Origin of the sequence: Labrys methylaminiphilus subsp. lupini (assembly GCF_051161885.1) — a bacterium.
GTDB lineage: Bacteria > Pseudomonadota > Alphaproteobacteria > Rhizobiales > Labraceae > Labrys.
Window position 1 is genome coordinate 3,950,166 of the sequence record NZ_JBMDIH010000001.1, and the last position, 227,442, is coordinate 4,177,607.

213 protein-coding genes, 1 tRNA gene and 1 pseudogene (2 of these 215 running past the window's edge) are annotated in these 227,442 nt (G+C 64.5%); 103 read left to right on the forward strand and 112 right to left on the reverse strand.

Annotation, left to right across the window (positions count from 1 at the left end; genetic code table 11):
• The 9 genes from ACN6KF_RS18665 to ACN6KF_RS18705 form a co-directional block, all read right to left on the reverse strand.
• A protein-coding gene (locus tag ACN6KF_RS18665) for a glycosyltransferase family 2 protein (protein ID WP_434958282.1) crosses the window boundary here: on the reverse strand, positions 1–708 show its 5' portion. Its footprint begins 624 nt before the window's first position; 708 of the gene's 1,332 nt are visible here — the first part of the coding sequence; the start codon lies at positions 706–708; its stop codon lies off the left edge, out of view.
• Between the two features lie 137 nt (positions 709–845).
• Positions 846–2,078 carry a glycosyltransferase family 2 protein gene (locus ACN6KF_RS18670; RefSeq protein WP_434958283.1) on the reverse strand — a complete coding sequence of 411 codons (1,233 nt, stop codon included), beginning with the start codon at positions 2,076–2,078 and terminating at the stop codon, positions 846–848.
• Positions 2,078–3,214 (reverse strand): glycosyltransferase, encoded by a 1,137-nt coding sequence (locus tag ACN6KF_RS18675; protein ID WP_434958284.1) that lies wholly within the window; start codon positions 3,212–3,214, stop codon positions 2,078–2,080. Before ACN6KF_RS18675 ends, ACN6KF_RS18670 begins: the two co-directional genes overlap by 1 nt.
• Complete coding sequence (locus ACN6KF_RS18680) at positions 3,211–4,008, reverse strand: SDR family NAD(P)-dependent oxidoreductase (protein WP_434958285.1); 798 nt, start codon at positions 4,006–4,008, stop codon at positions 3,211–3,213. Before ACN6KF_RS18680 ends, ACN6KF_RS18675 begins: the two co-directional genes overlap by 4 nt.
• A complete protein-coding gene (locus ACN6KF_RS18685; RefSeq protein WP_434958286.1) occupies positions 4,005–4,403 on the reverse strand; it encodes a MaoC family dehydratase in 399 nt (132 codons plus the stop codon). The genes ACN6KF_RS18680 and ACN6KF_RS18685 overlap by 4 nt, the downstream gene beginning before the upstream one ends.
• On the reverse strand, positions 4,400–4,819 hold the full coding sequence (locus ACN6KF_RS18690; protein WP_434958287.1) for a hypothetical protein: 420 nt from the start codon (positions 4,817–4,819) through the stop codon (positions 4,400–4,402). Before ACN6KF_RS18690 ends, ACN6KF_RS18685 begins: the two co-directional genes overlap by 4 nt.
• Positions 4,816–6,027, reverse strand: coding sequence for a beta-ketoacyl-[acyl-carrier-protein] synthase family protein (locus ACN6KF_RS18695; RefSeq protein ID WP_434958288.1), 1,212 nt, complete (start codon positions 6,025–6,027; stop codon positions 4,816–4,818). The genes ACN6KF_RS18690 and ACN6KF_RS18695 overlap by 4 nt, the downstream gene beginning before the upstream one ends.
• Position 6,028: 1 nt before the next feature.
• Complete coding sequence (locus tag ACN6KF_RS18700; RefSeq protein WP_434958289.1) at positions 6,029–6,313, reverse strand: acyl carrier protein; 285 nt, start codon at positions 6,311–6,313, stop codon at positions 6,029–6,031.
• A gap of 19 nt (positions 6,314–6,332) precedes the next feature.
• Positions 6,333–7,484, reverse strand: coding sequence for a hypothetical protein (locus ACN6KF_RS18705; protein ID WP_434958290.1), 1,152 nt, complete (start codon positions 7,482–7,484; stop codon positions 6,333–6,335).
• A 126-nt stretch (positions 7,485–7,610) separates the two neighbouring features.
• Between ACN6KF_RS18705 and ACN6KF_RS18710 the strand changes: the two genes are divergently transcribed.
• Together ACN6KF_RS18710 and ACN6KF_RS18715 are read left to right on the forward strand one after the other, a co-directional pair.
• Positions 7,611–8,423 (forward strand): ABC transporter permease, encoded by an 813-nt coding sequence (locus ACN6KF_RS18710; protein WP_434958291.1) that lies wholly within the window; start codon positions 7,611–7,613, stop codon positions 8,421–8,423.
• Complete coding sequence (locus tag ACN6KF_RS18715; protein WP_434958292.1) at positions 8,407–9,213, forward strand: ABC transporter ATP-binding protein; 807 nt, start codon at positions 8,407–8,409, stop codon at positions 9,211–9,213. The genes ACN6KF_RS18710 and ACN6KF_RS18715 overlap by 17 nt, the downstream gene beginning before the upstream one ends.
• Positions 9,214–9,224: 11 nt before the next feature.
• Here the strand turns inward: ACN6KF_RS18715 and ACN6KF_RS18720 are convergent, their stop codons facing one another.
• From ACN6KF_RS18720 to ACN6KF_RS18735, 4 genes are all read right to left on the reverse strand, one after another.
• Entirely contained in the window at positions 9,225–9,773 is a 549-nt protein-coding gene (locus tag ACN6KF_RS18720; protein ID WP_434958293.1) for a sterol desaturase family protein, read from the reverse strand.
• A gap of 239 nt (positions 9,774–10,012) precedes the next feature.
• Entirely contained in the window at positions 10,013–11,707 is a 1,695-nt protein-coding gene (locus ACN6KF_RS18725) for an ABC transporter ATP-binding protein/permease (protein ID WP_434958294.1), read from the reverse strand.
• Between the two features lie 14 nt (positions 11,708–11,721).
• Positions 11,722–12,453 (reverse strand): ChuX/HutX family heme-like substrate-binding protein, encoded by a 732-nt coding sequence (locus ACN6KF_RS18730; RefSeq protein WP_434958295.1) that lies wholly within the window; start codon positions 12,451–12,453, stop codon positions 11,722–11,724.
• Between the two features lie 9 nt (positions 12,454–12,462).
• Positions 12,463–14,754: a TonB-dependent hemoglobin/transferrin/lactoferrin family receptor gene (locus ACN6KF_RS18735; RefSeq protein WP_434958296.1), complete on the reverse strand. Its 2,292-nt coding sequence runs from the start codon at positions 14,752–14,754 to the stop codon at positions 12,463–12,465.
• Positions 14,755–15,146: 392 nt separating this feature from the next.
• Here ACN6KF_RS18735 and ACN6KF_RS18740 point away from each other — a divergent pair, with 392 nt between their 5' ends.
• Positions 15,147–16,217: a DUF2218 domain-containing protein gene (locus tag ACN6KF_RS18740; RefSeq protein WP_434958297.1), complete on the forward strand. Its 1,071-nt coding sequence runs from the start codon at positions 15,147–15,149 to the stop codon at positions 16,215–16,217.
• Positions 16,218–16,233: 16 nt separating this feature from the next.
• Here the strand turns inward: ACN6KF_RS18740 and ACN6KF_RS18745 are convergent, their stop codons facing one another.
• Positions 16,234–16,911 (reverse strand): GntR family transcriptional regulator, encoded by a 678-nt coding sequence (locus tag ACN6KF_RS18745; RefSeq protein ID WP_434958298.1) that lies wholly within the window; start codon positions 16,909–16,911, stop codon positions 16,234–16,236.
• 122 nt (positions 16,912–17,033) lie between these two features.
• Here ACN6KF_RS18745 and ACN6KF_RS18750 point away from each other — a divergent pair, with 122 nt between their 5' ends.
• From ACN6KF_RS18750 to ACN6KF_RS18760, 3 genes are all read left to right on the forward strand, one after another.
• Positions 17,034–18,398, forward strand: coding sequence for a glutamine synthetase family protein (locus tag ACN6KF_RS18750; RefSeq protein WP_434958299.1), 1,365 nt, complete (start codon positions 17,034–17,036; stop codon positions 18,396–18,398).
• A 158-nt stretch (positions 18,399–18,556) separates the two neighbouring features.
• The gene (locus ACN6KF_RS18755) at positions 18,557–19,651 is read left to right on the forward strand and encodes a polyamine ABC transporter substrate-binding protein (RefSeq protein WP_434958300.1); all 1,095 of its coding nucleotides are present in this window, start codon (positions 18,557–18,559) and stop codon (positions 19,649–19,651) included.
• 205 nt (positions 19,652–19,856) lie between these two features.
• On the forward strand, positions 19,857–20,780 hold the full coding sequence (locus ACN6KF_RS18760) for an SMP-30/gluconolactonase/LRE family protein (protein WP_434958301.1): 924 nt from the start codon (positions 19,857–19,859) through the stop codon (positions 20,778–20,780).
• A 178-nt stretch (positions 20,781–20,958) separates the two neighbouring features.
• Here ACN6KF_RS18760 and ACN6KF_RS18765 read toward each other — a convergent pair whose 3' ends face one another.
• Complete coding sequence (locus ACN6KF_RS18765) at positions 20,959–21,606, reverse strand: M15 family metallopeptidase (protein WP_434958302.1); 648 nt, start codon at positions 21,604–21,606, stop codon at positions 20,959–20,961.
• Between the two features lie 95 nt (positions 21,607–21,701).
• Positions 21,702–22,169 carry a hypothetical protein gene (locus ACN6KF_RS18770; protein ID WP_434958303.1) on the reverse strand — a complete coding sequence of 156 codons (468 nt, stop codon included), beginning with the start codon at positions 22,167–22,169 and terminating at the stop codon, positions 21,702–21,704.
• 73 nt (positions 22,170–22,242) lie between these two features.
• Here ACN6KF_RS18770 and ACN6KF_RS18775 point away from each other — a divergent pair, with 73 nt between their 5' ends.
• Genes ACN6KF_RS18775 through trpA form a run of 3 tightly spaced genes read left to right on the forward strand, consistent with a single transcriptional unit; the run spans position 22,243 to position 25,017 of the window.
• Positions 22,243–22,908, forward strand: coding sequence for a phosphoribosylanthranilate isomerase (locus ACN6KF_RS18775; RefSeq protein ID WP_434958304.1), 666 nt, complete (start codon positions 22,243–22,245; stop codon positions 22,906–22,908).
• Between the two features lie 15 nt (positions 22,909–22,923).
• Positions 22,924–24,141 (forward strand): tryptophan synthase subunit beta, encoded by a 1,218-nt coding sequence (trpB, locus tag ACN6KF_RS18780; protein WP_434958305.1) that lies wholly within the window; start codon positions 22,924–22,926, stop codon positions 24,139–24,141.
• 48 nt (positions 24,142–24,189) lie between these two features.
• The gene (gene trpA, locus ACN6KF_RS18785) at positions 24,190–25,017 is read left to right on the forward strand and encodes a tryptophan synthase subunit alpha (protein ID WP_434958306.1); all 828 of its coding nucleotides are present in this window, start codon (positions 24,190–24,192) and stop codon (positions 25,015–25,017) included.
• Between the two features lie 19 nt (positions 25,018–25,036).
• On the opposite strand, the gene ACN6KF_RS18790 is transcribed toward trpA, so the two are convergent.
• The gene (locus ACN6KF_RS18790) at positions 25,037–25,600 is read right to left on the reverse strand and encodes an NUDIX domain-containing protein (protein WP_434958307.1); all 564 of its coding nucleotides are present in this window, start codon (positions 25,598–25,600) and stop codon (positions 25,037–25,039) included.
• A 298-nt stretch (positions 25,601–25,898) separates the two neighbouring features.
• Here ACN6KF_RS18790 and ACN6KF_RS18795 point away from each other — a divergent pair.
• Positions 25,899–25,983: transfer RNA gene (locus ACN6KF_RS18795), tRNA-Leu, on the forward strand.
• Between the two features lie 144 nt (positions 25,984–26,127).
• On the opposite strand, the gene ACN6KF_RS18800 is transcribed toward ACN6KF_RS18795, so the two are convergent.
• Complete coding sequence (locus ACN6KF_RS18800; RefSeq protein ID WP_434958308.1) at positions 26,128–26,406, reverse strand: hypothetical protein; 279 nt, start codon at positions 26,404–26,406, stop codon at positions 26,128–26,130.
• A gap of 356 nt (positions 26,407–26,762) precedes the next feature.
• Between ACN6KF_RS18800 and ACN6KF_RS18805 the strand changes: the two genes are divergently transcribed.
• The 5 genes from ACN6KF_RS18805 (at position 26,763) to ACN6KF_RS18825 (ending at position 30,458) form a co-directional block, all read left to right on the forward strand.
• Entirely contained in the window at positions 26,763–27,005 is a 243-nt protein-coding gene (locus tag ACN6KF_RS18805) for a hypothetical protein (protein WP_434958309.1), read from the forward strand.
• Between the two features lie 95 nt (positions 27,006–27,100).
• The gene (locus ACN6KF_RS18810) at positions 27,101–27,436 is read left to right on the forward strand and encodes a hypothetical protein (protein WP_434958310.1); all 336 of its coding nucleotides are present in this window, start codon (positions 27,101–27,103) and stop codon (positions 27,434–27,436) included.
• A gap of 118 nt (positions 27,437–27,554) precedes the next feature.
• Positions 27,555–28,286 (forward strand): DUF2459 domain-containing protein, encoded by a 732-nt coding sequence (locus ACN6KF_RS18815; protein ID WP_434958311.1) that lies wholly within the window; start codon positions 27,555–27,557, stop codon positions 28,284–28,286.
• Between the two features lie 192 nt (positions 28,287–28,478).
• Positions 28,479–29,261, forward strand: coding sequence for a L,D-transpeptidase (locus ACN6KF_RS18820; protein WP_434958312.1), 783 nt, complete (start codon positions 28,479–28,481; stop codon positions 29,259–29,261).
• A gap of 276 nt (positions 29,262–29,537) precedes the next feature.
• Positions 29,538–30,458: a DUF937 domain-containing protein gene (locus ACN6KF_RS18825; RefSeq protein ID WP_434958313.1), complete on the forward strand. Its 921-nt coding sequence runs from the start codon at positions 29,538–29,540 to the stop codon at positions 30,456–30,458.
• A 163-nt stretch (positions 30,459–30,621) separates the two neighbouring features.
• Here the strand turns inward: ACN6KF_RS18825 and ACN6KF_RS18830 are convergent, their stop codons facing one another.
• Positions 30,622–30,879 (reverse strand): BQ00720 family protein, encoded by a 258-nt coding sequence (locus tag ACN6KF_RS18830; RefSeq protein WP_434958314.1) that lies wholly within the window; start codon positions 30,877–30,879, stop codon positions 30,622–30,624.
• A gap of 49 nt (positions 30,880–30,928) precedes the next feature.
• A complete protein-coding gene (locus tag ACN6KF_RS18835; RefSeq protein WP_149253477.1) occupies positions 30,929–31,357 on the reverse strand; it encodes an Hsp20 family protein in 429 nt (142 codons plus the stop codon).
• Between the two features lie 273 nt (positions 31,358–31,630).
• On the opposite strand from ACN6KF_RS18835, the gene ACN6KF_RS18840 reads away from it, so the two are divergent.
• Positions 31,631–32,974, forward strand: coding sequence for a cobyrinic acid a,c-diamide synthase CobB (locus tag ACN6KF_RS18840; RefSeq protein ID WP_434958315.1), 1,344 nt, complete (start codon positions 31,631–31,633; stop codon positions 32,972–32,974).
• Between the two features lie 24 nt (positions 32,975–32,998).
• Here the strand turns inward: ACN6KF_RS18840 and ACN6KF_RS18845 are convergent, their stop codons facing one another.
• Positions 32,999–33,550, reverse strand: a complete 552-nt coding sequence (locus ACN6KF_RS18845; protein ID WP_434958316.1) for a DUF924 family protein — start codon at positions 33,548–33,550, stop codon at positions 32,999–33,001.
• Between the two features lie 247 nt (positions 33,551–33,797).
• Here ACN6KF_RS18845 and hrcA point away from each other — a divergent pair, with 247 nt between their 5' ends.
• Positions 33,798–34,871: a heat-inducible transcriptional repressor HrcA gene (gene hrcA / locus ACN6KF_RS18850; protein WP_434959706.1), complete on the forward strand. Its 1,074-nt coding sequence runs from the start codon at positions 33,798–33,800 to the stop codon at positions 34,869–34,871.
• A 43-nt stretch (positions 34,872–34,914) separates the two neighbouring features.
• Here the strand turns inward: hrcA and ACN6KF_RS18855 are convergent, their stop codons facing one another.
• The 6 genes from ACN6KF_RS18855 to ACN6KF_RS18880 form a co-directional block, all read right to left on the reverse strand.
• Positions 34,915–35,907: a GlxA family transcriptional regulator gene (locus ACN6KF_RS18855; RefSeq protein WP_434958317.1), complete on the reverse strand. Its 993-nt coding sequence runs from the start codon at positions 35,905–35,907 to the stop codon at positions 34,915–34,917.
• A gap of 119 nt (positions 35,908–36,026) precedes the next feature.
• Positions 36,027–36,434 (reverse strand): VOC family protein, encoded by a 408-nt coding sequence (locus tag ACN6KF_RS18860; RefSeq protein ID WP_434958318.1) that lies wholly within the window; start codon positions 36,432–36,434, stop codon positions 36,027–36,029.
• Positions 36,435–36,468: 34 nt separating this feature from the next.
• Positions 36,469–36,996 carry a molybdopterin adenylyltransferase gene (gene mog / locus ACN6KF_RS18865; RefSeq protein ID WP_434958319.1) on the reverse strand — a complete coding sequence of 176 codons (528 nt, stop codon included), beginning with the start codon at positions 36,994–36,996 and terminating at the stop codon, positions 36,469–36,471.
• 5 nt (positions 36,997–37,001) lie between these two features.
• Positions 37,002–37,880 carry a transglutaminase family protein gene (locus tag ACN6KF_RS18870; protein ID WP_434958320.1) on the reverse strand — a complete coding sequence of 293 codons (879 nt, stop codon included), beginning with the start codon at positions 37,878–37,880 and terminating at the stop codon, positions 37,002–37,004.
• 85 nt (positions 37,881–37,965) lie between these two features.
• Positions 37,966–40,482, reverse strand: coding sequence for a circularly permuted type 2 ATP-grasp protein (locus ACN6KF_RS18875; protein WP_434958321.1), 2,517 nt, complete (start codon positions 40,480–40,482; stop codon positions 37,966–37,968).
• Positions 40,483–40,618: 136 nt separating this feature from the next.
• Positions 40,619–43,993, reverse strand: a complete 3,375-nt coding sequence (locus ACN6KF_RS18880) for a transglutaminase family protein (RefSeq protein ID WP_434958322.1) — start codon at positions 43,991–43,993, stop codon at positions 40,619–40,621.
• A gap of 219 nt (positions 43,994–44,212) precedes the next feature.
• On the opposite strand from ACN6KF_RS18880, the gene ACN6KF_RS18885 reads away from it, so the two are divergent.
• Positions 44,213–44,542 carry a hypothetical protein gene (locus ACN6KF_RS18885; RefSeq protein WP_434958323.1) on the forward strand — a complete coding sequence of 110 codons (330 nt, stop codon included), beginning with the start codon at positions 44,213–44,215 and terminating at the stop codon, positions 44,540–44,542.
• Between the two features lie 105 nt (positions 44,543–44,647).
• Here ACN6KF_RS18885 and ACN6KF_RS18890 read toward each other — a convergent pair whose 3' ends face one another.
• Positions 44,648–45,730, reverse strand: coding sequence for a cobalt-precorrin-5B (C(1))-methyltransferase (locus tag ACN6KF_RS18890; RefSeq protein WP_434958324.1), 1,083 nt, complete (start codon positions 45,728–45,730; stop codon positions 44,648–44,650).
• Between the two features lie 191 nt (positions 45,731–45,921).
• On the opposite strand from ACN6KF_RS18890, the gene ACN6KF_RS18895 reads away from it, so the two are divergent.
• On the forward strand, positions 45,922–46,542 hold the full coding sequence (locus tag ACN6KF_RS18895) for a 2,3-bisphosphoglycerate-dependent phosphoglycerate mutase (protein ID WP_434958325.1): 621 nt from the start codon (positions 45,922–45,924) through the stop codon (positions 46,540–46,542).
• Between the two features lie 256 nt (positions 46,543–46,798).
• Positions 46,799–47,929: an FMN-dependent L-lactate dehydrogenase LldD gene (gene lldD / locus ACN6KF_RS18900; protein WP_434958326.1), complete on the forward strand. Its 1,131-nt coding sequence runs from the start codon at positions 46,799–46,801 to the stop codon at positions 47,927–47,929.
• A 61-nt stretch (positions 47,930–47,990) separates the two neighbouring features.
• Here lldD and ACN6KF_RS18905 read toward each other — a convergent pair whose 3' ends face one another.
• Positions 47,991–48,893: a methylated-DNA--[protein]-cysteine S-methyltransferase gene (locus ACN6KF_RS18905; protein ID WP_434958327.1), complete on the reverse strand. Its 903-nt coding sequence runs from the start codon at positions 48,891–48,893 to the stop codon at positions 47,991–47,993.
• Positions 48,894–48,975: 82 nt separating this feature from the next.
• On the reverse strand, positions 48,976–49,467 hold the full coding sequence (locus tag ACN6KF_RS18910; protein ID WP_434958328.1) for a DUF2244 domain-containing protein: 492 nt from the start codon (positions 49,465–49,467) through the stop codon (positions 48,976–48,978).
• Positions 49,468–49,516: 49 nt separating this feature from the next.
• Between ACN6KF_RS18910 and nth the strand changes: the two genes are divergently transcribed.
• The 4 genes from nth (at position 49,517) to fmt (ending at position 53,428) form a co-directional block, all read left to right on the forward strand.
• Positions 49,517–50,299: an endonuclease III gene (nth, locus tag ACN6KF_RS18915; protein WP_434958329.1), complete on the forward strand. Its 783-nt coding sequence runs from the start codon at positions 49,517–49,519 to the stop codon at positions 50,297–50,299.
• Between the two features lie 221 nt (positions 50,300–50,520).
• Positions 50,521–51,738 (forward strand): MFS transporter, encoded by a 1,218-nt coding sequence (locus ACN6KF_RS18920; protein ID WP_434958330.1) that lies wholly within the window; start codon positions 50,521–50,523, stop codon positions 51,736–51,738.
• Between the two features lie 189 nt (positions 51,739–51,927).
• Positions 51,928–52,497, forward strand: a complete 570-nt coding sequence (def, locus tag ACN6KF_RS18925) for a peptide deformylase (RefSeq protein ID WP_434958331.1) — start codon at positions 51,928–51,930, stop codon at positions 52,495–52,497.
• Between the two features lie 19 nt (positions 52,498–52,516).
• Positions 52,517–53,428, forward strand: a complete 912-nt coding sequence (fmt, locus tag ACN6KF_RS18930; RefSeq protein WP_434959707.1) for a methionyl-tRNA formyltransferase — start codon at positions 52,517–52,519, stop codon at positions 53,426–53,428.
• On the opposite strand, the gene ACN6KF_RS18935 is transcribed toward fmt, so the two are convergent.
• The 3 genes from ACN6KF_RS18935 to ACN6KF_RS18945 form a co-directional block, all read right to left on the reverse strand.
• Entirely contained in the window at positions 53,388–54,104 is a 717-nt protein-coding gene (locus ACN6KF_RS18935; RefSeq protein ID WP_434958332.1) for an amino acid ABC transporter permease, read from the reverse strand. The two genes, fmt and ACN6KF_RS18935, sit on opposite strands and share 41 nt — an antisense overlap.
• Positions 54,101–54,841, reverse strand: a complete 741-nt coding sequence (locus tag ACN6KF_RS18940) for an amino acid ABC transporter permease (RefSeq protein WP_434958333.1) — start codon at positions 54,839–54,841, stop codon at positions 54,101–54,103. The genes ACN6KF_RS18935 and ACN6KF_RS18940 overlap by 4 nt, the downstream gene beginning before the upstream one ends.
• A gap of 83 nt (positions 54,842–54,924) precedes the next feature.
• Complete coding sequence (locus ACN6KF_RS18945) at positions 54,925–55,737, reverse strand: ABC transporter substrate-binding protein (RefSeq protein WP_434958334.1); 813 nt, start codon at positions 55,735–55,737, stop codon at positions 54,925–54,927.
• Positions 55,738–56,025: 288 nt separating this feature from the next.
• Between ACN6KF_RS18945 and truA the strand changes: the two genes are divergently transcribed.
• From truA to ACN6KF_RS18960, 3 genes are all read left to right on the forward strand, one after another.
• Complete coding sequence (truA, locus tag ACN6KF_RS18950) at positions 56,026–56,769, forward strand: tRNA pseudouridine(38-40) synthase TruA (RefSeq protein WP_434958335.1); 744 nt, start codon at positions 56,026–56,028, stop codon at positions 56,767–56,769.
• 101 nt (positions 56,770–56,870) lie between these two features.
• Positions 56,871–57,176, forward strand: coding sequence for an NIPSNAP family protein (locus ACN6KF_RS18955; RefSeq protein WP_434958336.1), 306 nt, complete (start codon positions 56,871–56,873; stop codon positions 57,174–57,176).
• Positions 57,177–57,265: 89 nt separating this feature from the next.
• The gene (locus ACN6KF_RS18960; RefSeq protein WP_434958337.1) at positions 57,266–57,856 is read left to right on the forward strand and encodes a sugar O-acetyltransferase; all 591 of its coding nucleotides are present in this window, start codon (positions 57,266–57,268) and stop codon (positions 57,854–57,856) included.
• Positions 57,857–57,915: 59 nt separating this feature from the next.
• Here the strand turns inward: ACN6KF_RS18960 and murJ are convergent, their stop codons facing one another.
• On the reverse strand, positions 57,916–59,487 hold the full coding sequence (gene murJ / locus ACN6KF_RS18965) for a murein biosynthesis integral membrane protein MurJ (protein ID WP_434958338.1): 1,572 nt from the start codon (positions 59,485–59,487) through the stop codon (positions 57,916–57,918).
• 101 nt (positions 59,488–59,588) lie between these two features.
• Here murJ and ACN6KF_RS18970 point away from each other — a divergent pair, with 101 nt between their 5' ends.
• Positions 59,589–60,605: an adenosine kinase gene (locus ACN6KF_RS18970; protein WP_434958339.1), complete on the forward strand. Its 1,017-nt coding sequence runs from the start codon at positions 59,589–59,591 to the stop codon at positions 60,603–60,605.
• Between the two features lie 51 nt (positions 60,606–60,656).
• Here the strand turns inward: ACN6KF_RS18970 and ACN6KF_RS18975 are convergent, their stop codons facing one another.
• From ACN6KF_RS18975 to ACN6KF_RS18995, 5 genes are all read right to left on the reverse strand, one after another.
• On the reverse strand, positions 60,657–60,941 hold the full coding sequence (locus ACN6KF_RS18975; protein WP_434958340.1) for a DUF6958 family protein: 285 nt from the start codon (positions 60,939–60,941) through the stop codon (positions 60,657–60,659).
• Between the two features lie 66 nt (positions 60,942–61,007).
• Positions 61,008–61,619, reverse strand: a complete 612-nt coding sequence (locus tag ACN6KF_RS18980; RefSeq protein WP_434958341.1) for a LysE family translocator — start codon at positions 61,617–61,619, stop codon at positions 61,008–61,010.
• An 83-nt stretch (positions 61,620–61,702) separates the two neighbouring features.
• On the reverse strand, positions 61,703–62,500 hold the full coding sequence (locus ACN6KF_RS18985) for an AraC family transcriptional regulator (protein WP_434958342.1): 798 nt from the start codon (positions 62,498–62,500) through the stop codon (positions 61,703–61,705).
• 24 nt (positions 62,501–62,524) lie between these two features.
• Positions 62,525–63,115, reverse strand: a complete 591-nt coding sequence (locus tag ACN6KF_RS18990) for a nucleoside 2-deoxyribosyltransferase (protein ID WP_434958343.1) — start codon at positions 63,113–63,115, stop codon at positions 62,525–62,527.
• Positions 63,116–63,138: 23 nt separating this feature from the next.
• Entirely contained in the window at positions 63,139–64,143 is a 1,005-nt protein-coding gene (locus ACN6KF_RS18995; RefSeq protein WP_434958344.1) for a 2-hydroxyacid dehydrogenase, read from the reverse strand.
• Positions 64,144–64,293: 150 nt separating this feature from the next.
• On the opposite strand from ACN6KF_RS18995, the gene ACN6KF_RS19000 reads away from it, so the two are divergent.
• From ACN6KF_RS19000 to ACN6KF_RS19010, 3 genes are all read left to right on the forward strand, one after another.
• On the forward strand, positions 64,294–65,031 hold the full coding sequence (locus ACN6KF_RS19000; RefSeq protein WP_434958345.1) for an SH3 domain-containing protein: 738 nt from the start codon (positions 64,294–64,296) through the stop codon (positions 65,029–65,031).
• A 10-nt stretch (positions 65,032–65,041) separates the two neighbouring features.
• Complete coding sequence (locus ACN6KF_RS19005) at positions 65,042–65,647, forward strand: hypothetical protein (protein ID WP_434958346.1); 606 nt, start codon at positions 65,042–65,044, stop codon at positions 65,645–65,647.
• Between the two features lie 150 nt (positions 65,648–65,797).
• A complete protein-coding gene (locus ACN6KF_RS19010; protein WP_434958347.1) occupies positions 65,798–66,319 on the forward strand; it encodes a YegJ family protein in 522 nt (173 codons plus the stop codon).
• A 104-nt stretch (positions 66,320–66,423) separates the two neighbouring features.
• Here the strand turns inward: ACN6KF_RS19010 and ACN6KF_RS19015 are convergent, their stop codons facing one another.
• Positions 66,424–67,344 carry an alpha/beta hydrolase family protein gene (locus tag ACN6KF_RS19015; RefSeq protein WP_434958348.1) on the reverse strand — a complete coding sequence of 307 codons (921 nt, stop codon included), beginning with the start codon at positions 67,342–67,344 and terminating at the stop codon, positions 66,424–66,426.
• Between the two features lie 78 nt (positions 67,345–67,422).
• On the opposite strand from ACN6KF_RS19015, the gene ACN6KF_RS19020 reads away from it, so the two are divergent.
• The 4 genes and pseudogenes from ACN6KF_RS19020 (at position 67,423) to ACN6KF_RS19035 (ending at position 69,306) form a co-directional block, all read left to right on the forward strand.
• Positions 67,423–68,028 (forward strand): TetR/AcrR family transcriptional regulator, encoded by a 606-nt coding sequence (locus ACN6KF_RS19020; RefSeq protein WP_434958349.1) that lies wholly within the window; start codon positions 67,423–67,425, stop codon positions 68,026–68,028.
• Positions 68,029–68,096: 68 nt separating this feature from the next.
• Positions 68,097–68,228: pseudogene (locus tag ACN6KF_RS19025) on the forward strand (nuclear transport factor 2 family protein); the annotation flags it as partial.
• A gap of 122 nt (positions 68,229–68,350) precedes the next feature.
• Positions 68,351–68,503: a nuclear transport factor 2 family protein gene (locus ACN6KF_RS19030; RefSeq protein WP_434958350.1), complete on the forward strand. Its 153-nt coding sequence runs from the start codon at positions 68,351–68,353 to the stop codon at positions 68,501–68,503.
• A gap of 158 nt (positions 68,504–68,661) precedes the next feature.
• Complete coding sequence (locus ACN6KF_RS19035; protein WP_434958351.1) at positions 68,662–69,306, forward strand: dihydrofolate reductase family protein; 645 nt, start codon at positions 68,662–68,664, stop codon at positions 69,304–69,306.
• A gap of 21 nt (positions 69,307–69,327) precedes the next feature.
• Here ACN6KF_RS19035 and rtcR read toward each other — a convergent pair whose 3' ends face one another.
• Positions 69,328–70,923: an RNA repair transcriptional activator RtcR gene (gene rtcR, locus ACN6KF_RS19040; RefSeq protein ID WP_434958352.1), complete on the reverse strand. Its 1,596-nt coding sequence runs from the start codon at positions 70,921–70,923 to the stop codon at positions 69,328–69,330.
• 225 nt (positions 70,924–71,148) lie between these two features.
• Here rtcR and ACN6KF_RS19045 point away from each other — a divergent pair, with 225 nt between their 5' ends.
• The gene (locus tag ACN6KF_RS19045; RefSeq protein WP_434958353.1) at positions 71,149–72,705 is read left to right on the forward strand and encodes a vWA domain-containing protein; all 1,557 of its coding nucleotides are present in this window, start codon (positions 71,149–71,151) and stop codon (positions 72,703–72,705) included.
• A 1,105-nt stretch (positions 72,706–73,810) separates the two neighbouring features.
• Here the strand turns inward: ACN6KF_RS19045 and ACN6KF_RS19050 are convergent.
• Complete coding sequence (locus tag ACN6KF_RS19050; protein ID WP_434958354.1) at positions 73,811–74,278, reverse strand: MarR family winged helix-turn-helix transcriptional regulator; 468 nt, start codon at positions 74,276–74,278, stop codon at positions 73,811–73,813.
• Between the two features lie 53 nt (positions 74,279–74,331).
• Between ACN6KF_RS19050 and ACN6KF_RS19055 the strand changes: the two genes are divergently transcribed.
• Positions 74,332–74,757 carry an anthrone oxygenase family protein gene (locus ACN6KF_RS19055; protein WP_434959708.1) on the forward strand — a complete coding sequence of 142 codons (426 nt, stop codon included), beginning with the start codon at positions 74,332–74,334 and terminating at the stop codon, positions 74,755–74,757.
• Here the strand turns inward: ACN6KF_RS19055 and ACN6KF_RS19060 are convergent.
• A complete protein-coding gene (locus tag ACN6KF_RS19060; RefSeq protein WP_434958355.1) occupies positions 74,736–75,647 on the reverse strand; it encodes a LysR substrate-binding domain-containing protein in 912 nt (303 codons plus the stop codon). The genes ACN6KF_RS19055 and ACN6KF_RS19060 overlap by 22 nt on opposite strands.
• 93 nt (positions 75,648–75,740) lie before the next feature.
• Between ACN6KF_RS19060 and ACN6KF_RS19065 the strand changes: the two genes are divergently transcribed.
• A complete protein-coding gene (locus ACN6KF_RS19065) occupies positions 75,741–75,998 on the forward strand; it encodes a hypothetical protein (RefSeq protein ID WP_434958356.1) in 258 nt (85 codons plus the stop codon).
• Positions 75,999–76,163: 165 nt separating this feature from the next.
• On the opposite strand, the gene ACN6KF_RS19070 is transcribed toward ACN6KF_RS19065, so the two are convergent.
• Positions 76,164–76,640 (reverse strand): VOC family protein, encoded by a 477-nt coding sequence (locus ACN6KF_RS19070; protein WP_434958357.1) that lies wholly within the window; start codon positions 76,638–76,640, stop codon positions 76,164–76,166.
• Positions 76,641–76,753: 113 nt separating this feature from the next.
• Positions 76,754–77,644, reverse strand: a complete 891-nt coding sequence (locus tag ACN6KF_RS19075; protein ID WP_434958358.1) for a LysR family transcriptional regulator — start codon at positions 77,642–77,644, stop codon at positions 76,754–76,756.
• Positions 77,645–77,864: 220 nt separating this feature from the next.
• Here ACN6KF_RS19075 and ACN6KF_RS19080 point away from each other — a divergent pair, with 220 nt between their 5' ends.
• On the forward strand, positions 77,865–79,397 hold the full coding sequence (locus ACN6KF_RS19080; RefSeq protein ID WP_434958359.1) for an MFS transporter: 1,533 nt from the start codon (positions 77,865–77,867) through the stop codon (positions 79,395–79,397).
• A 20-nt stretch (positions 79,398–79,417) separates the two neighbouring features.
• Here the strand turns inward: ACN6KF_RS19080 and ACN6KF_RS19085 are convergent, their stop codons facing one another.
• The 5 genes from ACN6KF_RS19085 to hutC all read right to left on the reverse strand — a co-directional run bounded on the left by ACN6KF_RS19085 (position 79,418) and on the right by hutC (position 85,921).
• Entirely contained in the window at positions 79,418–80,176 is a 759-nt protein-coding gene (locus tag ACN6KF_RS19085) for an esterase family protein (protein ID WP_434958360.1), read from the reverse strand.
• A gap of 4 nt (positions 80,177–80,180) precedes the next feature.
• Positions 80,181–81,350, reverse strand: coding sequence for an ATP-grasp domain-containing protein (locus ACN6KF_RS19090; RefSeq protein ID WP_434958361.1), 1,170 nt, complete (start codon positions 81,348–81,350; stop codon positions 80,181–80,183).
• Between the two features lie 356 nt (positions 81,351–81,706).
• Positions 81,707–82,885: a porin gene (locus tag ACN6KF_RS19095; protein ID WP_434958362.1), complete on the reverse strand. Its 1,179-nt coding sequence runs from the start codon at positions 82,883–82,885 to the stop codon at positions 81,707–81,709.
• Positions 82,886–83,363: 478 nt separating this feature from the next.
• A complete protein-coding gene (hutU, locus tag ACN6KF_RS19100; protein ID WP_434959709.1) occupies positions 83,364–85,037 on the reverse strand; it encodes a urocanate hydratase in 1,674 nt (557 codons plus the stop codon).
• 80 nt (positions 85,038–85,117) lie between these two features.
• Complete coding sequence (gene hutC, locus ACN6KF_RS19105; RefSeq protein WP_434958363.1) at positions 85,118–85,921, reverse strand: histidine utilization repressor; 804 nt, start codon at positions 85,919–85,921, stop codon at positions 85,118–85,120.
• A 112-nt stretch (positions 85,922–86,033) separates the two neighbouring features.
• Here hutC and ACN6KF_RS19110 point away from each other — a divergent pair, with 112 nt between their 5' ends.
• From ACN6KF_RS19110 to ACN6KF_RS19140, 7 genes are all read left to right on the forward strand, one after another.
• Entirely contained in the window at positions 86,034–87,440 is a 1,407-nt protein-coding gene (locus tag ACN6KF_RS19110; protein WP_434958364.1) for a formimidoylglutamate deiminase, read from the forward strand.
• A gap of 36 nt (positions 87,441–87,476) precedes the next feature.
• On the forward strand, positions 87,477–88,334 hold the full coding sequence (locus ACN6KF_RS19115; protein ID WP_434959710.1) for a transporter substrate-binding domain-containing protein: 858 nt from the start codon (positions 87,477–87,479) through the stop codon (positions 88,332–88,334).
• Positions 88,335–88,488: 154 nt separating this feature from the next.
• A complete protein-coding gene (locus ACN6KF_RS19120) occupies positions 88,489–89,343 on the forward strand; it encodes a transporter substrate-binding domain-containing protein (RefSeq protein ID WP_434958365.1) in 855 nt (284 codons plus the stop codon).
• A gap of 209 nt (positions 89,344–89,552) precedes the next feature.
• Positions 89,553–90,308 (forward strand): ABC transporter permease, encoded by a 756-nt coding sequence (locus ACN6KF_RS19125; RefSeq protein WP_434958366.1) that lies wholly within the window; start codon positions 89,553–89,555, stop codon positions 90,306–90,308.
• An 8-nt stretch (positions 90,309–90,316) separates the two neighbouring features.
• Entirely contained in the window at positions 90,317–91,039 is a 723-nt protein-coding gene (locus ACN6KF_RS19130) for an ABC transporter permease (RefSeq protein ID WP_434958367.1), read from the forward strand.
• An 11-nt stretch (positions 91,040–91,050) separates the two neighbouring features.
• Positions 91,051–91,830, forward strand: a complete 780-nt coding sequence (locus ACN6KF_RS19135; protein WP_434958368.1) for an ABC transporter ATP-binding protein — start codon at positions 91,051–91,053, stop codon at positions 91,828–91,830.
• 251 nt (positions 91,831–92,081) lie between these two features.
• The gene (locus tag ACN6KF_RS19140; protein WP_434958369.1) at positions 92,082–93,572 is read left to right on the forward strand and encodes an HAL/PAL/TAL family ammonia-lyase; all 1,491 of its coding nucleotides are present in this window, start codon (positions 92,082–92,084) and stop codon (positions 93,570–93,572) included.
• Between the two features lie 5 nt (positions 93,573–93,577).
• On the opposite strand, the gene ACN6KF_RS19145 is transcribed toward ACN6KF_RS19140, so the two are convergent.
• The 6 genes from ACN6KF_RS19145 to ACN6KF_RS19170 all read right to left on the reverse strand — a co-directional run bounded on the left by ACN6KF_RS19145 (position 93,578) and on the right by ACN6KF_RS19170 (position 100,144).
• Positions 93,578–94,861, reverse strand: coding sequence for an MGH1-like glycoside hydrolase domain-containing protein (locus ACN6KF_RS19145; protein WP_434958370.1), 1,284 nt, complete (start codon positions 94,859–94,861; stop codon positions 93,578–93,580).
• Between the two features lie 40 nt (positions 94,862–94,901).
• A complete protein-coding gene (locus ACN6KF_RS19150; RefSeq protein ID WP_434958371.1) occupies positions 94,902–95,939 on the reverse strand; it encodes an ABC transporter ATP-binding protein in 1,038 nt (345 codons plus the stop codon).
• A 9-nt stretch (positions 95,940–95,948) separates the two neighbouring features.
• Positions 95,949–96,788 carry a carbohydrate ABC transporter permease gene (locus ACN6KF_RS19155; protein ID WP_434958372.1) on the reverse strand — a complete coding sequence of 280 codons (840 nt, stop codon included), beginning with the start codon at positions 96,786–96,788 and terminating at the stop codon, positions 95,949–95,951.
• Positions 96,785–97,633 (reverse strand): carbohydrate ABC transporter permease, encoded by an 849-nt coding sequence (locus ACN6KF_RS19160; protein ID WP_434958373.1) that lies wholly within the window; start codon positions 97,631–97,633, stop codon positions 96,785–96,787. Before ACN6KF_RS19160 ends, ACN6KF_RS19155 begins: the two co-directional genes overlap by 4 nt.
• 117 nt (positions 97,634–97,750) lie before the next feature.
• Entirely contained in the window at positions 97,751–99,016 is a 1,266-nt protein-coding gene (locus ACN6KF_RS19165; RefSeq protein ID WP_434958374.1) for an ABC transporter substrate-binding protein, read from the reverse strand.
• Positions 99,017–99,100: 84 nt separating this feature from the next.
• Complete coding sequence (locus ACN6KF_RS19170) at positions 99,101–100,144, reverse strand: LacI family DNA-binding transcriptional regulator (protein WP_434958375.1); 1,044 nt, start codon at positions 100,142–100,144, stop codon at positions 99,101–99,103.
• Positions 100,145–100,388: 244 nt separating this feature from the next.
• Between ACN6KF_RS19170 and ACN6KF_RS19175 the strand changes: the two genes are divergently transcribed.
• A complete protein-coding gene (locus tag ACN6KF_RS19175) occupies positions 100,389–100,931 on the forward strand; it encodes a DUF2569 domain-containing protein (RefSeq protein ID WP_434958376.1) in 543 nt (180 codons plus the stop codon).
• A gap of 110 nt (positions 100,932–101,041) precedes the next feature.
• A complete protein-coding gene (locus ACN6KF_RS19180; RefSeq protein ID WP_434958377.1) occupies positions 101,042–101,965 on the forward strand; it encodes a hypothetical protein in 924 nt (307 codons plus the stop codon).
• A 136-nt stretch (positions 101,966–102,101) separates the two neighbouring features.
• Here ACN6KF_RS19180 and ACN6KF_RS19185 read toward each other — a convergent pair whose 3' ends face one another.
• From ACN6KF_RS19185 to ACN6KF_RS19210, 6 genes are all read right to left on the reverse strand, one after another.
• On the reverse strand, positions 102,102–104,381 hold the full coding sequence (locus ACN6KF_RS19185; protein ID WP_434958378.1) for a N,N-dimethylformamidase beta subunit family domain-containing protein: 2,280 nt from the start codon (positions 104,379–104,381) through the stop codon (positions 102,102–102,104).
• A 79-nt stretch (positions 104,382–104,460) separates the two neighbouring features.
• A complete protein-coding gene (locus ACN6KF_RS19190) occupies positions 104,461–104,781 on the reverse strand; it encodes a N,N-dimethylformamidase alpha subunit family protein (protein WP_434958379.1) in 321 nt (106 codons plus the stop codon).
• Positions 104,782–104,875: 94 nt separating this feature from the next.
• A complete protein-coding gene (locus tag ACN6KF_RS19195) occupies positions 104,876–105,553 on the reverse strand; it encodes an HAD family hydrolase (protein WP_434958380.1) in 678 nt (225 codons plus the stop codon).
• Positions 105,550–107,049 carry an FGGY-family carbohydrate kinase gene (locus tag ACN6KF_RS19200; protein WP_434959711.1) on the reverse strand — a complete coding sequence of 500 codons (1,500 nt, stop codon included), beginning with the start codon at positions 107,047–107,049 and terminating at the stop codon, positions 105,550–105,552. The genes ACN6KF_RS19195 and ACN6KF_RS19200 overlap by 4 nt, the downstream gene beginning before the upstream one ends.
• Before the next feature lie 194 nt (positions 107,050–107,243).
• On the reverse strand, positions 107,244–108,044 hold the full coding sequence (locus ACN6KF_RS19205) for a BtpA family protein (RefSeq protein WP_434958381.1): 801 nt from the start codon (positions 108,042–108,044) through the stop codon (positions 107,244–107,246).
• Between the two features lie 19 nt (positions 108,045–108,063).
• Complete coding sequence (locus tag ACN6KF_RS19210; protein WP_434958382.1) at positions 108,064–108,897, reverse strand: DeoR/GlpR family DNA-binding transcription regulator; 834 nt, start codon at positions 108,895–108,897, stop codon at positions 108,064–108,066.
• A 448-nt stretch (positions 108,898–109,345) separates the two neighbouring features.
• Here ACN6KF_RS19210 and ACN6KF_RS19215 point away from each other — a divergent pair, with 448 nt between their 5' ends.
• Positions 109,346–110,125: an SDR family NAD(P)-dependent oxidoreductase gene (locus ACN6KF_RS19215; protein ID WP_434958383.1), complete on the forward strand. Its 780-nt coding sequence runs from the start codon at positions 109,346–109,348 to the stop codon at positions 110,123–110,125.
• A gap of 5 nt (positions 110,126–110,130) precedes the next feature.
• Here the strand turns inward: ACN6KF_RS19215 and ACN6KF_RS19220 are convergent, their stop codons facing one another.
• Positions 110,131–111,402, reverse strand: a complete 1,272-nt coding sequence (locus tag ACN6KF_RS19220) for an ROK family protein (RefSeq protein WP_434958384.1) — start codon at positions 111,400–111,402, stop codon at positions 110,131–110,133.
• Positions 111,403–111,751: 349 nt separating this feature from the next.
• Here ACN6KF_RS19220 and ACN6KF_RS19225 point away from each other — a divergent pair, with 349 nt between their 5' ends.
• The 5 genes from ACN6KF_RS19225 (at position 111,752) to ACN6KF_RS19245 (ending at position 117,560) form a co-directional block, all read left to right on the forward strand.
• Complete coding sequence (locus ACN6KF_RS19225) at positions 111,752–113,188, forward strand: extracellular solute-binding protein (protein WP_434958385.1); 1,437 nt, start codon at positions 111,752–111,754, stop codon at positions 113,186–113,188.
• 186 nt (positions 113,189–113,374) lie between these two features.
• On the forward strand, positions 113,375–114,292 hold the full coding sequence (locus ACN6KF_RS19230) for a carbohydrate ABC transporter permease (protein ID WP_434958386.1): 918 nt from the start codon (positions 113,375–113,377) through the stop codon (positions 114,290–114,292).
• Positions 114,293–114,302: 10 nt separating this feature from the next.
• Positions 114,303–115,136 carry a carbohydrate ABC transporter permease gene (locus ACN6KF_RS19235; RefSeq protein WP_434958387.1) on the forward strand — a complete coding sequence of 278 codons (834 nt, stop codon included), beginning with the start codon at positions 114,303–114,305 and terminating at the stop codon, positions 115,134–115,136.
• Between the two features lie 7 nt (positions 115,137–115,143).
• Positions 115,144–116,184 carry a Gfo/Idh/MocA family protein gene (locus tag ACN6KF_RS19240; protein WP_434958388.1) on the forward strand — a complete coding sequence of 347 codons (1,041 nt, stop codon included), beginning with the start codon at positions 115,144–115,146 and terminating at the stop codon, positions 116,182–116,184.
• Positions 116,185–116,375: 191 nt separating this feature from the next.
• Entirely contained in the window at positions 116,376–117,560 is a 1,185-nt protein-coding gene (locus ACN6KF_RS19245; protein ID WP_434958389.1) for an ABC transporter ATP-binding protein, read from the forward strand.
• Between the two features lie 123 nt (positions 117,561–117,683).
• On the opposite strand, the gene ACN6KF_RS19250 is transcribed toward ACN6KF_RS19245, so the two are convergent.
• A complete protein-coding gene (locus tag ACN6KF_RS19250; RefSeq protein WP_434958390.1) occupies positions 117,684–118,586 on the reverse strand; it encodes a LysR family transcriptional regulator in 903 nt (300 codons plus the stop codon).
• Positions 118,587–118,750: 164 nt separating this feature from the next.
• Here ACN6KF_RS19250 and ACN6KF_RS19255 point away from each other — a divergent pair, with 164 nt between their 5' ends.
• From ACN6KF_RS19255 to ACN6KF_RS19265, 3 genes are all read left to right on the forward strand, one after another.
• On the forward strand, positions 118,751–119,950 hold the full coding sequence (locus ACN6KF_RS19255; RefSeq protein WP_434958391.1) for an MFS transporter: 1,200 nt from the start codon (positions 118,751–118,753) through the stop codon (positions 119,948–119,950).
• 97 nt (positions 119,951–120,047) lie between these two features.
• Positions 120,048–120,248 (forward strand): hypothetical protein, encoded by a 201-nt coding sequence (locus tag ACN6KF_RS19260; RefSeq protein WP_434958392.1) that lies wholly within the window; start codon positions 120,048–120,050, stop codon positions 120,246–120,248.
• Positions 120,245–120,586, forward strand: a complete 342-nt coding sequence (locus tag ACN6KF_RS19265) for a DUF2569 domain-containing protein (RefSeq protein ID WP_434958393.1) — start codon at positions 120,245–120,247, stop codon at positions 120,584–120,586. Before ACN6KF_RS19260 ends, ACN6KF_RS19265 begins: the two co-directional genes overlap by 4 nt.
• A gap of 2 nt (positions 120,587–120,588) precedes the next feature.
• Here the strand turns inward: ACN6KF_RS19265 and ACN6KF_RS19270 are convergent, their stop codons facing one another.
• Positions 120,589–121,629, reverse strand: coding sequence for a carbohydrate kinase family protein (locus ACN6KF_RS19270; protein WP_434958394.1), 1,041 nt, complete (start codon positions 121,627–121,629; stop codon positions 120,589–120,591).
• 494 nt (positions 121,630–122,123) lie between these two features.
• Between ACN6KF_RS19270 and ACN6KF_RS19275 the strand changes: the two genes are divergently transcribed.
• The 12 genes from ACN6KF_RS19275 to ACN6KF_RS19330 all read left to right on the forward strand — a co-directional run bounded on the left by ACN6KF_RS19275 (position 122,124) and on the right by ACN6KF_RS19330 (position 135,669).
• Positions 122,124–122,603 carry a hypothetical protein gene (locus ACN6KF_RS19275; protein ID WP_434958395.1) on the forward strand — a complete coding sequence of 160 codons (480 nt, stop codon included), beginning with the start codon at positions 122,124–122,126 and terminating at the stop codon, positions 122,601–122,603.
• 190 nt (positions 122,604–122,793) lie between these two features.
• Positions 122,794–123,267, forward strand: a complete 474-nt coding sequence (locus ACN6KF_RS19280; protein ID WP_434958396.1) for a formate dehydrogenase subunit gamma — start codon at positions 122,794–122,796, stop codon at positions 123,265–123,267.
• Positions 123,264–124,817, forward strand: coding sequence for a formate dehydrogenase beta subunit (locus ACN6KF_RS19285; protein ID WP_434958397.1), 1,554 nt, complete (start codon positions 123,264–123,266; stop codon positions 124,815–124,817). Before ACN6KF_RS19280 ends, ACN6KF_RS19285 begins: the two co-directional genes overlap by 4 nt.
• Positions 124,818–124,836: 19 nt before the next feature.
• Complete coding sequence (gene fdhF / locus ACN6KF_RS19290) at positions 124,837–127,668, forward strand: formate dehydrogenase subunit alpha (RefSeq protein ID WP_434958398.1); 2,832 nt, start codon at positions 124,837–124,839, stop codon at positions 127,666–127,668.
• A gap of 212 nt (positions 127,669–127,880) precedes the next feature.
• Positions 127,881–128,711 (forward strand): formate dehydrogenase accessory sulfurtransferase FdhD, encoded by an 831-nt coding sequence (gene fdhD / locus ACN6KF_RS19295; protein WP_434958399.1) that lies wholly within the window; start codon positions 127,881–127,883, stop codon positions 128,709–128,711.
• Entirely contained in the window at positions 128,701–128,955 is a 255-nt protein-coding gene (locus tag ACN6KF_RS19300) for a formate dehydrogenase subunit delta (protein ID WP_434958400.1), read from the forward strand. Before fdhD ends, ACN6KF_RS19300 begins: the two co-directional genes overlap by 11 nt.
• Positions 128,956–128,981: 26 nt before the next feature.
• The gene (locus ACN6KF_RS19305) at positions 128,982–129,347 is read left to right on the forward strand and encodes a cupin domain-containing protein (RefSeq protein ID WP_434958401.1); all 366 of its coding nucleotides are present in this window, start codon (positions 128,982–128,984) and stop codon (positions 129,345–129,347) included.
• A 321-nt stretch (positions 129,348–129,668) separates the two neighbouring features.
• A complete protein-coding gene (gene rpsA, locus ACN6KF_RS19310; RefSeq protein WP_434958402.1) occupies positions 129,669–131,366 on the forward strand; it encodes a 30S ribosomal protein S1 in 1,698 nt (565 codons plus the stop codon).
• A 443-nt stretch (positions 131,367–131,809) separates the two neighbouring features.
• Positions 131,810–132,775, forward strand: a complete 966-nt coding sequence (locus ACN6KF_RS19315; protein WP_434958403.1) for an ABC transporter substrate-binding protein — start codon at positions 131,810–131,812, stop codon at positions 132,773–132,775.
• Positions 132,776–132,871: 96 nt separating this feature from the next.
• Positions 132,872–133,852 carry an ABC transporter substrate-binding protein gene (locus ACN6KF_RS19320; RefSeq protein WP_434958404.1) on the forward strand — a complete coding sequence of 327 codons (981 nt, stop codon included), beginning with the start codon at positions 132,872–132,874 and terminating at the stop codon, positions 133,850–133,852.
• Positions 133,853–133,922: 70 nt separating this feature from the next.
• Entirely contained in the window at positions 133,923–134,864 is a 942-nt protein-coding gene (locus ACN6KF_RS19325) for an ABC transporter permease (protein ID WP_434958405.1), read from the forward strand.
• 10 nt (positions 134,865–134,874) lie between these two features.
• Positions 134,875–135,669: an ABC transporter ATP-binding protein gene (locus tag ACN6KF_RS19330; RefSeq protein ID WP_434958406.1), complete on the forward strand. Its 795-nt coding sequence runs from the start codon at positions 134,875–134,877 to the stop codon at positions 135,667–135,669.
• Positions 135,670–135,925: 256 nt separating this feature from the next.
• Here ACN6KF_RS19330 and ACN6KF_RS19335 read toward each other — a convergent pair whose 3' ends face one another.
• On the reverse strand, positions 135,926–136,501 hold the full coding sequence (locus ACN6KF_RS19335) for a GNAT family N-acetyltransferase (protein ID WP_434959712.1): 576 nt from the start codon (positions 136,499–136,501) through the stop codon (positions 135,926–135,928).
• Between the two features lie 146 nt (positions 136,502–136,647).
• Positions 136,648–137,625, reverse strand: a complete 978-nt coding sequence (locus ACN6KF_RS19340) for a quinone oxidoreductase family protein (protein WP_434958407.1) — start codon at positions 137,623–137,625, stop codon at positions 136,648–136,650.
• Between the two features lie 97 nt (positions 137,626–137,722).
• On the opposite strand from ACN6KF_RS19340, the gene ACN6KF_RS19345 reads away from it, so the two are divergent.
• On the forward strand, positions 137,723–138,112 hold the full coding sequence (locus ACN6KF_RS19345) for a winged helix-turn-helix transcriptional regulator (protein ID WP_434958408.1): 390 nt from the start codon (positions 137,723–137,725) through the stop codon (positions 138,110–138,112).
• Between the two features lie 23 nt (positions 138,113–138,135).
• Here the strand turns inward: ACN6KF_RS19345 and addA are convergent, their stop codons facing one another.
• From addA to ACN6KF_RS19410, 13 genes are all read right to left on the reverse strand, one after another.
• Positions 138,136–141,579, reverse strand: a complete 3,444-nt coding sequence (gene addA, locus ACN6KF_RS19350) for a double-strand break repair helicase AddA (RefSeq protein WP_434958409.1) — start codon at positions 141,577–141,579, stop codon at positions 138,136–138,138.
• A complete protein-coding gene (gene addB / locus ACN6KF_RS19355; RefSeq protein ID WP_434958410.1) occupies positions 141,576–144,686 on the reverse strand; it encodes a double-strand break repair protein AddB in 3,111 nt (1,036 codons plus the stop codon). Before addB ends, addA begins: the two co-directional genes overlap by 4 nt.
• A gap of 43 nt (positions 144,687–144,729) precedes the next feature.
• Positions 144,730–145,266, reverse strand: coding sequence for a GFA family protein (locus tag ACN6KF_RS19360; RefSeq protein WP_434958411.1), 537 nt, complete (start codon positions 145,264–145,266; stop codon positions 144,730–144,732).
• Positions 145,263–145,898 (reverse strand): TetR/AcrR family transcriptional regulator, encoded by a 636-nt coding sequence (locus tag ACN6KF_RS19365; protein WP_434958412.1) that lies wholly within the window; start codon positions 145,896–145,898, stop codon positions 145,263–145,265. The genes ACN6KF_RS19360 and ACN6KF_RS19365 overlap by 4 nt, the downstream gene beginning before the upstream one ends.
• Positions 145,899–146,069: 171 nt before the next feature.
• Entirely contained in the window at positions 146,070–146,858 is a 789-nt protein-coding gene (locus ACN6KF_RS19370) for an enoyl-CoA hydratase-related protein (protein ID WP_434958413.1), read from the reverse strand.
• 79 nt (positions 146,859–146,937) lie between these two features.
• Complete coding sequence (locus tag ACN6KF_RS19375) at positions 146,938–149,004, reverse strand: acetate--CoA ligase family protein (protein ID WP_434958414.1); 2,067 nt, start codon at positions 149,002–149,004, stop codon at positions 146,938–146,940.
• A 163-nt stretch (positions 149,005–149,167) separates the two neighbouring features.
• A complete protein-coding gene (locus tag ACN6KF_RS19380; protein ID WP_434958415.1) occupies positions 149,168–149,905 on the reverse strand; it encodes an SIS domain-containing protein in 738 nt (245 codons plus the stop codon).
• A 113-nt stretch (positions 149,906–150,018) separates the two neighbouring features.
• Positions 150,019–151,182, reverse strand: coding sequence for an acyl-CoA dehydrogenase family protein (locus ACN6KF_RS19385; RefSeq protein ID WP_434958416.1), 1,164 nt, complete (start codon positions 151,180–151,182; stop codon positions 150,019–150,021).
• Between the two features lie 126 nt (positions 151,183–151,308).
• Positions 151,309–152,901 carry a 5-guanidino-2-oxopentanoate decarboxylase gene (locus ACN6KF_RS19390; RefSeq protein ID WP_434958417.1) on the reverse strand — a complete coding sequence of 531 codons (1,593 nt, stop codon included), beginning with the start codon at positions 152,899–152,901 and terminating at the stop codon, positions 151,309–151,311.
• A 126-nt stretch (positions 152,902–153,027) separates the two neighbouring features.
• Positions 153,028–154,215 carry a pyridoxal phosphate-dependent aminotransferase gene (locus tag ACN6KF_RS19395; RefSeq protein WP_434958418.1) on the reverse strand — a complete coding sequence of 396 codons (1,188 nt, stop codon included), beginning with the start codon at positions 154,213–154,215 and terminating at the stop codon, positions 153,028–153,030.
• A gap of 200 nt (positions 154,216–154,415) precedes the next feature.
• Positions 154,416–155,306 (reverse strand): NAD(+)/NADH kinase, encoded by an 891-nt coding sequence (locus tag ACN6KF_RS19400; protein ID WP_434958419.1) that lies wholly within the window; start codon positions 155,304–155,306, stop codon positions 154,416–154,418.
• 72 nt (positions 155,307–155,378) lie between these two features.
• Positions 155,379–156,434 (reverse strand): SPFH domain-containing protein, encoded by a 1,056-nt coding sequence (locus tag ACN6KF_RS19405; RefSeq protein ID WP_434958420.1) that lies wholly within the window; start codon positions 156,432–156,434, stop codon positions 155,379–155,381.
• Positions 156,435–156,610: 176 nt separating this feature from the next.
• A complete protein-coding gene (locus tag ACN6KF_RS19410; protein ID WP_434958421.1) occupies positions 156,611–156,916 on the reverse strand; it encodes a hypothetical protein in 306 nt (101 codons plus the stop codon).
• A 243-nt stretch (positions 156,917–157,159) separates the two neighbouring features.
• On the opposite strand from ACN6KF_RS19410, the gene ACN6KF_RS19415 reads away from it, so the two are divergent.
• The 4 genes from ACN6KF_RS19415 to ACN6KF_RS19430 all read left to right on the forward strand — a co-directional run bounded on the left by ACN6KF_RS19415 (position 157,160) and on the right by ACN6KF_RS19430 (position 161,581).
• On the forward strand, positions 157,160–157,855 hold the full coding sequence (locus ACN6KF_RS19415) for an NUDIX hydrolase (protein ID WP_434958422.1): 696 nt from the start codon (positions 157,160–157,162) through the stop codon (positions 157,853–157,855).
• A 122-nt stretch (positions 157,856–157,977) separates the two neighbouring features.
• Positions 157,978–158,379 (forward strand): RidA family protein, encoded by a 402-nt coding sequence (locus ACN6KF_RS19420; protein WP_434958423.1) that lies wholly within the window; start codon positions 157,978–157,980, stop codon positions 158,377–158,379.
• Between the two features lie 276 nt (positions 158,380–158,655).
• On the forward strand, positions 158,656–160,014 hold the full coding sequence (locus ACN6KF_RS19425; RefSeq protein WP_434958424.1) for a hypothetical protein: 1,359 nt from the start codon (positions 158,656–158,658) through the stop codon (positions 160,012–160,014).
• 325 nt (positions 160,015–160,339) lie between these two features.
• Entirely contained in the window at positions 160,340–161,581 is a 1,242-nt protein-coding gene (locus tag ACN6KF_RS19430) for an MFS transporter (RefSeq protein WP_434958425.1), read from the forward strand.
• A gap of 119 nt (positions 161,582–161,700) precedes the next feature.
• Here the strand turns inward: ACN6KF_RS19430 and ACN6KF_RS19435 are convergent, their stop codons facing one another.
• Positions 161,701–162,711, reverse strand: a complete 1,011-nt coding sequence (locus tag ACN6KF_RS19435) for a GlxA family transcriptional regulator (RefSeq protein WP_434958426.1) — start codon at positions 162,709–162,711, stop codon at positions 161,701–161,703.
• Positions 162,712–162,839: 128 nt separating this feature from the next.
• Here ACN6KF_RS19435 and ACN6KF_RS19440 point away from each other — a divergent pair, with 128 nt between their 5' ends.
• Positions 162,840–163,661, forward strand: coding sequence for an alpha/beta fold hydrolase (locus tag ACN6KF_RS19440; protein ID WP_434958427.1), 822 nt, complete (start codon positions 162,840–162,842; stop codon positions 163,659–163,661).
• Between the two features lie 75 nt (positions 163,662–163,736).
• Here the strand turns inward: ACN6KF_RS19440 and ACN6KF_RS19445 are convergent, their stop codons facing one another.
• Positions 163,737–164,513, reverse strand: coding sequence for a HugZ family pyridoxamine 5'-phosphate oxidase (locus ACN6KF_RS19445; RefSeq protein ID WP_434958428.1), 777 nt, complete (start codon positions 164,511–164,513; stop codon positions 163,737–163,739).
• A 201-nt stretch (positions 164,514–164,714) separates the two neighbouring features.
• Between ACN6KF_RS19445 and ACN6KF_RS19450 the strand changes: the two genes are divergently transcribed.
• The 6 genes from ACN6KF_RS19450 (at position 164,715) to htpG (ending at position 171,631) form a co-directional block, all read left to right on the forward strand.
• Positions 164,715–165,413, forward strand: a complete 699-nt coding sequence (locus tag ACN6KF_RS19450) for a response regulator transcription factor (RefSeq protein ID WP_149253366.1) — start codon at positions 164,715–164,717, stop codon at positions 165,411–165,413.
• A gap of 130 nt (positions 165,414–165,543) precedes the next feature.
• The gene (locus ACN6KF_RS19455) at positions 165,544–167,286 is read left to right on the forward strand and encodes a stimulus-sensing domain-containing protein (protein WP_434958429.1); all 1,743 of its coding nucleotides are present in this window, start codon (positions 165,544–165,546) and stop codon (positions 167,284–167,286) included.
• Between the two features lie 10 nt (positions 167,287–167,296).
• Positions 167,297–167,764, forward strand: coding sequence for an HPr kinase/phosphorylase (locus ACN6KF_RS19460; protein WP_434958430.1), 468 nt, complete (start codon positions 167,297–167,299; stop codon positions 167,762–167,764).
• Between the two features lie 295 nt (positions 167,765–168,059).
• A complete protein-coding gene (locus tag ACN6KF_RS19465; protein WP_068296680.1) occupies positions 168,060–168,461 on the forward strand; it encodes a PTS sugar transporter subunit IIA in 402 nt (133 codons plus the stop codon).
• Between the two features lie 251 nt (positions 168,462–168,712).
• On the forward strand, positions 168,713–168,991 hold the full coding sequence (locus ACN6KF_RS19470; protein ID WP_434959713.1) for an HPr family phosphocarrier protein: 279 nt from the start codon (positions 168,713–168,715) through the stop codon (positions 168,989–168,991).
• Positions 168,992–169,714: 723 nt separating this feature from the next.
• Positions 169,715–171,631, forward strand: a complete 1,917-nt coding sequence (gene htpG, locus ACN6KF_RS19475) for a molecular chaperone HtpG (protein ID WP_434958431.1) — start codon at positions 169,715–169,717, stop codon at positions 171,629–171,631.
• Positions 171,632–171,722: 91 nt separating this feature from the next.
• On the opposite strand, the gene ACN6KF_RS19480 is transcribed toward htpG, so the two are convergent.
• The 10 genes from ACN6KF_RS19480 to ACN6KF_RS19525 all read right to left on the reverse strand — a co-directional run bounded on the left by ACN6KF_RS19480 (position 171,723) and on the right by ACN6KF_RS19525 (position 183,475).
• Positions 171,723–172,697, reverse strand: coding sequence for an ABC transporter permease (locus ACN6KF_RS19480; RefSeq protein ID WP_434958432.1), 975 nt, complete (start codon positions 172,695–172,697; stop codon positions 171,723–171,725).
• A gap of 25 nt (positions 172,698–172,722) precedes the next feature.
• Positions 172,723–174,618 carry a sugar ABC transporter ATP-binding protein gene (locus ACN6KF_RS19485; RefSeq protein WP_434958433.1) on the reverse strand — a complete coding sequence of 632 codons (1,896 nt, stop codon included), beginning with the start codon at positions 174,616–174,618 and terminating at the stop codon, positions 172,723–172,725.
• A 202-nt stretch (positions 174,619–174,820) separates the two neighbouring features.
• Positions 174,821–175,804, reverse strand: coding sequence for a substrate-binding domain-containing protein (locus tag ACN6KF_RS19490; protein WP_434958434.1), 984 nt, complete (start codon positions 175,802–175,804; stop codon positions 174,821–174,823).
• A 98-nt stretch (positions 175,805–175,902) separates the two neighbouring features.
• Positions 175,903–176,664, reverse strand: a complete 762-nt coding sequence (locus ACN6KF_RS19495; protein WP_434958435.1) for a FadR/GntR family transcriptional regulator — start codon at positions 176,662–176,664, stop codon at positions 175,903–175,905.
• Between the two features lie 225 nt (positions 176,665–176,889).
• Positions 176,890–177,657, reverse strand: coding sequence for an ABC transporter ATP-binding protein (locus ACN6KF_RS19500; protein WP_434958436.1), 768 nt, complete (start codon positions 177,655–177,657; stop codon positions 176,890–176,892).
• Between the two features lie 195 nt (positions 177,658–177,852).
• Positions 177,853–179,211, reverse strand: a complete 1,359-nt coding sequence (locus tag ACN6KF_RS19505; protein WP_434958437.1) for an ABC transporter substrate-binding protein — start codon at positions 179,209–179,211, stop codon at positions 177,853–177,855.
• 102 nt (positions 179,212–179,313) lie between these two features.
• Positions 179,314–180,381: a branched-chain amino acid ABC transporter permease gene (locus tag ACN6KF_RS19510; RefSeq protein WP_434958438.1), complete on the reverse strand. Its 1,068-nt coding sequence runs from the start codon at positions 180,379–180,381 to the stop codon at positions 179,314–179,316.
• 2 nt (positions 180,382–180,383) lie between these two features.
• On the reverse strand, positions 180,384–181,265 hold the full coding sequence (locus ACN6KF_RS19515) for a branched-chain amino acid ABC transporter permease (RefSeq protein ID WP_434958439.1): 882 nt from the start codon (positions 181,263–181,265) through the stop codon (positions 180,384–180,386).
• A gap of 9 nt (positions 181,266–181,274) precedes the next feature.
• Entirely contained in the window at positions 181,275–182,045 is a 771-nt protein-coding gene (locus tag ACN6KF_RS19520) for an ABC transporter ATP-binding protein (protein WP_434958440.1), read from the reverse strand.
• Positions 182,046–182,050: 5 nt separating this feature from the next.
• Positions 182,051–183,475, reverse strand: coding sequence for an LLM class flavin-dependent oxidoreductase (locus ACN6KF_RS19525; RefSeq protein ID WP_434958441.1), 1,425 nt, complete (start codon positions 183,473–183,475; stop codon positions 182,051–182,053).
• A 229-nt stretch (positions 183,476–183,704) separates the two neighbouring features.
• Here ACN6KF_RS19525 and ACN6KF_RS19530 point away from each other — a divergent pair, with 229 nt between their 5' ends.
• Together ACN6KF_RS19530 and ACN6KF_RS19535 are read left to right on the forward strand one after the other, a co-directional pair.
• Positions 183,705–184,943, forward strand: a complete 1,239-nt coding sequence (locus ACN6KF_RS19530; protein ID WP_434958442.1) for an acyl-CoA dehydrogenase family protein — start codon at positions 183,705–183,707, stop codon at positions 184,941–184,943.
• A 432-nt stretch (positions 184,944–185,375) separates the two neighbouring features.
• Positions 185,376–186,326: an AEC family transporter gene (locus tag ACN6KF_RS19535; RefSeq protein WP_434958443.1), complete on the forward strand. Its 951-nt coding sequence runs from the start codon at positions 185,376–185,378 to the stop codon at positions 186,324–186,326.
• A gap of 9 nt (positions 186,327–186,335) precedes the next feature.
• Here ACN6KF_RS19535 and ACN6KF_RS19540 read toward each other — a convergent pair whose 3' ends face one another.
• Positions 186,336–187,253: a LysR family transcriptional regulator gene (locus ACN6KF_RS19540; RefSeq protein WP_434958444.1), complete on the reverse strand. Its 918-nt coding sequence runs from the start codon at positions 187,251–187,253 to the stop codon at positions 186,336–186,338.
• A 220-nt stretch (positions 187,254–187,473) separates the two neighbouring features.
• On the opposite strand from ACN6KF_RS19540, the gene ACN6KF_RS19545 reads away from it, so the two are divergent.
• Positions 187,474–189,498 (forward strand): FUSC family protein, encoded by a 2,025-nt coding sequence (locus tag ACN6KF_RS19545; RefSeq protein ID WP_434958445.1) that lies wholly within the window; start codon positions 187,474–187,476, stop codon positions 189,496–189,498.
• A 90-nt stretch (positions 189,499–189,588) separates the two neighbouring features.
• Here ACN6KF_RS19545 and glnT read toward each other — a convergent pair whose 3' ends face one another.
• The 10 genes from glnT to ACN6KF_RS19595 all read right to left on the reverse strand — a co-directional run bounded on the left by glnT (position 189,589) and on the right by ACN6KF_RS19595 (position 197,746).
• A complete protein-coding gene (gene glnT / locus ACN6KF_RS19550; protein ID WP_434958446.1) occupies positions 189,589–190,896 on the reverse strand; it encodes a type III glutamate--ammonia ligase in 1,308 nt (435 codons plus the stop codon).
• Between the two features lie 221 nt (positions 190,897–191,117).
• Positions 191,118–192,443, reverse strand: a complete 1,326-nt coding sequence (locus ACN6KF_RS19555; RefSeq protein ID WP_434958447.1) for an FMN-binding glutamate synthase family protein — start codon at positions 192,441–192,443, stop codon at positions 191,118–191,120.
• A 90-nt stretch (positions 192,444–192,533) separates the two neighbouring features.
• Positions 192,534–193,262, reverse strand: a complete 729-nt coding sequence (locus ACN6KF_RS19560; RefSeq protein WP_149253346.1) for a GltB/FmdC/FwdC-like GXGXG domain-containing protein — start codon at positions 193,260–193,262, stop codon at positions 192,534–192,536.
• 3 nt (positions 193,263–193,265) lie between these two features.
• Entirely contained in the window at positions 193,266–194,162 is an 897-nt protein-coding gene (locus tag ACN6KF_RS19565; RefSeq protein WP_434958448.1) for a class II glutamine amidotransferase, read from the reverse strand.
• A gap of 147 nt (positions 194,163–194,309) precedes the next feature.
• The gene (locus ACN6KF_RS19570; protein ID WP_434959714.1) at positions 194,310–194,579 is read right to left on the reverse strand and encodes a hypothetical protein; all 270 of its coding nucleotides are present in this window, start codon (positions 194,577–194,579) and stop codon (positions 194,310–194,312) included.
• 128 nt (positions 194,580–194,707) lie between these two features.
• Positions 194,708–195,409 carry a hypothetical protein gene (locus ACN6KF_RS19575; protein WP_434958449.1) on the reverse strand — a complete coding sequence of 234 codons (702 nt, stop codon included), beginning with the start codon at positions 195,407–195,409 and terminating at the stop codon, positions 194,708–194,710.
• A 21-nt stretch (positions 195,410–195,430) separates the two neighbouring features.
• Positions 195,431–196,855 carry an APC family permease gene (locus ACN6KF_RS19580; protein ID WP_434958450.1) on the reverse strand — a complete coding sequence of 475 codons (1,425 nt, stop codon included), beginning with the start codon at positions 196,853–196,855 and terminating at the stop codon, positions 195,431–195,433.
• Entirely contained in the window at positions 196,852–197,034 is a 183-nt protein-coding gene (locus ACN6KF_RS19585) for a hypothetical protein (RefSeq protein ID WP_434958451.1), read from the reverse strand. Before ACN6KF_RS19585 ends, ACN6KF_RS19580 begins: the two co-directional genes overlap by 4 nt.
• A 10-nt stretch (positions 197,035–197,044) precedes the next feature.
• Positions 197,045–197,443: a hypothetical protein gene (locus ACN6KF_RS19590; protein ID WP_434958452.1), complete on the reverse strand. Its 399-nt coding sequence runs from the start codon at positions 197,441–197,443 to the stop codon at positions 197,045–197,047.
• Positions 197,444–197,452: 9 nt separating this feature from the next.
• On the reverse strand, positions 197,453–197,746 hold the full coding sequence (locus ACN6KF_RS19595; protein ID WP_434958453.1) for a hypothetical protein: 294 nt from the start codon (positions 197,744–197,746) through the stop codon (positions 197,453–197,455).
• A 716-nt stretch (positions 197,747–198,462) separates the two neighbouring features.
• Between ACN6KF_RS19595 and ACN6KF_RS19600 the strand changes: the two genes are divergently transcribed.
• A complete protein-coding gene (locus tag ACN6KF_RS19600; protein WP_434958454.1) occupies positions 198,463–199,266 on the forward strand; it encodes a helix-turn-helix domain-containing protein in 804 nt (267 codons plus the stop codon).
• Positions 199,267–199,275: 9 nt separating this feature from the next.
• Here the strand turns inward: ACN6KF_RS19600 and ACN6KF_RS19605 are convergent, their stop codons facing one another.
• Complete coding sequence (locus tag ACN6KF_RS19605) at positions 199,276–200,379, reverse strand: hypothetical protein (protein WP_434958455.1); 1,104 nt, start codon at positions 200,377–200,379, stop codon at positions 199,276–199,278.
• 313 nt (positions 200,380–200,692) lie between these two features.
• Here ACN6KF_RS19605 and ACN6KF_RS19610 point away from each other — a divergent pair, with 313 nt between their 5' ends.
• The 9 genes from ACN6KF_RS19610 (at position 200,693) to ACN6KF_RS19650 (ending at position 208,016) form a co-directional block, all read left to right on the forward strand.
• The gene (locus ACN6KF_RS19610; protein WP_434958456.1) at positions 200,693–201,898 is read left to right on the forward strand and encodes an ABC transporter substrate-binding protein; all 1,206 of its coding nucleotides are present in this window, start codon (positions 200,693–200,695) and stop codon (positions 201,896–201,898) included.
• Positions 201,899–202,002: 104 nt separating this feature from the next.
• Positions 202,003–203,844, forward strand: coding sequence for an ABC transporter permease (locus tag ACN6KF_RS19615; protein ID WP_434958457.1), 1,842 nt, complete (start codon positions 202,003–202,005; stop codon positions 203,842–203,844).
• Positions 203,841–204,629 (forward strand): ABC transporter ATP-binding protein, encoded by a 789-nt coding sequence (locus ACN6KF_RS19620; protein WP_434958458.1) that lies wholly within the window; start codon positions 203,841–203,843, stop codon positions 204,627–204,629. The genes ACN6KF_RS19615 and ACN6KF_RS19620 overlap by 4 nt, the downstream gene beginning before the upstream one ends.
• Entirely contained in the window at positions 204,626–205,330 is a 705-nt protein-coding gene (locus ACN6KF_RS19625; RefSeq protein ID WP_434958459.1) for an ABC transporter ATP-binding protein, read from the forward strand. The genes ACN6KF_RS19620 and ACN6KF_RS19625 overlap by 4 nt, the downstream gene beginning before the upstream one ends.
• Before the next feature lie 55 nt (positions 205,331–205,385).
• Entirely contained in the window at positions 205,386–205,646 is a 261-nt protein-coding gene (locus ACN6KF_RS19630; protein WP_434958460.1) for an antitoxin, read from the forward strand.
• The gene (locus tag ACN6KF_RS19635) at positions 205,643–206,074 is read left to right on the forward strand and encodes a type II toxin-antitoxin system VapC family toxin (protein WP_434958461.1); all 432 of its coding nucleotides are present in this window, start codon (positions 205,643–205,645) and stop codon (positions 206,072–206,074) included. Before ACN6KF_RS19630 ends, ACN6KF_RS19635 begins: the two co-directional genes overlap by 4 nt.
• A gap of 153 nt (positions 206,075–206,227) precedes the next feature.
• Entirely contained in the window at positions 206,228–206,521 is a 294-nt protein-coding gene (locus tag ACN6KF_RS19640) for a hypothetical protein (protein WP_434958462.1), read from the forward strand.
• Positions 206,522–206,556: 35 nt separating this feature from the next.
• Positions 206,557–207,231, forward strand: coding sequence for a sigma-70 family RNA polymerase sigma factor (locus ACN6KF_RS19645; RefSeq protein ID WP_434958463.1), 675 nt, complete (start codon positions 206,557–206,559; stop codon positions 207,229–207,231).
• Between the two features lie 2 nt (positions 207,232–207,233).
• The gene (locus ACN6KF_RS19650; RefSeq protein ID WP_434958464.1) at positions 207,234–208,016 is read left to right on the forward strand and encodes an anti-sigma factor family protein; all 783 of its coding nucleotides are present in this window, start codon (positions 207,234–207,236) and stop codon (positions 208,014–208,016) included.
• Between the two features lie 73 nt (positions 208,017–208,089).
• Here the strand turns inward: ACN6KF_RS19650 and ACN6KF_RS19655 are convergent, their stop codons facing one another.
• Positions 208,090–208,950 carry a DUF2189 domain-containing protein gene (locus tag ACN6KF_RS19655; RefSeq protein WP_434958465.1) on the reverse strand — a complete coding sequence of 287 codons (861 nt, stop codon included), beginning with the start codon at positions 208,948–208,950 and terminating at the stop codon, positions 208,090–208,092.
• Positions 208,951–209,184: 234 nt separating this feature from the next.
• Here ACN6KF_RS19655 and ACN6KF_RS19660 point away from each other — a divergent pair, with 234 nt between their 5' ends.
• Positions 209,185–209,727, forward strand: coding sequence for an NADPH-dependent FMN reductase (locus ACN6KF_RS19660; RefSeq protein WP_434958466.1), 543 nt, complete (start codon positions 209,185–209,187; stop codon positions 209,725–209,727).
• 11 nt (positions 209,728–209,738) lie between these two features.
• Here the strand turns inward: ACN6KF_RS19660 and olsA are convergent, their stop codons facing one another.
• The 3 genes from olsA to ACN6KF_RS19675 all read right to left on the reverse strand — a co-directional run bounded on the left by olsA (position 209,739) and on the right by ACN6KF_RS19675 (position 215,246).
• Positions 209,739–210,506, reverse strand: coding sequence for a lyso-ornithine lipid O-acyltransferase (gene olsA, locus ACN6KF_RS19665; RefSeq protein ID WP_434958467.1), 768 nt, complete (start codon positions 210,504–210,506; stop codon positions 209,739–209,741).
• Positions 210,507–210,783: 277 nt separating this feature from the next.
• On the reverse strand, positions 210,784–213,978 hold the full coding sequence (locus ACN6KF_RS19670; protein WP_434958468.1) for an efflux RND transporter permease subunit: 3,195 nt from the start codon (positions 213,976–213,978) through the stop codon (positions 210,784–210,786).
• A 17-nt stretch (positions 213,979–213,995) separates the two neighbouring features.
• Positions 213,996–215,246 (reverse strand): efflux RND transporter periplasmic adaptor subunit, encoded by a 1,251-nt coding sequence (locus ACN6KF_RS19675; RefSeq protein WP_434958469.1) that lies wholly within the window; start codon positions 215,244–215,246, stop codon positions 213,996–213,998.
• Between the two features lie 362 nt (positions 215,247–215,608).
• Here ACN6KF_RS19675 and ACN6KF_RS19680 point away from each other — a divergent pair, with 362 nt between their 5' ends.
• The 5 genes from ACN6KF_RS19680 to ACN6KF_RS19700 all read left to right on the forward strand — a co-directional run bounded on the left by ACN6KF_RS19680 (position 215,609) and on the right by ACN6KF_RS19700 (position 220,752).
• Positions 215,609–217,192 (forward strand): ABC transporter substrate-binding protein, encoded by a 1,584-nt coding sequence (locus ACN6KF_RS19680; RefSeq protein ID WP_434958470.1) that lies wholly within the window; start codon positions 215,609–215,611, stop codon positions 217,190–217,192.
• Positions 217,193–217,288: 96 nt separating this feature from the next.
• Positions 217,289–218,347: an ABC transporter permease gene (locus ACN6KF_RS19685; RefSeq protein WP_434958471.1), complete on the forward strand. Its 1,059-nt coding sequence runs from the start codon at positions 217,289–217,291 to the stop codon at positions 218,345–218,347.
• Positions 218,347–219,183, forward strand: coding sequence for an ABC transporter permease (locus ACN6KF_RS19690; RefSeq protein WP_434958472.1), 837 nt, complete (start codon positions 218,347–218,349; stop codon positions 219,181–219,183). Before ACN6KF_RS19685 ends, ACN6KF_RS19690 begins: the two co-directional genes overlap by 1 nt.
• Positions 219,176–220,054, forward strand: coding sequence for an ATP-binding cassette domain-containing protein (locus ACN6KF_RS19695; protein ID WP_434958473.1), 879 nt, complete (start codon positions 219,176–219,178; stop codon positions 220,052–220,054). The genes ACN6KF_RS19690 and ACN6KF_RS19695 overlap by 8 nt, the downstream gene beginning before the upstream one ends.
• On the forward strand, positions 220,051–220,752 hold the full coding sequence (locus ACN6KF_RS19700) for an ABC transporter ATP-binding protein (protein WP_434958474.1): 702 nt from the start codon (positions 220,051–220,053) through the stop codon (positions 220,750–220,752). Before ACN6KF_RS19695 ends, ACN6KF_RS19700 begins: the two co-directional genes overlap by 4 nt.
• Before the next feature lie 81 nt (positions 220,753–220,833).
• On the opposite strand, the gene ACN6KF_RS19705 is transcribed toward ACN6KF_RS19700, so the two are convergent.
• Positions 220,834–221,964 carry a lysozyme inhibitor LprI family protein gene (locus ACN6KF_RS19705; RefSeq protein ID WP_434958475.1) on the reverse strand — a complete coding sequence of 377 codons (1,131 nt, stop codon included), beginning with the start codon at positions 221,962–221,964 and terminating at the stop codon, positions 220,834–220,836.
• Positions 221,965–222,098: 134 nt separating this feature from the next.
• Entirely contained in the window at positions 222,099–222,509 is a 411-nt protein-coding gene (locus ACN6KF_RS19710) for an OsmC family protein (protein ID WP_434958476.1), read from the reverse strand.
• Between the two features lie 234 nt (positions 222,510–222,743).
• Here ACN6KF_RS19710 and ACN6KF_RS19715 point away from each other — a divergent pair, with 234 nt between their 5' ends.
• Positions 222,744–223,484: a superoxide dismutase gene (locus ACN6KF_RS19715; protein ID WP_434959715.1), complete on the forward strand. Its 741-nt coding sequence runs from the start codon at positions 222,744–222,746 to the stop codon at positions 223,482–223,484.
• Between the two features lie 87 nt (positions 223,485–223,571).
• Here the strand turns inward: ACN6KF_RS19715 and ahcY are convergent, their stop codons facing one another.
• On the reverse strand, positions 223,572–224,972 hold the full coding sequence (gene ahcY / locus ACN6KF_RS19720; protein WP_434958477.1) for an adenosylhomocysteinase: 1,401 nt from the start codon (positions 224,970–224,972) through the stop codon (positions 223,572–223,574).
• A 174-nt stretch (positions 224,973–225,146) separates the two neighbouring features.
• Complete coding sequence (locus ACN6KF_RS19725) at positions 225,147–225,629, reverse strand: YidB family protein (RefSeq protein WP_434958478.1); 483 nt, start codon at positions 225,627–225,629, stop codon at positions 225,147–225,149.
• Positions 225,630–225,860: 231 nt separating this feature from the next.
• Between ACN6KF_RS19725 and ACN6KF_RS19730 the strand changes: the two genes are divergently transcribed.
• Positions 225,861–226,109: a GlsB/YeaQ/YmgE family stress response membrane protein gene (locus tag ACN6KF_RS19730; protein ID WP_434958479.1), complete on the forward strand. Its 249-nt coding sequence runs from the start codon at positions 225,861–225,863 to the stop codon at positions 226,107–226,109.
• Positions 226,110–226,242: 133 nt separating this feature from the next.
• A protein-coding gene (locus ACN6KF_RS19735; protein WP_434955141.1) for an IS4 family transposase crosses the window boundary here: on the forward strand, positions 226,243–227,442 show its 5' portion. It continues 102 nt past the right edge of the window; the window shows 1,200 of its 1,302 coding nt (coding positions 1–1,200); its start codon is at positions 226,243–226,245; its stop codon lies off the right edge, out of view.

Below are 227,442 nucleotides of genomic sequence, written 5' to 3' on the forward strand. Positions count from 1 at the left end.
GCAGGTACCGTTGAACGGCAGGGGATGGCCGGCCCAGCAGCGCGTACCCTGCTCGACGGCGAGATGCGCGTCCAGCAGCACTGCCTGGGTGCGGGTCAGCGGGTTGGCGTCCCGGTTCATATAGTCGAAGCGGGCCTGGATGAAGGCAAGCTTTGGATCCGCCAACAGGCAGGTCATGGTCTTGCGCAGGAAATCGGGATCAGGCACGTAATCGACGTCGAGAATGGCGAAAAAGCCATGCGGCGTCAGCGTCATGGCATTGGCGAGCGCGCCGGCCTTGTATTCGGTGCGGTCCTTGCGATGAACAAGCACCACGTCGAACCCCAGTGCCCGGCGCCTCGCCACCTCTTCATTGGCGAAGACGGTGGAGCCATCGGTGGAATCGTCGAGGATCTGGATATGCAGGCGCTCGCGCGGCCAGTCGAGCGCGATGGCGGCGTCGAGCGCCCGGGCGACCATGGCGCCTTCATTATAAGTGGGGATCTGCACCACCACATCCGGCAGGTCGGCGTCGGCGGGCAGTCCATGCGCCAGCAGTCGGCGTTCAGCCTCGATGCCGGTCCGGCGCAGGCGCCAATGCTTGAAGACGAGATAGAAGGTCGCCAGGGTCGAGCCGAAGGTGACCGCCCAGCCGAGCAACGATATCACGGCCAAGATCACCGCCAGCCAGCCGGCGATCGCCCAGAAACTCTCCCACAAACCCGTCAAACTCCGTCTCTCGTCATTGCTCGCCTCCAAACCGTGGAGGGTGATTTGGGGGGCTGGTCTTCAGACCCGCCTGGAAACGCCTCGCTTGCCGGCAGGCAAGGCGGGTCCGAAGACCCACCGCCCGTCCCTGTCGCCTGTCACCGGTCACCGCGCTTGGGCGTGCGCACGAAATCATGCCGCCTCGTGAAGGGAGCGGCGATCACGCTTGCCGAATTGGCCATCGCCAGAAAGACGAGCAGGACCGGAATTGCGATCAGGGTTGCCCCGTAGCGGATGATACCACCTCGGCGCAAGCGTAGAAATGGCGGCAAGGTAATGAGAACAGCGCTGGTCACGGCATAAATCGCGACCGCCATCGCCAGAAGGGCATGTCCGCCGCCAAAACCGCGCAGCAGGCCGTCAAGTACAAAGGCGGCCGCCGCCAGCACGAAACAGGGCAGGCCAAGCTGCAGGCCGAGCAGCAGGCTGGTGCCAAGCTTGGCGGCAAGGTTCCAGTCCGAGCGCCAGACCAGCGGCAGTCCCTTGCGCGCGACCTGGATGAAGCCACTCGACCAACGCGCCTGCTGCACGCGCCAGCTGGCGAGGTCGGCAGGCGCCTCGCAGGTCAGCGGAGCCTCCAACATGAGCTGGCCGTGCCAGCCGGCGACATAGGTCCGCACGGTCAGGTCCAGGTCCTCGGCGAGCGTGTCGGCGGACCAGCCGCCGGCCGCATCGATGGCGGCGCGGCGCCAGATCGCGCCGGTGCCGTTGAACTGGAACATGTCACCGCCGGCCTGCCTTCCCGCCTGCTCGGCAAGGAAATGCGCATCGACTGAAAATTGCTGGCCCGAGGTCATCCAGTTCTGGTCGCGATTGCCAAATTCGAAGCGGAACTGCACGAAGGCGGCACGCGCATCGGCCGCCAGCACCGCTGCCGCCTGCCGCAGCCATTGGCGCGGCGCCCTGAAATCGGCATCGAGGATGGCAATCAAGGGTGCATCGCAGCGCCGCATGCCTTCGGCGAGAGCGCCGGCCTTGAAGCCGTCCCGGCTTACCCGCCTGACCTGCTGCACCACCGGGCCTCCCGGCGGCAGGCTGGCAATGGCGGCGGCGGCAAGGGCCGCCGTCTCATCGGTGGAATCATCGAGGAGCTGGATGGTCAGCCGGTCGGCCGGCCAGTCCAGCGCCAGGGCCGAGGCCAAGGCTCCCTCGACGGAGCCGGCCTCGTTGTAGAGCGGGATCTGCAGGAGGATATGCGGAGGCTCGCCGTCCGATCGCATCGGGGGCGGCCGGTAGCGGCGCGCGCGCCCGGCAAGGCGCAGATGCTGGCCGAGCAGGACGACAAGGAAAAGGCCGGCGGCCAGGCCGATGGCATCGATCACCAGGAGCATCAGCGCCGCCCCGCCAGCGCGATCGTGGCCGAGCCCCAGGCGAGGCGGCGTGCCAGCAGCGCGTTCAGCCAGAGCGCCGGCATGATCGCCTCCCTGAGGAGCACGGCGAACGGCATGGCCGGGGAGAGCGGCCAGCCCTTGCGCCAGGCGAGCGCACATTCGGCTGTGGGCCAGAGGAAGATAGACAGCACCAGCAAGGGTATGGCGGGCAGGCCGAGGAAAGCGGCGACGGCGAGCGCCGCGAGGCAGGCGGCAGGCAGGCCTGTCAAGGGCTCGGCTGCGAAGGCCAAGGGTTCTTCCAAGCGCCGGCAGATCGCCCAACGCAGATGCCTCTGCCAGATCTCGCCAGGCTGACGAGCGCCGAGGTCCTGATCGACAGTGGCGCTGGCGAAGACCGGACGCAGGCCCCGGCCCTTCAGAAGCTTTGCCAGAGCATGGTCGTCGGCCACCGCGTCGAGGATCGCCGAGAGGCCGCCGGCGGCCTGAAGATCGCCGCGCCGCAGCAGCATGGCCGCGCCGATGCCGGCCCCGCCCCCGAGCGCAGAGAGCGCCAGCAGGAGCCTCCCGCCATAGGTATTGACGAGGCTGGCCTCCAGCAGGGCCGCGAAATTGGCGGGCCTTCGCGCCACCGGCACGGCGCAGACCAGCCCGACGCCCGAAGCCAGACTTGCCGTCATCGCGGCAAGAGCGCCCGGCGGCAGAATGGTGGCGGCGTCCTTGATCAACAGGAGATCATGAACAGCCGCTTCGACCGATTCGACGAGATTGGCGATCTTCGGATTGGCATCGGGGATGGGCGTGGTGAAGAGGAGCGAGGCGCGTGCTCGTTTCATCCCCTCCCCCTCCATGGGAGGGTGGGACGCGGCATCTTCTGCCTGCCTGCAGCTCACCGAGAACAGGATTTCGAGGCCGGGATAATCCAGGTCGAGAAGCTTGCGGTTCGCCTCGCTCCTCGTTTCCTCGATGCGCCGGAGAGGCACCAGCACGGAGATGGGGCCGCGTTCGCCGGCGACGGCCCGGCGTGCCACGAGTGCCGGCTGGAGCAAGGCGAGCAGTGTAGAGCCGAGCAGCACGGAGACGAGGGCGACCCACCACAGGCCGGCCAGGGAGCCGACCAAGCCAGCAAGCACCGTCATGATCCCGCGCGCTCCCGCTCCCGCGTCAACGGCACATCGACGCCGGGGCGATCGAGCAACCAGTCGCCGAAACGGGCGGGCAACAAAGTGAGCAGACGCAATCCCGCATAGAGGATGAAGGGGAAAGCGATCACCGGCTTGCGGCGATCGAGGCCGCTGCGGATGATCCGGGCTGCCCGCGCGGCGGTGACCTTGAGCGGCTGCGGCGCGACCAGCTCGGCGTTGAGCGGCGTGGTGACGAAGCCCGGCGCGATCAGGCTGACCGTGATGCCTTCCCGTCGAAGTGCCGGTCGGATGCCCTCGGCATAGGCATGAACCGCGGCCTTGGCCATGGAATAGGCCGGCGAGGAGGGAAAGCCGCGCAGCCCGGCAAGCGAGCCGACCAAAGCGACATGGCCGCGGCGACGGCGGCGCATGGCCTCGAGGGCCGGCTCGATGGTGTTGACCGCCCCCATCAGATCGACGGCGAGAACGGCCCGCATCGCCTCGCCCGGGTCGAGCGGCCTTTGCGCGCTGGTGCCCGAGACGATGCCGGCGCAGGCGATGGCGAGATCGATCGGCGTTTCACCATCCCGGGCCGCGATCCAGGCGGCGAGTGCCTTGCGGTCGCGGACGTCGAGGCTGATGGCGACGACCGTGGCTCCGCGCGCCCGGCAGAGTTCAGTGATATCAGCCAGCCTCGCCTCGTCGCGGCCTACGAGAAGAAGGCAGCGATCAGGTGCGGCATATTCAAGTGCCAGGGCCCTGCCGATACCGCTGCTGGCGCCGGTGATCAGCACGGTCTGGCGGTTCATGGCCGACCCTCCATCGCGCACGATAGAGTCGCTTCCGCTAGGCAGGCGACCACGCCATCGCCTGTCTTGACGAAGAGACGCAGCACAGCCGGCTCTCCGTCTTCGCGACGCTTGACCGTCCGCCCGGAAATCTCGACTTCAGCACCGACCGGCACAGGTGCCATGAAGCGGGTCGACAGGCCGGTGATAACGGCCTCAGGCAGGAAACGCCGCACCGCTTCGTGCAGATAGGCGACCAGCAACATGCCATGTACGGGTGCGGCCTCAAGCCCGATGGTGCGGGCGATGGCCGCGCTGACATGCAGGGGATTGGTGTCGCCTGAGGCACGGGCGAACGCCTCGACCTCGCTTGGGCCGATCGGGCCTATGACGATAGGCGGGATCGAATTGCTCATTGCGCCTGCTCAGGTTGGAACAACCGATAGGTCGCGGCAAAATCGGCAATGACCTCGCCATCCGCTCCTTCGATATGCGCTTCGATCTGCACATCATCGGGCGCGGAGGCATCCGCCCGTCGCGTAATCACGAAACGGATCTCCTGGCCAATCAGCAAGGCGCGATAATAGCTGAAGCGCTGGGCTATCAGCACGGGAATGAGATGCTCTTCGCCGGCAAGATCGTCGAAGGCGGCCTTGGCGGCCGGATGCCACAACCAGATCGCCGGGAAGGTCGCGGGAACCTCGTCACCGTCGCCCGCCAATCCTTGGCTCATCGTGCCATCGATGGCGGTCGCCTTGCGGTAGCGCCGCACGGCCTCCGCCTCGACCCGGGCCGCAATGGGGCCGATGCGTAGAGGCGGCAGCGCGCTCATGCCTGCCCGACGATCAGCACCGCATTGATGCCGCCGAATGCGAAGGAGTTCGTCATGGCATGGCGCATCGTCACCGCCCTCTTCTGATCCGGAACGCAATCAAGATCACATCGAGGATCGGGCGTTGTCCAGTTGAGGGTCGGCGGCGCCACGCCTTCGCGCAGGGCCATCACTGTAATGGCGAGCTCGATGGCGCCGGCCGCACCGAGGGCGTGGCCATGCACCGGCTTGGTGGAGGAGACGGGCAGATGGGGTAGTCTTTCGCCGAAGATCGCGGCGAGCGCAGCCGCCTCGGTGGCGTCATTGGCGAGCGTGCCGGTGCCGTGGGCGTTGACATAGTCGATCGCCTCCGGCTCCAGCCCGGCATCCTGCAGGGCCTGGCGCATGGCGGAAGCCGCGCCGCCGGCGTCCGGGCGCACGATGTCGCCGGCATCGCTGGAGGTGCCATAGCCGCAGAGCTCGGCCAGCGGTGCCGCACCCCTGGCCCGGGCACTCTCCTCGCTCTCCAGCACGAAGATGGCGGCGCCCTCCCCGAGCACCATGCCGTTGCGGTCCTTGGAGAAGGGACGGCAGGCATTGGGCGAGAGCACGCGCAGGGCTTCCCAGCCCTTCATGCCGGAGGCGGTGATGCAGGCCTCGGCACCGCCGACAATGGCGCGGTCGACGATGCCGGCCCGGATGAAATGGGCGCCGAGGCCGATGGCCTGCGTACCGGAGGCGCAAGCGCTGGCGACGGCAAAGGATGGGCCGCGCGCGCCATGGCGCGCGCTCAATTGCGAAGCGGCGCCATTGGGCATCAGGCGCGGCACGCTCCAGGGATCGAGGCGCTGGCCAGTGACATAGGCATTGTGAATGCCGATCTCGATGGTTTCCCCGCCGCCAACGCCGGTGCCGACGATGGTGGCGGTGCGCTCGCCCTGCCGGTCGGCGCGGGCAAAGCCGGCCTGCGCCAAGGCTTCGTCACCGGCGACGATGGCGAGCTGTGTGAAGCGGTCGCAGAAGGCCAGCACGTCGGGCTCGATATGGACAGCCGGGTCGAAACCGCGCAACTGGCCGGCGATGCGGATATTGTGGCGCAGCTCCCGCGCCACTTCGAGCGGCCCGATGGCGCTCTGTCCCTCGCGCGCGGCCTGCCACAGCGCCGGAACCCCGAGTCCCGCCGCCGTCGCTGCTCCCATGCCGGTGATGTAGACGCGCTTTCTGCTCAAATCAGGACTTTTCACTGGCGATACGGGCCAGCACGCCGTCGATGAAGGATTTGAGATCCTTGGCTTCGGCGATCGAGCCATCCATCGGAATATAGACGTCGAATTTTTCTTCCACCGCCGTGAGGATCATCACGATATCGATGGATTTGAGGCCGAGCGTCTCGAAGGTTGCGTCGGGCGTGACCTTCTCGCGATCGACCATGCCCTCGGATATGATCAGGTTGACGACCTCGTCATAGACACGCTGCGGATTGGACAGGATGTTATCTTGGGTATCGGTCGACATCTTCTTCCTGGACACGTCCTTAGGCGTAATGGGACTGAATCGATGTCTCAAATACACCGAAACGGCGTGTTGACCGAGCCCCGAGCCATTCAACTACGCTCGTCATGGCATAGTTGTCGTCAAGAATCCAACCGCATTCCAAATCTTGCACACCGGTGATGGCAGCACGGCGCATCAATTCATCCACCAGGATCAGCGCGACGCTGGCACCGGAGACCGAGCCGACCAGCCGTGGCGCCACGCCGAACAGCACGGCGCGGCCGCCGGTGAAGCGCCGGGTCAGGCCGCGCCAGGCCAGTTTCAGCCAGCCGGCGGGGGACGGCGAGCCCCCGAGATCGCCCGCGATCTCGAAGACATTGGGCAGGAACAGGGCAAAGCCCAACAATTCCCCTTTCCGTTCGACGAAGACGCCATAATCGGCCTTCAGAAGGGGTCTGAAGGCCTTGATCATCGCCGTCATCTCCGCTTCGGAAACCGGCACGAAGCCCCAATTGGCAGCCCAGGAACCGTTGAACAGGCAGCGGCCGAGCTCGGCATCCTCGGCCAGCCTGTTCATGCGCATGGCGCGGATATCGAAACCCTTGCGGCGGCGCTCCATGCCGAGCTTTTCGAGCCTGTCGGGAAGATCGCTGCGACGGCGGTCGAAGGCGTAGGAATGCAGTGTCTTCACCAGCGTGAGGCCGGCCGCCTCCAGATGGGCGCGCAGATAGGGCGGATGCCAGGGCATCAGCACCATGGCCGGCGCGGCGAAGCCATCGATCAGCAGGCCGGACTCGGCGTTGATCGACAGCGTGAAGGGGCCGCGCATCACCTTTCTGCCCTTGCCGGCGAGATGGGCAGCTGCAGTCCGGACCAGTTCGACCACCACCTTTTCGTCGTCCACTGCGTCGAGGCAGCCGAAGAAGCCGATGCCCTCATGCTGCGGGCCTGTGGCGAGATGATCGATCTGGGCGGAGATGCGGCCGACAGCCCTGCCCTCCCCATCATAAGCAAGCCAATAGGCCGCCTCCCCATGGGTCCAGAAGGCGCTCTTGCCGGGATCCAGCAACTGGGCGCGGTCGTGGTCGAGCGGAGCGACATAGTCGCTGTAACAGGCATAGATCCGCCGCGGCAGAGCAAGGAACTGCCTGAGCTCGCGCTTGGAGGAGACGGGACGGACGGTGACCGGCATGCCGTCCTTCTGTCAAGTTCGAGCGGGAAAGGCAACGGGCGTGAGAAGAACACGCCAGCCTCAGCCACTGGCATCCGTCGGGCTGCCCCCTTGTTCCACCTCTGTGCTTTGGTTATGGCTCCAATCATGGAGACCCAGCCCTTGCTGCAGCCCTTTGCCGATATCTGGCGCCAACGCGAACTCTTTCGCGCCATCCTGACCCGCGAATTGCAGGTGCGCTTTCGCGGCTCGGTGTTCGGCTGGGCCTGGGCCGTGCTGGCGCCGCTGGTGATGCTGTCGATCTACACGCTGGTCTTCTCCGGCGCGCTCAAGGTCGGCGCCGCCCAGGAAGGCAGCGGGCGCTTCAGCTATGCCTTCTCGATCTTCGTCGGCCTGGTGGTGTTCAATTTCTTCGCCGAGATCGCCTATCGCTCCCCTCTCTTGCTGGCCGAGCACAAGCACATCATCCGCCGCTCGATCTTCCCGCCCCAGATCCTGGCCTGGATCGCGGTGGCGCGCGGCGGCGTCTATATGCTGATCGCCCTCGGCGTGCTGCTGATCGGGCAGATCCTGATCAACCAGTCGATCCACTGGTCGTGGCTGGCACTGCCGTTCATCCTGGTGCCTCTCTGCCTCTGCCTGCTCGGCATCGTCTGGATCCTCTCCACCATCGGCGCCCTGACCAGCGACCTCAACCATTTGATCATCTCGATCATTCCGGTCGCGATGTTCGCGACCCCGGTGTTCTATGAAGTCTCGAATGTGCCAGAGGGCTGGCGCTGGCTGCTCTATCTCAATCCCCTGACCGGTATCATCGAGATGATGCGCGCCGCCATCCTGCGCGGCACCTGGCCTGATGGCCTGCTCTATCTCGTCTGCCTCGCCGCCTCGTTCGCGGTGTTCTATGCCGGCCGGACCCTGTTCATGCGAAAGAAGACGATCCTTGTCGACATCATCTGAACAGAGGGCCAGCCAAGATCTCGCGCACGAACTCGCGATCGAATGCCGCGACCTCGGCAAGGCCTACCAATTCTATCGCCATCCGATCGACCAGGTGAAGCAGGTGCTTCTCGGCGGCAAGAAGCGCTATTACGATGAGTATTGGGCACTGAAGGAGATCGGCTTCACCATTCCCAAGGGCGCAGCGGTCGGCATCGTCGGTCGCAACGGCTCGGGCAAGTCGACCTTGCTTCAGATCCTCTGTGGCATCACCGCCCCCACCGTCGGCTCGCTCACCGTCAAGGGGCGCATCGCGCCTGTGCTCGCCCTCGGCGCCGCCTTCGACTACGAACTCACAGGCCGCGAAAACTGCTATTTGTCCGGCGCCATTCTCGGCCTCAAGCGGGCTGAGGTCACCGCAAGGCTTGCCGCCATTCAGGAGCTCTGCGGCCTCGGCGATTTCTTCGAACAGCCCGTGAAGCTCTATTCCAGCGGCATGGGCGCGCGCCTGGCCTTCGCCATCTGCGCCCATGCCGATGGGGACGTGCTGATCGTCGACGAAGCCCTCGCCGTGGGGGACGATGCCTTCCGCGAACGCTGCCGGACCTTGATCCGCGCCTTCCGCCAGCGCGGCACCATCCTGTTCGTCTCCCACGACCTCGACCAGGTGATGGATCTGTGCGAGCGCACGATCTGGATCGACCGTGGGCGCCTCAGGGCGGATGGCGATACGCCTGGGGTGATCACCGACTATTGCAAGGCGCTGGCCGAAGAGCCCGACGATCCCAACCGCTTCGCCTTCATGACGTGAAGGCCCCCGAATCAGGCTCGTCGCCGCTGTGGTTCGACATAGGTGGAGAAGATGTGGTCCCAGAACGAGGTGACCACGCCGTAATTGCCTTCCTCGCCGCGATAATGATGCACCATGTGCTGCAGGCGCAGGCGATAGAGCAGGCTGCCCGGCTTCGACGACCAGTGATGCGATGCATGATGCACCAGCATATAGGCGACGTAGCCGAGCAGGATGCCGCTGGTAAAGCCGCCAGCAAAGGCATGGTTGGCGAAATAGAGCGGCAAGTAGAACACCAGGAAGATCACGCCGACACTCAGGAAAGACGGCGCGCCGATCATGCCCTTGGGCTCCTGATGATGCGCATCGTGCATCCGGTCGAAGAACGGCACCGCATGATAGATCCAGCGGTGCACGGCATATTCGACGAAAGTCCAGCCGATGCAGCCCAGCACGAAAGCCATCGCCCAGATGCCCACGGCGGTGGCGTCATGCTGCAGAAGAGTCAAGAGAAGCAGGCCGAGGGCCGCAGCAGGACAGAGTACAAAATCGCCAAAATAGAGAATTTTGTTCAAACGCATGCGCTTCACCGTTCGATGCACTTTGGAAGCTGGAGCATATTTCTCCGCGATTGCGACAGTTTGAGGACAAAATGCTGCGTCCTAGCAGCGCGCTTCGCCCTCTCTCATCGCCGATCGCCAAGAGCAAAGCGCGTTTATGGTTGAACGATTTTTTGCTCCAACCTTCAGTTTCGACGCGTTTTGCAATTCTTGCCAATACCAGCAAATCGCAAAACGCTTTAAGCAAAAATCATGCCTATCTATGATACGACCTCCAATGTGTATGGCTCAAGCTCGATCCGCCGCAGTGGCCCCAGGCCAGCCGGCTCGCGATGCGCCACCACGACGAAGCTCGTATGCGGCAGGGCCGCCCGCAGCGCCGCGAACAATTGCGCCTCTGCGGCGCTGTCGAGGGCGCTGGTCGGCTCGTCCAGCACGGCCCAGTCCGGCCGTGCCAGGATCAGCCGTGCCAGAGCCAGGCGCTGCTGTTCACCGCCGGAAAGGCCGAGGGGCGGCTCGCCATCATCGAGACCCGGCAGTCGATGCTCGAGGCCGACCAGTTGGAGGGCCCCGGCATAGGCTTGCCGAGGCAGCATCCCGGGATCCTGCGGATAGGCCAGGACGGTCCGCAGATCCGCTAGAGGCAGATAGACCGCCTGCGGCAGGAAGGCGATCCTCCGTTCGGCCGGCAGGGTCACCCTTCCCTCGCCATGCGGCCACAGGCCGGCCATCGCCTTGATCAGGGTGCTCTTGCCGATGCCCGACGCCCCGGCCAGCCAGGCATTCTCGCCCCTCTCCAATCTCATATCCGCCAGGATGTTGAGGGCGCGCCCCTCGGGCGTGGCCAAGGCGAGGCCCTGGATGGACAGGTGATCGAGCCCGCTCGTCCTGGTCCGGACGCCTTCGCCGTCCGTGACCCGTCCCAAGGCATCGAGAAAGCCGTCGAGACGGCGGATGGCTGCCGCGAGTTCGGCCAGATTGCGATAGGAGAAGATGAACCAGGACAGGGTGGTGACCACGTTCTGGAAGGCGGAAGCCAGCTTCATCAGCCCGCCCAGCGCGACCTGCCCGGCAAGATAGGCGGGCAAGGCCAGGAAGATCGGGATGCGCAGCACCGTGCTGTGATAGGGCCTGGTGAAGCAGCCCAGGATGAGGTCGCGGTTCATCAGCGCCCGCCAATTGCGCATGATGGCGCCGAAGCGGGCGTCCAGCACGCGCCTTTCGGCGGCCTCGCCCGCCATCAGCGCCACGGCGTCGGAGGATTCGCGCAGGCGCGCGAGCGCGAAGCGGAAATCGGCCTCACGGCTCTGCTGTTGCGCATTGAGCGCCAGCAGAGGACGACCGAGCCAATGGGTGAGCCCGCTGGAGATCAGCACATAGACCGGAGCGGCCCACACCATGTAGCGCGGGATCTCCACCGCCACGCCGAACAGGGTGAAGGCGAGTGGAAAGGAGGACAGCGACCACAGCAGGGCCACATAGGACACCAGCCCCACGATGCTGGTGACGACCTCCAAGCCCTCCTCGGTGAACTTGTCGACGAAGAGGCGGCAATCCTCGGCGATGCGCTGATCGGGGTTATCGGGGGTGGCACCGGCCTGGCGCAGCCTTGCATGGGTCCTGCCGCCAAGCCAGCGGTCGAGCGCGGCCGCGGTCAGCGCGTGGCGCCAGCGGATCTGCACGCTCTTGCGCAGATAGACCGCCGCCAGATACATCGCCGCATTGACGGCGATCAGCAGGCCGAACACGCCGATCTGGTTGACGGCCGCGGCCGCGTCCCGCTTTTCGAGGGCGCCGTAGAACTGGGCATTCCAATCGATCAGCAGCAGGCTGACATAGACGCTGCCCAGATTGAGGCCGAGAACCACCGCGAGCAAAGCAAGGCTCGTGCGCCCACCCGGGCCGGCGACGCACAGGCGCAGCAGCCGCCAGATCTGGCTGAAAATCCGAGGCATGATCCGCCTTTCGCTCAATCGCGACGTGCAAGGACAGCGGCCGGACCGCGCACCGCCAGCCCGATCAATTCGCCTCGCACATTCTCGGCCAGGAGCTCTACTCCATCCGGCCCGGCCCTATCGGCCCGCATTCGCCAACGCCCGACCGCGCCGGCACGCAGATGCAGGTGGAAATCGGGCTGCATGACATTGATGAAGCCCATGGCCGGCTTGACCGCCTCGATATTGCCGGACCAGGCCTGCCTGAGGCCGTCACGGCGCAGTTCGATGGTCACGGGCACACCGGCACAGCGAGCCACCTCGAAGGGAAGCGAGCCTGGATCGTCCTCGGCCAAATCAGCCCGCTCCATCGCTTCGACGGGCTCTGCCGCCTCCGTTGCCATGCCGCGCAGTTCGGCGACGCCGGCGTCGAAAGGCTCCAGCCCGTCGAGGCCGACCAGGCTGAACAGCACGGCCCCATCCTTGCCTTGAAAGTCGAGGCGCGGCAGCACCTTGTCCTTCATGCGGCCGGAGCGGTCGAGAATGACGGCGCCGAGCGCCGCCGTATCGATATCGGCATCGTGGGCCGCTCCCGCCAGGCGCACGGCGAAACCGGAGCGTTCGACCCTGTCGACAGGACCGATGCGTTCATGGGTGGCCCCACCCTGGCTGGTGGTGAGCATCACCCGGCCGAGGCGTCCTGCCGCCTCCAGCACATCGGCGGCATGGTGCAGCAGGCGTTCGCGCTGCAATCGTTGCTGGCTCATGACGGATCCTTAAAAGGTGATGTTGGCGCCGAGCCTGAAGGTGCGGCCGGCGGCTGTCTGCAATTCGAGCGGATTGGAGAAGGCGACGTTCGAACTCGCCGTCCGGCTGTAGGTGGTCGGCATCGGCCAGCGGAAATAGCGCGTATCGGCGATGTTGAGGATGCCGGCCCGCAGCGTGATGTTCTCGGTCGGCTTCCAGCTTCCGAGGAGATCGAACACGGCATAGCCGCCGGGCTTGAAGATGTCGGGGGTGCTGGCACGGCTAACCTTGGAAGCGAAGGTGCCGATCATCTCGACTTCCAGCCCCTGTTCCGGCTTGGTCCAGCGCAGGCTGGCGACGGCCGTGAGGGGGCTGGCGCCGTTGAACGGGGTCCAAGGCGCATCGCGCGTCGTCTTCTGGTTGCCGTGCTGATAGGTGAGGCTGAGGCTCGAACTCCAGTTTTCGGCCCATTGCACCTCGGCGGAGCCTTCGATGCCGGTCAGCCGGACTTTGGCGCGATTGGCCCAGGTATAGTCGACCCCCTCGCCTGAACTGGCCGGGATCTCCACGAAATTCTGGATGAAGTTGGTGTAGTCGGCATGGAAGGCCGACAGGGAGAAATAACCCCAACCATAGCGCCCGCGCAGCCCCGCCTCGAAGGAGCGGACCCGCTCCGGCTTCAGGTTCGGCGCCGGCACGAGATTGCCGTCCGGCTGTCCTGACGAGGAGCCTGTATAGAGCTGCTCGGCATTGGGCATGCGGAAGCCCTCGGCATAGAGGCCGAATACCGAATAGGTCTCGTTGAGCTTGTAGATGATGCCGAGCTTCTTGGTCAGCGCCGATTCCTCGCGCTGCCTGAGCACATAGCCGGCTACCGGCTGATAGTCCGATTTGGGCTTGGGCGTGATCTGGTTCCAGGAATAGCGCAGCGCCGGCGTCACCGTGAGCTTGCCGTCGAACAGGCTGATCTCATCCTGCACGAAGGCATCGAGCCGCTTGGTGTTGGAATCGGCGAAGTTCCAAGTGTAGGGCACGACGGTGGAGCCGGAAACCGGTACGCCGCCTGGGGTGAACACGCGCGTGGTGCGATTGCGGACATAGTCGGTGTAGCCATATTCGCCGTCGAAGCCCCAGACCAGCTTGTGGTCGCTGCGCCCGAGCTTGAAGGACGAATCGATCTGCAGGCCGGCCTGCAGGAAGCGCTGTCCGAACTCGGTGACATTGTCCTGATATTGCTGATTGCCATTGGCGAGGGTGCGGTGTTCGCGGCTGGTGACCTCGCGGCGCTGCGGCGACCAGGTGATGTTCCAGCGTATCTGGTCGGCGAAGGCGTATTCAGGCTTCCACAGACCGTCCAGCGCGATGCGGTAGCGGGTGAGTTCCTGGCTCCCTGTCCAGGAATGGATGAAGGGCAGTTGCGGCGGATTGGGATTGGCGGGCGTGCGCACCGTGGTCGGCCCGCGATTATAGAGGGAGTCGACATCCCTGTTGCGATCGAAGATCTCGCCGGTGAGCTTCAGTTCCAGTGATTCGGTGGGCCGCCAGACGATCTTGGCGAGGAAGTTCTGCCCGAGTTCGTCCAGCGGGTTGAAACTGCCGCAATCGATGGCACCATATTCGACCCAGCGCGGGCAGCCATAGCGCCCGCCATCGGCCCGGGCGCGCGAGAGCTTGGCCTCGCTCGCTTTCTTGACCGAATAGCCCAGCAGGATCTCGAGATTGGGGGAGACGCGCCAAGCGCCGAGGGCAGTGTTCACCAGCGCCTTGTTGTAGCTGTCGAAATTGGTGCTCGCCTCAAATCCCCAATTGCGTCCTTCCTTGATGATGTCGGCTGGGTCTTTGGTGGTGAAGGCGACCAGGCCACCAACCGCATCGGTACCGTAGAGCGCCGAGGCCGGGCCGCGAATGATCTCGACCGACTTGATGAAGGGCAGATCGACAAAGTCGCGCGTGCCGTCGGTGTTGCCGTCGAGGATGCGCGAGCCGTCGACACGCATCTGGATGCGGTTGCCGCCGACGCCGCGAATGGTGAAGCCGCCATTGCCGCCGAAGGGATCCGTGCTCGAACTGTTGCGGCTCACGGTGATGCCCGGCTCGTAGCGCGTGAGGTCGTCGATGTCGCGCACCATATGCGACTTCAACTCCTTGTCCGAAATCACCGTCACCGAGGCCGGCACGTCGAGAAGCTGGCGCTTGGCGCGCTCAGCCACGACGGTAACCGGCTCCAGCATCACAGGCTCGTCATTGCCGGCCTGCTCCGATGTCACCGGCCCGGCCGGTTGGCCTGGCAGCGGCTTGCTCTCCTGTGCATGCGCGGCCATTGCGCAGCCTCCCAGAATGAGGCCCGCAGCCATAATGATCCTCGTCTCCATTCTTACCCCCCAAAGTAAACTCCGGAGGCGGATAAACACTATACATCCAACATGAATCAACACAAAATAATAATTTGTTTGATGATTATATCAACTCCAACATACGTATACAAAAAAGACTCTCGACAACGCATAATTTAACGAGAAGAACTAAAAACTGCGCAATCCGGTGCACCAACCGCCCCTCACCCACCCCTTGGGAGAAATTGGCATCCCGCCTCTCTCGCTAACCATTTTGCGCAGGTTTGAATTCATCTAAAATATTGATATTGAATCATTTTATGGAGACGGATAGAGGGATGGTGTTTTGCAACACGCTTTCCCTCCCGAGATCCCCCGCCATGAGCACGCTAAATTCCGAACTTCGCATCGACACGAGTTTTGGAAATGAATACTTGAATTCAATTTGCAATGACTTTGAAACAGACGAATTTCCAACCCGGCGCACCGGCGAGACCGCCCAAATCGAACTACCGCGCGGGCGAGGAACCGCCTATCTCGCCGCGCGTCCCAGCGAATTGACGATCAAGGCCGAGGCCGACACGGAGCAGGGCTTGTCGGCTCTGAAATTCATACTCAGCCTTCGCCTCGAAAAGGCGGCACAGGCCGAAAAGCCAGAATTGGTGTGGACCGGAGACGGGTGCGATATTACCGTTCTTCCTGGTCTTCGCGAGATGCGGGTCAGGCAGGTCACCCAGGTCACACCGCTGATCCGGCGCATCACCCTTGCGGGCGAGGATCTCCAGCGCTTCACGCGAGACGGCATCCATATCCGCCTGCTCATCCCGCCGGCGGGGCTCGACAAACCGGAATGGCCCCGCCCGGCCAGGAATGGACGCCGCATCTGGCCGCCGGAGGAACGCCGGCCGACACAGCGCCTCTATACGATTCGACGCATCGACGCGGCAGCGGGCGAGGTCGATGTCGATTTCGTGCTGCATGGCGATGCCGGTATCGCCTCGGGCTGGGCGGCCCGGGCAAAACCCGGCGACATCGTCGGCATGCTCGGGCCGGGCGGCGGCGAGATCGATGAGGCGGACTGGTACCTGATCGCCGGAGACGAGACGGCCATTCCCGCCATTGCCCGCATCTTCGAGGCCATGCCGGCCGATGCACGCGGCATCGCCCTGATCGAGGTGGCGGATGCCGACGAGATCCAGGCCCTCGTCCCGCCTGCTGGCGTCGAACTCAAATGGCTCCTGCGCGACGGCTGCCCGGCCGGCGAAAGTGGCCTCCTGGCCGAGGCCGTCATCGCGGTCCCGCTTCCCTCCGAGGGCCGTTTCCAGTGCTGGCTCGGCGCCGAAGCGGAGACGGCGCGGCGGCTGCGCCATCATTGGCGCGAGGTCCTGCAGCTTCCCAAACATGCCGTCAGCGCCGTTGCCTATTGGCATCGCGGCGAGCCTGGCCACTGAAGCGGGCGGGGCAGCCTCAGCCCAGCGCCATCTTGCCGATGATGCGCATGCCGTCGCCGATATCGGCCTCGATGGCATCGCGCAGCCCCTTGGCGTCGCCCCGCTCGATCGCGGTGATGGCGCGATGATGCTGGTCAACGAGGCCGCTCATGTCGAGATCCTCGTACACAAGCCGCATGAACGGGCCGAATTGCAGCCAGAGCGTCTCGATCAGGGGCAGAAGCACCGAAGAGGGCACTGCGGTATAGATGGCGAAATGGAAGGCGTGATTGGCCCGCATATAGCCTTCGGCATCGTCTTCGGCGAGGCAGCGCTCGACCTCGTCGTCATGCGTCCTGATGGCGGCGAGGCGTTCGGCATCGATGGCGGGCAGCGCCCTTTCGGCCGCCTCCCCCTCCAGCAGCATGCGCACGCGCACCAATTCCTCGAAGCGAGCGGGGGTCATCACGGGAACGCTGACCCGGCGCGTCGCGGTCAAGGTCAAGGCACCCTCGGTGACCAATCGCGTCACCGCGGCCCGGACGGGCATCGGACTGACGCCGAGCATCTCGGCCAGACCGCGCAGGGTCACGGCACGGCCAGGGACGAATTGGCCGCCAACCAGCCCGCTGCGGATCGCCGCATAGACCTTGTCATGCACCGGCGCCAACTTGCTGGCGGGCTCGCTGCTGCTCGACTTAGGCGAACTCGGCATGGGCGAAACGGACTCCATTTGACACGGCCAAGATTTGTGATCACAATTAGCGCAGATGAAGGATGCGTCAAGACGCAACGCATTCACAACCCCGGTGTACCATGGGATTTCAAACGCACGGCGTGAACAAACTCGCCGGCGATGCTGCAGATTTGCCTTCGGCTTCGAAAAATTTGCCCTCCGCCCCGCAAGTCGACGTCATCGAGGTGCTGCTTCCCGACACCAACGGTATTCTCCGCGGCAAATGGCTGCCCGGCTCGGCAATCGACAAGGTCCTCAAGGACGGGGTTGCCATGCCGCAATCGATGTTCGGCCTCGACGTCTGGGGGCGCGAGGTCGAAGAAACCGGCATTCATATCGAGACCGGCGACAAGGATGGCCTGTGCCGCCCCGTCCCCGGCACGCTCAAGCCGGTGCCCTGGTCTTCCCAACCCGCCATGCAGGCGCTGATCTCGATGTATCTGCCGGATGGCCGGCCCTGGATGCTCGATCCGCGCCATATCCTCAAGGCCCAGCTCGACAAGTTCACGGCCCTCGGCCTCAAGCCTGTGGTTGCCTTCGAGCTCGAGTTCTACCTGCTGCAGGGCGGCGGCGAACCGGGCGAGACGCCTAAGACCGTGTTCCACCGCGACACCGGGCCCGCCCGCCAGAACATGTATTCGATCTCCGATCTCGACACCTTCGCGCCGGTGATCCAAGAGATGCGCGAGGCCGCCAAGATCCAGGGGTTGCCGGCGGATTCGGTGATTTCCGAGGCCGCACCCGGCCAGTTCGAGATCAATCTCTACCATCGCGACGATGCCATGGCGGCGGCTGACGACGCCGTGCTGCTGCGCCGGATGATCCAGGGCGTGGCGCGCAAGCACGGCCTGCGCGCCAGCTTCATGCCCAAGCCCTATCTCGACACCGCCGGTTCGGGCATGCACATCCATGCCAGCCTCGTCGATGCCGAAGGCGCCAATGTCTTTGCCAAGCCGGACACGGGCGCGGAGACCCTGCGCCATGCCGTCGGCGGCATGCTGACCCATATGCCAGAGACGGCCCTGCTGTTCGTGTCGAGCTATAATGGCTTCCGCCGCCTGATGCCGGGCTCTTATGCGCCGGTCTCCCTGACGTGGGGCTATGACAACCGCTCGGTGGCGGTGCGCATTCCCAATGGCAGCCCGGCGGCCACCCGCATCGAGCACCGCATCGCAGGCGCCGACGCCAATCCCTATCTCGTGCTCGCGGCCATCCTGGCCGCGATGCATGAAGGCATGGAGAACAAGATGCCGGCGCCCGAGCCGATCATCGGCAATGCCTATGATCTCGGCGCTCCCAGGCTGTCGGGCTCGATGCAGGAAGCCGTGGCCCTGTTCCGGGGCTCGGACTTCGCCCGCCGGCATTTCGGCGAGCATTTCGCCGAAGTCTATGCGGTGATGAAGGAACTCGAATGCGCCGAGTTCGAGCGCCGGATCTCCAGCCTGGAATATGAGACCTATCTGTAGTCTCGCAACATCCGCTCCTGCCCGGTAACGGACTTGCTACATAAAACATCACGAAAAGCCCTTCGGAAGGCTTGAGCAGGTTCAGCAGGAGCTCTAGCTTCCAGAGAACAGCGTCGCGTCCGGGAATGCGCGTCGCTCACCCAGAGGAGGTGTTCCCGATGTCAGCCTTCAAGAAACTGGCTCTCGCCGCCACGGCCGTGGCCTTGCTCGCGGGCCAGGCCATGGCCGAGGACAAGGTCGTCAACGTCTATAACTGGTCGGATTACATTGGCCCGACCGTACTGGAAGATTTCACCAAGGAAACCGGAATCAAGGTGGTCTACGACACCATGGATTCCAACGAGGTGCTGGAAACCAAATTGTTCGCGGGCAATTCCGGCTATGACGTCGTCTTCCCCTCTGCGACCTTTGCTTCACGCCAAATCAAGGCGGGCGTGTTTCAGAAAATAGACAAGTCCAAATTGTCCAACTACAAGGAATTGTGGCCCAAGATCATGGAGAATCTTGCGGTTTACGATCCTGGCAATGAGTACCTTGTCGACTACACCTGGTTCACCACCGGCATCTCTTATAATGTCGACAAGGCCAAGGCCGTCTATGGCGACCAGCCCATGAACAGCTGGGACGTGGTGTTCAAGCCTGAGAATCTCGCCAAGTTCAAGGATTGCGGCGTCTATTTCCTCGACAGCCCCGAGGATGTCCTGACGGCCGCCCTGAAATATCTCGGCAAGGAACCGGGCTCGACCGACAAGAAGGACATCGACGCCGCTGGCAAGCTGCTCGAGGCTGTCCGGCCTTATGTGAAGAAGTACCACTCTTCCGAATATATCAACGCGCTCGCCAATGGCGACATCTGCCTGGCCATCGGCTGGGCCGGCGACACCTATCAGGCCAAGGCGCGTGCCGAGGAAGCCAAGAACGGCGTGAAGGTCGACTATGTCGTGCCCAAGGAAGGCACGCTGATGTCGATGGACACCATGGCCATTCCCAAGGACGCCAAGCATGTCGACGCGGCTCATGCCTTCATCAACTACATGATCCGTCCTGACGTCGCGGCCAAGAATGCCGACGCCACCAAGTTCGCCTCGGGCGTGCTGGCGGCCAAGCCGCTGGTCGACAAGGCGATCACCGACAATCCGCAGATCTATCTCAGCGACGACATGCTGGCCAAGACCTACACCGTGCAGCCCTATCAGGCCAAGGTGCAGACGCTGGTTACCCGCACCTGGACGCGGGTCAAGACGGGCCAGTGAACTGGATCTAGGAGCGCGGACTTCCAGTCCGCCTCTTGCCTCACCGTCAAGCGCGGCGATTCCAAGAGCGGACAAGATGTCCGCGTTCCGAAAAATGCCCTCACTCCACGGCGCGGTTTCCGCGCCGTTTTCTTTTGTCCGATGAATTGATTTTGCCGGGCAATTGTCGTTCCATGCGACCAACCAAAACCAACGAGGAACCGATATGCTCCCCAAGGAATTCGTGGTCGCCGACCCGCGCTTCAAGGCGCTCATCTTCGGCAATTCCCAGCTCGACAAGCTCTATACGGGCACGCGCTGGGCGGAGGGGCCGGCCTATTTCCCGGCGGGCAAATATCTGATCTGGTCCGACATCCCCAACAACCGGCTGATGCGCTATGACGAGACCGACGGTTCGGTTTCGGTGTACGACCACGACAGCCGCAACCAGAACGGCCACACCGTCGACCGCGAGGGCCGGCTGATCGCCTGCGAGCATCGCGGGCGCTGCGTCAGCCGCATCGAGCATGACGGCAGCCGCACCATCCTGGCCGACAAATACGAGGGCAAGCGCCTGAACTCGCCCAATGACGCGGTGGTGAAGTCGGACGGCTCGATCTGGTTCACCGACCCGACCTACGGCATCGATTCCGAATATGAAGGTGATGCAGCGCCCTCCGAGATCGGCGCTTCCTATGTCTATCGCCTGCCCGCGCGCGGCGGAAAGCTGCAGGCGGTGGCCACCGATTTCGTCAAGCCGAACGGCCTTGCCTTCTCGCCCGACGAATCCAGGCTCTACATCGTCGACACCGGCGCCACCCATGTCGAAAACGGCCCGCGCCACATTCGCGTCTTCGACGTAAGCGAGGACGGCAGCACGCTCTCGGGCGGCAAGGTCTTCGCCACCTCACCAGCCGGCCTGTTCGATGGCCTGCGTGTCGACATCCACGGCAATGTCTGGACATCTTCCGGCGAAGGCGTGATCTGCTATGCCCCCGACGGCACGCTGATCGGCAAGGTACTCATCCCCGAAGTCGTCGCCAATGTCGAATTCGGCGGCCCCAAGCGCAACCGCCTCTATATCTGCGGCACCACCTCGCTCTATGCGGTGTTTCTGAACACCCAGGGGGCCAAGCGGCCGAAGAAATAGCGCGTTCTGGCCTAATGTGGTTCGCCGGGGAGGAAAACACTCCGATTTGTCATAGCCGGGCTTGACCCGGCTATCCAGAAGCCACAGGCGCAAATCCGGCTCGGGGCTGGATGCCGGGCCTTTACAGCAAGCCCGGCAATGACAACGCTTGCGCTCGCTTGCGTGAATCGCATTGTCCTCAAGGCTCCCTGATCACGACATCGAAGGCCGGCGCCCTCGCGGCGCCGGGCAGGCTGAAATGCCACCATTCCCGCGCATAATTGGCCAGGCCATGCGCGGCGAAGGCGGCGACGAGGGCCTTGCGATTGGCGGCGGCCTGCGCCGGCACAGCCTTGCTCGCGGTCCAGGACATCTCGTCGAACAGGTCGAAGCCACCGCCGAAATCGAGTGGCAGAACCTGCCCGGCGGCATCGACTTGCTCCGCCCCAATGTCGACGGCAATGCCCCTCGAATGGGACGAGGCGCGTGCGACATAGCCGAGCGCGAACAGTCTCGACTTGGGCGTACGGGGATAGAATTCGGCCTTGGTATGCTGGTCCGCGGCATCGCCGGCCCAGGTCAGAAAATCGGCGACGGCGCGCTTGGGCCGGTAGCAATCATAGACGACGAGCCGCCAATGGCGCTTTTCGAGGTCACGGGCCGTCGCGGCCAGCGCCTGCGCGACCTCTCGGCGCAGCCAGCAGACGGGGCTCTCATAGCCCGCCACCGGCCGGCCGACGAAATTATGGGAGCCGGCATAGCGCATGTCCTGGCGGATGCCGGGCGCGATGTCGGCCAGGCGGACGAAGCCGGGCGGCAGGTCGACGGCGAGGGCTGAAGTGGGCATGTTTGCGATGATGGCCACGCCAGCAAGAAGTAAGCCAAGCGTTGCTCCCCTCGGATCCCGGCAGGGAGAGCAGGGGTGGTGACGACCGCTCCTCCTCAATTCTGCGGTTCGCATGCGGCCTCCGTGGCGGACCAGAGCAGGAAGACCCGGTGTTCCGGGCCATCGACGGCCTGGAAGCTGGCATTGCCCTGCGCGTCGGGATGCTCCACCTGAATGCCCGCGGCAGGAACGTCGAGGCGGATGCCCTTGGTATTTTGCGTCGCCGTGAGTGTGCCGCCATCGCCGTCAAGGGTGCACGCGAAGACGGTTCCCTGCTGGCGGCAGCCGCCGCCGGCCCACCATTGACGCTTGTCGCCCCTAAACCACAGGCCGACACCGATGCCCGAGCCGTTGTCGGCGAGAAGACGCACCGTGATGCGGGTCACGCGCTGGTCGACATGCTTGACGAGATGGGCGGTGTCATAGTCGCGGGCATAGCACAGCGCCGCCCTTGCCGGCCCCGCCATCGCCACCAGCCCAGCTATCACGGCGAACACGCCGACGAACCGCCCTTTCGGGAACATTCCTTCACCCCTCCTGCGCTTTGTCCTGATTTCACTGGCATTGTGTGCCGGATGCAACTATCTCGACCCCATTATGGCATTGATCAAGATCTGCGGTCTCTCCACTCCCGAAACGCTGGAAGCGGCTCTGGCCGCCGGCGCCGACATGGTCGGCTTCGTGTTCTTCGAGAAATCGCCCCGCCATATCGGCTACGACCTTGCGGCGCAGCTCGGCGCACAGGTATCGGGCCGTGCCCGCAAGACTGCACTCTCCGTCGATGCCGACGACGCCAGGCTCGATGCCATCGTCGCCGCTCTCGCCCCCGACGGCCTGCAGCTCCATGGCAAGGAAAGCCCCGAACGCGTCGCCGCGGTCAAGGCGCGCTACGGCCTGCCGGTCCTGAAGGCGATCGGGGTTTCCAGCGCCGCCGATCTCGAACGGGCTGCCGCCTATCGCGGCGTGGCCGACTGGCTGCTGCTCGACGCCAAGCCCCCGAAGGATGCCGCCCATCCCGGCGGCAACGGCGTGACATTCGACTGGATGCTGCTCAAGCATCTCGACCGCACCCTGCCCTTCATGCTATCGGGCGGGCTCGATCCCGCCAATGTTGCCGAAGCCATCCGCATCAGCACCCCCGACGGGGTCGACGTCTCGTCGGGCGTCGAAGACCGGCCCGGCGTGAAGAATCCCGACAAGATCAGGGCTTTCGTGGAGACGGCAAGACAGGCTTATGCCGCCGCTTCCACCTCATCCCGCTGACAACAGGCCGCAACGATGACCGAGACACCCAAGCTCAATTCCTTCCGCAACGGACCCGATGAGCGCGGTCATTTCGGGCAGTTCGGCGGGCGCTTCGTCGCCGAGACGCTGATGCCGCTGATCCTGTCGCTGGAAGAGGCCTACAAGCAGGCCAAGGCGGATCCGGCCTTCCAGAAGGAAATGGACGGACACCTGGCCACCTATGTCGGCCGGCCCTCCCCGCTCTATTTCGCCGAGCGGCTGACCGAGCATTTCGGTGGCGCCAAGATCTATCTCAAGCGCGAGGAGCTGAACCATACCGGCTCCCACAAGGTCAACAACGTGCTCGGCCAGATCATGCTGGCGCGCCGCATGGGCAAGCCGCGCATCATCGCCGAGACCGGCGCCGGCCAGCACGGCGTCGCCACCGCCACGCTCTGCGCCCGCTTCGGCCTGAAATGCGTGGTCTATATGGGCGCCGTCGACGTCGCCCGCCAGGCACCCAACGTCTTCCGCATGAAGATGCTCGGCGCCGAGGTCATCCCCGTGCAGTCCGGCTCCAAGACCCTCAAGGACGCCATGAACGAGGCGCTGCGCGACTGGGTCACCAATGTGCACGACACCTTCTATTGCATCGGCACGGTGGCCGGTCCTCATCCCTATCCGGGCATGGTCCGCGACTTCCAATCGATCATCGGCCGTGAGACCCGCGAGCAGATGATGGAAGCCGAAGGGCGCCTGCCCGACAGCGTGATTGCCTGCATCGGCGGCGGCTCCAATGCCATGGGCCTGTTCCATCCTTTCCTCGACGATCCCTCCGTCGAGATCATCGGCGTGGAAGCGGCGGGGCACGGCCTCACCAGCCTGCATGCCGCCTCGATCGCCGGCGGCCGCCCCGGCGTGCTGCACGGCAACCGCACCTATCTGTTGATGGATGCCGACGGCCAGATCGAGGAAGCCCATTCTATTTCCGCCGGCCTGGACTATCCCGGCATCGGGCCGGAACATTCCTGGCTGCACGAGGTGGGCCGCGCCACCTATCTGTCGGCGACGGATCAGGAGGCGCTGGACGCCTTCCAGCTGCTGTCGCGCCTGGAGGGGATCATACCCGCGCTCGAATCGGCCCATGCCCTTGCCAGGGTGGCCGAACTCGCGCCCAAGCGGCCCAAGGATCACCTGATGGTGGTCAGCCTCTCCGGCCGCGGCGACAAGGACGTACCGCAGGTTGCCGAGATTTTGGGAACGTCACTGTGACCTCCCGCCATCCCATCCTGCCGCCCCTTGCTCCGAGCTTGTGACCCCATGACCAGCCGCCTCACCGCCCGCTTCGCCGCCCTGGCCGCCGAAAAGCGCGCCGCCCTGGTGACCTTCGTCACCGCCGGCGATCCCGATATCGAGACTTCAGCCAAGATCCTCGCCGGCCTGCCGGCCGCGGGCGCCGACGTCATCGAACTCGGCATGCCCTTCACCGATCCGATGGCCGACGGGCCGGCCATCCAGGCCGCGGGGTTGCGCGCCCTCAAGGCCGGCATGACGCTGACCAAGACGCTCGGCGTCATCCGCGAATTTCGCAAGACCGACGATGCCACGCCGATCATCCTGATGGGCTATTTCAACCCGATCTACATCTATGGCGTCGAACGCTTCCTCGTCGATGCCAAGGCCGCCGGGGTCGACGGCCTGATCGTGGTCGACCTGCCGCCGGAAGAGGATGACGAACTCTGCCTGCCGGCGCTGAAGGCCGGCATCGCCTTCATCCGCCTGGCGACGCCGACCACGGACGACAAGCGCCTGCCCAAGGTGCTGCAGAACACGTCCGGCTTCGTCTATTATGTCTCGATCACCGGCATCACCGGTTCGGCCACGCCCGATTTCGGCCTGGTGGCCGGCGCGGTCGGCCGCATCAAGCAGCATACCGACCTGCCTGTTTGCGTCGGCTTTGGCGTCAAGACCGCCGAGCATGCCCGGGCTATCGCCGAGGGCGCCGACGGCGTGGTGGTGGGCTCGGCCCTGGTGGAAGCGGTGCGCACCAGCCTCGACGCCGACAACAGCGCGACGGACAAGACCGTACCGGCCGTGCTCGCACTGGTCAGCGACATCGCCAAGGGCGCCCGCAGCGTCAGGAAGTAATACCCGGCCCGGTATTGCCTCAGAACAGCTCCGGCCGCTTCAGCCGGAGCGTCTGCACCAGGCTGTAGGTCTTGAGATCGGAAAGCTCGCCACGGTCGGCCATGCCAGCCAGGTCCTTGAGCCCGATCTCGACCACTTCGATCTCTTCGTTCTCCTCCGCCAGGCCGCCGCCAGCGCCAACACGGCTCGCCGCCGAATATTCGGCCAGGAACATATGCATCTTCTCGGTCGAGATACCCGGCATCACGAAAGCCGCGCCGAGCGGGACCAGAGCCTTCAGTTCCAGCCCGGCCTCCTCCATCGCCTCGCGCCGGGCGCAATCGGCCGGATCGTCCTCGTCAAGGATGCCCGCCGGTGCCTCGAGCGAAGCCTCCACCCCATGTCCCTTGAGAATCGCCACGCGCAATTGGCGCACCAGCAGAGCCAGCCGGCGCTCGGGATCGAAGGGCAGAACCGTCACCGCATCGCCGTGATCCTCGACGCTGCGGTGAATCACCGCGCCGCCCTGCGTGCGGGCCTTGACCATCAGCAGCCGGTTCCAGCCGTCATAAAGCAGGGCCTCGTCGAGAATCGCTGCAGGCAAGGCATTCACTCCATTCAAATCCAGAGGCGCCCTGCGGTACGGCACGATCACCAAAAATCGCAAGGCCTTGGAATCGCAAGCTTCGGAATCGCAGGACACGCAATCGCAAGGCATGTCGAGATGAAGCGCCCAGGCGAAGCCATGCTTCGCCAAAACGCGTTCTTCTCGCATCCACACAAGCCCAGCAAGGTGTCAAACGCAAGGCGGGACGCCAGTTTGAAGCCGGTTTCATCAAGCTGTCGCAAGAACTGCAAATGGGCGTTGACATCGGCCCTCCGCCCCCCTAGAAGACCCCCGCGCCCAGATGGCGGAATTGGTAGACGCGCACGGTTCAGGTCCGTGTACTGCAAGGTGTGGAGGTTCGAGTCCTCTTCTGGGCACCAGTTTCGAAAAGGCTCGACGTGGCTAACGGCCCGTCGGGCCTTTTGCATTTTGTGACCTTGGAAGTCCTGTGCCGGTGCCTGCAACGGCCTTGTGGAGTCGCTGCCGGCTAATCATACAGAGCGCCGACACCCAGGCCCTGCATCTCAACTGTCGTCGCGCATTCTCTCCGCCCGTTCACGGGCTTCAGGTGGTATCGGCAGCAGGCCGGAGCCGCGCAGCATTGCCTCGATCGCCGTATTGGCATGATCGAGCGCGCTACCGGCGGAGTAGTCCCCGTCCAGCCAGTCCGGCAATTCGTTCAGCACATTGGTGAGGCAGGCGAGCAGCATCGCCTCATTGTCGGACAGGTTGGCCCTGATCCGCTGATATTCGGCCGCGAGAACGGTCGGGTGCTCGTCATAGTCCAAGGGTCGAAATGCCATGATACCGCAGCCCCGTCGCGATGTTGCAGGCCTGGCAAATTGCGTCCAGGACCGCATCGGAGCGTTTTGCGATTTGGCGGTGATGCCAAGAATCACAAAGACGCTCCAGCCAATCCGCTGGGGATTGGCTTGGAAACAAAGAGTTAGAGCAAACAAGCGTTTCCGTCTAAACGCGCATTGCTCTGGAGACCACTGGCTTATCGCGTGTGACCGCCAGGTTACAAGGCTGCCGATTATCCCCAGGCCGGCCTGCTTTGCGCAAGGCCTGTGATCGAAGGTCCCAAGCGCGCCGGTCACGCCCCTATCACGCCCCTGGAGGATTGTTAGCCTACAAACAGAATCAGGGGAGAGTAGCGATGGGAATGCATCTGAGCGGTTCGCATAGCGGCGAGGAACCGTGCCTGCTGTTCGAGGATTGCGGTGTGCTCTCCGCCGAGCGCCTGGCGCATGGCATTCCCTGTCTCGACTATGCTTCACCGAGTTGCGCGACGAGCGGCATCGCCGCCCTCAAGGCCAGGCTCGCCGTCCGCCAGGCCATGCAGCGCGTGCATGAGCGCCTGAAGGACGCCGCCGACCGCAACGGCAAGGCACGAGACTGAGCCCTGCTCTCGACCAGCCCGGCCTGGAGCGAAATATGTTCGGGCCGAGCCCTTCTTTCAATTGAACTTGCTGAAGAGCCGAGAGTTTGCGGTTCTTGGCGAATCGCTCTGAAAGTGAAACGCTTCTGGAAATTGGCGTTTTCCGGGATTCGACCGGCGATCACGCTGCCGCCACGAAGTTTCGCGACACTCCCGCCCAATGTGGGGCCATGTCGGATGTGGCCATCTGGAGAGAGCTCACGATGCGCAGCATTCTATCCTTGTTGGTCATTGTCTATCTGATCGGCGTGGGCGTTGAACTGGCCCCGGTGGTCCAGGGGCAGTGGAGCAGCGGCTCTGCTTCCGATTTTGCCAGCAGCATCGCCCGCGCGCTTCCCGACGCCCTGACCTGGCCGGCCAAGGTCTATCGGAGCCTGACCGACAAAGCCTGAGCACGGCCCAGCGAGGGTTCCTCGCCTTTGCTTTAGCGGGCACCTATGATCAGGTCGTCGCGTTCGGTTCGCGCGCACCGTTCCACCACGGGGGAAGCCTTGCCGGCATCTTCAGAGCATGCCTGATCCCGCTGGTGGGTTTGCTGCCGAAACGGTAGGACGCACACGGCTCTCGAAGAGCCTGCGCCTGATCCTCGTACTCGCGGCCATGCCGCTGCTCGCCCTTCTCCTCTTCGTGCTCGCTGCCATCGGCTTTGCGCTCGTGCCGGCGTCAGGGCGGGCCCAGCAGGCCGGCGGAGAACCGACGCTTTATCTCTGCGCCTCCCTCGCCCACACCGATATCGTGATGCCGAGCCGGGATGCGCTGATCGATTGGACGCAGTTGTTTCCGGCCGTAGCCCCGCCCGACCTGCCGGCCGAGGCCTATCTGGCCTTCGGCTGGGGGGATCTCGTCTTTTTCCGGGAAACGCCGACCTGGGGCGATACCAGGGTATCGACCGCTTTGGCGGCACTCGCCGGCCGGCACGGCACCGCCCTCAGGGTGGTCGCCGTCAATCCGCCGGTCGCCAACCCCGACTGCCTGCCGCTTTCGATCGACAGGGAGGGCCGGCTGGCCCTGATCGCCCATATCCAAGCAAGCCTCCAGCCCGACGCTGCCGGCCGGCCCCAGCAACGCCCCGGCGGCACGGGGCTCGAGGCCTTCTATCTCGCCAAAGGCCGTTACGGGCCATTCAATACCTGCAATCAATGGGCGGCCGAGGCCCTCGCGGTCGCAGGCCTGCCCCACGCCCATTTCGCGCCCTTCAGTTTCAGCGTCACCTGGCCTCTCGCCAATGGTCGGGCAGGCTGAGCCCGCAGTCGAAGCCCGCCTTGTTGCCGGAAGAACACACCCCCGAGAGCTTTTGCACCCGGCACCGACAACCTCGCTGCCGGCGCACAATGCTGCCGCAATGGCTGCATACGCCCAGCCTCACCCAGCGCCGCCGCAGCTCCTGAGCCCGGCAGGCGCGGACGAATAAGAACAGCACATATCTGGATTAAAATGATACTGGCACGAAGCATTATCCTTCTGGCCTTGCCGCTGATGCTTGCAAGCTGCGTCACGACAAGCGCGAAGATCGACACCCCTCTGGCGACCCCGGCCATTGCGCCGCAGGCTGGCGCGACCGTGCAACTCGCCGCTTTGCCTGTCGTCAAGCCCGAGGAAGCTCAGACCGCCGCCGCGAGCGCGCCGGAGATGGCCGAGACGGCCGATCCCCATTACGCCGCCATCTATGCCGGCTCCAAGGATGGCGCCTATCCGATCAAGGCCGTGAACCTGGCCAGCGTAGCACCCCGCTTCTGGCGCCGCGAGGTTTCTTATGAATCATCGGAAAAGGCCGGCACCATCATCGTCGATCCCAACAAGCGTTTTCTCTATCTGATCCAGGGCAACGGCAAGGCGCTGCGCTATGGTGTCGGTGTCGGCAAGGTCGCGGACTACAATTTCCAGGGCGAGGCCATCATCGCGCGCAAGGCCAACTGGCCGCGCTGGACCCCGACCCCCAACATGATCGCCCGCAATCCCAAGCAATATGGCCGCTATCGCGCCGGCATGGCCGGCGGCCCCAGCAATCCGCTGGGTGCACGCGCCCTCTATCTCTACAGCGGTGGCCGCGACACGCTGTATCGCCTGCATGGCACCACCAATCCCTCCGCCATCGGCACCAAGGTCTCGTCCGGCTGCATCCGCCTGACCAACCAGGACATCATCGATCTCTACAAGCGCGTTCCCGTCGGCACCAAGGTGATCGTGCTGCCGACAGGCGCCAGCCGCTCGGCTTGACCGATCGCAGCAGTATGGCCCCCCATTCGGCCATGCTGCTTTTCTTCAATCGCTCCGCTTGGCCGAATGAGGGCCAAGTCGCGCCCCAGGCGCCTCCCGGCATAGCGCAGGAAATCCAAACCTTTCCTGTTCCGTAAAGGAATTTGGATTTCCGCGGGCATTCATCCTGCCCGATCATTGCCCGGCCAAAAGAACAGCGGGCCTCGTATCATCGAGTTTTGCAACGGAGACGATTGGGTACTAAGGTATCCGTGATTTTCTGACGCGAGGAATGAAATGGCCATTAATCTTCCTAGCCTCGTCTCCCAACTGATCACGCCCGATCTCATTGAACGCGCCGCCGCGATCATCGGCATCGACCCGGCACTGGCCGGAAAACTGGTCGCCGCAGCCGTTCCTTCCGTGCTTGGGGCCTTCGCCAGCGAAGCCTCTTCCCCCGATGGCGCCAAAGGCATTTCCGATCTGATCTCCAGCCAGGATCCGGGCCTGTTCGACACGCTGGCGGCTGGCGTGACCAGCGGCGATGCCAACGCCCTGGCTGGAGGCAGTGATGTGCTGACCTCCCTGCTGGGCGCCGAGGGCGTCAACCAGTTGGCCAGTGTCCTCGGGCAGGCAACCGGTGCCCCTCCGCAGGCTGCCGCTTCCGTGCTCGGTCTCGTCGGCCCGGCCGTCGTCGGTGCCCTCGGCAATCAATCGCCGGAGAACTGGTCTGACGGCAATGCGGTCGCCGCGCTTTTCGCAGGCGAGAAGCAGGCGATCACCGCCGCACTCCCGGCCAGCCTGGCGGCAGGTCTCGCCGACGGTGGATTCCTGCAAGGCCTGGAAACCGCGGTAAGCGGCGCCTTCCGGACCACCCCGCCTCAATCCACGCTGGGCTCGGCCACGGGACCGCAGCCTGGTATATCGACTGCGGGTACATCGACTGCGGGTACATCGACCCTTGGATCAAGCGGGGCGGGTGCCCAAGCCAGCCGGTCGACACTCGACACCAAGCCGCCGCCCAGCCCTCGGCTGCAGCATCAGGCCGCCCCGCCGCCACCGCCGCAATCGAGCGGCAGCATGACCTGGCTTTATCTCATCATCGCCATCCTGGTCGTCGGTGGCCTCGCCTGGTACTTCCTCTACAAGCGCCCGCAGGCGACAGCACCGGCCACCACCGGCCAGATCGAGCTGCCAGCGCCACGCCTTCTGGGCTGAAGCGTCGCGGCCTCGAAAGCCATCTCGACGTACAAAGGCGACGAAGCTCGCGCTTCGCCGGGCTGGTTCGACGTAAAAAGGCGACAAAGCTTGCGCTTCGCCGCCCTGGATCCACGTTAAGCGGATACACTTCTCGTTGACCGATCGAGCCGCGGCCCTGTGTTCAATGCAGGGAAACCGGCTCCAGTTCCTGCTCCCAGGCATTGGCGACCGCGCTCTCGGCCGAATCGGAAATCATGATCGGCGTCCCATCGGCGGCATTGAGGGTGAACAGCTTCAAGCCGGGACGGATCTCGCCAAGCTGCGGATAGAGCCGCATGGCGTCCTCCGACATGATCGGCTTGACATAGGCGACATGTCCGGCGCCCAGGGCAGCCAGCATCTCGGGGGTAGGCACAATAGTCTTGTCGTTCCGGATCATGGGACCCTCCTGAACGTTGGAAACAATGGAAAAAGGGGCAACCGGGTCGTCAGTCCCGCACCGAGATGTCGATGCGCTTGGCGACGCGCTCGGGCTCCGGGCGGATCAGGTCGACGGAAAGCAGGCCGTTCTTCAAATCCGCACCCATCACCTCCATGCCGTCGGCAAGGAGGAAAGTGCGCTGGAACTGGCGAGCTGCGATACCGCGATGCAGGAAGACTCGGGATTTGTCGTCCACCTGCCGTCCACGGATGACGAGCTGGTTTTCTTCGATCGAGACGTCGAGTTCCTCGCGGCTGAAGCCGGCGACGGCGAGTGTGATTCTCAGCCTCTCCGGCGGCCGGTCGCAGGATCCGACCCGCTCGATATTATAGGGCGGATAGCCGTCATTGGCGGCTTTGGCGACCCTGTCCAGAGCTCGTTCGATCTCATCGAAGCCGAGCAGAAAGGGTGAATTCAAGGTTGGTACGCGCGACATTTCAAAGCCCTCGCAGGAAGCGACTTTGTGGCGGGGACCCTGACGGCATCCCCCGTTCCGGCAACTCCGGAACAATCTCAATATGGGCAAGCCCAGGGGGGTTTCAAGGGGGCCCCCGAAATGGGGCGGGGATTTCCGGGTCAAGCCCCCTGGAGCGAAGCGGCCTTTTGGTGAAAACGCACTTTTGCGCGAGCTCTTTGGTCCGCCTCTCGGTGTTACGCCCAATCGCAGAACGCTCTTGCGCGCCGCTCCGGGGCAGGGCAGGAACGGGTGATGATCCCTCCCGGCCTCCTCATCGCCGCTCCCCGTTCGGGCTCCGGCAAGACCACCCTGGTGCTCGGCCTGCTGCGCGCCCTCGCCCGCAATGGCGTCGCCGTGCAGCCGATGAAATGCGGGCCCGACTATATCGATCCCGGCTTTCACGCCGCGGCGGCAGCAAGGGTGAGCTATAACCTCGACAGCTGGGCCATGCGGCCCGCTTTGCTCGACAGCCTGATCCACGAAGCCGGCCACAATGCCGATCTCTTCGTCGGCGAGGCGCTGATGGGGCTGTTCGACGGCGTCGCCCGCGATGGCGCCAGCGGCGACGGCTCCTCCTCGGGCCTTGCGGCGCGGCAGGGCTGGCCGGTGCTGCTGGTCCTCGACATTTCCGGCCAGTCCCAGTCGGCCGGCGCGGTCGCCAAGGGCTTTGCCAGTTTTCGCCCCGATGTGCACATCGCCGGCATCGTCCTCAACAAGGTGGCGAGCCCCCGCCATGAAGCGCTGGCGCGCAAGGGCATCGAGGAAGCCGGCTTGCCCGTGGTCGGCGTGCTGCCGCGCAATGCCGATCTCGTGCTGCCCGAACGCCATCTCGGCCTGGTCCAGGCCGACGAGACCGTCGAGCTCGACCAGCGTCTGGAAGCTTTGGCCGATTTTGTCGAAACCCATTGCAGCATCGAAGCCATCCGGGCCCTCGCCGGCACGCGGCAGTTGCCGGCAGCCCCGGACGATGCGGACCTGCGCCCGGCCGACCCGAAGGACGCAGGTTTGCGCCCGCCTGGCCAGCGCATCGCCCTGGCCCGCGACGCTGCCTTTTCCTTCGTCTATCCGCATCTCCTCGCTGGCTGGCGCCGCCAGGGCGCCGAGATCATTCCCTTTTCGCCGCTGGCCGACGAGGGACCGGCGGAGAACGCCGATATCGCCTGGCTGCCCGGCGGTTATCCCGAACTGCATGGTGCCCGCCTCGCCACCGCCACGCGCTTCCAGAAGGCTCTGCGCCTGTTCGCGCAGACGCGCCCGGTGCACGGCGAATGCGGGGGCTACATGGTGCTCGGCCAGGTACTGACGGATGCGGAAGGCACGGCCCACCGCATGACCGGCCTGCTCGACCTCGAAACCAGTTTCGCCAAGCGCAAGATGAATCTGGGCTATCGCCTCGCCGAACTGAAACAGGATTGCCCGCTCGGCCGGAAAGGCGGCTTCGTGCGCGGCCACGAGTTCCATTACTCGACCACCCTGCGCTCGGCCGATCCGCCCCTCTTCGAGGTGAGCGACGCCAATGGCATCTCGCTCGGCGCCCTCGGCAGCCATCGCGGCCGGGTTACCGGCTCCTTCTTCCACGTGATCGACAAGGTCTAGAAGTTCTCAGGAAACGGAGCTCTCTCACCCTGCAAAGCCGCCCTCGTCGAGAAATCGGCGCTCCTCCGGCGTGCAAATGCGACCGAGAATATCATTGCGGTGAGGAAATCGGCCGAACCGGGCGACGATGTCGCGATGCTGCTGGGCATAGCTGAGATAGTCGCCGGTCAGGGCCCGGCACAGAGCGAGCGAACGTTCCTGGTCGGCGAGTTCTTCGGAATGCATGAAGGGCAGGTAGAAGAAGATGCGCAGTTCCGGGCCGATACTGCGATCATGGCCATCGGCCAGCGCCGCGGCGGCGACCCGTCGCGCCAACGGGTCGCCCGCATACATCGCCGGCGTGTCACGGAAGGCGTTGCGTGGAAACTGGTCGAGCAGCAGCACCAGCGCGAGAGCGCCGGGCGCCGTCGTCTCCCACCCCTCCAGTTCGCCGCGCATCGCCGCCTGATGCACGGCCAGGAAACGCTCGCGAAAATCACGGTCGAACGCCTCGTCCTTCTCGAACCAGCGCTCAGGGCCGGCATCGACCCAGAAATCGACGACGGCCCTCGCAGAAGGCGGAACTGAATCGACCATCACAGGGTTCTCCTTGAGCTGACGAGGCTAGAGCAAAATGACTTTTCTCCGAATCGTCATTCTTCTCGAACTCTTTGTTTTGACGCGTTTTCTTAATCGAAAAGCGTATCGACTTTGCTGGAAAACGCTCTAGGGGCGAAATGCGAATGAGAAGAAACTGCATAGCGCTGCGGAAACTGCAATTCCACCATTGAACAATCGCCGAATGCTCGTCACATTAGCGTCGAGGAGACAGACCTTGTCCGCTGTGACGCCGACCATTCCTTCGAGTGAACTTGCCCAGCTGAACGAACGCTCGCGCGAGATATTCCGCCAGATCGTCGATTCCTATCTTGCGACGGGCGAACCCGTCGGCTCCCGCAACATTTCGCGCCTACTGCCGACCTCGCTGTCGCCCGCCTCGGTGCGCAATGTCATGCAGGATCTCGAGCTGCTGGGCCTGATCCAGGCTCCGCATACCAGTGCGGGGCGGCTGCCGACCGAACTGGGCTTGCGCTTCTTCATCGACGCCATGCTTGAATTCGGCGACCTCGCCGCCCAGGACCGGGCGCAGATCGATGCCCAGATCCGGGCCGGAACCTCCTCCCGCTCCCTGGAAGACGTTTTGATCGAGGCCTCCGCCACCCTGTCGGGCCTGTCGCGCGGCGCCGGCGTGGTCGTCACCGGCAAGCGCGACCAGCGCCTGAAGCATATCGAATTCGTGCGCCTCGAACCCACCCAGGCTCTGGTCATCCTCGTCTCCGAGGAAGGCACGGTGGAGAACCGTGTCATTACGGTACCCGTCGGCCTGCCGACATCGGCACTGGTGGAGGCTTCGAACTATCTCAACGCCCGTGCCCGCGGCAAGACGCTGGATGACCTCAAGCGCGAGATGAGCAGCGCCCTCGATGCCGGCCGCGCCGAACTCGACGACCTCACCACCAAGTTGATCGATACCGGCCTGGCAAGCTGGAGCGGTGCCTCTTCCGACCTGCCGCAACAGCTCATCGTCCGCGGCCAGGCCAATCTGCTCGAAGACCTGCATGCCGGAGAGGATCTGGAGCGCATCCGCCTGCTCTTCGCCGACATCGAGGCCAAGAAAGACCTGATCGACCTGCTCGGCCGCGCCGAGGGCGGCGACGGCGTGCGTATCTTCATCGGTTCGGAGAACAAGCTGTTCTCGCTGTCGGGTTCCTCGATGATTGCGGCCCCCTTCCGGGACGGCAACCAGAAGATCGTCGGGGTGCTTGGCGTGATCGGACCGACACGGCTGAATTATGCCCGCGTGGTGCCGATGGTCGACTATACCGCCAAGGTCATCGGGAAGTTGCTGAAGACCTGAAGCACCATCCCAACCCCCGGCCGGCAATGCCTGCGATTTCGCATCAGCCGCGCTTTTGGACCCCCGGGTTCTCGCCTTCCCGCCGGTCCTCGCGCGGTGTCACCGCAAAATGCGCGCGATAAGATCGCGAAAGACAGGATGCGGAGGAATAGCCGCAGGCCATGGCGATCTCCATCACGCTCATGTCGGTCTGGCGCAACAGCAGGCGGGCGCGCTGCAACCGCAGGTGCAGATAATAGTTGGCCGGCGAATCCTTGAGTTCGGCCCGAAACAGGCGCTCGAGCTGGCGGGCCGAGACACCCGAGAGGGCCGCAAGCGCCTTGGCGTCGAGCGGCGCCTCCAGATTGGCCTCCATTGCCGCCACCACGCGGATCAACTTGCCATTGGCGACGCCCAGGCGCTTGGGCAGGCTCATGCGCTGGCGGTCATGGCGTGGGCGCAACCTGTCATGGATGAACTGCTCGGACACCGCCACCGCCAGCGCCTGCCCATATTGGCGGGCGATCATGTCGAGCATCAGGTCGAGGGCCGCCGTGCCGCCGGCACAGGTGAAATGCTTGGCCGACACCTCGAACAGCGCCTCGCTGATCTCGATGTCGGGAAAGGCCTCGGCAAAGCCGGGCGCAGCCTCCCAATGCATGGTGACCTTGCCGCCACTGAGCAAGCCGGCGGCAGCCAGGATCCAGGCCCCGGTATCGAGCGCGCCGATCTCGGTGCCGCGGCGGGCGAGATGGCGCAGGCGCGCCAGCATCGCCTTGCTGGCATAATGCTCCGGCTCGAAGCTGGAGCAGACGATCAGAGTAGGAATGTCACCACTGGCAGGCAGCGCCCCGCCCACCGGGATCGGCCAGCCATTGGAAGCCTTGACGGGCTCGCCGTCCATCGACCAGGCCCGCCAGTCGAAGACCTGTCGCCTGGCCATGCGGTTGGCGACGCGCAGCGGCTCGACGGCGGCGGAGAACGCCATCATCGAAAATTGCGGGACCAGCAGGAAATCGATCCGGATGGGCCCCGGCCCCGCATGCGGCTTGAACACGACTATTGCTCCGGGCGATCAAAGCATTTTCGAGAAAAGTTGATCGACTTTTCGATTAAGAAAATGCGCCAAAACAAGGAATTAGAGAAAACTGCGATCTCTTCGAATCGCAATTTTCTCTAGGACGCGATCAAATCGCCACGATAGACAATGTGGATCTTGTTGCCATCGGGATCGCGCAGATAGGCGCCATAATAGCCCTTGCCATAATGCGGCCTCTCGCCGGGCTGACCCTCGTCGACGCCGCCGGCCGTCATGCCACCCGCATAGGCGGCGTCGACAGCCTCGGGCGAGACTGCCTGGAAGGCGACCATGCTGCCATTGCCGGCCGTGGCGGGATGCCGGTTGAACGGGTTATAGGCATAAAAGCGCGGCAAAGGCCTGGTGGGGTCGATCCAGCAGCGGGCGGCTGGGCCATCGTCCGCCGTGACGGGACGCTGGCGCAGACCGAGCGGCGCCAACAGGGCATCGTAGAAGCGAGCGGCGCGCTCGAGATCGGCGACACCGACCGTGACATGACTGAACATAGCCTTGTTCCTTGCTTGACGCCCTGCCTTCCGATCAGCCACCCGGCCTGAATGCCTTGCACACCGCCGGATCCGTCTCCAGCCGCGGGCCCTCGATCAGGTCGATGCAATAGGGAATAGCGGGGAAAACCGCTGTGAGGCATTGCTCGATCGAGGCCGGCTTGCCCGGCAGGTTGACCATCAGCGTCTGGCCGCGGATGCCTGCGGTCTGGCGCGAGAGAATGGCCGTCGGCACATATTTCAGGCTTTCCTGGCGCATCAGCTCGCCAAAGCCCGGCATCATCTTGGCGCACACGGCCTCGGTGGCCTCGGGCGTGACGTCGCGACGGGCCGGACCCGTGCCGCCGGTGGTGCAGACCAGGCAGCACCCTTCCTCGTCGGCAAGCTCGACCAGCGTCCGTTCGATCAGGTCCTGCTCGTCGGCGATGACCCGCACCACGGCTTCCCAGGGCGAGGTCAGCACGCGCTGTAGAAAGCCGGCGATGGCGGGACCGCTCTTGTCCTCGTAGATCCCGGCGCTGGCGCGATCCGAGATGGTCAGAATTCCGATCCTGGCAGTCATTTCGATCATCCTAAAGGCGCGACATCCACCGAGACGCGCAGGCTATGGCCGGCCGAAGCGACGACGACGCCATCCACCGGGGCGACGTCGGCGTAGTCACGCCCGACGGCGACGCGGACATGGTCTTCGCCTGCCGGCACCGCATTGGTCGGGTCGAGATCGACCCAGCCGAGCCCGGCGCCGCACCATACCGAAACCCAGGCATGACTGGCATCCGCACCCACCAGCCTCTCCTGACCGGGCGGCGGATGGGTTCGCAGATAGCCTGAAACATAGGCCGCGGGAATACCAATCGCGCGCAAGCCCGCCAGCATCCAATGCGCGAAGTCCTGGCAAACGCCGTGGCGCGTGCGGGCAACCACGTCGAGCGGGGTGGAAATATCGGTGGCGTTGGGGTCGTAGACGAAATCGCGATGGATGCGTTTCATCATCTCGACGGCCCCGTCGAGCACCGGCCGCCCCGGCTCGAAGGAGGCAAGCGCATAATCGCGGGCCTCGGCGAGCAGCGGCACATAACGGCTGGTGAAAAGATAATGCGCCGGCGCCGAGCCGCCGAAGTCTGGCACGAGCAGTGCACTCTGGCTGACCTCACCCCAGGACGGGGTCAGCAAGGCATGGGGCATTTCGCGCGGCTGGACCTCGATACGCACACGCGATTCGAAACGGTGCCGGGTGGCTGCGCCGGCAAAGCGGACATGCGTGGTGTGATTGCCGAAGAAGTCGACGGCGTCGGTCTGCTCCAGCGGCTTGGGCGTGATGGTGAGCTGGGCCGAGAACACCCGCTGATTGCCGCCGCTCTCGGGCTGGAGATGCAGCGTGCAGCGAGCCGCCGCGACCTCGGTCCGGTAGAGATAGGTCGTGGTGTGGCGAATGAGATAGAGCACGAGCCGCCTCAGCCGACAGATTTCGCGGAGGGACGCAACGTCAGGCGTCGCGCTACATTCTTGCACGCCTGGCCCTGCTCCACCATTACCCCAGCCCCTCGGCGGTTTCGGCCATGGCTTCGTCCTGGTTGAAATAGCGGGCTGACAGGTCCGAGGACAGCGCGAGCAGCCGGTTCTCGAAGCCGAGAATCATGCGGTCGTCGACATCGGCCGCCTGCGTGGTCTCGATCTCGGCTCGCATCAGGCGGATGGTGCGGGTGAGCGCATCCACCTCGCCGTCCCGATAGGTGCGCGGCAGGGCCGCCAGATGCTCGGCGGCGTGAATGACCTGATAGGCGACCGAACGCGGATTGCCGTCATCGAGCAGGACGAGGTCGACCACCGGCAAGCGCAACGTTCCCATCAGATAGCGGGCCCGATAGGTGATGCGGCTGTCCGTCACGCGCAGCAAGGCATCGAGCATGTCGGCACTGGCGCTCTCGTCGCCCAAGCGGCGGATGAGCCGGCAGGTCTGGATGGCACGTTCGATATGGTGCCCGATGCGCAGGAAGCGCCAGCCCGAGAGCTGGTTCATGTTCTCATGCGCGAGGCCCGACAAGGCCGCCAGCGTGTGGAGATAGCGATCCGCCCGGTCGGCGGAAGGCAGGCTGCGGTCCCCCACGACCATAGCGTCGAGGTTGGCGATGGCCTGTGTGGCGTCGCGCGACAGCCTCTCGCGAATGGCGGATGCCGTGCGCGCCGCCGCGCCGATCAACGCTGGCATGCCGCCAGATTCATCGCCATCCAGCACGTCCCGCAGAATGTCTTCAGCGGTCGCAACGGGCTCGACGGCAACCTTGCCGCCCCTGCGGCCACCGGACACTTCCGGCTTCTCGCTCTTGGCCGCCGCCCCCCAGGCAATCAGCAGATCGGTGAGGCGCTGCGTGGCCGCGGCAACCTCTTCGTCCGCCTCCGCCGCGATCTCGCCGACGGCTCGTACAACACGTAGAGTCGCTTCGGCACGCTCGAGATAGCGCCCAAGCCAGAACAGATTGTCGGCCGCCCGGCTCGGCAAATGGCCGAGGCTGCGCTTGATCGCAACCTTGCCCGGCACCGGCAGCAGGCTGACATGATCGACCGGCCGTTCCGACGTCACCCAGACGTCGGCCGAGCGCCCGCCATGCTGCATCGACAGGGCACGTGGATCATTGCTGTCGCCCACGCGGCAAAAGCCGCCGCGCATCACCTTCCAGCCCTCCGACGTCGCGACCGCATAGACCCGCAGGGTGAAGGGATGCGGCTCCAGGCGCTTGCCGTTCCAGACCGGCATGGTGGAGAGCCTGACCACTTCCTGCGCCACCACTTCGAGAGGATGAGCCTTCACGACCTCGCGCAGGTGTGCCTGGCCCGCCGCGTCCTGATCGGCCACGACGCTCGCGCCGCCGCGCGTCAGGCCGGCAACCTCGCGCGTGAAGGCCGGCAGTACGGCCAATTGCTCGAAATCGCCCAGGGCCTCCTCGCGCGCGCCGGCCTCGCCGCACCACCAGGTGGCGACATTCGGCAGGATGAGGTCGCTGCCGGTGAGCCGGCGCGCCAGGGCCGGCATGAAAGCCAGCATGGCCGGGGCCTCCACCAGGCCGGCACCCAGGCTGTTGGCCAGGGCCACCGAGCCCTTCCTGACGGCCTGCACCAGACCCGGCACGCCCAGGCGCGAGCCGGCATTGAGCTCGAGCGGATCGGCGAAATCAGCATCGAGGCGGCGCACGAGCGCATCGATGCGCTTCAACCCCTCGATGGTGCGGACATAGACACTGCCATCCTGCACGGTGAGATCGGCGCCCTCCACCAGGAGGAGTCCGAGATAACGGGCGAGATAGGCGTGCTCGAAATAGGTCTCGTTGGCCGGCCCCGGCGTCAGCAGGCCGATACGGGAGCCCTCCCGCCCGGCCTTGGTCGCAAGGGTCGAGCGCATGGCCTGGAAGAAACCCGCCAGCCGCTCGACCTGCATGTCGCGATAAAGGGCGGGCAGCGCGGCTGAGATGGCGAGCCGGTTTTCCAGCGCGTATCCCATGCCGGAAGGCGCCTGGGCACGGTCCTTGAGCACCCACCAGCTTCCGTCGGGGCCCCGGCCGAGATCGGCGGCATAGATGACCAGATGCTCGCCGCCGAGCGGCGTGCCGCCAGCCACGGCACGCTGGAAGTCGGGATTGCCCGCAATCACGGCCGCCGGCAGCGCACCGTCTCGCACCAGAGTGGCCGGGCCGTAGAGATCCGACAACACGGTTTCGAGCAGTTGTGCGCGCTGCGCGATGCCCGCCTCGATGCCACGCCACTCGGCATCGGGGATCACCAGCGGCACATGGGCAAGCGGCCAGGGCCGGTCGCGTCCGTCGGGCGTGTCGTAGACGCGATAATAGACGCCCGAATTCTTGATCTGGCGATCGGCAACCGCAAAGCGCTGCGAGACGACGGCCGCCCTATAGCGGGCTATCTCGTTCAGCACCGGCAACCAATGCGGACGCACTTCCCCCGCCGCCGTCATCAACTCGTCGGCGACCCCCGGCAGCGGCCGGTAGTCCGCAAGCAAGGAACGCAGGCCGGGGTTGCGAGACCTGGCGAGCATCAGGGCAGCCCAGGAGAGTGGATGCGGGTCGGCAAGGTCAGCCTGTCAGAACAAGACCCATTCTCCCACAGCGGGACATGGGAAACCGCCCCAATCTTGCCGGCGTAGATATGCATCGATGGGTCCGCCGCCCCTCTCATCGCGCTGCCCTGCGCAGGTCGAGGGTGAAGGGAAACTCCCCCTTGCTTTCCTCGGGCGGAACCGCCGGCCAGCCAGGGCTGTGCCCGATGGGCTCGAAGCGGGCGAGCCGCCGGGCCTGCGCCTCGTAGGCGTTGACCGGGAAGGTTTCGTAATTGCGCCCGCCGGGATGGGCGACGTGATAGGTGCAGCCGCCGAGCGAACGGTTCGACCAGGTATCGATGACATCGAAGGTCAGCGGCGCATGCACCGGAATGGTCGGATGCAGGCCGGAGGCGGGTTGCCAAGCCTTGAAGCGCAGGCCGGCCACGGCTTCTCCGGCTCGGCCGGTGGCGTTCATCGGCAAGCGCCGACCATTGCAGGCGATGACATGGCGGGCGGGATTGAAGCCTTCGACCTTGACCTGCAGCCGCTCGGTTGAACTATCCACGTATCGTACCGTCCCCCCGGCAAGGCCTTCCTCGCCCAGCACATGCCAGGGTTCGAGGGCCTGACGCACTTCCAGACCAACCCCTTCATAATCGACCTTGCCGTAGAACGGGAAGCGGAATTCGAGCTGCGCCTGATACCAGACCGGATCGAAGGCGTAACCGGCGCGGGCGAGATCGGCGAGCACGTCCTGGAAATCGGCCCAGACGAAATGGGGCAGCATGAAGCGATCATGCAACTGGGTGCCCCAGCGCACGAAGGAACCTTCCTGCGGCTCGCGCCAGAACCAGGCGACCAGCGCCCGCAACAGCAATTGCTGGGCCAGCGACATGCGGTAGTCCGGCGGCATCTCGAAGGAGCGAAACTCGATCAGGCCAAGCCGGCCGGTGGCGGAATCCGGCGAATAGAGCTTGTCGATGCAGATTTCAGCACGATGCGTGTTGCCGGAGACGTCGACCAGCAGGTTGCGGAAGAGACGGTCGACCAGCCAGGGTGGCGGCAGGTCGTCAGCGGAACGACCGGCGGAATTGCCGCCATGCGGTCCGCGTACCCGCTCCATGGCGATCTCGAGTTCGTAGAGGCTATCATGCCGCGCCTCGTCGATGCGCGGGGCCTGGCTGGTTGGTCCGATGAACAGGCCCGAGAACATATAGGACAGGCAGGGATGGCGCTGCCAGTAGAGCACGATGCTCTTGAGCAAATCGGGTCGCCGGAGGAAGGGGCTGTCGGCGGGCGTGACGCCGCCGAGCACGACATGGTTGCCGCCTCCGGTCCCGACATGGCGCCCGTCGATCATGAATTTGTCCGCCCCGAGCCGGCTGAGCCGGGCCTCCTCATAGATGGTGGAGGTGATCGCCACCGTCTCGGCCCAGGAGGCGCCGGGCTGGATATTGACTTCGATCACGCCGGGATCGGGCGTGACCTTGATCATCTGGATGCGCGGATCATGGGGCGGCGGATAGCCTTCGATGTGGACGGTGAGGCCGTTGGCCTCGGCCGTCTCCTCCGCGACCGCCAGCAATTCCAGATAGTCCTCGATGCTCTCAACGGGCGGCATGAATACGCACAGCACGCCGTCGCGCATCTCGAAGGTCAAGGCCGTGCGCACCACGCCGGTGCCGAATTCCTGGTCCACCTGCGCCTGCTGGCGGAGGCTGCCATTCTTGCTTGCGCTGGCCCGCCGCGGCTGACGCGCCAATTCGGCCCGGTCCGGCAATTCGCCGCGCGGCACCGTCGGATCGACCGGATGCACATGCGGAAAGGCCTTGGGCGGCACGTGAGGCAGGCTCGACAAGGGGAGCCGATAGCCGGCGGGGGAATCGCCCGGCACCAGGAAGAGCTTGCCCCGGCGCATGCGCCAGAGTTCGCTGACCCAGCCATCGCGTCGTTCGGCGTTCCAGCGCTGCACAGGCAGGACATAGGCGGCCGGCTGGTCGAGGCCGCGATCGAAAACCCGGGCGATACGAGCGCGATCCTCGGGATCGGCGAGCTTGGACTCCATCGGATCGACATTGTCGGGAAGCTGGGCCTCCTGCAGAATCCAGTGGGCGGCATCCTCAAAGGCCGGCATTGCATAGGCAGGCTCGATCCCCAGGCGTTCGGCCATCCCCTCGGCGAGGATCCGCATCGGCGCGGGATCGAAGACCTTGCGGATCGGGTGCTTGCCGTTCGGACCGTTCGCGGGCTTCGGCTCGCGGGCGATGAGCTCGGCATTCTGCCAGATCGGTTTGCCGTCCTTGCGCCAATAGAGCGAAAAGGCCCAGCGCGGCAGGGACTCGCCCGGATACCATTTGCCCTGGCCGTAATGCAGGAAGCCCCCGGGCGCAAAGGCCGCGCGCAAGCGGCGGATCAGCGTATCGGCGAGACCGCGCTTGGTCGGGCCGACGGCGCCCGTATTCCATTCCTCCCCCTGATAGTCGTCTATGGAGACGAAAGTGGGCTCACCCCCCAGCGTCAGGCGCACGTCCTGCTTGACGAGGTCGGCTTCGACCTCCTGTCCGAGCGCATCGAGTTCGCGCCAGGATTCGTCGGAGAAGGGGAAGGTCACGCGCGGGGATTCGGCGATGCGCCGCACCGGCATCTCGAAGGAGAACTGGCTCTCGACCGGCCCGGTGGCGCTCAGCGCACCGCTGATCGGGGCAGCCGAGGCATAATGGGGCGTGGCGGCCAGCGGAATATGGCCTTCACCCGTCAGCAGCCCGGAGGTGGCATCCATGCCGATCCAGCCCGCGCCCGGCAGATAGACCTCGGCCCAGGCATGCAGATCAGCGAAATCGGCATCGACGCCGCGCGGGCCGTCGAGCGCCTTGAGATCGTGGGTGAGCTGGATCGAATAGCCCGAGACGAAACGGGCGGCGAGACCAAGCCGGCGCAGGACCTGCACCAGCAGCCAGGCGCTGTCTCGGCAGGAGCCCGAGCGCAAGGCCAGCGTTTCCTCCGGCGCCTGCACGCCCGGCTCCATACGGATGGTATAGGCGACCTCGCGCTGCAGGCGCTGGTTGAGCTCGACCAGGAAGTCGACGACCTGAAGCCCCTTCATCTCGATCGAGGCCATGAAGGCAGCCAGCCCCTCGCCCGCCGGCTCGATCTCCAGATAGGGCGCAAGCTCATGCGCCAGCTCGGCGGGATAGGCAAAGGGCAGATGGCTGGCGTAATCCTCCACGAAGAAATCGAAGGGATTGACCACCGAGAAATCAGCAACGAGGTCGACCTCGATCTGAAAGCGGGTCGCCGGCTCGGGAAAGACGAAGCGGGCGAGCCAGTTGCCGTGCGGATCCTGCTGCCAATTGATGAAATGATGGGCAGGCTCGACCTTCAGCGCGTAGCTGACGATGCGCGTTCGAGAATGCGGGGCAGGCCGGAGCCGGACGATCTGGGGAGACAGGATCACCGGACGGTCATAGTCGTAGGTCGTGCGGTGATAGAGGGCGGCAACGATCGACAAGGCGAGACCCCTAACCAAGAGATGGCTGCAGCGTATCGGTTTGCCCTCGAACTAGGCAAGCCTATTCAGAAGGCAGAGCACGGCCATCATTGCCCAATCCGGGCCCTTCGAGTGCGAGACTCAGCCACGATTTTTTAACGGGAGCAAGGTAAGCAGGCCAAGAGGCGCCCTTTTGGAGGCACCCTTTTGGCTACGCCCTTTCGGTCGAGGAATATCATCATGAAGCGTCCGGCGTCCGGTTTCGCCGCTCTCTTGCTCTGCCTGTCCGCCGTCTGCGCGAGCGCGCTGCCGGCACAGGCCACCACCTTGCCGGTCTACCAGTACAAGCTGTTCTGCCAGCAGCTCGGCAAGGGAAACCCCGTGATGATCCAGAACTGCGAGACGCAGGAAATCATGTCCTACAACCAATTGCGCCGGATCTGGCGCGCTCCGCCCGCCGCCGAGGTGCAGGACCGCTGCTTTTCCCGCCACCAGCCCGCGCCGCGCACGGGGCTGGGCTCCTATGTGAAATTCCTCAACTGCATCACCACCAATACGGGTCACGGCTGAGCGGGGACGAGGCGATATTTGCGGGTGCAGGGCCGTCTTGCACGTTCTTCCTTCCCGCAAGCGCTGTGTTTCCAAGAACGGGCAAGATGCCCGTGCACCCGGATTTCAGTCCGCGCGCGCCAGCAAGTCCCCATCACGACCGAAAATGGCGATGTCGAGGCTGATTTCGGCATCGCGCAGCACGGTGGCCGCCGTCCGCAGGGCGTGACGAGCCACCAGAGGCGGCAGATCGAGGCCCGCCTCCCCGGCGATCTCCAGGGCTTCGATCGCGGTATTGGCCTGCGAGACGCGGTAGGCCGTCTCGCCATCGCCGCCCAGTTCCTCCACCCGCTCCGCCAGCCAGCGCAGATCGACCGGGCCGGCGCGTGAATGGAGATCCAGCAGGCCCTGGCCCAGCTTGGTGATCTTGGCAAAGCCACCGGCCACGGTGACGCGCAGCACCGGATGCACCCTGAGATATTTCAGCATGCCGCCGACGAAATCCCCCATGTCAATGAGCGCGATCTCCGGAAGGCCGTAGAGCCTGGCTACGGCCTCCTCGGAGGCCGCCCCAGTGGCGCCGGCGACATGATCAAGCCCGGCCCCGCGCGCCACGTCGATGCCGCGGTGGATCGAATGGATCCAGGCCGAGCAGGAAAAGGGCACGACGATGCCGGTCGTGCCCAGCACGGAAAGGCCGCCGACGATGCCGAGCCGGCCGTTCAGGGTCTTGCGCGCGATCGCCTCTCCATCGGCGATGGCGACGGTCACCTCGACATCCCCGGCGGCGCCATGCGCCGCCGCAATTTCGGCAATGGCGGCGGCGATCATGCTGCGCGGCCCGGGATTGATGGCTGGCTCGCCCACCGGCAGGGGCAGCCCCGGCCGGGTGACGGTTCCCACCCCCTCCCCCGCCCGGAAGGTGACACCCGTCCCCGGCGCAGCCGGACGAACCGTCGATGTGACCAGGGCGCCGTGGGTGACGTCGGGATCATCCCCCGCATCCTTGACGATGGTGGCGCAGGCCCACCCCTCGCCGCGTTCATGCCTGGCCAAAGTAAAAGCGGGTCGCTCGCCCCGCGGCAGCGTGATCACGACCGGATCGGGAAACTCCTCGCCGAGCAGTGCCGCATAGGCGGCCTTCGCGGCCGCCGCGGCGCAGGCGCCGGTGGTCCAGCCGTAGCGCAGAGGGGATGAGGGGTCACGCAAGACAGGAACCCAGCGAGATCATCAGTTTGACCGTCGCCAAAGTCATGATCCGACGACGGGACGGCAACGTCGACATTCGCCGTTTTGCCAGTCCCAGTCCACTTTGCCAATCCAGGGCGCATTCGGCCAGTGCAATTAATTGCAATCCCGGTTATGTCAGCGCTACTGCGACCTGAAACGGGATCCCTTTGATGACTGCCACTCTCGTGCTCTGCCGCCATGGCCAAAGCGACTGGAACCTCAAGAACCTGTTCACCGGCTGGCGTGATCCCGGCCTGACGGAGAAGGGCGTGGCCGAGGCGCACGAGGCGGGGCGCCGTCTCAGGGCTCTCGGGCTCAAGGCCGACATCGCCTTCACCTCCGTGCTGTCGCGCGCCCAGCACACCACCAAGATCATCCTCGGCGAACTCGGCCAGGACGGCCTGGAGACCATCAACGACCAGGCGCTCAACGAGCGCGACTATGGCGATCTCTCCGGCCTCAACAAGGACGAGGCTCGCGTGAAGTTCGGCGAGGAGCAGGTGCATATCTGGCGCCGTTCCTACGACGTGCCGCCGCCCGGCGGCGAGAGCCTGAAGGACACGGCGGCGCGCGTGCTGCCCTATTACATCCATCGCATCCAGCCCCAGGTGATGGCCGGCAAGACCGTGCTGGTCGGCGCCCATGGCAATTCGTTGCGCGCTTTGATCATGGCACTGGAAGGTCTGACGGGCGAGGAGATCGTCAAGCGCGAACTCGATACCGGCGTGCCGATCGTCTACCGCCTGAACCCGGACACCACGATCGCCAGCAAGCAGGAACTGAAGGGATAACCGGTGTGCCCGCCTGTGCGCCCTTATCGCGGCGTCTGCTCGATTGGGAACGAAAGAAGCACCAACCCTTGTCATGCCCGGGCTTGACCCGGGCATCCAGCGCCTCTTATTGACCATCTCGGAACAAGGACTGGATTGCCGGGTCACGCCCGGCAATGACAAAGGTAGAGCCGATATAAGTATCGTTGCACGAGACTACGTGCCTGTTTGAAGACCGGCCCGTTGCAACATTGGGCAGGAAGCCTGCAAGACCATCATGATCATTGCCTCCCCCTCCGACTATCGTGCCGCCGCCAGGCGCAAGCTGCCGCGCTTCATGTTCGACTATGTCGACGGCGGCGCCTATGCCGAGCGCACGCTGCGGGCCAATGTCAGCGATCTCGAAGGGATCAGCCTCAGGCAGCGCATCCTCAAGAATGTCGAGAAGCTGAGCCTGGAGACCGAGATCTTCGGGCGCAAATTCGCCATGCCGGTGATCCTCGCCCCGGTCGGCATCACCGGCATGCTGGCGCGCCGCGGCGAGGTGCAGGTGGCCAAGGCCGCCGCCGCCAAGGGCATCGCCATGACGCTCTCCACCGTTTCGATCTGCCCGATCGAGGAGGTGGTACCGGCAAGCCCTGCCCCAATCTGGTTCCAGCTCTATGTGCTGCGCGACCGTGGCTTCATGAAGAACGCCCTGGAGCGCGCCCAGGCCTCCGGCATCACCACGCTGGTCTTCACCGTCGACATGCCCACCCCGGGCGCCCGCTATCGCGACCCGCATTCGGGCATGTCGGGGCCTTTCGGCCCGCAGCGGCGCATCCTGCAGTCGATGTTCAAGCCGCAATGGGCCCTCGATGTCGGGATGATGGGCAAGCCGCACGATCTCGGCAACGTCTCGCGCTATCTCGGCAAGCCCACGGGCCTGGCCGACTATATCGGTTGGCTCGCCAAGAATTTCGATCCCTCGATCAGTTGGTCGGACCTCGAATGGATCCGCGAATTCTGGAAGGGACCGATGATCATCAAGGGGATTCTCGACCCCGAGGATGCCCGTGATGCCGTCACCTTCGGGGCCGATGGCATCGTGGTCTCCAACCATGGCGGACGCCAGCTCGACGGCGTGCTCTCCAGCGCCCGCGCCCTGCCGGCGATTGCCGACGCCGTCGGCGGCGACCTCACCGTGCTGGCCGACTCAGGCATCCGATCCGGCCTCGACGTGGTGCGCATGCTCGCCCTGGGCGCCAAGGGCGTCATGCTCGGCCGCGCCTTCGCCTATGCGCTGGCGAGCGCCGGCCAGGCCGGCGTCGAGAATCTGCTCGACATCATCGCCAAGGAAATGCGGGTGGCAATGACCCTGACCGGGGTGGAGCGCATCGACCAGATCGGCCGCAGCAGCCTGGCATAAGCCTTGGAGCGCGGACATCGCCCCATGACTTCATGGGGCTGAGATGTCCGCGCTCCGTGCTTTACGCAGCCCCGCTGCGCACCCGTCCGCCTTCCCAGCCCAGCATGGCCTGCTTGCGCGTCAGGCCCCAATGATAACCGGTCAATTCGCCGGAGCGACCGATCACGCGGTGACAGGGCACGACGAAGGAAAGCGGGTTCTTGCCCACCGCCGCGCCCACGGCACGCGAGGCCTTGGGATTGCCGATATGGCTGGCGATATCGCCATAGGTGGTGGCCCGGCCCATCGGGATGTTCAAGAGCGTACGCCAGACGCGGACTTCGAAATCGGTGCCGATCATCACTACGTTGAGCGGCCTGTCGGCCTGCCAGCGGCTCGGATCGAAGATGCGACCGGCATAGGGCGCCGTCACCATCGAATCCTCGCGCAGTTCCGCGTTGGGCCAGCGCTTGCGCATATCGGCCAGCGCAACGGCCTCCTCGCCTGGATCGGCGAAGGCGACACCGGCGAGCCCGAGCGGGGCCACCATCACCAGTGCCGTGCCGAAGGGCGAGGGATGGAAGCCATAGGAGATGGTCAGGCCCGCCCCGCCAGTCTTGAAGGCGCCGGGCGTCATCGCCTCATGGGTCACGAACAGATCATGCAGTCGCGCCGGGCCGGACAGGCCGAGCTCATAGGTGGCATCCAGGATCGAGGCGGAGTCGCGCAGGAGGTCGCGGGCCCGGTCGAGCGTTACCGCCGCCAGGAAATCCTTGGGCGTGATGCCGGCCCAACGCCGGAAGAGATGGTGGAAATGCGAGACCGACAGGCCGACATGACCGGCAATGTCCTCGAGCGAGGGCTGGTGCTGCGCCTTCCTGGTGATATAGGCGACCGCCTTGCGGATGCGATCATAGTCCTCGGGCGAATTGGCAAGGGGCGAAGCCAGCGGCACTTCGGCAAAATCGGGCAGGGTTATCGACATGGAACCTCTCCAGGCACAATTACTTGTACCCTGGATAGACCTGCTTCAACGGGCTTCCCACCCGAAAGCTGCGATGGGGCTGTCAGACGCGCCGGGCCTTGTTCAGAGCCCGGGAGAAGGCATCCGCAAAATCGCCCTTCTCGGAAGCACCGAGGAAGCGGGCGATTTCCACCTCGCGGCCACGCTGCACCAAAGCGAGGCGCATCACGCCGAACTCCTCGTGCTCGTCGCGCTGCAGCCGCACCCAGCGCGGGTTGAAGATCCACTCCCGGCGCTGTCCCTTGGGATCGATGCGCGAGAACAACAGCCGGACTGGCGTCAGCAGCACGTGTTCGCGCAGCCTGGCCCCCCGATAATTGAGCTTGAACATCACATAGAGCAGGCCGACATCGAGCCCGAAAAAGCCGACCACCGGCCAGGCTCCCATCATGTAGAAGGGGATGGAGAGCAGCGTCGAGGCAAAGCCGACCACGACGAGGAGGTTGCGAAAACCCCGCGGCCCGAGCGAGCGATGCGGGTAGAGCACCGCGTCGAAGACCGGCTCTTCCAAGGCCACCCCCGAGGATATCTCCAAGGGTGCTTCTTGGCGCTTTTCCTGGGGCATTTTCGGGTTGGCGCTTTGCATGGCGGCCTACTATAAGCCTTTCATGCCCCGCCGCCAGACTCAAATCCCCACCCTGTCCGTTGCCTCCCCTGCGACAAAATCGGCAGGCCGGACCAAGGCGAAGGCCAATGCCGCCGCAGCCTCCGCCGGCACCCAGCGCGCAGCTTTGCCGCAGTCCGAGATCACCGAGATCTTCCGGCGCTTTTCGCAGGCAATGCCCGAGCCCAAGGGCGAGCTCGACTATGTCAACGCCTATACGCTGCTGGTGGCGGTGGTGCTTTCGGCCCAGGCGACCGACGTCGGCGTCAACAAGGCGACCAAGGCGCTGTTCGCCATCGCCGACACGCCGAAGAAGATGATCGCCCTCGGCGAGGAACAACTGATTGGCCATATCAAGACCATCGGCCTGTTCCGCACCAAGGCCAGGAACGTCATCGCCCTCTCCCGGCTGCTGGTGGACGAGCATGGCGGCGAGGTGCCTGTCACCCGCGAGATTCTCGAAACCCTGCCGGGCGTCGGCCGCAAGACGGCCAATGTCGTGCTCAACATCGCTTTCGGCCTGCCGACCATCGCCGTGGACACCCATCTCTTCCGGGTCGCCAACCGCACCGGCCTCGCGCCCGGCAAGACGCCGCTGGCGGTGGAATTGGGCTTGGAGAAGGTGGTGCCGGCGACCTATGCGCGCCATGCCCATCACTGGCTCATCCTGCATGGACGCTATGTCTGCAAGGCGATCAAGCCCGCCTGCCCCGCCTGCCTGATCCGCGACATCTGCCTGTTCGAGGACAAGACGACGGCGTGATGCCCGGGGGATTCAACCTGGACACCAGGCCCGCCCTCAAAATACACGCATCAGTTGAATCAGCATATTTTTGTGGCGCTTCGGCGATTTCAGGACTTCTATGGCCAATGGGGGGCTTCCTTGGCGACGTTCATTGCGTCGATCCAAGCAAATGGCGCTGCGGAAATGGCCAAGACTATCCTTTCCCTGCGGCCAACCGATGGTCATAAGGGAGAAATCGCTTGCCTCTCAGTTCACAGCAGAAAAAGACTGTCCTTGCTTCCTTCCTGGGCTGGACCCTCGACGCCTTCGATTTCTTCCTCCTGACCTTCCTGCTCACGGATATCGCCGCGGAATTCCAGGTCGGCGTTCCCGCCGTTTCCGAAGCCTTGTTCTTCACCCTGGCGACCCGTTTCATCGGCGCCTTCATCTTCGGCAGGCTCGCTGACAAATTCGGACGCAAGCCGATCCTCATGCTCAACATCGTCAGCTATTCGGTGATCGGTGCCCTGGCGGCCTTTTCGCCCAATCTCATGGTGTTCCTCATTCTGCGCGCCATCTTCGGCATTGCCATGGGCGGCGAATGGGGCCTCGGTAGCTCACTCGCCATGGAATCGATCCCGCCATCGGCCCGCGGCATGGTTTCCGGCCTGCTCCAGGCCGGCTATCCGACCGGCTACCTCCTGGCGGCAATCGTCTATGGCCTGATCTACGGCCAGAACATCGGTGGCCATGTGGTCGGCTGGCGCACCATGTTCCTTCTCAGCTTCCTGCCGGCGCTGATCGTGCTCTTCATCCGGTCGCATGTTCCGGAATCACCGGCTTTCACCGAGGCCAAGGACCAGGCGAAGCCCGGCCTCATGGAAACTCTAAGCCGGCATTGGGGCATCGCCCTCTATGCCGTGGTGCTGATGATGTTCTTCAACTTCTTCAGCCACGGCACACAGGATCTCTATCCGACCTTCCTGAAGAAGCAGCACGGTTTCGATGCTCATACGGTGAGCTGGATTACGATCGTCGCCAATATCGGCGCCATTATCGGCGGCCTATTTTTCGGAGCCTTGTCCGAGAGGATCGGTCGCGTCAACGCTATCACCATCGCCTGCTTGATTGCGCTACCTTCTCTCTCGTTGTGGGCGTATAGCACCACGCCCGCGATGCTCGCCATTGGCGCCTTCATCATGCAGATCTCGGTGCAGGGCGCCTGGGGCGTCATTCCGGTGCATCTCAACGAACTGTCGCCGGGCTCCGTGCGGGCGACGCTACCCGGCTTCATCTATCAGGCCGGCAATCTCGCTGCGTCCTATGGCGGCCCCTACCAGGCCGGCATCGCCGAAGCGCCCGGCAACAGTTACGGCTATGCACTGGCCCTTTTCGCAGGCGTCGTCGCCGTCTGCATCATAGTCGTCATTCGCTTCAGCCCGGAACGGCGCGGGCAGGTGATGACCGTGCTCGAATAGCACGCGTTTCGCGATGGATCTTCCGGGACCGCCGGCATCCCTGCCGGCTCTTCCTTTCCCGCGCGCACAACGGTTCCGAGAGCCGGCAATCGCGACATGCATGCATGCCGCTGAGATGCCGGCGGTCCCAGGAGCGTCTCAGCCCGCTTTCGGATTGACGCCTCGCGCGCGGCATCCTATCTGCCTGACATGGCCATCAAACCGATCATCATCCTGCCCGATTCAAAGCTCCGCCTCGTCTCCGCGCCGATCGAGCGCGTCGATGCGGAACTGCTCCAGCTCGCCGACGACATGCTGGAAACCATGTATGACGCGCCCGGCATCGGCTTGGCAGCGATTCAGATCGCCGTGCCGCGCCGCTTGGTGGTCATCGACCTTGCCAAGGAAGACGAGCCGCCGGAACCGCATGTCTTCATCAATCCGGAGATCGTGTGGTCGTCGGAGGAGCGCAGCGTCTACGAGGAAGGGTGCCTCTCCATCCCCGACTATTATGCCGAGGTCGAGCGCCCGGCAACGGTGCGCGTCGCCTATATCGACCGCGAGGGCAGACAAGCCGAACTGGAGGCCGATGGGCTGATGGCGACCTGCCTGCAGCACGAGATCGACCATCTCAACGGCGAATTGTTCATCGATCACATTTCCAAGCTCAAGCGCGACATGGTGATCCGCAAGTTCACCAAGGCGGTCAAGACCGGCGAACTGCCGCAGTTCAAGCGGGAAAAGCGCGAGCGCGAAGCTCCCCGTCCGGCGGAAGGCTGAGGCCTTGCGCGTCGTCTTCATGGGCACGCCGGATTTCGCCCGCCCCGTGCTGGCCGAGATCCTCAGCCAGGGCCACGAGGTCGTTGCGGTCTATACGCGGCCGCCAGCTCCGGCCGGCCGCGGCATGGCCCTGGCGCCCTCGCCAGTGCACAGACTGGCCGAAGGCTTCGGCATTCCAGTATTCACGCCCAAGAGCTTCCGCGACGAGGAGGTGATCGCCACCTTCGCCGGCCTCGGCGCCGATGTCGCCGTTGTGGTCGCCTATGGCCTGATCCTGCCCAAGGCGGCCCTGGAGGCCCCGGCGGAAGGCTGCCTCAATTTGCACGCCTCGCTGCTGCCGCGTTGGCGCGGTGCCGCGCCGATCCAGCGCGCCCTCATGGCCGGCGACAGCAAGACCGGCGTGATGGTGATGCGCATGGAAGAAGGCCTCGATACCGGCCCTGTCGCGCTGGCTGACACCGTCGAGATCGAGCCGGACATGACGGCCGGCGAGTTGCATGACCGCCTCTCCCTGCTCGGCGCCGACCTGATGGCCCGGGCGCTCGGCGCCCTCTCGCGCGGCACGCTCACCTTCACGGCCCAGAGCGAAGAGGGCGTGACCTACGCCCGCAAGATCGACAAGGCCGAGGCCCGCATCGACTGGTCGCGCCCGGCCGAAGAAGTCCATAATCACATTTGCGGTCTTTCTCCCTTCCCCGGCGCCTGGTTTGAAGCCGATTGGGGCCAGGGCCCGCAGCGGGTGAAAGCGCTGCACGCCGCGCGCGCCGAGGGTTATGGCGTGCCCGGCACGCTGCTCGACGACGAATTGACGGTCGCCTGCGGCACCGGCGCGATCCGCCTTCTCCAGGTCCAGCGCGCCGGCAAGACCCCGATGGGCGCCGCCGAATTCCTCAAGGGCGCGCCGCTGGTGCAAGGGTCGCGGCTGGCGTGACCGGCCGGCTTCTGCGCGCCAGCACGGTCGCCAGGTGATCGAGCGCGGCGCACAGACACCAATAGACCGCACCGACGAACAGGAAGATCTCGCTTGGATAGACCATCGCCCTGTTGTTCACCTGTGTCGCGACGAAGGAAAGCTCCGGCACGCCGATCACATAGGCGAGCGAGGTATCCTTCACCAATGCCGTCCACTGATTGACGAAAGAAGGTGCCATGGCGCGCAGCGCCTGCGGCAGGACGATCAGGCCGAGAATGCGCCAGCGCCCGAGGCCGAGGGCAAGGCCGGCCTCCCATTGGCCGGGGCCGATGCTGCCGATTCCCGCCGCGACGGCATGGGAAAGGTAGGCGCCCGATATCAGCGACAGGGCCATGACTACCGTGCCGATCTCGGGCGCCGAAATCCCCAGCAGGATCGGCAGCAGGAAATAGCTCCAGAAGATCAGCATGATCACCGGAATAGCGCGGAAGAAGCCGATGACGACCACCAGCACCGTCTTCGCCGGCCCCCGGCTCATGGCAAGGGCGATGCCGAGCACCAACCCGAGCCCTGCCGAGACGATAGCCGAGAGCACCGACAGGATAAGGGTGAGCGCCAATCCGCCGATCGGCCCCACGGGCCACGCGCCGACCAGCAGATAATCGAGATTGTCCCAGACGACCGCGAAATTCATGCTCGCCCCGCTGCCCCATTGAAGCGGCGGCTGCGCGCCACGGCTTGGCCCGCCGCTTCGGTGAGGGCGACGGCACCGACATACAGCAGCGTCGCCACGCCGAAGGCCTGGAAGGTGAGGAACGTCTCGGTCTCGACCTGGCGCGCCGCATAGGACAGTTCGGCAAGGCCGATTGCCATGGTGAGAGACGAATTCTTGATGGTGTTGAGATACTGGCCAACCATCGGCAGCCAGGCGATGCGGACCGCCTGGGGCAGCACCACCAGGAGGAAAACGAGCTGCGGCGTGAGGCCGAGCGCCAACGCCGTTTCGCGCTGCGCCGGGGCCACGCCATTGATGCCGGCGCGCAGTTCCTCGGCGATATAGGCACCGGCATAAAGCGTCAGGGCAAAGAAGCCCGCCAACGTCTCGAAGGCAGGCCAGCCGAGCCGCACGACACCGAGCTCGACGACATGCGGCGTGTTCAGCCAGGTCATCAGTCCTGCCGGCATCAGCGCGGAGGCGCCGAAATACCAGAAGAACAACTGCACGAGCAGCGGCGTGTTGCGGATGATGCTGACATAGACAGTCGCAATTGCCCTTGCCAGTCGGTTTTCGGCGAGTTGCAGGCCGCACACCACGACGCCGAGCGCAGAGCTGGCGATGCACACCGCCAACGATAAAGCCAAAGTGATGCCGAAACCCTGGATCAGCCAGACCAGATAGCGCAGCGCCATGGGCTCGCCGAATATGCCCATTTTGTTTTCCTCAAACGATCGAACGCAAAAAGCCGCGCGGGGGACCCGCGCGGTGTCGGAAACTTTCAAGCAATGTCAGGGAACTAGCTCTTGTCGCCGATCTTGAACAAGCGGGCCAGAGGCTGCGCCGATTTCGGGCCGAACCAGACATCGTAGATGCTGGCCGCCTTGCCGTTCGCCTCGAGCTCGACCAGCGTCTGGTTCACCACCTCGACCAGGCGCTTCTCACCCTTTGGAATACCGACGCCGATATAGTCGTTGGAGATGGTGAAGGAGGGGATCTCGTAATTCTCCTTGTCGGGCACATTGGCCAGCAGGCCAATCAGCTTGGGGCCGTCCTGGGTGATGGCCTGGACATTGCCGTTGCGCAGGGCGGTGAAGGCGAAGGGCGTATCGTCGAAGGAGACCACGACGGCCTTGGGGAAATCGCGGCGCAGCACGATCTCGTTGGTCGTGCCCTTGTCGGCGCCGATGCGCAGGCCGTTGAGCTGGTCGGGCGAGGAGAGCGTACCCTTCTTGGCCAAGAACTGCTGGCCGGATGAGAAATAGGGAATTGAGAAATCGAGCTGCTTGGCGCGCTCCTCGGTGATGGTGAAATTGGCCAGCACGAGGTCGACCTTGCCGGAGGTGAGCAGCGGAATGCGGTTGGCCGGGTTGGTGGGACGCACTTCCAGCTTCACGCCGAGCTTGTCGGCAAGAGCCTTGGCATAATCGACGTCGAGGCCGGCAATCTGCTTGGTCTTCGGGTCGACGAAGCCGAAGGGTGGATTGGCGTCGAAGGCCGCGACCCTGAGGACGCCGGCCTGCTTGATGTCGTCGAGGCGGTCGGCATGGGCAACGCCGACCGCGCCGGCGGCCAGGAGGGTGGCAAGTACGAATGTCGCAAATCTGCGCATGTCACGATGTCCGTTGGAAATATTTTGAATTCGCGGCGGCCGGGCGGGGCCGGCTGTCGCGAGACCACCAAGGCATTTGGTGCTTTGGCTCATCTTCAATTATTAGTCTATAAAATCAATAGAAAAAATATATTGAATTTGTGACCTGTCGATACCTCCTGGCACGGACAGCGATCGCCCGGGATCTCAGCAGTGCCTTCCGCACCCGATGGCGGGTAAAACCTCACATACTGGTGACTCTCGTGCCCGATTGGCGTAGAGGCCTGACTTCAGCAACGAAGTACCCGAATGCCGCGTTACAAGCTCCTGATCGAATATGACGGCACGCCCTATGTCGGCTGGCAGGCCCAGGCCAATGGCCGATCCGCGCAGCAGGCGATCGAGGAGGCCATTCTGGCTTTCACCGGCCAGACCCTGCGCATCCAGGGGGCCGGCCGTACCGATGCCGGCGTGCATGCCACCGGGCAGGTTGCCTCGGTGATGCTGGCCAAGGATTGGAGTACGGACAGGGTGCGCGATGCCCTCAACGCCCATCTCACTCTGCAGGACGACTATGTCACCATCCTGGCCGTCGAGCAGATGCCTGACAGTTTCGATGCCCGCTTTTCCGCCAAGGGTCGCCGCTATCTCTATCGTCTGATCGACCGCCGTCCGCCTCTGGCGCTGGAGCGCCACCGTGCCTGGCACATCCGCAAGGCCCTGGACGCCGAGGGCATGCATCATGCCGCGCAGGGCCTGATCGGCCATCACGACTTTACCACCTTCCGCTCGGCCGACTGCCAGGCCCAGAGCCCGATGAAGACGCTCGACCGCCTCGACGTGGCGCGCGTGGGCGACGAGATCCATGTCGTCGCCACTGCCCGCTCCTTCCTGCACAACCAGGTCCGCTCGATGGTGGGATCGTTGCGCAGGGTCGGCTCCGGCGACTGGAGCAAGGCGGATCTGGTCGGTGTGCTGGAAGCGCGCGACCGTACCCGCTGTGCCGCGCTGGCACCGCCGCATGGGCTCTATCTCACCGGCGTCGATTACTGATCTCCCTCCGCGACAGCAGCGGAGCTGGTTCAGAATCGGATCCGATGTTGTAGGAAACTCGCGCCCCTTTCTGGCACGATGCTCAAGCTGCGAGGCCGTCCGTGATCACCTGTCATCTGAAATATGTCATCGACCCCTGGAAGGTCGACGCCTTCGAAGCCTATGCGAAAGCCTGGATTCCCGTGGTCAATCGCATGGGTGGTACGCATCACGGCTATTTCCTGCCGCATGAAGGCGCCAGCGACATCGCCTACGCCCTGTTCAGTTTTCCCAGCCTGGCCGCCTATGAGGATTACCGCCGGCGCCTGGCCGTGGATCCGGAATGCCAGGCCATCCTGGCTGAGGAAAAGCAGATCCGCAGCATCCTGCGCTATGAACGCAACTTCCTGCGACCGGTCCTGGGCTGACGTCACGGCCTCATGCACTTCGCATAGGAATTGGAGCGGACGAGCGATCCGTCCTGATCGCATCTTGCTCCAGGGAACAGGAGGTCCCGGTGGATCTGGAGGCCCAGCGCGCCCTGATGCTCAGCGGCGCCGTGTATAACGACCTGACACCCGAACTGATCGCGGCTCGTGCCAAGGCGGTCGAACGCACCGACGCCTATCACCGGAGCATTGGCGAGCCGGCCGGAGTGCGCGAGGCCATCCTGAGGTCACTCCTGAAATCGGTCGGCCCGGGCGCTCTGTTCGAGCCGAGCTTTCGCTGCGAGTTCGGCTTCAACATCAGCCTCGGGCGCTCCTTCTACGCCAATTTCGACTGCGTGATTCTCGATGGCGGTGGCGTCGAGATCGGAGATCATGTGCTGTTCGGGCCACGGGTCGGCATTTACACCGCCAATCATGCCATCGATCCGATCGAGCGGGCCGCCGGCGCCTGCCAGGCCAAACCGGTGCGGATCGGCAACCGGGTCTGGATCGGCGCCGGCGTCCATATCAATCCAGGCGTGAGCATTGGCGACAATGCCATCATCGGATCGGGCAGCGTGGTGACCCGCGACATCCCGCCAAACGTGATTGCCGCCGGCGTTCCAGCCCAGATCATCCGCACTATCACCGAGGCCGATCGCACGGGCTTCAGGTCCTGACATGGCCGTTGCATTTCGATGGCAGATCTGCCTCGCAATGCGGTCTTACGACCCGACAGCTAGACGCCGGCCTTCGGCTTACGTCCGGCCAATAGCGCACGCAATCCGGCCTTGCGATCGATGGCGCCAAACAACCAGCAAAGGACGAGGTAGAATATCAGGCCGCCGCCGCAGAGAAGGGCCAGCGCCGCCACCCGTAGCGCCAAGGGCTGCCCGGAGATCAGCCAGCTCGCCATCACCTGCGCCACTCCATAAACGGCGGCCAGCATCAGGATAGCGGCGGCCACGATCCTGGGCAGTCGCAAACGGGCAGACGGATCGAGTTGCAGAAGTCCGCCTTGCCAAGTCACCAGGAGCAGCAGGACGAGGTTGATCCAGCCTGACGCCGCGGCGGCGACGGCGATGCCGGTCTGGCGCCAGACTGGAAAGAGGGCCAGGGACAGGATCACGTCGGCGCTCGCGCCGATCAGGGCGATCACGAAAGGCAGGCGCATGCGGGCACGCGCGAAGAACAGCGGCTGCAATACCTTGGCCCCGGCGAAGGCCGGCAGGCCGGCCGCAAAACCCGCCAGGGCCCAGGCGGTGGCGCTGCTGTCGCTGGCTGTGAAGGCGCCGCGCTCGAACAGCACGGAGACGATGGGACCGGCCAGAATGATCAAGGCCAAGCCAGCGGGCAGGCTGAGAAAAGCTGCGAATTCGACCGCCCGGCTCAGGATGCCGCTCTCGGCTTGCCGGTCGCCTCGGGTGCTGGCCCGGGCGAGTTCCGGCAGCAAGGCATTGCCGAGCGCCACCGCAATGATGCCCAATGGAAGCTGGTAGAGGCGGTCGGCATAATAGAGCCAGGTGACGGCGCCGGGATCGGCCGAGGCCACGATCAGGCCGATGAAGGCATTGACCTGCGTCGCCCCCGCCGTCAGCACGCCGGGCAGCGCCAGCAGGAAAAAGCGCCGGACCGCGGGGGTCCAGCGGGGCCTGACCAGGCGCAACCGCAGGCCGGCCCGATGCAGCGCAAAGAAGACCAGAGCGCCCTGAGCGAGGCCGCCGATGAAGATAGACCAGGCCAGCAGGCGCGCCAGGGCCTCCTGGTCGAGCTGAACCAGCAAGGGCGCGCCGAGCAGGGTGGCGATGGTGACGACATTGACGAGGGCCGGCGCATAGGCGGCGGCCGTAAAGCGGCCGTTGACGTTGAGTACCGCCGAGGCCACCACCATCACGGCCGTTGCCAGGCAATAGGTGAAGGTTATGCGCGACAGGGCGACGGCGAGGTCGACACGACCGCCCCCCTTCCCGAAGCCAGGTGCGATCAGTTCGATCAACAGCGGCATCGCCATGAAAGCCAGGGCCGAGAGCAGGAAGAAGACGAGGGCGACCTGGGTGAAGACCTGGTCGGAAAAGGCCCCGCCCTCGCCTCGGCGCTCCGCCTCGGCATGCAAGGGCACGAAAGCCGTGTTCACCGCCCCTTCGGCAAACAGCCGGCGCATCAGGCTGGGCAGGCGGAAGGCGACCACGAAGGCATCCGCCACCGGCCCGGCGCCAAGCGCCGCCGCCACCATGGTGTCACGGATGAAACCGAGAATGCGGGAGGCGAGGGTGGCGAATCCAACCGAGGCAGCGTTACGCAGGAAGGCCATCAGAACTCCGAACGACAGCGACGGCAGCGGTTGCATCGCAACTCTTTCTTGCCGCAACGCAACACATCGCTATAGTCCGCGCCGCAAAACAGAGATACTGCATGCCCAAATCCCCTTCCAGCGCGAAACCTCGTTTCGACGTTCTCACCATCGGCAACGCCATTGTCGATGTCTTTGCCCAGACCGAAGACGATTTCCTGGTCCGCGAAGGCCTCGCCAAGGGCGCCATGATCCTCACCAGCGAGGAACGGGCCGACCATCTTTACGCCGCCATGGGCCAGAGCGTCGAGATTTCGGGCGGATCGGCTGCCAACACGGCCGTGGGTGTCGCTTCCCTGGGCGGCAAAACCGCCTATTTCGGCAAGGTGAAGCAGGACGAGGCCGGCAAGGTCTTTACCCATGACCTGCGCGCCCAAAGCACGCATTTCCAGACGGTGCCGCTGAGCGAGGGGCCCTCGACCGCCAAGAGCTTCATCTTCATCACGCCCGATGGCGAGCGCACGATGAACACCTATCTCGGCGCCTGCCACCTGCTCGGGCCCGCCGATATCGAAGAAGACGTCGTGCAGGGCGCCGCAATCACCTATATGGAAGGCTATCTGTGGGATCCCCAGGATGCCAAGGACGCCTTCCTGAAAGCCGCCGACATCGCCCACAAGGCCGGGCGGCGCGTGGCGATTACCCTGTCCGACTCCTTCTGCGTCGACCGTTTCCGCGGCGAGTTCCTCGATCTCATGCGTTCGGGCGTGGTTGATACCGTGTTCGCCAACACCCAGGAGATCAAGTCGCTCTACGAGACCTCCGACTTCGAGACGGCCCTTGCCCAGGTCGAGAAGGATTGCCGCCTCGCCATCGTGACGCGGTCGGAAGACGGCGCGCTGGCGATCGAGGGCGGCACGCGCGTCTCCGTACCGGCTTTCCCGATCGACAAGCTCGTCGATACCACCGGCGCCGGCGATCTCTTCGCCTCGGGCTTCCTGTTCGGCCTCGCCCGCGGCCTGCCGCATCTGGCCTCGCTCAAGCTGGGCGCACTGGCCGCCGCCGAGGTGATCCAGCATGTCGGCGCCCGCCCGCAGACCAATCTGCGGGTGATGGCCCAGGAAAATGGTCTTCTCTGACGAGAGCCAAAGCATCATCGAGAAAAGCCGGAGGGCTTTTCTCGAGCAGCGTCAGGCCTTGTAGAGGCGCAGCGGCGAGACCTTTTCGCGCTGGATGACGCCTCTCGCTTCGAGGTCGAGTTGCGCGGCCTTGACCCGCCAGCCTGCCTTAGCGCCGTTGGGATAGAGATCCTGCGGCAGCAAAGCAGGCACCCCGTCCTGGACCTGCGCCACGGTCAGGCCGGGCTTGCTATCCGGCAGAAAGGCCAGCATTGCCGCATACAGGACTGCATCCGCCGGCCGGCCCTTGCCAGGGTGATTGACGTTCAACAGCTCGATCCTGCTTGCATTCGTCATGATTGAATCCTCCCGCTTGCGACGTCCTTCATTGGCAAGGACGCGCATCCCGGAACGTTCCCGACATCACAAGCGCGAAAAGGCCAGCTTCAATCCCAGCCCCGCAAAAGCCAGTGCAAAACCGCGGCGCAGCCAGAGGAGCACGGCTGGCCGCCGCGCCACCTGGTTCCGGACCGCCGAAGCACCGGCGCCATAGGCCAGGAAGACCAGGAAGGTCAGGGCCATGAACCAAAGGGCGAGTTCGTTCATCGCGGCGATCGGGCTGGCCGTGCCGGGCGGGATGAACTGCGGCAGGAAGGCGAGGAAGAAGAGCGACAGTTTGGGGTTGAGGATGTTCAGGAGCACGCCCTTGAGGATGATGCGGGCCGGTTGCAGGCGCTGCCGATCCCCTGAAAGCTGCAGGCTGCTGCCGTCCCGCCAGACGCTCCAGGCCATGTAGAGGAGATAGGCGGCGCCAAGATAGGTCAGGGCCTGGAAGGCGACGGCGCTGGCGTGCAGCAGAGCTGCCAGGCCCACGATCGCAGCGGCGAGATGGGGCAGGATGCCGAGCGTGCAGCCGAAGGCCGCGAGAGCGCTGGCGCGCCAGCCCTGGCTCAACCCGAGAGCCAGCGTATAGAGCACGCCGGTGCCGGGCAGGAGGATGACGACGAGCGCAGTGACGAGATAGTCGAGGGACATGCGGAGGCTCCGGTGGAAAACCACAGGAATGCCCCGATAGCGGCAGGCCCGTCTTGAACGCAATTGCAGCGTGTGGGGCTGATTCAAAGAGCCCGTGCCGCCGCATAGGCGCCGGGCGAGATGCCGTAGCTGCGTACGAACAGGCGGGTCATGTGGCTCTGATCGGCGAAGCCGCTCGCCGCAGCGGCCTCGGCGAGCGCCATGCCGCGCGCGATATGGCGCCGTGACAGCTGCAGACGGCGCTGCATCAGATAGGCGTGCGCCGTCATGCCGGTTGCCCTCGCGAAGCCGCGGACCACCTGAAAGCGGCTCAGCCCTGTCAACTGCGCCAGGTCGAACAGGGATAAGGGCGCGACTGGATCGCTATCGATGTAATCGCGGGCAATTCCGATGGCGCCAGGCACGGCGGAATCGGGAACAGCCACGCCGCTGATCCGGGCCAGCAAGATCAGCAAGGTTTCGTCGCGGCAAAGAACGGTGGCGTCCCTCGTCCCAGTGTCGATGAGGCCCTGGAAAAGCCTGGCGAAAAGGCTGGCAATCCGCCGGTCCCGTACCACTGGATCGGCGAGTTCGAACGTTGCGCCGCCGCCTTCGCGGATGTCCCCGATCGCCTCTGCCATGAGAGCTGGATCGAAATAGAGCATGCGCCAGGCCCGGCCGCGATCGCCGATGGGGCTGCCATCATGTATCTCGCCCGGATTGACCGTGATAACGTCTCCCTCAGCGGCCTCGACCGGGCCGCGCCCGCTGGCGGACTTCTGGCTGCCGCGATCGATCAGGCCGATGCCGTATTGATCATGCATGTGGCGCGGAAAGCTGTAGCTGCTTTGGGCTATTACCGCGTCGATCCCGGCCATGCCGGAGGCTCGTGCGGTGAACATGCCTCGCGCGCCCATGCCGGCCGCCTAAAACGAAGAAGACGGTTTGCCGCCTTGCAGCAGCCGCCCGGCGGCGATCCCGAGGCATTCCTCGAAGGCGGCAATATCCTCGAAGAGCTTGCCGGGCGCTACGGAGCGGGTGACGAACGCGCCGCCACGTGCCTCGATACCGCCGTCCAGCATCAGATTCTCGGCCATGTCGAAATCTTCCACAGCCAACCCATCCGAGCCGCGTGGCCGGCCCTCGGCATCATCAGCGACTTGGCCGCCATAATAGACCTGCAGCCGCTCGAAATGCGATTGGGCCACATTGGAGAAGGCGAAGGCCGGGCAGCCACGCGCGCACATGAAGCCGAGTTCGTAGACCGTGCCGGTATCGGCGGCGATGCCGCGGAAGGGCGTGAGGTTGGCGATGATCGCATCGGCACTCAGCATCAGCTTTTCATTGACGGCGCTGATCGCGAGGCCGAAATCGCGCTTGGTCGGCTGGGCCGGGATTTCCAGGTCACCGGGTGAGACCGGGATAAAGCCATAGCGCCGCGTGAGCTCGATCTTGGCGTCGAGCACTGCCCGGGCATTGGGCAGGAAGACTTCGGGACCGGCCAGATAAACGCGCATCGTGTTCCTTCCTGAGTGGGGCGCTACAGCATCTCCGGCAGCACCTTGTCCGGCGGGCTGTGCCCGTCCATGAAGGCGCGGATATTGACGATGACCTTCTCGCCCATGTCGGTACGGCCCTCGATGGTGGCCGAGCCCATATGCGGCAGCAGCACCACGCGTCCGCTCTTGGCGAGCTTGACCAGGCGGGGATTGACCGCCGGTTCATGCTCGAACACGTCGAGCCCGGCCCCGGCGATCTCGCCGGCATCGAGCATCTTGGCAAGCGTGGTCTCGTCGATTACCTCGCCGCGCGCCGTGTTGACGACCAGGGCCTCGCGCTTGAGCAGCTTGAGCCGCCGGGCCGAGAGCAGATGGTAGGTCGCCGGCGTATGCGGACAGTTGACCGAGATGATGTCCATGCGGGCCAGCATCTGGTCGAGCGAATCCCAATAGGTCGCTTCCAGTTCCGCCTCGATGGCGGGGTCGACATGATGGCGGTTGTGGTAATGCACCTGCAGGCCGAAGGCCTTGGCCCGGCGCGCCAGCGCCTGCCCGATGCGGCCCATGCCGATGATGCCGAGGCGCTTGCCGGTGATGCGGCGGCCGAGCATCCAGGTCGGCGACCAGCCTGGCCAGGCATTGTCGCCTTCGGGAATCACCCGCGCGCCCTCGGTGACGCGCCGGGCCACGGCGAGAATCAGTGCCATGGTCATGTCTGCGGTGTCGTCGGTGAGCACACGCGGCGTATTGGTCACGGTGATCTTTCGCGCCACGGCAGCCTCGACATCGACATTGTCGACGCCATTGCCGAAATTGGCGATCAGCTTGAGGCTGCTGCCGGCGGCCTCGATCAGCGCCTTGTCGATGCGGTCATTGATGGTGGGCACCAGCACGTCGGCGGTTTTCACCGCCTCGATCAGCGCCTCCTGCGACATCTTCTCGTCGGTCAGGTTGAGCTGCGCGTCGAACAATTCGCGCATGCGGGTTTCCACGCTGTCCGGCAGGCGGCGTGTGACCACGACCCGCGGTTTTTTTCGTAACGACATGCCGACCTCCCGCAAACTTTAAGACGGCGTTCACCGCCCTCAGACAAACTGCACCGATAAGCCCGCAGCCCGTCGCTGTCTTTCCTCTAACAGACAGGCAAGCGCAGCAACAGAGGTGGTTGCGGGCGAGTGTGTGCGTCGAGGTCCGGCATGTCCTATTACGAAGAAGAAGCGCCCCGTTTAAGTCCCATTGCCAAGATCGGTTTTGCTGGCGCCTTCTGTGCCCTCATCGTCGCTGGCGGGGTCTACTATCTTCACCACAAGCGCCTGAAGCAGCCGGCAGGCTCGGTCACCGAAGGCATCAGCGCCGATACGCTTGCCGACCCCACCGTAGCCGCCTTCATCGCCGGCGCAGGCAAGGCCGCCATTCCGGATAAGCAGGCCGATGACGTCACCGGCTCGCTGCCCGATCCCAAGTCGGCAACCGGAGACCGGTCCGGCAAGGATCAACTCGGGCCGGTCTCCGGCCTACCGATGCCACGCTTCGTCAGCCTGAAGCCCGACAGGGTGAATGTGCGCCAGGGTCCTTCGCGCGACCAGACCGTGTCCTTCATCTACCAGAAGTCCAATTTACCGGTGGAAGTGATCGCCGAATTCGAGAACTGGCGGCGCATCCGCGACGCCGACGGCTCCGAAGGCTGGGTGCTGCAGAACCTGCTCTCAGGCAAGCGCACAGCCCTGATCGCGCCCTGGTCCAAGCAACAGACGCTGCCGCTCCGTGCCACCGCCGACGCCAAGGCGACGGCCGTCGCCATGCTGCAGCCCGGCGTGCAGGCCTCGATCAAGAGCTGTGCCTCGAACTGGTGCCGCATCCAGGGCGAAGGCTTCGACGGCTGGATCCAGGAAAACAATCTGTGGGGCGCTTATCCCGGCGAAGCCGTCGACTGAGACGGGACCGGTGCCGCGCCTTCGCCTGATGATCAGCGGGATCGCCTCCCGCGAGCAAGCCGGCGCGGCGGTCGAGGCCGGCGCTGACGCCATCGGGCTCGACCCTTCAGCCTTTCCGCAGGCGGGGCCGGAAGGTAGCGAGGCGCTGGCGGCGATCGCACTCGCTTTGCCGCCGGCGGTCACGCCGATCCTGGCCACCCCGGCGCTGACGGCCGGTACCGTGGCCCAGCAGGTCGATGCATCAGCGGCGCTCGCCGTCCGCCTTGCAAGGCCGATCGCCACCAGTGAATATCCCGGCCTCAAGCGCATCATCCGTGGCCGCAAGATCATCCAGTCGATCGATCCAGCCCACAGCGATGCCAGCGCCCTGGTGGAGACCTATGCCAGCCTTGCCGATGCGCTGCATCTGAACCTCGATGACGCGGACGATCTGGGCGCCTGCCGACATTTGATCGAGTTGGCAGGCCTGCCCTGCTTTCTCGGGCTGACGGATCCGGCACTCCTCCCGGCCGCCGCCGCGCTACAACCCCACGCCATCGATTTCGTGCTCGCCGGCGAGGATGGCTTCGACCCACCGGCCTTGCACCGCTTCGCTGCAGCGCTCGCGAGCCTCTGAATTTGCCTACAAACGATGCGGGGACACCCTGTGGCGACCTCGCACCGCTCCGGCGAGGCCCGTATAAAGGGCGAGACGCCCACAGAAAACGCCCCCGTTGCGATCCGGCCCGTCCTGCCGCTACGATGACGCCAGCAACCGGAGCCGCCGATGACGAGAGCATTCCTCCTCGCCGTAACAGGCCTCGCCTTTCTTGGCCTGTCCGCGGCCCATGCCGAAACCGTGACCCAGAAGGCCGGCCGCGACGGCACGCTGAAGGCCAGGGATGACGATCCCGCCATGAAGGCCGCTTTCGCCAAGGCGCAGGAAAGCCTGCCCGATTTCATCGACGCCCTGGACGGCAACATCACCGGCGCCAGCGACTTCGCCGTGAAGGTGCCGATCATCCAGGGTGCCCAGACCGAATATTTCTGGCTCAACGAGGTCAGCCATAGGGGTGACCGCTTCACCGGCAAGATCAACAACCGCCCGGAACTGGTGGGCAATGTGACGTTCGGCCAACAACTCACCTTTCTCAGGAGCCGGATCCGGGACTGGGGCTATTATCGCGACGGCAAGCTGCAGGGCAATTTCACCACCTGCGCCCTGCTGGCCAAGGAGGATCCGCGCGAGGCCCAGGAGTTGAAGGACCAGATCGGCCTGACCTGCGAGGGCCCCCGCTCGCCGCAATGAGGCCGGCCATTTCTCCCTGTGAAGCCCGAACTCGAAAATCGCCGAGGTGACAAAGGTCGGGGTTCGTACAATCTTTCGGTCGGGCTCTGCCGGCGCGCCATGCCTCACCCCATCGTCTCGAAGCGCCGGTGCGGCCAGGGATTCACGCCGTCCTGCAGCCAGGCGAGTGTGTCCCGCCAGAAGCCGGCGCGATGCCGGTCATGGAACAGGCTGAAATGGCCGATCTCGGCTAGGTCGTAGTCCTGCGGCAGTAGGCGCACCGCTGTCGTGGCGCTGGAGCTGTAATAGGCCAGGGCACGCCGGATGGCAGGCACGGTGCCGAATTCATCATCCGACGTCGTCACCGCCAGGATCGGCGCGGAAACCGCGGCAAAGCGCGCGAGGACCTCCTCCCGCTCCTTGCGTGGATGGCTGTCTTCCACGCGCCGGCGGCGGAAACTCCATTCGAGAGCGATTCCGGCCGGCAGGTCTTCGAGCCAGCCCAGCCGCCGGCCCGGGAAATAGCCGTATATCGCGGTAAGCAAGGGCATCAGCACATGCCAACGCCAGAGCAATTGGAGACGGTGGCTGCGCGCATAATCGGGCCAATAGGCATATTGGGCGCCGACGGTGAGCATGCGATCGATACAGGCGGCATTACCAGCGAGTCCCGGCAGGAAGCCGCCGATGCTATGGCCGACCACGAAGAGAGGCCCATCCGGCCGGCGCTGCCTGGCAAAACCCAGCACGGCCTCGAAATCGCGCGTTCCCCACTCGCTCCAGCGATAGCCGCAATGCTTCAGATCATCCGGGCGTGACAGGCCGATGCCGCGATAGTCATAGGTGATCGCATCGAAACCGTGTTCGCCGAGAAAACGGGCATAGCGATGGTAATAACGGGCAAGCACGCCTGTCGCGGCATTGATGATGACCGTGCCCGTTCTTCGTCCACCACCCGCCGGCCAGAGGTGGCCGCCAAGAACGACCCCGTCCCCGCAGATGATTTCGACCGGTTCGGCCGGCGCCGTGTCCATAGCCATTGCCATCCCTTGCTCGAACGAAGGGTTAGCACGGTTTCCAACAATGATTATACTCACTAGTCAGTATACATTGGAGGCTGTGCCATGCCTGCATCCGCGACCACCACGCGCGAGCGCATTGTCAGCGCCGCGGCGCGCCTGTTCTACGACAAAGGCATTCGCAATGTCGGCGTGGACGCGGTCGCCGCCAAGGCCGGCATCACCAAGCGCACGCTCTATTATCATTTCACCAGCAAGGACGATCTGATCGCTGCCTATCTGGCGGCCCGCGACCAGCCCAACCTCGCTCTGTTCCGGCGATGGTTCGACGAGGCGCAGGGGGACGTTGCCTCCAAGGTCGAGGCCATCTTCCGCAATCTCGCCGTCGCGGCCCGTCATCCGCGCTGGAAGGGATGCGGATTCCTGCGCACCGCCGCCGAACTCGCCGACCTGCCCGGCCATCCCGCCATCAAGGTCGGCGCCGCCCACAAGAAGCGCTTCGAGGGCTGGCTGCGGCTCGAATTGGAGCGGGAGGCCCTTGCCGACGCCGGCCTGCTCGCCCAGCAGGTCGTGCTTTTGCTCGATGGCAGCTTTGCCGTCGTGCTGCTGCACCGCGACCCCCACTATATGGAAGCTGCCGGCAAGGCGGCGGCCACATTGATCACCACGGCGCTCGGCAACAGGACTTCCCGCACACCCGCCGCGGCCTGACCTTCAATAGCCGGCAAATTATATCGCTTCGCGTTTAATATTCCATGCAGGAAAGGGCCAAGACCGCCATGACGAGCCACATTCCCAAGTATCCCGGTTTCGAGGCGCTGGTCACGGCGCTTCAGACCTATTTCGACGGGCTCTATCACAGCGACACCGAGAGGTTGCGCCATGTCTTTCATCCCCAGGCTCTCTATGCCTGCGCCAGCGAAGGAGGCCTGACGCATCTCGGCATGGCCGAATATTTCCCCATGGTGGACAAGCGTCCTTCACCCGCAAGCCGCAAGCCGCAAGCCGCAACGAAGAGCGGGCAGACAGGATCGTGTCCATCGAATTCGCCGGTCCGGTCACGGCCTTTGCCCGGGTCGAATGCGCGATCGGGCCGAAGCATTTCACCGATCTCCTGACCTTCGTGCATCTCGATGGGCGCTGGCAGATCATCTCGAAGGTCTTTCACTTCGACCTGCGTCCGTGAACCCGGCCGCATCCGGTCCCGTCAGATAGAGACAAATCGGCGGCAGCCGCCGCACATTTGGCTTCCTATACCTTGGATAAAACTGATTGCAAAATTGAATCGGTTTGACTAGCTTCTGAACTGGTTTCAATATGCAATCAGACCGGAGAGGAAACGACATGTCGAAACTCATCGTCCGGGGCTTTTCCCTTTCGCTCGATGGCTATGGCGCCGGCCCCAACCAGAGCCTCGACAATCCCCTCGGCGTGAATGGCACCAAGCTGCATGGCTGGGCCTTCGCCACCCGGACTTTCCGCAAGATGTTCGGACAGGAAGGCGGCGAGGCGGGCATCGATGACGATTTCGCCGCCCGCAGCATGGACAATCTCGGCGCCTGGATCCTCGGCCGCAACATTTTCGGTCCGGTTCGCGGCCCCTGGCCCGACACAAGCTGGAAAGGCTGGTGGGGCGACAGTCCACCTTATCACGTGCCGGTCTTCGTACTGACCCACCATGCCCGTGACCCGATCGAGATGGAGGGCGGCACCGTGTTCCATTTCGTCACCGACGGCATCGAGTCGGCCCTGCGGCAGGCCAGGGCGGCCGCCGGCAACAGGGATGTGCGAATCGGCGGCGGCGTTGCGACCATCCATCAATATCTCAAGGCCGGCCTGATCGACGACCTGCATCTTGTCACCTCGCCGGTGTTGCTCGGCAAGGGGGAGAGCTTCTTCGCCGGCATCGACCTGCCGGCCCTGGGCTATCGCGTCACCGACCGCGTCCCGACACCACAAGCCACCCACCTGACCATCGTCCGGGAGTGAGGCATATTCGAAGACCCGCACTCAGCCCTGCCGCACCTCTTCCCAATCCAGTTCGAAGCGCGCCAGATATTTGCGCAGGCGATCGGCATCGTTCGAGCTGGCCTTGGCCTGTCGCGATGCCGCGAACAGCACGCGCCCGGCCGCGCTGAGGGAGGAACTGGCGCGGCAGACGCGAACCACCTCGGCCAATTGCACCTGGTCAAACCGGTCGATGCCGGCAACGCGCTCCTCGCCGACGAGGTCCGCGAGCAGCCTGTCCGTGCCGTCGCCGTCACCCGCTCGCCAAAGCCTGACGAGGCGGGCGATCTCCTCGACGACCCCCTCCTCGGTGATGCGCCCGCCCGGTGCCAGCGTCGCCATGCGAGTGACGGAGGCGGAAAGATCGCGGAAATTGGCGGTCCAGCGCGCTTCCGCCGCCGTCGCGAAGGCAAGGTAGCGGGCACGCGCCTCACGGTTGAAGGCGATGTTCTCGCCCTCGCGTTCGGCGTAGCGCGTGAGTTCGAAGTCGAGATTGGGTTCGATATCCTCGCGGCGGGCGGCAAGGCCCGGCAGTTCGAAGGTCCAGAGGTTGAGACGGGCCAGCAAATCCTCGCGAAACTTGCCCGAACGCACGTCGACCGACAGATCGCGATTGGTGCCGGCAATCAATTGAAAATCGCTGGCCGCCTCCTTGTCGGCGCCAACAGGCAGGAAGCGTTTCTCCTCGATCGCCCTGAGGATCATGGCCTGTTCGTCGAGACCAAGCTCGCCGATCTCGTCCATGAACAGCAACCCGCCATCGGCCGCACGCAAGAGACCGGCCCGATCGGTCTGGGCGCCGGTAAAGGCGCCCCGCACATGGCCGAACAGCGCCGACATCGTATGATCGCCACGCAAGGTGGCGCAATTGACCTCGACGAAACCGCCCGTGAGCTGCCGCCGCGCCTGCTTGAGCTCGAAGATGCGGCGGGCCAGCAGCGACTTGCCGGCGCCGGTCGGCCCGGTCAGCAGCACCGGCGCGCGCGAGCGCATCGCCACCCGCTCGATCTGGTCGATCATGGCGTTGAAAGCGGTGTTGCGGGTGGGGATACCGGATTTGAGGAAGGAAGTCGCCTCATGCGTCTCCGCCCTGAAACGACTGGCGATGGCATCATAACGCGAAAGATCGAGATCCACGATCGAATAGGAGCCGGCGACGCCTTCGCCCTGGCGCTTGGGCGGCGAGAGCTGGATCAGTTTGCCGGGCACATAATGGGCCTCGGTCAGCAGGAACCAGCAGATCTGGGCGACATGGGTGCCGGTGGTGATGTTGACGAGGTACTCCTCTTCCTCGGCATCGAAGGGATAGGCCTTGGCGAAATCATAGAGAGCCCCATAGACCTCCTGGAAATCCCAGGCATCGGCGAGATTCATGATGTGCCTGACCACCTGCGTATCCGGCGAAATCACGGCGATGTCGCCTGTGATCCGCTCGGCCAGCGACGTCGCCCTGATATCGTGGATCAATTCGAGGCGGTCGATGGGCAGATCCCCCTGCTGGCAAAGCGCCACTGTCGGCCGCCAGCGCTCCCAGCGCTTGTCACGCTTGCCGCTGTCCAGGCTGACGCCGAGGAACCCGATGGCGACACGCTTTTTCATGAGTCCTCCACAGGCGCAGGCTCACAGAAGAGATACCATGATATAATACTATATCCAATATTCTAAGGTGGTACCATTCCTCCACCGACTTCATGAAGCGCAGTGAATTGGGTATGTAAATTTTTATCCTTTAAAATCAATATCTTGTAAAATAAATCGTCGCCTCTCATTCGACTTGGCACGCTCCCTGCAAAGAGATCCTCGTAACGAACGAGGATGATTGCCATGGCAAATAAGTCGCTGTTTGCCTCCTTTGTGGGGAAGATGCTGCCGAAGACCGATGCGGCCAACAAGCACGGTGCCCCGGCCTATCAGTTCACGCCGCGCCACGCGCTGGCCCAGCTCGCCGTCACCGGTACGCTGAACCGCACCTTCTATGCGAGCGCCACCGCGCAGCTCGACGAGACGCTCAAGGCGGTCTGCGAGGTGGAGAGCGCGTTCATCGCCAAGGCGGCCATCTATGCCCGCCAGCGCGGCCATATGAAGGATATGCCGGCTCTCCTGCTCGCCTATCTCTCGATGCTGCAGACGGGCGATTTCGCCAAGGCGTTTCCGCGCGTGGTCGATAACGGCAAGATGCTGCGCAATTTCGTGCAGGTGATGCGGTCGGGTGCCGTCGGTCGTAAGTCCCTCGGGACCCGGCCGAAGAAGCTGGTCCAGGCCTGGCTCGAGACCGCTTCGGACATCGAGATCATGCGTGCCAGCGTGGGCAACGATCCCTCGCTCGCGGATGTGATCAAGATGGTCCACCCCAAGCCCACCGGCAAGGCGCGCGAGGCACTCTATGCCTGGCTGATCGGGCGTCCCTACGATGTAGAGGCGCTGCCTGACATCGCCCGGGCGTTCGAGGCCTTCAAGCAGGATCCGTCGCTGCCGGTGCCGGCCGTGCCGTTCCAGATGCTCACCGCGCTGCCGCTCACCCGGCAGCACTGGGCCGGTATCGCCGACAAGGCCGGCTGGCAGATGCTGCGGATGAATCTCGCCACCTTTGCGCGCCACGGCGTGTTCGAGGTGGAGGGCTTCGCCGAAAAGCTTGCCGCGCGGCTTGCCGATCGCGAGGCCATCAAGCGGGCACGGGTGTTCCCGTATCAGCTGATGATGGCCTATGCGCAGGCCGGGCAGGACATCCCGCCCGTGGTGCGTGAGGCGCTGCACGATGCGATGGAGACCGCGGTCGCCAATGTGCCCGCGATCGAGGGCCGCGTGGTCGTCTGCCCGGACGTGTCGGGTTCGATGTCCTCGCCGGTCACCGGCTATCGCAAGGGTTCGACCACGCAGGTGCGCTGCATCGACGTGGCCGGCTTGGTGGCGGCTTCGGTGCTTCGGGCCAATCCGTCGGCCCGGGTGATCCCGTTCGAGCAGACCGTGGTCCGCGTGGACCTCGAGCCGCGCGACACGGTGATGACCAATGCGCGCAAGCTTGCCTCCATCGGCGGCGGCGGCACCAACTGCTCGGCGCCGCTGGAGAAGCTGGCGAACGAAAAGGCCAAGGTGGACCTGGTGATCTTCGTCTCGGACAACCAGTCCTGGATCGATGCGCGCCGGGGCGGCGAGGCCACGCAGATGATGAAGCAGTGGGAGCGGGTGAAGACCAGCAATCCCAATGCCAAGCTGGTGTGTCTCGACATCCAGCCCTACACGACCACCCAGGCGCAGGAGCGCGCCGATGTGATGAACATCGGCGGCTTCTCGGATGCGGTGTTCGACACCATCGCGGCCTTCACGAAGGGCGAGATGAGCGCCGAGCACTGGGTCGACGAGATCGAGAAGATCGAGCTCTGATACGACACGATGTCCGGCCGGCGGCTTCACGCTGCCGGCCGGAGCCTAAGGTGTACGGCAATGGGCCACGGCAAATGTCGACGGAACTACAGACTGCGAATCCCGGGGTTGCGGGTTCAAATCCCGCTGCGGCGCAAGCTGCATAGCTCAATCGGTTAGAGCACGGACCGCCGCAAGGCGGTAACGTTTCGTCATTCTTGTTGCCGTGGCTTCCACCGCCAGAGCAAGGCGCGTTTCAACAAACGCTTTTGGAGATTTCATACCGGACGCGGCGAATGCCGACGGAACTACAGCCAGTCACGCTCCAGGTCGCGGGTTCAATTCCCGCCAGGCCGCAAGGCCTGTAGCTCAGTGGATAGAGCAGGATGTTTCGTCACTCTCGTCGCCGTGGCCGATCCCGGCTTATTGCAACCAGCGGCGAATGCCGACAGGACTACAGGTAGAACACCCTTTCAAAGCAAAGGGAGCCGGCGCATCAAGGCGCCCCGCGCAAGCGGTAGTTCAGCAGCAGCCGCCCTGTCATGCCTTGTCGCCGTACATGTTTCGACTGAAAGGAATTTCGACACGTCACGGCGAATGCCGATGGGAATACAGCACCACAGGGCGCTGCAGCCGCGAACTGCACCCGACTCACCGCTATCGGGAGCCCGTTCTCATCCCGCTCGTCGCCGTGGCACACATCTTCAACGACACCGCGCAGAGCGGCGAATGCCGATGGAACTACATGGTCCTCCTGGTTCGAATCCGGAACCTTGCGCCAGGCCGAAAGGCTCCGCGCGGGTGAAGAGGTTTCATCCCTTTCGTCGCCGCGTCTGCCCGGCATGATTTGGAACGTTGCGGCGAATGCCGGCGGAACTACATGGCTATTCCCCAAGTGATGCGGGTTCGAGTCCCGTCGGGTCCACCAGTATGGGCCCGTAGCTCAATGGTAGAGCATATGTTTCGCCATCCTTGTCGCCGCAACGGTCCCTTTCTCACTCCGGCGAATGCCGGCAGGGCCTTCATCATGATGGGGCGCAAGCCACCGGCCCGAAAAGTCGGGGATCGTCCGGAGATGGACATCGGATGCCTGTCGTTTCTCGTCGCCGCCACCTCGGCTCCTGCACTACTCCGGATCGGCCTCTGCCTCCAACCGAACACGCAGGGTTTCGATCAGGCGTAGGCAGGCCGTCACGTCTTCAGCCGCCAATCCCCGCGAAAGGGCATCCACCCAGGGCTTCTGCAGCCGGTTCGCGGCTTCGTAGACGGCCTTCCCTCTTGCCGTCATCACCACCAGCCTGGCCCGGCGATGATGGGGATTGTCGCGGAACGCGAGAAGGTCCTCCTCCGCCAGTTCGTTGACGATGCGCTGCACGCCCTGGCGATTGAGTCCCATGGAACGGGCAAGATGCGCTACGGGCTGCGGGGTGCCAGCCAGCGCAATGGCGCCGAGCACCTGCCAGCGCGCACTGCTCAACCCGACTCCGGCCACCAGCCGGTCGCCGGCCGCGAGCAGGCGTCCATTCAGGCGGAACACTTCGAGGATGAGGGCCGTAACGCCTTCGCCAACCAGCGCAGGATCCGATTCATTCATTGACAATATATATCCAACTAGACAACATATTGTCAAATTGGAGCAGATCCATGCTGATCGGCCAGATCACCCTCATCCTTGCAGCCGCCTTCACCGGGGCCGCCTTCTACATCAACGTTGCCGAACAGCCGGCGCGGCTCAGCCTCGACGACGCCTCCCTGCTGGCGCAATGGAAACCGAGCTATGCGCGCGGCTTTGCCATGCAGGCCAGTCTCGCCGTTGCCTCGGGTCTCGCAGGCCTCGCCGTTGCCTGGCTCTCCGGCAGCTGGCTCTGGCTGGTTGGCGCCGTACTGATGCTGGCGAACTGGCCCTATACGCTGCTGGGCATCATGCCGACCAACCGGCTCCTGGAGGCAACGCCGAACGATGAGGCGGGCTCGCAGACGCGCCTGCTCATCGGGCTCTGGGGCCGGCTGCACGCCGTCCGCACCGCCCTCGGCGCAGCGGCAACACTGGCCTATCTCGTCGCCTCCGCCTGAGACCCGGCTGCCACATCGGCCAGCTCGGCCCGCAGCCAGGCTTCGAAAGCCTTTACTTTGGCTGAAGGCTTGCGGCGCGCCGAACTCACCAGCCAATAGGCAAGGCCGGTCTGCACCGGGCGCGGGAACGGCGCAACCAGGCGCCCGTCACGCAGGGCATCCTGGGCCAATGTCAGCCAGCCGATCGACACGCCCTGGCCGGCGATCGCGGCATCGAGACACAGCGCCGCATCCGAAAAGGCGGGACCGGCTGCGAGCAGCAGATCCGCCTTGCCATAGGCCGCCAGCCAGATCGGCCAGGTCTCGGGCGAATTATAGTCGATGATGGCGGGAAGCCTGACCAGATCCTCGACCTCCCGGATGCCGGCCGCAAGCGCCGGCGAGCAGAGCGGAAACAGGCTCTGATCCATGAGATAGTCAGCCCGTACGCCCGGCCAGGGCCCGGCGCCGACGCGCACGCCGACATCGACATCCGAAATGTCGAAATCCACCAGCTCGACCGAGGCATCGATGCGCAATTGCAGGCCCGGATGAGCCTCATGGAAGCGATGCAAGCGCGGCACCAGCCATTTGGCGGCAAGAACCGGCGCGACCGTCACCGTCAGCACATGCTCGGCCCGGGCCTCGGCCGTGGTCAGCGCCTGCGAGATCTCCCGGAAACCGCGGGTGAGGCCCGCGAGCAGGGACTGGCCGAGCGGTGTCGGCATCAGTCCCTTCGGTCCGCGCGTGAAGATCGGCCGTCCCAACCGCTGCTCGGCCTTGAGTACCTGCTGGCTGACGGCACCCACGGTGACGCCGAGTTCCTCGGCGGCTTTCGCCATCGAGCCCAGGCGCCCGGCGGCCTCGACCGCCCGCAAGGCACCGAGCTGATATCGCAGCAGACTATCCATATAGTTTTTCTATAGCATGCCCGCGCAGAACTCCATTTCTTTCCTGCCGCCTTTGCCCGAGATTCAACAGCAGAATTCAGGGATATCGCAGACATGCTGACCGTCAGGATACTCAAGACCCTTAAGGAGTGCTGGACCAAGCTGTGGCTGGTATCAGGCCACAGCCTGGAGCCGCTCGACCATCCCAGCTTGCAGGCCATGTCCCTGCGGGAACTGGCTGACCTGCCGCTGGAACCACCACCGGCACCCGGTCATGATGCGGGCGCGCTGGCCCCCAATCCGGGCAGGGCGGCAGCGTGTCGCGCACCATCGCATCAGCCCATGCGGGGAGCAGCGATCGCCGCTCGCTAGAACGGCTGATCACCAATAACCGAATTGAATGGGCTCAACCTCTGTCATCGCCGGGCTTGACCCGGCAATCCAGCCCGCCTTTCGAGGCATCGAGACCGGGCCGCCGGGTGCCCGGTCAAGCCCGGGCAAGACAAAGGTAGCGCTTCAGCCCTTCCGGACAGTGCCTTACACCGCGTCATAGGCCTTCTGCAGCGTGGCGATGTCGAACTTGATCGCCCCGAGCACGGCGGTCATGACCCGTTGCGCCTTGGCCTGATCGGGATCGGCCAGCAGCGTCGGCAGGATCGAGGGAACGATCTGCCAGTGCACGCCATAGCGGTCCTTGAGCCAGCCGCAATGGATCAATTCGCCCTTCTCGCCCAGCGCATCCCACAGCCGGTCGATCTCGGCCTGGTCAGCGCAGTCGATGTGGAAGGAAACAGCGTGATTGTATTCGCATTTCTCGCCGCCATTGAGGGCGAGATAGCTCTCGCCGGCGAGGGTGAAGCGGACCATCAGCACACTGCCGGCCTTGCCGCCCGGACCGTCCGCAACATTGCGCTGCACATGATCGATGCGCGAATCCGGTAAGAGCGAGACATAGAAACTGGCGGCCTCCTCGGCCTCCCCCGCAAACCACAAGCACGGCGAAATCTTGGACATGGCGTTCTCCTCCGAGGGGCCTCGCGGCCGGATATCTCAAGGACGAGGGAAGGTCTGCCAATCCGACAATGGCCCAAATTTTTGGCCGCGAATCTTGGCCGCGCATTTCATGCTCACACGCCACTGAGCCGGGCCTGCATGAAGTCCACGAAGACACGAACCTTCGGCGAGAGATGCCGGTTGGACGGCCAGATCATGTTGAAATTGCGCGGCCCGCCCACGTGATCGGGCAGCACGGTTCGCAACGTCCCCGCCGCAACGGCATCGCACACCAGGAAATCCGGCATGACGCCAATGCCGAGGCCACCCAGCGTGGCGCCTCGCATCGCCTCCATATTGTTGCAGGTGAAGATGGTACGCGTACGCGGCTCGGGCTCGTCCGGCGGCAGGATCAAGGGCCATTCCAGCATCCTGCCGCTGTTGAGAAAGCGGTAGCGGATGGCGAGATGGCCATCGAGATCGCGCAGCTTCTGCGGCGTGCCATGACGATCGAGATAAGCGGGTGAAGCGAACAGCATCTGGCGGAAGGAGCAGAACACCCGCGACATCAGCCGGGAATCCGGCAGCTCACCGCTGCGGACGGCGATATCGACACCCTCCTCGACCAAGTCAACCAGCCGGTCGTTGAAATCGAAGTCGAGTTCGATCTCCGGATAGAGCGTGGTGAACTCCGGCATCAGGGGCATCAGGATGTGATAGGTGACGACCGGCGTCGACACCCGCAGCCTGCCCCGTGGGGCATCGCGTGAACCCGCCACAATGGCCCAGGCATCATCGAGATCGTCAAGGACGCGACGGCAGCGCTCGTGGAACAGGCGTCCCTCCTCGGTGAGGCGGATGGTGCGGGTGGTGCGCTGGAACAGCCGCACACCGAGATCCTGCTCCAGCTTCGCGACCGCCTTGCCGACGGCCGAGGCCGAAAGGCCGAGCACCCGTCCGGCCGCGGCGAAACTGCCGAGATCGGCCGTGCGCACGAAGGCCGTGAGATTGCCGCTCCTGTCCATATATCCTCCGCGAGAGCATCCAGCCGGGAAGGCTTGGTCAAGCCTCCTCGCCATTCCGGAATTTCATTCCGCTATCTTCGGAACGAAGCCCCTATTTCGCCGATAATGCGGCAAGAATAGATTGCTCGCAATGGATCGCGCCATTTCCCCCGGGTAGCTTCTACGCGGAGCCGCCTGGATCGGGCTGGCGACCTGCCACCAAACTTTGAGCACCGATTTCATGACAGACCGAACCTTGGCTCCGAGCGCAGCCCACAAGGCGCTCATCCTCCTATCCGTCTGCCTTGCCGCCATCGCCATGCCGCTGACCTTCACCGGTCCGGCCGTGGCGCTGACCGCCATCGCCGACACACTGGGCGGCAGCCCGGTCGCCTTGAACTGGGTGACGAATGCCTTCATGCTGACCTTCGGCAGTGCGCTGATGGCCGCCGGCGCCCTGGCGGACAGTTTCGGGCGCAAGCGCATCTTCCTCACCGGCGTCGCCGGCTTCGCCCTGGCCTCGCTGGCCCTGGTGGGGGCCCGCTCCATCCTGATCTTCGACCTCCTGCGCGCACTCCAGGGCATCGCCGCCGCCGCGGCCTTCGCCGGCGGCATGGCGGCCCTGGCACAGGAATTCTCCGATACTGCCCGCATGCGCGCCTTCAGCGTCGTCGGCGCGAGCTTCGGCGCCGGCCTCTCCTTCGGCCCGATCAGCTCGGGCGTGATGACGCAGACTTTCGGCTGGCCCAGCATCTTCCTTGCCGTCGTCGCCTTGACGGTTGCCTCCTTCCTCATCGGCATCGTCGTGCTGCGGGAATCCCGTGATCCCAAGGCCCGCGGATTGGATTGGCCGGGCGCGATCAGCTTCACGCTCGCCCTGACCCTGTTCACCTATGGCATGCTGCAGGCCCCCGAAAGCGGCTGGGGCGATCCACTCGTCATCGCCCTCCTCATCGGCGCCGTCGCCCTGATGGCACTGTTCGTGCGCATCGAACTCAACTCGCCTCGCCCCATGCTCGATCTCAGCCTGTTCCGCTATGGCCGCTTCGTCGGCGTGCAATTGCTGGCAGCCGCCCCGGCCTATGCCTTCGTGGTACTGCTGATCCTCCTGCCGATCCGCTTCGTCGGCATCGAGGGCGTCGATGAAGTCGCGGCCGGCCGCATGATGATGGCCCTGTCCGCTCCGCTGCTGGTTCTCCCGCTTCTGGCGGGCTGGCTCTCGCGCTGGATCGCACCGGCCGCGATCTGCGGCCTCGGCCTGCTGGTCTGCGCTGCCGGGCTTGCCTGGTTGAGCTTCATGCCTGTTGGTGGCGCGGTATCAGCCATGCTCGCGCCCATGGCCGTGATCGGCATCGGCATCAGCCTGCCCTGGGGCCTGATGGACGGCCTCGCCGTCTCCGTGGTGCCCGCCGAGCGCGCCGGCATGGCAACCGGCATTTTCTCGACGGTCCGCGTCGCCGGCGAAGGTGTGGCGCTCGCTATCGTCAGCGCCGTGCTCTCGGCCCTGACCGCCGGCCACCTCGCCGGTGAACAGGTGAGGGAAGGAGCCCAGAAACTGGTGACGGGCGACGTCGCCGGCGCTGCCGGTGCGCTGCCACAGCTTGCCCGCTCCGCGCTGATCCAGGCCTATGGCGATGCTTTCGCCACACTGCTCCTGCTGCTTGCCGCCATCACCATCGTCACGGCCGTGGTAGTCTTCGTCTTTCTCGGACGCCGCGAAGCCCCGACGCGGGCCAACGCGGAGGAGGCGACCGCCCTGTCCTCTTCCCTCTGACCCCAACCCGGCCCGCCGCGCTATCCCACCGGGCTGGCGCGGTCGGCCTCCAGCCATTTACCGAAGAAATACACGATCTGCCGGTGCCACCAGGGCCAGTCGTGGCTGACATCGGGACCCCAAAAATCGATCCAGGCCGGAATCCGCTTGGCGGAAAGGACCTGCGCTAGATTGCTGGTATCCTCGATCATTCTCTCTTCCCAGGCGCCCAGCCCGCAACAGAAGAACAGGCGGCGCGAGCGGATCCGATCCAGCAACTCGCCTTCCTCCAGACCACCGAGATAGGCAAGCGGCGAATTGAAATAGATCTGTCCGTCGAGCGCCGCCCCGAAGAAGTGCCGGGTCGAGTAGACGCCGCTCAAGCCGATCACACCCGCCACCGTCTCCGGAAAACGAAACAGGAAGTTGCTGGCGTGGAAGGCCCCCATCGAGCATCCGGTCAACAGGGGCGCTCTTCCGCCGGTCGCGTCCAGGATTTCCGGCAGCAATTCATGGCGGACATAGCGAAAATAGGCCTCGTGGCGGCCGACGCGGTGCTGGAGATCGCCATGCTCGGCAAAGAAACTCTCGCCGTCGATGCCATCAACAGTCCACACCTGCAGTTCGCCGGCCTCGATGCGGTCGGAAAGGACGGCGATGCCGCCCGAATCCTCATACTGATAGAAGCGCCCGTTCGAGGTGGGGAAGACCAGAACCGGCCTGCCGGCATGGCCATAGACCTTGAATTCCATCTCGCGCCCGAGTTCGGCGCTGCCACGCTTGTGATAGGCGATCTGCAACGTCTCAATCCTCCACGGCCTGGATGAAACGCACGATCGCCTTCACCTCATCGAAATCCTCGGAACGGAACTGATAGGCGAAATTGCCCATGGCCCGGCTGAATACGGCCTCGATCGGCGCGAAATGCACGATCTTGTCGCCATGTGCCTTCAAGATGGCCTGGTGGCCGTTGACGTAGCGGATATGGTTCTTGCGACTGGCATAGCCGACATAATAACGCCCCTTGAACGGACCGCCGACCGCATGATCCGCCACCATGCTGGCCCATTCGCGATAGACGTCCATGTCATAGGCATAGTTGATGGCATCGGTCATCCAGGCGCCGGGAGGGCGCATATTGATCTCCAGCGCCACGATGCGTTTGTCCGCCCGTGTCTGGAAGAACTCGATATGGAAAAATTTCTCGCGAATGCCGAAACTGGCGATGGCGGCCCGTCCCGCCTGTTCAATCGCCGGATCGACGTGGGGCAGGCAGTAATAGTTGAGATGGCTGTCGGCGTTGACCACGCCCATGATGGATTGCTCGAAGCGGTGGCTGGCGGCGAACACGATTCGGCCTTCGCGATCAACAAGCCCGTCATAAGTGAGCACGATGCCGTCGATGAACTGCTCGACCACATAGGTAACCCCCGGTCGCCGACTGGCCTCGAAACGGTCGAGATCGCCAGCCGAAGCGATCTTCACGGTGTTGCTGGCCCCCGAGCCCTGATCAGGCTTGATCACGAGGGGATAACCGACCTCGCCGATGAAAGCCTCCACACCCGCGCGGTCGACATAGGGGCACTGGCGGATCGTCTCGACGCCCGCCTTGTCGAAAAAGGCCCTCATCTTCGACTTCTGCTTCAGATTGTCGACGAAATCGCGTTTGATGCCGGGAATGTTGAAATCGGTGCGGATTCCGGCATCCTGCTCGAGCCAATGCTCGTTGAGGGATTCAAAGCGATCGATGCGTCCCCAGCGATGGATGAAATGGCCCATGGCGCGCAGGACCTGATCGCCATCCTCCATGTTGGAAACGCGGTAGTATTCGGCGAGCGCGCTTTTGAGCTCGGGCCGCAGCGTCTCGTAGGAAGCATCGCCGATGCCCAGGACCGTCACGCCGGCGCTAGCCAGCCGGCTGCAGAACGTCGCGCCATTGTCGGGGAAATGCGGGGAGAAATAGACGAACTTCAAGGCAAGGCTCCAGAGCGGGCAGCACATCTCGCTCTACAACATCGCGGCCCGCCACTAAAGACCGGCACCATGCCGCTTCTCATCTGAAGTTCCAAAAATACTGGCGCATTGACGGCTGATTTGCCGGGGGACGCGCCCCCCCGGAGTCCTGTGCCCTCGCCTGCGCTTGGAAACACGCTGGCGAGCAGGTTGGGGATAGTAGAAAAGGGGGCCGCAATGCCCAATCCCGTTCACTGAGGCGTCGTCGAGTTTATACGACCCTCGCCGGCACGTTTCGCCTGTCTCAAGTGACGCGGATTAGACCCTGCCCCCTTTCTTGCGCACCAGCTCACGCCGGCATCGGACTGCAGTCCTCCTCAGAACATCCGCTTGATGCGGATGCCGCCGACCACCGAGTTGAGCTTCTCCTTCGGCCTGACATCGGCGAGGGTATCGGTGCCCAGCTCACGATCGAACTCCGAGCGGATGTAGGAGACTTCCCCGGTCACCGACAGGCCCTTGACGATCATGTAGGTCAGGTTGCCGGTGATGGCATATTCCTTGGCCTTCAGGTCCTGGCCATTGATGCCGGCGCCGTCATAGCGCGTGTCGATATAGCTCGGCACGATGTTGAAGCCCCATTGCGGCGTGAAGTTGCCGCCCAGTTCCGCCGTGATCGACCAGCCCTTGCCGGCTTCCAGCCGCGAAAAGCCGTTGCGATAATAGAAGTCCTGCGCCCGCATGGCATAGAGATTGTCGGCGCCGAGATAGTCCAGCGCGCCATCGGCATACTGGCCTTCGATCACCAGATGCCCGTCCTGGAGCTGTGGGATCTTGATCAGCACATCGCCGCCGATCGCATAGCCCCATTTGTTCTGGTGACGCAGGGCGACCCCGTCCGGCGTGCCGTCGTCAAAGCGCGAGGCACTGCGGAACTGATGGGCCGCGGCCTGAAGCGCGACCGTGCCCCACTCCTGATCGAGCCTGAGCACGCCGACGACATCTGGCACCTGCTGGCCGCCCTGATAGGCGAACACGTCGTTCTGGCGATGATCGCGGCCATCCTCGATCGACAGGGTGGCCGAGAAGCCGCCACCGAACTGCGCCGTGTAGGCGAGCAGGTTCACCGTGTTCGACTGGGCGTAGTAGGGGCCGAAGATGGTGTTGCCATAGTCGTTGTCGTAGAAGCCGAAGAAGGAATGCGCATAACCGGCCGTCAGCCCGCCGAACTGGATGAAGGCCTTGTCAATGGTGAAGCGGTTGCGCTGCTCCGTGCCATTGACACGGGTGGCGGTATTGCTGTCCGCGTTGATCTGGAAATAGGAGCGCAGCAAGCCATATTCGGTCTCGGTGCGGGCATCGAACCAGACACGGGCCTGGGCGTTGAAGGCGGTGCGGTTGTCGTCGCGATTGAACTTGCCGCCGCCATAGACGCGATAGTCTATGCGGAACTCGCTGCCGATCCGCAGGCAGGTATCGCTACCGGGAATATAGAAGAAGCCAGGCCCAAAAGCCGTGCAGACCTTCACATATTCGACGGCCTCGCCCTTGGTCATGGGAAGATCCGCCGCATGGGCGGCCGCAAAACTGGTGAGACCGGCGACTGTTCCCAAAATAAATGATTTTTTTATCATGATTTCCTCCAAGAAAATATCTGCCACCCAGTAAAAGACAGAAGGTCTTCGGATTAAAATCGTATTGGCAGCAGAAGCAAAAGTACGACATTAAAAAATTTACCGCTTGAATCTGAACCAATCGAACCAAGTCGACAACACAAATTCTTGCCACTCGCCTGATAATGGCCGCTTTTTAGCCTCCTTGTTACTTAAAAGTCACATTGCAACAACGACATGCTGCAACTCCACCTTGCACCGAGCGGTAAACCAAGGTCACCGCTTGGTGGGACGCCCGGCGACTGAAACGCTCCATCCGGGCAAGAAAAAAGGCGGGCCCGAAGACCCGCCTGTCGACCACCCCCGCGGGGTTGGCCATGATCGTATTTTAGAGGATGCCGGGCAAGGCCTGCACGCCGCCTTACATGTTCAGCATCGGCAGATTCATGCCCTGCTGCTTGGCCCAGTCGATGGCGATGTCGTAGCCGGCGTCGGCATGGCGCATCACGCCGGTGCCGGGATCGTTCACCAGCACGCGGGCGAGGCGGCGGTCTGCGTCCTCGGTGCCGTCGCAGACGATGACCATGCCCGAATGCTGCGAATAACCCATCCCGACACCGCCACCATGATGGAGCGAGACCCAGGTCGCACCCGAAGCGCAGTTGAGCAGGGCGTTGAGCAGCGGCCAATCGGACACGGCGTCCGACCCGTCACGCATCGATTCCGTCTCGCGGTTGGGCGAAGCGACAGAGCCCGAGTCGAGATGGTCGCGGCCGATGACGACCGGGGCGGACAATTCGCCGGTGCGCACCATCTCGTTGAAGGCGAGGCCGAGGCGGTGGCGCTGTCCCAGGCCGACCCAGCAGATGCGGGCGGGCAGGCCCTGGAAGGCGATGCGCTCGGCGGCCATGTCGAGCCAGTTGTGCAGATGCTTGTCGTCGGGAATGAGCTCCTTGACCTTGGCGTCGGTCTTGGCGATGTCGGCAGGATCGCCCGACAGGGCCGCCCAGCGGAAGGGGCCGATGCCGCGGCAGAACAGCGGGCGGATATAGGCCGGCACGAAGCCCGGAAAATCGAAGGCGTTGTCGACGCCGACTTCCTTGGCCATCTGGCGGATATTGTTGCCGTAATCGAAGGTGGGCACGCCCATCTTCTGGAAGTCGAGCATGGCGCGCACATGCACGGCCATCGACTTCTTGGCCTCGGCGACGACATGGGCTGGCTCGGTGCGGGCGCGCTCCTTGTACTCCTCCCAGGTCCAGCCAACAGGCAGGTAGCCGTTCAGCGGGTCATGCGCGGAGGTCTGGTCGGTGACCATGTCCGGGCGGACGCCGCGGGCCACCAGTTCGGGCAGGATCTCGGCGGCATTGCCGAGCAGGGCGATCGAGACGGCTTCCTTGCGGTCGCAATGATGTTTGATGAGTTCGAGCGCGTGATCGAGATCCCGGGCCTGCTTGTCTACATAGCGGGTGCGCAGGCGGAAATCGATGCTCTGCTGCTGGCATTCGATGTTGAGCGACACGGCGCCGGCGAGGGTCGCGGCAAGCGGCTGAGCGCCGCCCATGCCGCCGAGACCGGCAGTGAGCACCCAGCGGCCGGCGAGGTCCCCGCCATAATGCTGGCGACCGGCCTCGACGAAGGTCTCATAGGTGCCCTGCACGATGCCCTGCGAACCGATATAGATCCAGGAGCCGGCCGTCATCTGGCCGTACATCATCAGGCCTTCGGCATCGAGCTGGTTGAACTTCTCCCAGGTCGCCCAATGCGGCACCAGGTTGGAATTGGCGATCAGTACGCGCGGCGCATCGGCATGGGTCTTGAACACGCCGACCGGCTTGCCCGATTGCACCAGCAGCGTCTCGTCATTGTTGAGGTTCTTCAGTTCGCGGACGATGGTGTCGAAGCACTCCCAGTCGCGCGCGGCGCGGCCGATGCCGCCATAAACCACCAGTTCCTTGGGGTTCTCGGCGACGTCGGGATCGAGATTGTTCATGAGCATGCGCAGCGGCGCTTCGGTCAGCCAGCTCTTGGCGTTGAGCTGGGTGCCACGCGGGGCGCGGATCTCGACATCGCGGAAACGGGCATTGCTTAGCATGTACATGACCTCGTGTTGCTTGTATATACAAGTTAGCAGCAGTTTTACGGGCCGTCAAGGGCATCTGACGCCCCGGACGACTACCCCACCCGGTTCGAGTGCCGGCGATGCTCGATGCGATAACGGCCGCCCGGCAGCAACAGACGCACCGCCGTGACGACATGCTGCACAGCCTCTTCTTCCCCGCCGGCTTCCGGTGTAGGCGCCCCAACCCAGCCGGTGGCAAATGTGCGGCGACGGATCAGCAGACAAGGATCGGCCCGCGAGATCGCCAGCAGTTTGCACTCCCAGGCCTGCGGCAGCACCGCCTCGATGCGATGTTCCGCCTCGCTCCACGGCACCACCGCACTGAGCACCTCATTGGGCGTCACCTTGGAAAAATCATGGTCGAGATAGGCCGGCGCCACGGCAGGATTGACGAAGCGATCCTCGAGCTGGATCGGCACGTCATTGTCGCAATGCACGACGATCGAGTGAAAAACCGGGCTTCCGATCGGCAATTCGAGCAAATCGGCGATATCCGGCGTCGCTTTCAGCGTGTCGAGCAGGAGAACCTGCGCGCTGTAATCGTGGCCGCGTCCACGGATCTCCTCGGCGATATTGGTGACGGCAAACACATCCGAGTGGCTGTTGCCGCCGGCGACGAAGGAGCCCCTGCCCTGCATGCGCACCAATACGCCCTCGAGACTGAGTTCGCGCAGCGCCCGGTTCACCGTCATGCGACTGACCCCGAGCTGCTCCACCAGCTCGCTTTCAGAAGGAATGCGATGATCCGGCGGCCATTCGCCGCTGCGCACCCGCGTCAGGATGTGCTGCTTCACCTCCGCATAGAGCGGCGTGACCGATATGGCGGGTTCCGGCTTTCGGTCCGGCGACATGCTCATGGCGACGTCATTCCTCAAAAATCGCTTCACCGTGTCACACGGCGCTTGTCACGACTGCAAAAATATGTATAAAACTTATACATACAAGTTGCGAACTCGTCGGTACACAAACATGCCCGATTTCCGCCCACAACTCCAGAGCAACCACAGCCTTCATGCCAGCCAGGCCCTGCTGCCCGATGGCTGGGCGAGGAATGTGCGGATCGACATCGATGTCGCAGGCCGGATCAGCGCCGTGACCCCCGATGCCCCGGCCGATGGCGCGCAGATCACCGCGGGGCCCGTGCTGCCCGCCATGCCGAACCTGCATTCCCACGCCTTCCAGCGCGCCATGTCCGGCCTTGCCGAAGTGTCCGGCGCCGGCAGCGACAGTTTCTGGACCTGGCGCGAGGAAATGTATCGCACCGTCGGCCAGATCACGCCCGAGGATGCGCAGGCGATCGCCACCAAGCTCTATGTCGACCTGCTCAAGGCCGGCTTCGGCTCGATCGCCGAGTTCCACTATCTGCATCACGACAAGAGCGGTGCCCTCTTTGCCGACCGCGCGGAGATGGCAAAGCGCATCCTGGCCGCGGCCAGGACCAGTGGCATCGGCATGACGCTGCTGCCCGTCTTCTACGCCCACGCCAATTTCGGCGGCGTCGCCCCGCATGAGGGCCAGCGCCGCTTCATCCACGACGTCGAAGGCTTCGAGCGGCTGATGGCGGACCTTGCCCCGGCCTGCACCGCACAAGGTGCCACGCTCGGCTATGCTTTCCATTCGCTGCGGGCGGCAACGCCGGAAGAAATGACCACGCTGCTGGCAAGCCTGCCCAAGGTGATGTCGAAACCCGGGCCGCTGCATATCCACATCGCCGAGCAGCAGAAGGAGGTCGACGATTCCATCGCCTGGAGCGGCAAGCGCCCGATGCAATGGCTATTCGACCATATGCCGGTCGACGAGCGCTGGTGCCTGATCCATGCCACCCATGCCGATCCGTCCGAGCTCACCCGCATGGCGGCGAGCGGTGCCGTCGCGGGCCTGTGTCCCGCGACGGAGGCCAATCTCGGCGACGGTATCTTCGAGGCGGTCTCCTATCGTGCGCAGAACGGGCGGTTCGGCATCGGCACCGACAGCCATGTCTCCCCCAGCGTCGTCGACGAACTGCGCACGCTCGAATATTCGCAGCGCCTGCGTGACGAGCGCCGCAACCGCCTCGCCAACGGCCCGCACCGCTCGGTCGGCCGCGATATTTACGACGCAGCGCTCGCCGGCGGAGCACAGGCCCTCGGCCAGCGCATCGGCGCCATCGCCCCCGGCATGACAGCCAGTCTCGTCGTGCTCGATGGCGATGATGCTTTCATGGACAGCGCCAAGGATGACGCTATTGTCGATCGCTGGCTGTTCGCGCTTGGCGACCGTACGGTGCGTGACGTCATGGTTGAGGGGCAGTGGCGTATCCGCGACGGGCGCCACGACCAGGACGACATCATCAATGCGGCCTTCAAGACCGCGATCAGAAACCTGGCGCGCCAGTGAGGCACGCAGGTTGCGATCAACATAGGGGAATTGATGATGAAGAAGACCCTCATTTCCACCGCCATCCTGGCGCTGGCGACGCTGATGAGCGTTCCGGCCGCGCAGGCCAAGGAGTGGAAAACCGTCACCATCGGCCTGGAGGGCGCCTATGAGCCCTGGAACCTGACCAAGCCCGACGGCACCATGGACGGCTTCGAGGTCGACCTCGCCAAGGATCTATGCGGGCGCATCAAGGTCGAATGCAAGTACATTGCCCAGGACTGGGACGGCATGATCCCGGGCCTCAATGCCGGTAAATTCGACGTGATCATGGACGGCATGTCGATCACCGCGGAGCGCAAGAAGCAAATCGACTTCTCGCGCCCCTATGCCGGTGAGCGGGCCGGTTTCGCCACGCTGAAGTCGAGCGACCTCGCCAAGATTCCGGGCAAGGGCACCATCGTGACGCTGTCGGGCGATGCCACCAAGGACAAGGCCACGCTCGATACCCTGCGCGAAGCGCTGAAGGGCAAGTCCGTCGGCGTGCAGGTCGCCACCAACTATGCCGAGTGGCTGGCCAAGAACTTCAAGGACGTCGTCACCGTCACCGAATACAAGACCGTCGGTGAGGCCGATCTCGACCTGGCCGCCGGCCGCGTCGACGCCACGGTAGGCGACATCACCTTCTATGCTTCGGTGCTGCCCAAGCCCGATCATTCGGAAATGACGCTCACCGGCCCTGAAATCACCGGCCCGGTCTGGAGCGAAGGCATCGGCCCGGCCTTCCGCAAATCCGATACGGATCTGCGCGACATGTTCGACAAGGCGATCGGCGAGGCCCAGGCCGACGGCACCATCAAGAAGCTGAGCCTGAAATGGTTCAAGATCGACATGTCGCCCGAGAACAAGTCCTGAGCTGAGAACAGATGCCGACATCCGGGCGGCGACTACGCTCCGCCCGGATACGACCTCATGCAAGCGGCGCAAGACCGATCGGGGCACTGCAAGGGCGATCCAGAATGAAGCCGATCCGGAAAACCGGGCGGCAGAACCCAAAGGGGAACCGACAATGAAGAAATACCTGCTCTCCTCGGCGCTGCTGGCACTGACGGCCATTGCGGCCATGCCCGCGCAGGCCAAGGAGTGGAAGACGGTCACCATCGCCCTGGAAGGCGCCTACGAGCCCTGGAACCTGACCAAGCCCGACGGCAGCATGGACGGTTTCGAGATCGACCTCGCCAAGGATCTGTGCGGGCGCATGAAGATCGAGTGCAAATTCATCGCGCAGGACTGGGACGGCATGATCTCCGGCCTGAACGGCGGCAAGTTCGACATGATCATGGATGCCATGTCGATCACCGACGATCGCAAGAAGCAGGTCGCCTTCTCGCAGCCCTACGCCCAGACCCCGGCCGGTTTCGCCGGACTGAAGACCGGCGACCTGGCCAAGATGGAGGGCACCGGCACTACGGTGACGCTGACGGGTGAGGCCGGCCATGACAAGAGCACGGTGGAGAAGATGCGGGAGGCGCTGAAGGGCAAGACCATCGGCATCCAGACTGCCACCGTCTACACCAAATTCGTCGAAGAGAACTTCAAGGACATCGCCACCATCACCGAGTACAAGACCTCGGGCGAGCGCGACCTCGACATTACGGGCGGGCGCATCGATGTCGGTTTCGACGACGACACCTATTTCACTTCCGCCTTCGCCAAGTCAGGCAATGAGCAGATGACGCTGCTCGGCGCCCAGATCGCCGGCCCGATCTGGGGCGAGGGCATCGGCCCGGCCTTCCGCCAATCAGACAACGATCTGCGCGATATGTGGGACAAGGCGATCGGCACCGCCATCGCCGACGGCACGGTCAAGAAGCTGAGCCTGAAATGGTTCAAGCTCGACGTGACCCCTATCAAGGGATCCTGAGCCGCAGGACGCGTCTTTGCGATTGGATGTGTGATCCCGTCTCATCGCAAAACGCCATACACGAGCCTTGCGGGCCGGCGTAGACGCCCCGCAGGATCGTCGGAGCGGGATTGCGCGGCTGGCCTCACCACCTTTGGTGCGGAAGAACGGTCTGCATCGCAATCATCGCTTCCTGTCTCACTGGCCTACCCCGAGAGGAGAGCCAAATTGTGGACGTAATCACGAGCCTGCCCGACAAGATCTCCTATCTGGTTTCCATTCTCGGTTTCGGTGAGACCGGCTGGGGCTTCTATCTCCTCGCCGGCGCCGCGATGACCCTCGCCGTCACCCTCGCTGCGATGCTGATCGGCGCCGTCGTCGGCTCGTTCGTCGCCTGGGCCAAGATCACCGACAACCTGCCCGCCCGTATGGTGGGCAATGTCTACACAATCGTGCTGCGCGGCGCCCCCGAACTTTTGATCATCTACATGGTCTATTTCGGCCGGGTGGTCGACGTGGTCGGCAACTCATTGGGCGCGCTCGGCATCGGCAACAGCACGATCGTCAACAATTTCCTGGCGGGGGCGCTCGGGGTCGGCCTGATTTCCGCCGCCTATCAGGCGGAAGTCTTTCGCGGTGCCTTCACCGCCATCACCAAGGGTGAGATCGAGGCGGGCCGCGCCATCGGCATGCCGCGCTTCATGCGCTTTCGCCGCATCATCGCGCCGCAGATCATGCGCTTCGCCATTCCCGGTCTCGGCAATGTCTTTCAGCTCAGCGTCAAGGACTCGGCCCTGATCTCGGTTACCGGCCTGATCGAGATCATGAACGCCACCAACAAGGCGGTCGGATCGACGCGGCAATCCTTCCTGTTCTACACCGTCGCCGCCTGCCTCTACCTCGTCCTCACGACCTTCTCGACCCAGATCTTCAATGCCGGCGAGCGGCGCGTGGCCAAGAGCTTCCGCCGCCCGGTGGGACAGTAGGTGCCGCCATGAGCCTCGATTTCGCCCTCGAAGCCCTGAGCAAGATCCTCGCCGTCCTGCCGACGACGTTGATGCTCTTCATCTTCTCCGTCCTGCTCGGCCTGGCCTTCGCCCTGATCGTGCTGTGGATGCGCATGAGCAACAACCGCCTGCTGGTCGGTCTGGCCAAGGCCTATATCTTCACCTTTCGCGGCACGCCGCTGCTGATCCAGATGTTCCTGATCTTCTACGGACTGGCGCAATTCCAGTTCATGAAGGAATCCTGGTTCTGGCTGGTGCTCAAGAACCGCTTCGCCTCGGCCGTGTTCGTGATGGCGCTGTGCACCGCCGCCTATCAGGCGGAGATCCTGCGCGGCGGCCTCCTGGCCGTGTCAGCTAAGGAGATCGAGGCCGCGCGTGCCATCGGCATGTCCGGCTTCAAGTTGCTCTACCGCATCATCGCGCCCATCGCTCTGCGCCAAGCCCTGCCAGCCTATTCGACCGAGGTGATCCTGACCTTGAAATCGACCTCCCTGGCCGGGCTGATCGGCGTGGTCGAGATGACCGGCATCGCCCAGAAGATCGGCCGCCAGGCCCTGCTCGACGTACCGGTCCTGGCCCTGGCCGGGGCGATCTACCTCGTCCTGAGCTACGGCATCATCTTTCTGCTCGGCCTCGCCGAGCGCAAGCTCTCCCCTCATCTGCGCTTCATGCCGCCCAGCGCGCAGACGCCGCGCACCATCGTCGGCTGAAAGGAAACGTCATGACCGCTTCCAGCGAAATCGCGCTCAGCGTCAAGAACATCCGCAAGAGATTTGGCGATCACGAAGTGCTCAAGGGCATCTCGCTCGACGCCCATCAGGGCGACGTGATCTCCATTCTCGGCGCCTCGGGCTCGGGCAAGAGTACCTTCCTGCGCTGCATCAACCTGCTCGAGACGCCCGACGAGGGCGAGATCGTCGTTGCCGGCGAGAAGGTCGAGATGCGCCGAACCAAGAAAGGCCAGCTCGCCCCCACCAACGGCAAGCAGGTGGACCGCATCCGATCCGAACTCGGCATGGTGTTCCAGAGCTTCAACCTGTGGTCACACATGACCGTGCTGCAGAACCTGATCGAAGGGCCCGTGCATGTGCTGGGCCGTCCCAAGGCCGAGTGCGTCGCCGAGGCGGAAGCCCTGCTGGAACGGGTCGGCCTCGCCGAGCGGCGCAACTACTATCCCTCCCACATGTCGGGCGGCCAGCAGCAGCGCGCCGCCATCGCCCGGGCGCTGGCCATGAAGCCAAAGGTGATGCTCTTCGACGAGCCGACCTCGGCGCTCGATCCCGAACTGGTCGGTGAAGTCCTGCGCGTGATGCGCGGCCTCGCCGAAGAAGGGCGCACCATGCTGGTGGTCACCCATGAAATGGGCTTTGCCCGCAACGTCTCCAACCGCGTGATGTTCCTGCACAAGGGCGAGGTGGAGGCCGACGGCTCGCCCGACGAATTGTTCAAGGAAGCGAAGTCGGAGCGCTTCAAGCAGTTCATCTCCAGCCAGCATCATTGATGACCAAAAGCGCCAATCCGCCGTTTTGACGGATAAAGCGCGACAATCCCTCCCCGGCTTCGGGGAGGTCGCGCACACAGTTTGTGTGCGCTGGGCCGAGCGTAAGCGAGGTCGGGTGGGGTCGAGTGGCGCGACTTGGCCATTTCTTGCCCCCTCAACACCACACTCCCCCTTCCCGTCGATGCTGTGCATCGACACCTTCCCCGAAGCCGGGGAAGGATAATCGCGCCCTATTTGCCAGGTCTCCTCGCATGTCCATCATCCTTGACCGTCCCCTCACCTGGCGAGAGATCGCCGCCATTGCCGACGGGACGGAACTCTCCCTTTCCGAGGCTGCCTGGCAGCGCCTGGCCCAGGCCCGCGCCATCGTCGATGCCATCGTCGAGCGCGGCATCCTCGCGTACGGCGTGAACACCGGCGTGGGCGGCCTCGCCAACGTCATCGTCGACAGGCCGCAACAGCAGCAATTGTCGCGCAACATCCTGATGAGCCATGCCGTGGGCGTCGGTGCTCCCCTCGGCAAGGCCGAAACGCGGGCGATCATTGCCGCAGCCATCAACAATTACGCCCATGGCCGTTCCGGCGTCAGGCCTGACGTGGTCGAACAGATGCTGGCCTTGCTGGCGCATGACTGCTTGCCCGAGGTGCCCTCGCTCGGCTCGGTCGGCTATCTCAGCCATATGGCCCACATCGCCCTGGTGCTGATCGGAGAGGGCCACGCCGTCGTCGACGGACAGAGATTGACGGGGAGCCGCGCGCTCGCCCGTATCGGGCGCACCCCGTTGGTGCTGGAGGCCAAGGAGGGCCTGAGCCTGGTCAATGGCTCGCCCTGCGTCACCGGCCTCGCCGCGCTCGCTCTGGCCCGCAGCGAAAAGCTGGTCGGCTGGGCCGATGTCACTGCCGCCATGAGCTTCGAGAACCTGCGCAGCCAGCCCAGGGCGTTCGACGAGGCCTCGCTTGCCCTGCGCATTTCGGCAGGCATGCAGGCGACGGGGCGACATCTGCGCGCCTTGCTGGACGGCAGCGCCATCCTGGCTGCCGCGGCCGGGCGCCAGACCCAGGACCCGCTCAGCCTGCGCGCCGTGCCGCATGTCCACGGCGCGGTGCGCGACGCACTTGCCGAGATCGGCGCCACTGTCGACCGGGAACTTGCCTCGGTCACCGACAATCCGGCCGTACTCGGCACGCCTGAGGCACCCGAGGTCTATTCGCAGGCGCATGCCGTGGCGCCCGGCATCGCGCTCGCCATGGACACGCTCGCCATCGCGATGGCCGAGTTGGCGGCGATGGCGGAACGGCGGATCGACCGCCTCGTCAATCCGCATGTCAGCAATCTGCCGGCTTTCCTCGCCGTGGGCAGCGGCGTCTCCTCGGGCTTCATGATCGCCCAGTACACCGCAGCCTCTCTGGTGGCGCTCAATCGCCGCCTCGCCAGTCCCGCGAGCCTCGACGGCGGCATCACCTCGGGCCTGCAGGAAGACCATCTCAGCCACGCCACGCCTTCAGCCCTCAAGGCCCTGCAGATCCTCGACAATGCCGAGTACATCCTGGCGATCGAACTCATCGCCGATGCCCAGGCCTATGACCTGCAGGCCGAAGATCACGCCAAGGCGCCCGGCACCGACACCTTCTATCGCGACGTGCGCACCGCGCTGCCGCCCTATCGCGACGATCGTCCTTTGGCTGATGACATCGCCGTCGCGCGCGGGATCATCCGCCGGGCCGACGCCGGCGGCGCCTGAAGCGCCTATGGCGTGCGTTTCACCAGTTCGGCCACCATCGCGGCCGTCCAGGTGAAATGACCGCCGCCAAGGCCCTCGCCCGAGATCGGATCGTAATATTCGGCAAAGCCGCTTTCCTCGATCAGGGCCAGGCTGTCGGCCTCGACCTTGGCCGCGGCTTCGACGAGATTGCAGCGCCGGAGGCCGTCGGCGACCAGCATGTTGACGATGATCCAGATCGGGCCGCGCCAATAGCGCCTGGGCTCGAAGCGCCGGTCGGCGGGATCGTGGCTGGCAATGCCGTAGCGCGTGCGCCTGCGCCAAGCCGCGATGCGTTCGGCTATGGCCCTCTGGCGCGCTTCATCGCCAAGCCCGGCGAAGACGGGCAACAGACCGCCGATCGACGGGCTGTCGATCAAGTGGCCCGAGACACGGTCGAGACAGAGATATTGACCGAAGCGCTCACTCCACAACCGCTCGAAGGCCGCCCTCGCCTTGGCGACACGAGCGCGGGCGCGGGCGGCGATCTCCGGCTCGCCCAGGGTCTGCGCAAGATCGGCAAGATCGCTGTCGGAGCGGACCAGAATGGCGTTGAAGCCGGGGTCGACCATGCGAAAGGGCGAGGCCTCATGCAGCCTTGCATTGTCCCAGCCGAGGCCGCGAAAGCGCTGCAGCAGCCAGAGGAAGCGATCGTAATCGGCCTTGTGCGGGCGCTGGGCGGCATCGACGTGCCGGGTGTCGCGCCGCTCATAGGGCTCCACCCCGTCGGTCGGCACCCGCATCATCGCCTCATCCCAGTCGACAGAATTGTCGCGTCCGGATTCCCAGGGATGGATGATGGCGACGAGGCCACTGCCCTCGGGGTCGCGGCAGGCATAGAACCAGTGATGCCAGGCATCCGCCTTGGCCAGCAACCCATGCGCCTTGCGACGGGCGAGTTCCTTGTCGCCGGCCTCGTCATGCAGGCGCTTCATCACATAGGCCAGCACCGGCGGCTGGGTGATGCCCGATGTCGGCACAGGGCGGCCGGTACGCCAGACGGAGGGACCGGGAAAATAGCCATCGTCGTCGACGTGGAAGACGATGTGCGGCACCATGCCATCAGGCCATTGATGGGCAAGCAGGGTCTCGACCTCCTGCCAGGCCCTGGCCTCGTCGAGATGACGCAGTCCCAGTGCCGTCAAGCAGGAATCCCAGTTCCACTGGAAGGGATAGAGCCCCTTGGTGGGGATGGTGTAGGCGCCGCGATCATTCTCGCGCAGCACGGCGGCGGCCCGCTCGAAGGCAGCGGCACGGTCAAGTCGGGTCATGGAAGGCTCCCAGTATGGTCGAATTTGGAGTGGAAAGGCCCTAGAGCACAGCTGCAGAGGTCTCGACGTCGAACCAGCGCACGCTGTCCGGGCGCGGCGCCAGGGTAAGCGCCTCGCCGGGGCGGACCTTGTGCTCATTCTCCAGCACGGCGCGGAAGAGGTGGCCGCCGACATCGAGCGAGACGAGCTGGTGCGGGCCGAGCGGCTCCACCACCCTGACCCGTCCCGTCAGCCCCTCGCCGCTCGGCGTCAGTTCCTCGGGCCGGATGGCGAATTCGATCGGGCGGGACGTCGCGGGCGCCGGCAGCTTCAGGCCGGCAACGTCGGCCGTTGCGCCGGCCACCGTCGCCGGCAGGAAGTTCATCGGCGGATTGCCGATGAAACCGCCGACGAAGCGGGTGGCCGGGTAGGCATAGACTTCCGTCGCCGGCGCCGCCTGCACGATCCGGCCCTGATGCATCACGGCGATGCGGTCGGCCAGGCTCATCGCCTCGACCTGGTCGTGAGTGACATAGATCGTGGTGGTGCGGCTTTCCTGCAGGATGCCCTTGAGCTCAGCCCGCATTTCGAGCCGAAGCAGGGCATCGAGATTGGAGAGCGGTTCGTCCATCAGAAGGACGGCCGGCTCCACCGCCAGGGCGCGGGCCACGGCGACGCGCTGGCGCTGGCCGCCGGAGAGCTGGCCCGAATAGCGCTGCAGGAGTTGCTCGATATGCATCAGCCCGGCCGTGCGCTTCACACGCTGCTCGATTTCCTGATTCAACATTTTCTTCATCCGCAGGCCGAAGGCGATATTCTCGAACACGGTCATGTGCGGGAATACCGCGTAGTTCTGGAAGACCATGGCGATGCCGCGGTCGCGCGGCGGCAGTCCGTCGACCCGCCTGCTGCCGATATGGACCTCACCGGCACTCGCCCTCTCCAGCCCGGCGACGATGCGCAGCAGCGTGGTCTTGCCGCAGCCCGAAGCCCCGAGCAGCACCAGGAACTCCTGGTCCCGGATGGTCAGGTCGAGCGTGTGCAGTGCCGTGTAGGAACCGAAACTCTTGCGCACGCCCCGGATCTCGATGTCGGCCATGGGAGCCCCTCAGCGATTGGCGATGCCCCAGAGCGAAAACAGATATTTCCGCACCAGGAACAGGAAGATCAGGGCCGGGATGATCAGCACGAAGGCGCCGGCAAATTTCAACGGCAGCGGCGAGACATCCAGGCTGGTGAGCAGGAAGGCCGTCAGGGTCTGGTTCTGCACGGTGAGCACGGAGGCCGCGAACACCTCGTTCCAGGAGGTGACGAAGGCGAACACGCCGGAGGCCGAGATGCCGGGCAGCGCCAAGGGCGCCACGATCCTGACGAAAGCCTGGGCCCGGTTGCAGCCGAGCGTCCAGGCGGCCTCCTCCAGCTCCACGGGAATGCTGACGAAGAGCGAGGAGGTGATCAGAATGGCGAAGGGCAGCGCCAGCACGGTGTGGATCAGCGCCAGGCCAAGCAGCGTGTCGTCGAGGCCGGTACGCAGATAGAACACCGCCAGCGGCAGCGCGAGTAGCGGCAGAGGAAAGGCGCGCGTCATCAGCACGAGGATGCGGAAGGCGCCCTTGCCCTTGAAGCGGAAGCGGGCCAGGGCATAGCCGGCCGGCGCACCGATCACGATGGAGAGCACCATGGTCAGCCCCGCGACCAGCAGCGAATTCACCAGGGCCCTGGTGACGCCGGCATAGTTCCAGAAGAAGGCGAGGCTGGTGAGATCGAAGGCCGGCCAGAAGCGCTTGGGCCAGCCCGTCACCGCCGCAGGCGCATTGAAGGCGTCCACCGCCAGCAGATAGATCGGCACCAGCACCCAGGCGCACAGGACGATCGCGGCGACGCGCAACCCCCAGCGTGCCGGGGCGGCGGCGCCCGTATCATCTTGCGTCACGGCGGCCTCGCTCATGGCGCCGTCTCCTTTTTCTCACCCAGCGTCCACAGGAAGAACACGGTGAGGGCGATCGAGATCGCCAGGATCACCATGGCGTAGGCAGCGGCACCCGCGCGGTCCTGCAGGGTGAATTGCCAGCCATAGGTCTCGCCCATCAGCACCGGAAGGTTGGTGCCGGCCAGCACCAGCACGATGGCGAAGACCTCGAAGGCGAGGATGGTGCGCAGGATCAGCGCGGTCTGCAGGCTGGGGCGCAGCAGCGGCAAGGTGATCCTGACGAAACGCTTCCAAGGCCCGGCGCCGAACACCTCTGCCGCCTCGTAATATTCGCGCGGAATGAGCGACATGCCGGCCACCAGGATGACCAGCACCACCGCCGTCGCCCGCCAGAGTTCGGCCAGCACGATGGCGGCAAAAAGCAGGACGATGTTCTGATAGCCTAGCAGGAGCTGGGGACCGCCGATCAGCCCGAGGGCATGACGGGCGCTGTTGAGAAAGCCGTTCTGCTCAAGGATGGCCAGCCAGATCAGCCCGGCGGCGAGATCGGAGATACCGAGCGGGATGGTGAAGACATAGAGGGCGAGATCGCGCCCCTTGCCGAGATTCATCACCAAGGCCGCCATGGCCAGAGCTAGCGCGATCTGCAGCGGCACCACGATTGCCGTCAGCACCACCGTGTTGCGCAAGGCCGGCCAGAACTTCCAGTCGCTCATGATCGAGCGGAAATTGCCGGTCGAGATCTGGCCATACTGCATAAAGGCCTCCACCGCGACCTGGCTGAACGGCAGCAGGAAGAAGGCGACCAGGAAGAGCGTCGCGGGGGCGAGCAGCAGATAGGGTAGAATGCGGACATTACTCACGGCTCGGTCCCCCTAGAGCAAAACGCGTTCAAGTGTGAACGCCTATTTGCCCTAACTCTTTGCTTCGACGCGTCTTTGCGATTCCAGGTGACTCCCTCAAATCACAAAACGCTATGGCTATTCGACCTTGCAAGGTCCCTCGCTCTTGGGATCGGGCGCCCAGCAAGGCGCCTTCTTCTCGTCGAGGATGGCCTGCAGGGCCTGCGCCTGCTGGTCGAGCACATCGCGCACCGGCTGGCCGCCGAGCACGATGCGCTGGAAGGTATCGGAGAAGACCTTGTTGTAGCGTCCCCCCGCATCGCCGATGCCGATCGGCAGCAGCACGGGCAGGGAGTCCGTCGCCGCATTCTGCGCGGCCACCACCGGCCCGAGGATCTTGGCGCTGGCCGGCACGTCGTCGGGCAACTTGACGTCGACCACCGGGAAGAAGCCGGTCGCCTTCACCATGGCGATCTCCGTCTCGGGCTTGAGCATATAGGCGACCAGCGCCTTGGCATCTTCGGGCGCATTCGAGGTCCTGGGCACGGCGATACCGGTGATCACCGGCATGTTGGCGCGGCCCTTCGGCCCGGCCGGCACCGGAAAGACCACGAAATCGTCGGGTTTCTGGTTGAGCGCATCCTTCAGCCGGGCGACATGGTCCCAGGCCACCCAGACCTCGCCATTCAGCAGGGGCTCCTGCATGAAGGCATAGGAGGTTGAAGCTGGCGTCACCGCCGCATGCCAGAAGTCACGGAAGTCGTTCCACATCTTCTCGGCTTCCGGCGACCTGAACTTCACCACCGCCGCGCCGGTGAAGGAGGGCAGGAGATAGCCCTGGAAGAAACGGTGCGACAGCCCCTTCGGACCGGCCGGAAAGCCGATCTTGGGACCACCGGAGGCCTGCGCCATCGCCCTGCCCCAGGCATAGAACTGCTCATAGGTGATCTTCTGCAGGTCGGTGCCCTCAGGCAGATATTGCAGCGCCTGCTTGCTGGCGGTCATCACATAGGTCGCCTGCATCCAGGGAATGTATTTCTGCTCGGCCGTGCCGAGCTTGCCGAAGCTCATATAACTTTCGGCGACGGTGCCGGCGGGCACCACGCCTTCGAGATTGACGAGGCCGTCGGGAATGCTGGCAAGCTCGCCATGCAGGCCGCCCAGCACGGTAATGGCGCCCGACCCGGCCTGCAGCTCGGCCTGGATACGCGTGATGAACGGGCCGGCTTCCTGAGCCGAATAGGTGACCGGCTTGCCGAAGCCGGTGAGCACGCCGTCGCGAATGGCCTGCGATTCCTCCACGGGCGTGGCCTGGGTCGACCAGAACAGCAGATTCTGTGCGATCGCCACGGTGGGCATGGCCAGTGCTCCAACCAGAACGGCGCCTGACAAAAGCCTTTTCATCGATCCGCTCATGCTTCCCTCCCCTTGTGCATGGTCTTTCCTCCTCGCGCGAAGCCTCTGCGGGTCCCGGCTCGGCCCCGCCGCTCAGTCGACGGGTGCGGGGCCATGACTGGCCCGAAGCTCCAGCTTCGGTTCCAGCAGCAGGGTCCTGATGCCGGCTTCGCCCAGCTCTATCCGTGCCACCACCATGTCGCCGGCGATGCGGCCGCTCTCCCGGATGTTCTGGTCGAAGGTGGTGAGTGGCGGATTGGCGTAGGCAGCCATCGGCACATTGTCGAAGCCGACGACCGACAGGTCTTCCGGTACGCGCAGGCCGAGTTCGCGGGCGACATCGAGCACGGCGAAGGCGAGCTGGTCGGTCAATGCGATCACCGCCGTCGGCCGGGGATCGAGCGAAAGCAGGGCGCGCGCCTCGTCATGCGCACCGTCGCGATCATTGGGAGCCACCTTGGCGACATGATCAGGCCGCAGCGGCAGACCGAGCTCGTTGAGGGCCCGCTCCAGGCCGAGGCTGCGGAAATGGGCAAAGGTATAGGCGACATCGGGCATGAGCAGAGCGAAGCGCCGGTGGCCAAGGGAGACCAGCCGGCGCGCCAGGCCATCCAACGCCTTCTCGCCATCGGTATCGAGCCAGGAATAAGGACCTGGTGCCTCGATCAACCGGCCATGGGCGACAAAGGGAATGCGCCGTGCGATGAGCACGCGCGCCCGGGCATCGTCGACGGTCAGGCGATTGATGACGAGGCCGTCGGCCTGCGAACCGTCTACCATGTGGCGCAACAATTGCAGCTCGTCACGGCTCTGAGAGCTGGCGGCCAGGAAGAGATCACGTCCAAGTTCGGCAAGGCTGTCGGCCAGGCCGAGGAGAAACTCGCCGACGAAGGCATCGGTGATCTGTCCCGCCGGCTGCGGCAGCATCATGCCGATGGCATTGGAGCGCCCCGAGACCAGCATGCGCCCGGCGCGGCTGGCGACATAGCCATGCTCACGCGCAGCCTGAACCACGCGTTCACGGGTCTTTTCGGAAACGTCGGAATAGCCGCCGAGGGCGCGCGAAACCGTCGGCACCGACAGGCCGAGCACCCTGGCGAGCTCCTTGAGCCCAATTGCACGCGACGTTTCGCTCACTATTTTTTCTCATCAAAAACGTTTTGAGTAAAATCCAAAACGTTTTGGAAAATGTCAAGCGATGCCGTGTTGAGAATGGTGGAGGTGCCTACCCACGGGCTCTCTTCCGGGCAGAGCCAGACCAGGAGGCATTTGGGCGGGCAACTGGCATGCGTCCTCGTATTGGTAACCCAGGTCACTTGGGCGACCCCGACGCCGATGCTATGGACGGAGGATCTGGTGGAAAGGGCGGTGGCGGCAACCTATGAGCATCGCAGGCGAGCATAGGCCAGATTCATTGCCGCCGGTCGTCGGGCCGGTGGGCATCGGCGGCTGGCTCGTTCTGCCCTTGCTGGATATCGTCATCACGCCGTTCTATTCGGTCTATGAAGTCTATTCCATGCTGACCGGCTGGGACCTGCTCGGCCCCAATGTCGGTGGTGCGGTGGACGGGCGCTTCGAGGCCGCCCGGCTGCCGCTTCTCGCTTACGCCTTCACATCGGTCGCCAGGGGCGCTCTTGCCGCCTATTGCCTCTCTCTGATGCTGAAACGCTCACCCCAGACGCCGAGATGGATGATCATCTACTACGCGATAGAATTCATGTTCGGTTTCCTGGATTTCTTTATCAATCGAGCCCTGGAAGGCATCCTCCAGCAGGCCGGTTCCCAGGATTATTGGATCCTGGCCTTCAACATCGCCATCTGCCTGATCTGGATCGCCTATTTCCGGCGCTCCCGGCGGGTGGCCAACACGTTCCGATCGCAGCAGGCGGAGGCCGACAGGCACCTTGGGGAGATATTCTCGTGAGGCGGGAACGATTGCCCCCGCCACCTGCGTTTTCAATCCGAGCCATTGCGCCAAAAGCCAACCGTGCCCAAGCGACTACCGGCAGGGCTTATCTGAGCTGAGGAGAAACCATGTCGATGAAGCAACGTCCTTACTGGCCCATCCTGCTGGCGCCCTGGCTCCTGTCCGCGGTGGCAGCCCAGGCTCAGGAAGCCCCTCCGGCCGGCGAGCAGCGCTGCCGCGACTTCATCGCCAATCTCGCCAAACTGGACGTTCCCCTTCCCAAGATCGGCAAGGTCAGCGCCAAATCCAATGGCGGCTGCCTCTATACCGACAGCGTTCTCGAACAGGGCCATGTCCGCTGGAGCATCGACACCATCGATCTCGACAGGATCGAACCCGATCCGGCCGGAGCGGACAAGATGCCGCTCGCCATGCGCATCTCGCTCAGCGGCATACGCGTGTCAGGGGCCGTGGCAGGCGACCCGGTTTTTTCATATGTGCAGCAGCTGACGGCACCACCGATGGCCCTGTCGCTCGACTATGAACGCGATGTGCCCAAGGATGCCCTCAAGGTCAACTCCCTCACCTTCAACACCTCGCATGGCGCCCTCTCTCTTTCCGTCGAGCTTGCCCGGATCGAGCCCATGCTGAAGAGCTGGTCGCCGCAAGATGTGGTCATGCGGACAGCGCTGAAATCGCTGGAATTCAACCTGCATGACGAGGACGGCGAGATCCAGAGGCTGGTCGCCATGCCACTTGCAATCGCCCTGCTCAAGGGCGCACCGGACCCGGCGGCCCGCCTCGCCGAACTCAAGCAACAGGGCGCGACCTGGATGCGGCTCACGCTCGGCCTGCTCGGGGTGCCGAAGGAAAGCACCGAGGAAACGATCGCCGCCATGATGGAGCTGCCCAAGGCCACCAAGCCGTTCTATCTTGGCATCAAGCTGCCGCAGCCGGTGGGCGTCGAGGACCTCTTCCGCGCCATGGTCGGCGGCGTATCGCCCGGCACCCTGTTCCCGGACGGATCGATCACCGCGACCTATGGGAAGTAGGGAGCGGCAGGCTTTTTTCCGGTAGAGGCTGAGGCCCATCTCGGCCTGGGAAGGTTCACTGTAGCCCCGCAAGAAAAAACGCGGAAAGCCTTCTCCACGAAGTGGGGAAGGCCCGACGCGTATCATTCTGCGCCCCTCACGCCACCGCGAAGGGCTCGTCTTCCAGGAAGCGCTTCAGGACGTTCCAGGTGATCCTGGAGACGTTGTTGTCGTAGTTGTTGTGGCTGAGCGAGCCGCACCAGGCGATCGACGAGGTCGCGAACAGCGCGCCGCCTGACGGCGTCTCGCCGAAGGCAAGATCGGCATGCACGCGCGGATTGGTGTCGCCGCCGATATTGGGCGGCACCACGCCGAACTCCTCGTTGACCAGCAGCATCATTGGCGAATGATCGACCGAGGAAGCCAGGCGCAGCATGTTGGGCGGCGAGCCGAGATCCGTGGCCAGGCAATCGAGCTCGATGCCCGCCGCTCCGCCGCCGATCAGGCCGAAATCGCCGATGATCTCGTCCGGCACCCCCTCGAAGATGAAGGCCGCGCGGGGATTGTCGGCGTCGGGCGCGCGGCGATAGGGGCTGGAGACGTCGAAGCCCTGCGCGATGAAGCCGACGCCGCAGATCACGTTAGGCGCCCGGCCGATGCGACGCCACAGACCGCCATATTCGCCGTTGAAGGACTGGTAGTATTCGCCCGGCTCGGCGATCCAGGTGCGGATGCCGTCCTCGGCCCGGCGCAGCTCGATCACGCCCGGCAGGGTCTGGTGATAGGCGATGCGCCAGTACCAGCCATTGCCGCCCATATACATCAGCCGGCCGCCACGATCGATCCAGGCCTTCATCGCATCCCACATCCTGGTGGAATGATATTCGGGATGCGTGCCGGTGATCACCACCTGGTAGTCCCGCAGCAGTTCGTAGCCGTCCTCGTGCAGGTCCTCGTCGGTGATGACGTCGTAGTCGACACCCCGATGGTCGAGCCAGTCATAGAGATGGGTATCGGCATTGTACTGGTAGAGGGCAGAGCCATGCCCTCCGAGCCAGGAGTGGTAACGCGGCGAGAAATTGAGCACGGGTCTGAGGCGGCTCGAATAGTGCACGCCCGAGCCATCGGCATGGCAGTCATAGAGCGAGCCGCCGAGCTCGGGATGCTCGTAGAGATAGACGTCGGAATGGCCGAAGGTGAGGAGGCGGTTCATGGCGAGTTCGGCGCCGCGCGCGGTGATGTGCTCGCCATGATTGGCATAGGCCATGTAGGAGGCCGTGGGGGCCAGCATGGCGAGTTTTGGGCGCGAACCCAGGGGCCGTGAACCTTGGGCACACCGGCGCGGCGGGCGCACGAAGAAGGCGATGTAGTTTTCGCGCGTCACCGTCTCGTCGCTGTCGCCGCAGGTGACGTGCAGCGCATAGGGGCCGCTCCTCAGCTCTTCGGGAATGACGAGGCTGACGGAGGTCTCCCAACCCGCATCGTAGAGATCGTCGTGATGGAAGTGGATGGCACCATAATGCTCGGGCTTGCGGTTGAAGTCATGCTCCTCGCCGGTCCAGTTCCATCCCTTCATGCCGCGGGTCGGCAGATGGAAGAGCTCGCCGTGATGATGCGAGGGCCCGATATCGACAGCCTTGGTCGAGCCGATCTCGCGGGCAAAATCCCATTGCGCGATGACCTTGGCCTTCAGAGCCGCCGGCTGGGGCGACAGCAGCAGTGCCTGATGTTCCTCGGGGGCATGGAAACCGGCCAAGAGAACGGGCCCGTCGATCTTGCCGTCGAAATGCTCGGCCACCGTGCCGTCGGCCTGATGGCAGCCGGCCAGCAGGAAGGGCGCCTCGACGGGGGGGAGCGGCACCTTCAGGCTGGTTTCCTCAAAGCCTGTATCGAAAACATGGGCATAGGGCTTCACCGGGCGCTGGGAGAGCATGATGCGGCCGGTAACAGGCTCGAAGGCGACAGCGACGGCATACCATTGGCGCACCAGCATGCCGTCGCGCAGGGCGAATTCGGCCTGCCGGCCCGGACCATCACCCACGATGACGGCGAGGCGGCCACCTTCCTTCATCTGGATACGAAAACCGCGTTGCGTGACCGGGTCCCATTGCGCCGCGATGGTCTGCGGCCCGCGGGACGGCAGGGTCGGCCAGAGCATGGCGAAGAAGGTGAACGGGGCACTCCCGAGTGCCGGCACGCCGTCCGCCTGCATGTAGGAACCGGCATCGATGCGCTGGGGCTGGCCTGGGTGGCGCCCGTCGATGGCGGTCGGCACATGCGGAAACTTCAAGCCCGGTCCCTCGGGATTGCAATCGCCATGCCGCACGCGCACCAGCCGGGCTTCGAAGTCGTGCCCTTCCTCGAGCGAGATTTTGAAGGCGATGGTCTCGCCCGGGGCGACTGAATAGCGGTCGGGATAGCCGGTGATTTTCAGCATGACGTGGGCTCTCGGATGGCTTTGTTATCGTGTTGGGGCGCAAGAGCCTTCTCCCCTTGCGGGAGAAGGGAAACGCGCCTCAGTCCCGGAACGGCAGGTTGATGCTCTCACCGGTGAGCAGGCGCCAGCGCCGGCGGAAGATCTCCCATTCCGCCTCTTCGCGGCTGGTGAAGACAGGCTCGTCCTCGTAGACGATCGGATCGCGCCGGTCCGGCGGCATCGTGGCGAGCACCCATTCCTGGAAGGGCTTGCGGCAGAACAGGATCACCTGGCTGCCCGAAGGGTCCTGGCGCATGATGTGCAGCATGCGCTGCAGGCCGGGGCTGTGGCGCCCGATCGGGCAGCGGCGGAATTCCTCGATATATTGGCGATCGGTACGGGGATCGATCTTGTAGACCATGGCACTGCCTTCACGGGCAAAAGCGTTTGCGATTTGTTTGAATCACTTCAAATCGCAAAGACGCGTCGGACCAAAGAGCGAGAGTAAAGAGCATTCACACCTGAACGCGCTTTGCCCCTGATGGAACAGCCGAAGCGGCCGGCGCGAGCACGAAGGCCCCGAGATCGCGCATATCGGAGAAGACGATGTCGGCGCCTGCAGGCGCATTGCCGCCGACGGTATGGAAGGCGGTGACGAGGCCCGCAGCCTTGGCCGAGCCAAAACCCGTATGGCTGTCTTCGACGCCAAGAACATGAGCCGGCAAAGCTCCAAGTCTCCGGCATGCCGTCGCATAGGGTTCGGGATCGGGCTTACCCTTGCCGACATCGTCGAGGCTGATCGAGAAGTCGATGAAAGGCAGGATGCCGAGCCCGGCGAGATTGGCATCGACCACGCGGCGGCTCGAATTGGAGACGCAGGCCTGCCGGATACCGGCGGCAGCGAAGCGGCGCACGAGATCGAGCACGCCCGGCAAGGGTTTCAGCGTGTGGGCACGGGCGATGTAATAGTCGACGATTGACTTGCCCCAGCTTTCTTCCGTGACCCCGGCCGGCATGCGGCTCTCCAGCATGCGCCAGACATCGCCCATATGGATGCCGCGGAAACGGTCGTCATGCAGGTCCGACATGTCGATGCCGAGATCGTGGCTGATGGCGTTGAGCGCCTCCTGGTGCAGCGGCTCGCTGTCCACCAGCGTGCCGTCGATATCCCAGGCGATGGCCTCGATTCTCATACATCCTCCTCACGAAGCCGGCGATAGAGGCCGCGGAAGGCCCGGTACCCCGCTTCATAGACTGCCTTGTTCTGCGCATTCGGCTCGATCCGGTCGCGCAGGCTGATGAAACGCGATACTTCGGGCCATTCCGAGGCAAGCCCCGCCCCGATGGCCGCCGTCCAGGCGGCGCCGAGGCAGGAACCGGGATGGCCGTTGAGACGCTGCAGGGAAACCTGCAGCACGTCGGCGACGATCTGCATCCAGACCGCGCTGTTCGAACCGCCATCCGAAACCAGGTAATTGGTGGTGGCGTGCCCCATGTCGTTCAAAGTCTCGACATGATGGCGGATAGCGTAGGCATAGGCCTCGAGCAAGGCACGCCAGAGATGGGGGAGGCCGGTCGCCAGGCTGAGGCCTGAAAAGGCGCCGCGGATGACGGGGTCGTGGATCGGCGTCTTCTCGCCGAGGAAATAGGGCAGCACGGCAACGCCTTCGGCCCCGGCCGGAATGTTAGCAGCGAGCCGGTCGAGATGCTGGTGCAGGCTGAGGCCCTCCCGGGCAGCCGCCTCGCGCTCTCCGCCCGCGAAGGTTGCCGCAAACCAGTTGAGCCCGGAACCGCCGGTCGCCATGCAGCCATTGGGCACGTAAAGCCCCGGCACCAGATGGTAGTCGAGATACATGCGCGGATCCGGCGTCACCTTGTCGGAGGCGATCAGCACGTCCGCCGAGCCGCCGAACTTCAGGAGCACGTCGCCGGGCGCCACCACGCCGGCGCACAGGGCGGAGGCGATATGGTCGGCCGCTCCGCCCACCACGGGCGTTCCGGCGTTGAGGCCGGTGGCTGCCGCCGCCTCCTGCGTCACCGAACCGAGAATCTGGTGGGACAGCCTGCGCGGCGGCACGGCGCTGCGCGGAATATGCGCGAGTGCCACCAGGTCATCGGCGATGTCCTGGCTGGAAAGATCGGTAAAGCCGGCTTCGAGCGCCCAGTTCTGCTCGACCGCCCTCACGCCGGTCAGGCGCCAATTGATATAGTCGTAGGAGCCGAACACGGTGGCGATGCGCGCAAAGCCATCCGGCTCGTGCTTCTCGAGCCAGCGCAGCTTGGCCGTCACCAATTGCTGGTTGATGCCGTTGCCGGCCCGGGCCAGGAAGGCGTCCTCCGCGATCTCCGCGGCAAGCTCGGCAACCTCCTCCCCGCAGCGCCCGTCGCTCTGCTGGATGCTCGGGCGGATCAGATTGCCATCCCCGTCCAGCAGCACCACGGCCGGGAGCATGCCGGTGACGCCGACGGCATGGATCTCGTCAGGCACGATGCCGCTCGTGGCAATCAGCTCGCGAGTGATGGCACAGGCATTCTCCCACCACTGGTTCGGATCCTCCTCCGCCCAGCCGGCATGAGGCGAGCACAGCGTTACGGGACGGGAGGTGAGGCCGAGCACATCGCCGGGCAAGCGGATCAGGATGCCGATGGTGGAGGTCGTGCCAATGTCGAGGCCGAGGACGCAGGGCATGGAAAAACCTTGGAGCGCGGACATCTCAGCGACATGCTTGCATGTCGCGGTGTCCGCTCTTGGAGACGATTCATTTGCAAAACGGGTAGATTCGGCGGTTGAGGCCCGCATCTACCCGTTTTGCTAGAGTGGCGGTGCAAGAGCGGGCATCGCGACATGCAAGCATGTCGCTGCGAAGTCCGCGCTCCCAGGGATCACGCCAGCGGCGCCACCTTGTCCATGAAGCGCTTCACCCGCGCCGGATCGACGGCGTTCCAGGTATTGCCGTCGATCTTGAAATGGGTGCCGATGATCACGCCGGAGGCCACCGACAGCACGTCGGCGACATTGTCGATATTGACGCCGGTATTGGCGAAGACAGGGACATCCTTGACCGTCTCGGCCACCTTCTTCAGGTCCGCTGCGGCAGCCGGCTGGCCGGTGAGCGGGCCGGAGACCAGGATGGCGTCGGCAAGAGAGGAGAACACGGCGCTGCGGGCGCGCAGCTCGATCGGCCGGCTATCCAGCGAGGAGGCGAATTCGGCATTGATGTTGTAGAGCAGCTTGAGGTCCGGACGGCCGACTTCGCGGCGCAGCTTGTGGGCATCGGCGGCGTTGGGCTGCCACAATCCCATGTCGGAGGCGAACAGACCGGTGAAGATCTCGCGGGCGAAGGAGGCACCGGTCGCCCCTGCGATCGCCACCGAGGCGGTGGGGTCCCACAGATAGTTCACGCCGAACGGCACCTTGAGCAGCGGCTTGAGCGCGGTGACGATCGCCGTCATCGCCGCCGCGGATTCGATCGGAGCCTTGAAGCGATAGGGCCGGTCATTCTCATTGCCGAACATGACGGCATGCACGCCATTGTCCTGCAGGTTCTCGATATCCCTTGCGGCATCGTCGATGAGCTTGTTCACGCCGCCCTTCGCATCGAAGAGCGGGGCGCCGGGCAGCGCGCCGATATGCACCATCGCGATCACGGCCTTGCGGCGGGGGCCGAGGAAGTCGAAAACCATCGATAACTCCTGTCGAAACTTAAGGTTCTGAGAAAGCCGGCGCCTCCTGCCCGGCGACAACGACCTGGACACCGGCCCGATCGAGGGGCTCGGCGAGGTGTTCGGGCAAGGCGGCGTCGGTGACGAGGACGTGGATCTGCCCGTAAGGGCCGACCTGCACGAGGGAGCGGTGGTCGAACTTGGAAGAATCGCACAGCACCACCACCTGGCGGGAGCGCTCCATGAAGGCGCGCTTGATCTCGGCATCTTCGAGCGTGTAGTCGAAAATACCCTGCGCCGTGATGCCGGAGACACCCAGGAAAACGGCGTCGAGCCACAGGGTCGAGAGCTGCGAGCTCGCCATCGGCCCGCATACGGAAAACTCGTGCGGACGGATCAGCCCGCCGAGGGCGTAGACCGGGCTCTTGCCATTGGCCAGCAGCCCTGCCGTGCGCAGATTGCTGCAGAATAACCTGAGCCCGGGCCGGTCGAGCAGTTCGCGGGCGAAGCGATGGGTGGTACTGCCGGTGTCGATACCGATAGTCTGCCCTGGCTGCACGAAGCTTGCTGCCGCGCGCGCGATCTTCTCCTTGGCATCGGCCTGGCGCCGTCCGCGGACCTCGAAGGCGGGTTCCTCGGCGTCGAACGCCGTCTCGGGTGCCCGCGCCGTCGCCCCGCCATGGTCCCTGCTGATCAACCCGCTTTCGGCAAGGCGGTCGAGGTCGCGCCTGATCGTCATTTCCGAAACCTGAAGCTCCGCCGCCGCATCGGATACGTTGATGTAGCGGCGCTGGCCGATCATCTGGATCAGCCTGTCGCGCCGCGCCGTTGCCGGGATCCGGGAAGCATTCGTCATCACGGGCGTCATCTGCATTCTCTTCGCCATGTTCAGCTGCATTCAGATTGCCCTTGTAGCGCCCACAAAGGCAGCATGCACTATGACGAAATCGAACATATTCGATCACAAGATGTAACATCTTCGATCAGGTAGCAAGCCCCATCTGCACAAAGCGCAGGAATTTTCCGCCGATAAGCACAGACCCAACCGGCAAGGCTCACATAGGAGCGCGCGGCCACACCAAGGCTGCCTCACCGCCAGGGTAACCCGCCAAAACTTGTCCACAAGGGAGGGTTTCGACCATCTGGTGATTATTTGCGCTCAATCACCGCCCAAAATGACGGACAGCATCCCGCGGCGACTCGACGTTCGCGCCTCTCCTCCGTTTTCATGGCAATCGGCATTCATGATGCCAACATTTACACTTGTGCGATAACGCTCGATTGTGTTTCAATATGTTCGAAATCTACTCAGAAGCGGGAACATGTCGATGCAGGACCTGGCCGGAAAACGGGCAATCGTAACGGGCGGCGCCTCCGGCATCGGTGCGGCGATCGCCCGCCATTTGGCCGGCCTGGGCGTCAGGATCGCCGTGGCCGATCTCGACGGGAAGCGGGCGTCGGAGCTGGCGTCCAGCCTGGGCACCGATCATCGCGGCATCGCCATCGACGTGCGCAAGCGCGCTTCGGTCGAGGCGGCCTTCTCGGCAGTCGCACAGGATTGGGACGGCTATGACCTCCTGATCGGCAATGCCGGTGTCTCCACCATGAACAAGGTGGTCGATCTCACCGACGAGGAATGGGACTTCAATTTCGACGTCAACATTCGCGGCATCTTCCTGACCAACCAGACCGCCGTGCGCCATTTCCTCGAAGCGGGCCGCAAGGGCACGATCGTCAACACAGCCTCATTGGCCGGCAAGGTCGGCGCGCCGCTGCTGGCGCATTATTCGGCCAGTAAATTTGCCGTCGTCGGCTGGACCCAGGCGATCGCCCGCGAGATGGCGCCGCACGGCATCCGCGTCAACTGCGTCTGCCCCGGCTTCGTGCGCACCTCGATGCAGGAGCGCGAGATCGAGTGGGAGGCCAAGCTCCGGGGCATCACGGCAGAGGCCGTGGCGGCGGACTATATCGCGCAGACCCCGCTCGGGCGCATCGAGACGCCGGAGGACATCGCGCCTCTCGTCGCCTTCCTCGCCTCGGAAGGCGCCGCCTTCATGACCGGTCAGGCCGTGAACGTTACCGGCGGCGTCTATATGGGCTGAGGCCGTCACAGCGCGAAATGCAGCAACTCAGAGAGAATCAAGCCGGCGGCCCCTTTTAGCGCCGCCCGGTCTTCGAGGTCCCCCATGACGAGTTGGATATCGTTGCCAGGGCGCCATGGCACGAGGTCACGCACATGAGCGGTGATCGCCGCCAGCAGGGCCGCGCCGGCACCGGCGACATCGCCATGCAGCACGAAGAAATTCGGTGCCATGGTCTGCTGCAGATTGGCGATGCCGATGGCGATGTTGCGGGCATAAAGATCGAGGAGGCCGGCTGCCGCCCCGCCATTTTCCGCCGCCAGCGCGGCGAGGCTGCGCGAATCCAGGGTATCGGGCGAGGGAAGATTGCGTTGCCGGGCCTGTCCGCGCAGCCAGCCCACAGTGGCGATCGTCTCCCAGCACCCCCTGCGTCCGCAGCGGCAAGTCGTGCCATCCACCTGGACGAAGGTGTGGCCGAGCTCTCCGCCGGCCCCTGCCGGCCCGCGATAGAGATGGCCGTCCAGGAAGATGGCGCCGCCCAGCACGTCCCCGGTATAGATCACCGCGAAATTGCGCTTGCCACGCCCAATGCCAAACCAGCGATCACCGACCAGGAGGGCTCTGGGATGATGATCGACGCGCACCGGCAGGCCGAATCGGCGCGCCAGAGTGGGACCGAGGGGAAAGCCGTCCAGCAGAGGCGCCAGATTGACCGCGACGATCGTGCCGGTATCGGTGTCGATCATGCCGCCTGCCGCCACGCCGATGCCGAGCGGCGGGCGATGGGCGAGATCGAGGACCTGCCTGACACAGTCGAACAGGATGTCGATCAAAGGCTCTACCGTCGCGGGATCCTCAGGGAAGGGGGCCCGGACTTCCGCCGCGATGGTTCCGTCCAGCGACACCAGGCAGCAATGCACGCCGTCATGCATGAGCAAGACCGCGCAGATCGGGGCGGCGTCCTCGGAAAACCAGATCGGTCGCGCCGGCTTGCCACCGCCCTCCTTCGAGGGCAGAGGCTCGCCTTCCACCAGCATACCCTGGTCGATCAGGGGTTGGATGATGCCGGTGATGGTGGCGCGGTTGACCCCGACATGCCTGGCCAGGTCGGCACGACTGGTCGGGCCGAGATCGAACAGGACCTGGAGGACGCGGCCGCGATTGGCGAGGCCGATGGAGGTCGAGGAAATCAAGCCCTGCCGCCGGGTCTCGAGGCGAGGCGTGTCGTCGAACAAGTCGTTCAGCGCGGCCAGGCCGCCGCGTTCGCCATCGGACGAAAACCTATCTTCGGACGCCATGGCCGCCAGTCCCGAACTGAAATGCCTGCGAGGACCGACGGTCGTTGCAGGAAAACGAATTGCTCGCCCAGTCTTAGTGCCAGCGCGCCGGAATGTCCCCCATGGTTTCCCGCGCATCCCGCCCATAATCGCAAGGCTTCGTCTTGACGATATAGTTAGTTTGTGTGAGCATCAAACATATTAGAGAAGCCGGCGGGATACAACCGGTCATTATGAGGGGCATTCGTCCAGATGCTCCCAACTGGTCAGCGTTCAAGCAATCAACCGAGGCGGCAGGGCCATTGGCCTGACCCGACCTCGCAACAACAAGAACTGCACCACCAGACCGACATCAGAGGAGAGAACGAGCATGGTTACGACACCTGAGATCTCGCGCCGCGCCTTGCTTCGCAGCACGGCTGCCTTTGCAGGCGCCGCCGCCCTGGGCCTGAATTCCGGGCGCGCCTCCGCACAGGGCAAGACCTTGCGGGTGCTGCTGGCGGGCGACCCCTTCTACTATGCCATCCAGGGCCTCGCCGATCAGTTCAAGCAGGAGACCGGCATCGAGCTACAGATCGAAAGTATCTCGCTGGAAGCCCTGCAGGCCCGCCTCACTTCTTCCTTCATCTCCAACCAGCCCGACGCCGACGTCATCTCCGTCGACCAGATGTGGCTCGGCCAATATCTGGAAAGCCGCTGGATCCTGCCGCTCAACGATTTCATCAAGGCGGACAAGGACACCGACATCAAGGATTTCGTGCCTGAGGTGCTCTACTCCATGAACACCTGGCGCGGGCAGGTCGGCACGCTGCCGGTGGCGACCTATGGCCAGTGCGTGCTCTATCGCAAGGACTTCGTCGAGTCTGCCGGCGTGAAGATCCCCGAGGACGGCTCCTGGAGCTGGAGCGACTATCTCGACATCGTCAAGAAGCTCAACGGCAAGGAGTTCGACGGCAAGAAGATGGCGGGCACCGTGCTCGCCGGCCAGCAGCCCGCGCCCATCGTGCACATGTATACCCAGCTCGCCGCGAGCTCCGGCGTGCGCTGGTTCAAGCAGTTCCCCACCGGCCAGTGGGACTTCACGCCCACCATCAACACGCCGGAGAATGTCGAGGCGCTCAAGCTCTTCCTCGAGCTCTACAAGAACTCCCCGCCCGAGGCGATCGGCTACAATTGGTTCGACGCCGGTATGCGCTTCGCCAAGGGCGATGTCGGCATGTTCTATTGGTGGACGCCCTATTCCTATCTCTGCCGCAAGGACGGCTACATGTCCGGCAAGGATTCGGTGGTGGCCGACAAGCTCGGCATCACCCGCCTGCCCCGCTCCCCCGGCAAGGACCAGGTGGTCTCGATCGGCGGCCACAGCCTCGGCATTCCCTCCAACACGGCCAACAAGGACGGGGCCTGGAAGTTCATCAAATGGGCGACCTCGGCCAAGACGCAGAAGGCCATGGCGCTCTATACCAAATATGGCCACCAGTTCTCGGACTTCGCTCGCCCCTCGCTCTACGAGGATGCCGACCTGTTGAAGATCTATCCCTATCTGCCCGCCCAGATCGCCGATCTCAAGCGTGGCAACGGCAAGATCGTGCGGCCGCCCTGCCCTGTCTACACCACGCTCGAGGGCATTTACGGTCTCAACCTCAACAAGGTGCTGTCGGGCGACACCGCGCCGGATGCCGCGCTGAAGGACACCGAATCCTTCTTCTCCAACATCCTGACCGGCAATTTCCTCATCCCCTACAAGCAACCCACCTATGACGATACACTCGACGCGACCAAGGCCTTGATCGCCTCGCTCGCGTGAGGGTGGGCACGGCCCGCCGGGTCTCCCACCGCGCGGGCCGTGCCGCACTTCACCCTCCCCTGGAGGGGGAGGGTCGGACGAAGTCCGGGGTGGGGTGACAGCTCAACCGCCTCGAAATTTCACCCCACCCCGACGCTATCGCGTCGACCCTCCCCCTCCAGGGGAGGGTGAAGAGGGGACACGCCCATGACCATCGCCGAAACATCAGCCATCCCGGCCCGGCCGAAGCGCCGGGTGCCGGCCTTTCTGCCCTATCTGTTGATCAGCCCCTCGATCATCCTGCTACTGGCCCTGATCGCCTTCCCACTGCTCTTCGCGCTCAAGAACAGCTTCTATTTCTGGAACCTGCAGATGGGCCCGGTGCCGATGGGCTATATCGGCGGCGGCAATTACGAGATGGCGTTCTCGAACTCCTTCTTCCTGGGCGCCTTATGGAACACACTGCTGCTCACTTTGGTCGGCACCGCCATCGAATTCTGCCTGGGCCTGGCCATCGCCCTCCTGCTGGTGAAGAAGCTGCCCGGGCTCAATCTCGCCCGCGCCTTGCTGATCATGCCGACCACCATCGCTCCGATCGTGGTCGGCTTCCTCTTCCGCTACATGTACGATCCCAATGGCGGCCTGATCCCCTGGATGCTGTCCTCGGCCGGCATTCCCTTGCCGGCGCAAGGCCTACTCGGCTCGGGCAGCACCGCGCTCTGGGCCATCCTGTTCGCCGACATCTGGCAGTGGACGCCGTTCTTCGCCATCGTGCTCTATGCCGGCCTGCTCTCGGTGCCGCCCGACATCATCGAGGCCGCCCGCCTCGACAAGACCTCGGCCTGGGCGATGCTGATGCGCATCAAGCTGCCGCTGATCCGCAAGACGGCGATGATCGTGGTGATGCTGCGCTTCATGCAGTTGTTCAACACCTTCGACCTGGTGCTGGTGCTGACCAAGGGAGGACCGGGATCCTCCACCCGAACGCTGGGCTACAGCCTCTATCAGCAGGGCCTCGTCGACTTCAACATCGGACTGTCCAGCGCCATGACCTGGATGATGGTCATCATCGTCAACGCCATCATCGGCCTGTTCGTCTTCTTTGCCTTCAAAGACCTGGACTGAGGAGCCGACCATGCGCAAGGGCAAGAAACTGGCCGGTACCGCGGTAAGCTATGCGCTCACTTTGCTGCTGCTCGCCTTCTTCATCGGCCCGATCCTGTGGTTCGCCTTGCTCGCGATCCGCCCGTCCGACACCTTTTTCACTATGCCGCCGGTGCTGGCCTTCAAGCCGGACTGGACCTCGCTGCACTACACGTTCGGCAATCCCGGCAACAACCTGCCCCAGCTCGTCAACAGCCTGATCGTCGCCATCGGCGCGGTGCTGCTCAACCTGCCCTTCTCCCTGCCGGCGGCCTATGCGCTGTCGCGTTTCCGCATCCGCGGCCGCAAGAACATCATGCTCTGGTATCTCGGCCTCTTGATGGCGCCGCCCGTGGCCTTCCTGATCCCCTATTCGATCCTGGCAAGCTCGGTGGGCCTCAAGGGCAGCTATTTCTCCATGATCCTGATCATGCAGACGCTGACCATCCCCTTCTCGATCTGGCTGATGAAGAGTTTCATCGACGAGGTGCCGGTCGAGATCGAGGAAGCCGCGCGCGTCGACGGCGCCAAGACGCCGGCCATCGTGCTCAAGATCGTGCTGCCGCTGGTGCGGCCCGGCATCATCGTCACCTCGATGTTCGCTTTCGTCTTCGCCTGGAACAACGCCGCCTTTCCCCTGGTGCTGGCCAACCGGGCGACCGCGACCCTGCCGGTCGGCACGCTGCAATATTTCGGCACGGCCGGCGTGACCTGGGGCTTCATCGGCGCCGCCGCCCTCGCCGCCATGCTGCCGCCGATGATCATCTTCCTGGCGCTCGACCGCTATGTCGTGCGCGGGCTCACCTTTGGTTCCGTTAAAGGATGAATTGTTGATGTCTAGCCAGAAATCCGCCCGCTTCGGTGTCGTCGGCGCCGGCCTGTGGGGCTCCTTCCACTGCAAGACGCTGAACGCCATTCCTGGCGCCGAGCTCGCAGCGGTGTGCGATCTCAATCCGGAGCGCGGCGCGGAAATGCAGCGCCAGTTCGGGGCGAAGAAAGTCTATCAGGACTTTCGTGCTCTCATCGCCGATCCCGATGTCGAGGCGGTGACAGTGGCCACGCCCGACTTCGCCCATGCCGAAATCGTGCTGGCGGCCATCGAGGCCGGCAAGCATGTCATGAGCGAAAAGCCATTGGCGACCACCCTCGCCGAGGCCGAGCGCATCGCCGAAGCCGCCGCCAGGAGCGGGGTCAAGGTGATGGTGGACTTCCACAACCGCGTCAACCCGGCCGTCCACACGGCGAAGGAAACAATCGCCCAGGGTGAGATCGGCAAGCCGCTGCATGCCTCGGCCCGGCTCTCCAACACCGTCTTCGTGCCCTTCGAGCTCTTGTCCTGGGCAAGCCGTTCCTCCGCTTTGTGGTTCCTGGGCAGCCATGCGGTCGATGCGCTCTGCTTCATGCTGGATGCCGATGTCGTCAAGGTTCAGGCGATGGTGCGCCGCGGCCATCTCGCCGCCCACGGCGTCGACACCGCCGACGTCCATATCTCGCTGCTGGAATTCGACAATGGTGCCATCGCCACGTTGGAGAACAGCTGGGTGCTGCCATCGGACCTGCCGCTGGTCTTCGACTTCCGGGCCGAAATCGTCGGCGAAAAGGGCTCGCTGCAGCTCGATACGGCCCAGAACGGCGCCTTCCGCAAATATGCCGGCGCCGGCCTCAAGACCGCCGACCTGCTCGGCGTGACGCCTGCCGCTGGCGGGCGCATCGGCGGCTTCGTGATGGAGGCCATCGCCCGCTTCGTCGATGCCGTCACTACCGGCTCCCCCGTGCTGGCCGATGCGACGGACGGTCTCAAGGTTACGCGCGTGCTCGCGGCCATCGAGCAGGCCGCCGCCAGCGGCAATGCCGTGACGCTGGCGAAGGGCTGAGGAAATACCCTCCCCTGGAGGGGGAGGGTCGACACGCAGTGTCGGGGTGGGGTGATTTTACGGCTGAAGTACATGGTGGCCGATCCGTCGAATCATAGAGAGGCGGCTTTCACCCCACCCCGGCCTTTCAGGCCGACCCTCCCCCTCCAGGGGAGGGTAAAGGTCGCTTCCCCCCAAAAGGCAGGTGCTTGATGGCAACTCTCTCCTTCAAATCCGTCGGTAAACGCTTCGCCGATGGCACGCTGGCGCTCGCCAATGTCGATCTCGACATCAGGGATGGCGAATTCCTGGTGCTGGTCGGCCCCTCGGGATGCGGCAAGTCGACCTTGCTGCGCAGCGCCGCCGGCTTGGAGGACCTGTCGCAGGGCCAGGTGCTGATCGGCGGCCGCGATGTCACCAATGCCGATCCGGGCGACCGGGACGTCGCCATGGTGTTCCAGAACTATGCGCTCTATCCGCATATGGACGTCTATGAGAACATGGCCTTCGGCCTCGGCCAGCGCAAAGTGCCGCCGGCGGTGATCAAGGAGAAGGTGGAAAAGGCTGCCCACATTCTCGATCTCACCCCTCTGCTCAGGCGCAAGCCCGGTGCCCTGTCCGGCGGCCAGCGCCAGCGCGTCGCCATGGGCCGGGCCATCGTGCGCGATCCGCAATGCTTCCTGATGGACGAGCCGCTCTCCAATCTCGACGCCAAGCTGCGCGTGCAGATGCGCGCGGAACTCAAGCTGCTCAACGCCCAGCTCGGCGTCACCACGCTTTATGTCACCCACGACCAGGTCGAGGCCATGACCATGGGCGATCGCGTCGCGGTGCTGCGTCCGGTGACGAAGGAGGGCGAAAGCAATCTCCAGCAATGCGCCCCGCCGCGCGAGCTCTATGAGAACCCGGTCAACCTGTTCGTCGCCGGCTTCATCGGCTCACCGGCCATGAATTTCTTCACCGTGCGCCTCGGCGAGGAGGCCGGCGCCGCCTTTGCCGCGATTGCCGGCACCTCGCTGCGCCTGCCCCTACCGGCGGGGCTGCTTCAAGCCAATGCCGGGCTCGCCGCCTTCAAGGGTCGCGACGTCATCCTCGGCCTGAGGCCCGAGAGCTTCCGCCTGCCCGTTGCCGCGGGTGAAGGCATTTCCTGCGAAGTGCTGCTCACCGAGATGACCGGCGCCGACGCCTATATCTTCTTCGACCTGCCCGCCGCCTCGTCGGTGGCAGGAACCGTCCGGCTCGCCACCGGATCGGAGGCGGGTGCCGGCGCCGCCAACCGCATCACCGCGCGCGTCGAGCCGGTCCGGCTACCCGAACGCGGCGCCCATATCGAGATCGGCGTCGACATGGGCCAGGCCCGCTTCTTTGCCCCCGACACCGGCCTCGCGCTGCGATAAGTTGAAAAGCGCTCCGTCATCCCCGGCGGGGCTATAGGCCCCGGGAAGGGGATCCAGGGGCCTACGTCGCAGTGATTGCCCCTCGGTTCCCTTCCCTCGCTCCGCTCGCCGGGAATGGCAGCTTCAGGGAGGGTCGAGGGGCGGTATCAGGTCGCTCGCCGCCAGGAAGTCCACGAAAGCGCGCAGCTTGGGGGACAAGTGCCGGCTGGACGGCCACATCACCTGGATGCGGGTGGCCGTTTCGAGATAATCGCCGAGCACGCTCACCAGCGTTCCCGCGCGCAACTGCTCCCGGACGGCCAGATCGGGGACGCAGGCAAGGCCGAGCCCCTCTTCCGCCAGGGTGATCTGCGGCTCCAGCGTGTTCATCACCATGCTGACAGGCAGGTCGATATCCAGCCATTCTCCGTCCCGACGCAGCGGCCATCTGTCGAGCTTGCCACTCGTCCGGAAGCGATAGACGAGACAGGCATGCCCGCTCAGATCCTCGGGGCGCCGGGGCAGGCCGGCCTGGTTGAAATAGCCGGGAGATCCGACGATGGCCCGGCGATAGAAGCCGAGCGTGCGGCTCATCAGGCGGGAATCGGCCTGCTCCCCGGTGCGGATCACCGCATCGAAACCGTCCTCGATCACATCGACGAGCTGGTCGGAGAAATCGAGTTCGATCTCGATCAGGGAATAGAGCCGCCGGAATTCGGCCAGCTTCGACATGAAGCGCAGCCCCATCGAGGGCAGGCTGATGCGCAGTTTGCCCTGTGGGGCGGCTTGGTTGCGGGCGAGTTCGGTTTGCGCCGCCTCGAATTCACCGAGGATGCGTCGGCAGCGTTCGAGGAACAGCGTGCCTTCCGCCGTCAGGGTGACGCTGCGGGTCGAACGGTGAAACAGGCGCGTGCCCAGCCGATCCTCCAACCGCGCCACCGCCTTGCTGACGGCGGAAGGCGAAATGCCGAGCCGCCGGCCAGCCTCAGTGAAGCCGCCGGCATCCACCGCCTGCACGAAGGCATTGAGGGCGCCCAGACTGTCCATGACGGTTCCTGCATTGAGCACTTGTGACATAAATGTCAAAAGTGTTTTGCACTATAGCCTGTTATTCGTTCTCGAGAAAATAGCTAGAGTCCCGTCCGTACGGCCGGCAAGTCGCCTCCTCTGGAGGGCCCCTTCCCATGGCCCTTCCTTCAGGAGTTTCGACGATGAGTTCCACTGTTTCGATCGGCGGCCCTTCGCCCGCCGTCGATCGCCTGCCGGTCGGCGGGCTGCTGGCCCTTGCCATGGCCGGTTTCATCACCATCATGACGGAGGTGATGCCCGCTGGACTGCTGCCGCAGATGGGCGGGAGCCTCGGCGTCTCCGACGCCGTCGCCGGCCAGTTCGTCACCACTTATGCGGCCGGTTCGCTGGTGACCGCCATTCCCTTGATGACGCTGACCCAGGCCCTGCCACGGCGCCTGTTGCTGCTCATCGCCATCATCGGCTTTGCCGCACTCAACGCCGTCACGGCCGTGTCCTCAAGCCTTCCCGTTACGATGGCGGCCCGTTTCCTCGCCGGAGCCTGCGGCGGCCTGGTCTGGGCCTTGCTCACCGGCTATGCCGCCCGCATGGCGCCCTCGCATCTTGCTGGCCGGGCCATTGCCCTCACCGGCATTGGCGCGCCGCTGGCCTTTTCGCTCGGCGTGCCGGCCGGCACCTTCATCGGCACCTTGATCGGCTGGCGCCTCGCCTTCGGCCTGATGAGCGTGGTGGCCCTGCTGCTGGCCGGCTGGATCCTCGCCGTCCTTCCCGATTTCGCCGGCCGCCGCCAGGATCAGCGCCTGGCGCTGCGACCCATCCTGAGCCTGCCCGGCATCAGGCCGATCCTCGCCGTGATGGGGCTGTTCGTCGTCGCCCACAACCTGCTCTACACCTATATCGCCCCCTTCCTGGTACCCTCGGGCCTGGCCGAGCGGGTGGATGTCGTGCTGCTGTGCTTCGGCCTGGCCGGGCTGGCGGGCCTGTGGGTGGTGGGGGCCCTGATCGACCGGCGCCTGCGCCTGATGGTGCTGGGCAATCTCGTCCTTTTCGGCGCCTGTGCGGTCGCTCTCGGCCTGTGGCCGGCTTCTCCCGTCGTCGTGCTGGCCGCCGCGGCCGTGTGGGGCATGGTCGCCGGCGGCATACCGACCCTGTTCCAGACCGCGTCGGTGCAGGCGGCCGGCGAAGCAGCCGATGTCGCCCAGGCCTTGTTCGTCACGGTCTGGAACAGCGCCGTGGCGCTGGCCGGCCTCACCGGCGGCCTGCTGCTCGGCGCCCTGGGCGCCTCAGCCCTGCCTTGGGCCATGGTGGGCCTGCTGGCCCTGGCCTGGCTCACGGCCTGGCTGGCGAGGTCGACGGCCTTTCCAAAGCCTCCTGCGATCTGACGGGCGCCGCGAGAATCGCCAGGACGCCGGCCGTGCGGTGTTGCATAGGCAGGCATGGGCGTTCGATTATGATCCCCGGCGGCGGCAGGGGGACAACATGACCAATTCGAGCGACACCATAACGGCAGCAGCACAAGTACAGGACGGGCCACGCGGCATCGGCGGCTGGATGATCCTGCCGATCATCGGCCTGGTCGGGACCTTGGTGTTCACCTTGATCAACCCTACAGCGTCGTCACGGAATGGGAAGGCATCAAGGCCATCATCGCCGGCAGCAACCAGACGACGGCAGCCTTGAGACTGCCGGTCGCGGCATCATTCCTTGGCGGCCTTGTGCTGATCGGCCTCGCTGCCCTGTGCCTCTATCGCATCTTCACCTATTCGCCGAGCGTACCCCGCCTGATGACGATCTTCTATATCGGGCTGGTCGTGGTCTCGTTGGCGGAACTGGCCGGGGACTCCTATGTCTCGAGCCTGACCGACACGCCGAGCGATCCGACCCATATCAAGGATCTCGTCCGGGCGCTGGTAGGTTCGGCGATCTGGATTCCCTATTTCCACCGCTCGCGCCGTGTCGCCAACACCTTCCGTACGCAGGAGGCCGCCGTCGATCGCAAGATCGGCGAAATCTTCTGACCTCAGCCGATCTTGTCGTTCCAGCCCCATTCATCCGCGAGGGCGAGGCATTCGCGCCAGGAAGCCACAGCGTCGCAGGTCGTCACCGAGCGCAGCGATGCCGCCGCGGCGGCGTGGGCGAGCGCCAGGCAGCGCCGGAGGTCCCAGCCCTCGTGAAAGCCATAGAGAAAACCGGCGGCAAAGGCATCACCCGCCCCGTTGGCGCCGGCGATGACCTGCTTGGGCACACGGATGGAGGGCTGGGTGACGATGTCGCCGTCCCGGGTCACGGCGACCGCGCCCGTCGGAAAATGCGCCGCCACCACTTGGCAACTGCCGGTTTCCAGGACCTTTCGCGCGGCGTTGATGCAGGCTTCCACCACCGTGCGGTCATCCCGCACCGTCTCTTCCTCGCCGATCGCTCCCATCTCGCTGTCATTGACGATGAGAAGATCGAGATGGGCCAGCAGCGGACGAACCAGTTCGCGCAGCCGTGCCGGCGAAGCGGTGGCCAGTTCCAGATTGGTGATGAGGCCTGCCTGCCTGGCCTTGCGCAGCACGGTCAGCCAGCCATTGGCATCGCCGTTCCAGGGGACATCCATCTTCTTGTGCACGCCGGGCAGGCCGAGATGGAGGATGCGTCCCCGTGTGTCTGTGAAATCGAAATGCTCCGGCGTCATCAGCGAGGCTGCGCCGGGATTGAAGATGTGGGTGCGCCGGCCGCTGCGTTGGGAGGTATAGGCATCGGTGTGCAGCGTACGGGCATCGCGGGTCATCGCCAGGCGGCGGCGGTCGATGCCATAGCGATCGGCCTCGGCATGGAGCAGGCGGCCATCCTCGTCGTCGCCGATCAGCCCCTGCGTCTCCACCCACATATTCGGATCGAGGCGCTTGATATCGATGGCGAGGTTGCAGCCCGAACCGCCGCCGCGTGATTCCTCGTGCAGGATTTCGACGAGGCCGTCTTCATCCGGCCAATACTCCACCAGTTTGTTGCCGTCGACGCACCAGGTTCCGGCCGTGATGATCCCGGAACGCGTCGAGGCTGGACGCTCACCCTGCATTTCCTCTACCTGTCGAAATGTCCGGTTGCCATGAATCGCGATGACGACTCACCGGCTGCCCGAGTTTATTTGTAGCGAAAAGAAACAATCATTCGAGGCCATTTGCAATGGCGCGATTGCCACGCCTGGGCGGCGCGTGTCCAGCTGCGCATCAACCTCGAGTAGTATCGCGCAGCGAATACTTGCCGGAACCGGGCGGTTGCAGCGATCGGCCCATGCTCTTTTCAGCTGAAAGACATACACCGGAAATCCCCGACTTGGAATTGTCCGGGTTCGGGCCGCCTCGTCATTTCATGACAAACGCGTCGTTTTGTGCTATCATCTCAAGATCTTAGACGGCTCCACCCGCCAAGATGAACGCCACATGAACGGCGTTGATAGCAAGAGTTCATCTATTCTGGCTTAATGGTTAACTTAAGGTAATTTCCAGGTGGAGAGGCTGCCCGCCGGCCCTGGTACGACGAAGGCCGGAGCCACCTCTCAAGGAGTGTTCCATGTTTCGCAAATTACTAGTGGCCGCATTGGCGGCCGTCACCCTGAGTGCTGCGAGTTTGACGGCGACAGCTCCGGCCGAAGCGCGCAGCAACGGTTATTTCTTTCCCCACCATGGCGGCGGCGGCAACTGGGGCGGCGGTGGCCGTCACTGGGGCGGCGGTGGCGGCTGGGGTGGCAATCGCTGGGGCGGCGGTGGTTGGCGCGGCGGCGGCTGGGGTGGTCGTCACTGGGGTGGCGGCGGACGGCGTTGGTATGGCCGCGGCTATGGCCGGGGCTGGCGTGATGACGGCTGGGGCTTGGGGGCCGGCCTGGCGCTTGCTCCCCTGTTGATGACGCCCGGCCTCTATGGCGGCTATGGCGGCGGCTATTACGACGATGGCTATTATGACTATGCTCCGGCCTGCCGCTGGCGGCGGGTGCGGATCTACACCGATTATGGCTGGCGCATCCGCCGTCAGCGTGTCTGCTACCAGTACTGAGCGTTTTCATGCCCCTCCCGTCTCTCGCCGTTACCGCGGCTGGAGGTTGGAGGGGCGATGCGTCTTGCAGTGTCTCTCGTGACTTGTGGAGCTTAATAGAGAATCTCTATCGTCCGACGAAAATTGATGCTTGATCGCCTTGGAACGAGGGCACATTCTTCCTCTCTAGAACTAGTCGAAAGAGAGTGGCATGCCAGCCCACGAAGATTGGAATACCGCACGCGCGGCTGAACTCATCGCGGCAGGCCAGACGTTGGAAGGCCCGCTTTTGCCGATCCTCCACTCTTTTGTGGAAACTTTCGGCTATGTCCCCGACCCGGCCGTCCCCATGGTGGCCGAGGCGCTCAATCTTTCCCGCGCCGACGTGCATGGCGTGGTGACGTTTTACCATGATTTCCGCAGAGAACCCGCCGGCGAGCATGTCATCAAGCTTTGCCGTGCCGAAGCCTGCCAATCCGCCGGCTGCGAGGCTCTCGCCGACCATCTCGTCGAAAAGCTCGGCATCGAGTTCGGCGAAACGACGCCGGATGGACGGATTACGCTTGAGCCGGTCTATTGCCTCGGCCTGTGCTCCATCTCCCCCGCCGCGATGATCGACGGTCGCCTGGTGGCGAGGCTCGATGCCAAGCGACTCGACAAGGCCTTGGAAGAGGTGGTGCGATGACCATGCGCATCTACGTTCCACGCGATGCAGCCGCCGTCGCCTGCGGTGCCGACGAACTCGCCGCCGCCCTCAAGGTCGCCGCGATCGCCCGCAGGCTCGACATCGAAATCATCCGCAACGGCTCGCGCGGCCTTGCCTGGCTCGACCCGCTGGTGGAACTGGTGACCCCGGAAGGCCGCATCGGCTATGGCCCGGCCGAGCCGGAGGATGCCGACAGCCTGATCGCCGCCTTTACTGGCGATGGCGCCCATAAATTGCGGGTGGGCAAGCCCGAGGAACTGCCCTTCCTCAAGCGCCAGACACGCTTGACCTTTGCACGCGTCGGCATCGTCGATCCGCGCGATCTTGACGACTACAAGGCCCATGGTGGCCTCAGGGGCCTGGAAAAAGCGATTGCCATCGGGCCATCAGCCATCGTGGACGAGGTTACCAAATCCGGCCTGCGCGGCCGCGGCGGCGCAGGCTTTCCGACCGGCATCAAATGGAAGACGGTCGCCGATACGGCCGGCCCGCAGAAATATATCGTCTGCAATGCCGACGAGGGCGACAGCGGCACCTTCGCCGACCGCATGCTGATGGAAGGCGATCCCTTCTGCCTGATCGAGGGCATGGCGATTGCCGGCGTCGCCACTGGTGCGACCAAAGGCTATGTCTATATCCGCTCCGAATATCCCCATGCCATCGCGGCGATGAATGCAGCCATCGACAAGGCCCGCCGGGCTAATGTGCTCGGCAAGGCTATCCTTGGCTCGACCCATGATTTCGACATGGAAACCCGCACCGGCGCCGGTGCCTATGTCTGCGGCGAGGAAACCTCGCTGCTCGAAAGCCTGGAAGGCAAGCGCGGCACCGTGCGCGCAAAGCCGCCGCTGCCGGCCCACAAGGGCTTGTTCGGCAAGCCGACCGTGATCAACAACGTGCTCTCGCTCGCCACCGTGCCGATCATCCTGGCCGAGGGCGCCGAGCACTACCGCGATTTCGGCATGGGCCGTTCGCGTGGCACCATGCCGATCCAGCTCGCCGGCAATCTCAACTATGGCGGCCTGTTCGAGACGGCCTTCGGCATCACGCTGGGCGAACTCGTCGATGATATCGGTGGCGGCTGCTTCACCGGCCGTCCTGTGCGCGCCGTGCAGGTCGGTGGCCCGCTGGGCGCCTATTTCCCGCGCGAGCTCTTCGACACGCCCTTTGACTACGAGGCCTTCGCAGCCAGGGACGGGCTGATCGGCCATGGCGGCATCGTGGTGTTCGACGATACCGTCGACATGCGCCGCCAGGCTCGTTTCGCCATGGAATTCTGCGCCATCGAGAGCTGCGGCAAGTGCACGCCCTGCCGCATCGGCGCGATCCGCGGCAAGGAAACCATCGATAAGATCATCGCCGGCAAGGACGTGACGCGCAACATCGCCGTGGTCGAGGACCTCTGCCAGACCATGAAGTTCGGCTCGCTCTGCGCGCTCGGCGGCTTCACGCCCTATCCCGTCCTTTCGGCCATCCGCCATTTCCCCGAAGATTTCCACGGCACGCCCCAGCGCATCGCCGCCGAATAATCGCCCAAGGAGACAGTCAATGTCCCTCGTCCACGAAATCGACTACGGCACGCCGCTCTCCAAGTCGGAGAAGATGGTCACTCTGACCATCGACGGCCAGGAAATCACCGTGCCCGAGGGCACCTCGATCATGCGCGCTGCCATGGAGATGGGCACGCAGATCCCCAAGCTCTGCGCCACCGACATGGTGGACGCCTGGGGCTCCTGCCGCATGTGCCTGGTCGAGATCGAGGGCCGCAACGGCACGCCGGCTTCCTGCACGACACCAGTCGCGCCAGGCATCAAGGTCAAGACCCAGACCTCGCGCCTCGCCGAGATCCGCAAGGGCGTGATGGAGCTCTATATTTCCGACCACCCGCTCGACTGCCTGACCTGCGCCGCCAATGGCGACTGCGAATTGCAGGACATGGCTGGTGCCGTCGGCCTGCGCGAAGTGCGCTACGGCTATGAGGGCGACAACCATCTCGGCCTCGATAAGGACACCTCCAACCCCTATTTCACCTTCGACACTTCCAAATGCATCGTCTGTTCGCGCTGTGTGCGCGCCTGCGAGGAAGTGCAGGGCACTTTCGCGCTGACGATTTCCGGCCGCGGCTTCGAAAGCCGGGTCTCGCCGGGCATGAACGAGGCTTTCCTCGATTCCGAATGCGTCTCGTGCGGCGCCTGCGTGCAGGCCTGCCCGACGGCCACCCTCACCGAAAGCAAGGTGATCGAGATCGGCCAGCCCGAACATTCGGTGGTGACGACCTGCGCCTATTGCGGTGTCGGTTGCGCCTTCAAGGCCGAGATGCGCGGCGAGGAAGTCGTGCGCATGGTGCCCTATAAGGACGGCAAGGCCAATCGCGGCCATAGCTGCATCAAGGGCCGCTTCGCCTGGGGCTATGCGACCCACAAGGAGCGCATCCTCAAGCCGATGATCCGCTCCAAGATCACCGATCCGTGGAAGGAAGTGAGCTGGGAAGAGGCGATCGCCTACACCGCTTCCGAGTTCAAGCGCATCCAGGCCAAGCACGGCAAGGCCTCGATCGGCGGCATCACCTCCTCGCGCTGCACCAATGAAGAGACCTATCTGGTCCAGAAGCTGATCCGCGGCGGCTTCGGCAACAACAATGTCGATACCTGCGCCCGTGTCTGCCATTCGCCGACGGGCTATGGCCTCGGCCAGACCTTCGGCACCTCGGCCGGCACGCAGGACTTCGACTCGGTCGAGGACAGCGACGTCATCATCGTCATCGGCGCCAATCCGACGGACGGCCACCCGGTCTTCGGCTCGCGCATGAAGAAGCGCCTGCGCCAGGGTGCCCGCCTGATCGTCATCGATCCGCGCAAGACCGACATCGTGCGCACGCCCCATGTCGAGGCCGATTATCATCTGCCGCTCAAGCCGGGCACCAATGTTGCGGTGGTGACGGCGCTTGCCCATGTCATCGTCACCGAGGGTCTGGTCGCCGAGGACTATGTGCGCGAGCGCTGCGACCTGGACGAATTCCAGAACTGGGCCAGCTTCGTCGCCGATCCCAGGCATTCGCCGGAAGCGGTGGAAAAATATACCGGCGTGCCGGCCGAACTGGTGCGTGGCGCCGCCCGCCTCTATGCCACCGGCGGCAATGGCGCCATCTATTATGGCCTCGGCGTCACCGAGCACAGCCAGGGTTCGACCACGGTGATGGCGATCGCCAACCTCGCCATGGCCACCGGCAATATCGGCCGCCGCGGCGTCGGCGTGAACCCACTGCGCGGCCAGAACAACGTGCAGGGCTCTTGCGACATGGGCTCGTTCCCGCATGAACTGCCGGGCTATCGCCATATCGCGGGCGATGAAGTCCGCCACATGTTCGAGGAATTCTGGGGCGTCCATCTCGACAAGGAACCAGGGCTGCGCATTCCCAACATGCTCGACGCCGCCGTCGAGGGCTCCTTCCTCGGCCTCTATGTGCAGGGCGAAGACATCGTTCAGTCCGATCCCGACACCAAGCATGTTACGGCGGGCCTCGCTGCGATGGAATGCGTCGTCGTGCAGGACCTCTTCCTGAACGAAACCGCCAACTATGCCCATGTTTTCCTGCCTGGCTCCTCCTTCCTGGAGAAGGACGGCACCTTCACCAACGCCGAACGCCGCATCCAGCGCGTACGCAAGGTGATGGCGCCCAAGGCCGGCTATGCCGACTGGGAAATCACGCTGTTGATCGCCGAAGCCATGGGCTTCCCCATGCCGTACGAGCATCCCTCGCAGATCATGGACGAGATTGCCCGCCTCACGCCTTCCTTCGCCGGCGTCTCCTATGAGAAGCTGGAGCGGGACGGCTCGGTGCAGTGGCCCTGCAACGACAAGGCGCCCGAGGGCACGCCGATCATGCATATCGACCATTTCGTGCGCGGCAAGGGCCGCTTCATGGTCACCGAATATATCCCGACCGACGAGCGCACCGGCGCACGCTTCCCGTTGCTGCTCACCACCGGCCGCATCCTGTCGCAATACAATGTCGGCGCGCAGACGCGGCGCACCGAAAATTCGATGTGGCACGAGGAGGATGTGCTGGAAATCCATCCGCACGACGCCGAGCAGCGTGGCATCCGAGATCATGACTGGGTGCGCCTGGAAAGCCGCTCCGGCTCGACTTCGCTGCGCGTCACCATCACTGATCGCGTGGCGCCGGGCGTGGTCTACACCACCTTCCACCATCCCTCGACGCAGGCCAACGTCATCACCACCGACTATTCGGACTGGGCGACCAACTGCCCCGAATACAAGGTGACGGCGGTGCAGGTCATGCCTTCCAACGGCCCGTCGCAGTGGCAGGAGGAATATGAGGCGATGGCGAAGAACTCGCGTCGCATCGCGGCGGAGTGAGAACAGTACCCTTCTTCCCTTGCGGGATCTGGCACTTCCCATGGAAGTGCGTTAGGTCCCGGCGGGGGGATGAGGGGTCTCGTGACCTATGCGAATATATTGCTGAAATCAGGGATTGAGAGGTTGATCCACCCCCTCGTCCGGCCTTCGGCCACCCATGGCACTTCCATGGGAAGTGCCAGGTCCCACAGGGGGAGAAGGAGAAAAACACCATGACCGATCCCGTCCGCTCCATCTCCCGCTTTGCCTGGCGTGACGGCGTGTTCACGCCGGGCGAGCGCACGGTTCCCGAGGAGATGGCGATCTCGCTGGTCTATGACGGCGGCTCCCATGCCGTGATGATGGGAAGCCCTGTCGATCTCGAGGACTTTGCCTACGGTTTCTCTCTGACCGAAGGCATCATCGCCTCTCTCGACGACATTACCGAGTTCGAACGCGTCGATTACGAGGAAGGCGTCGAATTGCGTATGTGGCTGAGGGGCGATCGCGGCTCAGCGCTTGCCGCCCGCAGGCGCATACTGGCCGGGCCCACGGGCTGCGGCCTGTGCGGCATCGACAGCCTGACCGAGGCAGTGCGCAAGCCGCGACCGGTCACCGGTGAGCTCAAGCTGTCACCGGCCGATATCGAAACCGCCCTCGCTTCGCTCACGCCCGCCCAGGTACTGAACCACAAGACCCGTGCCGTGCATGCCGCTGCCTTCTGGACCAAGGCGGATGGCCTCATCGCCCTGCGCGAGGATGTCGGCCGGCATAATGCGCTCGACAAGCTGGCCGGCGCCCTGGCCAGGCGTTCGATCGCTCCCGCTTCCCAGAGCCTTCCGGGCATCGTCGTCCTCACCAGCCGGATCTCGGTGGAGATGGTGCAGAAATCGGCCGCGATGGGTGCATCCATCGTGGTGGCGGTCTCCGCCCCCACGGCGCTGGCCATCCGCACCGCCGAGGAAGCGGGTATCACGCTGATCGGCATCGCCCGCTCCGACGGCTTCGAGATCTTCACCCATCCCCATCGCATCGTTTCGGAGAAACTCGCCCATGTCGCATGATGAAGCCGCGCATGATGGCCATGCACATGACCCGTCTGCCAAACTGGTGAGGATGGCCAACCAGATCGGCATGTTCTTCGCGTCCCAGCGCGAGGAGGTGCGGGTCCCCGGTATTGCCGAGCATATCCGCAAATTCTGGGAGCCGCGCATGCGCAACCAGATCTTCGCCCACCTGGACGCAGGCGGCGAAGGCATCGATCCGCTGGTCAGGAAGGCTCTGGAGACATTGCGCGAGAAGGCGTGAACTCTCTGGCATCCCAGGAGACTTCCATGTCCGGCACCCTCTTCGACTGGGACAAGATCGAACCACGTACAGTCATTCCCGGCTTCCACGGTCGTTTCATGCATTCGGCTTCGATGACTTTCGTACTCTGGCAGATCGACGCGGGAGCCACGCTGCCCTTGCATTCACACCCGCATGAGCAGGTGGTGCATCAGTTCGAAGGCGAATTGGAAGTCACGGTCGACGGCCAGAGCACGGTGCTGAAGCCGGGCATGGTCGCGGTGGTGCCGCCCCATGCGCCGCATTCCGGCCGGGCGTTGACGGCCTGCCGGACCATGGACGTCTTCCATCCCCTGCGCGAAGACTATCGCACAGGCGCCCCGAGCGTGCTGCAGCAGGCGATGCCGGAATAAGCGGGCGCTTTGCCGCCGCTCAACCGCATCCATCGTCGTTTTGGCCGGGTTCCTGCTCTGAGCGCCCGGGAAACGGCGAAAAATCGCCTTTCATCTTGCTCTACCCCTTCCATCTTGATATGGAACCGCCCATGTGACGCTCAGCTGTCATCTTCGATGAGACAAGCGTCCGAAAAATAGACCAGAAAGACGTTTCCGCAGTGCGGGCCTTGCGCCGGCCGGGCGTGTTTTTCCTAAAACACCCCGCCTGTGGCTGCTCCAGCAGCCCTGCCGCCTTCCGGAAACGATGATCAACACCAACCGCCGGCGCCAGGAAAACATATGTCCGTACAGACAAACGTGCTGCGTGAAGATTTCGCTGCGATGCTCGACGAGACGTTCGGCACCAGCGACATGGCCGAAGGTTCGGTCGTCAAGGGTACTGTCGTCGCCATCGAGAAGGACCTTGCGGTCATCGATATCGGCCTCAAGACCGAAGGCCGCGTAGCTCTGAAGGAATTCAACGGCCCGGGTCGCGACAGCGCGATCAAGGTCGGCGATATCGTCGAGGTCTATCTCGAGCGTATCGAAAATGCCCTGGGCGAAGCCGTCATCTCGCGCGACAAGGCTCGCCGCGAGGAGAGCTGGGTCAAGCTCGAGAAGTCGTTCGAAGCCAATGAAAAGGTCGACGGCGTCATCTTCAACCAGGTCAAGGGCGGCTTCACCGTCGACCTCGACGGCGCCGTGGCCTTCCTGCCGCGCAGCCAGGTCGACATCCGTCCGATCCGCGACGTCACCCCGCTGATGAACGTTCCGCAGCCCTTCCAGATCCTCAAGATGGATCGCCGCCGCGGCAACATCGTCGTCTCCCGCCGCACGGTCCTCGAAGAGAGCCGCGCCGAGCAGCGTCACGAGATCGTCCAGAACCTCGAAGAGGGCCAGGTGGTCGACGGCGTGGTCAAGAACATCACCGATTACGGTGCGTTCGTTGATCTCGGCGGCATCGACGGCCTCCTGCATGTCACCGACATCGCATGGCGCCGCGTGAACCATCCGACGGAGCTTCTGACCATCGGCCAGCAGGTCAAGGTCAAGATCATCAAGATCAACCACGAGACGCACCGCATCTCGCTGGGCATGAAGCAGCTCCAGGCCGATCCGTGGCTGGGCATCGACGCCAAGTACCCGCTGCAGGCCAAGTTCACCGGCCGCGTCACCAACATCACGGACTACGGCGCGTTCGTGGAACTGGAGCCGGGCATCGAAGGCCTGATTCACGTCTCCGAAATGTCGTGGACCAAGAAGAACGTCCACCCCGGCAAGATCGTCTCCACCTCGCAGGAAGTGGAAGTGCAGATCCTCGAGGTCGACCCGATCAAGCGCCGCATCTCGCTCGGCCTCAAGCAGACCCTTTCCAACCCCTGGGAAGATTTTGCCGACAAGCATCCGAACGGCAGCGTCGTGGAAGGCGAAGTCAAGAACAAGACCGAGTTCGGCCTGTTCATTGGCCTCGACGGCGATGTGGACGGCATGGTCCATCTCTCCGACCTCGACTGGAACCGTCCGGGCGAGCAGGTCATCGACGACTTCCGCAAGGGCGACATGGTCAAGGCCGTGGTGCTCGACGTGGACGTCGAGAAGGAGCGCATCTCGCTGGGCATCAAGCAGCTCGCCGGTGACCCCTTCGTCGATGCCGGCGAACTGAAGAAGAACCAGGTCGTCACCTGCGAAGTCACCGACGTCAAGGAAGGTGGCATCGACGTCAAGATCACCGGCACCGATCTCACGGCCTTCATCCGCCGTGGCGATCTGGCCCGCGATCGCGCCGATCAGCGCCCCGAGCGCTTCGCTGCCGGCGAAAAGGTTGACGCCCGCGTCATCCAGTTCGACCGCAAGGCCCGCAAGGTCCAGGTTTCGATCAAGGCCCTCGAAATGGCCGAAGAGAAGGAAGCCATCGCGACCTACGGTTCGTCCGATGCAGGCGCTTCGCTCGGCGACATTCTCGGCGCCGCGCTGCGCGCACGCACCGAGAAGAAGTAAGGTCGGGAACGCCGGCCTCTCAGCCGGCTCTCGGAGCCACCACGATTGCAGAAAGGGCGCGACCTACAGGGTTCGCGCCCTTTCTTTTTGGTCCTCTCGCCAACGTCGTGTGGCCCATGCTGGTCTTCAGACCGGCATGAAAGCACCGTCTGCAAAGAACAGATTGCATGGCTGACCTTACACCACTCGGCCAAAAGCTGCTCAGCCCGCAAAGTTGGTGCTAACGATACACAGGCAAGATTTCGCGTCAGAGCCTCTCAGTTTAATAATCTTTCCAAAACGGGCGTTTGAATGGGCGCCCTTCCATGTTTGGTGAATTTTTCCGCTTTCGAGCGCACGAGCATCTTGCATTGCCGCAGCGTTTGGTTGATCGGTTGTCGCTTACAAGCCCCGAATGGCCGCCACCCTGGCGAAAAATTCGCGAGCAAGGGGGAAACAACCACATGCGTATCAATCGTTTGACACTCGTAGCCGGCGTGGCACTTGCCCTCCTCGGCAGCGCCGCCTTTGCTGCCGACAAGAAGACCGTGGCCGTAACCTCGATCGTCGAGCATCCGGCTCTCAATGCCGCCCGCGACGGTGTCAAGAAGGCCCTGGAGGATGCCGGCTACAAGGATGGCGATACCCTCTCCTTCCAGTTCGAGACGGCTCAGGGCAGCCCCGCCACCGCAGCGCAGATCGCCCAGAAATATGTCGGCGAGAAAGCCGATGTGATCGTCGGTATCGCCACGCCATCGGCCCAGGCTGCCCTGGCTGCCACCAAGGACATTCCGATCGTGTTCACCGCCGTGACCGATCCTGTCGCGGCCCAGCTCGTCAAGGACCCCGCCAAGCCCGAAGGCAACGTCACTGGCGTGACCGACGCAACCCCGATGCCCGACCAGGTCAAGCTGATCCAGGCGATTGCGCCCAACGCCAAGAAGATCGGCTTCATCTTCAATCCCGGCGAGGCCAATTCGGTCGTCCAGCTCGAGGCCATGAAGAAGGCGACCGCGGCCCTTGGCCTGGAGACGATCGAGGCACCGGCCACCAAGTCGGCCGATGTCGGAGCTGCGGCCCAGAGCCTGATCGGCAAGGCCGACGCCATCTTCGTGCCGACCGACAATCTGGTGGTCTCGGCCCTGGAAGCGGTGATCACGGTGGGAACCGAAAACAAGATACCCGTCTTCTCCGGTGACACCAATGGCGTCGAGCGCGGCGCGGTCGCTTCCATCGGCGTCGACTATTTCAAGTCCGGCGTATTGGCGGGCGAGATGGTCGTCCGCATCCTCAAGGGTGAGAAGCCAAGCGCCATTCCCGTGGCCGTCCCCTCCGCCACCGACCTCTTCCTCAACCAGAAGACCGCCGGCCCGATGGGCGTGACGCTGCCAGCCGATCTGGTCGCCAAGGCCAAGACGGTCGTGAAATGAGCCTCTCCAAGTAATCCGGATCATCATAACCGGGCAGGCGGCCGCGCGTTGCGCGGCCGCCCTCATAAGATCAACCCATTCCGAGCAAGCCGCGCCATGATCCCCCTCCGTTCTCTCGGCGTTGCCGCCGTTCTTCTCGCCAGCTTCGCCCAGGTCGCGACCGTCACGGGCGCCGCTGCTGCCGACAAACCGGTGGTCGCGATCACCGCCATCGTCGAACATCCCTCGCTCAACGCCATCCGCGAGGGCGTGAAGGCCGGCCTCAAGGACAAGGGCTATGCGGAGGGCGAGGCCATCACCATCCTCTATGAATCGGCGCAGGGCAGCCCGGCCACAGCGGCCCAGATTGCCCAGAAATTCGTCGGCGAAAACCCGGCCGTGATCGTGCCGATCACCACCCCCTCCTCCCAGGCCGTCGCCGCGGCAACCAAGGACATCCCCATCGTCTTCGCCGCCGTGACCGATCCGCTCGGCGCGCAATTGGTGAAGACCCTCGACAAACCCGGCGGCAATATCACCGGCGTCAGCGACTTTCCGCCCGCGGCCGGCCAGCTCGACCTGATCAAGGAGGTCCTGCCCAAAGCCAAGGTGGTGGGCGTCGTCTATAATTCCGGCGAGGTCAACAGCCTGTCGGTGATCGAGGCGCTACGCAAGCTGGCAGGTGAACGCGGGCTGGAAATCCTGCCTTCTCCCGCAACCAAATCCTCCGATGTGGGCGCAGCCGCGCAAAGTCTGGTGGGCAAGGCCGATGCGATCTACATCCCCAACGACAATCTGGTGGTCTCGGCCCTGGAATCGGTGCTGCAGGTCGGCTTCGACAGCCGCCTGCCAGTGTTCGCCAGCGATCCCGACAGCGTCGGGCGTGGCGCGGTCGCCGCTCTCGGCCTCGATCAGTTCGAGATTGGCCGTCAGGCCGGCCATGTCGCGGCCCGCGTGCTGAAGGGCGAGAAGCCCGGCGACATCCCAGTCGAGAATTCCAAAGGCGTCAGCCTGGTCGTCAACGCCAAGGCCGCCGAAAAGATGGGCGCTCCCTTGCCGCAGGCCGTATTGGCGCGTGCCAAGGACGTTGCAAAGTAATAACAAGCCTTGGAGAACGCCGGGGCATGCCAGCGCCGGCGTCTTCTCCTGTTCCTGTTGGGATTGATGCATGAGCCTATTTGCTTTTGTCGGTTCGATTGAAATCGGCCTGATCTATGCGCTGATCGCGCTGGGCGTGTTTTTATCGTTCCGGGTGCTCGATTTTCCCGACTTGACAGTCGATGGTTCCTATCCGCTCGGTGCCGCGACGGCCGCCGCCGCCATCGTTGCGGGCTTCGATCCCTTCAGCGCAACGGCTCTGGCCATCTTTGCCGGAGCTCTGGCCGGGATGATGACGGCCTGGCTCAACATCCGCTTCCGCATCCTGCAATTGCTCGCCAGCATCCTGACCATGACGGCGCTCTACTCGATCAATCTGCGCATCATGGGCAGGCCCAACGTCCCTCTGCTCAACCAGGAAACGCTGGTGACCTGGACACGCGACCATCTGATGGCGATCTTCGGCTGGGCTCCGCCTTCCTATCAGCTGAAAGTCTGGATGCTCGGCGTGATCGTGCTGATCGTCTGGGCGCTGCTCAGCTGGTTTCTCAATTCCGAATTCGGCCTCGCCATGCGGGCGACCGGCGCCAATCCGCGCATGGCGCGGGCGCAAGGCGTCTCCACCCAGCTGCATAATTATGTCGGCATGGCGATCTCGAACGCCCTGGTCGCCTTCGCCGGCGCCCTGTTCGCCCAGACCAGCGGCTTTGCCGACATCACGCTCGGCACGGGCACCATCGTCGGCGGCCTTGCCTCGGTCATTCTCGGGGAGACGTTGTTTCGCACCCGCTCCATCGCCTGGTTGCTGGTCGCCTGCGTTGTCGGCGCCATCCTCTACCGCCTCGCCATCGCGCTCGCGCTCAATTCCGAGTGGTCGCGCACCATCGGGCTCAATTCCAGCGACCAGAACCTGGTGACCTCGGTTCTGGTTGGCCTGGCACTGATCCTGCCGAGCCAGTTCCCCCGCCTGCGTGCGATCTTTGCGCCCGCGCCCAAGTCAGCGTCCAAGTAAGGAGGCGGCGATGATCGAGATCAAGGACATCCACGTCACCTTCGGCCGCGGTACGCCGCTTGAGAACCGCGCCTTGCGCGGGCTCTCGCTGACGATTCCGACCGGCCAGTTCCTCACCGTGATCGGTTCGAACGGCGCCGGCAAATCCACCCTCCTGAATGTCCTGAGCGGTGATGCCCCGGCCGAACGCGGCCGCATCGTTATCGAGGACGTCGATGTGCTGCGCTGGCCGACGCCACGCCGCGCCGGGCTGATCGCCCGCGTATTCCAGGATCCGATGGCCGGCACCTGCGAGAGACTGTCGATCGAGGAGAACATGGCGCTCGCCTTCGCGCGCGGGCACTCGCGCGGCTTCGGCGCTTCGCTCAACGGCTCCAGGCGCGCGCTGTTTCGCGACAAGCTTTCCATTCTCGGCCTCGGACTGGAAAACCGCCTGGGCGACTCGATGGGGCTGCTTTCAGGCGGCCAGCGCCAGGCCGTCAGCCTCTTGATGGCGACGCTGACGGGTATGAAGATCCTGCTGCTCGACGAGCATACCGCGGCGCTCGACCCGCGCACCGCCGACTTCGTGCTGGAACTCACCCGCAAGATCGTCGAGGAACAGCAGCTCACCGCCCTGATGGTGACCCATTCGATGCGGCATGCCCTCGACTACGGCACCCGCACGGTGATGCTGCATGAGGGACAGGTCGCCTTCGATCTCGACGCCGAGCATCGCCGCGGCCTCGACGTGCCCGATCTCCTCAAGCTGTTCAGCAAGGTGCGCGGCGAGCAGCTCGACGACGACAGCCTGCTGTTGGGTTAATGCCCCCGGGGAGCGCGGACGTCTCAGCGACATGCCTGCATGTCGCGATGTCCGCTTCCTGAAAGCACTGAACAGAGGAAGAGCGGAGGGGACGTCCGCGATTCCAGGAAGACACGTCTTCAATGTGTCATACCGAGCCTCGAATATATTGATGCATACGAGACTTGCCCCCCTCCCCGCGATTTCCGACACCAAATCAAAGATTTGGCGAAAATCGCAGGATCGACCCATGAGACATTTTCAATGCCTCTTGGTATCAGTATCTTCCAGGCTTGGTTTCAAACCGAAAATACCAGAACAGGGCGATTTCTTCGGTACCGGGATGCAGAGCCTCGTAGAAATGGCGATCATAGCCGCCGAGCTCGAAACCATAGCGCTCATAGAAGCGGCAGGCGCCGACATTGTTGGATTGCGTCTCCAGGCGTATGCCGGGCAGGCCCTGGCGTAAACCCCAGGCCACCGCGGCATCCATCAATTGCCGGGCCAAGCCGCTGCCTCGATGGTTCGCATCGACCGCAATGTCGTCGACAAAGGCAAAGTCATTCCAGCCATGCGAAACCGCAGCATAGCCGACGGGCAGGCCAACCTGCGTCTCGACCACGAACAAAGTGCTGTCCTCGCCGTCGATATAGCTGCCGACCTCTTGCCCATCGAAGCCATAGTTCTTGCGATAGGCCGGTTCGACCTGCGCGACCCGCCCCAACCGAGGCCCGTCGAATGGGCCGACGGCTATCTGCGTGATGAGGAAGGAGAAGTCGCAGGCGGCAAGCAATGCCATATCCTCGGCTTTGGCGATCCTGACCGCCTTGCAGGCCCCTGTTCCATTCCGCATCCAGGGCGCGTCCACGCCGTATTTGTCTGACGTCATGAACCCTCATCCGTCCGGTGGGCAGCGCGATTGCCGATCCTGAGGCGACCGAGAAAATCGGTCAACCGCTCCTTCTAGATGGGTGTTGCAAGGGCATGAAGGAAGCCCCGTCATGGCACCAAAACGAGCTTGCCCACGCTCCGGCGCGATTGCAGGCTCTCATGTGCCTCGGCGGCCCGTTCCAAAGGAAAACGGCCTCCGATTGTTACCTTGAGCGAGCCTGCCATTGCTTGCGCGAAAAGATCACCGAGATCGGCGTGCAACGTGTCTGATGTCAGCAAGGGCAGCAAGGCGAAGCCTTTCACGGACTGGTTGCGCCCCAGCAGGGCTTCGACCTCGGGCTTGCCGAGCTCGAATCGCCCCATGGCTGCACAGACGAGCTCTCCAGCCGGAGCGAGCCCTTCCAGACAGGCCCCGGTGCCTGGCCCGCCGACGAGGTCATAGGCGATATCGACACCCAACCCGCCGGTCGCCGCCAGTACCTGTCCGGTCCAGCCGGCGCTGCGATAGTCGACGCCGAGATCTGCCCCGAGGGATCGTGCAAGATCGAGCTTCTCCGCCGACCCGGCCGCGGCGATCACCTGGCGGGCACCGGCGCTATGCGCGAGCTGGATCAGCAGCGATCCGACCCCGCCTGCGGCGGCGTTGATCAGGATCGACTTAGCCTGCGGCGGGGCTCGGCGAAGGAGGTGAAGGGCAGTCAGCCCCTGCACCATCAGAGCGGCCGCCACCTCGAAGGACAGGCCGTCCGGGAGCGGCACCAGCGAGGCGGCTTCGGCAATGACATAATCGGCATAGCCACCGGCCCGGCCCATGGCGAAGAGGGGCACGGCCACTCGCGTACCAATCGCCGGCATGGTGACGCCGGGCCCGAGCGCCTCGACGATACCGGAGACTTCGACACCCGGCACCATCGGCAGTTCGGTCGTCACCGCGTAGCGATCCTGCCGTATCAGCACCTCGAAATAGTTCACCCCGGCGGCCTGCATGCGGATCAGCACCTCCCCCTCCGCGGGAACGGGGACGGGCAGATCGATGGGCTTGAGGGCGTCGGGAGCGCCGAAGCGGCTCAAACGAATGGCTTTCATGGTTCACCGGGGGTTGGTCTCGAATGACCCCGGTTCTGTGGTATTTACCGTTTTGTCTCTACACACTCTTTTGTGCCATACAGACCTGGAGGTAACCATGACGGAGCCGATCAAGCGCCTGCCCATGCTGCCCGTCGAGCGAGCCCTCAAGGTGATCTCGGGCCGTTGGAAGGCGGTGATCCTGTATTATCTGCTGGATAGCCCCAAGCGCCTTTCCGAACTGAAGCGGCTGGTGCCCGAGATCAGCCAGAAGGTGCTGATCCAGCAATTGCGCGAGATGGAGGAGCATGGGCTCGTCCATCGCGAAATCTTCCGGCAGGTCCCGCCCCGTGTCGACTATTCGGCGACGCTGCTCGGACAAAGCCTCGAACCGGTGCTGCTGGCTCTGTGCGACTGGGGACAGCGACACGCCGCCGAACTGGATGAACTCGACCACACGCGGGATTGCATCATCAGGCCTGTCAGGCATGTGGCGGCAGCCGGATGAGTGGTGAAGCATCCATGCCGATGCTACCCGATGATCGCCCGCACCGCCTCCTCCAGCCGCTCCGCCGGCAACTCCATGATCTCTGCCGTCGCCGTCCAGACCAGGGCGACCCGCACATCTTTCGCCGGATAGAGCCTCTTCATCAGATGTCGGTAGAGCCCAAGCTGGCTGAGATAGGCCTGAGGTACCGCGTCGAGCCCGCGGGGAGGCTGGCGGTTGGTCTTGAAGTCGACGATCCAGACAGCATCCGGCCCGACGGCCAGGCGGTCGATCCGCCCGGACACGGCATAATCCGCCCGGCCTGGACGGGCGATGCGGCCGGCCAAGGCGACCTCGGCACGACTGCCGGGGACGAAGAACGGTTCGAGGGCCGGTAAGGCCAGCACCGACAGGGCCTCCTCGGCCCAGGCTGCGTGATCCTCCGGCCATTGCGCCGCCGCCCGGTCCAGGAAGGCGAGCGCCTGCTCGCGCCGAGCCGACGCATCGACATCGGGCAGATATTGCAGCAAGGCGTGAATCAGCGCTCCGCGCCGCAAGGTCCTGCCGTCAGGCGCCGCCGCGCCCACGAGCCCGGGCAGTTCCTCGGGATGCTCGGTCTCGGAGGGGGCAAGGGAGACCTCCTCGGCCCGCTCCGGCGCCGCCTTCTGGCGCAGCCAGGCCGGCGCCGGCACCGCCGCATCCTCACGCCTTGCCGGCCGGCCTTCGACCGCGCGTCGCGGCGTCGGCTCATAGACCAGCCTTTCGCCCTCGCCGTCCGGCTCGACCCTGGCACCCGCCTCGCGCAGGGCGTCGGCGATCATGTCGTACCAATTGCCTGCCCGCCGCGCCGTGGCACCCTCGAAGCCGGCGATGACGAGCCGGTCTTCGGCCCTCGTCAGGGCGACATAGAGCAGGCGGCGGTGCTCAGCCTCGTTCTCGGCCCGGATCGCATCGCGGGCGGCTGCGACCGGCGTCGGGTCGGAGGCCTTGCTGGGCGACCAGACCGGGATCTCGCTGCCAGCGGGCCGCCCCGGTGCCTGCAAAAAGAAGAGCTTGGGATCGTGCCGTCCGTCCGGTGCGCTGCAGGTATCGGCCAGGATGACGACGCGCGCCTCCAGGCCCTTGGAGCCATGCACCGTCATCACGCGCACTTCGCCGCGCGCCACATCCATGTCGCGCTTGATCTCGGCCTTGGCCTCGGCGAGCCAGGCGAGAAAGCCCTGCAGGCTGGCGGTGTTGGCCCGTTCATAATCGCCGGCCACGCGGAGGAACTCGTCCAGCGCATCGGCGGCCTCCGCCCCGAAGCGGGCGAGCATGATACGCCGGCCGCCGTCGCGAGCAAGGATGTCAGCGAAGAAGGCGAAGGGCGTCTTGCCGGCGGCCTCCGTACGCCAAACGGTGAGGCGGGCAAAGGCGGAGGCAAAGCGCTCATCCTCTTGCGCAGCCACGGCCAAGGCGGCCCAGAGCGTACCCTTGCGGCCCGGCGCCAGGGCGATGAGATCCTCGTCGTCGAGCCCGACGAGCGGGGTCTTGAGCACCGTCGCGAGGGTGAGGTCATCGGCAGGCAGCAAAGCAAACCGGGCAAGCGCCATGAGGTCCATCACGGCGATATGGTCGGTCAAGACGATGCGGTCGGCACCGGCCACCGGCACGCCGGCGAATTTCAGGGCGCGGATCACCGCCTCAAACAAAGCGTTGCGGCTTCGCACCAGCACCATGACGTCGCCGGCATCGTAGCGCGCGCCGGTGGCGGGATCACCCTCCCGGATGAGGCTGCTCACCTCGGCGGCGATCTTGCGGGCGAGACGCACCACCGGGCTGGAGACGGGCGTCTCGTCGAAAGGCGCGTCCCAGGCGGTGATCTCGACCGCCGGTTGCGGCTTTTCCACCGGCCAGACCTCGACACGGCCGGGATCGAGAGCCCGCACGGTCTCATGCACGGTGGCGACGTCGTCCGAGGACAGTCCGCGGCGGTTGCCGGCGGCGGCGAAAACATGATCCACCGCCTTGAGGATATCGGGCGTCGAGCGGAAGGATTGCTTGAGCTCGATCGCCTCGAAACGCTCCTCCGCCTCATCCACCTTGTGGCGGAAATGGCTGCGCATGCGGGCAAACTCCGCCGGCGCCGCGCCCTGAAAGGAAAAGATCGACTGCTTCTCGTCGCCCACGGCGAAGATGGTGCGCCGCTCGCTGCGCGCACCCGAGCCCGAGGTGAATTCATGCGCCAGCATCGCGATGATGTGCCACTGGGCGGGGCTGGTGTCCTGGGCTTCGTCGACCAGGATATGGTCGATGCCGCGATCGAGCTTGTAGAGCACCCATTCGGCGCCGGCCCGGCTGAGCAGATCGGCCGTACGCTGGACGAGATCGTCGAAATCGAGCGCTGCCCGCATTACCTTGCCGGCTTTGTATCGCCCGAGCAAAGCCGCCGCAACGGCAATCAGAGCCTCGCTGCGCTCATAGGCGGCCGCCGCCTTCCGGCGCTGCAGGAGGTCGGCGATCCGCTCCAACTCGGCGAGGAGTTGCTCGGCATAAGCCGGATAGTCCTTGCTGAAATCCTTGACGAGGAAGGCATTGGCCGAGCGCGCCTCGCCCGTGCCGGTGAGATAGACAGCGCGCCAGGCTTCACCACGCCGTGCCGGCGCAGCCGCGATTGCGGCGCCGAGCCTGTCGGCAAGATCGAGGATGCGCTTGCTGTCATAGTCCCGCATGGCAGCCTCGATCGCCGCCCATTCGGTGAGGGGGATCGAGGCTTCATCGATCTCGGCTTCGATGGTGGCGACGCTTTCGCCCTCCTTCAGTTCGAGCAGGCCGCGCAACTGGCTAAGCGCATCGGCAGCGCCCTTCCCGCTCAGGAAGGGACGCAGGGCTTCGCGTTCGAAGGTGATTTCGGCGAGCAGACCGTCAAAGGCGCCCTCCCCGGTATCTTCCAGGAGTCGCGCCATGGCGCGCCCGAGCCCGGCGTCCGGATGCGCATTCGCCTCCAGGATCAGGCTGGTGCGGGCTGTATCGAGCAGTTCGCGCGCGGCCCTGTCGTCCAGCACCGAAAACTGCGCCGGGACGTTGGCCTCGAAGGGAAACAGGTGCAGCACGCGCTCGCAGAAGGCATGGATGGTGAGGATCTTCAGGCCGCCGGGTGTCTCGATCGCCGCTGCGAAGAGCTGGCGCGCGCGCTTGAGGCCGGCGCCGTCGGGCTTGAAACCGGTGATGCCCTCGATCGCCTCGATGAGCTTGCCCTCCTCCTCGACGGCCCATTGGCCGAGCGTGGCGAAGATGCGATTCTGCATGTTCGCCGCCGCGGCCTTGGTGAAGGTGAGGCATAGAATGGCGGATGCATCGATACCGGCGAGCAGAAGGCGGATGACACGCCGCGTCAGCACGGTGGTCTTGCCCGAGCCGGCATTGGCCGACACCCAGGCCGACAGCGAGGGATCGGAGGCCAGGCGTTGATGGTGAACCGTGTCGGCAGAGGGCTTGCGCGGGGTCATGCTTCCTCCGCGCTCACAGACCATTCGCGCACCCGGGCAAGATGGTCATAGTCGCCATAGCGCCGCCCCTTGAACATCGGGTGCAGCAGGGAGGTGTAGGGCGTTCTCTCGTTCTCGAAACGGTCGATCAGGGCTTTGAGCCGTTCGAGGCTCTGCAGGGCCACCTCGATCGGCGTGGTGTCCTTGAAGATCAACGGCTTTTCGCTCGGCCCCTTGCCGCCGCCGGCAAGATGCACGATGGCGGGATCGCCCAAAGCCTCGGGTGCCGGCACGCCGCTGAAACCGGCCTCGAGTAGCATCGCCATTTCCAGCGCCAATTGCGGCGCGAGGCCCGTTTCCACCTGCCTGGCCGTCGGCGCCTGACCGGTCTTGAAATCGAGGATGGCAACCCGGCCATCGGGGGCGACCTCGATGCGGTCGGCACGGGCGGACAGTGTGAAGGCCCGGTCGGCCAGGGTCGACCAGGTGAGCTTGCCGGGGATCTCGCTCAGCACGCGGGCAAGGCGTGGCCGACGCTCGCGTTCCCATTCCACCAGGAATTCGGCGATGGCCGCAAAGCGCGGCCGCCAGAAGGCTAGAACCTCGGGAAAATCGACGAGAGGGATGAAGAGCTCCTCGCCGATGGCCATCAAGCGCGCGAGGGCATCCGGCGGCACCCCGTCTGCGCAAAGGGCGGCGAAACGTTCGAGCGCGCCATGGATCAGCGTGCCCCTTTCAGCCGCCCCGGGCGGCATGGCAATCTCGTCGAGCGGTTCGAGCCTGAGGATGTGGCGGGCATAGATCGTATAAGGATCGCGCACGAGGTGCTCGATCTGCGTGACCGACAGACGGGTCGGACGCAGCGCAAGCGATGGTGTGGGCTTGGGCGCGGTGAGCAGGGGCGGTGGCCCTTCGGCCGCGTCGAGCTGGCGCGCGAGGGCGCAATAATGCTCGCCCCTTGCACGCATGGCGCCGAAAACCGGCCCCAGAAAGGCGCCGAGCCGCTGGAGCCAGCGCGACGGCACGCTGGGCGAGCCGCCGCGCTTCAGCGACCGCGTGATCACCACATCGCGATAGCCGAGCGCCTGCTCGAAGTCGTGCGCGGCGAGGCCGATGCGTTTTTCCGGCGGCGACAGGCCGATTGCCGCCCGCATCGGCCGGTTCAGCCAGGGATCGGTCTTGACGTCGGGCGGCCAGACGCTTTCGTCGAGCCCTGCCAGCACCAGCCGGTCGACCGGCAGAAGGCGGGCCTCCAGCAGGCCGTAAATGGCGATGCGTGGGTGCTTGGGCTCGCCGCCCCGAACCGAGCGCCCGGCGATCAGGGCCGCGAACAGGCCGGGATACTCATGCGCCGGCAGGCAGAGAGCCTCGGGCGCGATGGTGCCGAGATCGTCGAGGAAGCCCGTAAGCGCTTCACCGGCTTCACCTTGCTTGAGCCCCTCAACTTCGTCGGGCGCCACTTCGCCCAGGGCCTCCACGGCAGCGCGATGCGCGGCGAAAAAGCTGGCGGCAGGCAAGGGTTCGGATTGGCGCAGCAGTGCCGCGAAGGGTTCGAGCCTGGCGGTCAAGGCCTCGATCACAGCCTCGGCTCCGGTCCATTCCTCCTCGCTCAAAGCCCGCCGGGCGGGTGGGCAATGGGGATCGCCGAGCGAGGCCTTGCCGAGCGCCAGGGCCGCCACAAGACCGGCGGGACCGCCGGCCGGCCTGGGGCCACGCAGGGCGCCGATCTCCAGCGCCGTCACCGCCCGCTCCAGATCCGCACGTAACAGACCAAGGCGCGCCAGCGGGTGCTTGAGCAGGGACAACAGCGTGATGGGGTCGAAATCATGCAGCGCGGCGTCGAGCGCCAGGCGCGCGAACAGGCCGGGCGGAGTTTGGGTCAGCGGCTGGCCGGCGCTGTCGTCAGCCTCGATGCCCCAGCGGCCGAGTTCGGTGACCACGCGCTCGGCGAGTTGGCGGTTCGGCGTCACCAGCGCCGCCTTGCGGCCTGCTACCGTCAAGGCCTCGCGCAGCACCAGAGCCGTCGCCAGGGCTTCTTCGCCCTCATGCACCGCCTCTATCAGGGCGACGCCGGCAAAAGCCTCGGTCATCGCCGCGGGATCGACATGCCGCTGGGCGGCCCACAGATCCGTGGTCTCCGCCGGCCGCAGGGCCTGCGACACCAGGGCGGCGCGCAGCGCCAGAGGCGACGGCGGCGAGGCGAGCTCGGTCACGCTGGCGCGTTCGGCGCCGATATCGGTCAGCAAGGCAGCAAGACCCGCCTGGGGATGGCCGGGGGCTCCTTCGCCCTTGCCGATGGCGTTCCAGCCGATGGCGTCGAGGTCGAGGTCAAGGCCCGGCAGGACGACCGCGCCCCGGGGATGGGCGGCAACCGCCTTGATGAGGTCGCGGGTGGCCGGAATGGAGCCGGTCGAGCCGGCCACGATCACCGGGCCTGTCTTGGGGTTTCCGGAAAGCCTGGCAGCCTCGCGCTCCATGCGGGCATTGCGCAGGAGCACGGCGTCGCTGCGGCCGATCTCCTTGAGATGGTCAGGCCAATGCACGGTGGCGATCTCAAGGAAGCGCAGCGTGATGTCCCAATATTTGTCATAAAGCCCGGCATGACTCTCGCCGAGATTGAGGATTGCCTCAGGCGCCACCCGGTCGATCTGCAGGCCGTCGAGGAAATTGCCGAGCTCGGCCGCGAGCCCTGCCGCATCGCCCGGCGAGGAGGGAATCAGCAGCGGTTCAGCCCCTTCCTCACCCGGCACCGGCAGGAGGGCCTGCTTCAGCGCCGCGCTCCATTGCAGGATCAGCCGCGTCAGGGCGACCTGGCGGTCGAGCCCGGCGACCGGTTCCGGCAGATCGTCGCTCGCCTGCGCAAAGGCGACCTCGTCATCGTCGATTTCGCCGAGCGCCCTCAGGCGCGGCAGCAATGCGGCGTTACTGCCCAGCCTGTCGAGGAAGATGCCGCGCAAGGCGCGGATGGCGCGGCGGGTCGGCAGATAGAGCGTCGCGCTTGCGAGCGCGAGCGGATCCTCGCGCGGCGCAAAGCCCGGCACCAGCCGGCCATCCAGCAGGGCGTCGACCAGCGTCTCCAGAAAAGGCGAGCCGGGAGCGATGGTCAGGAGATTCGGGCGATGCGCCATGGCCCAGAGATAAACAGCGCGATCGCCGCCATGACAAGGGGTGTCAGGCCTCGACCTTCGTCGCGACGTCCAGCTTCGGAACGCGGAAGCCCATGGCGATCCAAGCCCCGAGCAGCTTGGCATAGAAGGACATCGTATGGGTTTTCAGATTGGGGATGTCATCAGGCAGGCCGGACGCATCGGGCAGGTCGCCGACCATCGTGCGCATCTGGGCCTTCGGCCGCGCCCGTTCGGGCCACAGATGGAGATAGAGGCTGATCCAATGTGCGCCCTTCATTTCCAGGAAGACCGGGGTATTGCAGCAGGTGGCGACGATACGGCGTGACCCTGCCTTGTCGGAAAGCCGGAATTCGCTCAGATGCTCGGCGCCGGACAGTATCCGCATGCGGTCCTTGCGATATTCGGCGCTGGGCGTGGCCTCGTGGCAGGTGAGTATGGGCCTGGCGCCGGGCAGCTTCGCCAAGCGGCCCGCGGCAGCCCGGCAGGAATTGCACAGGCATTCGGACACCAGGATGGGTGCGCCCCTGACCTCCAGGCGTGTCCGTCCGCAGTCACAGCCGATCGTCGTAGTCTGGCTCATTGCGTGTGCTCCCCACTGAGATGAAACAAGTGACGGATGTATCGGTCGAGATGATCGAGGCTTTCACGCGCCAGTTCGGGATCGTTGCCCGCCTTGGCCAGGACGAAGCCGCCCTGGATGACGGCCTGGGTGTGCCGCGCCAGGCTTTCGGCTGTCCAGTCGCCGGCAATGCCGTGCTCGCGCCGCGCCGCCTCGATATCGGCCTCCAGCGTGGCGGCATGGCCGAAAATGCTGTGCCCGCAGGCATCGCGAATGTCGGGGGCGGTCGCATAGACCTCCTGCGCCATGGTGCCGACCAGGCAGGTGAACTCGGGCAGGTCGCCCACGATGATCGCCTTGCGGAAGGCCACATAAGCGAGAACGCGCTCCAGGGGATCCGCCGGGGCGTGATAGGGCGCGACCTGAAAGAAGCCGGTGGTCGTCTCCTCCCAGAATTCCGCCGCGGCGACGCCGAGCGCTTCCTTGCTGCCGAAATGATGGAAGAAGGCTCCCTTGGTGACATCGGCCGCGCGGCAGATGTCATCGACGGAGGTGGCGGCGAAGCCCTTGGCGCGGATGACGTCCCGCGCCGCCTCCAGGAGGCGGTTTCGGGCATGGCCACGTTCGGGCGATTGCTTTGTGGGTCTTGACATGCGATAAACATACCAAATGGTTGGTATGCGTCAAGTGTAAATACAAGATGGCGCGCGGGGATCATCGTTTTCCTCCGCACGAACTCCATCTTGCACACGGCTTTGTCAGGTGTGTCTGGAGAGACCGATACCAGGCCGCAATAAGCCGGCTCTTGCTGGGAGTGCCCCCGGTTACCGCCCCTTCCAGACCGGTGCGCGCCTTTCGACGAAAGCCTTGGCTCCCTCGCGTGAATCCTCGGAAAGCTGCATGGCGCGGTGCTCCGGCACCTTGCCGGCATAGACATGCTCATAGGCCTCGCGCACGCCCATGCCTTCGGTGGCGGCGAGGATGGCCTTGACCGCGGCGATGGACAGCGGCGCGTTGGCCGCGATGGTATCCGCCAACTCCCGCGCCGTGGTCATCAGCTCGGCCATCGGCACGACGCGGTTGGCGAGACCCCAGCCATGCGCTTCCTGTGCCGTGAAGCGGCGGCCAGTGAGCAACAATTCGCTGGCGATGGCGAGCGGGATGCGGCGCGGCAGGCGCTGAATGCCGCCGGCATCCGCGACGAGGCCGACGGTGACTTCCGATAAGGCGAATTCGGCGTGATCGGCCACCACCATGAGATCAGCGGCCAGCGCTAATTCGCAGCCACCAGCGATGGCGACGCCGTTGACGGCTGCGATCACCGGCTTGGTCAGTGCCCAGAAGGCGGTCAGGCCGGCAAAGCCGCCCGGCCCGAAATCGGTGTCCGGCTCTTCGGCGCCGGAAGCGGCGGCCTTCAGGTCCCAACCGGCGGAGAAGATGCGCTCGCCTCCACCCGTGAGGATCGCCACACGCAGCTCCGGATCATCCTGCAAGGTGCGGAAGGCGGCGTGCAGGGCCTTGGAGGTGGCGAGATCGATGGCATTCGCCTTCGGGCGATCCAGCGTGACCTCCAGCACCGCGCCGCGGCGTTCGAGCTTGACGGATTCAGACATGGCAATCTCCCTGGCAGGCCGGTTGCCCGCTCTAAAATCAGCAAATGGCAGAGCGAACTGGAAGTCCGCACTCCTGGTCTCAATCCAGCATGCGGACCAGCGCGTCGGCTGCGATGGCCCCACGGCCCTCGGGCAGCACGAAGAGCGGATTGACGTCGAGTTCGACCAGCCGGTCGGCATGGCGCTCGGCAAAGTCGGCGATCGCCAGGATGGCCTTGATGGTGCCGCGAATGTCGCCGCGCGGCTTGCCGCGAAAGCCTTCCAGCAGGCGGGCGACACGCAGGCTCATCAGCTTTTCTCGGATCTCCTCGGCGGTAACAGGCAGCAGCATCACGGCCGCGTCCTTGAGCATCTCAACCAGGACGCCACCGGCCCCGACGGTGAGCGTCGGCCCGAACTGGGGATCGCGCACCACGCCGACGATGAGTTCGGCGACGGCACCCTCCACCATGCGCTCGACCAGGAAGCGATCGCCGAGATGCGACATGGAGGCGACGGCATCGGTCACGTCGGCGCGCGAGCGCAGGCCTAGCTTGACGCCGCCGACATCGGATTTATGGGCGATCTTGTCGCTGTGGATCTTGATCGCCACCGGAAAGCCGAGAGCGGCAGCCGTCGAGGCGGCCTCGACCGTGCCGGCGATACGGCTGGGCGGCAGCTCCAAGCCGTGACGGCCGAGCAAATGCTTGGATTCATATTCGCTGAGCAGGCGCGCCTTGCCGACCTCGATGCGCGCGACCTTGCGCAGGGGGACGAGCTTCTCCCAGCCTGCGCGCGCCGTGGTGAAGTCGACGCCGTGGGTGATGGCGGTCAGCGCGTCGCCCATGCCCTGCATCGGCAGCACGCCATCGGCGAGCAGCGCCTTGGCATCTTCCTCCTGCATGTTCTCCGGAAGCGAAGAAACCACGGCGGCGCGGGCACCCGATGCTGCGGCAGCCCGAGTGATCGCCGCGCGGGCGGCGGCAAAGCCGCCATCCGGCACCAGGCCGCGATCGGTGCGCGGCTGATCCAGCACCAGCAGGTTGAGGTCGAAGCCCGAGTTCAGCATCTCGGTGAAAACCGCCTCGTTGGCCGGCTCATTGCCCCAGATATAGGTGTGGTAGTCGAGCGGGTTGGAAATATGCACCTTGTCGGTGAGCAATTCCTGCAGGCGCGCCGCGTTCTCCGGCGGGATCGGCGCGAAATCGAGATCCCGGTCGGCCGCGAGGTCGGCAATCAGGGCCGCCTCGCCGCCCGAGCAGCTCATCGAGGAGATGCGCTTGCCGGGCAGGCCACCGAACAGATGCATGAGCTTCAGCGTCTCGACGAAGGCCGGTACATCGATGACGCGGGCGACACCATAGCGGGCGAACAGGGCGTTGTAGAGCGCATCGGCACCGGCGAGCGAGGAGGTGTGGCTCATGGCGATCTCGGAGCCGATCTCCGAGCGGCCCGTCTTCAGGACCACGAGCGGCACGCCCTTTTCCAGCGCCTTGATCGCCGCCTTGGAGAACAGGGCGACATCATCGATCGATTCCACATGCAGCCCGATGGCGGTGACGCGCTCGTCCGCCAGCAGCGCCTCGATATAGTCGCCATGATCGCCGACCGCCTTGTTGCCGACGGCGATGACATAGGCGATCGGCAAGGCGCGCCGCTGCATGGTCATGTTGAGGGCGATATTGCCGGACTGGGTGATGATGGCGACGCCCTTCTCCACCCGCTCGGCGCCATGGGTATCGGGCCAGAGCACGCAGCCATCGAGCAGGTTGAGCACTCCATAGCAATTGGGGCCGACGATCGGCATGCCCTTGGCGAGCTCGACCAGTTTCTTCTGAAGCGCCGCGCCCTCCTCGCCGACTTCGGCGAAACCGGCGGCATAGCAGACGGCCGCGCCGGCTCCCCGCTCGGCGAGGGCCGCGACGATGTCGACTGTGGGCTCGCGCGGCGTCGCCACGAAGACCGCGTCGGGCGCCTCCGGCAGATCCGCTACGGTCTTGTAGGCCTTGTGTCCCGCGATTTCGGTCTTGTCGGGATGAATGGGCCAGATCGGTCCGGCATAGCCGATGCGGTCGCATTCGCGGATGATCACGGACGCCAATCGCCCCCCCGCGACGGCGATATGGCGGGGTTTGAGCAGGCGGCGGAGGCCATCGACGACGGACATGCGGTAGGACCTATCGAGACAAAGCGGGCGGGAAACCTCGCACCCTAGGGAGGAGGCGTTGCTACAAGGTTGACGAGCGCGGCATCGGCGTCAATCTGCTCATGTAGATTGATACCGCTTCGCGTAAAAATTCTGTCATGGACCGCCCTTATCGACGATGGTCTCATAGATGCGGATTGCGTGGTCGATACCGCGCAACCAATCCGGCATTGATCTCCTGGGCGCCCGGCATATTGGCGCTGCGATAGATCGGAGCATTGCCGCCCTCGGCCTGCAGGCGCGCAGCCGCCTCCGCAAAGACCGCGTTGAGCAGGGCCGCGCCAATCGAGGTCGACACCGGGCCGGTGCGCAATTCGCTGCCTGGCAGCACCATCACGGCATCGCCGGGCGGAGCGCCATTGTCGAGCACGACATCGGCCAGATCGGCAAGCCGGGGCCGGCCCCGCGCCACCTGGCTCGAATAAGCGAGCGAGGTGATGGCGACGATGGTGGCGCCGGTAGCCTTGCCGATCTCCGCCGCCTCGATGATGGCGGCGTTGACACCGCTGTTGGAGGCGATGAACAGCACGTCCTTGGCCCCGATCGGATAGCGCGCCAGCACGGGAGCGACCAGGCCCGGGATCCGCTCGAAGACCGTGCTGGCCACCGAGCCGTCATGCAGCATGGTCACCGCCGACAGGATCGGCACGGTCAGTGCGAGGCCGCCGGCGCGGTAGTGCGCCTCCTCCGCCAGCATGTGACTGTGGCCGGTGCCGAAGACATAAACCAGGCCGTCCTGCCGAGCCGTGCGCTCGACGGCGGCTGCCGCTGCCGCGATCGCCTCGGCATTGGCCCAGAACAGGGCTCCGATGCGCCGGGTGAGCTCGGCGAGATAGGCGGCGGCGGTCGGTATTTCGGTCATGGCAATCTTCCGGGAACTGGCTATTGCATGCGGGAGAGGTGTTCCTTCCTGCACGATCATGATGCTCCCGCCAAGCATTGCCTCTCATCCAAGCGCCGCCGTTTACCGCCGCCTCAACGCCCCTCATGCGGGCGCAGCATCTGGCGCGCGATGATCAGGCGCTGGATCTCGCTGGTGCCGTCCCAGATGCGCTCGACCCGGGCATCCTTCCACCAGCCGGCGATCGGCAGGGTGTCCATGAGGCCCATGCCGCCGAAGGTCTGGATGGCGCGATCGGTCAGCTTGCCCAGCATCTCGGACGCCGCCAGCTTGGCCATTGCGAAATCGGCATCGGTGGCCTTGCCCTGGTCGAGCAGCCAGGCGGCCCGCAGGGTGAGAAGATCGGCCGCCTCCAGCTCCACCGCGAGATCCGCCAGCGGGAAGGAGATGCCCTGGAACTGCGAGATCGCCTGGCCGAACTGCTTGCGCTGGCCGGCCCAGGCCAGTGTCTCGTCCATGACGCGGCGCGCCCGGCCGACGGAAGTGGCCGCCACGGTGAGGCGGGTGGCGCCCAGCCATTCGCTCATCAGGTCGAAGCCCTTGCCTTCCTCGCCGAGAAGCTGGTCGGCCGGAATGACGCAGTCGTCGAAATAGAGCTCGCAATTGTGGTAACCGCGATGCGACAGCGCATGCGGGCCTGGGCGCACGGTCAGGCCGGGCGTATCCTTGTCGACCAGGAAGCCGGAGATCTGATTGCGCGGGCCGCGCTTGGTCTCCTCGGTTCCGGTGACGGCGAACAGGATGATGAAATCGGCCTTGTCGGCATGGCTGATGAAATGCTTCTGGCCGTTGATGACGTAGCTGTCCCCTTTACGGACAGCCTTGGTCTTCATCGAGCGCACGTCGGAGCCGGCGCCCGGCTCGGTCATCGCCAGACAGTCGACGCGCTCGCCACGAATCGCGGGCAGCAGCCAGCGCTGGCGCTGGGCGCCTTTGCAGCCCTGGAGAATGTTGGAGGGACGGGCCACCACCATCTGCAGGCCGTAATTGGCCCGGCCAAGCTCGCGCTCCAGAAGTGCGACGCCGACGGCGTCGAGACCACCGCCCCCTAGTTCCACCGGCATGTTGGCGGCGTAGAGGCCGAGTTCCATCGCCTTCTTCTTGATCCCGGCGGCGAGGTCGTCGGGCACTTCGTCGGTACGCTCGACCAGCGCCTCATGCGGATAGAGCTCTTCCTCGACGAAACGGCGCACCGTTTCGACCAGCATGTCCTGCTCTTCGGTCAATGCGAACTGCATCGGCGTTTCCCCTCCAGTCGAGCGGAATTCGATTCGCGCCCATCGATCGGCGCTCGAAACTTCCAGCAAATGAAGGCGCCATTTCTAGTCTTTTCAGGGCGCCCTTCATGCCGATCGCGACATGGATCAGGCGTATTGCGACGCGTCCATCTCGATGATGGTGGTGACCGGCGCACCGGCCGCGGCAAGCAGGGCTTCCTTGACCTCGTCGAGGGAGCGGGCGGCGACATGCTTGGCCCCGAAGGCCTTGGCGGCGGCACTGAAATCGGTCGCCTGCAGACGCACGCCGAGCGGGGCGATCTGATTGCGGATCATATATTCCTCGATCTCGCCATAGCGCTGGTCGTTCCACAAGAGCACGATGATCGGCGTACCGGCGTCGGCCGCGCTGGCAAGTTCGGGCAGCGTGAACTGCAGGCCGCCATCGCCGATGATGCAAACCACCGGCACCGTGGGACGGCCGACCTTGGCGCCGACGGCGGCCGGCAGGGCATAGCCAAGCGTGCCGAAGCCGGTTGCCGCGCTCATCCAGCGTCGGGCCGCCGGCGGTTCGGCCATGAAGTTGCCGCCATAGCTGGCCGCGGTTGAGTCGGCCGCGACGACGGCCTCCGGTAGTACCTGCCAGATCGCGTCGAGCAGCGGACGATGCCGGACATAGCGCGGGTCTGCCCCGTCGAGGCGCGCGGCCTGCAGCTGTTTGGCATAGGCCGCCCCGCCCTCGGCCGTCTTTACCAGCGGCGCCAGCGCGGCGGCAAAGCGGCCGGCATCGCCCACCACCGGAAGGATCGGGCGGGCATTGCGATGCAGCTGGCGCGGATCGATGTCGACGCGGATCACCGCCCCGTTCAGCTTCAGCCCCTCGAGTTCGTACCAGAATTCCGTCTCGCCGAGCTCGGTGCCGAGGGCCAGCACGAGATCGGCCTCGCCGATCGCCTGATGCAGCGCCGGCGTGAGCATGCAGCCGCCGGCCAGCAGCGGATGACCTGATGGCAGGATGCCCTTGGCATTGGCGGTGAGCAGCGTAGCGGCGCCCAGCTTCTCGATCAGCCCGCGAACGGCATCGCCACCTGTGACGGCACCACCACCGGCGATCACCAGCGGCTTTCTCGCCTTGGCGATCAAAGCGGCCGCGGCTTCGACGTCATCGGCGCGCGGCACCGGCGGCCCCGCCGGCTTGCGCATGGCGGTCACGGGGGCCGGGAAGGGTTCGGACAACAGGTCGATCGGAATCTCGATCAGCACCGGGCCGGGTCGCGAGGAGGCCATGAAGGCGAAGGCCTCGTCGAAAGCGGGAATGAGCTGATCCTTCGTCCAGATCGTCAAGGCGAGTGCGGACACCTCGCGGCCGACCACGGACTGGCCGCGTAATTCGTGAAGGCGTCCCTCGCCGCGACCAAGGGTCTGGCGCGGGTTCAGCGTGGTGATCACCAGCATGGGGATGCTGTCGGCCAGGGCCTGCCCCATCGCCGTGGCGATGTTGAGAAGCCCGGGGCCGGTGACGATGAAGCAGGCGGCGGGCTTGCCGGTCGCCCTGGCATAGCCATCAGCCATGAAGCCGGCGCCCTGCTCGTGGCGCGGCGTGATGTGGGTGAGCCCGGAGCCGGGAATGCCGCGATAAAGCTCGACCGTGTGCACGCCGGGAATGCCGAACACCGTGTCGATGCCGCGTTCGACCAACAATTGCGGAATGAGCGTGCCGAGATGAGGATGTTCGGCCATGGTTCCCCCGGGAATGGATTTGTCTTTGATTGGATCGGTCTTGCAGAACTATCGCCTTCTCCCCTTGCGGGTGTCGTCAACTCAAGAGAGTTGACGACACCCGCAAGGGGAGAAGGGAACGTAGGCTCAGGCGGCCTTGCCCTGGCTCAGCCGGATCGCGAGGCGAACCATGCGGCTGGCAGCCTCGCGCAGTTGCGAGGCATCGGAACTGAGGGCGACGCGGACATGGCCCGCCGCCTGCTGGCCGAAGGAAGCGCCGGGCATGACGGCGACCTTCTCCTCCTCGAGAAGGCGCCAGGCAAAAGCCTCGCCGTCGATGCCCGTGCCGGAGACGTCGACCATGGCGAACATGCCGCCTTCCGGCTTGGGGCAGCGCAGGCCCGGTGCATTGGCGAGCATCTCGGGCAGGATCTCGGCCCGCACCCGGAAGCTCTCAGCGCTCTCGGCGCATTCGGTGAAGGTTTCGCTGAGCGCATAGGCCGCCATGTCCTGGATGAAGGGCTGGCCGCCGAACAGCATCATCTCCGACAGCGGCAGCAGGCGCTCGATGAATTCCACCGGCCCGACGCACCAGCCGGCGCGCATGCCTGGTACCATATGCGACTTGGAGAGCGACGACACCACCACGGTGCGCTCAGCTCCCTCCGGCAGGTCGAAGGGCGAAGCGAAGGGCGCGCCATAGGACAGCATCTCATAGACTTCATCCGAGACGATCCATAGATCGTGGCGGCGGCAGACGTCGACGATGGCGGCGATCTCGTCACGCGACAGCGTGGCGCCGGTCGGGTTGTGCGGAGAGTTGAGCAGCAGGACGCGCGAGCGCGGCGTGATGCGGGCCTCCAGGTCCTCGGCGCGCAGATGGAAGCCATTGGCCGGGTCGAGCGGCACCAGCACGATGTCGGCGCCACTGGCACGGATCACGCCTTCATAGGTGGCATAAAGCGGATCGCCCACCAAGACCTCGTTGCCGGCTTCCGCCAAGGCGGCGATAGCGGCATAGAGGGCGGTCTGGGTGCCGGGCATATAGGCAGCGTTATCGGTGGTGACGGTGCGGCCGGTGCGCTTGGAATATTTGGCGGCGATCGCCTGCAGAACGGCCGGCTCGCCACGCCCGCCCGAATAGCGGATGCGACGGGCCCGGAGGCTGGCAATGGCGGTGTCGACCAGCGCCTGGGGCGCCGGCGTGTCGGGTTCACCGATGGTGAGCTCGATGATCGGCTCGCCGGCAGCGACCCGGCGGCGCGCCTCAAAATGCACGGCCCATTTCGCCGCACCCAAATCGGCCAAACGATCGGTCACGGAAGCAAAGCGCACAGTACACTCCTAAGAACAGGCCTCCCGGGATGTCGGTGTTTCGGGGAGGAGACGCATCGAGGCCAACCTGACGGACGGTTGACGACACCGAATGAGATGAGCAAGCGGATACCATGGCGCGCGATCCGGCGTAACCCCCGCGACGTCTTGCCCCAAGGGCCTGACACCAAAGGCCTGACACCAAGGCCTGGCCCCAACGCTCACGGCACGGCCAGCCTCAGCCGCCTTGCCGATGGCGCGATCTCGACGCGGCGGCCCCAGTCGAAGGCGAGATGATCGCTTTCGATGCCGTCGGCAAAAATGGTGCCGCCATCCATTTCGGAAGTCACGACGACAGGTGCATCCTCGACCAGGCCCCTGACGAGTTCGGTGCCGGTTGCCGGGCCGGGCCAGGCCTCGCGCACCAGGAAGCCGAGACGAGGCTGCACCGGCGAGAGGTCCAGGCTGGCATGGGTGGCGTTGAGGATCGAGGCTGCCCAGCCGGTCGCTCCGGTCCCCGTGGCGACGATGAGGCCGGAGGAGGATTGGCGCTCGCTTTGCTCGCCTGATGACAGCGTGTAGCGTGCCGACTGATGGCTGGCATGGCCTACGAAAATCTCGTTGAGGGCCAGCAGGCGTTCACCCTGATCGAGGCGCGCCTCCGCCATCACCCGCTCCTCCACCCGGATGCTGCCCTTCACCGCCTCCCGCAAGGCCTGCGCGGTATCGCCGACGCCGAACCGGACCAAGGCGCCGGCATTCAGGCCCGGGAAGGGGTCGATGCCGATGACGACCTGCCCATCGAGATATTTGGCGACATTGGCGACAAGACCGTCCTGCCCGACCGCCAGCACGACATCCTCGGGGCCGAAGACGAAGCGCTCGACATCGGCCCTCAGAATGGTGGCCTGGCGCCAGTCGGCCGGAATGGCGGCCCTGATGCGATGCAGCGCCTCGGTGAAACGCCGATGCATGTCCTCCACCGCTTCCAGGCTCAGGCCCTTGCGCTCCAGCACGAAGCGCGCCGCGGCAGCGCTGGTGTAGCTTGCCCGGATGCGATCGAGATCGGTCTCGCGCCTGACAAGGATGACGCGGGGGGCGAGAAGGGACATGGCGGATTCCGAGGTTGAAGGGATCGGAGGAATGTCTCCTTCACCCCTTGCGGGAGAAGGAAAACGTGGAGGCTACCCACCCTGCTTCTCGCCCTTGGCCAGGGCCGCGCCGAGCACGGTGCCGAGCTGGGCCAGTACGTCGGGGCCGAGATTGAGCGTGCCGACCTTGGCATTGACGAAGGCTTCCTTCAGGGCCTCCGCCACCGGGATCAGCACCGGCAGAGTGTTGGCGATCTCGGCTCGGACGCGTTCGCCGACGAGCTTCGCCTCGTCGAGCCGGCGGATCGCTTCGGCTTCGGCCACGGAAGCGACACCGCGTGTCACCGCCTGGCTGCGCGCCGTCAGCTCACGCGCCGTCGCCTCGCCCTCGGCTGCCACCATGTTCTTGTCGACAGCCGTGCGTGCCTGCGCGAGTTCGTTTTCGCGCTCGCGCTCGAACAGCCTGCCGCGCTCTTCCTCCAGCCGGATCTTCGCCTTGGTCTCGTTCTCGGCGATCGCAGCCTCCTTCTCGACCGCAGCGGCGCGGCGGGCAAAGGTCGCCTCGTCGGCGGCCTGCTGCAGCTTCTCCGCCGTCGGCTGGCGCAGGGCCCTCACCAGTTCCGGTGCGGGAGTGAGATCGGACAAATGAATGCCGGTGAGGGCAATGCCGATCGCCGACAGCGCTACGGTTGCGGCAAGATCCCGCTCCACCTCGGCCAGCAAAGCGCCGACGCCTTCGGCCAGCACGGCACCGATGCTGCGGGCCGAGAGGAAACGCTCGACCGTCGTCTTTACCAGACCGTCGATCAGATTCTCGACCTGGGTCAGAGGATCGGCGCGATAGGAGCCGGTGCGCAGATCGATGGAAAAATCGATGCGCTCGGCCAGTAGTGCCGGCTCTTGAGCACGCCAGCTCGCAAGCCCCTGCACGCTCACCGCCTGGAAATCAGCAGTGCGCCCGGCGACAGCAACGACATGATTGCGGTCGTCGGCCGGCACCTCGACCAGCGAAGTGCTGCCCTGGGGCGAGAACCACACGGCCTGCCCCCTGCCCGACCGGGCGAGGCGGCCTTGCCGGTAGACGCCGAGGAAGGACGAAGCCTCGACGCGGGCGTGGCTGAAGAAAGGATAGCGGCGAATGGTGGCCATGGCTGGCTCCTGGACTGGTCGAGATCGATTGGGTTCGTTGTAATTCATTAAATTACAAAGTGCAAATTGTATTTTGTATATTTATTCCACGCCGATATTGGATGTGTGTCGGACCACACATGCAGGTGGGTGGAGCGCGCAAACTCCGCCCGGGAAAGACGGAGGCCAGGCTTCTCCTACCGCCTATCCTTGGTCCGATAGCCGTGCCTGTTGCACCAGCGATAGGAACTGTGCGTGGGCGTGACGACCCCGGCACAATAATTCTCGTCGACAGAGTTCCCTGTCTGATCGAACGAACTGCTTGAAGAGGAAGGCGGTGCCGGCTCCGGCCGCGGAGGCTCCGGCAATCGGGCCGCCGCTTCGTAGTTGCCGGGTATCCTCGGCACATGGCCGATAAAAGGCTTGATGACGACTTCAGATTGCGGCGCCGTGCAGCCCGCGACGAAGACGGCAAACAAGGCAGCCGACAGAAACGAGCGCATATCTTCCTCCGCTCCGGATCGGATGTCGTTTCACCACGGATCGCACCGCCGGTCAGTTCCCGAGCGAACACGCGGTGACAGGAATGCACCTCCGCCAGCCAATAAAATCACAAATTGCATTTTGCGCCTTGCTCTTGCCTCCGCGTCCGGCTTTGCTATGGCGACTTGGTAGAATTGGCAGCGCAGGCGAGGAGCGTTCACAGACCCCGCCATTGCTCCATACTCTAGCGAATGGATGTCGAAATGCCCTCCGCTCCCCCTTCCGGGCCTGAACAGCGCCCGATCGCTACGGTCGATATCGTGCTCGTCACCTTGAACGAGGATGGCCTGCGGCTCTGCCTGCAACGGCGCGAATACGATCCCCATGCCGGCGAACTCGCCCTGATCGGCGGCTATGTCAGGCCGGAGGAGGATGCCGACATCGAGGCATCGGCGCGGCGCATCCTGGCCAACAAGGCGAGGCTCGACGGCCTCTATCTCGAACAAGTGCGCAGCTTTGGCGGTCCGCACCGCGACCCGCGCGGCTGGTCGATCGCCATCGTCTATCTCGCTTTGGTGCCGGAAGAGCGCCTGGCCGCCGCCGAGGCGGCCGGCGCGCCCCGTTTCGAGCGCATCAATCCCGACCACTGCCCGACCTTGCCCTTCGACCATGGCAGGCTGATCGCCGCCGCCCTGGCACGGCTGCGCTCGAAGGCGAGCTATTCCACCCTGCCGGCCTTCCTGCTCGGCGAGCGGTTCACTTTGCCCGAACTCAAGGCCGTCTATGAGAAGGCCATCGGCATCCCGCTCAATGACAGCGCCTTCCGCCGCAAGCTGATGGAAATGCAGATTCTCGAGGAGATCGACGCCAAGGCGAGCGCCACCGCCGAACGCAAGCGCCCGGCACAGCTTTACCGGCTGGCTAAACGCGCACTGACGGAATTCGACAGGACGGTGTGATCCAGCCTTTCTCCGTCCTGCCTCCCTAACCAAGAACCCTGCCGGCCTTCCTGGAGAATGTTCCAGTCGAGGCAGCGTCATCATCGTCTGCGAAAACAGGCCGACAGATTGAGGAGATCTTCATGCTGCGCCCGATCAATCCGCCCGGCTCCACCATTCCCGGCATCTCGCAGGCCATGCTGGTCGAAAGCGGCCGCCTGTTGCTGCTCTCGGGCCACGTCCCCTTTGACGAAGCGGGCAAGGTCGTGGGCGACGACCTCGCCTCCCAGCTCGACAAGGTCTTCGCCAATCTTCTCGCCACGCTGCAGGCGGCCGGCGCCGATTTCAGCGCCCTGGCGCGGGTGACCATCTATGTGCGGGACTACGATCCCAGCCAGTTGCCGACCATCCGGGCCGTGCGCGATCGCTGGATCGGCAAGGAGCGACCGCCGGCCAGTTCCCTCGTCGGCGTCGCCTCGCTGTTCCTGCCCGATGTCCTGGTGGAGATCGACGCCATCGCCGTGCTGCCGGACGAGAAGCCATGAACGTCTCGGCGGTGCCGGGCAGCGACGGAAAGTGCGTCATTTTCAATGGATCTTGGTTCCATCGGAGCAGGCGATACCACAACGCGCCCCCAATGTACGCCCGCCCGTCCTGATCTCACCCACCGCCCGAAGCAATGGACACGGGCCGACACCGGGCAGGTCACGCGTCTTCCCCTATAAAGTGGATACTCAAAACGCCGGGCTTCACTAAGGTCAGGCAATCCGAGACAGTACCGATCGCGAAAAACAGTGCCAATCGCGAGAAGGAGGATCGCCATGCCCCTTCGTGCGCGCGTAGGTCGCCACGCCTCGACCGGCGCCCAGTGTCAGAACTGGGCCGAAGACCAACAGATCGTCATTGCGCTCCTCAACCTCATTCCCAGGATTGACGGCGGAACCGAGGCCGGCATTGCGGGCCGTGTCGTCGGCGGCATTGCCAGCGATGCGCTCTGCAGCGCCATCCTGACGTTCCAGAAGAAATATTTTCCCGCGCAACAAACCGGCTTCATTGAACCCGTGGGCGCGGCGATCGCCAAATTGGAGGAGCTCGCGACACGTCCCTCACCGACACCGACTGCCGCTCCCATCGGGCCGTGGGGCGTGTTCCAGAGCAGATCGGTGCCGAAGGCGCTGCGCGTAGCCCTGCAGGACGATCGCCTTCTCAATCATGTCGAGATCGTCGAGATCCTGCGCGCCACCATGCAGGATGGTCGCGTGACGCAGAATGAACTCGCCGACCTGAAGATGATCAGCGAGAAATCCAACACCATCATGCCGCGTTCGAAGACAATGCTGGAGACCTTCGTCGACCAGGCCGGCAAGATGATCGCCAAATGGCCCTTCGACGTCTCCTCGGTCCAGCGCAGCTATGCCGTTGGCCGCGCCTGCGACTTCATGCGCAAGCTCGGTCGCGGCCAATGGCCCAACCTCGACCGGGACGAAGTCGGCATCGGCATCATCATCCGCGTCGCCTATCCGGGCACGCTCGACCAGAACCAGACGAATTTGTGCGGACCGGCCGCGCTGGTCTTTAACGTCCTGCGCGACCGCCCGGGAACCTATGCCGCCTACGCCTGCGACATGTACGACAAGGGCGAGGGCAAGCTCTACAACCTGCCGATCAAGCCGAAATCCGATCTGCGCCACGCCACGCCCTCGTCCTCCGACATTGCTCCGGTCGACTGGCTGACGCTGGCGAGCATCCGCAACTCCAACGACTGGGTCATTCATTACGATTCGACCGCTGGCGCGTTCTCGGGCATGACGACACCCATGGAACTGGCCTATTGGTTCGACCAGGCCGGCTACACGGACGTGCGGGAGGATGCGAACTTCTTCCGCCACCAGCGCGACACGGACAACATGAAGGAAGCCAACCGGCTGCTCGCGGCGGGCTACCATGTCGTCCTGCTCATCGGCTCCAACATGGTCGACGGCCATCAGACCCAGAGTTCGGACATCCGCGACGATCATTGGGTCGTGCTGCAATCCGAGATGAAGCTGGAGAACGGCGAGGTCAAGTTCCACATCTACACTTGGGGCGACGGCTATCGCGAGGTACCCCTGGGTGGAACGCTCAAGCTGGATGACTTCCTGATGAACTACTATGGCTATGTGGCGGCGAAGCCGTATTAGCCAACGCGACATCTTGGGCTCGCGGGCATCCTTGCCTGCCCTTGGAAAATGACAGTTGGCTAATCCCGTGAGAAAATCCGGATATTGGCGCTTCCGGCCGAAACTCCGCTTCCCCGGGCCGCCGCATTTCCCCCGGGCATAGCTCGGCCCCGAGCCATGCCGAAATGCAGACGTAAACCGATTTACTTTTTGCCTGCCGCCAGCGATATTGCAACCCAATAGATAGTTCCCAAATCGCTGATTCAAGCCATTGCCAGCCTGCGGCTCCGCGCTGCCGGCTTTCTCACTTCGTTTGTTTCGCGCCGTTCGCCCTGAAAGACTTCCCGTGACCCATCCGGCCACCGCCTCCCTCGCCGATCTGCCCGCAGACAGCTCTTCCCATCGCCATCGCGCCGCCTGGATCGAATTCGCCCTTGCCGTCGGCGCTTTCGGCGTCGGCGCCGGGGAATTCGCCTCGATGGGCATCCTGCCCAACGTCGCCAACGGTCTCCTGGTCACCGAGCCGCAGGCCGGCCACATGATCAGCGCCTATGCGCTCGGTGTGGTCGTCGGCGCGCCAGTGATCGCCGTGCTTTCGGCCCGGATGGCACGACGCACCCTGCTGCTGTGGCTGATGGTGGTATTCACCGCCGCCAATGCCGCCAGCGCCCTGGCGAACGGCTATTACCAGTTGATCGGTTTCCGCTTCCTGGCGGGCCTGCCGCACGGCGCCTATTTCGGCGTCTCCTTCCTGGTCGCCGCCGGCATGGCCGAACCCAATCGCCGCGCCCAAGCGGTCGGGCGGGTGATGATGGGAATCACGCTCGCGACGCTGGTGGGCTCCCCCCTCGCCACCTGGCTCGGCCAGGCCCTGGGCTGGCGCCTCGCTTTTGCGACCGTCGGTGCCATCGGCGCTCTTACCGCCGTGCTGATCCTGGCCTTCATGCCGCTCGACAAGGTCCAGCCGGGCGCCAGCCCGCTGCGCGAACTCGGCGCCCTCAAGCGCAAGCAGGTCTGGCTGACCCTGGCGATCCCGGCTATCGGCCTCGGTGGCATGTTCGCCGTCTACACCTATGTCGCCTCCACCCTCACCCAGCTCAGCGGTTTCTCGCCTGCTTTCGTGCCGGTGGCGCTGGTGCTGTTCGGCATCGGCATGAATGTCGGCAACATCGCCGGCTCCTGGCTGGCCGATCGCGCCCTGATGCCCACTATCGGCGGCATGCTGGTCTGGGTCACCGTGGTGATGGCGCTCTACAGTCTCACCGCGACCAACCCGTGGATGATCTCGCTCTGCATCTTCCTGATCGGCTGCAACTTCGCCATCTGCCCGGCGATCCAGACCCGCCTGATGGACGTGGCGGGCGATGCCCAGACGCTCGCGGCCGCGCTCAACCATTCGGCCTTCAACATCGCCAATGCCCTCGGTGCCTGGCTCGGCGGCGTCGCCGTCGCGGCCGGCTTCGGCTGGGCGTCGACCGGCTGGGTGGGAGCCCTCCTGGCCGTAGCCGGCCTCATGGTCTTCCTGGTGTCCTGGATCCTGGAACGAGCCGAGAGGCGCGAGCCCGAAGCCGCCGCCGTCGCGGGCTAAGAGCCAAGGGGAACCCGCTTAGAGCGTTTTCCAGAAAAGTCGACAGACTTTTCGATTAGGAAAACGCGTCTAAACAAAGGGTTAGAGACAATGACGATTCAGAGAAAAGTCATTTTGCTCTAGGCGGCCACCCCGATCGCCGGCCCTGCGGCGAAGCGGCGCCTATAGTCGCGCGGCGACAGACCCATCAGCTTGGCGAACACCTTGCGGAAGGCAGCCGGATCCTCATAGCCGACCGACCAGGCGATCTGGTCGACATTGCGATTGGTGGTTTCGAGCAGCGAGCGGGCCCTGCTGACCCGGATATGCTGGAAATATTCGGTCGGCTTCAGACCCGTCGCCTTGTGGAAGCGACGCAGGAACGTGCGCTCCTCCAGGCCAACCCTTTCAGCCATCGCGGACAGGGAAACCGGCCGCATGTCTTCCTCGGCTTCCTCCTGGTCCTGCAGCCAGCGCTGTACCTTGAGCACGGCTTCATCGCCATGGCGCAGATTGGGCACGAAGCTCGAGTAATAGCGCTGTTCTCGTCCGGGCGGATCGACCAACAGAAAGCGTGCGGTTTCCAGCATCACCTCCGGCCCCAGCACCCGATCCACCAGCGTCAGCCCGAGATCCGTCCAGGCCATGATGCCACCGGCTGTAATGATATCGCCATCGTCGACGATCATCTTGTCCGTATCGATCAGGATATCGGGAAAGCGCTGGGACAGGGCCTGGGCAAAGCTCCAATGCGTGGTGACCAGCCGCCCGGCCAACAGACCGGTCTCTGCAAGCAGGAAGGCGCCGGCGCAGACCGAGCACAGCATGGCGCCCTCGTCATGGCGCTGGCGCAGCCAGGCGGCGAAGGGAGCAGAGACGGCATGGGACGGCAAATCGCCGAGCCCCGGCAGGGCAACGATCGCCACCGGCTTGTGGGGCGCCTGACCATGGCTGTCCGCCACGCATTCGATGCCGCCACCCTCGGCGATCTTCCATTGGGAGACACGAATGCCGATACTCGCATCGCCAGCCCTGCGGCGTGCGATGTCGTTGGCGGCGTCGAAAAGATCGACCATGCCGTAGACAGCGGCCGTGCGCACACCAGGATACAGCAGCAGGCCAATCTCAGGTAGAGTGCTACCCATCGCCATTTGTCAGTTTTGCCCCGAACAATGTCAGTTTCGCCAATCCGTATCACGCCCATGGCGCGCTATTCAATGTTTCACAAGGCCGCCACGTACCGAGGCGCCCCGCATTTCAACCCAGCAGGAGACGGACGATGAGCACGATCACCACCGAAGACGGCACCCAGATCTACTATCGAGATTTCGGCAGCGGGCAGCCCGTGGTGTTTTCGCATGGCTGGCCTCTGAGCGCCGATGCCTGGGACGCCCAGATGGTGTTCCTCGGACAGCACGGCTACCGGGTGATCGCGCATGATCGCCGCAGCCATGGCCGCTCGACCCAGACCTGGGACGGCAACCACATGGACCAGTATGCCGACGATCTCGCCGAACTTATAGAGGAACTGAACCTCAAGGATGCCGTTCTCGTCGGCCACTCCACCGGCGGCGGCGAAGTTACCCGCTATCTCGGCCGCCACGGCACCAAGCGCGTCGCCAAGGCCGTGCTGGTCGGCGCCGTGCCGCCCCTGATGCTGAAGACCGACGCCAATCCCGGCGGCCTGCCGATCGAAGTCTTCGACGGCATCCGCAAGGGCACCTTCGACAACCGCTCGCAGTTCTACAAGGACCTGACCCTGCCCTTCTACGGCTACAACCGTCCGGGTGCGCAGGTTTCCGAGGGTGCGCGCGAATCCTTCTGGCTGCAGGGCATGCTGGGCGGCCTCAAGGGCCAGTTCGACTGCATCAAGCAGTTCTCGGAGACCGATTTCACCGAGGATCTGAAGAAGATCGACGTGCCGACCCTGATCATTCATGGCGACGACGACCAGATCGTGCCGATCGGCGCTGCCGCACATCTGTCGGTCAAGCTCATCCCCAACGCCACCCTCAAGGTCTATCCGGGCGGCTCGCACGGCCTGACCCTGACGCAGCAGGACCAGTTCAACGCCGACCTGCTCGCCTTCATCAAGGGGTGATGCAAGCCGGAAAAGACGCAGACAACCTTCTCCCCCCGCGGGAGAAGGTTTTGTTGCGGTTCTTTCTGCCTGCCTTCAGCCTCGCGCCTTCTCGGCCAAGTGCACCAGGGTCAACCGCAGGGCCGTGGCGTCCAGGACGGGCTTGTCGAAGACAAGGCGCAGCGTGTCGTCGGCAAAGGCGAGATCCAGGCCTTCGGGATCGATGCCGGTGATGCGCCACGGCCCCTCGCGGCCACCGAGCAGCTTGGTGGCGTACAGCCTGACCGCGTCGGCATGGTCCGCGTTCATATGCTCGATCGCCCCTGCCTCCGCCGTGCGCAGGGCCTCAGCGCCGGCGACATCGCTGAGGAGTTCCTCGGCCGACAACAGCGCAGCACGCGCAAAACCGCCATTGAGATGGCCACCGCCTACCGTCACGCGGAAGAAGCTGAAATCGGGAAAATCGGCATAGAGCGCTGATTTGGGGTGCCGGGCGAGGAAGCGGGCCTTGCAGTGAGCCTTGGCGCCCTCCTCCTCGACGATCTCGGCCAGTCCTTTCACGGTCAAGCGGGCATGGGCGAGCGGATCGCCCTTGCCGCCTTCGCTCAGCAACAGGGAAATACGTGCATCCTTCTCGATATTTGTGCGGTGAGCCGCCAGTTTCGACAGGAGCAGCAGCGGCGCGCCGTCGAAGTCGGTGGCGACGTTGACGAGGCTGGCGAAGGGGGAGCCGTCGGCCGAATCGAGCGTCGCCAGCGCGCCGGCGCGGACACGCCGCAACAGAGTCTTGGCCTCCGTGACGGGCTCGAAATCGGCAGGCTGGTTCGCCGGGACCGGCTGGCCGGGCAGACGCGTGGTATCGCTCGAAGACATCGCTCTAGAAGACTCGGTTGGATTGAGAAGATACGAAAATGCCGTTTTGCTGCCGACTGGCAACAAGAAGTACCGTTTTGAACCGATAATTGTCACACTTCCGCCGGTTTAGGCGTAGAATGGCAAGGCAAGTATGGTGATTTGCCGCGCAAAGCATCATAATAGCCTTTGGCGGTTACACCGCGTCATGAAAGGATTGCAATGCCGACGATTGCGCTGGTCGATGACGACCGCAACATTCTGACCTCAGTTTCCATCGCGCTGGAGGCGGAAGGCTATCGCATCCAGACCTACAATGACGGCATGTCGGCCCTGGACGGCTTGAAGGCCAATCCGCCGGACCTCGCCATCTTCGACATCAAGATGCCCCGCATGGACGGCATGGAGCTGCTGCGTCGCCTGCGCCAGAAGTCCGAGCTGCCGGTGATCTTCCTCACTTCCAAGGACGAGGAGATCGACGAATTGTTCGGCCTGAAGATGGGCGCCGACGATTTCATCCGCAAACCCTTCTCGCAGCGCCTGCTGGTGGAGCGCGTGAAGGCGGTCCTGCGCCGTTTCCAGCCCAAGGATGCCGCCGCCGCCAAGGCCTCGGACGCCAAGATCCTGGAACGCGGCCTGCTGCGCATGGATCCCGAGCGCCATACCTGCACCTGGAAGGGCGAGGCCGTGGTGCTCACCGTCACCGAGTTCCTCATCCTGCACGCCCTGGCCCAGCGCCCGGGCGTGGTCAAGAGCCGCAACGCCCTGATGGATGCGGCCTATGACGATCAGGTCTATGTCGACGATCGCACCATCGACAGCCACATCAAGCGCCTGCGCAAGAAGTTCAAGCAGGCCGACGACGATTTCGAGATGATCGAAACGCTCTATGGCGTCGGCTATCGTTTCAAGGAAGCGTGAGGCTTTCCTCTCGGCCAGTTCCGAGGGCCTTCTCCGCGCAACGGAGAAGGCGACTCTGTCAAACGATGCCTTCTTCATGCCGTGAAACAGGCTTTCGCGCTCCTCTCGATAGAATTTCGTACCAGATCCGATGAGCCCCGAGCGCGCGCACCAATCCGAGCACCTGAAATCGAGATCGATCATCCGGCGGCGTTTGCGGCTGGCCCTGCGCGCGATCACCGTGCAGACCTTCTCGAGCCTGACGCGGCGCATCGTTGTGCTGAACCTGGCCGGCCTGGTCGCCCTGGTCGTCGGCATCTTCTATCTCAACCAGTTCCGCGAAGGCCTGATCGACGCGCGTGTGCAGGCCCTGCTCACCCAGGGTGAGATCATGGCGAGCGCCGTGGCCGCATCGGCCTCCGTCGAGACCGGCTCGATCCGCATCGATCCGGAAAAGCTGCTGGAACAGCAGGCGGCCGGCGAGGACGACAGCGACGACGCAAGCTCGCTCGATTTTCCGATCAATCCCGAGAAGGTCGCGCCCTTGATGCGGCGCCTGATCTCGCCGACGAAATTGCGCGCCCGGGTCTATGATCGCGACGGCAATCTGGTCATCGATTCCCGGGCCCTGTTCATCTATTCCGACATCGTCCGCACCGACCTGCCGCAGCCCAAGCAGGAACCGAACCTGGCGGAGCGCGTCTGGAACACGGTCAAGCGCTACCTCTTCCGTTCCGATGCCCCGCTCTACAAGGAACTGGGCAACCAGAACGGCAAGGGCTATCCGGAGGTGATAACGGCGCTCGACGGCGCTCCCTCCACCCAGGTGAGCATCAACGAGCAGAATGAATCCATCGTGTCGGTGGCGGTGCCGATCCAGCGCTTCAAATCGGTGCTGGGCGTGCTGCTGCTCTCCACGCGTCCCGGCGAGATCGACGAGATCGTCACAGCCGAGCGCCTCGCCATCCTGCGTGTCTTCGCGGTCGCCGCCGTGGTGATGGTGATCCTGTCGATCCTGCTGGCGAGCACCATCGCCGGCCCGATCCGCCAATTGGCACGGGCGGCCGAGCGCGTGCGCTACGGCGTGAAATCGCGCCAGGAAATCCCCGACTTCACCGAGCGCTCCGACGAAATCGGCCATCTCTCCGGCGCCCTGCGCGACATGACCAACGCGCTGTTCAAGCGCATCGAGGCGATCGAGAGCTTCGCCGCCGATGTCGCCCACGAGCTCAAGAACCCGCTGACCTCGCTGCGTTCGGCCGTCGAAACCCTGCCGCTCGCCCGCAACGACACCTCGCGCACCCGGCTGCTCGAGGTGATCCAGCATGACGTCCGCCGGCTCGACCGCCTGATCTCGGACATCTCCGACGCCTCTCGCCTCGATGCCGAGCTGCTGCGTTCCGGCGCCGAACCCGTCGACCTCGTCAGGTTGCTCACCGCCCTTACCGGCGTGTTCAACAGCGTCGAGCGCGAGGACGGGGTCACGGTGCGCCTGTCGATGCCGACAGGCCTGCCGCCGACGGCCCTCTTCATCAGCGGCCACGATTCCAGGCTCGGCCAGGTCATCAACAATCTCGTCGACAATGCCCGCTCCTTCTCGCCTGAGAACGGCGAAGTGCGGGTCGAATTGCGGCGAAACAAGAACGACGTCGAAATCACGGTGGAGGATGACGGACCGGGCGTGCCGGACCACGCCATCGAGCGGATCTTCGAGCGCTTCTACACCGACCGCCCCGAGGAGCAGGGCTTCGGCCAGAATTCGGGCCTCGGCCTGTCCATCTCCAAGCAGATCATCGAGGCCCATGGCGGCAAGCTCTGGGTCGAGAACCGCAAGGATGGCGACAAGGTGCTCGGCGCCCGTTTCGTGGCGCGCCTGCCGGCCGCGCAGGCTTAGGCCCTTAGCCATGCCAACCTCGCCGACCGTGCATGCCACCTGCTTCGTCATCGACGGGCAGGGTATCTTGCTGCGCGGCGCCTCCGGCGCCGGCAAGAGCCGGCTGGCCCTGCATTTCATCGAGACGGCGCCGGCTCGCGGCCGCCAGGCCCGCCTGGTGGGTGACGACCGCGTCTATCTCGAACCCGTCGACGGCAAGCTGGTCGCCTCCGTGCCATCAACCATCGCCGGCCTGATCGAACGGCGCACCACCGGCCTGCGGGATTCGGGCATCGAACGGATCGACTGGCAACCTTCGGCGCCGGTCAGCCTGATTGTGGATATTCTCAACGATGACGCAGAGATCGTCATCCCCAGCAAAAAAATTCGGCACATCCGCCTGAAGGGCGTGAACTTGCCCTATTTGCCGGTTCCGCGCGATTTTCACGGGGCTGTCGCCCTGATCGAGGCAATCCTGCCGCAATTGCCGCCGGTTTGACCTGATTTTTGGGCACGAACTGCCCCTGGCTCCGTTAACGAAACATTGACGCCTATGGCCGTGATGTGACGAGACTGCGACAATGTGAGCCGGACAGAGGCTTGTTTTTGTGCAGCGCGGGAATAATATCAGCGCTCGGAGCTACGGGTTGCAGGGTGTCCGAAGGGCATCCTGGCCGTGCGTTGCGGAGGCGTCGTCTCATTTTGCTCAACACCGGGTGGCGCGAAAGCGAAACGGACCTGGATAGTTGTCGCGATAGCGACGGCGACCGGAAAGATTCAATGCGGATCATCCTATGATCGGCATGGTGCTTGTCACGCATGGTCATCTCGCAACCGAGTTCCTGTCGGCCCTCGAGCACGTCGTGGGGCCGCAGCGCAATGTCGAGGCCATCGATATCGGCCCCGAAGACGATGTCGAGCAACGACGCCGCGACATCATCGATGCCATCGGCCGGGTCGAAGACGGCTCCGGCGTGGCGGTTCTCACGGATATGTTCGGAGGAACACCTTCAAATCTGGCGATTTCCGTGATGAGCGGCCCCTCCATCGAGGTCGTGGCCGGCATCAACCTTCCCATGCTCGTCAAACTGGCGCGGCTCCGCAGCGAGGTTCCCCTCGCCGAGGCAGTCACGCGCGCCCAAGAGGCAGGCAGGAAATATATCAATATTGCCAGTCGTGTGTTGTCAGGCCAATGATTCGACGTTCGCTTAACTATGCTGGCCGCGGCCAGAAACTTGCCGAGGCGGCTCTTGCGGTACCGCTCGCATTCAGCAATCCTTGGGCAAAATGTTGGGGCAGCAGTGCCCCAAGCGGGTGCACCCCGGTGCAGATGCAGGCGGAGACCCCCTCGATGCACAAGCAGCAGATGCAAGGCGGCCAGCAGATGCAGGCCGACAGCACCGACGGCCAAGCCTGCGAGGAACCGGAGGCAGTTCCCGCTCCCTCGATGGAAGGCGGTATCGTCCGCATCCTCCCGATCATCAACCTCAAGGGCCTGCATGCCCGCGCTTCGGCGAAATTCGTGCAGACAGCCGAAGCCTTCGATGCCACCGTCAAGGTAACGCGCTGCGGCGAAACGGTCGGCGGCCAGTCGATCATGGGCCTGATGATGCTGGCTGCGGCGCGCGGCACCAGCATCGTGGTCGAGACGTCGGGCAATGATGCCCAGGCCTGCATGGACGCCCTGGAAACTCTGTTGGCCGACAAGTTCGGCGAGGAAGCCTGACGGTAGAAGGCGCCCCTCTGGCAGCGTCAAGGTATCAGCGGCGACACAAGGGCGGTAGCCGCCCATTTCTCCAATTCTCCTCATCATACCCGCCGGCATTGCCGTCGCGGGATTTTCATGCGTGGGTTGCACCCTTCGCAGCGGCCAATTTTGCTGCAGCGCACACCGGCAATATAACTTCACCAAAAGTCACAACTTTGCCGCAATCCAGCCAAGGGGCCGCCCCAGCCCGGCGCGACCTTCCTCCTCGTTACCTCGGCACCCGGTCCGGCGTAAGCCGGAAACCTCAGCCCCCCAGCCCCCCGACTTTGTCGGACCGGGTCCGCCGAGGTGGCGTTTGACGACATGTCTTGAGATTAAAGGCCGGCTCCTCTGGAGCCGGCCTTTCTTTTTGTGCGCCAATCTTCCGGGTGCACGGACGTCACAGCCACATGCCCGCATGTGGCGCGTCCGTTCTTGGAAACGCTGCATTTGCAGGAGAGGAAGAACGAACGAGACGTCCGTGCACCCGAAGATTCAAACCCGCTCTTGAATCCCCCGGCCAGATTGTCCATCTGTGCAGCGGCGTTTCCGTTGCCGGACACGCCAAGAGCAAAGCGCGTTCAAGCGTGAACGCTTATTTGCTCTAACTTCTCGTTCCGACGCGTCTTTGCGATTCTTGGTGATTCCACCAAATCGCAAAACGCTTTAGCCAAGACGATCATCAAACAAGAGTGAGTTTTCATGAGCGCTGAAGCCGAAAGCGCCGGCCCGGACATTGCCGCGCCGCAGAGCCATACCTTCGAGGCCGACGTCGCCAAGCTGCTGCATCTGATGGTGCACTCGGTCTATTCCGACAAGGATGTCTTCCTGCGCGAATTGATCTCCAATGCTGCCGATGCCTGCGAGAAGCTGCGCTACGAAGGCCTGTCCGACCCCGCTTTGCTCGGGGAAGACCAGAAGGGCACGATCCGCATCATCCTCGATGCGGATTCACGGCGCATCACGGTTGAAGACAACGGCATCGGCATGAGCGCGGAGGAGATGATCGAGGCTCTCGGCACCATCGCGCGCTCTGGCACCAAGGCCTTCGTCGAGCGCCTGGAAACGGCGCAACAGGCCGAGGGAACCCAACTGATCGGCCAGTTCGGCGTCGGCTTCTATTCGACCTTCATGGTGGCCGACAAGGTGGAGGTGTTCTCCCGCCGCGCCGGCAGCGATGTCGCCAATGTCTGGAGCTCGAACGGCAAGGGCTCCTATTCTGTGGCAGCGGCCAGCCTCGACGAGGCCCCCGCCCGCGGCACCAGGGTGGTGCTCCACTTGATGGAGGACGCCAAATCCTATGCCGAGAGCTACACCATCGAGGGGCTGATCAAGACCCATTCCGGCCATGTCCCGGTGCCGATCCTGCTCGCCGACAAGCCGGACGCCGAGCCACAGCAGATCGGGGACGGCGCGGCCCTGTGGACCCGTCCGAAGTCCGATATTTCCGAAGCGGACTACACCGATTTCTACCGCAGCGTCGCCGGCCAGTTCGACGATCCCGCGCTCACCATCCATTTCCGCGCCGAGGGCCGGCAGGAATACACGATGCTGGCCTTCGTGCCCGGCTCGCGCCCGTTCGACCTGTTCGACCCGCAGCGCAAAGGGCGCATGAAGCTCTATGTGCGGCGTGTGCTGATCACCGACGAAGCCGACCTGCTTCCCGGCTATCTGCGCTTCGTACGCGGCCTGATCGATTCCGCCGACCTGCCGCTCAACGTCTCCCGCGAAATGATCCAGGAAAGCCCGCTGCTCACGGCGATCCGCAAGGCGGCGACCAGCCGCGTGCTCTCCGACCTCGAGAAGCTCGCCACCTCGGACGCGGCAGCCTATGCGAAGGTCTGGGAGAATTTCGGCTCTGTCATTAAGGAGGGCCTCTACGAGGACTTCGAGCGCCGGGACGCCCTGCTCGGCCTCGCCCGCTTCAAGAGCACGACCTCCGGCGGCGAATGGCGCTCGCTCAAGGATTATATCGCCAGCCTCAAGGACAACCAGACGGCGATCTATTATCTCGCCGGCGACGACGCCAAACGCCTGGAGAACTCGCCTCATATCGAAGGTTTCCGGGCACGTGGCATCGAGGTACTGCTGCTCTCCGATCCGGTCGACAGCTTCTGGGTGACCTCGGCACTCGGCTTCGAAGGCAAGCCCTTCAAGTCGGTGACGCAGGGCACCGCCGATCTCGACCTGATTCCGCTCGCCGAAAAGCCGGAGGAGCAGACGCCGGAAGTGAGCGCGGCTATTGCCTCCTACATCGCCTATCTCAAGACCACTCTGGGCGAGGACGTCTCCGACGTGCGCGCTTCCGAGCGGCTGACTTCCAGCGCGGTCTGCCTGGTGGCGCCTGATAGCGGCATGGACAAGCGCATGGAGCAGATCCTCGCCAGCGCCGGCAAGCTCGACGGTGCCCTGCAGAAACCGATCCTTGAGATCAATCCGCACCATGCGCTGGTGACGCGCCTCGCCACCGCCCGTGAGGCCGGCGGCGACGCCGCCCTCATCGAGAGCGCCACGCGGCTTCTCCTCGACGAGGCCCGCATTCTCGACGGTACGGTGCCTACCGATCCGGCCGGCTTTGCCGAGCGCCTGTCGCAGGTGCTGGCGAAAAGCCTGGGGTAAAGAGTTTGGGGTGATTTGGGGAGCGGGTCTTCGGACCCGCCTCTCTCTTTCAAACGAACAGCATTCCGGCTGGTCTGACGACCCGCCCGCCTCACCGTCCAGCCCGCTGCCCGATCAGGCGCTCGAACAGCAGCGCCACGATGATGATGGTGCCGATGGCCGAGCCCTGCCAGAAGGGCGAGACACCCATCAGATTGAGGCCGTTGCGAATCATCACCATGATCAGGACGCCGATCAGCGTGCCGATGATCGAGCCACGCCCACCGAACAGGCTGGCGCCGCCGATCACCACGGCAGCGATGGCGTCGAGTTCCCAGGCGTTGCCCATCAGCGGATCGGCCGAGAGGATCTGGCCGATCGAGAAGGTGATCGCCACCGCCGAGAGCGCGCCCGAAATCACATAGGGCAGGATGGAGTAGAACATCACGCTGAGGCCCGCCGCCCGCGCCGCCTCCTTGTTGGAGCCGACGGCATAGATGGTGCGCCCGCCCTTGGTGTAGGTCAGATAAGCCCAGGCGAGGAGATAGAGCAGCGCCAGGAATAGCACATTGGCCGGAAGGCCGAAAAAGTCGGTATAGACGATCGCCTGCATGGAATCGGGGATCGAGGCGATTGCCGTCTGGCCGGAGAGGATATAGGCGAGGCTGCGGCCGATCGCCATCATGCCCAGGGTCACCACGAAGGCGGCGAGCCCGAAATAGGCGATCAGAACGCCCGAGATGAGGCCGATGCCGGCTCCGCTGAGAATGGCGAGCGCCACGGCCAAAGCCGGCGGATACTGCTGCACGGCAAGACCCAGGATGATGCCGGTCAACCCGGCGACCGATCCCACTGAAAGATCGATGCCGCCGGTGAGGATGACGAAGGTCATGCCGACGGCGACGATGCCGATCACCACCGACTGATCGAGGATGTTGAAGATGTTCGATCGCGTCAGGAAATAGGGCGAGAGCAGCGACAGGCAGATCGCCAGCACGATGGCGAGGCCGAGCATGCGCACTTCGAGCCGCCCCGTCAGCCAGCCGAGGCGCCGTCGCGTGGGATCGGGGGAGGTGGTGGTCGACATGCGGCGGTCCTTGGCAAACGAGAGGTCAGGGCGTCGCAGCGAGCTTGGCGACACGGCTGCGGACGATTTCGGGCGATGGCAGGGCAGCACCCTGCGGCAGAGTGAGGCCGACCCAGCCGAGATCGTGCCCGCGCGGACTGACGATCGGCAGGAGCAGGGTCGAGCGCGAGCCGTCGGCTTCGGGCGTGAAGACGGGTTCGCGCCCGGCAAGCGCCGCGGCGATGCAGGTCGCGGACAGTGATTTCACCTCGCCCGCCGCAAAGCCCGGATCCGCCGCCTTGTCCGCCATGACGAGGTTGAGGCAGATCAGGCGGTCCTGGTCGATCAGGGCCCAGAAGCCGGCGCCGCCGCATTCGCCCGTGAGGCCGCGCAGGACCTCGGTGTTGCCAGCCATCGAGGTGCGCGGCGCCGCCAGCAAAGTGAGCTTTTCCTCGTCGAGCAGATCGGCAGGCAGGTCGGCGACGCTATAGCCGTCGCTGATGACGACGATACGGTGCGAGAGCCCCAGCAATTCCTCGAAATCGGAAGACACCACCACCACGGCGACGCCCTTGGCGGCAATGTCGCGCAGGATGGCATAGATGGAAGCGCGCGTGCCGATATCCACGCCCTTGGTAGGTTCGTCGAGAATCAGCACGCGCGGCTCGAGCAGCAGCCAGCGTGCGATGATGATCTTCTGCTGCATGCCGCCCGAGAAGTTGAGCATGTTGGCGTCGAGCAGCCGGTCTGGCGGCAGGCCAAGGCTCTTGAGGAGCGCATCGACGGCTTTCTCGCGGCTGCGATAGCCGAGGCCGAAGCCCTTGTGCGCGCCGAGATGGGCGAGCAGCAAATTCTCCTTCACCGACAGATCGGGCACGATGTTCTGGGACCGCCGGTCCTCGGCCACGAAGCCGATGCCGGCCCTCACCGCTTGCGCCGGCTTGCGCGGATCGATCGGCTTGCCGTCGACGAGGATGCTGCCCGCACTACGCGGCCTCAGGCCGAAAATGGCCTCCACGGTCTCCGAGCGCCCGGCGCCGACCAGGCCGCCCAGCCCCAGGATCTCGCCGTGGCGGACCTGGAAGGAGACGTCACGCACCAGAGGCGGCGTCGCCAGTCCCTTGACCTCCAGTGCAACCGGGGCGTCCTTGGCCGTCCCGGCCGCGTCCCGCGCATAGATGGCACCGACATCCTGGCCGACCATGTGACGGATGAGTTCGGCCTGGCTCAGGCTGGCGGTGGCGAGCGATGCCGCCACCGTGCGCCCCTCGCGCATGATGGTGACGCGATCGGTGATGGCGAAGACTTCCTCGAGTCGATGCGAGACGAAGACGAGCCCGCGCCCATCCGCCCTGAGCCGCGTCATGATGTCGAACAGGCGCTCGACCTCGCTTGGGCTGAGCGAGGAGGTCGGCTCGTCGAAAATAATCAGCTTGGCGTTGACGCCGAGCGCCTTGGCGATCTCGACGAGCTGGCGCTGGGCCGCCGACAGGCGCCTAACCTCCACATCGAGGGGTAGCGCATCGCCCTGGCCGAGCACCGAAAGCAGTTCGGCCCCGCGCCGATGCAGCGCCGAATAGGACAAGCGACCCGGCCGGCCGAGCTCGGGCAGGAAGATGTTCTCGGCGACGGTAAGATCCGGCACCAGGCTCGTCTCCTGCATCACGATGGCGATGCCGATATCGAGCGCGTCGCGGGTGGAACGCAGGCGCACCGAGCGGCCGCGATAGACGAGGTCCCCCTCGTCCGGCCTGACATGGCCTGAGATCACCTTGGACAGCGTCGACTTGCCGGCACCATTGGCGCCGAGCAGGCCGTGGACTTCACCCGCGCGCAGCTCGAAGCCAGCCCCCGCCAAAGCGCGGGTGCGGTCGAAGGTCTTGGCGATGCCGGTGGCGACCAGTAGAGGCTCCGCCGGCGCGAGAGTGGGCTGCACGTTCATACGATCGATCCGAGGGTATTCCGGTGTGAAAGCGTGACGATTGAGAATAAGTCATGGTCTGATCGGCAACGAGAATGGCGCCGCGCTTGTCATGCCCGGGCTTGACCCGGGCATCCAGAGTTTCGGCGCCAGCCCCCGACGGCCTGGCTTGCCGGGTCAAGCCCGGCAATGACAAACCGCCCCCGAACACCGGCAAGAACGCTCACTTCATCTCGTTGGCGAACACCGTCTCCTTCACGATGGGCAGCTCCTTGTCGATGTTCTCGCTGGTCACCACCAGGATCGGCACCGAGACCTCCTTCTCCACAGAGCCGCCGGCAAGCTTGGCCAGCAGGGCCTCGCCCGACTTCTGGCCCATCAGATAGGGCTGCTGCATGCCGGAGGCGACGATCTGCTTGGACTTGAGGAGATCGACGAATTCGGGGATGCCGTCGAAGGCCGCGACCAGCAGGTCCGATCCCCGCCGTGCCGCCTTGATGGCGCGCAGGGCACCGAGGGCCGGCTGGTCGGTCTGGATGAACAGGCCGCGCATGTCCGGATTGGCGGTCAGCATGTCCTGCGTGAACTTGAAGGTCTCGTCCGTCGTATAGGATTGCATCTGCTGCAGCCCCGCCTCCTTGCCGGTCCAGCCGCCGGCCGCAAGGCCGTCTCGGAAGCCCTTGGTGCGGGCCTGGCCGTTCTTGCGGGCCTGGGAAATGGTGATGAGGCCAACCGAGCCGCCTTCCCAGCCCTTGGCCTTGAGCGCGGCGGCCAGCGCCTCGCCCACACCCTTGGCGCCGTCATAGTTATTGGAGATGATGAAGGAGGCGTAGTCGCCGCTATTGGTGCCGATATCGCCGATCACCACCGGGATGCCCGCCTTGGCGGCGAGCGCCAGCACGCTCGGCGCGGTGGAGGAATCGGTCGGCGAGATCACGATACCCGCCACGCCCTTGGCAATCGAGTCCTGGGCATTCTGCAGCTGCGTCTGCGGGCTGTTGTGGGAATCGAGTGCCTGGAAACCGTAGCCCTTGGCCTTGGCGGCAGATTCGACGCCCTTGGCGAGATAGCGCCAGAACGGCAAATCGAGACCCGGCGTCAGATAGACGATGTCCTTGCCGGCGGCGCGCGCCGGCTGGAAGCCGAAGCTGCCGGTGCCGACAAAGGCGGCGCCGGCGGCAAGCTGCAGGAACGTTCTTCTCTTCATGTTGTCCTCCCTCCCGCCCTCGGGCGGCTCCTGTGGTTCTCTTCCGGCCGTTACAGGCTCTTTGTCTTGGAAACCGGACCTTCTTTCACGGGCCCGTTTCACGTGTGCGACAGCGCAGCCTCCTCCTCGAGGATGGAGCGCGTACTGGCATAGATCCGGTCGAGATGAATGCCGAAGGCTTCGACGACAGCCCTGGGATCCCGGGCGTGCAGCCCCGCCAGGATGGCGGCATGGTCCTGGCAGCTTTGCGCGATTGCGCCGGGCCGCGACACGGCCTTGCGCCGGTGCGCCATGGCATAGAAATAGAGATCGACGACGAAGTCAGCGAGGAGATCGTTGCCGCAGGACCGATAGATCGCGGCGTGGAACTCGCGATCGCAGATCAGGAAGCGGACGGGATCGTCGAGGGCCTCGCGCTGCGTTTCCAACGAGGCGTCGAGCATGACCAGGGTCTCGTCGTCGATGCGCCGCGCCGCCTCTTCCACCACCGGGCGCTCCACCAGCAGGCGGGCGGCATGGATGGCCTCGATATCGTAGCTATTGATCAGTTTCGGCTCGCGCGCACCAATCGCCAGCGAACCGACCTCGGCACTGAGCACGCGGGTGCGCGCGCCTTGCGAAATGGCGATGATGTCGCGGGCGGCTAGGGTCTGTAGCGCCCCGCGCACCGTCTCGCGGCTGACCTGCAGGGCCGCGGCGAGATCGCGCTCACTCGGCAGGGTCTCGCCGACCTGCAGCATGCCCGCCGCAATCAGGGAGGCGATCTTGTCGGCGACCAGTTCGCGCACATTGCGCCTGACCACGCCGTGGCGCAGCTCGGGCACGCGTTCGAACACCGAAAGGGCAGTGGGCAGGGTCATCGGAATGGCGCTTGGGAACGACGCTCGGCATCTGATCTACTGGACCAGCCAGCAGACCAGTTAGGCCAAGTTTTCGGCAGGCTGTCAAGCGGTAGATGGGTAATGGTCTGACGAGTGGGGGGCGGCGAGATGAGCCTGGGATCACAGCGCAAATTCTTTACCCTCCCCTGGAGGGGGAGGGTAAAGAATTTGCCTCTGCCTGGAACCCTGTCCAATCTCGGGAACCTACTCGGCACCGCCGAGATAGAAGGCCTTCACATCCTCGCGCGCCGCGAGGTCGGCGGCCGGCCCCGAAGCGGCGACGCGGCCGTTCTCGAGAATATAGCCATAATCGGCGTGGCGCAGCGCCAGCGCGGCGTTCTGCTCGGCCACCAGGAAGCTCACCCCCTGCTCGCGATTGAGCGTGCGGATAATCTCGAAGATCTCCTGCACCACGATCGGTGCGAGGCCCATGGAAGGCTCGTCGAGCAGTACCAGTTTCGGCTTGGTCATCAAGGCTCGCCCGATCGCCGCCATCTGCTGCTCGCCCCCGGAGGTCAGGCCGGTCTTGGTGCGGCGCTTATGCTTCAGGCGGGGGAACCAGGCATAGATCTGCTCGATATCCTGGGCGATCTGCCGCCGCCCCGGGCGACGCAGGAAGGCGCCGGAAAGAAGATTCTCCTCTATCGTGAGCTGGGGAAAGCAGTGGCGCCCTTCCAGCACCTGCACCACGCCGCGGGCCACCAGTACGGACGGCGTCAGGCGGCTGACCGGTTCGCCCCGCCAGTTGATGCTGCCGCGCGTGACGGTACCTCGTTCCGGCCCGAGCAGGTTAGAGATCGCTTTCAGCGTGGTCGATTTGCCCGCACCATTGGCGCCGAGCAGCGCAACCACGGCGCCATCACCGACGGTGAGGGACACGTCCCTGACAGCCAGGATTGCCTGGTAATGCACCTCGATGCCTGCGACGGCGAGAATGTCGTTTGCGCGCAGCGCCGCGGATGGTTCGTTCATCGCATCTATCTCCCCGAGGGCGACGTCCCGTCGTCGTGTTGAGCGGGGCCATTCCGGAACAAGCGCGACCTTTTTCATTCCCGGCTTGCCCCGGCAATGCAGCCAGCCTTTCGGCACCGGGTTTCTGGATGCCCGGGTCAAGCCCGGGCATGACAAAGGTTCGTGCTTTTTCGTGTCCGGACAGGCCCGGCCCGCTCAGTTGGTCTCGGCCACCGGCGTGATGCCCTTCTCCTGGGCATAGGCAGCGGCCTTGGCGCGGATGGTCTCGGCAAAGAGCGAGGCATCGGCCTTGATCCAGTCTGTCAGCGTGGTCCAGGACTTGCCATCCCACTGGATGATCTTGGCCGCGACGGTCTCGCCCTTGTGGTTCGCCGGCGAGGTCTTGAGGGGGGAGATCAGGCCCTGCGCGCCCAGTTCGGCGATGCGCTTGTCATCGATGTTGAGGTTTTCCAGGGCCCAGCGGCCCTCCTCAGCGGTGAGGGGGCGGTTTCCGAACTTCTTGTGGCCGACGCGCAGGGCCTCCACGAAGGTGATCGCCTCGATCACCCCGTAATTGTAGTAGACCGTGCCGAACTTGCTCTTGTCCTTGAGATCGCTCTTGCCGGCGTCGACGATCTTCTCCTTCAGCGTCTTGAGGATAGCGTAGTCGGTTCCGGGCGGAAACACCGAGACGGCGAGATAGCCCTTGGCGGCGCCGCCGGCCGGGCGGGCATCGTCCTCCGAGCCGCTCCAGATGTCGCCGATGATGCGATCGGCCGGGAACCCCACGCGCGCGGCCGTCTTGATCCCCACCGGCGTCATCACGCCCCAGCCGCGCAGGAACACCCAGTCGGCACCCGCACTGCGGATCTGCTGCCACTGCGCCTGCTGCTGCTCGCCGGGGTGGGGTACCGGGATCTGAATGTCGGTGAAGCCGTATTTCTTAGCGAGAATGCCAAGCGGCTCGATCGTATCGCGGCCATAGCCGGAGTCGTGATAGAGCGTGGCGATCTTGACGCCCTTGAGCTTGTCGTAGCCGCCTGATTTCTGGGCGATATAGTCGACGATAATCTGGGCTTCACTCCAATAGTCGAAGATCAGCGGATATTGATAGGGAAAGACCCGCCCGTCGGTGGCGATGTTCTGGCCGCCGCCCGGCGAGACGATCGGCACCTTGTCGATGCGCGCCTTGTCGGTGAGCGCCACGTCCAGGCCGCTGGAGTGGGGATAGATCGCCGCCGTCGGCGCGCCGTCATAGCCGTTCTTGTAGCGCTCGTAGCATTCGATGCCCCGCTCGATCGTATAGGCCGTCTCGCATTCCTGGATCAGGATCTTGACGCCGTCGACCCCGCCTTCGACCTCGTTGATATAGGTCAAATAGTCCCGGTTTCCGGCGCCGAAGGGGATGAAAGAGGGCGCATAGGGACCGGTACGATAGGTGAAGAGCGGATAGAGCTGCTCATTCTTGTGGTCCTGGGCCGCAGCGGGGCCGGCGGCCGCAAGAGCGGCCAGGCCAACACCTGCAAAGCCGAGCCCGGTCGCCAGTGCGAGGGCCTTGATGAGGGAGGATGACATCCGGTTCGTCTCCATTCGGTTGGGATGTTCGAGGGCAAAGCTCTCCCTTTGGCGGAAAACGCTTCCGCCCTTCCGGGACGCAAATCTGTTGGGGAGGCTTGTTCAGTCCCCGGTCGTGGCTGCCGACCGCCGCCGCGGCAAGCGGATCCGCCTCACCAGGCGAGCGAGTCCTTCCGGTTCCTTGATCAGCAGCGCGATGATGATCACGCCGAAGATGATGTGCTGGATATTGGCGAGCGCCCCCTGGTCCGCCAGGAACTGCAGGCCGGTGAGCGGGGCGAGGCGGTCGAGCAGGATCGGCATCAGCACGATGAAGGCTGCGCCAAGGAAATTGCCGGCAAGGGTGGCGGTGCCGCCGATCAGCACGATGAACAGCACCTGGAAGGACTTGTCCAGGTTGAAGGCATGGGCGTCCGCCGTGCCGAGATAGCCGAAGGCCCAGAGCGCGCCGGCAATGCCGCAGACGAAGGAGCTGATGGCAAAGGACAGGAGCTTGCGGCTGGCGACATGGATGCCGATCACCGAGGCGGCCGTATCCATGTCGCGGATCGCCATCCATTCGCGTCCGACGCGGCTCTTGACCACCGCATGGGCAAAGGCGATCAGCGCGGCCGCCGTCACCGCCACGAGGAGATAGCGCCCGGTGGCCGAGGAGAGGTCATGGCCGAGGAATTGTAGCCGCGGCGCCGAGACGGTGAGGGACTGGCTGCCATTCGAAAACCAGTTGTAGTTGGTGAACAGCCATTCGAAGAAGAACTGGGCGCCCAGCGTCGAGGCGCCGAGATAGAAGCCCTTGATGCGCAGGCTCGGCAGGCCGAAGACGATGCCCGCCGCCGCCGCGATCAGGCCTGCCAGCACCAGCACCACGGGCAGCGGCAGCAACGGGGCGCGCAGCAGGAGATTGTAGCTTGCAAAGGCGCCGACCGACATGAAGGCGGCGGAGCCGAGCGACACCAGCCCGGTATAGCCCATCAGGAGGTTGAGGCCGAGGCCGGCCACGCCCATCACGAGGGTGGGGATGATGATGGAGGAAAGCCAGTAATCGCTGGCGAGGAGGGGCACGACCACGAAGGCTGCCGCCAGCGCGCCCGCGACGGCGAAGATTCGGGGATTGAGGCTGCGCCCCTGAGTCAGGACAAGGCCTTCGCCGGATTGCGATAGGAGGGACATCGCTAGACCCTTTCGATAGCGCGGTCGCCGAACAGCCCCGCCGGACGCACCAGCAGGAAGGCCACGGCGAGGATATAGGCGAACCAGGTCGACACGCTGCCCTGCAGCAGCGGCCCCAGATAGATGTCGGCCAGGGCTTCGGCAGCGCCGACTAGGAGACCGCCGACGATGGCACCCGGCACGGAGGAGAAGCCGCCGATGATCAGCACCGGCAGGGCCTTCAGCGTCACCAGCGACAGCGAATATTGCACGCCCTGCCGGGCGCCCCAGACCAGCCCGGCGACCAGAGCGACGATGCCGGCCACGCTCCAGACGATGCGCCAGATCGTCGGCAGGCGGATGCCGATCGACTGGGCGGCGAGCGTGTCGTCGGCGACGGCCCTCAGCGAAATGCCCATGCGGGTGCGGTCGAACAGGATGGAAAGCACCACGACCAGGACGAGGGCGCCGCCGGAGACGAAGAGATCGAACTGGCTGATCGAGAGGCCCGCGACCGAGATCGGCACGTCGTCAATGCCGAGGTCGAGCATGTGCACGTCCGAGCCCATCAGCAACTGCGCCAGCCCCTCGATCACGAAGGTAAGGCCGAGGGTTGCCATGAACAGGGTCAGCGCATCGCGATTGACCAGAGGCCGCAGGACCAGGCGCTCGATCAGCACCGCGCCGAGCACCATCACCGCGACGGTCAGCAGGATCGCCGCCCAGAACGGCACCTCGCGCTCGACCAGCGTCACGAAAGTGAGCGTGGCGAACAGCAGCATGGACCCTTGAGCAAAATTGAAGACGCCGGAGGCCTTGTAGATCAACACGAAGCCGATCGCGACGAGGCCGTACATCACACCGGCCAGCAGGCCGCCGATCAGGGTTTCGAGGAAGAAGGTCATGGCGATCCCTCAGTGAACCGTGCCGAGATAGGCGGCGATGACATCGGGATTTTCGCGCACAGCATCGGGCGTGCCATCGCCGACCTTGCGGCCGTAATCGAGCACGACGACGTGGTGGGCGAGGCCCATGACAATGCCGATATCGTGCTCGATCAGCACGACGGTGGTGCCGAGCTTGAGGTTCACATCGGCGATGAGCCGGCTCATCGCCTGCTTTTCCTCCTGGTTCATGCCGGCCATGGGCTCGTCCAGGAGCAGCAATTTCGGCCAGGCCGCCAAAGCGCGGGCGAGGTCGACGCGCTTCTGCAGGCCATAGGGCAATGTGGATACGATCGTGTTGGCATGGCGCTCCAGGCCGAGAAAAGCCAGGATCTCATGTGTCCGCGCTTCGAAGCGCCAGCGCTCCGCCGCATCCCGCCCTACCCGGAAGATATTCTCCACAAAGGTCGCGCGGCCCCAGCGCGCCAGCCCCGCCTTGACGTTTTCGACGACGCTCAGCCGGTCGAACAAGGCATTGTGCTGGAAGGTCCGGCCAATGCCGAGATGAGCCGCCTTGTAGGGATGAATAGCCTCGAATCTGGCGCCGTCGAAAACGACATCGCCTTCGTCGGCCCGGTAGACACCGTTGATCACATTGAGGAGGGAACTCTTGCCGGCGCCGTTGGGCCCGATCAGCGCGCAGATCTCCCCTTGCTCGACCGAAAAGCTCAGCCGGCTCAGGGCGCTGACGCCCTTGAAAGACAAGGAGACGTCCTGAAGCTGCAGGAGAGGCGCCGGCATCGGCGTCACCGTCCGGTGGCGAGGCGGGAGACACCGGCCTCGCGTTCGTCAGCCTCGCGGCGCTTCACGGCTTCAATGTCGCGATAGGCATGGGCGGGATGGCTGGCCGGCAGATAGGGACCTTCGCCGAACAGCTTCTCGCGAAGGGTGCCCGGCTTGTAGGCGGTGGGATAGGCCCCGCGCTTCTGCAGCTCCGGCACGAGATAGCCGACGGCGTCCTCGAAGCTCTCGGGCGTCACCGCATAAGCGAGGTTGAAGCCGTCGACATCGGTCTCCTCGACCCATTCCTGCAGCGTATCGGCGATATGGGAAGCCGAACCGACGAAAACCGGGCCGAGGCCGCCAATGCCGCCCCAGCGCGCCAGCTCCTCCATGGTCCAGGTCTTGTCCTCGCCGGCGAAATGCTCGACCACCGAGATGATGGCGTTGGTCTCGACCTTCTTGATCGGATCGCTGGGCGCATATTGGCCGAAATCGATGCCGCTCCAGCCGGAGAGGAAGACCAGCGAGCCATCATAGGACGTATAGGATTCATAGTCCTTGAACTTGGCCTGAGCCTTGGCCTCGGTCTCGTCGACGATCACCGTGGTGAGGTTGTAGATCAAGATCTTGCGCGGATCTCGGCCGGCAGCCGCGGCCTGGCGGCGGATATCGGCGACATAGGCCTTCAGCAGCGACTTGGTCGGCGCCGCCACGAAGACGCATTCGGCGTGGCCCGCGGCAAAGGCCTTGCCCGGCCCCGAGGCACCGGCCTGGTAGAGCACCGGCGTGCGTTGCGGCGAGGGTTCGGTAAGTTGGTAGCCGGGCACCTCGAAATATTTGCCCTTGTGGCCGATCTCATGGACCTTGTCGGGATCGGTGAAGATGCGGTTTTCACGGTCGCGCCGCACCGCCCCTTCCTCCCAGGAGCCTTCCAGGAGCTTGTAGAGCACCTCGACATATTCGCTGGCGACCTCGTAGCGGTTGTTGTGCTGGCGCAGGCCGCCCTGGCTGATATTCTTGGCCCCGCTCTCCAGATAGGAGGTGACGATGTTCCAACCGACGCGCCCTTTGGAGTGATGATCGGCCGTGGCGAGGCGCCGGGCGAAGGTATAGGGATGCTCGAAGGAGGTCGATGCGGTGATGCCGATGCCCAGATGCTCGGTGGCCAGCGCGATCGGCGCCGCCAGTTGGAGAGGATCGTTGACCGGGATCTGCGCCGCCTGGTGGAGGGCGTGGTAGTTCGAGCCCTTGTAGACGTCGTAATAACCGATGACGTCTGCGATGAAGATGCCGTCGAAGATGCCCTTCTCCAGCGTCCGCGCCAGATCCTGCCAGTAGTCGAGATCCTTGTATTTCCACGATTTATCGCGCGGATGCGCCCACAGGCCCGGCGATTGGTGGCCCACGCAATTCATGTCGAAGGCGTTGAAGCGTATCTGGCGGGGCATTCCCAATCTCCACATCTGAAAACAGCGGCAGCGCCGCGGCTCTGAAACAGCGGCGGGGCCGCACCCGGCTACCGCATCGGTCAGGGCGTATGAAAACGCCCTCCAAACTAAATGTCTAGTATTTTTATAGAGAATATATACAAAATAGTCCGGATCGATGCTACGGCAGACTGGGCAGGCAGCCGCGCCGGTATCGGATCGTTCGATAAAAGCTAAGAGAATCAGATAGATGACACAGAAGGCATCGACAGTGACGGCGGGTTGGGGCAATGGGCCAGGTCGCAACTATGAGGAACTCGCCGCCAGTTTCCGCCCGGTTTTCGATCGCATCCGCGAGGGCGCCGTCGAACGGGAACTCAATCGGACCTTGCCGCACGAGCCGATCGGCTGGCTCAAGGATGCCCGCTTCGGCGCCCTGCGTGTGCCGGAGAAGGAGGGCGGCTTCGGCGCCAACCTGCCACAGCTCTTCGCCCTGCTGATCGAGCTGTCTCACGCCGATTCCAACGTCACGCAGGCCCTGCGCGCCCATTTCGGCTTTGCCGAGGACATCATCAACGCCCGCGCGCAGGATCGCCGCGACCGCTGGCTGCCGCGCCTCTCCCGCGGGGAGATCGCCGGCAGTGCCTGGACGGAGATCGGCGAAGCCAAGCAGGCGGCCTTCTCCACCATCGTGAAGCTCGGGGACGGCAAGGCCGCTTCCGTCACGGGTGCCAAATATTACACGACCGGTTCCCTCTTCGCCGACTGGATCGATATCGGCGCCAGTGGTGAGGAAGGCCAGTCGCTTTCCGCGGTGGTTGCCCGCCATGCCCCGGGTGTTGACGTGATCGACGACTGGGACGGTTTCGGCCAGATCCTCACCGCCAGCGGCACCACCACCTTCACCGACGCGCCCGTCGACCCCGCCGATGTCGTCATCGACGATGACCGCTTCAAATATTCGGCCGCCTTCTATCAGCTCGTGCATCTGGCGACGCTCGCGGGTATCGGTCGCGCCGCCAGCGACGACGTCGCCAAGGCGGTGAAGGCCCGCCGCCGCAGCTATTCCAACGCCCCCTCCCCGCGTCCCAGCGAGGATGCCCAGGTACTGCAGGTGGTCGGCCGGATCCGCGGCGCGGCCTATTGCGCCAGCGCCATCGTGCTCAAGGCCGCCGAAGCCGTGCAGCGCGCCTTCGATACCCGCTTTGCCGGCGACGCCGCGGCGGAGGAAGAGGCGAATGCCATCGCCGAGCTCGAGGTGGCGCAGGCCCAGACCGTGGTCACCACCCTGATCCTCGATGCCTCCACCATCGTTTTCGACGCGCTCGGCGCCTCCGCCACGCTGCGCTCCGCCGCTCTCGACCGCCACTGGCGCAATGCACGCACGCTCTCCTCGCATAATCCGCGCATCTACAAGGACCGGATCATCGGGGACTTTGCCGTCAACGGCACGCCGCCGCCCTATCAATGGCGCATCGGGCAGGTGTGAAGGGGCGAAAGCGCCCCAAACAGACGCCACCTCACTGTACTCACCAGCGCCGGCATAGGCACATCGCTTGAGCCCTCAAGAAAGAGCGCAGACATCCTTCCCCGGGTTCGGGGAAGGTGGCGCTGCGCAGCAGCGACGGTAGGGGGAGAGTGGCGCTGCGGAGGCTGCATAGTTGCAAAATCGCGCCACTCGCCCCCATCCGGCCCGGCTCTGCCGGTCCACCTTCCCCGAAACCGGGGAAGGATTTCTTCGCCTTACTCGGTCAATCGAGACGCCACGTCAGCCGGCCTGAATCGAACATAAAGACTGGTTCGACGGCCTTCGGGGAGCCAACCATTTCCGCTCGCCATTTGACGGAATCACCGGGCATTGCGAGATCTTGGGACAGAATGAGGCGGCGCCACGCCGCTACTCGAAAGCCCCAAGGAGCCGATGTCGCCTCTGGTCGAAACCGTGCTGTTCGTCTTCGGCCTGGTCGCGCTCGGCTATGGCGCGGGGGCGAGCGGCTATCTCAAACCCGAGACCGGCGACGCCCTTTCCGATTTCGCCGTCCGCGTGGCACTGCCGCTGCTGCTGTTCCGCACCATGGTCACCTCGAGCTTCCACGGCTCGGCACCCTGGCAGTTATGGGCCACCTATTTCACCGCCGTCATCGTGGCCTGGATCGCCGGCCATCTCGCGACCACCCGCCTGTTCCGGCGCGATGGCCAGGCCGGGGTGATCGGCGGCGTCTCCGCCGCCTTCTCCAATCTGGTGCTGCTCGGCATTCCCTTCATGCTCGGCGTCTTCGGCAATGAAGGCTTCGAGATCCTGTCTCTGATCATCTCGGTGCATCTGCCTACCATGCTGATGGCCTCGATCCTGCTGTTCCACTGGCTCGGGTCACGGCGCCAGGAGCCGCTGCATCCCCTGGCTGTTATCCGCGACTTCCTGGGCAGGCTGCTCACCAATCCCCTGATCATCGGCATCTTCGCCGGCCTGGCCTGGCGGGCGGGCGGCACTGCCCTGCCGGGTATCGCCAATCGCTTCGTCGATGCCCTCGCCGACGTGGCCGGGCCAATCGCCCTGTTCGCCATGGGCCTCGGCCTGAAGAAGTTCGGGCTAACCGGCAATCTCAAGCCGGCGCTGGTCCTGTCCGGCCTGAAACTGCTGCTGATGCCGGCGGTGGCCCTCGGCGCAGCCTGGCTGTTCGGCTTGCCGCCCTTCCCGGCCAAGGTGGCCGTGGCTGCGGCGAGCCTGCCGTCGGGCGTGAACTCCTATTTGATCGCGATCCAGCTCAAGACGGAGCAATCCCTGGCTTCCAACCAGATCACCATCGCGACGGCGTTTTCCGTGGTGACCACCGCGCTCTGGCTCGAGATCGCTACCGCGCTGCTGGGTTGAGGCGTCTCCTCAGACCTCCTCGTCTGGATTCCGGGTCCAGGGCGCGAAGATCTCGGCCGCGAATTCGACGAAGGCCTGTATCTTGCGGTCACGCGTGGCGCGCTTGGAATAGAGCGCCCAGACTTCGGCATCCTCGGCCCGATGCCAGTCCGGCAGGACGATCTCGAAGGGCTGGTCTCCCGCCCGATTGGCCATCAGCCGGGTGGACACCAGGGCAATGCCGGCGCCCTTGAGCATCTGGCGGATGATGGTGTCTGATTCGTTCGACATCAGGATCGGGCGGACGGCGACCTCGACTTCGCTTCCGGCCTTGCTTCTCAGCCGCCAGGTGGTCAGGAGCTCGCCCTGGCCATGGGCCAGCACGGCATGGCCGGAGAGATCCTGCGGCGAGGCGGGGCGCCCCGCCCGATCGAGATAGCCGGGACTCGCGAGCAGGCGGGCCCGTGATCGCCCCAGCCGCCGGGCGACATAGCTTGAATCGGGCAGAACGCCAGTCCGCAGCGCCACGTCGAAACCATGTTCCACCAGATCGAGCGGATGGTTATCGAAGGTCAGCGCCAGCCTGATCCTGGGATAGCGGCGCCGAAACTCTTCCAGGGCCGGCTCCAGCGCAATCAGGCCAAGGGCATAGGGAACCAGCAGCCGCAGCGTGCCCTCCGGTTCGATCCTCAAGGCGCGGACCGACAGATCGGCTTCCTCCAGGATCTCCTCCGCGAGGCTGCAGCGCTCATAGAAATCCCGCCCGGCTTCGGTGAGCGACACGCGCCTCGTCGTCCGGTTGAGCAGGCGCACGCCGAGATCTTCCTCGAGCGCCGTGACGCGCCGGCTCACCGTGCTGAGCGGCAGACCGAGCTGGCTCGCCGCAGCGGTGAAACCGCCCCTTTCGACCACGCGCAGAAAGATCCAAAGGCTCTGGAGATTGTGCAATCGGCACTCCAATGGAATCATGCCAAGCCCCGAAAATGCCGACGCATTCTCGGCTTGGACACCTGGCGTTTTTCGACATCAAATCAAAGATTTGGCGAAAATCACCAGAAAGTGCCGAGAGTCATTTTCGATGACTCTCGGAATTATTCCATATTCAGCAATAGTTTTTGCCAAATAGCCATAGTTATTCCATTCCCGGCCCCGCGCTATAAGCGCTCCCATGACCGCCCTGTCCACGTCCACGCATGGGCCGACGCCCTTCTGGACGCGGCTGACCCAGGCACCGCCCGGCACCAGCTGGAGCAGCATCGCGTTTGCGTTGCGAACGACGGCCGCCTCGCTGATCGCGCTCTACATCGCCTTCCTGATCAATCTGGACAGCCCGAAATGGGCGGCCATGACGGTGTGGATCGTGGCCCAGGGCAGCCGCGGCATGACGCTGTCGAAGGCGCGCTATCGCGTCCTCGGCACCTTCGCGGGAACGGGCATCGCTGTCTCCCTCACAGCGCTGTTCGCCCAGGCGCCGGAATTGCTTCTCTGCGCGCTCGCCGTCTGGGTCGGGCTGTGCACCGGCGTCGCCACGGCGCTGCGGAATTTCCGCGCCTATGGCGCCGTGCTGGCCGGCTATACCGCGGCGATCATCACCCTGGATGCGGCTGCCAACCCCTCGCAGATCTTCGACGTCGCTGAGGCGCGCCTCATCTACATCCTGCTCGGCATCGGGGTAGAGGCAACGCTGAGCGCCATCCTTGTTCCCTCCCGGCCCCTGGACGATGTCCGCGCCGGCCTCGACGCCTATATCCGGCAAGCCGCCGGTATCTGCGCCCGTGCCCTCGGCGGCGAGGCGGCGGCAACACCGGCGCTGCAGCGCCTCTTCGCCAAGGCCCTGGCCCTGGACACCACGGCCGAATATGCCGCGTCCGCCTCCGCTGTCGCACGTGGCGCTCTCGGGCATGTGCGCGCAGCTGCGAGCGCAACCCTGGCCCAGCTCGCCGCCGCGCACAGCCTGCGGGACTATCTGGCCCGGCGGGACGGCCAGAGCGATATTCTCCTGGCTGAAATTTCCGCCCTGCTGCAGGCCGTCGCCAATGGCAGCACCAACGAGCAGACCCCGATTGCCGCCTTGCGCGGGCGCCTTGGTGCAGCCTTCGCCTGCTCCGATGATCGAGGCGAAGGCGGGAACGAGCGGCTGTTCCTGTATGACAGGCTCGATGCGCTGCTCTCTTCCCTGCAGACGGCCCTGGCGCGCCAGGCTCTCCTGGCCCGCCCGGAACCGCCTCCCTCGCGCCTCGACTTCGCCTTCCACATCGACTTGACCGCTGCGCTGCATAACGGCATCCGCGCTATTGCGGCCGTCCTGCTCGCCTCGGCCGCCTGGATCCTGACGGCAGCGCCCACCGGCTCGGGTTTCGTCACCATCGTCAGCGTGGTCTGCGCCCTGTTCGCCACGCGGGACAATCCGGTTGCCGCCGGTCTCGGCTTCCTGAAGGGTACAGGCTGGGCCTTTGCCGCCAGCGCCATCTGCAATTTCGCGCTGATCCCGATGATTTCGGGCTTTCCCTTGCTCGCTGCCGTGGTCAGCCTGTTCATGGTTCCCGCCGGGATCGCCATGCGCCATCCACGCACGGCGGCCCCCGCCGCGAGCTTTGCCATCTTCTTCTGGGACCTCGTCGGGCCGAGCAACGAAGTCCGTACTGAAGCCGCCGGTTTCTTCAACGGCGGCATGACACTGGTGGCCGGCATCGCCTGCGGCACGCTGGCTTTCGCCTTGCTGTTCCCGCCGAATGTCCAGGCGACGCGACGCCGCCTGCACCGGGCCATCCGGCGCGATCTCTCCCTGATCGGCAGCACCCCGGGGTTCTGGACCGCGGCGGAATGGTTCAGCCGGACCGCCGACCGTTTCGGCCGGCAGCTTGCGGCCGAAAAAACCCTGCCCGCCGCTGTGATGGATCGGGACATGGCCGGCATGCTGGCAAGCCTGACCATCGGCGCGGCCGCCATGGATCTCGACCGGCTGGCGCAGACCCGCAAAGGCACCATGCGACCGGTTCGCGCCGTGTTGCGCCGCCTTGCCGCCGCCGATCCGCACATCCTGGCACGGGCCGCCCGGCAGGCGGCGGCGCATCTGATGCGGCAGGCCAGGCGGACTGGCAGCCCTGCCTCGCGCGAGTTGCATCGAGGCGCCGTGCTGCTGCAGGAAATCGCGCGCGAAGCCACCGAACAGGCCGCGTTTCTGAAGGGGTGAAAGGCAGCACAGGCCTCTGCGAGCCATTCCAAAAAAGAAGGGCGCCGGATGGTTCCGGCGCCCTTGGTGTTTCTGGTCTGCCCGCGGCAATCAGATGTCGAGCGTGTGGTCGCGCTCCCACTGGGTCAGATGGCTGGCGTAGCTGTTCCACTCCTGACGCTTGAGCTTGAGATAGGCAGCCGAGAAGTCATTGCCCAGAGCGGCTTTCAGCGACTCGTCCCCGTCGAAATTGCGCAGGGCGTCGAGCAGGTTCAGCGGCAGCTTGGGCGCGTCGGTCACGGTATGGCCTTGCTGGTACATGTCGATGTCGTAGCGCTTGCCGGGATCGGCCTTGGAATGGATACCGTCGAGGCCGGCCGCGACGATCACTGCCTGCATCAGATAGGGGTTGGCGGCACCGTCGGGCAAGCGCAGCTCGAAGCGCCCCTTGCCGGGCACGCGCACCATGTGGGTGCGATTGTTGCCGGTCCAGGTCACCGAATTCGGCGCCCAGGTCGCGCCGGAGATGGTGCGGGGCGCATTGATGCGCTTGTAGGAGTTCACGGTCGGATTGGTGATCGCCGACAGGCTTTCGGCGTGCTTCATGATGCCGCCAAGGAAGTGATAGCCCTGCCGCGACAGGCCCATCTCGTCCTTGTTGTCGTAGAACATGTTGACCTTGCCGGTCTCGTCCCACACCGAGATATGAGCATGGCAGCCCGAGCCGGTCAGCCCCATGAAGGGCTTGGGCATGAAGGTGGCGCGCAGGCCGTGCTTTTCGGCCACCGAGCGCACCATGAACTTGAAGAAGGAGTGCCGGTCGGCCGTGATGAGGCAGTCGTCGAAGTTCCAGTTCATTTCGAACTGGCCGTTGGCGTCCTCGTGATCGTTCTGATAGGGACCCCAGCCGAGCTCCAGCATGTAGTCGCAGATCTCGGCGATGATATCATAGCGGCGCATCAGGGCCTGCTGGTCGTAGCAGGGCTTCGCGGCGCAATCCATGGCATCGGAGATGGCCGTGCCGTCGGCATCGATCAGGAAGAACTCGGCCTCGACGCCGGTCTTCACATAGAGCCCTTCCTTGGCCGCATTGGCCATGACGTTCTTGAGCACCACGCGCGGCGCCTGGCCGACATGCTTGTCTTCCATGACGCAATCGGCGGGGACCCAGGCAACCTCCTTCTTCCAGGGCAGCTGGACGACGGCGCTGGGATCGGGCAGGCCGAAAAGATCGGGATGGGCCGGTGTCAGGTCCAGAAAGGTGGCAAAGCCGGCAAAACCGGCACCGTCCTTCTGCATGTCGGCGATCGCTGCTGCCGGAACCAGCTTGGCACGCTGGGCGCCGAACAGGTCCGTATAGGAAATCATAAAATAGCGAATGCCTTTTTCCCTAGCGAGCGTCGCCAAATCCTGGGTCATGGTCAAAGTTCCTGGTTCGGGATGTCTATCGTTTTGATTTATGAGGTATTCTGTCATTTCCGATGGCTTCGGCCCTGATGCCTTTTTAATCCGGGGGGATCGGAAGGCCTGCTCGGCTCTTTGAAGCCCACAGCGAAATCCGACGTCCGGAGAGCCGATTTCATCTGGGGATGGCAGTACGCAAAGGGCGCCCGCTTACCGGCGGGCGCCCTTTCATGATGTCAGAAGCCCTGTCCGGGGATCCAGCTCGTACCGGCCAGCGGCACGCGGGCCATGGCGGCGGCCTCGATGGTGAGGGCGCACAGATCTTCCGGCTCGAGATTGTGGACGTGGTTCTTGCCGCAGGCACGGGCGATGGTCTGGGCCTCCAGCGTCATCACCTTGAGATAATTGGCGAGGCGGCGGCCGGCCTTGACGGGGTCGAGCCTTTCCATCAGCTCGGGATCCTGGGTGGTGATGCCGGCCGGATCCCTGCCCTCGTGCCAGTCGTCATAGGCGCCGGCCGTGGTGCCGAGCTTCCGATATTCGTCCTCGAGCGCTGGGTCGTTGTCGCCGAGGGCGATCAGGGCGGCCGAACCGACGGACACCGCGTCCGCGCCGAGCGCCAAGGCCTTGGCGACATCGGCGCCGTTGCGGATGCCGCCGGAGACGATCAACTGCACCTTGCGATGCATGTTGAGATCCTGCAGTGCCTGCACGGCGGGACGGATGCAGGCGAGCGTCGGCTGGCCGACATTCTCGATGAAGACTTCCTGGGTGGCGGCCGTGCCGCCCTGCATGCCGTCGAGCACCACCACGTCGGCACCGGCCTTCACCGCCAGGGCCACGTCGTAATAGGGACGGGCGCCGCCGACCTTCACATAGATCGGCTTCTCCCAATCGGTGATCTCGCGCAGCTCCAGGATCTTGATCTCGAGATCATCCGGCCCGGTCCAGTCGGGGTGGCGGCAGGCGGAGCGCTGGTCGATGCCCTTGGGCAGCGTACGCATCTGGGCGACGCGGTCGGAGATCTTCTGGCCGAGCAGCATGCCGCCGCCGCCGGGCTTGGCACCCTGGCCAACCACCACCTCGATGGCGTCAGCCTTGCGCAGATCGTCCGGATTCATGCCGTAGCGCGAGGGCAGATATTGATAGACCAGCGTCTTGGACTGGCCGCGCTCCTCCGGCGTCATGCCGCCGTCACCCGTGGTGGTCGAGGTGCCTGCCAGCGAAGCGCCGCGCCCGAGGGCTTCCTTGGCGCGGCCCGACAGGGAGCCGAAGCTCATGCCGGCGACGGTGATCGGGATCTTCAGCTCGATGGGCTTCTTGGCGAAGCGCGAACCGAGCACGACATTGGTGGCGCAGCGCTCGCGATAGCCTTCGAGCGGATAGCGCGAGATCGAGGCGCCGAGAAAGAGCAGGTCGTCGAAATGCGGGACCTTGCGCTTGGCGCCGCCGCCGCGGATGTCATAGATGCCGGTGGTGGCGGCGCGGCGGATCTCGGACAGGGTGTAATCGTCGAAGGTCGCGGACTTGCGCGGAACGGTCGGTGGATTGTGATAGCTCATGAGGTCAATCCTGGGATCGCAGGCCTGTAGCCTGCTCTTGAAACGGTCGATGCAGAGGGGAAGAGCAGGCCGGAAGCCTGCGATCCCAGGTCAGTACGCATCCGCATTGTCGATGTTGAAGTTGTAGAGCGTACGGGCGGAGCCGTAACGCTTGAACTCCTCTGGCTTGGCGTCGGAAAAGCCCGCCTTGGCCAGCAGCCCTGCCAGGATTTCGAGATGCTCGGGGCGCATCTCCTTCTCGATGCAGTCGGCTCCCAGGCTCTTGACCTTGCCGCGCACGAACAGCCGGGCCTCATAGATGGAATCGCCCAGGGCGTCGCCGGCATCGCCGCAGACCACCAGATTGCCGGACTGGGCCATGAAAGCGGACATGTGGCCGATATTGCCCTTCACCACGATGTCGATGCCCTTCATCGAGATGCCGCAGCGCGAGGAGGCATTGCCCTCGATCACCAGGAGGCCGCCCTTGCCGGTGGCGCCGGCATATTGGCTGGCATCGCCCTTGATGCGGACCTCGCCCGACATCATGTTCTCGGCCACGCCGGGGCCAGCCGAGCCGTGCACGACCACGGTGGCTTCCTTGTTCATGCCGGCGCAGTAATAGCCGACGCTGCCCCTGACATCGATGCGCACAGGCGCGTCGACACCGACGGCCAAAGCGTGCGAGCCCTTTGGATTGCTCACCTCCCAGGAGGTGGCGTTGGTACCGGCCTTCAGAGCATGCAACGCCTGATTGAGCTCGCGCAACGGCGTCTTGGCCAGATCGATCTTCTCAACGTCCACACTCACGCTCGCGACCTTTTTCGCAAGTTGATCCATGCCTCAGCGCTCCCAGAAGTAAACGGTGGCGGGCTCGGGCTCCCACACCTTGGCATCCTCGATGCCGGGCAGGTTCACCAGAGCGCGATATTCGGAACCGAAGGCGACATACTGATCCGTCTCGGCGAGCACGGCCGGCTTGCACGCGACAGGATCGCGCACGACACCGAAGCCGTCCTTGGTGCCGACCACGAAGGTGTAGAAGCCGTCGAGATCGTCGAGCCCCTTCTCCATGGCATCGCCCAGGTTGAGACCCTGATTCATGCGCCAGGTCAGATAGGCGGCCGCGACCTCGGAATCATTCTCGGTCTCGAAGGTCATGCCGTCATGCTTAAGCTCGCGGCGCAGATTGTTGTGATTGGACAGCGAGCCATTATGGACCAGGCACTCGTCGGCACCGGTCGAGAACGGGTGGGCACCGAGCGTGGTCACCGCCGATTCCGTCGCCATGCGGGTGTGGCCGATGCCGTGGCTGCCGGTCATCTCCGCCAGGCCGAAGCGCTTGGCGACCTCGGTGGGATAGCCCACCTCCTTGTAGATCTCGATCGCCTCGCCGGCACCCATGACGCGGATCGAAGGCCGCTCCGCCTTGATTGCCCCGCGCGCCGCTTCCGCCTTGTCGGCATCGAGGGTGAGGACAGCGTGGGTGTCCTTCGGCGTGATGGAGACCTTGCCACCGACAGCCTTCTCGACCAGGGCCGCGAGCCCGTCGAAATCCTTGGCCGCATCCGGCGACTGCACGGTGATCTTGGCTTTGCCGGCTTGCGGCGCGCCATAGATCGCGAACCCGGCCGAATCCGGGCCGCGGTCGCACATGGTGGCGAGCATACCGGACAGGAGCGCACCCAATTGTGGCTCCAGGCTCTTATCCTTCAGAAACAGGCCGACAATGCCACACATAGCACGGGTCCTTCATGCGATTGATTTTAGGGAGGCTAGCAATTTCCTGAGGCGCCAGCAATATCCACCTGAACATTTTTTTCCTGTGAGGAATATTTTTTAGGAATCGGATTTTCCTGACAGGAAACTAGGTGAAAAACCAGGGACTCAAGCCTGATGACGCCAGCGCTCCCAGCGCAGGCGTGCCACCCGATAGGCATCCGGAACCGAAAGCGCCCAGACGAAGAGCCCCCCGGCCATCCGACCGATCGGAGACGTCTCCGGCGTCGACAGATGCCAGCTCAGGAAAGCAAACAGGAGCGTGAAGAAAGCAAACCCCAGCCCGCGCATCTGGCGGCCGAGGGCGACATGGCCGACCCCCGGCAGCACCACGGCAAGTATGAGGATGACATAGGGGTGAAAGGGTTTCACGAGCATGGCTGCGGCCACGGCGGCCTCCTCGGGCGGTGATTCAAGCATGACGATTACGGTCTGATCGTCATTGCGGACATCGTTGTAATTCTTGGCGACTCCGCCCAATCGCAAAACCGTTCGCGAACAGCCTCTTAGGCCCGCTGTCCGCGCGTTTCGGGCAGTTGCGCCAGCATCGCCGCGGGCAACAGCGTTCGGGCGATCTCCTCCAAACCGTCATAAAGCCGCATGAACAGAGCGGGATCGAAGCGTTCGTCGCCAAAGTCACATTGGCGCAGCAGCAGATGCTGGCCCCGGTTTCCCTCGGCGGCCTGGAAGATTACCCTGAGGCCGGCCGGCATCACCAGCACTTCCTTGACCCTGGCGTCGGCCATGAGGTCGGCAACGGCCCGCTCCGCCTGGGCCAGGAAAGCAGCGCCGCGGCGCCGGCCTCGCACCATCACGTCCTCGGGCAAGCCGATCGGCGGCTCGAGACGCACGGGCAGATCGGGCGTGCGTGCATAGAATTCGCTGCCGGAAGGGCGCGCCAGCGCACCGAAAGCGGCACCATCAGGCAGCGGCGTCATCACTGTTAGTGATAGCCAGAGCTGCGGCAAGCGCCGCAGCGTCATGGTGTCGGGTAGCAATTCCACCACAACGCGGCGGCCGGCGATCTCGCCGGCGAGGCGGGGGAAACCTGCGACGCCATCCACCTGTTCCGCCCGCTCGAACAGCGGGCGGCAATCGGCCAGCAGGGCCTTGCGCCGGCGCCAGAGCGCCGACCTCTCGCGGTTGACCAGCCAGAACAGGCCGGCAAGCCCCGCCACGATGATGATGAGGAACGCAAAAGTAGTCATGCTGGCCGCCTCCTCATCGCCTCAATATCCCCTGGGCTTGGGCCAGGGCATGGTGAACTGGTCGCCCCGCCGCACGAATTTATAGCGGTGGAAGGCGAACCACATCGAGACCACGATATAGAACACCATCATGGCAATGAGCTGGGTGCCGTAGCCCAGGAACACCGCGAAATAGGCGGTCGAGCACAGCACGAACAGCACGATCGCCGGCAGCGGATGCATGGGATGCACATAGCCACGCTTGATGGTGCCGATCGGCCATTTCGAGCGGAACATCGTGATGTTGAAGGTCATGAAGGAATAGCCGAGCAGGCCCGACAGGATCGAGAAGGTCACCACCTGGTCGAGCGGCGCTCCCAGGGCGAAGATCAGGGCGATCGGCACCAGGAAGAAGATCGACCGGAAGGGCGTGCGGTATTTGGGATGCACCGCGCCGAACCAGGCCGGCATGTAGCGGTCGCGCCCCATGGAGAACCAGGCGCGCGAGGCGTCGTTAATGCAGCCATTGGCCGAGGCCAGCGTGGCGAAGATTGTGCCGACGAAGAGCAGGACCATCAGCCCGGTCGAGCCGGTCATGCGGGCCGCGTCGAACAGCGGCGTGGTGGCCTGGCCGAGATATTCCCAAGGCATCAGGCTGACGCAGACATACCAGGTCATGGCGGCGGCGATCAAAAGGGTGATCATGCCGAGCATGGTGCCGAGCGGCAGCGAGCGTGCGGGAGAGCGCACCTCTTCAGCCGCCTGGCAGGTGCCTTCGATGCCCAGATAGAACCACAGGCCGAAATGCAGCGAAGCAACCACGCCGAGCCAACCATACGGCAAGCCAGACAGCAATTCTCCGGGCTTGAGCAGGTCTTCCGACCAGGGCTTGGCGCCGATGAACAGGAAGACGATGGCAAGAAAGGCGATGGCCGTGATCACCAGGTTGAAGGTGAGCGTGGCATAGACGCCGCGATAGTTCAGCAAGGCGAGGCCCATGATGGTCAGCACAATGAAGGGCTTGTCATGCACCCCTTCGAAGCCCGCCATGCCGCCGACTGTCTGGATCAGATAGCCGGCCGTGATCGCATTGGCCGCTTCCAGCATGGTATAGGCCATTACCAGGAAGAGGCCGACATTGAAGGCCATCAGCGGCCCGACGATATGCTTGGCCTGCGCATATTGGCCACCGGCCGCGGCAACCGTCGAGGTCACTTCGGAATCGATCATGGCGACGCAGGTATAGAGCAGCCCCGCCGTCCAGCAAGCGATCAGCGCCGCGAGGGCACCGCCCTTGCCGACGGCGAAGTTCCAGCCCATGAACTCGCCGACCAGCACGATGCCGACCCCGAGCGCCCAGACATGGGCGGGGCCGAGCACACGCAACAGCGAGATCTTCTCGCCATGGATGACGGTGTGCTGGACGTGCGCCTGCGCCCCCGTCGCATTGGAGGTGATCTCACTCATTGGGCGCCCCTGTGCGTTGGGTCGATGATCAGTTCATCTTCGATTTCGCCTTCGCGGGAAGACATCAACATGTCCTCGGAATAGGCGGCATTGGTCTTGATGAGATCGTAAAGCAACCAGGCGCCGATCAGGATCGAGATCGCCCAGGCGGCATATTCGAGAAGTTGGAATGCATTCATGGTGCCGCCCTCACTTGTCGTCGAAGCGTTCGGCGATCACGTCCCGGTATTCCTTGTCCGAGAAATAGATCAGGAAGCCGAAATAGATCACGATGATCGCCGCGGTGAGCAGGAAGGCCGGCAGCGAGAAGGAATAGTCGAAACGCGAGGCGATGATCGGCGCCGCCGTCTCGGCGGTGAAGCCGAGCTTCTCCCAGAGCGACTGGGCGAGCGACGATTGGCCCATGCCGGTCCAACTCTTGTCGGCGAAGGCGATATCCATCTTGCCGCCACCTGCGAGGCCGAAAAAGATGGGCGCGAACAGGCTGGCGACCACCAGGACGAGGAGGACGAGTGAATCGATGATCTGGCCGAACGCCGATTGCTCGGGCGGCTGATAGGGGGTCTTGGCAGAGGGGGCTTTGGCCATGTCAGGTCCTCACCGCTTGTTCTTCTTCATTTCGTCGATGTAGTGGAGGTCGAGCCCGTAGAGATGCTGCTTGTCCTCGTGGTAGTGACGCACCAGCGCGGCGATTGCAGCTGTGTTGAACAGCAGCACGAGGCTGCCGGCGACGAGCAAGGCGACGGTGACGCCTGTCGAACCGGTGTCGGGCATGATCTTGAAAAAGACGAATAAGAGGATGAGCCAGAGAACGCCGACGGCGGCGAAGGCCCAAGCGCGGTCGCGGCGATACATCACCTCGATCCGCGGATCTTCCGATCCCGGTGTCATAGATATTTCCTCCCGATTACAGCCTCTTGCGGGTTCGCTTTTGTTACTGAGAGGCAATTTGTTTTTATACCAGGAAAGTCTGCGCCCGTTGCGCGGCCGCTGTCAAGCGCTTGTCTGACAAAAAACTTCGCATTCACGACACTTTTTGGCTGATTCAGGCCATTTTTGCAGTCGTTTAATGCTCGGAAAATTTCTTGCACTTCAGGAAGACCCGCCGCAAGATCGCTGGGAGCAGGAGGCGGGCATGAGGGTCCACTGCAGTTTGCGCGAGCGCAGACCGCGCCGGGAGCGGGCGGGCGATTCGTCAATGGTGCTCGCGCGATCGCAGGCAGGACCGCCACCGCGGGGCAGAAATGCCGCCTCGCGCATCCCCGGCTTCAAAAATCGTAGCTCTTTGTCTGGAATCCCGACCTATGCTCGCCATATTGGCGGGATAACGGGCGGCATCCAGCTTGTCGCTCGGTGGGCCGCACGGTATTTTTCAAGCGTCAGCCCAATGCAGCCAGTGACTTGGCGGCGATACAGCTGGGCAGCCGCCACTGGGTTGCCTTCATACGAGCCGGAACAACTCGTCTCTCCTTGGGGGAGAACGTGTTTTTTCTGCCGCCGGCCGAGTGCTCGAAGTCTAGAACTACGGGCTGCGAGGCGAATGGGAATGAGCGAAGGGGGCATGCCAAGCGCCAGCCCCTCTGCGCAGGGACGTGAAAGGAGCGAGCATGACGAAGCGGGTGGTTACGCCGGCTGTCAGGACAGTGCCGACGCACGCCGCCGGGCGTGGAGACCAGACGGTCATTGCCCCGACATTGGGTCCCCGTTATGCCGATCCGATCGATCCGGGTGACGGCGAGGGCCTGTTCTCCGATGCCTTCCCCACCCGCGAGCTGCCGCCTGCCTCCGCCTTTCCCGGCCAGGATCCGCATGCACTCGGCGGCGCGCGCGACAATATCCTGGAAGTGGCGATCGGGCGCGAGGTTCGCTCTTTCCGCAACAAGCTCGGCATTACGGTCGCCGACCTCGCCGCCGCGACGGGCCTGTCGCTCGGCATGCTCTCCAAGATCGAGAACGGCGTGACCTCGCCGTCGCTCACCACGCTGCAGACCCTGTCGCGCGCGCTCGGCGTGCCGGTGACCGCCTTCTTCCGCCGCTTCGAGGAACGCCGCGAAGCCGTGTTCGTCAAGGCGGGCGAAGGCCTGCTTATCGAGCGGCGAGGCACGCGCGCCGGCCATCAATACCGCCTGCTCGGCCACAATGCCGGCAATACCGGCCGCGTGGTGGTCGAACCCTATGTCATCACGCTGACGGAAGAATCCGACGTCTTCCCGCTGTTCCAGCATTCCGGCCTGGAGTTCATCTACATGCTGGAAGGCGAGGTGATCTACCGTCACGCCGACAAGCTCTACCACCTCACGCCCGGCGACAGCCTGTTCTTCGACGCCGATGCCCCGCACGGCCCGGACGAGATGCGGCAATTGCCGATCCGCTTCCTGTCGATCATCTCCTATGCGAAGGATGAGGTGTAGGGCGCCTCGCTATCCGCGACCCGCAGCCGTCTTTGGTGCATCAAGGAAGGAACCGAGCGGCAGGCCACGCAAGAAGCTCATCGCCACCGTGATGCAGAGAATGAGCGAGGCACCGTGAAGGCTGAAAGGCAATTTCAGGTGGCGCTCGAGCCATTCCCCTCCCAGGCAACTGGTGATCTGAAGCGCGCAAAGCATCCCGAAAACAAGTCTGGAGCGTGTCACCAAACCAGCCTGTGCGCCATCACGAAGCCAAGTTCGCATGTAGGCAAAGCAAAAGAGTGGAAGCAGTACGGCGAGCAAAAACAGGCGAACCGGGCGTCCATAGCCCAGCCACGCATAGGCTGTATCGACCGATGGGCCCAACGCCAGAAACAGTGACATGACATAGCCCAGAACGATATTGGCAAGCAGCGGCGGCCAGATCAGTGCCAGGCTCGCCGTCCTGGCGGATAGGATCGCCTCGTGGTTCGAGGCCGCCTGAGGTCCGACATCGAGATAGGTCTGATCGACAAGCAGCAAGTTCACGATGACGGCTGCAAGGCATATGGCCAACAGGAAGCCGGCCAAGATCAACCAGATATCAGTCCCCACCCAGCCGGTCTGCGTCAGGTCCACCAGCTGCGCCGCATTCTTCGGGAAGCTTGAAACGATACCGGCCGCCCAGACCAGCCAGAAACCGTTGCCAAGTCCCAGCAAGGTGATGCGATCGACGAGCCACCACAGCAGGACACAGCCTCCGAGCAAGGTTGCGATCGTCGCCAGGACGAAACCGCCTTGTGCTTCGGCGACGAGATTGGCTCCCTGTTGCAACGCCACCGCCACGCCACAGGCCTGAAAGACGGCGATCACGACGGCAACGAGACGCGCATAATCGTTCAGCTTGAACATGTTGTCGGCAGATGCCCTCTGCCATCGCGCCAGCCCTGGAAACAGCAGTTTTGCCATCTCCAGATAGGCCAGCACCGCGAAGAGCGGATTGAGGCCGAGAGCAAAGATGGAAATCTGCTTCAGCATTCCATGGCTGAAGGGCCCGAATAGCGACTCCATCGCCTCCTGGCTCAATCCCGGAAGCGAGATGGCGTTACCCAGCCTGCATAGCGCCAGAAGCAACACCAGCAATGTCAGGCGAAACCATAATCGTCTGCCACCTAGCGCAACCATGCCAGCCCCTTCCAGCCCATGGTCGTATCCTGCTCCAGTGCCCCATCCTCGGCAAGGCGCCCGCCACAAGCTGCCCGAGCATTCGACTTGACAACGGCGACCTTCACAGCCGAAACTCATTTGTATACGAACGATTTTCCGCCTTTTCAGCCTGCCTGCGGCGGTTTGCGCCCTCTCCCAGCAGCCATGACGCTGGACCGCGAGGACGCGAGCCGACACAGTTCAAGAATCATAAAGCCTCCAACATCCAGAGCGGAGACCCTGAATGCGGATCTTGTCTCGACTGGCCCTCGCCGGCACCGTTGCCGTGACCTTGTTCACCGCCCTTCCTTCCCTAGCGGCCGACAGCATCAAGATCGGCGAGATCAATTCCTATTCCGGCCTGCCCGCCTTCACCGAGCCCTACCGCAAGGGCTGGCAGCTCGCGCTGGAGGAGATCAACGCCGCCGGCGGCATCAACGGCAAGCCGCTCGAAGTGATCTCCAAGGACGATGGCGGCAAGCCGGCCAGCGCCATCACCGCCGCCAACGAGCTCACGTCGAGCGACGGCGCGGTCATGCTGATGGGCACCTTCTTCTCCAATGTCGGCTTGGCCGTCTCGGACTTCGCCAAGCAGAAGAACGTGATGTTCCTGGCGGCCGAGCCGCTGACGGACGCCATCACCTGGTCGAAGGGCAATGCCCAGACCTTCCGCCTGCGTCCCTCCAACTACATGCAGGCGGCGATGCTGGCGGAGGAAGCCGCCAAGCTGCCGGCGAAGAACTGGGCCACTGTGGCGCCCAATTACGAATATGGCCAGTCGGCCGTGACCGTGTTCAAGCAGATCCTCAGTGCCAAGCGCCCCGACGTGAAATGGGTAGGCGAGCAATGGCCGACACAGGGCAAGATCGATGCCGGCCCCGTGGTGGAAGCGCTGATCGCCACCAAGCCGGATGCCATTCTCAATGTCACCTTCGGCGGAGACCTGGTAAAGTTCGTGCGCGAGGGCTCGACCCGCGGCTTGTTCAAGGACCGGGCGGTGGTGAGCTTCCTCACCGGCGAGCCGGAATATCTCGCTCCCCTCAAGGACGAAGCGCCGACGGGCTGGATCGTCACCGGCTACCCATGGAACGCCGTGAAGACACCGGCGCATGAGGCTTTCCTGAAGGCCTATCAGGCCAAATACAACGACTATCCCCGCCTCGGCTCGATCGTCGGCTACGTCACCATGAGGGCCGCCGCTGCCATCCTCGCCAAGGCCGGCTCGACGGAGACGGAGGCCTTGATCAAGGCGGCGGAAGGCCTGCCGCTGGATACCCCGTTCGGCCCGATCAGCTTCCGCGCCATCGACCATCAATCGACCATGGGCGCCTTCGTCGGCAAGACGGCCGTGCAGGACGGCAATGGCGTGATGACTGATTTCGTCTATCGCGACGGCAAGGACTATCTGCCGGATGACGCCACGGTGAAGGGCATGCGGCCGGCCCAGTAAGGAAGACCAAGCCGAGAAGGGCGCGATATGCCTCCTCCACGAAGCAGGGGGAGGCGAATTGCGCTCCAGGTGACAGGTCGAGAACCCCCTGATCCGAGGTCTTCGTGGGAACCATCATCGCCCAATTCCTGAGCGGCCTGGCCGGGGCCGCTTCCCTGTTCCTGGTCGCGTCGGGCCTGTCGCTGATCTTCGGCGTCACCCGCATCGTCAATTTCGCCCATGGTGCCTTCTACATGCTGGGCGCCTATATCGCCTGCACGCTCGCCAACGCCTGGTCCGGCCCGCTCGGCTTCTGGCTTGCTCTGCCGGCTGCCGTGGTAATCGTGGCCGTCCTGGGCGGGTTGCTGGAGATGACGCTGCTGAGAAGGATCTACCGGGCGCCGGAACTGTTCCAGCTGCTCGCCACCTTCGGTGTCACGCTGGTGGTGCAGGACCTCGTTGTGATCGTCTTCGGTGCCGACGACCTGCTCGGGCCGCGCGCGCCGGGATTGAAGGGCGCGGTCGAGATCGCCGGGAAGGCCATTCCCAGCTATGACCTTTTCCTCATCGCCATGTCGCCGCTGGTGCTCGGCCTGATCTGGCTGCTGCTCAACCGCACCCGTTGGGGCATCCTGGTGCGTGCCGCCACGCAGGATCGCGACATGGTCGCCGCTCTCGGCGTCAACCAGAAATGGCTGTTCACCGGCGTATTCATGCTCGGTGTCGGCCTCGCCGCGCTCGGCGGGGCCCTGCAGATCCCACGCGATGCCGTGACCCACCAGATGGACCTCGCCATCATCGTCGAGGCCTTCATCATCGTGGTCACCGGCGGGCTCGGCTCCATCGTGGGAGCACTCGTCGCCGCCATCCTGATCTCCGAGCTCAACGCTTTCGGCATCCTTGCCTTCCCCAAGATCTCCATCGTGCTGATCTTCCTGGTGATGGCGGTGGTGCTGGTGGTCAGGCCCTGGGGGCTGTTCGGCAAGCCGACAAGCCCGCAGCGCACCGCTCCAGGCCTCACGACACAGCCCTGGCAGCCCATGCGCATTTCCGGACGGCTGGTCGCGGCAGCCGCCATTGCCCTGGCGGCCCTGCTTCCGCTCGGCGCCAGCCCCTATGTGCTGTCGGTCGGCAGCGAGATCCTGATCTTCGTGCTTTTCGCGGCCAGCCTGCAGTTCCTGGTCTCGGTGGGCGGCCTCGTCTCCTTCGGCCATGCCGCATTTTTTGGCCTGGGCAGCTATGGCGCCGCTTTGCTGACGACGATGCTGGGTTGGCCGATGGAAGCCGTGCTTCTGGTCGCGCCCCTGCTGGCGCTGGCGGGGGCGGTGCTCTTCGCAGGCTTCGCGGTCCGGCTCTCTGGCGTCTATCTCGCCATGCTCAGCCTCGCCTTTGCGCAGATCTGCTGGTCGATTGCCTCGCAATGGGTCGATTTCACCGGCGGCGACAATGGCATCTTGAGCGTGTGGCCGGCAACATGGGCGTCGAAGTCCTGGGCCTTCTACGAGTTGACATTGGTTCTGGCCATGCTGGGTGTCGGCCTGCTCAGGCTCGCTACCTTCGCGCCTTTCGGCTTCATGCTGCGGGCCGTGCGCGATTCCGACCTGCGTGCCGAAGCGGTCGGCATTGCCAAGGCGCCGGTGCAATGGGCCGCCTTCGTGCTGGCCGGCCTGCTGGCCGGTGTTTCCGGCGCCCTGTTCGCCTTCCTGAAAGGCAGCGTGTTCCCCGACGCGTTCGGCGTCACCACCTCGGTGGACGGGCTGGTGATGGTGCTGCTTGGCGGCATGGGCAGCGTCTCCGGCGCCGTGCTCGGTGCCGGCGTGTTCAAGACCCTGTCGATCTGGCTGATGAGCGCAACCGACTATTCCAAGCTCGCCATCGGCCTGTTCATCGTCGCCGTCGTGGTGCTGCTGCCGCGTGGTCTGGCGGGCCTGCGCGATCTCCTGCCCACCAAGGAGAATCGGCCATGACGGCGCTGCTGGAGGTCCGGGGGCTCGCCAAGACCTATGGCGGGGTCGAAGCGGTGAAGGACGTGTCACTCACTGTCGCGGCGGGCGAAATGGTGGCGCTGATCGGCCCCAACGGCGCCGGCAAGAGCACCTGCTTCAACATGATCCACGGCCAGATCAAGCCCGATCGCGGCTCCATCCGCCTGTTCGGCCGTGAGACGGCCGGGATGCGGCCCGCCGCAATCTCCCGCCTCGGTGTCGGGCGCACCTTCCAGATCACCGCCACCTTCGCCTCCATGCGCGTGATCGAGAACCTTCAGGTCGCTCTGGCGAGCCATGACGGCATCATTTGGCGGCGCTTTTCCCGCCTCGACCGCTACAAGCGAGCAGAGGCCCAGGCCCTGCTCGATCTCGTCGGCATCGGCGCCCTGGCCGATCATCCCTGTGCCGAACTCGCCTATGGCGATCTCAAGCGGCTGGAACTGGCCGTGGCTCTTTCCAACGAGCCGCGCCTTCTCCTGATGGATGAACCGACGGCCGGCATGGCGCCTGGTGCGCGCATCGCCATGATGGCCCTGGCAGCGGGCATCGCCCGTGGGCGCGGCATCGGCATCCTGTTCACCGAGCACGACATGGACGTGGTGTTCGAGCATGCCGACAGGCTCCTGGTGCTCGATCGCGGCCGCCTGATCGCCGCGGGCGACGCCGAGACCGTGCGCAACGACCCGCAAGTGCGCGCCGTCTACCTTGGCGATGGCACGGTCTTCGCGCCCGCCGGGACTCATGCGGAGGAACAGACCCGATGAAGCTGGAGATCGCCGACCTCGACAGTTTCTATGGCCCCGCCCACATCCTGCACCAGGTCAGCCTCGAGATCAGACAGGGCGAGGTCGTGGCCTTGCTCGGCCGCAACGGCGCCGGCAAATCCACCACCTTCCGCTCGATCATCGGGCTGGTCGCCGACCGGCGCGGCGCCATCCGCCTCGACGGCGCCGACATCATCCGCCTACCCGTCTACGAGATCGCCCGCCTTGGCATCGGCTATGTACCGGAGGATCGCCGCATCTTCACCGACCTGACGGTCGCCGAGAATCTGGAGGTGGGCCGCCGACCGCCCCGCCAGGGCCTGAAACCCTGGACGCCTGAACGGCTCTACGAGCTCTTTCCCAATCTTGCCGCCATGCCGGGCCGGCTGGGCGGGCGGATGAGCGGCGGCGAGCAGCAGATGCTGACCATCGCTCGCACCTTGATGGGCAATCCCGCCATCCTGCTGCTGGACGAGCCCTCCGAAGGCCTCGCGCCCAAGATCGTCGAGGACATGGCGCGTGCCATCCTGCTTCTCAAGCAAGAGGGGCTGTCGATCCTGCTCTCCGAGCAGAATCTGCATTTCGCCCGCCTGATCGCCGATCGCGCCTATGTCATCGAGAGCGGCGTGATCCGTTATTCCGGTACGATGGCGGCACTGGAAGCCGACAGTGCCGTGCAGACGGAGTATCTGGCGTTGTAGCCGCGCCAAAATGGGCGTATATACCGACCCGTATATACGCCCATTGGGATTGGCGATGCCACACTACGCCAAGGTTTTTCGCTCCGGGAATTCCCAGGCCGTCCGCCTGCCAAAGGAATTCCGCTTCCAGGTCGACGAGGTCGAGGTCATCCGGGAAGGCGATGCTCTCATCCTGCGCCCCCGTGCCGACCCCGCCCAGAACTGGGCCTCCCTGCGGGCGGCTCTCGAACTCGGTTTCAGCAACGACTTTCTGGCTGACGGCTGCGAAGAGCCAGCGACGCCGGATCGGCCTGGGCTCGACGAGTTCTTCGAATGATCCGCTACCTCATCGACACCAACGCGATTATTGCTCTCAAGAACCAGCGTTCACGCGTATTGCTCGATCGCATACTGGCCTGCAGGCCGGGCGAGATCGCCCTTTCCACCATTGGCCTACATGAACTCTATTACGGCGCCTATCGCAGCCAGAAGATCGACCGCAATCTCGAGGTCATCCGCCTGATCAAGCGCGATTTCGAGGTTCTCGACCTCGATGACGGCGATGCCCGCGAAGCCGGTGATATCAGGGCCGCTCTGGCGGCGGCTGGAACGCCGATCGGGCCCTATAACCTGCTGATAGCCGGGCAAGCTATCGCCCGATCGCTGACTCTGGTGTCGAATAATGTGGGCGAATTCAGCCGGATTCCAAAGCTCAGCCTGGAAGACTGGACGCTGCCGTCGCCAACGGGCTTTCACGAATCCTGAGGCGCAAGCCCGCCTGTCCTCCTTCAGGTCCGCGCTCCCCTCGCTCACAAGCTACATCGGAAAAAAGTTGAACGCTCGGGAATAAAACCCCGATCGCCGTGATCTGGATCGGCATGGGCTGCCGGCAGCCCCTTTCAGCATCCGGAGCGAGAGATGATCCATTCCCACAATACACCTTCTCCAGATGGAGATGGAGACGGTGCCGGCCGTCGCCGCCGCGCGGACCTGTTTGGATTGCCTCCGGCCGCCCGCCTCTACCGCCATGCCTTGGCGCGCCTCGCCCTGCAATTCGCCCTGCTGTCCCTACCCGCCTTGGTCGGCGCCCGCTGCCCTCTCCAAGCAACCGCAGACAACTTCGCCTTCGCGCAGGCCCGGGATTTCAGCTATTCCTGTTCCCGGCCCACGCCGATGACCGGCAAAGTCGCGATGCGGTGGGCTACGCATTGATCGAACTAGGGTTGGGGCGGGAAGGACGAGTGGCGATGACGGCGCATGCCGGCACGAATCCCGACACGCCATGGCTGCTGCCATCTATCCGGCGGCTGGCTGCATGGTGGCATGGCGTCTGGGCCATGGCCGCAACCGGGCAACCTTCCGCCCGGGCGGCCGGGAATGCCGAAACGCTCGCCCGATTCCAGGCCGTGATACTGCCCCATCTCGACGCTGCGCATAATCTGGCACGTTATCTCTGCCGTGATGCCGACATCGCCGAGGACATCGTGCAGGAGGCTTTCCTGCGCGCCTTTCGCGGCTTTGCCGACTATCGCGGTGGCAGCGCGCGCGCCTGGCTGCTGACCATCGTGCGCAATTGCCATCGCTCCTGGTGGCAGGCGCGCCAGCGCAGCATCCATACCGAACCGCTCGATGATGGCGAAGGCGGGGAAGAACGCACCGACCTGCCGCATGACGAGGCGAGCCCGGAAGCCACCTTGCTGCAGGGCGCCGAAGCGGGTGAGATCCGCGAGGTTCTCGACGGCCTGCCCGAAGTCTTTCGCGAGATCCTGGTCCTGCGCGAAATGGAGGATCTGTCCTATCGGGAGATCGCGGACACCATAGTGGCCCCCATGGGCACGGTGATGTCGCGGCTTGCCCGCGCGCGGGCTTTGTTCGCCGCGGCGTGGAAAAGCCGGCAGGCGGGTCTGGGGGAGGAGGCATGAGCATGCCAGAAACATCCCACCAGGACTGGGACAAGCTGCTACAGCTCTATGCCGATGGCGAACTCGACGCTGCCAACGCCATGCGGGTGGAGGACCATCTCACCGGCTGCCCCGTCTGCAACGCGCGACTTGCCGAAATCGAGGCGATCCGGGCAATGATCACCCAAGATGGCGTGCGCTGGCCGGCCTCCGCAACCTTGCATGGCCGAGTGGCCGCGGCCCTGCGCCGCGAAGCCGGTGCTCCCCGGACTTCCACCCTCGCCGGCCTCGACTGGCGCCTGTTTGTCGACCGTTTCACGCGCTGGAGCCTACTGCCTTCGCTGGCCGTCCTGGCCGCCTGCGCGCTGTTCGTGACGATGCGGCCGCAACCGGGCCCGTCACTGGAAGACGAGCTGATTTCCAGCCATGTCCATTCCTTGCTCGCCAACCACCTGACCGACGTCGCCACCTCCGACCAGCACACTGTCAAGCCCTGGTTCAACGGCAAGATCGATTTCTCGCCGCCGGTGATGGATCTTAAGACCCAGGGCTTCCCGCTGGTCGGCGGGCGTGTGGACTATCTCAATGGCCGGGTGGTCGCCGCGCTGATCTATCGGCGCAGCGGCCATGTCATCAATCTCTTCATCTGGCCTGATACGGACGCCCCTGCCCCAGCCGGCGAGCGCGAGGGCTACACGCTCCTGAACTGGACCCAGGCAGGGCTGAATTTCTGGGCGGTTTCCGACCTGAACCAAGCGGAGTTGAAGCAATTCCAGCAGGATTTCGTCGAGGCCTCACCGAAATGAGGGCTGTACTTCGGCCCACCAACGCTGGATGCCCGGGTCCCCCCCCCCCGGGCATGAGCATATCTGGAGCCTGCTATCCTACCGCGCGGCGGTAGAGATGCCAGGTCGCATGTCCCAGCACCGGCATGGCGACGATCAGGCCGAGCAGTGCGGGTAGCGAGCCGAGCACCAGGGCGCAGGCGACGATGAAACCCCAGGCCAGCATCGGGCCAGGATTGGCGCGCACCACATCCACCGATGTCCTGACCGCGGTGCCGATCCGCACCTTGCGGTCGAGCAGCATGGGAAAGGACACCACACTGATCGCCAGGACCACCAGGGCGAACAGGAAGCCGGCTCCCACGCCGAGCACGATCATCGCCCAGCCGGCGCCGGTGGTGAAGACATCCGAGACGAAGGCGGAGACCGAGACCGGCAGGGCCGGGCCGAGCGTATAGCGATAGATCAGTGCGGCGACACCGAGCCAGAGCGCGAAGATCACGGCCAGGATCAGGCTGAGCCCAAGGATGGCACCGAAATTGGGTGATCGCGCCACGTCGAGCGTATGCGCCCAGGTGGCCTCGAGACCCTGCTCGCGGCGGCGGCTCATTTCGTAGAGCCCGATCGCAGCAACCGGGCCGACCAGGGCAAAGCCCGATACCAGCGGGAAGAGCATTGGCAGCATGCCGTTGCCGAAGGCGAACTGAGCCAGTACCAGGCCGGCCAGCGGATAGATCAGGCCGATGAAGATGACGTCGGTGCGATAAGCGCCGAAATCCTGGAAGCCCTTGATCAGGACCTCGCGCAGATCAGCAAAACCGATCTGGCGGACGACGGGCGTCGAGGTCTCGAACTGGGCGGCGGGGCGATGCAGGGTGGTACCGAGGGCGCCCACGCCATTGGCGGCGCCGCGGACGGCATCGATACCCCATTCGATGGGATTTCTGATCGTCATGGTCCTACTCCCGAAAGGAATTTCGAGAGGCCGCAACCGAAGTGGGAAGCGTCGAACGGGGATATCGACGCGGGAACAACCACGACGAACACGACCTGGAGAGCCGCGACAATACGCCTCATGAGGGCGAATGTCAGCCTCCTATCTCGCCCCGGTCCTGTCACTTGCGCGTGTGCTTGCCGCCCGCCCGGCCGTCGGTAAGAGTGGGCCTTCGGAACAGCATCGGATTCGCCAATGATCACACTTCTCGCACTATCCGGCAGCCTTCGCTTTGGCTCGTCGAATACCGTGCTGCTCGAAGCGGCGGGGTTGCTGGCGCCGGCCGGCATGCGGATCGAGCCCTATCATGCCATCGGCACGCTGCCCCATTTCAACCCGGATCTCGACGGTGATAATCCGCCCGAGGCTGTTACAGCCCTGCGGCGCCAGGTCGGCGCCTCCAACGGCCTCCTGATCTCCTGCCCGGAATATGCCCGCGGCATTCCGGGCTCCTTCAAGAACGCTCTCGACTGGCTGGTCGGAAGCTTCGAATTTCCGGGCAAGCCGGTCGCCCTGTTCAATGCCTCCCCGCGCGCCAGCGACGCGCAGGCGGCCTTGCGCCTGGTCTTGACCACGATGTCGGCCCGCATCGTCGAGGAAGCCTCGATCACGCTGCCTTTGCTGGCGTCCAGGCTGGACGCCGCCGGCATGGCCGGGAACGCCGAGATCGCTACGTCGGTCATGGCCGCACTGACGGCCCTCGCGCGGACGATCGAAGCCTCCGTACAGACGGAGTAGGGAGGCCCCGGCTAACTCACCCGTACCAGCCGACGGACATCGGCCTCGAGCTGGCGTGTCAGGGCCTTACGATCGGTGGTGGCGTCGCAGGCGATCGCTTCGCCCCAGTTCACCACCGCGTCGATCGGCGGACCGGAGAGAATGCCGACGAGATGCGGCGCCAGATCCATGTCGCCGATCCAGACGACCTCCTTCATCGCCCCGCGCCCGATCGGCAGCCCGCCGCGCTTGGCATAGCGCAAGGCGAGCGGCTGCACGTAGGCGGCGGCCTCGCCGCCATCGAGCGCCTCGCGCGCCGCCCCCACCAGAGCCGAGCGGAAGGGCAGCACATGCACCCCGTCACCGGTGGTGCCTTCGCCGAACAGCACCATGGCATCGCCCGACTTCAGCCGGGCACCGATGGCGGCGGTGGCGTGGCCGGTCTTGTGGCGGCGTTCGCGCTCGATGAAAACCGAACGCTGCAGCCGGGCGAACAGGCCGATCACCGGCCAGCCGCGCACCTCGCTCTTGGCGATGAAGGACAGGGGAGCCAGGGCGCCGAGCACCACGATGTCGAGCCAGGAGACATGGTTGGCGACGATCAGCAGCGGCCGTTGCCGAGCCTGGACGCCGTTGACGGCAACCTTGACGCCGATGATGGCGAGCACGCTGCGATGGAAGAACACCGGCAGGCGGCGGGCGAGCGCCCAGTCCCGTTTCACGGCCAGCCATTGCAGCGGGATCAGGGGCAGGGCCAGCAAGGCGACGGCAGCAATACGACAGATCGCCTTGAGGCGCATGGGAAGGCATCCGGGGAATCGGGGCCTTCATAGGCGAAAGCTGGGGTGGAGGGCAAATGGGGCTCGCCGGGTGCGCGGACGTCCCTGCCCATAGGCGCTAACTTTGGGTGGTGGCACCAGATCGACCATTTTGGAAATGTCGAGCCAGATAGAGGACAAAGGTGGTCGATCTCGCTCCATCAATTGATGGAGCTGTGGAGATCGACCCTCCACGCTACCCGCGCCTCCGGCCGCAAAATTAGCGCCTATGGGCTGGAAGCCTGCGATCCCAGGAAATTTACTCCGCCGCGGTCATCAGGCCGGACTTCTTCTCGGCGGCGATAGCGGGCACATCCGGCGCGGACGGCTGCACGTCGTGCTGCTCAGGTTCGGGCAGGACGTCGTCGGTGCGTGCCGGCAGATCCTCCGGCTTGCGGGAAAACCAGCCGGCGACACGGTCAAGGGCGAGGTAGACCACCGGCGTGATGTAGAGGGTGAGCATTTGCGACACGATCAGGCCGCCGACCACGGTGACGCCGAGCGGCCGGCGCAGTTCGGCACCGGCGCCATGGCCGAGGGCGATCGGCAGCGCACCGAGGATGGCAGCGAGCGAGGTCATCATGATCGGGCGGAAGCGCAGCACCGCCGCCTCTACGATGGCCTCCTTGGCGGAAAGGCCTGCCGAGCGGCGCTGCACGGCGAAGTCCACCATCATGATGGCGTTCTTCTTGACGATACCGATCAGCATGATCAGGCCGATCATGGCGATGATGGAGAGGTCCATAGAGAACATCTGCAGGGTCAAAAGAGCCCCAATACCGGCCGTCGGCAGGCCCGACAGGATGGTGATCGGGTGGATGAAGCTCTCATAAAGAATGCCGAGCAGGATATAGACCACCAGCACCGCGGCGAAGAGCAGGAGCGGCATGCTGGCCAGGGAATCCTGGAACTGCTGCGCCGTGCCCTGGAACTGCGTGGAAATCGTCTTGGGAATGTCGAGCTCCGCCGTCGCCTGCTGGATGGCGTCCACCGCCTGGCTGAGTGCGACGCCGGGCTGGAGGTTGAAGGAGATCGTCACCGAAGGCAGCTGGCCGATATGGGAGAGCGAGACGGCCGACGGCTTTTGCTCGACTCGCGCCACGCTGTCGAGCGGGATCAGCACTCCCGAGTTCGAGCGAACATTGAGCTTTCGCATCAGGTCCTGCGGCGAGCTGTAGGCCTGGCTCGCCTCCAGGATCACTTCATAGGTATTTTCGGGCGCATAGATGGTCGAGACCTGGCTGGTGCCATAGGCCGAATAGAGCGCGGAGCGGATCTGGTCGACGGTGATGCCCAGCTTGGCGGCATTGTCACGGTCGATCGAGACGACGGCGTCGCGCGCCTTGATCTGCAGGTCGGAATTGACGCCAGTGATGCCCGGAATCTGGGTCATGCGCGTTTGCAGCTTCTGGGCGTTGGCCCTGAGCTCATCGACGTCGGGCGACATCAGGGCGTATTGATACTGGCTGCGCGAGCGGGTGGCGCCGATATTGATCGACTGCACCGCCTGGAAATAGGTGTTGATGCCCGGCACCTTCGCCGCTTCCTGGGAGAGGCGCTTGATCACCACATCGATCGGGTCCTGGCGTGCCGGCTTGTCGCGCAACTGGATATTCATGGAGCCGGAGCTGATCTGGCTGGTCGCTCCGCCGCCGATGCTCGACAGGATGGAGACGACGTCGGGATCCTTGCGCAATTCGGTGACGACGGCCTGCTGGCGCGCCATCATGGCCTCGAAGGAGACATCGTCGGGGCCTACCGTCGAGACGCTGACAAAGCCCATGTCTTCCTGCGGGAAGAAGCCCTTGGGGATGTTGACGAACAGGATGGCGGTAACGACGAAGGTCGCTGCCGTGACGGTGAGCATGAAGCCAGGCGAATTGACCGCCCAGCGCACCGTGAGGGCATAGCCCCTGGTCAACCAGTTGAAGCCGGCCTCGAACAGGCGCAGCAGCAGCCCCGGACGCTTTTCCTCCTGATGCTCCTTGATCAGCCGCGAGCACAGCATCGGTGTCAGCGTCAGCGAAACCACGCCGGAGATCAGGATGGCGATGGCCATGACATAGCCGAATTCGGAGAACATCCGCCCGACGATGCCGCCCATGAAGATCACCGGGATGAACACGGCGATCAGCGACAGCGTCATCGCCAGGATGGTGAAGCCGACTTCGCGCGAGCCGATCAGAGCGGCCGCGAAGGGCTTCTGACCCAGTTCGACATGGCGGACGATGTTCTCCAGCATGACGATGGCGTCGTCGACCACGAAGCCCACGCACAGCGTCAAGGCGAGCAGGGAGATGTTGTCGATCGAAAAGCCGAGCACATACATGCCCGCAAAGGTGCCGATCAGCGAGATCGGCAGGGCGATGGCCGGGATCAGGGTGGCCCGCGCGCTGCGCAGGAAGAAGTAGATCACCATGATCACCAGCAGGATCGACAGGCCCAGTGTGAACTCGACGTCCTCCACCGCGGCGCGGATCGGCACGGAGCGATCCAACAGCATGTCGAGGCTGACGCCGACCGGCAGGCTTTCGCGGATCTTGGGCAGGGTGTTCTTGACCGCGTCGACCACGGCGACCGTGTTGGCGTCAGGCTGGCGCTGGATGGCGATGATGATGCCGCGGGTATCGTTGCGCCAGGCTGCGGTCTTGTCGTTCTCCACGCTGTCGACGGCCCGCGCCACATCCTGCAGCAGCACGGGGGCGCCGTTCTTGGACGACACCACGATCGGCATATAGCCCTTGGCATAGCGGATCGGGCCGGTGGCATCGAGGATGAGGTTGCGGCCGTTATTGCTGGTCGAACCGACCGGCGTGTTGGAATTGGCGGCCGCAACGGCCTTCTGCACATCGTCGAGGGTCAGGCCACGCGCAGTGAGCTGGTCGAGGTCCGCCTCCACCCGCACGGCATATTGCTGCGAACCCCAGATATTGACCTGGGCGACGCCCGGCAACGTCGCCAGCAGCGGCTGAATGTTGGACTGGGCGAAGCGGTCGATATCCGATGTGCGCGCCTGGTCGGAGGTCAGCGCCATGAAGATCACCGGCTGGTCGGCCGGGTTGACCTTCCTGAAGCTTGGCGGTGTCGTCATCTCGTTCGGCAACTGGCGCTGCGCCGTAGCAATCGCCGCCTGCACGTCCAGCGCCGCGCCGTCAACGTTGCGGTTGAGGTCGAACTGCAGGACGATCTGGGTCGAGCCGAGATAGGAGGTCGACGACATCGTCGAGATGCCGGAGATCGCCGAGAACTGCTTCTCGAGAATGGCGGCCACCGAAGACGCCATGGTTTCGGGGCTGGCGCCCGGCAGGGTCGCGGTCACGGAAATGGTTGGGAAATCGACGCGTGGCACGGCCGCCACCGGCAATTGCCGGTAGCCGAACCAACCGGCCGCAATGAAGGAGACCATCAACAGGATGGTCATGACCGGGCGGCGGATGCACAGTTCCGAAAGCAACGGCTTGTCTCCCGGCTTCAGCTCTTGGCACTGGTATTGGCGGCGGTGCTCTCCTTGGCTCCCGCATTGATGGCGACCGGCGCACCGTCGACCAGGCGCAACACGCCGTCGACCACCACCTGCTCGCCGCTCTCGACGCCGCTTGTGAGCACGGCATCGGCGCCGGTGACGCGCGCCACTGTCACGGGCCGAAGCTCAGCCGTTTTACCATCTTTCACCACGAAGACGTAGCTCCCCTTTTGGCCGAGCTGAACGGCAGCGTCCGGAACCACCACCTGCGGGCTGGCATCGGGCAGGACCACCTGCACATTGACGAAGGCACCGCCCCACAGGACCTCGTGCGGATTAGGAATGTCGGCCTTGACCAGGATGGTTCCCGTGGCGGCATCGATGGTGTTCTCCACGAAGGACACCTGCCCGGTGAGCGTATTCTTGCCGGTGATGGCGTCGACACGCACAGGCCCCTTCGCCATGCCCTCACGCAACTCGGCCAGGCGTGCCTGCGGGATCGAGAAGGCCACCACGGCCGGATCGAGCTGGTTCACGGTGGCGAGCGGACTGGTGTCGGAGGTGCGCACCGTCGAACCGGGCTTGACCGGGATCGAGCCGATGCGGCCGGGCACGGGCGCGCGGATCACGGTATAATCGAGCGTCACCTGCGCCGCTTCCAGCGAGGCCTGGTCTGCCTGGAGCTGAGCCTGCCCGACCTTGAGAGCGGTGGCAGCCGTATCGCGCGTGGTCGCCGCGCCGGCATTGCGGGCGAGCAGGTCATTGGCGCGGGAAAGGTCGATCTGGGCCTGAGCGATCTGGGCCTGGTCGCGCGCGATCTGGGCCTGGATCTGCGCGACCTGCGCCTTGATGGCACGATCGTCCAGGGTGAAGAGAATGTCGCCCTGCTTGACCTCGGATCCCTCGGCGACGTTGACGCTCGTCACCGCGGTGTTGTCGAGGCGGGTGCGGATCTGGATGGAGGCATAGGGCGTGGCGGTGCCGACGGCATCGATCACCATCGGCATCTGCTTGGCGACCGCCTGGGTGAGCACCACGGGCACGGGCGCGACGTTGCGCTGCGCGGACTTGCTGCCGCCGCCGGCTGGCTGGGGCTCCTCGGGCTTGTGCAGAGCATCGGCAAAACCGGGAAGAGCAGCGATAAGTGACTTCGAGGCCGGCACCGTCTGTACCAGCCAGGGCACCAGGGCGGCACGCTGCCACCAGGCCAGGCCAACGACCACAACGAGAATAAGCACGAAATTGAGAAGACGCTTCATCGAGCCGCCATCAGATCTTCATTAAATCCGGGCAGGCGAGGCCTCCCCCTTTTTCAAAACGATACGCCCCGCTCCCGAATATATCCGGAAACGGGTGCTGCAGTGTATCCATGCGCACAAATTGCAGCGAGTATGTGAACGCATTGTTTCTCGCCCGGCATAACAAGGCTCCGCCCGCACACGTTTTCGTGTAAAGGAACCGAAATTTCGTGATCACGGCTTAGGCGGATCGCGGTCGCGACCAACAGTCTACAAGATTGATAGAAATATATTGACCGTTATAACCGGCTTGCCTAATCGTCACGGCGGAAGGGCCGTGAACCGGGCATTCATCGAAGGTTCCGGCTGTCATGAGGTGTGAAATGGGTAAGTTCTGGAAGAAGGCCGGCATCGCCATGCTGGCTGGCCTGTCGACCATGCTGGTGGCCACGGCACAGGCCGAGACGCCGCCCGGCCTGCTGGTGGTCGGCCAGTCAATCGACGATGCCGTCAGCTTCGATCCGGCCGAAGGCTTCGAGCTGACGACGGTGCAGGCCTTCAACGCCCTCTACCAGCGCCTCGTGCAGTCGAACCGCCAGGAGGGCACCCGCATCGAGCCGGCGCTCGCCACCTCGTGGGAGGCAGGCAGCGATGGCAAGAGCCTGACTTTCAACTTGGCCAAGGACGCCAAATTCGCCTCCGGCAATCCCGTCCGCCCGGAAGACGTGATTTTCTCCTTCTCCCGGGCCGTGAAGCTCAATAAGGCGCCCTCCTTCATCCTGGGCGAACTCGGCTGGAACGCCGACAATGTCGACAAGTCCATTACCAAGGTCGATGACGGCAAGCTCAAGCTGAGCTGGCAGGCCGATGTCGGCCCCGCCTTCGTGCTCGCCATCCTGACCGCGCCGATTGCCTCCGTCGTCGATGAGGCCACGGTCGCTCCGCAGGCTGCCAATGGTGATTTCGGCAATGGCTGGCTGAAGTCGCACTCGGCCGGCAGCGGCGCCTTCAAGATCAACACCTATACCGCGCATGAGGCGCTGGTGCTGGATGCCAACCCGACCTCGCCGGGTGGCGCCCCCAAGCTGCAGGGCGTGATCCTGCGCAATGTTCCCGATGCCGCCGCCCGCCGCCTACTGGTGGAGCAGGGCGACATCGACATCGCCCGTGGGCTCGGCGCCGATCAGATCGACGCTCTCAAGAAGGAGGGCAAGCTCAACGTGCTCGCCGTACCCTCGGCGCGCTCGGACTATCTCCTGATCAACACCAAGGCCAAAGCCGCCCTCGGCAATCCGGCCTTCTGGGAGGCAGCGCGCTATCTTGTCGACTATGAGGGCATCGCCAAGAATCTCTTGCGCGGCCAGTCGCAGGTACACCAGGCCTTCCTGCCCGCCGGCTTCCCGGGTGCGCTGAACGACAATCCCTACAAGCTTGACGTCGAGAAGGCCAAGAAGATCCTGGCCGATGCCGGCATCGGCCCGACGAAGATCGCCTTCCCCGTCTTCAACGAGGAACCCTATCTGCAGATCGCCCAGTCCCTGCAGCAGACCTTCGGCCAGGCCGGCCTCACGCTCGACATCCAGCCGGGCGTCGCCAGCGACATCTATGCCAAGGGCCGCTCGGGCCAGTATGAATTCACGCTGCGCTACTGGATCCCGGACTATTTCGACCCGCATTCCAATGCCAGCGCCTTCGCGATCAACCGCGACAACAAGTACAACACCATCGCCAAACAGGCCGGCTGGGTGATCCCCGAGCTCAGCAACGAGACGGCCGCCGCGGTGAAAGAGCAGGATCCGGCCAAGCGCGCCGCCCTCTATGAGGAACTGCAGCGCAAGATCCAGAAGAGCGCCCCCTATGTGCTGATGTTCCAGGGCAGTGATCAGGTGGTGCTCAGCAAGGCCGTCAAGGGCTATGCCCAGGGCCTGAACGCCGATCAGGTCTATTACGATCAGGTCGAGAAATGACTTGAGGTCTCGTTCCAATCGCCGAGAGTGGAACGAGACGGCTTTCTCTCTCATGACGCCGTGGCGTAGCACCTGCGCCACCTCCAGGACCCGGACATGCAAACTGACGAAACGTCGGGCACCAGGCCCTTCTTCCGCCCGGTGCTCAGAGTGCTGCGCTGGCTGCTTTCCGTCGCGCTCACGCTGTTCGGCCTGATCGTCGTCACCTTCGTCCTGACCCGGCTCTCCACCATCGACCCCGCGCTGCAGCAGGTCGGCGATCACGCCAGCCAATCGAGCTATGAGGCCGCGCGCCGCGAGCTCGGGCTCGACCAGCCGCTGGTGATGCAATTCCTGCGCTATCTCGGCCATGTCGTCCAAGGCGACCTCGGAATCGCCTCCTCGACCGGCCAGCCCGTCCGCTCCGACATCCTGCGTACCTTCACCGCGACGCTCGAACTCGCCACAGCCGCAGCGCTGATCGGTGCATTGCTCGGCCTGGCGCTCGGCATCCTGGCGGCGCTGCGGCCGCGCGGCCTTTTCGACAATATTGCCCGCCTGTTGTCGCTGATCGGCTATTCGACTCCGATCTTCTGGCTCGGCCTGATCTTTCTGCTGCTCTTCTATGCCCGACTGCACTGGGCGCCGGGGCCCGGCCGTCTCGACATCGTCTTTCAATATACCATGAAGCCCGTCACCGGTTTCGCCCTGATCGACGCCTGGCTTTCGGGAACGCCCGGCGCCCTGCGCAGCGCCCTTGCCCATCTCGTCCTGCCGACGGCGGTGCTGGCCCTCTATGCCATGGCCGGCATTTCGAGGCTGACGCGCGCGGCCATTCTCGAACAGCTTTCCAAGGAATATGTGCTCACCGCCCGCGCCAAGGGAGCCGGCGCCCTGCGGGTGGTGCTGGTCCATATTCTGCCCAATGTGGCCGGCACGCTGATCACCGTGATCGCCCTCGCCTATGCCAGCCTGCTCGAGGGCGCCGTGCTCACCGAGACCGTGTTCGCCTGGCCCGGCATCGGGCGCTACCTCACCGTCGCCATGTTCGCTGGCGACACCGCCGCCATCCTCGGCTCGACGCTGGCGATCGGCATGGCCTTCGTGCTGCTCAACAGCCTTACCGACCTGATCGTCACCCGCGTCGATCCGGCTGCCTTGGCGGAGCGCTCCTGATGGCCTCCCTTGCAATCTCTCTCGCGGCGCTGCGCCGTTCGTCATCCGCCCTAATCGGGGCCAGCGTGCTCGCTCTGCTCGTCTTCATGGCCCTGGCCGCCCCGCTGATCGCTCCCTACGATCCCAACCTGCAGGACAGTGCCATCCGCCTCGCCGCTCCGTCCTGGCAGCACTGGCTCGGCACGGACGGCTTCGGACGCGACCTGCTTTCGCGCCTGATCTACGGTGCCCAGCCGACCCTGCTCTTGATCGTCCTGGTCACCGTGCTGATGGCCCCGCTCGGCGTAGCGGTCGGCCTTCTCGCCGGCTTTTTCGGCGGCCTCACCGAGCGGACACTGATGCGCCTGACCGACATCGTGATGTCCTTCCCGCGCCTGGTGCTGGCTTTCGCCTTCGTCGCCATTCTAGGCCCGGGCCTGGTCAACGGCGCCCTCGCTCTGGCCCTGACGAGTTGGCCGGCCTATGCGCGGCTCGCCAGGGTGGAGACCGCAGCCCTTGCTCGCAGCGACTATCTTGCCGCCGCGTCCATGGTCGGCATCAGGGGGCCACGCCTGCTTCTCGGCCATGTGCTGCCCCTCGTGCTGCCCTCGGCCATCATCCGCCTGGCGCTCGATCTCGCTGGAATCATCCTGGCCGCCGCCGGCCTCGGCTTCCTCGGCCTCGGCGTGCGCCCACCCATGGCCGAATGGGGCTCGATGGTGGCCGATGGCACCAAGGTAATCTTCGATCAATGGTGGATCGCCGCCGCACCGGGCCTTGCCATCTTCATCACCAGCCTTGCCCTGAACCTGCTGGGGGATGGACTGCGCGACATATTGGATCCGCGCCATGACTGATACCCTGCTGCAGGTCGAGGATCTGGTGATCGAAACCAGGAACCGGACAGCCGGGGGCAAAGCGGACGGCGGTGCGGCACCCCGGCAGCTCGTGCACGGCATCTCCTTCGAGGTCGGGCGCGAGAAAGTGGCTGTTGTCGGCGAATCCGGCTCGGGCAAGTCGCTGACCGCGCGGGCGATCATGGGCCTGCTGCCGACGAGCCTTACGGCACGGGCCGCGGGGCTGCGGCTCGGCGAAACGGACCTCGCCGACCTCGACACCCGGGGCTGGCAGCGCCTGCGCGGCCGACGGATCGGCCTTGTGCTGCAGGATCCGAAATTTTCGCTCAATCCGGCCCACCGTATTGGACGCCAGGTGGAGGAAGCTCTGCTGCTGCATGGTCGCCTGCCCAGGGCCGAACGACGACGAAAGGCTCTCAGCATGCTCACCCAGGTCGGGCTCGACGATCCGGAGCGTGTCTATGGCAGCCTGCCCGCCGAGCTCTCCGGCGGTATGGGCCAGCGCGTGATGATCGCGGCCATGCTGATCGGCGAGCCGGAGCTGCTCATCGCCGACGAACCGACTTCCGCTCTCGACCATGTCGTGCGCGATCAGATTCTCGAATTGCTGGAGCGGCTGGCGCGCGAGCGCGGCATGGGCCTGCTCCTGATCAGCCACGACCTGCAGCAGGTCTCCCGCTTCGCCGACCGTGTCCTGGTGATGCGCCAGGGGTCGATCGTCGATGCCCTCCCGGCCAACGAACTCGCCCACGCAAGCCATCCCTATACGCGCGGCCTGTGGCAGGCGCGGCCGTCGGCAGCGACCTACGGCACCCGCCTGCCGACCCCCGACATGCCACAAGCGCTTCTCTCGGGGTATGAACGGCCATGATGGCGCTGTCGATCGACAATCTCGAGGTCAGCTTCCAACGCCGGGGCCGAAGCTTCGCCGCCGTGCGCGGAGTGAGCTTTGCCGCAGCGCCCGGCGAGACCTTTGGCCTGGTCGGCCCGTCGGGCTGCGGCAAGAGTACGGTGCTACGAGTCATTGCCGGGCTGAACCTGAACTGGCAGGGCGCGATCTCGGTATTCGGGCCCCCCCTGCAGCCGGGACGCGCCATCGAGGGCGCCCTGAGGCGTGACATCCAGATGGTGTTCCAGGACCCCTATGCCTCGCTGCATCCGCGCCATACGATCGCGCGCGTGCTCGGCGAGCCCCTCGAAGTGCAGGGGGAGACCGATATTCCCGGGCGTGTCGACAGCATTCTCGCCGATGTCGGCCTCGCCGCCGAGATCGCCGGGCGCTATCCGCACGAGCTGTCCGGCGGCCAGCGCCAGCGCGTGGCCATCGCCCGGGCCCTGCTGCTCAAGCCCCGCCTGCTGCTGCTCGACGAGCCGACCTCGGCGCTCGACATCTCGGTCCAGGCCGGCATTCTCAATTTGCTCAACGACCTCAAGCGGCGCCATGGCATGACGCTGGTATTGGTGAGCCATGACCCGGACGTGATCGGCCATATGTGCGACAGGGCGGCGCGCATGGCGGGCGGCAGGATCGAGGCGCTGCTCGACCGGCAGGATCTGGCACGCGGCTGAGGTCCCCTCCGTCGGTAAACGCGGACGTCCTCGCGTAGAGGCCCAATCATCCGCCACCTTTTCTGGAAAACGCTCCAAAATCTACTTCTTGTCTTCGAGGATCCTGAAATCATCGAGGCAGGTCTTGCGGTCGATGTCCGGCTTCGACAGACAAGCCGTGAGTTGTTTACCGCGCAGCTCGAAAGCGGAACGTACGCAAGCACGCCCCAGCACCGGCGGAATGCCGCCAACCGCGCCGAGCGGACAGGTTCCTTGCACGAAGGAGAGCCATAAGCGCTGGCTTTCAACCAGAAGCTTCCTGTCCGGCTCACCGCCCGCGGTCTTCTTCACATTTTCGTAGATGGCAGCGAGCTTGATGTCCGCTTGCCCGAGGTCCGAGTCGGCGCAGATGGCGATTTCCAGCGGCGTGGAGGGTTTGTCGCAATCGAAACTCGCCCGCCGGGCCGGAGCGGCCGCATTGGCTGCGCCGTCCTCCGTCCCGGCAAGGCAATCGACGCTGATGCCCGCCTCGCCGCAACTGTCGAGCAAGGCAAAGCGCTGCTCGAAAGCGCCGCGGACACAGGCAAGGCTCTTGGCAGAAAACGGCGTGCCGCCATCGGCAAGTTGGCATTTTCGGGCGACACGATCGAGCCAGCGACGCTGATCGGCTATGAGAGCACCGCGCGTCTCCCCGTCAGCATCCAGGCTCGCGACCGCCTCGCGATAGCTCTGCGCCAAGACGAGATCGGCCCGTCCCAATTTCCGGTCGGAACAAATCGCCTTCTCCAGCGCCGTTACCGCCTTGCCGCAGTTGAAGCTCGCGCGGCCAAGCGGCTCGCGGGCAGCGTCCGGATCGGCAGAGCGCGCCGCGACCTCGCTCTGGCACGTCGCTGCCATCGACATATAGAGCGTGCCCTGCTGGCCGGCATAACGGTAGGCACATAGCTGCATGCGCTCGCCATAATCGGTCTGAGCCGCCTTGGAGAGCCGCTGGTAAAACTCCTTTTCGCAGATGGAGACGACGATGGCGCTGAATCCGGTATCGGCGCTGGAACCCCACCGACATTCGCTCAGCAGCGCCGTCGCCGCCTTGCAGCTCTTCTGCTCTCGCAGCAGGTTTTCGAGGCCCTCTATACCGGTCTCCCCCGGCTTGGCGCAGGCATTGTCTTGCGCCAAGGCCGGCTGCGCGACCGCGAGCAGGATCGAAAGGATCAGAAAACCCAAATAGCGCATCGCCGACACTCGCAAAGGAGAATGGCGAGAGGCTATAGAAGGTCAGACCTGTCCGGCCATCGCCTTTGACCGGCATTCTCGGTACAAAACCGGCGGATCCATGCCGGAATGTACGGATGGTCCGCGACTGAAGCTCAGCTCAGGATAGGACTGCTCTTGAGCGTGTTGCTGACCGTGCAGATCCGCTCCGCATCGGCAATGATCGCCGCTTTCGTCGCCTCGTCGAAATCGCCGCTGATCTCGATCGCGACATGGAAGCGTTCGATGCGCGAGGGTTCGTCCGCCGCCTTCTCGCCCTTCACCTCGGCTCGCACCTCGCCGAGCCTGTCGAGCACGCCGAGATTACTGGCGGCGATACGGGCGCTCAGCACGAGGCAGGCCGACAGCGAGGCATAGAGCAGGTCGAGCGGATTGAAGCCGGCCTCCGAAGGGCGGGTGACCACGCCGATCTCGCCACCAGTGGCCGATGTCACCACCGGCTGTCCCAAACGGGACAGCACGGCCGTCGCCCCCGTCTGCCTCGGCTTCACTTTTGCAACCGACATGCCGTTCTCCCAAAAACGCTTTGCGGTCAGACGGAAGCGCCAGAAATCACAAAGACGCCTCGAAACGCGGTACCAGAGCAAACAGACGCTCAGTCATGAACGCGCTTGCGGCCTCGGTACCACCAAATTACCGCAATAGCTTCATTACGCTCCGCCCGCGGTACTCGACCGCGGGCGATCCGCCTCATTGCTCGAGACTCTTCATCCAACAGGCCGGAGACGTTTTCAATGACCATGACCATGCTGAACCGTCGCACCCTCCTTGCCGCCGCGACAGGCGCTGCCTTGGCCGCCAGCGCCAGGCTTGCTCCCGCCAGCGCCGCTGCCTCGGCGTCGACGGACCCGAAGGGGCCGGCCGAACTGCCGCCTCTCCCCTACGAGGCCTCGTCGCTGGCGCCGACCATCGATGCCGAAACCATGACTCTGCATCACGACAAGCACCACCAGGCCTATGTCAGCAATTTCAACGCGGCCCTGAAGCAGGAACCGTCATTGGCAGACCTGGCTTATACCGACATTCTGGCCAGCCTGGACAAGGTGCCGCAGAGTGTCCGCCAGATGGTGCGCAACAATCTCGGCGGCCATGTCAATCACTCCATGTTCTGGCAGATCATGGGCGCCAAGGGCGGCGAGCCGGAAGGCGAGGTTCTCGCTGCCATCGAGCGCGATTTCGGCGGTGTCGCCAAGCTGCAGGAAGCCTTCGGTGCCGCCGGCGCCAAGGTCTTCGGCTCGGGCTGGGTCTTCGTCACGGTGACGAACGAGGGCAAGCTCGCCCTCGACAGCAAGCCCAATCAAGACACGCCGCTGATGGACGGCAAGCGCGCTCTCTTCGGCAACGACGTCTGGGAGCACGCCTATTACCTGACCTACCGCAACCGCCGGCCGGATTATCTCAAGGCCTGGTGGCAGGTGGTCGACTGGCGCAAGATCGGCGACCGCTACGCACTCGCCAAGCAGGGCAAGCTGGTGATCTGACGGCCGTAGCAGGGCGGTACGGCAAGCGACAAAAAAGCCCTCCCCGCAGTTGCGGGAAGGGCTGAAACGCATGCGTGTCGAGCGAACTCAGTAGCGGTAGAGTTCCGGCTTGAACGGGCCGTTCTGGTCCACGCCGATATAGGCGGACTGCTTGTCCGAGAGCTTGGTCAAGGTGGCGCCGACCTTGGCGAGGTGGAGCGAGGCGACCTTCTCGTCCAGATGCTTGGGCAACGTGTAGACCTGCTTGCCGTACTGGCTGGGATTGGTCCACAGCTCGATCTGAGCCAGCGTCTGGTTGGTGAAGGATGCCGACATCACGAAGGAGGGATGGCCGGTGGCATTGCCGAGATTGACCAGGCGGCCTTCCGACAGGAGGATGATGCGGTGGCCGTCGGTGAACTGGATCTCGTCGACCTGCGGCTTCACATTGGTCCACTTCAGGTTGCGCAGGCCGGCGACCTGGATCTCCGAATCGAAGTGACCGATGTTGCAGACGATGGCACGGTCCTTCATGGCGCGCATATGGTCGAGGGTGATGACGTCGACATTGCCCGTGCAGGTGACGAAGATGTCGGCACGCGGCGCAGCCTGCTCCATGGTGACGACTTCATAGCCTTCCATCGCGGCCTGCAGGGCGCAGATCGGATCGACTTCCGAAACCAGCACGCGGCAGCCGGCGTTGCGCAAGGAAGCAGCCGAGCCCTTGCCGACATCGCCGAAGCCGGCGACCATGGCGATCTTGCCGGCCATCATGACGTCGGTGCCGCGGCGGATGCCGTCCACCAGCGATTCACGGCAGCCATAGAGATTGTCGAACTTCGACTTGGTCACCGAGTCATTCACATTGATGGCCGGGAACAGAAGCGTGCCCTTCTTGGCCATCTCGTAAAGGCGATGCACGCCCGTGGTGGTCTCTTCGGTCACGCCGGTGATGGCGAGGGCATTCTTGGTGTACCAGCCCGGATGGGTGGTGAGCCGCTTCTTGATCGCGGCGAACAGTACTTCCGCCTCTTCATTGTCGGCGGTCTCGAGGAAGGCGACGTCACCCTTCTCGGCGCGCAGGCCCAGATGCATCAGCATGGTGGCGTCGCCGCCATCGTCGAGGATCAAATTGGGCGTGCCGCCATCGGCCCATTCGAAGATCTTGTGGGTGTATTCCCAATATTCTTCGAGCGACTCGCCCTTGACGGCGAAGACCGGCGTACCGGCGGCGGCGATGGCTGCGGCGGCATGATCCTGGGTCGAATAGATGTTGCACGAAGCCCAGCGCACATCGGCGCCGAGGGCCTTCAGCGTCTCGATCAGCACGGCCGTCTGGATGGTCATGTGGAGCGAGCCGGCGATGCGGGCGCCCTTGAGCACCTGGCGCGGACCATATTCGGCGCGCGTGGCCATCAGGCCCGGCATTTCGCTCTCGGCGATCTCGATTTCCTTACGGCCCCAATCGGCCAGACCCATATCCTTGACGATGTAATCGTGCGTGCTCATTCGATGCATCCCGCATTTGACATGGCGGGCGTCTAGCACAGTCGGCAGCCATCGGCAATAAGGATATAAGGATTTCTTTATGTGACGCACGCACTGCTGCCGGCCGATCATGCAAAAGGGCGAGCCGTCAGGCCCGCCCTTGCTGAGAGCTTCATCCGGCTCGCAAACCGGCCTTTACTGCCCGAGTTCGTTCTGATTGGGCAGGCGGCCGTTCGGCGTGAGCTTGTTGATGATCTCGGGCAGGTGCTGGGCGAGTTGGCCGAGCAGATCGTTGGGATTGACGCCGGCCTTCTGGGCCAGGTTGTTCAGCGTGTCCTGGCCGAGGACCTGACCGAGCTGGCCCGGCTGGATGGGCTGGTTCTGCCCGCCGCCGATCCAGGATTTGATCACGTCCCCCTGGCCCGACTGCTGGAACTTCTCCAGGAGGCCGCCGAGCCCGCCAAGCAACCCGCCATCGCCGGAGGTATCCGCCTGCTGTGCAGACGGCTCGGGAGCCGGCGCCGGCACGGGAGTGGAAGCTTGCGTATCGGGCTGGGCATCCTCGCTGCCCCCCTTCAGCCATTTCGCGAGCAGGAGCGCACCGGCCGCGATGATCAGCGGCTTGGTGAGACTGTTCTGTGGCACGGCATCGTTCACGGCGGTGTCGAAAAAGCCCATGTCTGCGTCTCCTCGTGAAAGAATGGGGTGCCGCGATAACCGCGGTCTCCTCCAATGTTGTGTATCCTGTCTCCAACGACAAGCATTTTACAACAGTGAATGCGGCAAAAATTTTTCCGAGATTGACTTTGCCTTACGGCATGTTCCCTCTTGCCAAAAGAATTTGCGCCCCTACGATCATTTAATGGTAAGATTCGGATCTGTCATCCGCCACGAGGGAAAGGCGACTCCATGGGTATCTTGTCTTGGATTATTCTGGGCCTGATTGCGGGCTTTGTCGGCAGCAAAGTCGTCAACAAATCGGGTTCCGGTTTGCTGATGGATATCGTGATCGGCATCATCGGCGCCCTCGTCGGCGGCTTCATTGCCAAGGCCATGGGTATCGGTACCGTCGATGGCATCAACATCGGCAGTATTCTCATTGCCATTGCCGGCGCGATCATCGTGCTGGTGGGTTACAACGCCCTGGCCCGGCGCTGACCCTGCCGAGATCAAATCGTGCTGAAAGGCCGGTCGCATGACCTAATGCGGTTCACTTAAGGATGGGCTGCACGAAAAAGTAGGATTTACGAGGCAGGGTGGGATTTGTTTCCCACCCTGATTTTGTTTTGGAATGACGCGCACGATTGGTCGCTATCCCGAGCTTTCGGCCTTATCGCGATCGCTTGATGTGGACTGGATAGCGCAGGCGCTTGCGCTGACGGGCAAGGCCAGCGTTCGCAAACGCAAGCTGCCGGCCGAGCAGGTTGTCTGGCTGGTTATCGCATTAGCGCTATACCGACATCAGTCCATTGCGGAAGTGGCCGCCCATCTTGATCTGGCGTTGCCGGATGCGGTTAATCCGGACATAGCCAAGAGTGCGTTGACCCAGGCGCGCCAGCGCTTGGGGCGAGCGCCTCTCGCCCAGTTGTTTGCAATGAGTGCCTCGTGCTGGGATGAGCGTCACCAGGCGGGGAAGGCTTGGCGCGGTCTTGCCCGCTATGCGCTGGATGGGAGCACGTTGCGTGCCAGCGACAGCGTGGAAAACCGCGCGCATTTTGGCGGCCAGGCTCATTCTGAGGGGTTGGTATCAAGCTATCCGCAGGTGCGCCTCCTCATCTTGACGGCCCTTGCCACTCATCTGGTTCGCGATGCGGTATTCGGGGCCTATGGCAAGAACGAAATGCTCTATGCCAAGGATCTGCTTGTCGGAGTACCGGACCGATCCCTGACGGTGTTCGACAAGGGCTTCTTCAGTGCCGGCCTGCTGCTGCAGCTTCAGATGACGGGGGAGCAGCGTCATTGGCTGATCCCGGCCAAGAGATCCCTGGTATGGGAGCGGCTGGATGCAAATCCCAACGATTACCGAGTGCGGATGAGCGTCTCCCTGCAAGCGCGCAAAGCCGCCCCGAGCTTGCCGGCCTTCTGGGAGGCACGGGCTATCGAGACAACCAACCGCCATGGCAAAAAGCGTATCCTCTTGACGTCCCTCATGGATACCAAAGCCTATCCAGCCCATGAGATCGTGCATCAATATGAAGAACGCTGGCGGATCGAAACGAGTTATCGCGAGATCAAGCAGGATATGCTTGGCAGCGAGTTGACCCTGCGCAGCGGTACACCCGAGACCGTCTATCAGGAAGTCTGGGGCGCTTTATTGGCCTATAATCTGGTTCGGCTGGAGATGGCCGAAGTGGCGGGCGAGGCTGAGGTCAACCCCACCCAACTCAGCTTCACCACCGCACTCCATTATCTGCGCCATGAATGGGGTTGGATGGCGATCGAGGCCCCAGGCAAAATACCCGCCCACCTCGTTCGCCTACGCAACCGCCTC

Coding starts and splice junctions, on each gene's coding strand:
- ACN6KF_RS19070 (WP_434958357.1), bottom strand. CDS start 76,640: ATGTCCAAGATTTCGCCGTGCTTGTGGTTTGCGGGGGAGGCCGAGGAG.
- ACN6KF_RS19330 (WP_434958406.1), top strand. CDS start 134,875: ATGATCGAGATCAAGGACATCCACGTCACCTTCGGCCGCGGTACGCCG.
- ACN6KF_RS19635 (WP_434958461.1), top strand. CDS start 205,643: ATGATCCGCTACCTCATCGACACCAACGCGATTATTGCTCTCAAGAAC.
- hutU (WP_434959709.1), bottom strand. CDS start 85,037: ATGCTAAGCAATGCCCGTTTCCGCGATGTCGAGATCCGCGCCCCGCGT.
- ACN6KF_RS19260 (WP_434958392.1), top strand. CDS start 120,048: ATGACCAATTCGAGCGACACCATAACGGCAGCAGCACAAGTACAGGAC.
- ACN6KF_RS19205 (WP_434958381.1), bottom strand. CDS start 108,044: ATGGTTTTCGACTTCCTCGGCCCCCGCCGCAAGGCCGTGATCGCGATG.
- ACN6KF_RS19300 (WP_434958400.1), top strand. CDS start 128,701: ATGTCGCATGATGAAGCCGCGCATGATGGCCATGCACATGACCCGTCT.
- ACN6KF_RS19480 (WP_434958432.1), bottom strand. CDS start 172,697: ATGTCGACCACCACCTCCCCCGATCCCACGCGACGGCGCCTCGGCTGG.
- ACN6KF_RS19185 (WP_434958378.1), bottom strand. CDS start 104,381: ATGCTGAAAATCACCGGCTATCCCGACCGCTATTCAGTCGCCCCGGGC.
- rpsA (WP_434958402.1), top strand. CDS start 129,669: ATGTCCGTACAGACAAACGTGCTGCGTGAAGATTTCGCTGCGATGCTC.
- ACN6KF_RS19680 (WP_434958470.1), top strand. CDS start 215,609: ATGGGTAAGTTCTGGAAGAAGGCCGGCATCGCCATGCTGGCTGGCCTG.
- ACN6KF_RS18725 (WP_434958294.1), bottom strand. CDS start 11,707: ATGCCTCGGATTTTCAGCCAGATCTGGCGGCTGCTGCGCCTGTGCGTC.
- ACN6KF_RS19180 (WP_434958377.1), top strand. CDS start 101,042: ATGTCGATGAAGCAACGTCCTTACTGGCCCATCCTGCTGGCGCCCTGG.
- ACN6KF_RS19120 (WP_434958365.1), top strand. CDS start 88,489: ATGAAGAAATACCTGCTCTCCTCGGCGCTGCTGGCACTGACGGCCATT.
- ACN6KF_RS19730 (WP_434958479.1), top strand. CDS start 225,861: ATGGGTATCTTGTCTTGGATTATTCTGGGCCTGATTGCGGGCTTTGTC.
- ACN6KF_RS18705 (WP_434958290.1), bottom strand. CDS start 7,484: ATGCCGGTCACCGTCCGTCCCGTCTCCTCCAAGCGCGAGCTCAGGCAG.
- ACN6KF_RS18985 (WP_434958342.1), bottom strand. CDS start 62,500: ATGTTCACCGCACGAGCCTCCGGCATGGCCGGGATCGACGCGGTAATA.
- glnT (WP_434958446.1), bottom strand. CDS start 190,896: ATGACCCAGGATTTGGCGACGCTCGCTAGGGAAAAAGGCATTCGCTAT.
- ACN6KF_RS19455 (WP_434958429.1), top strand. CDS start 165,544: ATGAGCCCCGAGCGCGCGCACCAATCCGAGCACCTGAAATCGAGATCG.
- ACN6KF_RS18680 (WP_434958285.1), bottom strand. CDS start 4,008: ATGAACCGCCAGACCGTGCTGATCACCGGCGCCAGCAGCGGTATCGGC.
- ACN6KF_RS18895 (WP_434958325.1), top strand. CDS start 45,922: ATGACTGCCACTCTCGTGCTCTGCCGCCATGGCCAAAGCGACTGGAAC.
- ACN6KF_RS19545 (WP_434958445.1), top strand. CDS start 187,474: ATGACCGCCCTGTCCACGTCCACGCATGGGCCGACGCCCTTCTGGACG.
- ACN6KF_RS19590 (WP_434958452.1), bottom strand. CDS start 197,443: ATGGCCAAAGCCCCCTCTGCCAAGACCCCCTATCAGCCGCCCGAGCAA.
- ACN6KF_RS19715 (WP_434959715.1), top strand. CDS start 222,744: ATGACCATGCTGAACCGTCGCACCCTCCTTGCCGCCGCGACAGGCGCT.
- ACN6KF_RS19460 (WP_434958430.1), top strand. CDS start 167,297: ATGCCAACCTCGCCGACCGTGCATGCCACCTGCTTCGTCATCGACGGG.
- ACN6KF_RS19490 (WP_434958434.1), bottom strand. CDS start 175,804: ATGAAGAGAAGAACGTTCCTGCAGCTTGCCGCCGGCGCCGCCTTTGTC.
- ACN6KF_RS19280 (WP_434958396.1), top strand. CDS start 122,794: ATGCCAGCCCACGAAGATTGGAATACCGCACGCGCGGCTGAACTCATC.
- ACN6KF_RS18755 (WP_434958300.1), top strand. CDS start 18,557: ATGTCAGCCTTCAAGAAACTGGCTCTCGCCGCCACGGCCGTGGCCTTG.
- ACN6KF_RS19695 (WP_434958473.1), top strand. CDS start 219,176: ATGACTGATACCCTGCTGCAGGTCGAGGATCTGGTGATCGAAACCAGG.
- trpB (WP_434958305.1), top strand. CDS start 22,924: ATGACCGAGACACCCAAGCTCAATTCCTTCCGCAACGGACCCGATGAG.
- ahcY (WP_434958477.1), bottom strand. CDS start 224,972: ATGAGCACGCACGATTACATCGTCAAGGATATGGGTCTGGCCGATTGG.
- ACN6KF_RS19500 (WP_434958436.1), bottom strand. CDS start 177,657: ATGAACGAACCATCCGCGGCGCTGCGCGCAAACGACATTCTCGCCGTC.
- addB (WP_434958410.1), bottom strand. CDS start 144,686: ATGGCGCATCGCCCGAATCTCCTGACCATCGCTCCCGGCTCGCCTTTT.
- htpG (WP_434958431.1), top strand. CDS start 169,715: ATGAGCGCTGAAGCCGAAAGCGCCGGCCCGGACATTGCCGCGCCGCAG.
- ACN6KF_RS19110 (WP_434958364.1), top strand. CDS start 86,034: ATGCCCGATTTCCGCCCACAACTCCAGAGCAACCACAGCCTTCATGCC.
- ACN6KF_RS19450 (WP_149253366.1), top strand. CDS start 164,715: ATGCCGACGATTGCGCTGGTCGATGACGACCGCAACATTCTGACCTCA.
- mog (WP_434958319.1), bottom strand. CDS start 36,996: ATGACTGCCAGGATCGGAATTCTGACCATCTCGGATCGCGCCAGCGCC.
- ACN6KF_RS19510 (WP_434958438.1), bottom strand. CDS start 180,381: ATGTCCCTCCTATCGCAATCCGGCGAAGGCCTTGTCCTGACTCAGGGG.
- ACN6KF_RS19595 (WP_434958453.1), bottom strand. CDS start 197,746: ATGACACCGGGATCGGAAGATCCGCGGATCGAGGTGATGTATCGCCGC.
- ACN6KF_RS19285 (WP_434958397.1), top strand. CDS start 123,264: ATGACCATGCGCATCTACGTTCCACGCGATGCAGCCGCCGTCGCCTGC.
- ACN6KF_RS19525 (WP_434958441.1), bottom strand. CDS start 183,475: ATGCCCCGCCAGATACGCTTCAACGCCTTCGACATGAATTGCGTGGGC.
- ACN6KF_RS18775 (WP_434958304.1), top strand. CDS start 22,243: ATGGCATTGATCAAGATCTGCGGTCTCTCCACTCCCGAAACGCTGGAA.
- ACN6KF_RS19375 (WP_434958414.1), bottom strand. CDS start 149,004: ATGTCCGTCGTCGATGGCCTCCGCCGCCTGCTCAAACCCCGCCATATC.
- ACN6KF_RS19700 (WP_434958474.1), top strand. CDS start 220,051: ATGATGGCGCTGTCGATCGACAATCTCGAGGTCAGCTTCCAACGCCGG.
- ACN6KF_RS18990 (WP_434958343.1), bottom strand. CDS start 63,115: ATGCGCGTTTATCTGGCCGGTCCCGAAGTCTTCCTGCCCAATGCCCGG.
- ACN6KF_RS18805 (WP_434958309.1), top strand. CDS start 26,763: ATGGGAATGCATCTGAGCGGTTCGCATAGCGGCGAGGAACCGTGCCTG.
- ACN6KF_RS19565 (WP_434958448.1), bottom strand. CDS start 194,162: ATGTGTGGCATTGTCGGCCTGTTTCTGAAGGATAAGAGCCTGGAGCCA.
- ACN6KF_RS19075 (WP_434958358.1), bottom strand. CDS start 77,644: ATGGACAGGAGCGGCAATCTCACGGCCTTCGTGCGCACGGCCGATCTC.
- ACN6KF_RS19115 (WP_434959710.1), top strand. CDS start 87,477: ATGAAGAAGACCCTCATTTCCACCGCCATCCTGGCGCTGGCGACGCTG.
- ACN6KF_RS19535 (WP_434958443.1), top strand. CDS start 185,376: ATGTCGCCTCTGGTCGAAACCGTGCTGTTCGTCTTCGGCCTGGTCGCG.
- ACN6KF_RS19060 (WP_434958355.1), bottom strand. CDS start 75,647: ATGGATAGTCTGCTGCGATATCAGCTCGGTGCCTTGCGGGCGGTCGAG.
- ACN6KF_RS18745 (WP_434958298.1), bottom strand. CDS start 16,911: ATGCCGAGTTCGCCTAAGTCGAGCAGCAGCGAGCCCGCCAGCAAGTTG.
- ACN6KF_RS18905 (WP_434958327.1), bottom strand. CDS start 48,893: ATGTCGATAACCCTGCCCGATTTTGCCGAAGTGCCGCTGGCTTCGCCC.
- ACN6KF_RS19495 (WP_434958435.1), bottom strand. CDS start 176,664: ATGACCCTGCCCACTGCCCTTTCGGTGTTCGAACGCGTGCCCGAGCTG.
- ACN6KF_RS19135 (WP_434958368.1), top strand. CDS start 91,051: ATGACCGCTTCCAGCGAAATCGCGCTCAGCGTCAAGAACATCCGCAAG.
- ACN6KF_RS19235 (WP_434958387.1), top strand. CDS start 114,303: ATGCGCAAGGGCAAGAAACTGGCCGGTACCGCGGTAAGCTATGCGCTC.
- ACN6KF_RS19215 (WP_434958383.1), top strand. CDS start 109,346: ATGTCGATGCAGGACCTGGCCGGAAAACGGGCAATCGTAACGGGCGGC.
- ACN6KF_RS19435 (WP_434958426.1), bottom strand. CDS start 162,711: ATGGCGATGGGTAGCACTCTACCTGAGATTGGCCTGCTGCTGTATCCT.
- rtcR (WP_434958352.1), bottom strand. CDS start 70,923: ATGAAAAAGCGTGTCGCCATCGGGTTCCTCGGCGTCAGCCTGGACAGC.
- ACN6KF_RS19585 (WP_434958451.1), bottom strand. CDS start 197,034: ATGAATGCATTCCAACTTCTCGAATATGCCGCCTGGGCGATCTCGATC.
- ACN6KF_RS19360 (WP_434958411.1), bottom strand. CDS start 145,266: ATGAGCCAGACTACGACGATCGGCTGTGACTGCGGACGGACACGCCTG.
- ACN6KF_RS19630 (WP_434958460.1), top strand. CDS start 205,386: ATGCCACACTACGCCAAGGTTTTTCGCTCCGGGAATTCCCAGGCCGTC.
- ACN6KF_RS19000 (WP_434958345.1), top strand. CDS start 64,294: ATGTCCTATTACGAAGAAGAAGCGCCCCGTTTAAGTCCCATTGCCAAG.
- ACN6KF_RS19645 (WP_434958463.1), top strand. CDS start 206,557: ATGACGGCGCATGCCGGCACGAATCCCGACACGCCATGGCTGCTGCCA.
- trpA (WP_434958306.1), top strand. CDS start 24,190: ATGACCAGCCGCCTCACCGCCCGCTTCGCCGCCCTGGCCGCCGAAAAG.
- ACN6KF_RS19225 (WP_434958385.1), top strand. CDS start 111,752: ATGGTTACGACACCTGAGATCTCGCGCCGCGCCTTGCTTCGCAGCACG.
- ACN6KF_RS19240 (WP_434958388.1), top strand. CDS start 115,144: ATGTCTAGCCAGAAATCCGCCCGCTTCGGTGTCGTCGGCGCCGGCCTG.
- ACN6KF_RS19195 (WP_434958380.1), bottom strand. CDS start 105,553: ATGAGAATCGAGGCCATCGCCTGGGATATCGACGGCACGCTGGTGGAC.
- ACN6KF_RS19380 (WP_434958415.1), bottom strand. CDS start 149,905: ATGACCGAAATACCGACCGCCGCCGCCTATCTCGCCGAGCTCACCCGG.
- ACN6KF_RS19650 (WP_434958464.1), top strand. CDS start 207,234: ATGCCAGAAACATCCCACCAGGACTGGGACAAGCTGCTACAGCTCTAT.
- ACN6KF_RS19710 (WP_434958476.1), bottom strand. CDS start 222,509: ATGTCGGTTGCAAAAGTGAAGCCGAGGCAGACGGGGGCGACGGCCGTG.
- ACN6KF_RS19065 (WP_434958356.1), top strand. CDS start 75,741: ATGCTGACCGTCAGGATACTCAAGACCCTTAAGGAGTGCTGGACCAAG.
- ACN6KF_RS19530 (WP_434958442.1), top strand. CDS start 183,705: ATGACACAGAAGGCATCGACAGTGACGGCGGGTTGGGGCAATGGGCCA.
- olsA (WP_434958467.1), bottom strand. CDS start 210,506: ATGCGCCTCAAGGCGATCTGTCGTATTGCTGCCGTCGCCTTGCTGGCC.
- ACN6KF_RS19405 (WP_434958420.1), bottom strand. CDS start 156,434: ATGGCCACCATTCGCCGCTATCCTTTCTTCAGCCACGCCCGCGTCGAG.
- fdhD (WP_434958399.1), top strand. CDS start 127,881: ATGACCGATCCCGTCCGCTCCATCTCCCGCTTTGCCTGGCGTGACGGC.
- ACN6KF_RS19570 (WP_434959714.1), bottom strand. CDS start 194,579: ATGCTCGTGAAACCCTTTCACCCCTATGTCATCCTCATACTTGCCGTG.
- ACN6KF_RS19010 (WP_434958347.1), top strand. CDS start 65,798: ATGACGAGAGCATTCCTCCTCGCCGTAACAGGCCTCGCCTTTCTTGGC.
- ACN6KF_RS19445 (WP_434958428.1), bottom strand. CDS start 164,513: ATGTCTTCGAGCGATACCACGCGTCTGCCCGGCCAGCCGGTCCCGGCG.
- ACN6KF_RS19315 (WP_434958403.1), top strand. CDS start 131,810: ATGCGTATCAATCGTTTGACACTCGTAGCCGGCGTGGCACTTGCCCTC.
- ACN6KF_RS19175 (WP_434958376.1), top strand. CDS start 100,389: ATGAGCATCGCAGGCGAGCATAGGCCAGATTCATTGCCGCCGGTCGTC.
- ACN6KF_RS18770 (WP_434958303.1), bottom strand. CDS start 22,169: ATGTTCCCGAAAGGGCGGTTCGTCGGCGTGTTCGCCGTGATAGCTGGG.
- ACN6KF_RS18980 (WP_434958341.1), bottom strand. CDS start 61,619: ATGTCCCTCGACTATCTCGTCACTGCGCTCGTCGTCATCCTCCTGCCC.
- ACN6KF_RS18860 (WP_434958318.1), bottom strand. CDS start 36,434: ATGTTCAGTCATGTCACGGTCGGTGTCGCCGATCTCGAGCGCGCCGCT.
- ACN6KF_RS18885 (WP_434958323.1), top strand. CDS start 44,213: ATGAAGCGTCCGGCGTCCGGTTTCGCCGCTCTCTTGCTCTGCCTGTCC.
- ACN6KF_RS19470 (WP_434959713.1), top strand. CDS start 168,713: ATGGAAGGCGGTATCGTCCGCATCCTCCCGATCATCAACCTCAAGGGC.
- ACN6KF_RS18940 (WP_434958333.1), bottom strand. CDS start 54,841: ATGGGCATATTCGGCGAGCCCATGGCGCTGCGCTATCTGGTCTGGCTG.
- ACN6KF_RS19575 (WP_434958449.1), bottom strand. CDS start 195,409: ATGACTACTTTTGCGTTCCTCATCATCATCGTGGCGGGGCTTGCCGGC.
- ACN6KF_RS19660 (WP_434958466.1), top strand. CDS start 209,185: ATGATCACACTTCTCGCACTATCCGGCAGCCTTCGCTTTGGCTCGTCG.
- ACN6KF_RS19560 (WP_149253346.1), bottom strand. CDS start 193,262: ATGGATCAACTTGCGAAAAAGGTCGCGAGCGTGAGTGTGGACGTTGAG.
- ACN6KF_RS19415 (WP_434958422.1), top strand. CDS start 157,160: ATGCCCTCCGCTCCCCCTTCCGGGCCTGAACAGCGCCCGATCGCTACG.
- hutC (WP_434958363.1), bottom strand. CDS start 85,921: ATGAGCATGTCGCCGGACCGAAAGCCGGAACCCGCCATATCGGTCACG.
- ACN6KF_RS18840 (WP_434958315.1), top strand. CDS start 31,631: ATGATCCCTCCCGGCCTCCTCATCGCCGCTCCCCGTTCGGGCTCCGGC.
- ACN6KF_RS19015 (WP_434958348.1), bottom strand. CDS start 67,344: ATGGCAATGGCTATGGACACGGCGCCGGCCGAACCGGTCGAAATCATC.
- ACN6KF_RS19250 (WP_434958390.1), bottom strand. CDS start 118,586: ATGGACAGTCTGGGCGCCCTCAATGCCTTCGTGCAGGCGGTGGATGCC.
- ACN6KF_RS19270 (WP_434958394.1), bottom strand. CDS start 121,629: ATGCAGGGTGAGCGTCCAGCCTCGACGCGTTCCGGGATCATCACGGCC.
- ACN6KF_RS19335 (WP_434959712.1), bottom strand. CDS start 136,501: ATGCGGAATGGAACAGGGGCCTGCAAGGCGGTCAGGATCGCCAAAGCC.
- ACN6KF_RS19400 (WP_434958419.1), bottom strand. CDS start 155,306: ATGTCCCTTCTCGCCCCCCGCGTCATCCTTGTCAGGCGCGAGACCGAT.
- ACN6KF_RS19505 (WP_434958437.1), bottom strand. CDS start 179,211: ATGTCATCCTCCCTCATCAAGGCCCTCGCACTGGCGACCGGGCTCGGC.
- ACN6KF_RS19095 (WP_434958362.1), bottom strand. CDS start 82,885: ATGACCAAGGGCGAGGCCGTCGAATATGTGAAGGTCTGCACGGCTTTT.
- ACN6KF_RS18835 (WP_149253477.1), bottom strand. CDS start 31,357: ATGTCGCGCGTACCAACCTTGAATTCACCCTTTCTGCTCGGCTTCGAT.
- ACN6KF_RS18820 (WP_434958312.1), top strand. CDS start 28,479: ATGATACTGGCACGAAGCATTATCCTTCTGGCCTTGCCGCTGATGCTT.
- def (WP_434958331.1), top strand. CDS start 51,928: ATGGCCATCAAACCGATCATCATCCTGCCCGATTCAAAGCTCCGCCTC.
- ACN6KF_RS19465 (WP_068296680.1), top strand. CDS start 168,060: ATGATCGGCATGGTGCTTGTCACGCATGGTCATCTCGCAACCGAGTTC.
- ACN6KF_RS19230 (WP_434958386.1), top strand. CDS start 113,375: ATGACCATCGCCGAAACATCAGCCATCCCGGCCCGGCCGAAGCGCCGG.
- ACN6KF_RS19690 (WP_434958472.1), top strand. CDS start 218,347: ATGGCCTCCCTTGCAATCTCTCTCGCGGCGCTGCGCCGTTCGTCATCC.
- ACN6KF_RS18670 (WP_434958283.1), bottom strand. CDS start 2,078: ATGCTCCTGGTGATCGATGCCATCGGCCTGGCCGCCGGCCTTTTCCTT.
- ACN6KF_RS18995 (WP_434958344.1), bottom strand. CDS start 64,143: ATGTCGTTACGAAAAAAACCGCGGGTCGTGGTCACACGCCGCCTGCCG.
- ACN6KF_RS19255 (WP_434958391.1), top strand. CDS start 118,751: ATGAGTTCCACTGTTTCGATCGGCGGCCCTTCGCCCGCCGTCGATCGC.
- ACN6KF_RS18735 (WP_434958296.1), bottom strand. CDS start 14,754: ATGGCCGCGCATGCACAGGAGAGCAAGCCGCTGCCAGGCCAACCGGCC.
- ACN6KF_RS18765 (WP_434958302.1), bottom strand. CDS start 21,606: ATGCCCACTTCAGCCCTCGCCGTCGACCTGCCGCCCGGCTTCGTCCGC.
- ACN6KF_RS19325 (WP_434958405.1), top strand. CDS start 133,923: ATGAGCCTATTTGCTTTTGTCGGTTCGATTGAAATCGGCCTGATCTAT.
- ACN6KF_RS19145 (WP_434958370.1), bottom strand. CDS start 94,861: ATGACCCGACTTGACCGTGCCGCTGCCTTCGAGCGGGCCGCCGCCGTG.
- ACN6KF_RS19555 (WP_434958447.1), bottom strand. CDS start 192,443: ATGAGCTATCACAATCCACCGACCGTTCCGCGCAAGTCCGCGACCTTC.
- ACN6KF_RS18800 (WP_434958308.1), bottom strand. CDS start 26,406: ATGGCATTTCGACCCTTGGACTATGACGAGCACCCGACCGTTCTCGCG.
- ACN6KF_RS19130 (WP_434958367.1), top strand. CDS start 90,317: ATGAGCCTCGATTTCGCCCTCGAAGCCCTGAGCAAGATCCTCGCCGTC.
- ACN6KF_RS19305 (WP_434958401.1), top strand. CDS start 128,982: ATGTCCGGCACCCTCTTCGACTGGGACAAGATCGAACCACGTACAGTC.
- ACN6KF_RS19600 (WP_434958454.1), top strand. CDS start 198,463: ATGACGAAGCGGGTGGTTACGCCGGCTGTCAGGACAGTGCCGACGCAC.
- ACN6KF_RS18970 (WP_434958339.1), top strand. CDS start 59,589: ATGCCCAAATCCCCTTCCAGCGCGAAACCTCGTTTCGACGTTCTCACC.
- ACN6KF_RS19050 (WP_434958354.1), bottom strand. CDS start 74,278: ATGAATGAATCGGATCCTGCGCTGGTTGGCGAAGGCGTTACGGCCCTC.
- ACN6KF_RS18760 (WP_434958301.1), top strand. CDS start 19,857: ATGCTCCCCAAGGAATTCGTGGTCGCCGACCCGCGCTTCAAGGCGCTC.
- ACN6KF_RS19020 (WP_434958349.1), top strand. CDS start 67,423: ATGCCTGCATCCGCGACCACCACGCGCGAGCGCATTGTCAGCGCCGCG.
- ACN6KF_RS18685 (WP_434958286.1), bottom strand. CDS start 4,403: ATGAGCAATTCGATCCCGCCTATCGTCATAGGCCCGATCGGCCCAAGC.
- ACN6KF_RS18730 (WP_434958295.1), bottom strand. CDS start 12,453: ATGAGCCAGCAACGATTGCAGCGCGAACGCCTGCTGCACCATGCCGCC.
- ACN6KF_RS19200 (WP_434959711.1), bottom strand. CDS start 107,049: ATGCCCTGCGTCCTCGGCCTCGACATTGGCACGACCTCCACCATCGGC.
- ACN6KF_RS19655 (WP_434958465.1), bottom strand. CDS start 208,950: ATGACGATCAGAAATCCCATCGAATGGGGTATCGATGCCGTCCGCGGC.
- ACN6KF_RS19210 (WP_434958382.1), bottom strand. CDS start 108,897: ATGCAGATGACGCCCGTGATGACGAATGCTTCCCGGATCCCGGCAACG.
- ACN6KF_RS19685 (WP_434958471.1), top strand. CDS start 217,289: ATGCAAACTGACGAAACGTCGGGCACCAGGCCCTTCTTCCGCCCGGTG.
- ACN6KF_RS19520 (WP_434958440.1), bottom strand. CDS start 182,045: ATGCCGGCGCCTCTCCTGCAGCTTCAGGACGTCTCCTTGTCTTTCAAG.
- ACN6KF_RS19155 (WP_434958372.1), bottom strand. CDS start 96,788: ATGAGCGAGGCCGCCGTGACGCAAGATGATACGGGCGCCGCCGCCCCG.
- fdhF (WP_434958398.1), top strand. CDS start 124,837: ATGTCCCTCGTCCACGAAATCGACTACGGCACGCCGCTCTCCAAGTCG.
- ACN6KF_RS19425 (WP_434958424.1), top strand. CDS start 158,656: ATGCCCCTTCGTGCGCGCGTAGGTCGCCACGCCTCGACCGGCGCCCAG.
- ACN6KF_RS18830 (WP_434958314.1), bottom strand. CDS start 30,879: ATGATCCGGAACGACAAGACTATTGTGCCTACCCCCGAGATGCTGGCT.
- ACN6KF_RS19410 (WP_434958421.1), bottom strand. CDS start 156,916: ATGCGCTCGTTTCTGTCGGCTGCCTTGTTTGCCGTCTTCGTCGCGGGC.
- ACN6KF_RS19140 (WP_434958369.1), top strand. CDS start 92,082: ATGTCCATCATCCTTGACCGTCCCCTCACCTGGCGAGAGATCGCCGCC.
- ACN6KF_RS19345 (WP_434958408.1), top strand. CDS start 137,723: ATGACGGAGCCGATCAAGCGCCTGCCCATGCTGCCCGTCGAGCGAGCC.
- ACN6KF_RS19340 (WP_434958407.1), bottom strand. CDS start 137,625: ATGAAAGCCATTCGTTTGAGCCGCTTCGGCGCTCCCGACGCCCTCAAG.
- ACN6KF_RS19640 (WP_434958462.1), top strand. CDS start 206,228: ATGATCCATTCCCACAATACACCTTCTCCAGATGGAGATGGAGACGGT.
- ACN6KF_RS18935 (WP_434958332.1), bottom strand. CDS start 54,104: ATGAATTTCGCGGTCGTCTGGGACAATCTCGATTATCTGCTGGTCGGC.
- ACN6KF_RS18825 (WP_434958313.1), top strand. CDS start 29,538: ATGGCCATTAATCTTCCTAGCCTCGTCTCCCAACTGATCACGCCCGAT.
- ACN6KF_RS18700 (WP_434958289.1), bottom strand. CDS start 6,313: ATGTCGACCGATACCCAAGATAACATCCTGTCCAATCCGCAGCGTGTC.
- ACN6KF_RS18740 (WP_434958297.1), top strand. CDS start 15,147: ATGAGCACGCTAAATTCCGAACTTCGCATCGACACGAGTTTTGGAAAT.
- ACN6KF_RS19370 (WP_434958413.1), bottom strand. CDS start 146,858: ATGTCTGAATCCGTCAAGCTCGAACGCCGCGGCGCGGTGCTGGAGGTC.
- ACN6KF_RS19515 (WP_434958439.1), bottom strand. CDS start 181,265: ATGACCTTCTTCCTCGAAACCCTGATCGGCGGCCTGCTGGCCGGTGTG.
- fmt (WP_434959707.1), top strand. CDS start 52,517: ATGGGCACGCCGGATTTCGCCCGCCCCGTGCTGGCCGAGATCCTCAGC.
- ACN6KF_RS19390 (WP_434958417.1), bottom strand. CDS start 152,901: ATGGCCGAACATCCTCATCTCGGCACGCTCATTCCGCAATTGTTGGTC.
- ACN6KF_RS19365 (WP_434958412.1), bottom strand. CDS start 145,898: ATGTCAAGACCCACAAAGCAATCGCCCGAACGTGGCCATGCCCGAAAC.
- ACN6KF_RS19275 (WP_434958395.1), top strand. CDS start 122,124: ATGTTTCGCAAATTACTAGTGGCCGCATTGGCGGCCGTCACCCTGAGT.
- ACN6KF_RS19190 (WP_434958379.1), bottom strand. CDS start 104,781: ATGGTCTACAAGATCGATCCCCGTACCGATCGCCAATATATCGAGGAA.
- ACN6KF_RS19625 (WP_434958459.1), top strand. CDS start 204,626: ATGAAGCTGGAGATCGCCGACCTCGACAGTTTCTATGGCCCCGCCCAC.
- ACN6KF_RS19385 (WP_434958416.1), bottom strand. CDS start 151,182: ATGCAGTTCGCATTGACCGAAGAGCAGGACATGCTGGTCGAAACGGTG.
- ACN6KF_RS18875 (WP_434958321.1), bottom strand. CDS start 40,482: ATGCTCGCCAGGTCTCGCAACCCCGGCCTGCGTTCCTTGCTTGCGGAC.
- ACN6KF_RS18975 (WP_434958340.1), bottom strand. CDS start 60,941: ATGACGAATGCAAGCAGGATCGAGCTGTTGAACGTCAATCACCCTGGC.
- ACN6KF_RS19705 (WP_434958475.1), bottom strand. CDS start 221,964: ATGCGCTATTTGGGTTTTCTGATCCTTTCGATCCTGCTCGCGGTCGCG.
- ACN6KF_RS19610 (WP_434958456.1), top strand. CDS start 200,693: ATGCGGATCTTGTCTCGACTGGCCCTCGCCGGCACCGTTGCCGTGACC.
- ACN6KF_RS19580 (WP_434958450.1), bottom strand. CDS start 196,855: ATGAGTGAGATCACCTCCAATGCGACGGGGGCGCAGGCGCACGTCCAG.
- ACN6KF_RS19620 (WP_434958458.1), top strand. CDS start 203,841: ATGACGGCGCTGCTGGAGGTCCGGGGGCTCGCCAAGACCTATGGCGGG.
- ACN6KF_RS19725 (WP_434958478.1), bottom strand. CDS start 225,629: ATGGGCTTTTTCGACACCGCCGTGAACGATGCCGTGCCACAGAACAGT.
- ACN6KF_RS19245 (WP_434958389.1), top strand. CDS start 116,376: ATGGCAACTCTCTCCTTCAAATCCGTCGGTAAACGCTTCGCCGATGGC.
- ACN6KF_RS19150 (WP_434958371.1), bottom strand. CDS start 95,939: ATGGCCGACATCGAGATCCGGGGCGTGCGCAAGAGTTTCGGTTCCTAC.
- ACN6KF_RS18710 (WP_434958291.1), top strand. CDS start 7,611: ATGGAGACCCAGCCCTTGCTGCAGCCCTTTGCCGATATCTGGCGCCAA.
- ACN6KF_RS18690 (WP_434958287.1), bottom strand. CDS start 4,819: ATGAGCGCGCTGCCGCCTCTACGCATCGGCCCCATTGCGGCCCGGGTC.
- ACN6KF_RS19035 (WP_434958351.1), top strand. CDS start 68,662: ATGTCGAAACTCATCGTCCGGGGCTTTTCCCTTTCGCTCGATGGCTAT.
- ACN6KF_RS19220 (WP_434958384.1), bottom strand. CDS start 111,402: ATGGCGTCCGAAGATAGGTTTTCGTCCGATGGCGAACGCGGCGGCCTG.
- ACN6KF_RS19080 (WP_434958359.1), top strand. CDS start 77,865: ATGACAGACCGAACCTTGGCTCCGAGCGCAGCCCACAAGGCGCTCATC.
- ACN6KF_RS18945 (WP_434958334.1), bottom strand. CDS start 55,737: ATGCGCAGATTTGCGACATTCGTACTTGCCACCCTCCTGGCCGCCGGC.
- ACN6KF_RS19165 (WP_434958374.1), bottom strand. CDS start 99,016: ATGAAAAGGCTTTTGTCAGGCGCCGTTCTGGTTGGAGCACTGGCCATG.
- ACN6KF_RS19485 (WP_434958433.1), bottom strand. CDS start 174,618: ATGAACGTGCAGCCCACTCTCGCGCCGGCGGAGCCTCTACTGGTCGCC.
- ACN6KF_RS19420 (WP_434958423.1), top strand. CDS start 157,978: ATGCTGCGCCCGATCAATCCGCCCGGCTCCACCATTCCCGGCATCTCG.
- truA (WP_434958335.1), top strand. CDS start 56,026: ATGCCGCGTTACAAGCTCCTGATCGAATATGACGGCACGCCCTATGTC.
- ACN6KF_RS19320 (WP_434958404.1), top strand. CDS start 132,872: ATGATCCCCCTCCGTTCTCTCGGCGTTGCCGCCGTTCTTCTCGCCAGC.
- ACN6KF_RS19045 (WP_434958353.1), top strand. CDS start 71,149: ATGGCAAATAAGTCGCTGTTTGCCTCCTTTGTGGGGAAGATGCTGCCG.
- murJ (WP_434958338.1), bottom strand. CDS start 59,487: ATGGCCTTCCTGCGTAACGCTGCCTCGGTTGGATTCGCCACCCTCGCC.
- addA (WP_434958409.1), bottom strand. CDS start 141,579: ATGACCCCGCGCAAGCCCTCTGCCGACACGGTTCACCATCAACGCCTG.
- nth (WP_434958329.1), top strand. CDS start 49,517: ATGGCGGCCTACTATAAGCCTTTCATGCCCCGCCGCCAGACTCAAATC.
- ACN6KF_RS18675 (WP_434958284.1), bottom strand. CDS start 3,214: ATGACGGTGCTTGCTGGCTTGGTCGGCTCCCTGGCCGGCCTGTGGTGG.
- ACN6KF_RS19440 (WP_434958427.1), top strand. CDS start 162,840: ATGAGCACGATCACCACCGAAGACGGCACCCAGATCTACTATCGAGAT.
- lldD (WP_434958326.1), top strand. CDS start 46,799: ATGATCATTGCCTCCCCCTCCGACTATCGTGCCGCCGCCAGGCGCAAG.
- ACN6KF_RS18845 (WP_434958316.1), bottom strand. CDS start 33,550: ATGGTCGATTCAGTTCCGCCTTCTGCGAGGGCCGTCGTCGATTTCTGG.
- ACN6KF_RS18815 (WP_434958311.1), top strand. CDS start 27,555: ATGCCTGATCCCGCTGGTGGGTTTGCTGCCGAAACGGTAGGACGCACA.
- ACN6KF_RS18720 (WP_434958293.1), bottom strand. CDS start 9,773: ATGCGTTTGAACAAAATTCTCTATTTTGGCGATTTTGTACTCTGTCCT.
- ACN6KF_RS19675 (WP_434958469.1), bottom strand. CDS start 215,246: ATGAAGCGTCTTCTCAATTTCGTGCTTATTCTCGTTGTGGTCGTTGGC.